The following is a 227,936-nucleotide window of genomic DNA, read 5'->3' as shown; positions in this document are numbered from 1 at the left end:
AGATACGGGAACGTGACGTTCTGGATCGCGACCGACGGCGAGATGCCACCCGGCGCAAGCGGCCCGAGCAAGGCGACAAGCTGTTCCTGGAGCGTCATACGCGGCTCTCCATGAACGCGGCAAAGTGCGCGGCCTTCGCGACTTCCTCGTCGATACGCCGGTTGTAGTAGGCAATGCCCGCCTTCAGCGCGTCATCGGCGGCGGCCGTCAACGCGGGCCGGATGAACGGGCGCGCCTCGACCCAGATCGCGCCGGAACCGCCCTGGTGCTGCTTGCGCCATGCGGCGCGCGACTGGCGTTTGCCGCCTTCCGGTGCCTTCGGGCGCGGCGGCACATACCAGTGCCCAAATTCGACCCACGTCCAGTAATACGCATCGAGATAGACAACCTTGTCCTTCACAACCTTCTTGTACTTGCCGGTGCCGCGGCGCACGGTGACGACGGTCGTCTGCCGCACGGTGCCGGACAGAGAACGGCTGTGCACCGCGATGATGTTGCGCTTCAACTGGCCGGCCCTGACGCGCGGATCGTTGCCCGAGTACACCGGGGCCAGCTCGCGTGCCTTGTCGCGCACGACCATCGCCATCGCATTCGCCGCGCCACGGTTGATATTGTTCGCGACGTTTTTCGGCAGCGCTTCGAGCGCGTCGAGAATCTCGGCGAGGCCGTTCACATATTTGAGGTCAGCCAAGGGTCATGCCCTCCATCGCCAGCAGTTCAACGATGCGATTGGCCTCGTCCGCATTCAGGCATGCCTGAATGTCGAAGATGCGATTCGCGTAGACGATGCGATATGCCGCTGCAACCTTGGGATCGGTGAAGATCGCGTCATAGCGCACGGTGAACTTGTGCGAAACGTCGGTCGAGACGCTTTCGGCTGCGGCGCGTTCGGAGCCGCCTAGTGCCTCGATGTAGGCGTACACCTTCTTGATTTCGATCCACGTCTGCGGTTGCGCGCCGAACGAGTCGAGCGCAGTCACCCGCTGCTGGATCGAGACGAGCCGGTTCAACTGGCCCGCGCGCAGAAATACGCCCGTCATGGCAGTGAGATCCGGTACGGGTCAAGCATGCTGTCGATGAACGGCAACTGCTCGACGTGGCCGCGCGTCATCACCAGCACTTCCTCGCGGTTCTCGTAGAGCGAGCCCACGCGCAACAGAATCCAGTCGCGGATCACCTGCGGCACGACGCCAATGAAATTCAGGCCCGCGCCTGCGTCCGTCATCTGTACAGTTGCGCCCGACGAATCGACCAGCACGTATTGCGACGCCGTCGCCGCGCCTATCGTGTAGGGCGTGTTCGGTTCAAGCGGCGTCGGCAGCGCACCGCCAGAGTTGTAGAACTCCACGGTATCGCCCGTGTTCCAGGCGGCGGGGCCAGTCACCTTGATCTGGTTGCCGGGCACCACCGGCACGCTGAACGGCGACGCATAGCCCGCGTTGTAGGTGAACTGCACCGCCGCGATCTGCGGCAACGGGATCGGCCAGATCTTGCCGAACCCCGGCGTGATGATGGCCGGCGTCAGCGCATCGTTGACCACGTAATCATCCGGGTCCATCGTCTGTTGCGTGCCGTTCATGTCGAGATAGGTCACGCTCACCACGTTAACCAGCGGCGCGTGCGGAAAGATCGCCGCGTAGCCCGGAATGTTGACGTTCTCGCAAAACGGCAATGGCGTGCCGATACCCGCCATCGGAAACCGGTCGAGGACCAGTTGCCATCGCGCATGCAATAACTGCTGGCGCGTCTTGGTTTCGGCCGCGATGCGCGCGGACGTGATGAACCCCTGGATTTTCAAGTCCTGCGAATCGTCGGTCACGCGCAACGCCAGCTTCGCTTCGTCCAGACTGACCGGCTCGCCGACGTGCGGCAATATGAGTCGTTCGGGCATAAAAAAACCGGCGCTTTGGTGGGCGCCGGTTCCTCCACAGGGTCAGCCGACGATCTGCGGGACGGTCGCCGCGTTAAAGTCAGACGCGGGCGCGAAGCGCGGATTGAACCCGAGCACCATCGCCGCCGTCAGGCTTGCCGCCACCGCCGTCGTCACTGAGAGCTGGATATACGCAAAGCCGTTGTTCGTATCCAGTTCCTGCACATCAAGATTGATGGCGACCTGAACATTGCCGCCGCCAGCCGCGGCGAGTTGGGTAATGGCCTTGCCGGTGACGTCCTTCGCGGCCGTGCCGCTCGCGTCCTGTGCCTGCTGGATCTTCGCGTCGACCGTGCCGCTCGCGCCAATCGCGCCAACCATAATGAGCGCGAGGAACTTCTGGAACTGCAACACGGAAATCCAGCCGGATACCGCCGCGCCCGCCGCCTGGCTCGACGGGTTCACCGTCCCCAGCACCGCGATCTGTTCGCTTGCCTTCACATTCATCGGAAACATGATTTTTTCCTCGTCGGGGTAGGGATTAGCGGGCGGCCAGCGTCACGAACGGCGAACGCGTGGTCGTGCTCTTGGGCGGCGTGATCGGGTTCTCGAGTTTCGGCGCGCCGTCGACCCGGAACGTCGTGCGGAAAGCCGTTGCATCCGCATCGAAATACAGGTGCATCGAGGTCGCCGTCTGCATGCCGCCGCGACTGGTGATCGAGCGGTAGTAGGACAGGTCAAGCAGCGAGACATCCGATTGCGAGGAGAATGCCGACGCATGTTCGCTGGTGAAGATCGGACGGCCTTTGAGCATGCCGTACGGCGAAACCTGCATGCCGCCCACGCCACCGCCGACCGGCATGTAGATCGGGTAATTGCCGAGCGCCATCTGGTCGAGCGAGGGCAGGACGTCCGGGTTCATCAGCCAGAACGAGCGGCCAAACGACCCGGCAGGCAGGCGCGTAACCATATTGATGATGTTCGCGGGCAACAGGGTTTTGGTTGCCTGGCCGGTTTCCTTTGCGACCACCACCAGCGCCTTCGACTGGAACACGCCCTGCGGTTGGCCGTTAGCCGCGCCGAACAGGATCGCCTCGTCGGTTTTCCAGCGGATCGAGCGGGCCGTCAGACCCGGCAGATACGCGGCAAGCGCCGTGGCGTCGTCAAGCAGTTCGTCGGTGATCGGCACCAGTGCCATCAGCTTGTGGAGCCGCATGGTCGAGACGCCGAGTTTCGGCTTGGTTGCGGTCGCAACTGACGCTTCAGCCTGCCAGTACGCGCGCACGCCGTCCGTGCCCCAGGGCGTCGTTTCGTCCTTCGGAAACACCATCGAATTGCCGCCAATCGGGTTGCTGTCTGTGCGCGGCAACAGGGCATCTTCTTCGAGCGACAGGGTGAAAATCTCGGTCGAGAACTGCGGCGGCACGAGGAAACCACCGTCCTGGCCGCCCGCCTCATTGCCGAAAGTCGCGGGTGCCGCTGCGCCGATCATCAGGCGTTGGTCCACGTTGCGACTGCCCGGCATCGACGCGCCGCGTACCGCCTGCGCAAATGAGCCGAATGTGGCAAAGCCGCGCGTCGGATCAGCAAGCCGGTTGTCCTCGACTTCGATGCGCGCGTTGTCGGGAATCACGACGCCCACATCGCGCTCGGCTTCGAGAAGCGCTTCCTCACGCTGAATCTGCGTGTTCAAGCCCTGAACCTGCGCGGAGAGCCGGTCGAACTCGGTGGTTTCCTCGGGCGTCATGTCGCGTTCGGCGGCAGCGTCCGCGAGCACGCGCATCGCCTGCACGGCCTGCGCCTTGCGCTGTTGAAGCGCGCGGAGAGTCTTGTTCATGTTGATGCTCCATATAGACGTGACACGTCCTGCGGCGTTGGCCGCATACGCTGTTGCCGTTGCTTCGGAACGGGGAATTAGCGCGGGCGCCGCGTGTTAAGCGCCCAGAATGTCGATCTCGCGTCGCATCGCAGCGGCGCGGTTCGGGTTCGTGGCGGCGCGACTGCCGCCCTGGCCGATGGTTTTCGCGAGGCGGCGTACGACCGTGTCGAAGGTGGCGACGTCGTCGACCATGCCCTCGGCCTTCGCCTGCTGTGCGGAGAGCACCCGGCCCTGACCCATGCCTTCGCGCACCTGCGAGACATCGACGCCGCGGTTCTTCGCGACGCTGCGTGTGAACGCGCCGTAGTAGGCGTCGATCCGTTGCTGCATCGCGGCGCGCGCGTCGTCCGAGAGCGGCCCGAACGGGTTGCCCTCGACCTTGTACTTGCCCGCTGACACGAGCGTCGTTTTCACGCCCTGCTTTTCGAGCGCCTGTGACATGTCCTGGTGAGCGGCAAATACGCCGATTGATCCGACCTCGCCGCCAGGGGTAACGTAAAACTCGCTTGCACTGCTGGCGATCCAATAGGCCGCACTTGCTGCAAGAGAGTTGGCGACAGCAAAAACGGGCTTCTGATTTCGGGCAGAATGAATTTCATTGGCTAACTCCGCGACGCCGTACACGCTGCCACCCGGCGAGTCCATGTCGATCAGGATGCCGCCAATCGAATCGTCGGCGAGCGCCGCGCGAAACGCCTGCGTGTAGCGGTCAATGCTCATCAAACCCGAACCGCTGACGTCCTGAACCGGCGTGGTGCGTTGCGCCGATACGCCGTAAAACGGCAGGACGGCAATCGCGCCATTGCCCACGCGCGCGGCCGTGTTAGCTGCCTCGGCGCGACGTGCCTCGACTGCCTCGGCGTCGGCGCGAACCTGCGCCATGACTTCGGGCGCCGCTTCCTCCCCCGCCGTCCAGCGCGCAATGACGGCAGAAATGATGCTCAGGCGGTCGGGCAGGATCGCCCACGGCGTCGCCACGAACTCATTAATCAGCAGCGCGTGTCTCATATATCGTTCCCTCCAGGGCGAGCCGGGTCAGTTGCATGCACGCGCTGTCATTGAACAGGTCAACCTCGATTGACCGGCCCTGCGTCTGCAAAAAGTCCAGGCGTTGCGTGCAGTACGCGAGCGCTTCGTCGCGCGGCACGGACAGCGCCTGCTCAATGAACGTGACGTGCTTCTCGTATAGCTCGACGAGCGCGGTGTCGCTATCCGGCGCGCGCAATGCCGCCTGGACCATCGCGGTTTCCTTGCGCGCGATACGTTCAGCGTTGGCGCGAGCGAGCGCGAAAAACCGCATGTCGGCGTGCAGGTCACCTTTCGGCACCACCTTGGGCACGCCCGGCGCATTGGTCGGCTGCGGTGGCGCGGGCAGGTTGCCCGGCGGTTTCTGTTCGGGCGTTTCCGGCGGTTCGTTTTCCGCTTTCTCGGCCTCGTTTTCCTCGACCATGTTCAGCGGACGCAACGGCTCATCCAGACCGTCGAGCGGGTTCATCGATTCGGCCAGGCGCGCCTCGTTGCGCGTCATCCACCCGTCAAGGATGCCGTTGTGGTAGTACGCCGCGCGCGCGGCCGCATCGCCGCGCAGCATCGCCTTGAACGGGAATTCAACGTTCAGGCCGTCCTGGGGCTCCAGAAACGTGTAGCGGATCGACTCTTCCCAGCGCGTGAGCCAGGGCGTGAGCGTGTAGAGCACGAATTCAAGGCTCTGCTGCTCGATGTTGGAAAACGTGGCCCGCTCCAGGTCGCCGATCAGGTGCGGCGGAATGCGAAACAGGCGCGCGATTTCACCCACGCTGTACTTGCGCGTCTCCAGGTATTGCGCGTCGGAATTGGTGATCTGGATCGGGTGATACTTCATGCCCATTTCCAGCACCGCCGTCTTGTGCCGGTGGCGGCCGGTCTGTGACTTCTGGAACTGTTCGCGCCACAGGTTGCGCTGTTCGTCGGTCTTGAACTGGCCGGGAAACTCGACCCACCCGCCCGGTGTCGCATCATTCTGGAAGTAGCGCATCCCGTAGTCCTGCGCGGCCAGCGCCGTCGCGATGCTTTCACGCGCCGCCTCAATAGGGCTCAGGCCGATGATGCCGTCGGATGACAGCCCGCGCAGATGAAACACGTCGCCGCGGTTCAGGATTGTTTCGCTATTGTCCCGGTTGCGCACGCGATAGCGCCAGTTCGTGTCGGACAGCATCTCAATCGTGATCCGGTCGGGGTGCAGGGGAATCAGGTCCGTGACCTCGCCGGCCGGGTTGCTATAGATGCGTGCGAACGCGTTGCCGCGCAGCGCCACATGCCCCTGTAGCATCTCGCGGAATTCCATCGGGTTCTGGTAGTCGTTCGGCCGCACCGCGAACAGCTTGTAGAGCCAGTGATTCCGGTTCGGCGTTTTCGCGCCACTGTCGGCCTCGGTATAGAGCACGAACGGGAGCATCGAGATTGATTCGGCGAGCACGCGTACGCACGCGTAGACCGCTGTAAGGCGCATCGCCTGCTCGCCGTTGAGGTCCTTCGTGCCGCGAAACGGGACCGGCGCGAACCAGAACTCGCCCCAGGGCGAGCGGTCACCGCTGTCGCCGCCGTCGGCACGGATGCTCAGGAACATGGCTCTACTGTGCCCGCGCCATGAATGCGCCGAATAGCGTCAGGAACACGATCAGTGCGCCGACCACCACCAGCGCGTGCGGAATGCTCGTCAAGCCGACGCCCGCGCCGATCAGGATGATGCCGACCAGCAACGCGAGGTTGTAGGTGAGAGGTGTCATATCACGGTGAGGGGATGGTTATCGGGAAAGGTCGGATACAGCTCTGCGTGCACCATCGCGCGGGCCACACCCATGATGGTCGACACCGCGCCGTCAATCTTCTGTTCGGTTTTTTCCTTGCGGGGAAAAATGTTCTCGTTTGCATCCTCTTTGGCGACCACGTTCGACACCATCCACGCCAGCACCGGGTTGCCGTCATGGTGAAAGCGACCCGCCTTCACCGCTGCGTTGATTTCCTTCATCGCCGGACTGAAATTCTTGGTTGTCATCGCGAACTCGACGACGATTGCGCCGTCATCGGCCATCTGGTGGGCAAGCTGCGTCGCGCCCCACGGGTCATAGGCCACTTCGAGCACGTTAAAACGCCTGCCCATCGCCCTGACCTCTTCGCGGATCACGTCGTAGTCGATTTCCGCGCCATCGGTGGCCGTCAGATAGCCCTGGATCACCCACTTGCGGTACAGCGCCTGGTTCACCTTACTTTCCTCGATGGTGTCCTCGGGCAGGTAGTACTTGCCAAACGCGTAGTAATGGTCGACGCCGTTCAGCATGCGTTTGAAAACCTGCGTGAACGCGCATATGTCGATCTTGCTCGCCAGATCCAGCGCAAAATAGCAGTCCTCGCCCGCGAATTCATCAATCGAAAGGCCCGGATCGGCGCACATTGCCCACTGCTGCATGTTCATCCAAGCGGCGCGCGCACTGCACCAGACATTCAGGTGCTTCGTCTTGAAGCGGTTCTGTTCGACCGGGTTCATGCACGCGCGCCGCTGCTGCGCGAGCAGGAAATCCACGTCGAGCGACACGCCGTAGTTCGGGTTCGCCTTCTTCAGCGCCGCGGGATCGGCCCAGTCATCGGGCGGCACCTTTACGCCATGCCACTCGTAGGCCTCGAGATCGATTGAAAAGATGATCCCGAACAGTTCATCGTTCTCGATCAGCCCTTCGAGCACTTTCTTGACCTCGATGTGCTTGTCGTAGCACGGTCCCGCGAGGTTGTAGCCCGCCGTCGTGATGATCGCCGTGAGCGGCTGTGTGCGCGCGCCCATGCCCGTCTGCATCGTATCGAGCAGGTCCGGCGTGTCATGCTCGTGAAACTCGTCAATCACCGTGCACGACGGGCTGGCGCCGTCGCCCGGCTTGCCGACGATCGGCTCGAACTTCGAACCGTCAGCGGGAATCGCGAGCGATTTGGCCCAGACCTCGACACCGGCCGCATGCCGCAGTCCGGGCGTGCGTTCGACCATGCGGCGCGCCGGTCCGAACACTTCCCAGGCCTGTTTCTCGGTCGTCGCGCCGCTGTAGACCTCGGCACCCGCCTCGGCGTCGCCAATGAGCATGTACAGGCCGATGGACGCGCCAAGCTGGCTCTTGCCGTTCTTCCGTGGGATCTCGCCGTACAGTTCGCGAAAGCGCCGCGTGCCGTTCTTCTTGCGCTTCCATCCGTACACGCACACGAAGATGAACGCTTCCCAGCTTTCCAGATGCAGGCGTTCGCCGCGTTGCGCCCATTGGCCCTTCGTGTGCGGCAGCAGTTCGACAAATTCGCAAACGCGCTCGCCTGCGTCGGCGTCGAAGTAATACGGCCAGGCCTTTTCGTCCGCCCGTCTCAGGTCATCGAGATGCCGCTGGCACGCGAGCCGTACCCACTTGCAGGCCGGTCGCGTACCGGCCACCGCGCCGCGCGCCCAGGCATGCGCCGCGTTGACGTGTGGATGGCGCAATCAGCCCTTCTTGACGAACTTCGCGAACGCGTTCTCGCCGTCCGGTTTCGAGACGGCGACACGCGCGCGGCTCGACGGCGTCATGCCGAACTCGCACATGATTCGCAACATGCGCTCGCTCTGCTGGTTCGCGATGGACAGGAACGGCGACTGCACCGGAAACCCGGACTGCGCCTTCACGACCATCCCGAACTTGAGCACCTTGTCGTACGCCTGTTTCCAGATCACGAACGCCTCGCAGTACTGCGCGAGTGCGGGCCGGTCCAGTACCGTCAGCACGCCCGCGTCGGCCAGTTGCGCCGCGATCACCGGCCAGTGTTCCTGCGCTTCCGGACTCAGCCACTCCGGTACGTCCTCGCCGTCCGCGGCCGCGGGCTTCGGCTCGTGCTCGTTCAACGGGCGCTTGCCGGGGTTGCCGCGCACCACCTTCAGCGCGGTCGGCGTCATCTTGCGTCCCATCACGAACCTCGCGTGTTACGGTGCCGGTGCCGGTGCGGGCGGTGCCGCAGGCGTGTTCGCCGTGACCGCCGCGGCCAGCGCATCGGCGTTGGTCTTCAGTTGCGTCGTCAGGTCAACCAGAGCCGAATCGGGATTCGTCTGGTTTGCCAGTGCCGCCACCAGTTGCGCGGCGATGCCCTGAATCAGCGTGACCGCCGATTGTTCAACCGTGAGGGTTGCGGCAACTTCTGCTTTCAGATCGTCAAGTGCGCTCATGATTTGTCCTAGGATTTCAAGGATGGGAGACATGTCAACAGCGAGGCGAAGGCGAACTTCGGTATCGTTGCGACGGCTGAAAAACGTCATAGGTCAGGACTCCAAATGCAACACGTCCGACAGATCAATGCGAATGACTGCGGCATTGCCGTTGCGGCGATGCTCACCGGTCGCGCCTATCGCACCACCATGCGCGCGGCCGGATTCACCCCGCATCGCGAGGAGGGGCTGTACGTGAGCGAAATGATCGCGTTACTTTCCGGCCTCACCGGGCGCGAGTGGAAAGAGTGGAAGACGGTCGCCGCAGGGCGTCTCACGCTGCGCGAGACCGCGTTTCCTGACGGCGTCGCCGTCGTCATCGGGCGGCGTACCGGCGTGCCCTTCGGCCACTGGATCGCGATCAGGAAAGGCATGGCCTACGATCCCGAACTGCGGGCACCGCTGCCCATGGACGACTACCCACGCGGACACTGGCGCGTGCTACGCGTGGTTATTTGCGGCGGCCCTTGATCGCCGGTGCCTTCACCGATGTGCGGCTCGCGGTCTTCTTCGCAGCGGCAACGCCACGGCCGCCCTTGGTCGCCGTCTGACGGCGCGCCAGTTCGCGCTCGCGGGCCGCACCGGTCAGCCGGTTGCCGCGCTTGTCGAAGACCGCGTTCTTGCCGGTTTCCCCCTTGCCGCCACCACCGCCGTTGCCATAGATGTCTTTCATGATTCAGCCTCCATCACTCTGCGCCGTTTGGCGACGCGGTTCTCAACGATCACCGCCTTGTCGGCGATGCCCAGCTCCTCGACCACCTGTCGCGCGGAAGTGAAGCCATACACAAGCACGCGCTCCGGCTTGAGCCGCTCGAGCGCCACGCCCAGACCCCGCGCAGCGTTCACGACTTCCTGCGGGTTGTTCAGGGTCTGCAACTGCACCGATATCGCCGGCGCGCCGACCGGGATGCCCAGGAAACAGAACTCGAAGCTCGCATCCAGCGACCAGTTCACGTCCGGTATCACGGCGATGCCCGCTTCCTGCAAGTAGCGCCCGACCCAGCGTGCGCGGTACGTGTTCCACAACTGCACCGCGAGCGCCTGATCGGTCCAGAGCGAATAGTTCGGCGAGAGCGCGAGCGTGCAGCCGAGGTTGAGCATCTTGCCGACGTACTCTGCCGGTGCGTCCCACAGGCATTCGAAGCGCGTGTCGTCGACGTAGAAGCCGATCATGAAGCGCTCGCGCGGCATGCCGCGCAGCGAGTCGGAGCGCCACTGCCAGAGCCAGTGCGTCTTGCCGTCATCGGGCGTCGCATCGCGGCCAGCCCACGAATCCAGACCGGCCGGAATGTCCGCGAGCATGTCGCGGCGGAATTCAGGGATGTTCCACGGCAGGTCGCTCGGAAAGCTCATGTCGTCTTTCAGCGCATGCGCACCGGGCAGGTCGCCCGATACCTCGTCGATGCCCTCCTCGTCGCCCGCGACCGGCGCCATCATCGATTCGAGGTCGCGATCCGAGAAACCGATCAGCCCGAGGTCGAATCCTTCCGCACTCAAGTCCTGCATTTCCACCGTCAGCAGTTTCGCGTCCCATCCGGCGTTCTCGGCGAGACGGTTGTCCGCGATCATGTAGGCGCGCTTTTGCGCCGGCGTCCAACCGCGTGCAACCATCACAGGGGCCTCGGACCATCCGAGCACACGCGCGGCGAGAATGCGCCCATGTCCGGCGATGATCGTGCCGTCCTCGTCGACCAGCACCGGGTTTGTCCATCCCCATTCGTGCATCGACGCAGCAATCTGCGCAACCTGCGCATCGCTGTGCGTGCGGGCGTTGCGCGCGTTCGGAATCAGATGCTCCAGGGCTCGACGTTCAACCTGATCGGCTGGCCATGCGGGCGTTTTCACGTTTTCCCTAGTCGTCTAATGGACCGTTCAAATAGCGCGGCCGAAAATTCAAGGCTCCGGGCGCGGTCGTCGGCGCTGATTCGTCTGAGGATTCGAAGCCCTCCCGTGCATCATCCTATGGCTACTCATGCGACATCGGATGATCTGAGATGCGGCACAATCGATGAAGCGTGATTTGCCGCGCGCGCCCTTCAGCGCAGGGCATTGCCAAAGCCACCATCGTGCGTGGCCGTCTTGCGGTCGTGGCAGCGCTTGGCGAGCGCCTGCCAGTTGGACTGGTCCCAGAACACGCGCATGTCACCACGGTGCGGCACGCGGTGATCGACCACGGACGCGGGTAGCAGCCGGTGTTGAGCGCGGCATTCATCGCATTCGCACACGGGATGCAGACGCAGGAACGCCGCGCGTGCCCTGCGCCATGCAGCGCCATACCCTCTTTCGGCAGAACTGTCCCGCTGCTCGTCCGCGCGTTTGCGCGCCGATTTCAGATGGTCCGGACACAGACCGTGACGCACCCTCACAAGTGCCGGGCAACCCGGATGACGGCATGGGCGGTGCGCACGTGCGGGCATTCGCGACTCCAAAAAAGAAAAGCCCGCGCAGCGGCGGGCTTAAGTTGAAGCGGACTTTCCGAGAGTTGGCATATTCATAGGCTGTTTGTTAAAAGATGTCAAGAAAACGGGCATAATCGACGGCCCTTTTCGCCTCCGCGTTGGGCGTAACCGTATGCCTGAGTTGTAGAAAGGACCTCAACGGGTCGGGCAACAAGAGTTTCCTGCGTGCGGCAGCACGCGGCTTTCGTGCTGACATTCGAACGTCGGCTCCGTCCCGGCTAACGGTCAATCGCCGGGTCGTGCCGCGAGGCTACCGCGATCAGTATCCGGGCGGTGGCGGAACTTGCGTGTACACCACGCCGCCGCTCCCATATCCCGTCGCGTACCAAGTCGCGCCACACTTATAGTACGGCACGTCCTTAACGGCGATGGGGGCGACGTTGCACGGCGGCGCGACAGGCGCAGGCGCAGCGACGACGGTGGTGGTAGCGGGTGGCGGTGTGGTTGCGGCAGCGGCCGCACCGACCACCATTGCCCCGGCCACAAATCCGGCCGCCGCAGAACCGCCGTCCCAGTCCGAGTTGCAGTCGTAGCAACCGCCCGAGTAGTTGTTCTGCACGTTGGTCACGTTCGTAGCACGCGTGTTCTGCATCTCCTTAGCGGTGGATTGACGCGTACTCTGGTTTTGGCTGGTCGTTTGAGCCGCGGCGGTCTGTCGCGTGCTCTGGTTCTGGCTCGACGTAGCCTGGCGCTGGGCCTGGTTCCCGCTCGTGCTCTGCTGGCGGTTCGCCTGATTCTGGCTGGAGGTTGCCTGCATCGAACTCGCCGAACTCTGGCGCGCACTCTGATTCGCACTTGAAGTAGCTTGACGCGAGGCCTGACTCTGCTGCGCCGCTGCCTGCTGGCCGCCACCACCGCGTTGTGTGCGACCTTGCGCTGCGGTTGTGCCGCCGGATGACAACCCTCCAGACGACGCCGCCCCGCCACGGGAAAAGCTGCCATCGCCGCCACCACCACCACGAGCACCACCGCCTCTCTCGCCTCGTGACTCCGCCTGATTCATCAAGCCCAGCGCGAATACTGCGGCGACGAGTGCCGTGACGGCACGATCCCATGATCCTGTTTTCATCATTTGGCTCCCTTCTTCGCAGACGACTGGCGAGCCGTGGGCGACGCACGCGGAAGCTGCGCTGCGAACGCGACTTTTTGCAGGCCATCGGGAATCTGTGCCGAGAATGTCGCATCGTTAAGCTGGGGGGCAAGATTCCAGTCGACAAATTCCGCCCAGAACTGAGGCTGGCCCACCGCCTTTTTGTAAGTCAGTACGATCCGCTGCAGCAGAGGCTTGTCGCCATCTGCTATCCACACCTGAAAATCCACTGTGTCGGTACGCGCGGCTAGATGATAGGACGCAGTGCCGTAGATACTCGTCTTCTCCACATAGTCCACCGACCGTACCCGGGCTTGCAATTCTTCAGGCAGCCGGTTCAACAGGAGCGCCGCGAGCGGCAGGCGCATGCCGAGATCCTTGACGAAATACACGATGCTCTCGTCCAGAGTGCCTGGTTGCGGCGCCGTCGCATAGACTTTGCTGGCGAGATCGACCAGAACGATCTCTTTCCCGGTGAGCACAACGAGCGTTTTTGCGCCATCGCTGCGTTCGCTTTCCACGCGCATGCGATCGGGCCGGCTCAACGTAACGGTGCGGTATTCGCCGAATTCGATTTTCTGCCCGGACGGCTGCACGGCGTCGTACCCGCTGCGCACACCGACACGAAAGCTCGGCGTCCCGCCAAGGAACTCCGCCATTTTCATCAGAATCGCCCGAGCCTGGGCTTGTGAGGCGGTTTCGGGCTCAGCTCGCGCGGCACGGACCGGTGGTTCTTTCTGCTCGGAGGCAGAGTAGGCGTGAGGAGCGGTGGTCAGCAGCAAAACCGATACCCAGGTAGCCCTGGACGCGCGGCGCAATATGTTAGTGATCAATTTATTAACTCCCTTCTGCTCGAATACCTCTCAACCGCTGGCCATCCCGCATAAAGAATAGTGGTTTACAGAATTTTTTCTATTCGATTTAAAGTGGCTTACTAGCGCGGGTGAAAAGCGGCGTCAGGACGCAGGGGCGACCATCACCGCGCGCCGTTCGCTTGTGGAGCATTACCTAAGAATGCCGAACTATCGGAACGGACACGAAAGGCCGCTTCCGGTTGACCATCAGCCGCTTCCACTTCGCACGTCCGTTGGCCGCTTCGGGTCGTCTGCCGGCCGTCGCGGCGGGGCTTGCACATCTGACGCTCGTGACTCGCAGCTAACGTGGGCACGCGGCGATCAAGTGCCGGTCGGTGCCGCTGAATGCAGGCAAAGTTGGCGATGATTTGGGCACGGGTTCGGTGAATCTGCTTGTCAAGCCACGCGGAAGCCTTCACGAAAGGCTTTCGCAAAGGCTTTGCCTTACACGACTGAAAGGTCATATATCGTTGCCTGACCGCGATATTGATAATGGTCGATCAACTCGCCTTCGTGCGGCACCCCCTGTGAGGCGAAAGTCGTATAGCGCATCAATTGATCCCCGCTTAAGCTGTAGGTACAACCAGCTCGCCGGGCGCTATCGCGAAGTCAATGGTCGACCTCAATCAAATCGTCGCGGTGGTCGACGATGACGAATCAGTTCGGCGCGCCCTCAAGCGTTTGCTCCGCTCCGCCGGGCTAGAGGCAGAGACTTTTCCCGATGGCGAGGCATTTCTAGGCACGCTGTCGTCGGCAGCTTCGTGCCGGCCCGCCTGCGTGATCGTGGACTTCCAGATGCCAGGGATCGATGGGCTTGAGCTACAACGTCGCGTGGCCCCGACTGGCGTGCCCATCATCTTCCTTACCGCGAACGACGATCCGGCCGTTCGCAAGAAGGCTCTCGCGCAAGGTGCCGCAGGCTACCTGACAAAACCATTAAACGGCACTGGATTGATTAGGGCTGTTGAGATGGCGTTAGAGCTACGATACTTCCATAAAGCGCCTTCGCCTCCATAGCCGCTAGATGCCCGATTCACTGAGTCGGCCATCATCGGGCCGAGTGCGGCCATAAGCTGTCATTGCGGCGTTCCATCCTCAAGAGGGACATTCGGGGCAGTCGGCTCGACCAAGCCATGCAAGTGAATTGGGCGAAAAAGACGCCTCATTTCCATGAATTTGACAACGCGCGGGTGTGGGAAGCTGGAAAAGACCTCGAACGAGAAAATCACCGCGTATTATCCCCGCTAGTCCAGCGAAATTGCTCTACGAATTCAAAGAACGGCGCATCTATGAAACGTACCTTTATATTCCTAACGCTTGTAGCCGCAATGTCGGGGTGCGCTACCGTGCACGAGAGTTATTCCTCTGACGGCCGGAGGGCCTACACCCTCAACTGCAGCGGGCTCGCGCGGGGCTGGGACAAATGCTTTCAGGCGGCCGGAGATCTCTGCAAGTCGTCCGGCTATGATGTCCTCGACCGAAGCGATGAAAACGCGTCAATGGTCAGCGGCGGATTCTCCGGAGGTTCGGGGGGGTTCTCTGGGGCACACACCCATGAGCGCTCCATGGTCATAGCGTGCAAAAAACCTGCAGCCTAGCTCATTCTGTTTGTCGCAATTCACGTAGCCCACGATGAGCACGTCGTCTTCCGCCTTCTGAGATATTCAACTACGCTACGCTGCCTTGAGGGCGGTAACCGTCGACCGGTGCGAAGGTCTTCACACACTCGTACCAAGAAAATGCGCTAACACTCAAGTGAGATAAAAAATGTTTTCATTTCCGACTGGTTGGGGACAATGGCTAACAGCGCTTGTAGCGCTTTTTTTGGTGCCGGCGGCCGGCAGTGCATTTTGGGATTTTATTGCGAAACCGCTGCTTATCGGCACTGCCGACAGAGTTCGAAACGCCACTATGAAGCTCGTTACTCTGGGATCGCGACGAGCCCAGACAAGATTTTTTGAGGCGGTGGCAAGGCGGAGCTATTTGCATCCCGCAGTTGCCTTTTGGTGTGCTGCATACTTCGCCGCTTGCGGTCAAATCGGACTTATCCTTGCCGAACTGTATGGCTCAGATCGTACGGCCGCGGGGATTTCAACTTCGCATTGGGTCCCCCGGACGGTCGTTTCAATCGCCGGATACTTCGTGATATTGGCGCTGTATCGTTTTACGCGAACTTCCTTGCTCATAAGCTACATTCGTCGTTTTGATCATCTGCTTGAGATGGTCGCCCCCCTGCTAAGCGAGCAAGAACGCTTAGTTGCGCGCTCTAAGTTCGCTATGATTGAAAACGCGGCAGATTATAAGAAGCTGATTGATCTCCTACGCGATACAGCGGTCAAACACCAGAACGCGTCAGCTGATGAGCGGGCCGCAGAGAACGCGTCGGCACCTACCGAGGTTCTCCGATCGTAGCGAGCGCTCACATCTAGCGCCTGTCGCATCGCCGGAGAGCAGCCATCCGTCTCGCCAAATGTTTTCTCGCTAGCTAGTGACGACTTCGACGACCGGTTCACCATTGCAGGTGCCACGGTCGGCGAGTAACGGCGTGAGCAGATCGAGCGCGCGCACTTCGACGGCAGTCAGCCGCTCGTCGATCGCGTGGTAGTAGTGGTGGTAGTAGACATGCGAATGGCCGTGCTCGGCGGCAATGCGGCGCAACGTGATTTTCGTGCGCCGACTATCGGTGAATGCGTAGGCGACGAGCAGTCTGCGCACGTCGGCGTCGAGTCGGTCGAAAGACGGCGCGAGCCACTGGCTGAGTGCGTCGAACGCGTCGGCCAGATCGTGACTGAAGGCAAAGCGACGCTCGCCGTTGACGTCCTCGTATTCGAGGAGCCCGTAGCGCGCGCGGATCACGGTGCACTCCGGGTGTTGCAGGCAACGCGCGACCTTCTCACGAATCAGTGTGCATTGCGCGCGGATTTCGAGCGCGTTCAGCGACTCGAAAAACACTACCTTCGGACGCGAATAACGCCACACGTCGCCCTTGCGCACCTTCATGCGTTGGACCTTCGCAAGCAGGGATTCGGGCGCGTTCGGATAGGCGGGCATCATGTACGCAACGTGAAGTGCAACGGGCACGCTGAGAAAGACGCCGCTCATGTTTCGCTCACCATGTTCTCATCGAGCAGTTCAGGTTCTTCGCGCCGCAGCGGATTGAGCGTGCGTACCTCGATTTCAATGCGCGGGTCACGCGAAAAACGCTTGCGCACACAGGCGTCGACAATCGCGCTGTCATCGCGATACACAACCTTGTTCATCGCGTCCGAACAGATTTTCCCGATGTTGTCCCAGTCAGGGCGCCCGGTCGGCACAACGAGACCGGAGCGCGCTTCACGCTGTTTCCACTGAGGCCATGAAGCCGGAATGCCGAAATACGCATGCACGATCAGCACCAGTGCGCCGGTAATCGGCGTGCGCCGTTCCATCGCGATCTTTGCCTCGAAGGCCACACTGCGTTCATACGCGCGCGTGTCGGCAGGCGTGTACTGCTGGATGAAGTCGCGACCTTCGCGCGTGCGTGAGAGGCGCGCGCGTGCGCGCCCCTTGGCGACAGGTTGACCGGGTACAACGAAGCGGATCGCCGTGAGCGTCATGGCGCTAGAACTCTTTCAGGAACGCGCTCAACTCGCGGAAGCGCGACAGCCGCTTTTTCGACCGCTTCGATGCGATCTTCAAATTCGAGCGCAGACTGATCGAGCGTGTCGGCGATCTTATTCAGCAGCGACGCCATGTGCCGAAGCGTCATTGCCAAATCGCCGAGCACGACGGTCGGCGCGGTCGCGCTGGCATCTTGGGAATTTCCCAGGATAGGGGTAGCGCCGGTGCCAGGGGTAGCACCGGCGTGAGGGGTCGGCGGGCAGATTTCCAGTTTTGGCGCTTCGCGGTCGCGGGGCACGATGCGCTGGAAAATGCCACGCTCGGGCTCCTTCACGAGGTGCGCATCCTTGAGCTTGTTCATGCATCCCTCGGCCGTTTTCACATCCACGCGCGGAATACCGGCGCGCATCATCTCGCTGATGATCTTGTTGACGGGCCACGCATCCTGAATCGGAACGAAATCAAACAGCTTGCGGGCAATGGCGGGTTGCGCATCGAACGCGGTCTTGAACCTGAGTGGTGTCATATCAGTGCGGCCTCGGTTGATGATGCATGTAACGGTGCAGCGATTCCTGTTTGATCGACTCATGCTCGGCACACGCCACGCGGCGGATATCGCCCGCGTCGAACATGAGGCGTGCAGCGACATAGACGTGCGCCATTTCCTGTTCGAGCCAGTCGCGGTTCGTCGGGCCCCGCGGCATCAGCGGATTGCGGCTCTCATACCCGTGACGCAGAATCTTCCCGATTGCGTGGATCGCTTCGGCCATTTCCTCGGCAAGCAGCGCGAGCCGTTCGTGTTCCGCTTCATTGAGGCAGTTGAAGTGGTGCGTTTCGTGGATGCTCATGGTTTGCTCCCGATGCGCTTGACCTTGACACCCGCCTTTTCGAGTAGCTGCAATCCGGCGGGCGTGGGCAGTTCGTGAGGCGCGAAACGGTGCGCCTGTTCGCGCGTGATGCGACCACGGTCGGCGGCCTCAAGCAATGCGAGCAGCCTGCCATGCGGATCGGTGCCATACGACACCTGCCAGTGCGGCGCGCGTCCTGCATCGCGCGCGAGGGTCACGGCACGCGCGTAATGCTCACGGAACGCGAGCCGCGCGCCGACGTTGTCGCCCACGTCGAGCAGCGGCAGTGCGACGCCCCATGCCGACGCCATCTCGTCGGTCCAGACAATCGTCTGCGCCTCGTCACGTGGCATCAGCGCCCACGCCTCGTCGGGCCCAGGGCGGCCGTCATCGATGCGCGACACGACGTCCTGCACGGTGAGCACGCCGCGCACTTCGCGACGGCAACGCGTGAGCGCGGCCAGCACCTGTTCCTCGGGAAAGCGGCTCAGGTCGTGCGCGAACATCTTCGCGGCTGGCGCCGAGAACACGCGCCCGCACAGTTCCGCCGTCACAGCGATAGCCTCAAGCAATGCGATGCTTGGCATGGTTGACCTCTGCGGGTTTGGCCTGCTGTTCCTGCGCGCGGGCCTCGGCAAAGAGCGGCGCCATCGCATTGAAGTTCGCCGCGGTGCGGTCTGCCTGCGCGGCCTCGGTCGACGTCATCGGCCGCTGCGTGACCCATTCGGTGCGCAGTTTCTCCGCGTCCTGGAGCATCGAGCCGACGAGGTGCATGTGCTGCACGTAGAAGCGGTTGTTGTGCGTCAGGTAGAACCGGACGATTTCCGGCGCCTCGACCATGCCGACGCGCTTGACGAAATTCACCATCTGCGAGTTGACCGTGGCGTTGCGGATCGGCTCGACGCCATAGCGGGCGGCATACGCCTCGCTGTACGCGGCCCATGTCGCGGCGGTGTCCGGCAACGACGCCTTGCGCGACGCCGTCGCTGACGCCGTTCTCGACGCCTTGCGTGACGCCGTTGCGGATGGCGTCCCGGATGGCGTCACGGACGCCGTTGCATCGCTCTCAGCCTTGTCCGGCAAGGGTTCGACGGTTTCGTCGGTGTCGTTTTCGACGGCGTTTGCAGGCTCGTTGCCGCTTTTTTGGTCACCCTTCGCGCGCGCGTGTACCAGCGGCGAAGCCGCTGGAACGGTTTTGACTTTGGGGTTCTGTTTACTGCTCTCTGTTCTCTGAGTAACGGATGGCGTACGGGACGGCGTTAAGGACGCCTTAACGGATGGCGTACGCGAAGGCGTGCTGGACGCCGTACGTGATGCCCTCCGTGACGGCGTACCGAACGGCGTACCGAACGGCGTCGGCGGGCTGATGCTCGCCTCAAACGCTTGTGCGTAGGCCGTTCCGAGTTTGTCAACGTGATCTTTCAGCGCGTGATAAATGCGATCTTTCAACGCGCAATCGGGTATCAGATCCCACTCGTTGCGCCACGACTTGACCGCGTTCGGCGATGACGGACTGTTGTATTCGATGCCGTGAGGCAGCCAGATCAACTGCGCGTCCCAATCGAAGTTGCTCATTTTTTGTGCAGCAATCTCGTCGAAGCAACGGTCGAAGTCGTCCTGCGACCAGTTCAATGTCTCCGCCATCGCCATGCGGCCAGCGCGCACGACACCCGGAATCCCGCGCGTGAACGGGCCGGTGAGCAGATAGAGCCATAACGACTGGCCCGACGCGGGCATCGGCGAAAGCTGCTTGAACTTCTGGTCGGTCCAGGTGCGGATCAGAACCTTGCGGTACGGGTTGTGCACCTTGCGTGTGCGCGGCTGGTCGACGGCCTCGCCTGAGCATATTTTCATCGGAAACTCCAGTTTCTGTTACAGGCTGTTTCAATCCGTTTCAATTACCCGTCATTCGCTTGCAAGTCGATTAACGTTGTCAATCGGCTTTGGACTTTTTTTGTGCTTTATGCGGCCATTTTTTCGGCCATTTCTCAATCTGGTTAAGGCTTTATCGTTAATCAGCGGAATGAATCGACAATAGTCATCGCCTAATAAGACGGCCCATTCCAGTTCAGGCCGCAATGCAATAAAAAAACGCAGATAATGGTCCGCAAGCCTATGCTGGGACTGCATCTGCGAGACATAATGGGGGGGCACACCGGTCAGGCGGCTGACCGCATTTCTACCGCCCATCAATTGCACGATCTGTTTTACGTTCATCCGAACAACGTTAATTCGTCAAATAGAAAATGCAAGGGTTGTCATTATCTTGACCAATTCGTTTCAGTCGTATTTACTCCAGCGAACCGAAAACATTCGTTGCGACATAACTCGACTTAACTCATGAACGGGCTCTTCCAACACCGCGCATATCTGCGTCACCTGTCGCAACGCCAGCGCCGGGCATGGTTCGAACAGTGGAAGCATGCGCATCCCCGCGTTCGCATCGGCTCCGCATACCTGCCACCCAGCGTGGCGCGCACCTTCGCTTACGTCAAACTCTCATGAACCGCGAACAATGGCTTGCCGAACGCCGTCATGGCGTCGGTGGCAGTGACGCCGCTGCCGCACTTGGACTGTCGCCGTACAAGAGCACCTATGCGTTGTGGGCCGAAAAGACCGGCGAGGTCGAAGCTGAAGATATCGATCACGTCGAGCGTGTGCATTTCGGACGAATCATGGAGGACATCATTGCGCGCGAGTACGCGCGCCGCATGGGCGTGAAGGTGCGCCGCCGCAATGAAATACTCCGTCATCCGAAATATCCGTGGATGCTGGCGAACGTGGACCGCATCATCGAAGGCCAGAAGCGCGGCCTCGAATGCAAGAACGTCGACGCAATGGCGTTCCGCATGGGCGAATGGGGCGAACCCGGCTCCGACGAGGTGCCCGAAGACTACCTGTTGCAGTGCCAGCACTACATGATCGTGCTCGACTATCCCGAGTGGCATCTGTCCGCATGTGTCGGCGGCAACCGCCTGGAACTGTTCATCATCCGGCGCGATCCGGAATTGGCGGAAATGATTATCGACGGCGAGCGCGATTTCTGGCAGCGCGTCGAGCGTCACGACGCACCCGAACTGGACTACTCACGTCCCGACACACGCCAGTTGCTGGCGAAACTCTATCCGGGCACGGACGGCACCGAAGTGGCGTTCGATGACGATATCGAGCACTGGCACCGCGTCAAGGAACAGGCCAGCGCGCTCACCAAGCAGTACAGCGACGTCGCCGACGCAGCACGCAACCATATCCTCGCCGCACTCGGTAACGCCACGTTCGGGCGTCTTGCCGATGGCAGCGGTTATCGCCGCAAGACCATCACGCGCAAGGCATACGAGGTCGAAGCGGCCACCTACGTTGACTGTCGCCATGTGAAGGCAAAGGACTAGACCATGAATGACATTGCGAATCCGTTCGGCTCCAGCGCGCCGCGTCATGAAGGCGCGGTCGTATCGGTTGAACAGCAGAAGGCAATCGCCGAAGTCCAGGCGGCTCTGCTCATCGCGCGAGCGCAACCCCGTGATCCGCGTCACGCGATGGACCGCATCCTTCAGGACTGCACGCGACCGAAGCTCGCGGAGAAAGCGACCTACCAGTACAGCCGCGGTGGCAACGATATCACCGGGCCGAGCATCAAGCTCGCCGAGACCATCGCGAAGCACTGGGGCAACATGGAAGTCGGCGTGAAGGAAATCAGCCGTCGCGAGGGCGTGTCCGAATGTCTCGCGTATGCATGGGATCTCGAGTCGAACTACCGCGAGGTCAAGTCGTTCACCGTGCGCCACTGGCGCGACAAGAAAAACGGCGGCGGCTATGTGCTGACCGACGAGCGCGATATCTACGAACTGATTGCCAACTACGGCGCGCGCCGCAAGCGCGCCTGCATTCTCGCGGTGATCGACGGCGACGTGATCGAAGCGGCCGTCGAGCAGTGCGACACGACGCTGAAAACGAAGATCGACATCAACGCGGAGTTCATCGCGCAGATGGTCGAGCGCTTCGCCGAGTTGGGCGTCAACAAGGAAATGATCGAGAAGCGCATCCAGCGCCGTCTTGACTCGCTCACGCCTGCGCTCGCGGTGCAGTTGCGCAAGATCTACAACAGCCTGAAAGACGGCATGAGCGTCGCGGCGGACTGGTTTGAACTGCCGACGCTCGCGACGGACGAGGCGCCGGCCGCGAACGCCGCTGCGAGCCGCACAGAGTCGGTGAAGTCACGTATGCGCGGCAAGGCGGAACAGACCGCGCAACAGATCACCCAGCCGGCAGAGCAACCCACTGAGCAACCGGCAGGCAATCAGGAAGAACAGGCGGGCGAACCGGGCGAGGAAAGTCATGCCCCGTTCAGCTACGCCGAGATTGTCGCGATGCTCCTGGAGTCGGAAAACAACGATCAACTTGACCAGGCCGCCGACCTGATCGCGAGCATCACCGATCCGCAACAGCGTCAGGAACTGGTCGACGTGTTCAACGAGAAACGCGAACAGTTGAACAACAAGCCTGCGCGCCGTCCGCGCGGAAAGAACTAGCCGCTGGCATCCATCAGGGAGAACAACATGGTCCGTGTCAATGAAGGCATTGCAATGGCGAGTGAGACGGTCGCGGGTGATCTGTTGAACGCGCTCACGCGCGAGTTGAAGGTCATGCCCGATATCTGGCCGAAGCTGTCCGAGCAGGAACAGAACGCGATCATCGAGCGCCTGCGCATGCGCGTGGCCGACAACGTACGCCAGGCCGTCAAGCTGATCGCGAGCGAGAAGCGTGTCACGGTCGTCGCCGACCTGAAGAAGATCGTGTTCGGCGAGAAGGTCGAGGCTGTGCTCGCGATTTCCGACCGCGACCCGGCGCGCCTCGATCTTGCGGACGCGCGCGGCCAGATGTGCCTGATTGTCGTCGCCGATTCGCAGGCGCACATGGGCGGGCTGGACGAGGTGAAGGGCGAGCCGGATCAACCGGGCCTGCCCGGTGTCGATGGCGATGGCGGCCCAGGCAAACAGATCATCGAGCAGATCAGCCGTCGCTCGAAGAAAAAGGGACCGCCGGATCCGCTTCACTGAACAGGAGCCGCAATGTATCTCGAATATCTCGAATATCGCGCAGCGCTCGCGCAGCTTGCGCCGTATGTGCACCCTCTGACGTATATCGAGTGGCTGGATTTTTTCGACAGGAGCGCAAAGCAATGATGAATCTGTGGGACGCGACGACTCAGGACCATTTCAGAACGGGAGACGAACCCATGAGCAAAGGCGCAAAGAAGCAGCGTGAACGGATCGGAGCCGGTGAAGATGTGATCGACTTCGACTCGTTCGAACCGGACTACGAGCATGCGTGCGACACGTGCGGCGAGACGCCGACCGTGACCGCTGTGAAGGACGGCGAGGTCATCTATAGCCCCGGTCTGTGCGGTCCCTGTTGCTGGGGCATGGCCGAGTGCCTTGACCCGGCTACATGGTGATTTTGAGCATATCTATTTTGTTGTTAATGCAACGATCTCAGTAACCCACCGCATCATCTCATTCAGCCAACTCATGGCTTGCTGGTTGATACAAATTGAATGACTTTTTTTCTGGCTCGGACCCTTTTCGACGATCTATATTTCTTCGCAGACCGCTTAAAACGCTGTAACAAAACAGGAGATACATGATGCATCCGTATGTTCAGGTGATGGACCGCAAGCGCCAACGCGAATCAATGAATGGTCACGCTGTACCGGTTGTATCGAAGCCCGTCCGATGGACGCCGGAGGAAGCGGAGCGCGTCGCGCATGCGTCGTACCGGATACTCAACGCCGAACACATCTCGAGCATCGCGGCGGTACTACGCGGACAGGAGGAAGCGCTGGAGCCACACCGGCATCGCTCGATCCGCCAGATGAAGGACATCGAGTCGGCGATCATTCCAATCTGGAAGTCGCTGCGCGCCGCCGAGCCAGAAAAGCAACCGGACGCCGATGCGTCGTCCTCCTCGACGGAACCGGTCCCGGCCCCGGAGGAAACCGCTGCGGAACCCGTGCCGGAATGTCCCCCCGTGCAGTCCATCGATGGACCCGACGTTGCACCGACTGCCAACGCTGATGCGCATGTCGAGGAATTCGTTGCACGCGCAACCAACAAAAACGCGCCGGAACCTGACGAACGCAAGGCGATGGTGCGCTGGACCGACGCCGAAAAGCTCATCGTTGCGCGCGAGAGCAAACGATTGCGTGCCTCGTTCGCCGACATGACGCCGCTCGAAGCGATCCGCAAGGCCGTGTTCGGCTATCTGCCCGGACACCGCCAGCGAACCATCACGACGATGGCCGAAGTGAAATGGATTCATGAGCTATGGCAACAGATCGATGCTGTTGAACAGGCCGAGGCGCGCGAGCGAGCGGCGGCGGCGGACTCCGCGAAAGCCGAAGCCATCGCCGAAGCTGTCAAACCTGCCAAAGCCGCGCCAGTGAATCTGCCTGACCTTTCCATTGAATCGCTCATCCGGGCGCTCGCGATGAAGATCGGCCGGCAGCTGATCCGCGGCTTAGGTGAGCAGATACAGGAAGCCGTCATGCGACAGGTCATCAACACATTGCAGGGAATACCCATGCAACCGGGCGCGCTGCCCGAGGGCACGACACGCGTGCACACGCCGCCGCGTGAGCGCAAGCCGCGCGTCACGGTTGTCGGTCTGCTGAATCAACAGGCCGAAGACGTGAAACGTGCCTTTGCCGACGCGGTCGAGTTCACGTTCATCAAGTCGCAGCAGGTCGGCGGCAGTGGCGGGCACGGCGGCGCCGGCATGCTCGCGCGCGGCGCTCAGGCTGACGTGGTGCTATCGATGGTCGATTTCACCGGGCATGACGTGGACGCCGCGTCGAAGCATCTGGACGTCCCGTTCGTGCGCGTGAATGGCAGTGTGTCTGCGCTCAAGCGCTGGCTCTCGCACTGGTTGAACGGCGAGGTCGCGCTCGCGCGCCATTAAAGGAAAGGAAGTCTTTGCGTGCTGTGGGGCATGCGTGAGAAGGCCAGGGCTCGTTGTCGCGTGACGACACATTGTTCAAAAAAACCAACTCCCCACGAGAAGACAAATGAACGCTGGAAAGCGGCGGCGGCGCGAGCCGCGCTCGACGTATAGCTACACCATTGAAGAGGAATTCGTTTGCATCATCGATCATGACCGCGGCCGGTCGGTTACGAACGACGCTGCAAACGTGATCGCCGATCTCGTTGCCGCTGGCATCGACGTCGCGAAGTATCGAATCATCTATCGCGATACGGCGGGCATCTGGGACTTGATGTGCACGGCTGGCGGCACGTTTGCAGGCTTCATACACCTGAACGCCAGGACGAAGGAAGAAGCGAAAGCGCGGCGATGTTGCGCGCCGGATGATGCAGCAGCGCAGAGAGGACCATCTTAGAGGGAGGTTCAAATGGCAACGCTGAATGAAACATGGCAACACCTGGCGCAACGGTTCATTCCCGCGTCCGCGACCGCGTCACAGCGGCGCGATATGGAAATTGCGTTCTATAGCGGCGCGTCGGCGCTCGCAGAGATTCTGCTGGCGTTGCCTGATCTTGACAACGAGGATGCGCGCGCGCGGGTGATCGATGCCGTCCAGGACGAAGTGGACGCGTTCAAGCTGCGCATGCTCATCGACATTCTCGGCAACCTGTTCGAGCCGACAACACCGCGCGAGCCGCATAGCCGGTTCAACCCGAAGGGAGCCACATGATGTTCCGCTGCCTGTTCTGCCGTCAAAAGGCGATGCCGAAGTTCGCGCGTGGCTGGGACTGGTTCACCGGCTATTTCGACCGCACGGTGCACGTCTGCCCCGTCTGCCAGAAAGAGCGCGCGCGCGAGGTCAGTGAACTGTTCCGGCGTGCGCAGGCCAAGCCGCTGCTGGGCAAGACCAACTCGCTCGATATGGTATTGATGGAAGTGAAGGCCCGACAGGATGAACACGAGGGCTCACCATGACCGAAACTGAAACGATCGACGTACTGGCGGCGCGCATCGCCGCGAATCTGGCGAAGCTGGACCCGCACGTGCCCCTGGGCGTCGCGCTGTGGGATATCGAAACCATTGCGGCTTATCTGAAACGCTCGCCCGAATCAACGCGCAACCGCATCGTATGCTTGCCGGGTTTTCCGCAGGTAATCAGGTTGCCGGGAGAGAAGCCCGGAGCGCGTAGCAGACCGCTGTGGAAGGCGATTGAAGTGATACGGTGGGCCGAGTCATACCGGAATGACCACGGCCCGAAAGCGGCGCACTAGTTCGCAAGTTTCTTGGCCATGTCCTCGGCTGTCTCGTTGTAGTAGACCATCAGGATATCGAGGTCACGGATACCGACCATGCGCGCCAGGTCGAGAACGGCAAGTTTCTTTGCGAGGCGCGTGATTGCCTCATGCCGCGTGTCGTGAAAATGAAGGTCTTTGATCTTGCACTTGTCGCGTGCCTTGCGGAACAGTGCATCAAGCTGTGAAGTGTTCACCTTGAAAACGGGATCGGCCTTGTTTTCCTTGTCGCGCAACGGCGCAAAACTCTGAATGATCTTGATCGCGCGCGGCGATAACGCGACGTCGCGTGCGAAACCGTTTTTGGTTTTCGGAAAGTGCACATACTGGCGCGAAAGCGTCACGCGGTCCCACGTCAGGCGAACCATTTCGCTGGCCCTCGCGCCGGTTTCAATGGCAAACAGGAACATTGCGCCGACTCGTGCCGATATCGTTGCAAAGTCATTCCCGCCGTAGCCAAGGGCGAACAGAAGTTTTTCGGATTCGTCGTCACTTATGCGACGGTCGCGCGGCTTCGGTTCTTTCGGACGGCGCACGCCCGACAATGGGCTTTTCTCAATCAGTTTCGATTCATCGCGCGCGACGCAAAAAATGTTCGAGTACAGGTTCATTTCGCGGATCACGGTCGCGCTGCTCACATGTTCGAGCCGCGCATCGCGCCAGTCGGCGAACTGCTGTGACGTGCATTCGCTCAGGCGCGTTGCGGCGATTGCCTCGTTATCGGCCAGGAATTTTTCGATCCGCGATTGCTCCCACTTCGCGCCGTCTTTCGTCGTCGATACCTTCTGACTGTAGCGCCGGAATAATTCCGCAACCGTCATGCTTTCGGCGGTGGGCGGCGCGTTCGGCGCACGGTAGGTGCCGTTAAGGATCGCAGCCTCGACTTCGCCCGCCCATGCCTGGGCTTTTGCCTTTGTATCGTATGTGCCGGTTGCACGCACGCCGCGCCGTTCGACATAGGCGCGCCAACCACCTTTCACCTTCTGAAACGATGCCACAAGCTTTCCCCTTTTCGGTTCAGCGCGCGGGCGCGCTTGCCCGCGTGGGAAAGTATGTGTGATTTTCGTGGGATTTCAAGCGATTTTGCGTTCTGTCGCGTTGCGCGCCGTCATTCAAGGTCGACTGACGGAAAGCCCGGAAAGCCTTATCTGGCTTGAGTTTCACGGCATTGCGTTGCGTTGCGTTGCGTGCCGTCAAAATGTGCCCTGGTGCCGGGGACCGGACTCGAACCGGCAAGCTGTGAAGCGGCGGATTTTAAGTCCGCTATGTTTACCAATTTCATCACCCCGGCAGGGGCCGCAATCGCGCGCGGTCGCGAATTCTACCATCGCCCGGCGAGCGCACCAAACCGTGGCATCGCCGTGGCTAGCCGACCTGCAACCGCGCCGCAACTCCTCGTGCGCCGCCGCGCCTCGATCGAAACCGAAGTCATCCGGCAGTCACAAACGTTCCCGATAATCCGCTCACGAAAACGTTTACAGCCAGAGCGGAAACCCATGATCCCGACGATCAAAGATGTCGCCGCCCACGCGGGCTTTTCCATCGCCACGGTCTCGCGCGCGATCAACGCGCCGCACACCGTGAACCCCGTCACGCTCGACAAGGTGCGTCAATCCATCGACGCGCTGAACTTTCGTCCCAGCCCGCTCGGCCGCCAGTTGCGCGGCGAGCGCACACGGCTGATCGGCGTGGTGCTGCCGACGCTCGCCAATCCGGTGTTCGCCGAATGTCTGCAGGGCATCGACGAACTCGCGTCGGCGCAAGGCTACCGCCTCATGCTGATGACCACCCAGTACGACGCGGACCGCGAACGCCACGCGATCGAAACGTTGCGCGAACAGCGCGTGGAAGGCTTGATCCTGACCGTCACCGATGCCGACACGCATCCGCTGCTCGACGAGCTCGACCGCGCCGGCCTGCTCTACGTGCTGATGCACAACGATACCGTGCGGCGGCCGTCGGTCTCGGTCGACAACCGGCTCGCCGCATATGACGGCGTGCGTCAGCTGATCGCGCACGGCCACCGGCGCATCCTGATGCTCGCCGGCACGCTGGCCGCGTCGGACCGCGCGCGCCAGCGTCATCTCGGCTACGCCCAGGCGATGCAGCAAGCCGGCCTCACCCCCGCACCGGCCCTCGAAGTCGACTTCAACGCGGAAGAACTGCAGCCGTCCGTGCTCGCGCATCTGACGAGCGGACCGAATCGCCCGACCGCGCTCTTCTGCAGCAACGACCTGCTCGCGATGGTCGTGATGCGCGGCCTGCGCCGCGCGCGGCTGCGCATACCGCATGACATGTCGATTCTCGGCTTCGACGGCCTCGCGATGGGCGAGTTGTTGTCGCCGCCGCTCGCGAGCATTTGCGCGCCGAATCGCGAAATCGGCTGTGCGGCCTGGCGGCGTCTGCTGGCGCGCGTCACCGGCAACGACGATGCCGGCGGCAAGCCGTCGCTCTCGCTGACCTTGCCGCACAGCTTGCGCGAAGGCGCGACCATCGCGGCGATTTCGAACTGTACCGAAACCTCGCTGCCGCGAGTTTCGGCGGCGATCGAGTAGCCGTTGGCGCAGGCACGCCGCAAGAGTTACATCGATTGCGTGAACGGCATGAGTTGCACAAACCCTGCGCCCAGCCGTTTCGCACAGCATCAAAGCGACTCGCCCCCATTAGTCGACCCACGAACCACCCGCTCTCTTCTTTCACCAGGAGACCCGCAGTGATCCGCTCATCCTCACGCTTTGCTTCGTCGCTCACACCGCTGTGGCGCCGGCTTGCGCACGTCATGATCGTCGCCGGCGCGGCGCTTGTCACGGTCGCACCGCAAGCGGCCCATGCCGACGAAACCGCGATCTGCTACAACTGCCCGCCCGAATGGGCCGACTGGGCGGGCCAGATCAAGGCGATCCAGCAGAAGACCGGCATTCGCGTACCGTTCGACAACAAGAACTCCGGCCAGTCGATCGCACAACTGATGGCCGAGCAGAAGAGCCCGGTCGCCGACGTGGTGTATCTCGGCGTCTCGTCGGCCTACCAGGCGAAGGACAAAGGCGTGATCCAGCCGTACAGGCCCGCGCACTGGGACGACATTCCCGCCAACCTGAAGGACCCGCAAGGCTACTGGTTCGCGATCCACTCGGGCACGCTGGGCTTTTTCGTCAACAAGGATGCGCTCGAAGGCAAGCCGGTGCCGCGCTCGTGGGCCGACCTGCTCAAGCCGGAATATAAAGGGATGATCGGTTACCTCGACCCGTCGAGCGCGTTCGTCGGCTATGCGGGCGCGGTCGCGGTGAACCAGGCGCTCGGCGGCACGCTCGATAACTTCGAGCCTGGCCTCGACTGGTTTCGCAAGCTGAAGGCCAATGCGCCGATCGTGCCGAAGCAGACCGCGTACGCACGGGTGATGTCCGGTGAGATTCCGATCCTGCTCGACTACGATTTCGACGCGTACCGCGCGAAGTACAAGGATCACGCAAACGTCGAATTCGTGATTCCGAAAGAAGGCACGATCTCGGTGCCGTATGTGATGAGCCTCGTGAAAGGCGCGCCGCACGCAGACAACGGCAAGAAGGTGCTCGACTTTGTGCTGTCCGACGAAGGCCAGAAGCTGTGGGCCGACGCCTATCTGCGCCCGGTCCGCGCGACCGCGATGAGCGCGCAGGCCGCCGCGAAATTCCTGCCGGCCAGCGATTACGCTCGCGCCCAACCCGTCGACTTCGGCAAGATGGCCGGGAAGCAGGCGAGCTTCGGCGAGCGCTATTTGCAGGTGATGCATTGAACGACATCACGTTCCCGCTGCGCTGGCGCATCGCGTTGATCGCGCCGGCGCTGGCGGTGTTCCTCGCGTTCTGGCTGCTGCCGATGGCCGCCCTCGCGCAATTGAGCGGCGACGGCCACGCGTTCGCCACCTATCGCGCGATGCTGACGAATCCGCGCTACCTGTCGAGCCTCAGCGCGACCGTCGCGCTGTCCGCGGCGGTCACGGCCGCGACGCTGGTGTTGTCGGTGATCGCCGGTCTGCTGCTCGCGCGCCGCGAGTTTGCGTTCAAGCGCACGCTGCTCGCGCTGCTGACGTTTCCGCTCGCGTTTCCCGGCGTGGTGGTCGGCTTCATGGTGATCATGCTGGCGGGGCGCCAGGGATTGATCGGCGCGCTCTCGCTGAAGCTGACCGGTGACCGCTGGGTGTTTGCGTATTCGATGAGCGGCCTCTTTCTCGGCTATCTGTACTTCTCGATTCCGCGCGTGATCGTCACCGTGATGGCGTCGGCGACCAGGCTCGATGCGTCGCTCGAAGAAGCGGCACGCTCGCTCGGCGCGTCGCCGTGGCGGATCTCGCGCGACATCGTGTTGCCCGCCCTGTCGCCGGGATTGATCGCGGCGGGCGCGGTGTGTTTCGCGACCGCGATGGGCGCGTTCGGCACGGCTTTTACGCTCGCCACCGACATCGACGTGCTGCCGATGACCATCTACACCGAGTTCACGCTCAACGCGAACATGGTGACGGCCGCCGGACTTTCGATCCTGCTTGGCATCGTCACGTGGGCCGTGCTGGCGTTCGCGCGCAGCGTGAGCGGCGCGGCGGTGGCGGCCAGCGCATGAGCGGCATGTCCAGTCCCGGCGCTTCCAAATCCGAAGATGAAACTTCGATGAACTCCATCACAGCCTCTGCGCGGTCCGCGATCCACGCACCCACCAGCGCACGCTCGCGCTTGCGCATGCCCGCCACGCGCACCTGGCTCGCCGCCGGTCAATGGCTCGTCACGCTGCTGCTGTGCGCGTTTCTGATCGTGCCGGTCGTCATGTCGATCATGGCGGGGCTCACGGTCAACTATTTCAAGGGCCTCTCCAGCGGACTCACGCTGCGCTGGCTCGTCGAAGTGTGGGCGCAATATCACGGCTCGGTGTGGCTGTCGCTCGAAGTGGCGGCGGCGACCCTGCTCATCACGCTGCTGACCGGCGTGCCCGCGGGCTATGTGCTCGCGCGCAGCAAGACGCGGCTCTCGCGCATCGTCGAAGAGTGTCTCGTGCTGCCGATCGCGCTGCCCGGTCTCGCGTCGGCGCTTGCGCTGCTGGTGGTCTACGGCGGCTTCACGCGGTTCCGCATGAGCGCCGCGTTCATCGTCGTCGGGCATGTGGTGTTCACGCTGCCCTTCATGGTGCGCGCGGTCGCCGCGATCTGCGCGAGCAGCGATCTGCGCACGCTCGAAGAAGGCGCGGCGAGTCTCGGCGCAAATTTCTTCCAACGCTTCGTGACGATCGTGCTGCCGAACGCGCGGCCAGGCATCGTGGCGGGCGCGCTGGCGGTGCTGACGCTGTCGATCGGCGAATTCAACCTCACGTGGATGCTGCACACGCCCGATACGAAGACGCTGCCCGTCGGCCTCGCCGACACCTACGCGTCGTTGCGCATCGAGATCGGCAGCGCGTACACGATCCTGTTCTTCATCATGACAATGCCCCTGCTCGTCGCGATGCAGTGGCTCGGCGTCGACGCGACCGGCCAGCGCGGCGCGGCGAAGAAGCGCGGCGGCGTCGCTGCCACGAAGTCCGCTTCGATGCCCGCTTCGACGCCTTCTCCTGAATCCATCACAACGCCATGAAACTCGCTTCCGTTCCCATCACGCTCACGCAGTGCGCGAAAACGTTTCGCGGCGCCCGCGTGCTCGAACCGCTCGATCTGAAGATCGATGCAGGCGAGACCCTGGTGCTGCTCGGGCCGTCCGGCTGCGGCAAGACCACCACCCTGCGTCTGATCGCGGGGCTGGAGGCGCCCGACGCTGGCGGCCACATCGCGTTCGGCGATGACGACGTCACCGCGCTGCCGATCGAGAAACGCCAGGTCGGCATGGTGTTCCAGAGCTATGCGCTGTTTCCCAACCTGAGCGTGCGCGGCAACATCGGCTATGGTTTAAAGATCAAACGCGTGCCGGCCGGCACGGCGCGCCAACGCGTCGACGAACTGCTCGGCATGATGCGTCTCACCGCGCACGCCGACAAACCGATCGATCAGCTTTCCGGCGGCCAGCGTCAGCGCGTCGCGCTGGCGCGCGCGCTCGCGGTGCAGCCGCGCGTGCTGCTGCTCGACGAGCCGCTGACCGCGCTCGACGCGCGTTTGCGCGACACGTTGCGCAGCGAGATGAATACGCTGCTGCGCGAACTGGGCATCACGACCGTCTACGTGACGCACGACCAGGCCGAGGCCATGGAGCTCGGCGACCGCATCGTCGTGATGAGCGCGGGACGCATCGAGCAGATCGGTTCGCCGCGCGAGATCTACTACCGTCCGGCGAACCGGACCGTCGCGCAGTTCGTCGGCACCATCAACCGGCTCGCGGGCGAACGGCGCGGCGGCATGCTGACGACGACCGGCGGCGCGGTGCCGCTGCCGCCGGGCCCCGCTGAAGCAAACCCGTCGAACGCGACGAATGCGTCAAACCAGCGGCACGAGATTTTCTTCCGTCCCGAGGACGCATGGCTCGCCGACCCGGCGACCGCGCACCTGCGCGGCCGCATCGAAGGCAGCGCGTTTCTCGGCGAGCGCACGCGTTTGACGATCGGCGGCGCGGCGCCCGACCCGTTGCTGATCGACGTCGCGGGCCGGGTCGAGCTGGCGCGCGGCACGCCGGTCGGCATCTCGATCGCGCAGGACGCGCTGATCGCGCTATCGTAGCGAGACGCCGCGCCGTGATCCCACGCTCAACAGATAAAGATTCAAGAGGACTCCCCATGCTGCTGGCTCAAATTAGCGACCTGCATATCAAGCGGCCCGGTGCGCTCGCCTACCGGCGTGTCGATACCGGCGCGTATTTCGCGCGCTGCGTCGCCGCGCTCAATGCGCTCGAACCGCGTCCCGACGCGGTGATCATCACCGGCGATCTCGTCGACCAGGGCGACCCGGAGCAATACGAGCATCTGAAGACTTTGCTCGCGCCGCTCGCGATCCCCTATTTCCTGCTGGTCGGCAATCACGACGAACGCGCCGCGTTGCGCGCGGCGTTCCCCGAGCACGCGGAATTGCAAAGCGGCGGCGAGTTCGTGCAATACGCAGTCGATGTCGGACCGCTGCGCGTGATCGCGCTCGATTCGATGGTGCCGGGACAAAGCGCCGGCACGCTGTGCGACGCAAGGCTCGCGTGGCTCGCCACGCAACTCGATGCGGCCCGGGGCAAGCCGACGGTGGTGGCGCTGCATCATCCGCCGTTCGTCTGCGGGATCGGGCATATGGACGAACTGCGGCTCGACCCCGTCGCGGCCGACCGGCTTGCGGCGCTGATCGCGCGTTATCCGAATGTGGAGCGGGTGATCTGTGGGCACGTGCATCGGCCGATGTTCGTGCGCTTCGGCGGCACGATCGCGTCGGCGGTGCCGTCGCCCGCGCACCAAGTCGGGCTCGATCTGCGCGACGACGCGCCGTCGGCGTTCGTGATGGAAGCGCCCGCGTATGCGCTGCATCGCTACGATCCGGCGACGGGCATCGTCACGCATCACGCGTATGTGGATGCCGCCGACGGACCTTATCCGTTTTACGAGCCCGAAGGCGCGTTGATCGACTGAGCGTGTCGGCTCACACGTCGATGAAGGTCTCGCGCACGCGCCGGGACCGCCTGAAACACGGTATCCCGGGCACCCAGCGGCTCGCACGGCTTGCACGAAACCGTCGAGCGTAATGGCGGTCACGATGCCGCTCGCGCGCCACATGTAAGCGCCGGGCAGCGAGGCGCCGGTGGCTCGACCATCGCGCGATCAACACCCTTCAACACCCCGTCAACGCTCGATACTCCCCACGCTCGCGAGCCTCGCGGCCGTCAGCACGATCCGCCCCGCTCCGGTATGATCGGCACGCTTGAGGACCGCGCATGGGCCGGTCCATCGCTCAGCCTCTCTCATGTCCACTTCAGACGCTTCCAATCCCGCTACCGCCGACCGGTCGTTGCGCGGCCTGCTGTTTCTGCTCGCCACCATTGCCGGCGTCTCGGTCGCGAACATCTACTACAACCAGCCGCTGCTCGACAACTTCCGCCAGTCGTTTCCGGCCAGCGCGTCGTGGGTCGGCACGGTGCCGGCCGTCACGCAGCTTGGCTACGCGGCCGGCATGCTGCTGCTGGCGCCGCTCGGCGACCGCTTCGATCGCCGCCGACTGATCCTGCTGCAGATCGCCGGCATGTGCGTCGCGCTAATCGTGGCGGCCGCCGCACCGTCGCTCACCGTGCTGATCGGCGCGAGTCTGGCGATCGGCGTGCTCGCCACCATCGCGCAGCAGGCCGTGCCGTTCGCCGCCGAACTCGCGCCGCCGTCGCAGCGCGGCCACGCGGTCGGCATGGTGATGAGCGGGTTGCTGCTGGGCATCCTGCTGGCGCGCACCGCTGCAGGCGTGATCGCCGAATATTTCGGCTGGCGCTCGGTGTTCGGCGCGTCCGTCGTCGCGTTGCTGGCGCTGGCGGTCGTCATCATCCTGCGTTTGCCGAAGAGCCAGCCGACCTCGACACTGCCCTACGGCAAGCTGCTGGTGTCGATGTGGCATCTGTTGCTCGAGCATCGTGCGTTGCGTGAAGCGTCGCTGACCGGCGCGGCGCTGTTCGCCGCGTTCAGTATTTTCTGGTCGGTGCTGGCCTTGCTGCTGGCGGGCGCGCCGTTTCACCTCGGCCCGCAGGCGGCGGGGCTGTTCGGCATCGTCGGCGCGGCGGGCGCGCTGGCCGCGCCGCTTGCCGGCAAGTTCGCCGACCGGCGCGGACCGCGCGCGATCATCACCGTGTCGATCGTGCTGGTGGCGATTGCGTTCGTCGTGTTCGGCGCGTCGGCGAAGAGCATCGCCGGGCTGGTGATCGGTGTGATCGTCCTCGACATCGGCGTGCAGGCCGCGCAGATTTCCAATCAATCACGCATCTACGCACTGAAGCCCGAGGCGCGCAGCCGCGTCAATACGGTGTACATGGTCGCGTACTTCATCGGCGGAGCGCTCGGCTCGGCGGTCGGCGCGGCCGTCTGGCCGGCCTTCGGATGGCTCGGCGTCAGTGTGGCCGGCATCGTGTTCGCATCACTCGCGGCGTGGAACCATCTGCGCTTGCCGGCGCGCGCGGAAGTGTTGGGTTAGTGGCTGGGGTCGCTGGCCCGGCGTCCTCGCGCCGCGCTCACCCGCCGCTGCGCGCGGACGCGTACTCGTGCAACGCGTCGATCACCCGATCGAACTCGAACGACTTGTCGTAAAAGTGGCGCACGCCATACTGTTCGCAGCGCTCCCGATACGCGGGCAACGCGTGATTGGTCAGCACCGCCGCGAACATCGAGTCGATCAGCCCTTCACGCTGCAAGTAAGCCAGCACCGGCGCGCCCGAGCCCTGCTTCAACTGCAGGTCGACGATCACCGCATCGAAGGCTTCATCGCTCAGCAGCGCGATCGCCTGATCGGCGGTATCGGCATAGGCGGCCACCTGCAGCAAACCGGACGCGTCGATCGCTTCCACGAGGCTGCGGCGAATCAGCGGTGAATCCTCGATCAGCAACACGCGCAACGGTGCATGGCTGGCTCGCTCGGCAACGGGGTTCGATTCGCTGTTCATCGGGGTATCTCGATCGTCCGTTATTCGATCAAGCCGTTCTTGATCGCGTAATAAGTCAGATCGGCATTGTTCGCCAACCGCATCTTCTCCAGCACGCGCGCGCGGTACGTGCTCACCGTCTTCACGGACAGATGCAACTCCTCCGCGATCTCGGTGGGAAGGCGCCCCGCCGCGAGCTTGCAGAAAATCTGGAACTCGCGCTCGGACAGCGCTTCATGGGGCCGCCCGGCGGCCGGCTTGTCGAGATTGTCGGCGAGCGTGTCGGCCACCGCCTCCGACAAGTAGCGGTGGCCACGCGCCACCGCGCGAATCGCCCGCACGATTTCATCGGGCTCGCAGTCCTTGTTCAGATAACCGTTGGCGCCCGCGCGCAGCAGGTTGATCGCGTACTGACTCTCCGGGTAGCCCGACAGAATCAGCACGCCCTGCTCCGGGCGCACCTGCTTGATCACCCGCAGCGTGTCGATGCCGTTCTTGTCCGGCATCGCGATGTCGAGCAGGACCACGTCGAACGCCTGCTCGCGCACGAGGCTGATGGTTTCGTCGCCGGTGGCGGCTTCGGCGGCGACGCACATATCCGGCTCGTCGGCGACGAACTGCCTGAAACCACCTCGGACGATCGCATGGTCGTCAGCTATCAACACTCGGATCATCGGCTCTGTGCCCCTGCTGTGGAAAACGCTCCGAAGCAGACATTGTAATGACCGCCGGCTACGCGCCAATGCCGCGCGCTGGCCGACAGGCCGGAAGGTCGGGACGCAGGCGGCGCAGACCGGCGCGGCAACCGACACGGGAAACGTCCAGACCCACCCGCGTCTGCCACACCGTCCGCACTGCCTGCGTGTGCTTGCGCGTTATTCGCGGCCCTGCAGAAGATCCGCCATGTCGTCGGCATGCTCTTCTTCGACCGCGAGAATGTCTTCGAACATACGACGCGTCGTCACATCCTTCTCGCCGAGATAGCGGACGATCTCGCGATAGGTGTCGATCGCGATCCGTTCGGCGACCAGGTTCTCGCGGATCATGTCCGTCAGACTGTCGCCTTCCTTGTATTCCGAATGCGAGCGCGTCTTCAGACCGTCCGGCGCGAAGTCCGGCGCGCCGCCCAGTTGCACGATGCGCTCGGCGATGCGGTCGGCGTGTTCCTGCTCTTCCGTGGCGTGCTGCGCGAATTCCGCAGCCACGGCCTCGGAGTTGATGCCCTTGGCCATGAAGTGATGACGCTTGTAACGCAGCGTGCAGACGATTTCGGTGGCCAGCGCGTCGTTGAGCAGCTTCAGCACCGTCTGACGATCCGCGCCATAGGTCTGCGTGACCGGACCATCCGACATGTGCTTGCGCGCGTCCTCGCGGATCTTCTTGACGTCCATCACGAACGGATCGCTCGATTGCGAGGCGCCGCCCTGGGCGCCAGATTGCTTCGTCATTGAATTTCTCCTTGAGCGGGTATGGGGGGAATTGCGCATCCCGCACGAATCGCGCCTGATGCGCCGGCAAAGGGAATGACTGCGGGAATGACCGCGGGAATGACTGTGCTCCTACGTTCGGAACACGCCGAGCAGCAACGTGACCACGAACACGACGAGAAAGATATAAAACAGGATCTTCGCGATTTCGGCCGCGCCCGCCGCGATACCGGTAAAACCGAACACGGCGGCAATGATCGCAATCACGAAAAAGACGATGGCATAGTGAAGCATGGCGACTCTCCCTTTCTATTGGTATCGGCGAAAAGCGCACCGCTCCTTTTGTCCGAAGCGACGCGCGGCGCGCAACCCGTTCGACGGGCGGCGCTAATCGATGATCTTCCTGGTCACGACGAAGCCCAGCACGAGGAACACCACGCACAGAATCACGAACACGACGAACAGGAACTTCGCGATTGCCGCAGCGCCGGCTGCGATTCCCGTAAAGCCGAGGAGGCCGGCGATCACGGCCACGATGGCGAAGAACAACGCCCACTTCAACATGATGGCTTCCTCCCGAAACGATGAGTTGAACGATCAGGTCCATCCTATCGAGCGGCCGCGCCGAGCGCATTCCGACGCACGCCGGTTTTCGTGTGAGAATCCGCTTACATGGGATTACGGCAGCGTTACGCGGCGCGCAGCGGCGAAGCCGATGCGAGTCACCGTGATGACGGGCTGATGGCGGCGCGACAGCGAAGCGCGATCCCGGCACCGCAAATGCAACGCCATCGGCAACGTCATTCGCAGCACCAGCCGCAGCGCACGCTACACCGATGCCCCATCCGAGGAGCCCCGACGTGCCGAATGTCCAGAACGAGCCGACCGCGCAGCACCCAGGCGCCGCAGCGCGACTGAGCGGCTGGATGCGCAACCGCAGCTGGGCGATCGCGATGACGGTGGCGATCGTGATTACGGTGGGCGGCCTGGTGATTCTCGAGACCGCGCGCGAGCGCATTGCCGCCGAATACGAAACCGCGCTCGAAGCGCGCGACGTCACCGTGCAACTGAGCACGCTCGCCAGTCAGCTATCGCGTCTGAGCGCGCAGGAAAACCATTTTCTTCTGACGAAGGAAGACGCGTCCGCCCATGCTTTTTGCGCGACCGCCGCGCGCATTCGTCAGAGCACTGGGCAACTGGATCACTTCTATCGCAGCGGCCGCGCCGACAGCGCCGAACTCGCGAGCTTCACGCAGATCCTCGCGCTGATCGAAGCGCGCATCGGCGCGGGCGCCGCCGCGCTGCAGCGCGCGGCGCCCCATCCGCTCGATCTCGGCGCCTGCGGCGGAGTAAGCGCGGTCGATCCGGCCGATGCGTCGCTGATCGATAGTACGCTCACGCTGCTGCGCGACAACGAGGAGCGCCGCGCGCAGCACGCGCTCGCCGCGAGCCGCGCCGACCAGCGCATCTCGACGCTGTGCGCAGCGGGCCTGTCGGCGCTGAACATCGTGCTGTTCATTCTGCTGTTTCGCAATCTCGGCATCCAGATCGACCGGCAGGCGCGCGTGCAGCGTCAGCTGATCACGCAGCAGGAAGGACTCGACCAGCTCGTCAACGAGCGCACCCGCCAGCTCGAAGCGCTCGGCTGGCACCTGCAGGCGGTCAGCGAAAACGAAAAGACCCAACTCGCGCGCGAACTGCACGACGAACTCGGCGCGATCCTGACCGCCAGCAAGATGGACGTGGCGTGGGCCAACCGCAAGCTGAAGGACAGCGCGCCCGACATCTCCGAAAAACTCAAGCGCGCGCTCGCCAATCTCGACCAGGGCATTGCGCTCAAGCGCCGCATCATCGAAGACATGCGGCCCACGGTGCTGGCGAACTTCGGGCTCGTTACCGCGCTGCGCACGCTCGCCGACGAAGCCGCGCAGCGCAACAACTGGACCCTCGAACTGCACCTGCCCGCCGATGACATCCAGCTCGACGAGCAAACGGAGATCGCCCTCTTTCGCGTCGCGCAGGAGTCGCTGACGAACGCGGCGAAGTATGCGCGGGCCTCGAAGGTGTCGATCGCGTTGCAGGTCGGCGACGGCCAGGTGGCGCTGCATATCGCCGACAACGGCGTCGGCATCATGCCGGCCGATCTGAAGCGCACCCATACGCATGGGCTGCTCGGCATGCGTCAGCGGGTCGCCGCGCATGGCGGACGCTTCGATATCCGGCGCGGCGCGCCGAACGGCACCGAGATCGACGTGGTGATGCCGAGCGTCAGCACCGCGACGCCTTCGGTCGATCTGCCGCCGGCGACGCCATCGCGAACCCCGGTCTAGCAAGGCCGGGGGGCATCCGGTGAATGCGGTTGTAGGACTGCGCCGACGCAAACACCGGATGACGCCTACAACAAAATCGCCACGCAACTGACAGCGCGGCCCCCGCCCTTTTTTTACCATGCAATCAGACCGGATCGACTGGCGTAAGCCCCGGTCGGACGACAAGCTAGCGCGTGCGGTACAACGCGGGCACATCCACCGATGCATTCTCGACAGGGAGAACCTCCATGATGACTCGACTGATCGCTTTGCTTCTCATTGCAGGCTCGGCCGCCGCGCTCGCCGGTTGCAACACGATGGCCGGCGCCGGTGAGGATATTTCGAAGGGTGGCAACGCCATTACGAACTCGGCTGAAAAGGCCAAGTAAGAAGTCCGATTGCGTATGATCGAACGGACGCGCCTCGCGGCGCCGGTCCGTGCAGAAGTTCGACAGCCCGTCGCGGGAAACTGCGGCGGGCTTTTTTTTACGGACGCCGAAAGATTTCGTGCGCCCACGCACGCAAAACAAAACGGCGGTCCACTTGCGTGGACCGCCGCTCCGTCCTCCCCAGGACTTGTCGTTTATCGAGTGCGCTTCCGGCAAGGCGGGCCCGCTAAGCGGGCCCGCCTTGCCGCCGCGAGCCTATTGCCCCGTCAGCGTATTCGACAACTCGACGCTCGGCGTGCTGGTGTTGCCGTTCTGCACGATCAGCAGATGGATCTGCCCCGGCACGAGTGCGCTGAGGGCGCCGCCGCTCGGCACCGACGTGACCAGCCAGTCGGCGTTGTTCGACAGCGTGAACGATTGCGACTGGAAGATCGGCGTCTTGCTGCCGGCCGCGGTCGCGATCAGCACGTATTGACCGCCGGACACGTAGATCGAATCCTGGCCGCTCGCCGGCACCGCGTTCTTGAACGACACGCCCGCCATCGTCGGCGAGACCTTGGTGATGTCGGTGGAGGTGGACTGCACCAGGTAGAGGTCGAGATTGGTCGCATTCGCCGACGCGTTGAAGCCGCGCACCCGCGCGCTATTGGATAGCAGCCCCTTGTCGAACGGATCGTCGATCAAGCCGATATCCGGCGCGGCGACACCGGGCAAGGCCAGCACCGTGTATTCGTGGCCCTTCGCGACGTCCAGGAAATTGCCGCTCGCGAGCGCGGTCGTGGTGCCGGTCGCCGCGTAAGCGACCGTGGTCGGGCCCGTGTTGATATTGGTGAAGTTCGTCACGCCTTTATAGCCGATGTTCGTCTGCCCTGAAGGCGCGCTGCCGTTCACGAGAAAGTCCACGGCCGGACCGCTCGGAATCGCGTGAACGAAATGGATCTCCGGATTGGTCAGCCCGAGTTCCTTGCCTACGTCGTCGGAACCGCCACCGCATGCGCTCAGAACGGATGCGACGGCCACGACGGCCGCCATGGTTCGGATCATTTTCATGGTGTTCACCTGTATCGATGTTCGGGCACTCGACCCATTGATTTTATGAGCGTCCCGCTGCGGACCTCGCGCCGTCCGGCATCGTGTTCGTTGATCGTTTGAACGGTGCCGGACGGCGCTCCGAGGCGGTCGCCCCCTCCCTATCCCTGCCACACATCGCGCCTGATTCGACCTGCTTCTCCCTGCGGCGCGGTCCGTGTCGATGGACGATCGCCAATGAGCAATGCGTGTGCCGCCCTGTTCGATCTGGCTAAAGACGACTGACGAATGTCTTACGGAGCAACGGGTTACGGTGTTTAGAATTTTTCCTCGGCGGCTTGGCCCGGCCCGCGGTGTATCGTTCGTGCGCGATCAATCCCTACACGGCCCCTGCATGCCTTACCAACACTTACTCGCCGAACTCGACCTCGGGTTCACCCGCTTGCGCAACCGCGTAGTGATGGGTTCGATGCACACCGGCATGGAGGACCGCTTCTGGCATTACCCGAAGCTGGCCGCGTATTTCCGCGAGCGCGCGAAAGGCGGCGTCGGGCTGATCGTCACCGGCGGCATCTCGCCGAATCGCCGGGGCTGGCTGCTGCCGTTCGGCGGCACGCTCAATTCCGTGTTCGATCTGCGCAATCACCGGCTGCTGACCGAGGCTGTGCATGCCGAGGGCGGCAAGATCGCGCTGCAGATCCTGCATGCGGGCCGTTATGGCTATCAGCCGTTCGTGGTATCGGCCTCCGCGATCAAGTCGCCGATCTCGAAGTTCAAGCCGCGCGCGCTGAGCATTGCCGGCATTGCGAAGACCGTGCGCGACTATGCGCGTTGCGCGCGGCTCGCCCAACGCGCGGGCTACGACGGCATCGAGATCATGGGCAGCGAAGGCTATCTGCTGAACCAGTTCCTGTGCCCGCGCACCAATCGGCGCACCGACCGCTACGGCGGCGGCATCGAGAACCGCATGCGGATCGCGCGCGAGATCGTCGAGCGGGTGCGCGCGGCGTGCGGCGAGCGTTTCATCGTCGTGTACCGGCTCTCGCTGATCGACCTGGTGGAAGGCGGCAATACATGGGACGAAACCGTACAGGTCGCCCAGGCGCTCGAAGCGGCCGGCGTGACGATGTTCGACACGGGGATCGGCTGGCACGAAGCGCGTGTGCCGACCATCGTGACCTCCGTGCCGCGCGCGGCGTTCGCCGAACTGAGCGCGCGACTGAAGGCCGCCGTCAACGTGCCGGTGATCGTGTCGAACCGCATCAATACACCCGAGGTCGCCGAAGCCTTGCTCGCCGAAGGCGCCGGCGATCTGGTGTCGATGGCGAGGCCGCTGCTCGCCGACCCCGAGTTCGTGCTGAAGACCGCCGAGGGGCGCGCGCATGAGATCAACACCTGCATCGCGTGCAATCAGGCCTGCCTCGATCACACGTTCAGGAATCAGCGCGCAAGCTGCCTCGTCAATCCGCGCGCGGGGCGCGAAACCGATCTGCTCTACCGGCCGGTCACAGACCCGCGGGCGATGCGTTCGGTGGCTGTCGTCGGCGCGGGTCCGGCGGGCCTGTCGGCGGCGACGGTGGCGGCCTCGCGCGGGCATCGCGTGACGCTGTTCGATGCGAACGCGACGCTCGGCGGGCAGTTCAATCTGGCGATGCGCGTGCCGGGCAAGGAAGAGTTCAGCGAAACGATCCGCTATTTTCAGAGCCAGTTGCAGCGTCACCGAGTCGACGTGCGGCTCGACACGCGCGTCGATGCCGCGCTGCTCGCCGCCGGCGGTTATGACGACGTGATCGTCGCCACCGGCATCGTGCCGCGCCGGCCGTCGATCGCCGGCATCGATGGAGCCAACGTGCTGTCTTATGTCGAAGTGCTGCACGGCGCGCCTGTCGGACGGCGGGTCGCGGTGATCGGCGCGGGCGGGATCGGCTTCGACGTCAGCGAGTTCCTGCTGCATCGCGCGGATGAACCGCAGCCGATGCCGCGCGACGCGTGGCTCGACGAATGGGGCGTCGATCTCGCGGTGCGGGAACGCGGCGGCCTGAAGCCGCCGGCGCCGGCGCGGCCCGCGCGGCAGATCTGGCTGTTGCAGCGCAAGGCCGGCAAGCTCGGCAGCGGGCTCGGCAAGACTTCCGGCTGGGTGCATCGCGCGAGGCTGGCGAAGCACGGCGTGAAGATGCTCGGCGGCGTGTCGTATCTGGAGATTAGCGCGCGTGGCTTGAAGATCGCGCGCGACGGGGTCGAGGAGTGGCTCGAGGTGGACACGATCGTCGTGTGCGCGGGGCAGGAGTCGCTGCGCGATCTGGCTGGGCCGACGAGGGCGGAGGCGCAGGCGAAGACGGCAGCGGTGGCAAGCGGTGGGCGGCCGCGTTATCACGTGATCGGCGGCGCGAAGGTCGCCACCGAGCTGGATGCGAAACGGGCGATCCGCGAAGGCGCGGAAGTGGCAGCGGCGCTTTAGCGGCTGCGGGGCGAGCGCGGGTCAAGCCGACTCAACCGAACCTCAAGCACGCCCCTTCTTCCTGTAATCGAACCAGAAAGACAAACCCACGCTCACCAGAATCACGATGGTCGCGAGCACCGTCGACCGCGTAACCGGCTCGCCGAGCAGCAGCGCCCCCAACGCCACCGCGACCACCGGATTCACGTACATGCAGCTGCTCGCAATGATCGGGCTCGTGTGACGGATCAGAAAACCATACGCGACATAGGCAGCCATCGTCCCGATCAGCATCAGATAGATGAACGCGAGCACGGGCAGGAAATGCACATCGAGCATGCGTTCGCCCGAGATCCACGCGACCAGCGTCGATATCGCGCCGCCCAGCCCGATCTGCAGCGCAGTCGATAGAAACAGGTCCGACGGCAGTTTCAGACGCCCGGCCAGATGCGCGCCGCCCGCCCAGAACAGCGCGCCGCACAGGATCGCCAGGCTGCCGCCCGCCGAGCCCGGCGCACTATCGCCGTGACTCAGGATCGCGATGCCGACGAGGCCGAGGCCGACCGCGAACCACTCGCCGCGGCCGATCTTGCGCCCCGCGACGGCCGCGATCACGGTCGCGAACAGCGGCACGGTCGCGACCATCACGGCCGCGGTGCCGGTGCCGACAGTGCGCATCCCGTAAGCCAGCATGCCGCTCGACAACCCCACCAGCATCGTGCCGACCAGCCCGGCATTGCGAATCTCGGCGACGCTGGGCCTGACGGGCTTGCGGCGCACGGCGAACACGAACAGCCCGAGGCCCGCAAACAGGTTGCGCAGCCCGGACATCAGCAACGGTGAAAACGAACCGAGCGCGACGTGCACGGCGAGATAGGTCGAGCCCCACACGAGATAGACGACGGCGAGCGCCAGCGCGATCTGGCCGTTGCGCGAGCGCGGCAGGCGGATCGGCAAACCATGCGGAAAAGCGCGAGAAAAAAGGCTTGAGCGTTGCAGCGACATGCGTTCAACCCGCCGCTGCCGCTCGGGGTCTGGCGCCCTCGCTGAAGACCCTGTGGCGGGATGGCGGACACCGCATCGGCGATGCGGTCTGACGGGCGAGGCTGGCGGACATGTCGGTGGAACGGGAAAACGATAGATGGCCAATGGGGCCACAACGCCGCGGCATCCGGCTTGAAACCGGCCACGGCGAACACGCGCCCAAGGTTCGGCGCGCATCGCATTATGCAGTAAGCGCCCACCGCGTCGCGCGGAAGAATCGTAACTTTTTGGCGTACTTGCAACAGAAAAGCCGGGGTGTTCGCCCCGGCTTTCCGGCAGCGGCCGGCGCCGCCCTGACCGCAAGAAGCGGCCGGCGCCGGCAGCCGGGCTCAGTTGGACATCGCCCCCGATGCTTCATGCTTCATGGCGTCACCGCCCTTTTTCATCTTGTCGTGCTTCATCGTGTCCTTTTTCATTGTGTCCTTCGACATGCTGTCTTTGGACATCGCATCTTTAGACATCGAATCGTTGGACATTGCGCCGCTTGCCTGCGCGAACGCGGCGCCGCCGCTGGTCAGCAAAGCAACGGCCAGTGCTGCGATTGCGAACTTTTTCATGGGATGACTCCGTGGGTTGGGGATGAATCAGAACCGGCTCGCGCCGGCGTATTTCCGAAGCCACTGCCGCGTGGGATCGGGCGCGGACGGCCGGACCGCCTCGCCCATGCGCCCGGCCCGCGCGTCAGGAGCCTCCGAACCAGTTGTAGCCCTGGTCGACCCAATAGCCGCCAGGAAACGTGTTGGTGACGAACATCTCGACGATGTGCTTCGGATTCTTGTAGCCGAGCTTGGTCGGCATGCGCAGCTTCATCGGGAAGCCGTATTTCGCGGGCAGACGCTCGCCGTCGTACGAGAATGTGAGGAGCGTTTGCGGATGCAGCGCGGTCGGCATGTCGATGCTTTCGTAGTAATCGTCCGCGCATCGGAAGCCGACGTACTTCGCGCTGGTGTCCGCGCCGACGCGCCGCAGAAAATCGCCGAACGGCGTGCCGCCCCAGCGGCCGATCGCACTCCACCCTTCCACGCAGATGTGCCGCGTGATCTGCTCGGCATGCGGCAGCGCGTACAACTGCGGCAGTGTCCAGCTGCGCTGCCCGGTGACGAGGCCGCTCACTGTCAGCTTGTAGTCCGAACCGTCCACCTGCGGCACGTCGTCGATGCCATAGAACGCATTGAATGGAAACGGCCGGGTGAGCTGCGCTTCGGTGTAGGTCGGCGCGAGCTGCTTCGGATCGAACAGCGCGGCTTGCGCGCGGTCGTTCAGACGCGACACGGCGGTCAGAAACCGGTTCACCGACTCATCGTCGGTCAGCGAGCAGCCGGTCAGCATCGACAGGCCGCCGAGCGTCAGCAACCGCTTGCCGAACAGCCGCCGCGACGGCATCGCGAGTTCGCGCCGCGCGTCGATCAGGATCGATTCGCGGTCGAGCCTGGGCTTGCCGGGCTGCACGGGTTTTCCAATGGGCTTGTTCATGATTCGTCATCCATAACGTTCGCGCGAGCGGGATTCATCGTCCGCGCAGCATCGCCAGCAGCGAGCGCGGCACGAGCGCCACCATCGCCAGATGCACTGCAAGAAACGCGGCGAGCAGCGACATCGCGACAAAGTGGACGACACGCGCGTTGTCGTAGCCGCCCATCAGTTCGCGCAGCAGCGGAAATTGCACCGACTTCCAGATCGCGAGCCCTGAGAGCACCAGCACGATCAGATCGAAGATCGCGAACAGGTAGGCGAATTTCTGCACCGCGTTGTACTCGCGCAGGTCGGCGTGCGAGAGCTTGCCGGTCAACGCGGCAATGAAGTCGCGCAACACGGCGCGCGGCGACAGCGGCAGGAACTTGCGCACGAAGCGCCCGCTCGCCAGATTCAGCGCGAGATACAGCAGGCCGTTGAAGACCAGCAGCCACATCGCCGCGAAGTGCCATTGCAGCGCGCCGCCGAGCCAGCCGCCGAGCGTGATGGACGGCGCAAAGCGGAACGCCGGAAAGATCGGCGACGCGTCGTAGATGCGCCAGCCCGAGAGCATCATCACGATGGCCGCGAGCGCGTTGAGCCAGTGCGTAATGCGCAGCCACAGCGGATGAATGAGGCGGATGTTCGGCGCGGCCGGCGGCGCGCTGTCGTGAAGAGCATGAGGGGTTGCCATCTTGAAGTCTCCTCGGGAAGAGTCCGCCCGGTTTGCGCGACGTTTGCACTCACTCGCACGCGGCCAGTTCGGCCACTTGCAGCACGTCGCCGGTCGCGTCGTTTTCGACGAAGGCCACCACGCCGAAACGGCCGGCTGATGCATCGGCATTGGCCTCGGCATCGGCTTCGCCGAGGCGCAAAACGCGGCGAATCTGCGCATTGCCGCCGACGAGCGGCACCGGGCCGATCCATTGCCGCACGACCCGCTCGTGGTGCAGCGTGACGCCGCTGTTTTCGCCGGCGCCGACGTGCGAAGTCAGCGAGTTCTCATAGACCGCGAGATAGCCATTCAACGAGCCCGCGGCCTGCGCGGCGTTGCTCGCGAATTGCGCATCGACGTCGAACGCTCCCTTCGCCTGCGGCGTCAGTTGCAGCGCGACGTGCGCCTGCGCCGGTTCGGCGACCAGCTTGCCGACGCGGCTCTGGAAACTGTCGGATCGCGACCAGTCACGCAACTCGCGGCCCGCGACGAAAATTTCCGGCGTATAGACGGTGTGGCCGCCGGCGAGACCGGTCAGCGTCTGTTGGCGTTCGGTGAAGCGATGCTGTGAAAAGCGGTCAGTCCAGCCGAGGCTGTTCCAGTAGTCCACGTGCAGCGCCAACGGCACGATGCCTTGCGTCGCGCCACTGTTTTTCCACTGACTCAGCCAGTGATCGGCAGGCGGACAGCTATTGCAGCCTTCGCTGCTGTAAAGCTCCACCAGCGCCACGCGATGAGCGGGGCTGCGCGCACTACAGGCAGCGCCGGCCGCGCTTGCGAGTCCGCTGGCCAAGCAGGCGCCCAATGCGATGACGAGCGCGAAGGCTCGAAGAAAACGCCGAAGATTTCGGTGGGCAGTCGCGGTTTGCATGACGTGCTCCGGTGAGGATCTGCACGTTGGTCGAGCCGCCCGGCGGGTTATGACAGCCAGTTGCGGATTTTTTTTCGGCGCTCAACCGACGGGCCGCGGCGTCCTTTGTGTTGGACTTTTCGCTAGAGACCCGGCAACGACACTTTTACGGTAGGCTAGAACGCGTCACGTACGACACATCGCTGCAAGTTGCCGTGTGGAAGCGGTCCATCGCAAATTAAAAAAGGCATCTGCGACCGCGTGCTAACATCATTCTTTCGTTCGCTAGACATCAAGCTTTCAAGCGACGCCCTACACCTCATAAATACGCTTCCGACACTGACGGCTACCTCGATGCGCTTTCCGACTTCCCGTGCCCTCACCCGCTTGCGCCCGCGCCGCGCAACCGGTTGCGCGCGCGCGGACTTCGCGGCGCAGGCGGCCGGCGAGCGGTCACGAACGCTCCCGCTTCTCGCCGCCCGGCGCCCGATCTAACGCTGCCTGCTCCAAAGCCCTGGCCGCGTCGTCGGGCTCCGGGCCGATCTCATCCGCACGCAGTTTCCTTCCATGCAGATCGAATTGGAGTACCCGTCGTGAAAAAGACGAAAACCTGTTACCTGACCGAACTCGACGTCGCCCGTCTGGAAAAGCACGCAGCCGCGCCAGGCGCCGACGCGAAGCTGCAGGACATGCTCGACGACGTTCTCGAGCGCGCCGTGATCGTCGATTCGCGCGAGATTCCGGCGAGCGTCGTGACGATGAATTCGCAAGCCACGCTGATCGACGAAGCGAGCGGCGAGCACATGACCTGGACCGTGGTCTATCCGCCCAATGCCGATTTCGCGCAAGGCCGCCTGAACGTGTTCTCGCCGGCCGGCCTCGCCTTGCTCGGCGCGAAGCGCGGCGAGCGCATCAGCTTCACGCCGCCGAGCGGCACGCAGAAGGTGCTGAAGATCGACAAAATCCTGTACCAGCCCGAAGCCGCCGACGATTTCTCGCGATGAGCGACGCGCTCCAGCGCGGTAAAACCAGCGCGCGCCATTGTGCGACTGCGTCTGCAACCGCGCGCCTGACAACGCCGTCACAACCAGCATAGCCCATCGCGCGCCGCGCCCCAATGTGCCGTCCGATTCATCCGGACGGGTTGCCAAGCAGCGGGCCGCCGGTGTATCGTGTGCGCTGCTAACGCGGGGGTCCTGCGTCGCACGGGGGTTGGAGGTCCGTGCCGCGCGGGTGAGAAATACCCTTTGAACCTGATCTGGATAATGCCAGCGCAGGGAAGCGTGCGGATTTCGCACTCCAGCTCCATTGCCTCACCTCTCGCGATCTCCGACTACTTCCATCTCGTCTCCTGCTTAGCGGCCCCACATTGCTTTGCATGGGACCGGAGTACCAACTCTGGTCTACATAGGAGATATGAATGAACGCCAATCCGAAGTTCCTTTCCGCCGACGCCCACGTCGACGAAGCCGCTGTTGCGCCACTACCGAATTCCCGCAAGGTCTACGTGACCGGCTCGCGCCCCGATATCCGCGTGCCGATGCGCGAAATCTCGCAGGCCGACACGCCTGACAGCTTCGGTGGCGAAAAGAATCCGCCGGTCTATGTGTACGACACGTCGGGCCCTTACTCCGATCCGGACGCGAAGATCGACATCCGCGCTGGTCTGCCGGCGCTGCGCGAGGCGTGGATCGAAGAGCGCGGCGACACCGAAGCGCTGACCGGTCTGTCGAGCGACTTCAGCCGCGAGCGCGCCGCCGACACGGCGACCGCCGACCTGCGCTTCAAGGGCCTGCACCGCACGCCGCGCCGCGCGATCGCCGGCAAGAACGTGTCGCAGATGCATTACGCGAAGCAAGGCATCATCACGCCGGAAATGGAGTACATCGCGATTCGCGAGAACCAGCGCCGCGCCGAATATCTCGAGAGCCTGAAGACGAGCGGCCCGAACGGCGAAAAGCTCGCCGCGATGATGGGCCGTCAGCACCCGGGGCAGGCGTTCGGCGCAAGCGCGTTCGGTCCGAACGGTCTCACCGCGATCACGCCGGAATTCGTGCGCGAGGAAGTGGCGCGCGGCCGCGCGATCATCCCGAACAACATCAATCACCCGGAAAGCGAACCGATGATCATCGGCCGCAACTTCCTCGTGAAGGTGAATGCGAACATCGGCAATTCGGCGGTGACTTCGTCCATCGGCGAGGAAGTCGACAAGATGACGTGGGCGATCCGCTGGGGCGGCGACACGGTGATGGATCTGTCGACCGGCAAGCACATTCACGAAACGCGCGAGTGGATCATCCGCAACAGCCCGGTGCCGATCGGCACGGTGCCGATCTATCAGGCGCTCGAAAAGGTCAACGGCAAGGCCGAAGACCTGACGTGGGAAATCTTCCGCGACACCCTCATTGAACAGGCTGAGCAGGGCGTCGACTACTTCACGATCCACGCGGGCGTGCGTCTGCAATACGTGCCGCTGACGGCCAAGCGCATGACCGGCATCGTCTCGCGCGGCGGCTCGATCATGGCGAAGTGGTGTCTCGCGCATCACAAGGAAAGCTTCCTGTACGAGCATTTCGAAGACATCTGCGAAATCATGAAGGCGTATGACGTGGCCTTCTCGCTCGGCGACGGCCTGCGCCCCGGCTCGATCTACGACGCCAACGACGAAGCGCAGCTCGGCGAACTGAAGACGCTCGGCGAACTCACGCAGATCGCGTGGAAGCACGACGTGCAGACGATGATCGAAGGCCCGGGCCACGTGCCGATGCAGTTGATCAAGGAGAACATGGACCTGCAGCTGGAGTGGTGCGACGAAGCGCCGTTCTACACGCTCGGACCGCTCACCACCGACATCGCGCCAGGCTACGACCACATCACGTCGGGCATCGGCGCGGCGATGATCGGCTGGTTCGGCACGGCGATGCTCTGCTACGTCACGCCGAAGGAGCATCTGGGCTTGCCGAACAAGGACGACGTCAAGACCGGCATCATCACCTACAAGCTCGCCGCGCACGCCGCCGATCTGGCGAAGGGCCATCCGGGCGCGCAGGTACGCGACAACGCGCTGTCGAAAGCGCGCTTCGAATTCCGCTGGGAAGATCAGTTCAATCTCGGCCTCGACCCGGACAAGGCGCGCGAATTCCACGACGAAACGCTGCCGAAAGATTCCGCCAAGGTCGCGCATTTCTGCTCGATGTGCGGCCCGCACTTCTGCTCGATGAAGATCACGCAGGACGTGCGCGAATTCGCTGCGCAACAAGGCGTCACCGACGACGAAGCGCTGCAGAAAGGCATGGAAGTGAAGTCGATCGAGTTCATGAAGAAAGGCGCTGAGATTTATCAGCGGCAGTAAGGTTCGGTCCGCGGATCGGGTATCGCTTTGACGCCATCCGGTCCGCCACGCCTTCGCATCGCAGCATCGAAGCCCGCCACTGGCGGGCTTTTTCGTTGCGTGCGGCCGGGCACGCTGCATGCTGGAACTGGGGAAACATTTGATTACGAAGCCGTCAGTCCGCTGACAAGCGCATACATCTGGATACGGGACGCGCGGCTAAGATCGAATGCATGGACAGCGGATCTGTCCCGGGGTTCTGTCCCATTTCGATGACCACTTCCAATTACACCAACCGGAGTCAGCATCATGAAATCGATTCGTCAAATCGGTACGCTTGCAACCCTTGTTGCTCTTGTCGCGAGTCTCTCCGCCTGTGACGGAATGACTACGCGGCAACGCGATACGGCAATCGGTGCGGGCGTAGGCGGAGCCGCGGGCGCGGCGATCGGGGGCAATGCACTGTCGACGATCGGCGGTGCGGCGGCTGGCGGCATTATTGGCAATCAGATTGGCAAGTAGCACGTGAGCGCAGTGTCGTCAGTGAATGACGCGAGTAGTGGCGCGAGATTGCGCGAATAAGCGTGGTTCGCGCGCGGGTTGAGCCGACGGTTCAACCCGCGCCTCAGTGATGCAATGGCGATGCATGAACACTTTCGCGACGGCGACGACGCTCGTCGCGAGCCGCATAAGCTTCAACTCAAGTTCGTTCAAAGGCGGTTCAAAGACGCGTTGTAGTGACGTGAAATACGCCGTTACGGTTTTGCAACCGAGTTCGCGCTGCGGGAGCGTAAGCTGAACAATACGTCGCGGCCAGCGGCGTCGGTTCAACCAGGAGCGCGTCATGAAGTCCCGCGTCATCAAACCCTCTCGCGCGATGAGCCGGTGGCCGCCGCGCAGCTTTGCACGGCTGTCTCAAACCGGTGTTGCGTTCGGCGCAGCCCTCTGCGCGCTGACGTTATCCGGCTGCTATTACCCGTACGGCTACTATCCATCCGGCTACTATTCGCCTTACTACGCGACAGTCCCCGCGACAGCTGCCCAGCAAAACGTGCCTGGATCGACCGATCCATCCGATGCGCAGCAACAGCAGCAAGCGCAAGCGCAAAGCCCGACGTACGTGGTAGCGGCTCCGCCGCCCGTTTATGTCGCGCCGCCGTATCCTGTCTACTATCCGCCTCCGGTTTATCCGGCCTACTACGGGTATCCCGGCTACTACGGGCCGTCGATTGCAATCGGCATCGGCGGGTATTGGGGCGGCGGCTGGGGACACCATCACTGGCACTGAGTCTCGCAAGCCAGTTCTTCGACTCTACCGCTCTCATCCGTCCACGGCACGGCAGGTGCACGCCTATGAAGATGCGCCGCCGCGGCCACATCACGTCCCCTCGCGCCACACAACGCTCACGCCGATTCGTCCCGGCTCCCGTAGTTTCCCTGCTTGACGTGCCCGTCCGGGCCTCTATCCTTGGCAAAGTTTCATCAGCACACGTTTAAATAAGCGTCGCGGGTCCCACACGTTCCGTCGCCACTCATCCGTCCTGCCAGAGCGACGCGCCCGTCAACCACCGTGCCGCGTCGATTCGAACAAAAGCCAAGGAGACGTGATGTTTCACCAACTACTGACCCCGGTCGGCAATTCGCTTTTCCCATCGTTTCTCGTCGCCGCGCTGCCGATCATCGTGGTGCTGGCGCTGCTCGGCTGGGCGCGCCGGCCGGCGTGGCAGGCGTCGCTCGCGGGCCTGATCGTCGGGCTGGTGGTGGCGATCCTGGTGTGGCAGTTTCCGGTCGGGCTCGCGCTCAACTCGGTGTTCGCGGGCGCGGTGTTCGCGTGCTGGCCGGTCATGTGGATCGTGTTCACCGCGATCCTGCTTTACAACATCGCGCAACGCTCGGGCCGCTTCGCAGCCTTCCGCATGTGGATGATCGACAACCTGCCGAACGACCGGCGCGTCGTGCTGGTCGTGGTCGGCTTTTCGTTCGGCGCGCTGCTCGAAGGGATTTCCGGCTTCGGCACGCCGGTCGCGATCACCAGTTCGCTGCTGATCATGCTCGGCTTTCCGACGCTCGAAGCGCTCACCTTCACGCTGATCTTCAATACGGCGCCGGTCGCGTTCGGCGCGCTCGGCGTGCCGATCACCGTGCTCGGTGCGGTCACGCATCTGCCGTCCGACCTGCTCGCCAAAATGGTCGGCCGCCAGTTGCCGTTCTTCGCGTTCCTGCTGCCCTTTTACGTGATCGGCGTGTATGCGGGCTTTCGCAACATGCTGCGGGTGTGGCCGGTGCTGCTGGTGTCGGGCGCGAGCTTCGCGCTGACGCAGTTCGTCGCGTCGAACTACGTGAACTACAGCCTGACCGACGTGCTGTCGTCGCTGGTGTCGCTGGTGCTGACGATCGCTTTCCTGCGCATCTGGAAGCCGGCCGCCGATCCGAAGTTCGCGGTCAACGTCGACCGCGTCGGCGAGGTGCGCGGCAAGATCGGCGGCGGCCAGGGATGGTATCCGTGGCTCATCGTGTCGGTGGTGGTGATCATCTGGACCGTCGCGAAGGTCTTCACGATCGGCGACGTGAAGGTGCCGTGGCCGGGGCTCGACAAGGCCGTGTTCATCACGCTGTACAACACGCCTTACGCCGCGGTGTGGGACTTTCAGCCGCTCGCCACCGGCACGGCGATCCTGGTCGCGGCGCTCATCACCACGTTCGTGGTCGGCCTGAGCGCGCGCGAATTCGGCAAGGCGATTGCCGATACCTGGGTGCAGACCCGCATCGCCATTCTGACGGTGGCGACGATTGTCGGCCTTGCGTATCTGATGAACTACTCGGGGCTCACCTATACTCTCGGCCTGGGCGTGGCCTCGGTCGGGCCGTTCTTTCCGCTGGTGTCGGCGTTCCTCGGCTGGGTCGCGGTGTTCCTGTCCGGCAGCGATACGTCGGGCAACGCGCTGTTCGGCAATCTGCAGGTGGTGGCGGCCAACCAGTTGAACCTCAGTCCGGTGCTGATGGCGGCGACCAACTCGTCGGGCGGCGTGATGGGCAAGATGATCTCGCCGCAAAACATCTCGACGGGCGTGGCAACCACCGAACTCAAAGGCAAGGAAGGGGTGGTGTTCGCGAAAACCTTCAAGCACTCGATTCTGTTGACAGTGCTGCTTGGGTTGCTGGTTTGGGCGCAGCAGAACTTCCTGCAGTGGATGATTCCGCATTGAGGCGGCGCCTGCTTTTGCCCGGCGGCTTGCGGGTGTTGCCCGTGCCTCCGGGCTGTGCGCCGGCTCGTACGCTTTGCGGCGGGTGGGCGCCGTGCGTCGGCAGGGACTCGGGCTGATGGCTTGCGCTCAGAGAGCCGCTGCCGCAAAATAATTCACGCTATGCGGCTGCGCCCAAGCCCCCGCCTACACTTCTTCACTTCTGCAGATCCGCATAGGGCAATTTTTCTCACATCAGCGTGAGAATTGCTCGTTTTGCTTGAGGCCCGCCAACGCTTACGATCACAAGCACCGGACGCCACGATCTCCCGAATCTTGCCGTTTCATTCCAGCCTGAAACGTTTCGAGCGATCGCGCTGTTACGATGCGCAGGCGTCCCGACTCAACCGCGCGCGGCGCCATCCCGATGAAACCTCAAAACCTGTTGCAACTGCTGATTCTCGCCGCCCTGTGGGGCGCGTCGTTTCTGTTCATTCGCGTCGGCGTGACCGACTTCGGCGTCGCGCCGCTGATGGCGCTGCGAGTCGGCATCGGCGCGATCTTTCTGCTGGCCGTGCTGATCGCGCGGCGGCCGCTGCGGCAATCGGCGACGCTGCTGCGCACGCGCGCATTTCCGCTGCTGGTGGTGGGCATTCTGAATTCGGCGGCGCCCTTCTGCCTGTTCGCGTACGCCGAACTGACGCTGTCCGCCGGCGTGACCTCGGTGATCAACGCAACCACGCCGCTGTGGGGTGCGCTGGTCGGCTTTCTGTGGCTGCGCGACCGCCTGAGCGCGATGCGCACGCTCGGTCTCGTGATCGGTTTTCTCGGCGTGTTGATGCTGGTATGGGATCAGATCGCCACACCGAACGGCTCGGCCGCGACGCCGCTGACCACCGCGCTGGCGGCGGGCGCTGCGCTCGGCGCGACGCTGCTGTATGGCATCGCCGCCAATTACACCAAGCGCCATCTGACCGGCGTCGATGCGCTGACCGTCGCCGCCGGCACGATGACCGGCGCGACCATCGTGCTGCTCCCGCTCGCCGTGATCTACTGGCCGGCCGCGCCGATCTCGCTGCACGCGTGGGGCGCGGTGATCGCGCTCGGCGTCGCATGCACCGGCGTCGCGTATATGCTGTTCTTCCACCTGATCGCGGTGGCCGGGCCGGCGCGCACAATTACGGTGACGTTCGTGATTCCGATCTTCGGCATTCTGTGGGGCGCACTGTTTCTCAACGAGGGCGTCTCGCCCGGCATGCTCGAAGGCTGCGGGGTGATTCTGATCGGCACCGCGCTCGCGACCGGCGTGATCAAGCGTCTGCCGTGGATCGGCACACGCCGGGCCGACACCTGAAAGCCGTTCGCGCGACGCCTTCCGGCGTCGCCACCGTGCGCTTTACGGTTACCAGTCTCGCGCGATTTTCTCGTTTCCCTCTTGCGTCGTCGCGGCGGACGCCACCCTTGGCCGCTTCGGCTGACCACATTGAATTCCGCCTACCCGATTAGCCCGCGCTCCGTTGGAGTGCGGGCTAAACCGTCGCCGCGAGCGATAGGCGACAGGGCCACCAAGGTGGCGCGCCATGCGCGCAGCAGCGGAGACTTAGCGTGCAGCAGCCATAAAAAAACCGCCCGGAATCTCTTCCAGGCGGTTCTTCAAACAACTGTGCTACCTGCTAACGCGTCGCTCAGTGCAGCTGATCGACCATCAAACTCATGATCTGCTTGGCCTGCGAGCTTTCGTCGATCGCACCCTTGTCGTCGACCACGGCCACGCGGGTTTGATCCGGCGTCACCGCGCGCACGTTCACGCGATACTGCTTGGCGATCTTTTCCTTCTTGCCGTGGAACACCTGGCTCCAGAAGCCCTGCTCGGCCGACGACATGTCCTTCGGATCGACATAGCGCACGAAGTACAGGCCACGGCTCAGATCGCGGTCGTCGACGGTGAAGTTGCTGCGGTCGAGCGCGAGGCCCACGCGCAGCCAGGCCCGGTCATACGGCTCGCCGAGCGTGAGTTCGGTCGACGAGAACTGCGCCGCCGTGTTCGCGGAGTCCGCATCCGGCATCGGCTGCTGGGCCGACAGCGACACGTTCTGCGCAGCCGTGGCCGCAGCCGCCGACTTCGCATTCGCGCTCGCCGCGTTCGGCGCCGTTTGCGTGCCGGCCGGCGACAGTTCGGCGGTTTGGCCACCGCCCTGCGCGCGCGAATCGGCCAGCGCGAGCGCGGCCATCAGGCGCTTCAGATATTCCTGCTCCAGGGCCGGATCGTTCGGCTTCGGCTCCCACTTGCTCGAATCGTTGTTCGTGCCGGTGAGCGCCTCGCGCATGCCCTTCTGGCTGATGAACACGTAGGTGCCGCCGTTCGGCGCCGGTTCGAGACGCGTGCGGTACTTGTTGCGCTCCGACGTGACATAGCTGTTGCCCATCGCCTTGGACAGCGTATTGCGGATGAAGCCGTCGTTGATCTGCGCGTGCGATTCGTTCCAGTCGGTTTCCATCACGCCCTTGTCGCGCTGGTCGACCACCAGCAGGAAGCCCTGCTCCTGCCAGAAGCGGCGAATCGGCGCCCATGCCGCGTCGGGGGCCTTGCTGTCGATCACGAGCCAGCTTTCCGTGCCGTCACGCTGGATATGCATGCCGCTGACCGGCGGCACCACGGGCACCGTATTGCTGTTCGACGGCGCTTGCGCCTGGACCTGCTTGAGCGTGGACAACGAGGTTTCGCCGCCTTGCGGGGGCAACGAACGCTGATCGGCCGTCTCGTCGATCATGTTCGGCGGCACGGCGAGTGACACCTGCTTCGATCTGGAGTCGCTCTTGTAGTCGATTTTGGTCGGCGACGAAGTGCCGCAGCCGGCGACCAGCCCGCCCGCCATCAGCATTACTGCAAACCGCTTGGTAAGACGAAGATCAGTCATGTTCGGGGAATCCTTCCGCAACGCCACGGCAAGTTTCCGTGGATCAACCCAACATTTTACCGGTCCCGGCGAGCCATGTGCAAAAACTGGGGTTTGTCCGCGAATCGGGCGGCGTGCGCACGCGCGCAACGCGCGCCGTGGCGCGGCCCGTGAGCGTGCGCGGCGCGCCTGTTCCAGCCCATCTTTCCGCGCATTTCGCCCCAGCTAGACGCGTCGCCAGCGACGCCGGACAAACTGCCTTTGCGCCACATATTTAACGTTTGACAACTTTTCCGAATCGACAATCGGATGATCCCTACATTTACGTCAGATCTTTGTTTTCAAAGGAAATTTTCTGACGCGCACGGCTGCTATTTTGAGATCGCGCCGATACACCGGCGACGCCGAATTTAATCGTCAAGAAGGCCGGGTGTTACCGTGATTTCGGATATCTCAATAAAACCCGAACCCGCCGGACCACGAGGCCGACCGCCATGCTCAAGTGCCGTTTTTGCCGTCCCCTCGCCGTCTGCGCGCTGGCGACCGGCGTCCTCAGCGCGAGCGCCGCCGCGCATGCCGAACTGGGCGGCACGATGCCGGATCACACCGACGCCGCCGCGAGCGCGCCGCACACGCTGCTCAACGGCGCGCTGCGCGTGCGCACGCTGACCGATGCCGGCAACACCACCATCAACGAATACGCGACGAGCACCGGCCGGATCGTCGGCTATGCGTGGGAGGGCCCGACCATGCCGGATCTGGACGCGCTGCTCGGCAAGTACGCCGCCTCCTATCGCACCGGCGCCGCCGCGTCGGCGCGCGACGGCAATCTGCACGCCTCGCGGATCGCGCGGCCGGACGTAATCGTCGAATCCGGCGGTCCGATGCGCGGCTACCTCGGACGCGCATGGCTGCCCGGCGCGCTGCCGCCCGGCGTCACTGCAGACGACCTGCAATAACGCGGCCCAGCCCTCAACTCGCCTCAATGACGATCGAGACCTTGACATGACTGCCTCCTCTCGACTTCATGCCCTGCTTCTGGTGTGCGCGGTTCTGGCCGGTTGCGGCGGCGGTGGTGGCGACACCCCGGCCAGCTCAACGCAGCCCGGCGCCCCCAGCAACCCGGGCGGCGCGAACACACCCGCGGCCGGCACGTCGTCTGGCACGTCCGGCTCCAGCGCATCCGTCAGCGTGCCGCAGTCGACCACGCCGAACGTCCAGCCGATCTTGGTCACCGTCGCGCCCGGCATGACGCGCAACATGTTGACAACCAGCGTCACCGTCTGCCAGTCCGGCACCAGCAACTGCGCGACGATCGACGATATCCAGGTCGACACCGGCTCGAACGGCCTGCGCATTCTCGCCTCCGCGCTGCCGGCCAGTTTCGCGCTGCCGGCAGTGCCGTCGGGCGGGGGGGTCACGGGCGAATGCGCGGCGTTCGGCAGCGGCTACGCGTGGGGTGCGGTGCGCAGCGCGGACGTGCGCATGGCCGGCCAGCTGGCCGCATCGATTCCGATCCATCTGATCGCCGACGCGACGCTCCCCACCGTGCCCGCCGACTGCGCGAGCGTCGGCCCGGCGATGCAGACGGTCGCCGGCATGCGCGGCAATGGCATTCTCGGCGTCGGCCTGTTCACGTCCGACTGCGGCAGCGGCTGCGCCAGCGCCGCGCTGCCGCGCTGGTACTACCGATGTACCGCCGGCAACTGTGTGGCGAGCGCGCAGGCGCTCGCGCAGCAGGTGACCAATCCGGTCAGCCGTTTCGCGCTCGACAACAACGGCGTGGTGATCGACCTTCCCGCCATCGCCGACACCGGCGCGCCCAGCGTATCGGGATCGCTGATCTTCGGCATCGGCACCCAGGCGGACAACACGCTCGGCGGCGCGAGCGTCGTCAAGGCGAATGCGACGAACGGCTACGTGGTCACGACCGGAAACGGTCGGACCTACGCGCAAAGTTATATCGACAGCGGCTCAAACGGGATCTTCTTCCCCGATGCCCAGCTTCAGCTGTGCGGCTACTGGTACTGCCCGAGTTCGCCGCAAACGGTCAGCGCCGTCATCGCCGGCACCAACGGCACGTCGAGCACGGTATCGTTCTCGGTCGGCAATTCGACCCTGCTGTTCGGATCATCGAACAACGCGTTCAACAACCTCGCCGGCATCGCCGCACGGGGCTTCAGCTGGGGCTTGCCGTTCTTCTTCGGACGACGCGTCTACACGGCGATCGCGGCACGCGACACATCGGCCGGACCGGGGCCTTATTACGCGTTCTGAGCGCGCGCCTGCGGCGCCATGGCGGGCCGCTCCGGGCGAGACTCCCGATCACGCGGAAAATTCGCAAATTCATTGCCCAGCGGAATTTGATATCGGGCGGCGGTCATAATTCAAGGCTCCCGCCAGCTTCTTTTCAAGATAGTTAGCGATCCATATTGAAAAAGCCGCTCGATGGAACACCCCACTTTTTCGCTCGACGATTTCGAGCAACTCGTTTATACGCGACAGCACGTCAAAGCTTCGATCCACCTGATCGCCGCGCTGGCGCTTCTGCAACAGAAACGCGGCAAGCTCGACGAGAGCTTCCTCGCCTCGGGCATGCTCGGCCTGAGCGCGGCCGAGCAGCACCAGCGCTTCTGCACGCGCCTCGCGAGCGCGGCCTCGACCTTGTTCGCCGACCCGCAGTTCGAGTTGCCGCCCGCCTGTTTCAGACTGTTGCTCACGCTGCATGAATGGACCGGCCTGGTGTTCGCCAGCACGGCGTTCGGCAACGCGGACCATGTGGCGCGCCATCTGAATCCGCGCGGTCCGCTGAACACGGAGTTTCTCGCCGGCGACCGCTTTATCGAAAAGCTGTGCGTGCTGTATTCGACCGAGTCCGAACTGGAACTCGACCTGGCCGCGCTATGGGCACACGACAGAACGCTCGCGGCCGGCCTCGCGCTGGTCCTGCTCTCGCCGGTCTTCAAGGGCTCGGCGAACGCGCATCTCAAGCGCGAGGCGCTGATCGAATGGCTGCCCGGCAAACTGCGGCAAATCGACGATCTCGACGACCTGCCGACCGCGTTGCTGCACAACGCGTACATGTTCTGCAGCTACGCGCAAACGCCGCGCCGGCATGAAATCAAGCGGGACATCAACGAACTCGTGCGGCGCAAGCTCGCGCAATTGACGCTGACCGATCTGCCGGCGCCGCAGCCGAAGTCACAGCCCAAGCCGCCGCCCGCGCAACGCGAGCGCCGCACTCCGCACGCGAGGAAACCGCTGATGATCGTCGTGCTGGAGTGGTTCAGCGGCGCCCATTCGATTTACCGCACGCACTCGCGCACGCTCGAAGCGGCGCGCGAGCATTTCGAGGTGGTGGGCTTCGGCTTCGGCTACGCGGTCGACGAACCCGGGCGCGCGGTGTTCGATCGCTTCATCGAGCTGAAGGAGCCGGACTACATCGGCGAATGCCTGCGAACGATCCGCGACTTCGCCGCGGCCGAACAGCCGGACGTGCTGTATATGCCGAGCGTCGGCATGTTCGTGCTGACGGTGTTCATGTCGAACCTGCGCGTCGCGCCGCTGCAGATCGCCGGTCTCGGCCACCCGTCCACCACGCATTCCGACAAGATCGACTGGGTCAGCGTCGAGGTCGACTATGTCGGCGACCCGGCCTGCTTCAGCGAACGCCTGATGATTCTGCCGAAAGACGGTCAGCCGTACCGGCCGTCGGGGGCGCTGCCCGATATCGTCGCGCGCATTCCGCCGCCGCGCGAGCGGCTGGAAATCGTCGTCACGGCGAGCGCGATGAAGCTGAACCCTGGCTTTCTCGATGCATGCCGCGAGATCGTCGCGCGCGCGGCGACGCCCGTGGAGATTCATTTCATGAGCGGCGTGCCGGCCGGGCTGCTGCTCGACCGGATGCGCGACGTAATCGGCAACGCGCTGCCGGGCGCGCTCGTGCACGGCTTTCACGATTACGCGGGTTATCTGGAGCGAGTCAATCGCGCGGATCTGTTTCTGAGTCCGTTTCCGTTCGGCAATACCAACGGTATCGTCGATGCGATCACGCTGGGGGTGCCGGGCGTCTGCAAGCGCGGGGCGGAAGTGTTCGAGCGGATCGACGGTGCGCTGTTCGAGCGGGTGGGGATGCCGTCGTGGGCCGTGGCGGATAGTGTGGAGGATTATGTCGCCGCTGCGGTGCGGATGATCGATGGTCATGCTGAACGCGCGGAGTTGCGGCGGCAATTGATCGATACCCGGGCGGTCGAGCGGTGCTTCGAAGGGCGGCCTCAGGCGTTTGGCGAGAGGGTGTTGGAGCTTTTGCGGGCGGACAACGGTATGCGTGTGGGGGCGATGGCGTCAGGCGAATGGTGATGCCGGGGTCGCGCGGTGTGAGTTGCGTGTGGCAAGCGGCGGTGGGTTTGCGCGTTGCCATCTGCGAAGCGGTGTTTCGTTGCCTGGCCGCATTGCGTTGCGAAGCTGCAATTTGCTGGCGAACGCGCGCTCCGTGGTGTGAGACGTGCGGCGCAACTTGTCCGGCAGCCATGCCCGCCGGCATCGCACCGCTGACGATGCGCACTAACCGGCGGCTTCACCTTCGGGCGGCGCGACAAGCTTCGCCGGCGCCAGCCAGCGGAATACATTCAGTTCCTCGCCGTGGAACGTGCACTCGGCCGCCGCTGGAAGCTTGACCGTCTTCGGCTTTGCCGGTTTCTGTGTGGACACCTCGACATTCGAAGCACCCACCGACGCCGCCGCTCCAACGCCCGATGCAACGGACGTCGCTCGCGCACCCGACGCCCCGCCCGGCGCGGACGCCGCAAGCGCGTACGCAGCCCGCGTGGCAGCCGCCACTTCCGAAGCTGTCATCACGTGCTCGATCGTTCCTTCGACCACCACCCGCGAGCCGCGAATGGCGGCGGCCCGATGCGCGACCGTCAGCGTATCCTGCGACGTGTCGGCCAACTTGTTTCGCATCAACTGCTCGCATGCGCCCGAGTTCCTGGTGACAACCGTGCAGGCCGCCAGCAACGCGACAGCAGTCGTAACGCAGGCGATAGAGAGTGTCCGAATCTTCATTGACGTTCCGTTTTTCAAGCCGTCGGCAATTGTAGCTTACGGACCTGCCGATCGACATTGGACACGCATACCGGCTTGATCGAGCGATAGGCTCATTCACCGCGCACTTCCAGAACCGCGACGCCGTGTCTGCTTGACCGCGACGATCCGCACCGGCATCGTGTCGACCGGCGTCCGCCGTCGCTACCTCGCCGCACGCCCGACTCGATCCGCCGACGAGCGCCGCGCGGTTTCCCTCACTCTCACTCCGTCCGTATCGTCCGCCCCCGTATGCTTAGCCTTGTCCTGCTCGCGATCGTGGCTTACGCCGCCACCAATATCGACAACCTGTTCGTGCTGCTCGCGTTCCTTGCACGAGCGCGAGGCGGGCGGCATCGCGTGATCGCCGGACAGTGCGCGGGCTCGCTGGTCCTGATCGCGGGATCAATCCTGTTCGCGGCATTACTGATGCATCTGCCCTCCGGCTATACCGGTCTGCTCGGCTTGCTGCCGATCGGAGTCGGGTTGAGCCAGGCGTGGGAGCGCCTCGGGCCCGGCGTTGCACAGCGGACGAAAGCCGCGTCGGACGAAGCACACGCAAGCACTGGCGCAAAAAAATCGCGTGCTTCGGCCGCTTCCACCGCCCTGTCCAATGCGGCTTCGTCAACCCGCGCCTCATCCTTCCTGACCGTAGCCGGCGTGGCCATTGCCAACGGCTCCGACAATCTCGCCGTGTATGTGCCGCTGTACGCCAGTCACTCGCCCAGCGAGAACGCGCTGATCTCGCTGGTGTTCGTCGTCATGACCGGGGTGTGGTGCGCGGCGGCGGTATGGCTTGTCGAGCATCCGCTGCTGGGCGCGCCGATCCGCCGCTACGGCACCGCGCTGCTGCCGCTGATCCTGCTGGCGATCGGCGTATCGGTGATCGCGCGCAACGATACGTTGCGGCTCGTGTTCGGAATCTGACCTGCAACGGCGCGGTGCGTGCAAGGATGCGCGGCTGTCCGGCGCGCGATGCGGCACGACCCCCGCGTGGGCGAATGTTCAGTTCGACGGCATCGGCATCGGTTGCGTCGGCTGCACGTAAGTCCGCACGCCGGCAAGCGGCGCGCCATAGCCGCCCGCGCTGGCGTGATTCGGCAAACCGTTGACCAGTTGCGCGCGCGGATCGGTCGGGTTCAGATTCAGTTCGCCGGCCTGCTGGTTGCCGTGGGTCGGATATTCACTGCCGAGCGGCGCATTCGGCATCAGGCGCGTGCTGTTTTGCGGCGCGTTCATGTCGTTCTGCACACTCAGGCCCTGCGCGCCCGCGTGTGCGGCAAACCCGCACAAGGCGGCGCACAGCAGGCCCAGTACGGCCCTCGATGTCGTCGATATTCGTTTCATGCCAGCCTCCGGCAAAGTGAGATGAAGGGGATCATGTCCGCGCGTTTCGGCCCCGACGCAGCAGCGCGCTGCGTACGCGGATCACATCATTTATACGCGCGAGCGCGCCCTTCGGATTCGATCAGCGGTGCGGGTCAACGCCGCAAGCCAAATTCGACCCACGCCTAAGCTTATGTCGATTGCGGATTTCTTTCCGAACCGGTCGAGCCCGATAATGGCTGTCATGAACGCCCAACCCCACTTTCCCCACCGCGCGCTGCATGCGACGCTCGCTGCATTCGCCGCGGCGCTGCTGCTGGCGGCTTGCGCCGGCCCGGCGGCGCCGGATACGCCTTCGGCGTCAGCGGCACCAGCCAATCCCGCCTTGCTCGACGCCGCGATCTCCGGCCCGCAACGCACCGACAAAGCCCGCGAGCGCGATCTCTACCGTCATCCGAAAGAAACGCTGCAATTCTTCGAACTCGCCCCGTCGCAAAGCGTGCTCGAAATCGCGCCGGGCGGCGGCTGGTACACGGAAATACTCGCGCCCTATCTGCACGACCACGGCAAGCTTTACGAAGCGCAATACGACGGCCCGCAAGGCGCGCCGTCGGCCGAGGCGCAGGCCGGGCGCGCCGCGTTCGCGCGCAAACTGGCGGCCACGCGCGCCGTCTATGGCAACGTCGTAGTCGGCACGCTGCACGCGGGCCAGTTCAGCGGCTTTCCCGCCGACGCCAGCGTCGACCGGGTGCTGACCTTCCGCAACATCCACAACTGGATCAAGGACGGCCAGATCGACGCGAACCTGCGCGCCTTCTATGCCGCGCTCAAGCCGGGCGGCATCCTCGGCGTCGAGGAACACCGCGCGGCGCCGGGCACGTCCCTGCAACAGATCATCGACAGCGGCTACGTGACGCAAGACTTCGTGATCGCCCACGCGCGGGCGGCCGGCTTCGAACTGCTCGGCGAAAGCGAAGTGAACAGCAATCCGCGCGACACGAAAAACTACCCGAAAGGCGTGTGGTCGCTGCCGCCCACCTACGAGGGCGGCGACGTCGACCGTGCGATATACGCGGCGATCGGCGAATCGGACCGCATGACCCTGCGCTTCGTGAAACCGCTGCATTGATCGCCGGCGGCGCTTGACGCCGTCTCGATAATATGTTCCCATTGCGCACTATGTACCGCGCCCAGACCACCCTATCGCTACTACTAGCCCGCTCTACCGGGCTAGGTCTGCTGCTGCGCGCTTCCACCTGATACACCGAAGCATCGCTTGATTCCCCAGTAACTGACCCAGCCCCGGTTTCCGACCGGCGGCCCTGTATCGCTTTTCGTCGTCCGGTCGACTCCCAGCCTTCTGGTCTCCACCTCGGATGATGAAAATGTTGAAAAAACCCGCTACCAAATACCGTTCGTTCAAGCCCATCAACTTGACGGACCGCCAGTGGCCGTCGCGCACCATCACGCGCGCGCCGATCTGGATGAGCACCGACCTGCGCGACGGCAACCAGGCGCTGTTCGAGCCGATGAACGCGCAGCGCAAGATGCGCATGTTCAAGACGCTGGTGCAGATCGGTTTCAAGGAAATCGAAGTGGCGTTTCCGTCGGCGTCGCAAACCGATTTCAATTTCGTCCGTGAGCTGATTGAAGGCGGCCATATCCCCGACGACGTGACGATCGAAGTGTTGACGCAAGCCCGCGACGATCTGATCGAACGCACTTTCGAATCGTTGCGCGGCGCACCGCGCGCGATCGTCCACCTGTACAACGCGACCGCGCCGGAATTCCGCAAGATCGTCTTCGGTCTGGAAAAGAGCGGCGTCAAGGAACTCGCGCAAAAGGCCGCCCGCACGATGAAGCGTCTCGCCGACGCCACGCCGCAAACGCACTTCACGCTGCAATACAGCCCGGAAGTGTTCAGCGGCACCGAACTCGAATTTGCAAAGGAAGTCTGCGACGCGGTGTTCGACATCTGGGAACCGACGCCCGAGCACAAGGCGATCGTCAATTTGCCGGCCACCGTCGAAATGGCCACGCCGAACGTCTACGCGGACCAGATCGAATGGATGCACCGCAATCTCGCGCGCCGCGACTCGCTGATCGTGTCGGTGCACCCGCATAACGACCGCGGCACCGCGGTCGCCGCCGCGGAACTCGCGGTGATGGCCGGCGCGGATCGCGTCGAAGGCTGCCTGTTCGGCAATGGTGAGCGCACCGGCAACGTCGACCTGGTCACGCTTGCATTGAATCTGTACACGCAGGGCGTCGATCCCGAACTGGATTTCTCGAACATCAACGAAGTCGCGCGCACCGCCGAGGAATGCACGCAGTTGCCGGTGCATCCGCGTCATCCGTATGTCGGCGATCTGGTGTTCACCGCGTTCTCCGGCTCGCATCAGGATGCGATCAAGAAGGGCTTCGCCGTGCAGAAGCCGGACGCGATCTGGGAAGTGCCGTACATGCCGATCGACCCGAGCGATCTCGGCCGCACCTACGATTCGGTGATCCGCGTGAACAGCCAGTCGGGCAAAGGCGGCATCGCCTATCTGCTCGAACAGGGCTACGGGGTCGCGCTGCCGCGCCGCCTGCAAGTCGATTTCAGCTCGGCCGTGCAGCGCTATACCGACGACAGCGGCCAGGAAGTCACGCCCACGCAGATCTGGGAATTGTTCCAGCACGAATACGTGCGGACCGTCGAACCGATTCATTACATCGGCCATAGCCTCGCCGAGCGTGAAGGGCGCGAACATATCAGGCTCACGGTCGACATCAACGGCACGCGGCGCGTGCTGAGCGGCGCCGGTAATGGTCCGCTCGACGCGTTGATGCACGCGATCGGCGCGCCGGTGCGGATTCAGCACTATGAAGAGCGCGCGCTGACCCAAGGGGCGGATGCGCGCGCGATAGCGGTCGCCGAAATGGCCGGCGCCGATGTGGCCGGCAGTGCGTTCGGCGTCGGCATCGACGCGAATCTGGTGACGGCTTCGATTCGCGCGGTGATCAGCGGTGTGAATCGCGCGTATGCCCGCGCCAGTGCGCAAGCGCAGGAACGCTTCTTCGACGCCGCGTTGAACGACGCGACGGAGGATGTGGCGGTTTGAGGTTCGAGCGTGCTGTAGTCGCCTGACGTGTGCGAGGGGGCGCTTAAGCGCCCCCTCTTCATTTTGTGCGCCGCTTTGCGCAACGCTTACTGAAACACGTCCTTGCCGAAATACTTCTGCGAAATTCTCGCGTAAGTACCGTCTTTCCTGAGTTCCGCAATCGCCTCGTTAAGCGCGGCGCGCAACTTCGGGCTGCCTTTGCGGATCAGCACCGCGGATTTGTCGCTGCTGTCCGGCGAGGTGTCGATCGCGACGACCTTCACCTTCGCATCCGGCGTGTGCTTTTTCAGGTCGAGGAACGACAGCGAGTCATTGACCGTGGCATCGACGCGCCCCGCTGTCAGCAGTTCGATCGACTCGTTGAAGCCCTGCGCCGGGATCACTTGCGCGCCGTGCGCGGCCGCGATCCTGCCCAGGTTGCTGGTCAGCGTATTGGCCGACTTCCTGCCCTTCAGGTCGTCGAAACTCCTGATCGTGGTGTTGTCCGCCGCGACGATCAGCACCGCGTGCGACGTGATGTACGGATCGGAATAGTCGTATTTGAGCTTGCGCGCGTCGGTGACGGCTATTTCGTTGATCACTGCGTCGTAGCGGTTCACATCGAGACCGGCGATCAGCGCGTCCCATTTGCTTTCGATGAATCGCGGCTTGACGCGCAGGCGCTGCGCGATCGCCGTGCCGAGCTCCACGTCGAAGCCGGTCAGCCGGCCCGCCTCGTCGTGATAGGTGAACGGCGCATAGCTGCCTTCGGTGCCGATGCGCAGCACGCCGGCGGATCTGATTTGCGCGAGTGCGTCGCCGGCGAATGCCGGGCTCGCCGTCACCGCCGGCCACAGCGCGATCAGCAGAATGGAACGAATCGACTTCATCACGGCGCTCCGTCAGGTTGGCTACGTCGGCGGCTGAGTCTCGTGTTGGGCTGTTCCCGCCGGCGCTCGCGCCCGGCTGCGTGGGCGCACTGTAGCAAACCGTCCGTCTTTTTTCAAAGTCTGCCGCGCAACCGCGCCTAGCGCTCCACCGGATGCGGCTCCTTACGTTTGTTAGCGACGCGTACCGCATCGAAGTATGCGGAATTCGGCGGCCGCTTCAGGTAGCGTCCCGCGCCGCGCACCGCGCGCAATTCACCGTCGGTCCATGCGAGCGCGCCGCGCGTGAGCGTATGCATCGCGACGCCCTGCACCGTCATCCCTTCGAACACATTGAAGTCGACCTTCTGATGATGCGTGTTCACGGAAATCGTTTTACTCGCGTTCGGGTCCCACACCACGAGGTCGGCATCCGCGCCGACACGCACCGCGCCTTTACGCGGATACAGGTTGAAAATCTGCGCGGCATTGGTCGATGTAATGCGCACGAATTCATTCGGCGTGAGACGCCCCGAGTTCACGCCGTGATGCCAGAGCACCGCCATGCGATCCTCGACACCGCCGCAGCCGTTCGGAATCTTCGTGAAGTCCTCGCGGCCCATCGCCTTCTGCGACGCGCAGAACACGCAGTGATCGGTCGCCGTGGTGTGCAGCTGGCCCGCCTGCAAGCCGCGCCACAATGCCTCGCGATGTTCGGCCGAGCGAAACGGCGGGCTCATCACGTGCGCGGCCGCGCGGGTCCAGTCGGGATCGCGGTACACGGCTTCGTCGATCACCAGATGGCCCGGCAACACTTCACCGAACACGCGCAAGCCCTCGCTGCGTGCGCGCGCGATCGCATCGACCGCGTCTTTCGCCGATACGTGCACGATGTACACCGGCACACCCAGCACCTGCGCGATGCGGATCGCGCGGTTGGCCGCTTCGCCTTCCACTTCGGGCGGCCGCGACAACGGATGCGCCTCCGGTCCCTTGAAGCCTTTGGCCAGCAACTGGCGCTGCAGCTGGAACACCAGCTCGCCGTTTTCCGCATGCACGGTGGGCAGCGCGCCGAGTTCGAGCGAGCGCGAGAAGCTGTTCACCAGCACTTCGTCGTCGGCCATGATCGCGTTCTTGTAGGCCATGAAGTGCTTGAAGCTCGACACGCCGTGTTCATGCACGAGCGTGCCCATGTCGCGATAGACCGACTCGTCCCACCACGTCACCGCAACGTGAAAGCCATAGTCCGCCGACGCCTTCTCCGCCCAGCCGCGCCATTGGTTGAACGCTTCCATCAGCGGTTGCTTCGGACTCGGAATCACGAAGTCGATGATGCTGGTTGTGCCGCCCGCTAAACCCGCCGCCGTGCCCGTATAGAAATCGTCGCTCGCGGTGGTGCCCATGAACGGCAACTCCATGTGCGTGTGCGGATCGATGCCGCCGGGCATCACGTACTGCCCGCCCGCATCGACGATCGTCGCGCCCGCCGGCGCCTCCAGGTCCGCGCCGATCTGCAGGATCGTGCCGCCGTCCTGCGGGTCCGCACACAACACGTCCGCACGATACGTGTTCTCCGCGTCGATAATCGTGCCGCCGCGAATCAGGGTCGTCATGTTGCCGCCTCCTTATGAACTGCTGGTTTCGATGTTGCGTACGTCATCCGTACTCAGGCGCTCGCCACGCGCGCGCTCGGTCCCTTGCTAAACTTCATCCACGCGCTGTATACGACCGACGCCAACGCGAGTCCGACAAACCACGCATACGTGTAGAGCATATTGAAGATCGCCGGCACGTTCGGAAACGACGCCGGAAACGCGGTATGCAAAAAGCCCGGCAGATTCGGCAGCACGCCGACGATCAATGCGACCACCGCGCCGATGTTCCAGCCGCCGGTGTAGCTGTATTCGCCCTGCTCGTCGAACAGTTCGCGCGTGTCGAGCCGGGTGCCGCGAATCAGGAAGTAGTCGACCATCAGGATGCCGGCCACCGGACCGAGCAACGCCGAGTAGCCGACCAGCCACGTGAAGATATAGCCTTGCGTGGTCGCGAGAATCTTCCAAGGCATCATCACGATCGCGATGGTCGCGGTAATCATGCCGCCCACACGATACGAAATGCCTTTCGGCCACAGGCTCGAAAAGTCGTACGCTGGGCCGACGAGATTCGCCGCGAGATTGCACGACATCGTGTCGAGCGTCAGGATGATCAGCGCGACGCCGACGCCGATGCCGGTCATGCGACTCGCCAAGTCGATCGGGTCCCAGATCGCCTTGCCGTAGATCACCACGGTCGCCGACGTCACCACCACCGAAATCACCGAGAGCAAGGCCATCGGCACCGGCAGGCCGATCGACTGGCCGATGATCTGATCGCGCTGCGTTTTCGCGAAGCGCGTGAAGTCGGGGATATTCAGCGCGAGCGTCGCCCAGAAACCGACCATCGCCGTGAGGCTCGGCCAGAACGTCACCCACAACATGCCCTCTTTCTTGCCGCCCGGCACGAATTGCGAAGGCGCCGACAACATCGAGCCGAGGCCGCCCGCCTTCGAGGTCGCCCACCACACGAGCGCGACGCACATCACGATCTTGATCGGCGCGGACCAGCTTTCGAGCCGGCGGATCGCCTCAGTGCCGTGCACGATGAAGTAGATCTGCAGCGCCCAGAAGACGAGGAAACACGCGAGCTGCGCGAGCGAGATGTCGAGAAACGGCAACGCCTCGCCGTGCAGCGCATTGCCGGTGAGAATGTTCAGCAGCGTATAGATCGCGCTGCCGCCGAGCCAGGTCTGAATCCCGTACCAGCCGCACGCGACGATCGCCCGTAGCAAGGCCGGCAGTTTCGCGCCGCGCGTGCCGAACGACGAGCGCACCAGCACCGCATACGGAATGCCGTGCTTCGCGCCCGCGTGACCGATCAGCAGCATCGGCACCAGCACGATCAGGTTGCCGAGCAGCACGGTGGCGACCGCCTGCCACGGCGACATGCCCTGCTCCGTCAAGCCGGCGGCGAGCATGTACGACGCGATGTTCATCACCATCCCCACCCACAGCGCGGCGAAGTGATACCACCGCCAGGTGCGCTGCGCGGGACCGGTCGGCGCAAGGTCGTCGTTGTAAAGACCGCTGCCCTGCGCGCCGGCCGCGAACTGCGGATCGACGGAATGCGCTGTCTGCTTCATCGAAAGATCTCCACTGAATCGTTGAGGCCCTTGCGGCTTCTGCTGGCGCATCGGGCCTTTGGGGAAAGACAGGTTCAGTACGGGCGCTGCGTTGTTACCGGTGCTTCATGGGGTCAGGCTGCCTTGGCCGCGTGAGCGGGCGTGGGCGCATCTAAATGCGCTGCGGCTTCAGCGGTTTCGGCCGTCTCTGCCCGCGCGCTTTCGGCCACGTCCACCCGCGCCGGATTGTTCGGATGCGTGGTCCAGTTCGCGTACTCGCCGCTATCCACGCGCTCCATCGTGATGCACTGCTCGACCGGGCACACATGCATGCACAGATTGCAGCCGACACATTCGGAGTCCATCACTTCAAAATGCCGGACGCCATCTTTTTCTTTCATGATCGCCTGATGGGCCGTGTCTTCGCAGGCGATATGGCAGAGCCCGCATTGAATGCACTTGTCCTGATCGATGCGCGCCTTGATGTCGTACTTGAGATTCAGGTACTTCCAGTCGGTGACGTTGGGCACCGCGCGGCCGCGAATGTCGTCGAGCGTCGCGTAGCCTTTTTCGTCCATCCAGTTCGACAGGCCATCGGCGAGATCGTCGACGATACGGAAGCCGTAGTGCATCGCGGCCGTGCACACCTGCACGCTGCCCGCGCCGAGCACGATGAACTCGGCGGCGTCACGCCACGTCGAAATACCGCCGATGCCGGAGATCGGCAGATTCGGCGTCTCTACATCGCGCGCGATTTCCGCGACCATGTTCAGCGCGATCGGCTTCACCGCCGGCCCGCAGTAGCCGCCGTGCGTGCCCTTGCCGTCGACCATCGGCAGCGGCGACATCGCGTCGAGATCGACCGCGACGATCGAGTTGATCGTGTTGATCAGCGACACGCCGTCCGCGCCGCCTTTATAGGCCGCGCGCGAGCCCAGGCGAATGTCGCTGATGTTCGGCGTGAGCTTCACGAGACATGGCAGCTTCGTGCCTTCCTTGACCCAGCGCGTGACCATCTCGACATACTCGGGTACCTGGCCCACCGCCGCGCCCATGCCGCGCTCGCTCATGCCATGCGGACAACCGAAATTCAATTCGACCGCATCGGCGCCGGTGTCTTCGACGAGCGGCAGGATCCACTTCCAGTCGCGCTCGTTGCACGGCACCATCAGCGACACGATCATCGCGCGCTCGGGCCAGTCGCGTTTGACTTGCGCGATCTCGCGCAGGTTGACGTCGAGCGGACGGTCGGTAATCAGCTCGATGTTGTTCAGGCCCGCGATGCGCTGGCCGTTCCATTGCACCGCGCCGTAGCGCGAGCTGACGTTCACCACATGCGGGTCGAGGCCGAGCGTCTTCCACACCACGCCGCCCCAGCCCGCTTCGAATGCGCGGTTCACGTTGTAGGCTTTGTCGGTCGGCGGCGCGGAAGCGAGCCAGAAGGGATTCGGCGAAGTGATGCCGGCAATCGTACAGCGCAGATCGGCCATGTTCGGCTCCTTGGGGACTGCTATGTTTTGTCTGGTTGGTCAGGCGTGAATCGAGCGGTGCTACGCGGCCTTGACTGCCGTGCGGGCGAACTGCGCGTCGATCGCGGCGGCGGCCACCTTGCCGTCCTGCACCGCCTGCACTGTCAGGTCGATACCGCCGGTCGCGGCACAATCGCCGCCCGCCCATACGCCGGCCAGAGAGGTCTGCCCGTTCGCATCGACCGCGATACGGCTGCCGTCGAGCGTCAACAACTCGCGCTCGACACTGACCGCGACCAGCGTTTGCCCGATCGCCTTGAGCACCATGTCGGCTTCGACCACGAAGCGTTCCTTTGCACCGTCGCGCGCCGTGCGCTCGAACTCGACACCGGTGACCACGCCGTGCGCGCCGAGCAAACGCATGGGACTCGCATGCGTGACGAGCGTGACGCCGCACGTCTGCGCGAAGTCGCGTTCGGCCCAGGTCGCGCTCATCGACTCGACGCCGCGCCGGTACACCATCGTCACCGAGGTCGCGCCGAGCTTGCGGCTTTGCACGGCGGCGTCCACCGCCGTATTGCCGCCGCCGATCACGACGACGCGGCGGCCCACCGGCACCGTGCCGAGGTCGCTCGCACTGCGAATCTGTTCGATGAAGTCCACCGCGTTCATCACGCCGCTCAGGTCCTCGCCGTCCATGGCGAGCGCGCGCACGCCGGTCAGGCCGATCGCGAGGAACACCGCGTCGTGCTGCTGGCGCAACGCGGCGAGCTGGACATCGCGTCCGAGCGCGACGCCATGCCTGATCTCGATGCCGCCGACTGAGCACAACCATGCCACTTCACGCTGCGCAAAATCGTCGACGGTCTTGTACGCGGCGATCCCGTATTCGTTCAGGCCGCCGGCCTTTTCGTGGGCGTCGTAGATCGTCACGCGATGGCCCGCGAGCGCCAGCCGATGCGCGCACGCGAGACCCGCCGGCCCCGCGCCGACCACCGCGACATGCCGCCCGGTTTCAGCGGGCCGCTTGAAGAGCGGCTCACCGCTCGCCATCGCCCGATCCGTTGCATGCCGCTGCAACGCGCCGATCGCCACCGGCTTCGCATCCTGATGGTTACGCACGCACGCGCCTTCGCACAGAATCTCGGTCGGGCAAACGCGCGCGCACATGCCGCCAAGCGGATTGGCCGACAGAATGTCCACCGCCGCGCCCTTCAGATTGCCGTTGCTGATCTTGCGAATGAAACTGGGAATGTCGATCCGCGTCGGACACGCATTCACGCACGGCGCGTCGTAGCAGTAGTGGCAGCGGCTCGCCGCCGCGGCCGCCGCGCTCGCGTCGAGCAAGGGCGCGATGTCGGAGAACTCGCAGGAGAGCTGCTCGGGCGACAGGCGCTGGGCCGCAATGTCGCCGGTTTGCTTGATGGCCATACACGTTCCTTCTTCGATGTGAGGACGTAGCCGTACCTGCCGGCTGCGCGCAAGCGCAGCCGGGACGGCATGTTTTATGGGCACTACGGGTAAAACGACTAAAGCGATGGCCTGGGCGTCATGAAACCGGCTCGCACGCTCGCTCCAGCATCGCGTGCAGCAGCACGTTGGCGCCCGCCTCGATCCATTCGAGAGTGGCGTCCTCGATTTCGTTATGGCTGATCCCGTCGACGCACGGCACGAACACCATCGAAGTCGGCGCGACTTGCGACAGATAACAAGCGTCGTGGCCCGCACCGGACACCATGTCGCGATGCGAATAGCCGAAGCGCTCCGCGGCCGCGCGCACGGACTTCACGCAGGCGGCGTCGAAAGCGACCGGCGCGTAGTAAAAGATCTGTTCGAGTTCGGTTTCAAGCCCGATGCCATCCGCGATGGCGGCCACGCCCTTGCGCAACGCGGCATCCATTTTCGCGAGCACCGCGTCATCGGGATGACGGAAGTCGACCGTGAAGAACACGCGGCCTGGAATCACGTTGCGCGAGTTCGGATGGACTTGCATCATGCCGACCGTCGCGCAGCCGAACGGCGCGTTATCGAGCCCGATGCGATTGACCAGGTCGACCACGCGCGCGGCGCCGAGCAACGCGTCGCGCCGGCGCGGCATCGGCGTCGGGCCCGCGTGCGCTTCCTGGCCGGTCAGCGTGATCTCGTACCAGCGCTGACCTTGCGCATCGGTCACGACGCCGATGGTTTTCTGCTCCGCTTCGAGGATCGGCCCCTGTTCGATGTGCAGTTCGAACGCCGCATGCAACGGCCGGCCGCCGCACGGCACATCGCCCGCATAGCCGATGCGCCGCAGTTCTTCGCCGATGGTCTTGCCGTCCACGTCCTTGCGCGACAGGCCGTAGTCCAGCGTGAACACGCCGGCGAACACGCCTGAGGCGACCATCGCCGGCGCGAAGCGCGAGCCTTCCTCGTTGGTCCAGATCACCACCTCGACCGGGTGCTCGGTCTCGATGCCGTGATCGTTCAGACTCCGAATCACTTCGAGACCGCCCAGCACGCCGTAGATGCCGTCGAAGCGCCCGCCGGTCGGCTGCGAGTCCGCATGCGAACCGGTCATCACCGGCAGCGCGGCAGGGTTGCGCCCGGCGCGGCGCATGAAGACGTTGCCCATCTGATCGACCGTGACTGTGCAGCCGGCTTCCTTCGCCCAACCGACGATCAGATCGCGCCCCGCTTTGTCGAGGTCGGTGAGCGCGAGGCGGCAGACGCCGCCTTTGGGCGTCGCGCCGATTTTCGCCATCGTCATCAGGCTGTCCCACAGGCGCTTGCCGTCGACCTTGATCGAGGTCGTGAGTTCTGCGTCCCCCAAGGGGGCTTTCTTCTGAACCTGCTTCAGTGCTTCGGATACCGCGCTCATTCGTCTCGCTCCTTTCGGTGAACCGACATGAAACTGGTGCATCGTCGGCGGGTTTTGGGGCGTGCCCGCACGGCGGCGGTGCACGTTCGATGCGCCGGGTCGCCTCTCAAACAGAGGGCTAACCCTGGTCATCGCCCGCTCTATCAATCCTGTCCAGTTGGACAGGTTGTAGACGATTACGCCCGCCAAATCAACACCTTTCGTTCGGTGACAAACAGAGCGAGAAGCGTGCCATTGCACTGCAGCACGGCTGAATCGCGCAAAAAAAATGCGCGTGTGGACACCGCATCAACCGACTAGAATGAAGCGCGACGCGGCACACATGCCGCCGAAGGCGAACATGAGAGACGACGACGTGGCGGCCAGCATCACGGAAAACAACGAAACGCGTGCGCCTTTGCGGCGGCGCAAGGCGCACATTCGCGAGTCGAACGAAGCGCATCTGCTGGCGTGCGCCGAGGCGGTTTTCGCCGAACGCGGACTCGACGGCGCGAGCACCGCGATGATCGCGGAGCGTGCAGGCTTACCGAAAGCCAACGTGCACTACTACTTCCCGACCAAGCTCGCGCTATACCGGCGTGTGCTCGAAGACCTGTTCGAAGACTGGCACAAAGCGGCCGACACGTTCGAATGCAGCGACGACCCGGTCGAGGCGATCGGCGGGTACGTGCGCGCGAAAATGGAGTTGTCGCGCCGCCGGCCGCTCGGCTCGAAGGTGTGGGCGAGCGAGATCATCCACGGCGCGGAGCACATGGAAGACATTCTCAAGGGGCGCGTGAAGCCGTGGCTCGACAGCCGGGTCAAAGTAATCGACGAGTGGATTGCGCGCGGCCTGCTCGCGCCGGTGAACGCGCAGACCTTGATGTACATGATCTGGGCCACCACCCAGCATTACGCCGACTTCGACGCGCAGATTCGCGCGCTTAAAGGCAAGCGCGCGTTGACGCAGAAAGCGTTCGACGCAACCACCGAGGAAGTGGTGCAACTGGTGATCCGCGCCTGCGGAGCGGTGTCGCCGTCGCAGCACGAGGACGGGTCCGATCCGTCACGATGAAACACGAACGAAGGCCCCGCGAATCTTGCCGACTCGCGGGGCCTTCATTGAGGGTCTCGTCATATCGACGCGTTGTGAAAGCGTGGCGCTTCAGTACGTCTCCAGATGCAGCCGCCCTTCCCGCTTCAGTTTCGCCCACAGCGCTTCCCAATCCATCTGATGCTGCTCGCCGATCTCCTTGAGCGCTTGCAGCACACCGTCTTCCATGCCCTTCAAGCCGCACACGTAGATGTGCGTATTGTCGTCCCTGAGCATGTTCGCGACATCAACCGCGCGCTCGCGCATCGCGTCCTGCACGTAGCGTTTCGCCTGACCCGGCGTGCGTGAAAAGGCCAGATTCGTGTCGATGAAATCCTTCGGCAGATTCGTGAGCGGCCCGAAGTACGGCAACTCTTCCTTGGTCCGTGCGCCGAAGAACAGCATCAGCTTGCCGGTCGCGCCTTTCAGACGCCTGCGCCGGCGATACTCGGTCATCGCGCGCATCGGCGCGGAGCCAGTGCCCGTGCAGATCATCAACAGATGCGAGTTCGGATGATTCGGCATCAGGAAGGTGCTGCCAAACGGGCCGATCACGTTGACCACGTCGCCCTTCTTCAGATCGCACAGATAGTTCGAGCAGACGCCGTCGATCGCGTCGCCATGTTGCTCGGACACGCGCTTGACCGTCAGCGACACGTTGTTGTAACCGGGCCGCTCGCCGTCGCGCGGACTCGCCACCGAATACTGGCGCGCGTGATGGGCGCGGCCATCGGCGCTCGCGCCGGGCGGCAGAATGCCGATCGACTGTCCTTCCAGAACCGGAAACGGCATCGAGCCGAAATCGAGCACGATGTGATGAATGTCGCTGTCGGTCGTGCTGTCGGTGAGCCGGTAGTTGCCGACCACCGCCGCGGTGGTCGGCGCCTTGTGCGTGTAGAGATTGACGTAAGGCTTCGCGGCCGACCACGGCGGCACGACCGAGCCGCGCACCGTGTCCACTTCGATTCCGCTCGCCTCCGCGGCCGTGTCGCCTGACGCGCCGCCGCCCGGCGACTCATCCGCGGCGGCCACCGCCATGGTGTTCTGCTCCGGCAGCACGTCCCATGTGAACTGTTCTTCGATCGGATACGCGTCGGCCTTCAGCACGGTGCGCCAGTTGTCGATCGCGCCGGTCGGGCACGGCGGCACGCACGCCATGCAGCCGTTGCAGATGTCCGCCTTGACCACATAGTTGTTGTCGTCGTGCGTGATCGCATCGACCGGGCAAGTCTCTTCGCAGGTATTGCAGCGAATGCAGATTTCCGGATCGATCAGATGCTGCCTCAGAACTTCGATCGATACTGGGCCGTTCATCACTTCCTCCACCATGGTGCTGCGGCGCGTCGCGTGCTACGCGCCTGCCGCGCGTTCAGTTAAAGCGCACGTATTCGAAATCGATCGGCTGACGGTTCACGCCCATCGCGGGCGGCGCAATCCAGTTCGCGAACTTGCCGGCTTCGGTGACGCGGCCCATCAGCGACGCGACGAATGCGCGGTCTTCCGGCGACGCGAGCCACTTCGCCTCGTTGGCGGCCCATTCGGTTTCGCTGATCACGCGGCCATCGGGCGACACGCGGGTGCCCGCGAAAGTGCCGATCTGCCGGTTGAACGCTTTATGCGGCACCGTCATGCGGAAGTCGATGCCGGCCTTTTCGAGCACCTTGTTCCAGCGACCCACGCCCGCCACCGAATCCTTGATGTAGTCGTCGCGCAGTACTTCGTTCATCGCGTTGAGCATCGGCACTTCGCGCTCGACCAGCTTGCCGTCCTGCACGTCGAGCAGCTTGTAGCTCTGGCCGTTCAGCTGATGATCGTCGGCGCGCTTGTTCTCTTCGTAGCGGCCCTTCAGGCCCGAGCTATAGAAGGTCGCCGCGTTCGACGAATGATCGGCGCCGAACAGGTCGATCGTCACGGAGTAATGGAAGTTCAGATAGCGCTGGATGGTCGGCAGATCGATCACGCCGGCCGCGCGAATCTTCGCGACATCGTCGGTGCCGAGTTCGTTCATCACCTGGGCGGTGCGCTGGATCACGCGCGACACGCCCGATTCGCCGACGAACATGTGATGCGCTTCCTCGGTCAGCATGAACTTGGTGGTGCGCGCAAGCGGATCGAAGCCCGACTCGGCGAGCGCCGATAACTGGAACTTGCCGTCGCGGTCGGTGAAGTACGTGAACATGTAGAACGCGAGCCAGTCCGGCGTTTTCTCGTTGAACGCGCCAAGAATGCGCGGATTGTCTTCGTCGCCCGAGCGGCGGCCGAGCAATGCTTCGGCTTCCTCACGGCCGTCGCGGCCGAAGAAGCGGTGCAGCAGATAGACCATCGCCCACAGGTGGCGGCCCTCTTCGACATTGACCTGGAACAGGTTGCGCAGGTCGTACATGGACGGCGCGGTCAGCCCGAGGTGACGTTGCTGCTCGACCGACGCCGGTTCCGTGTCCCCTTGCGTGACGATGATGCGGCGCAGGTTCGCGCGATGCTCGCCGGGCACGTCCTGCCATGCCGCCTCGCCCTTGTGCTCGCCGAAGTGGATCTTGCGGTCCTGCTCGCCGGGCGTGAGGAAAATCCCCCAGCGATACTCCGGCATCTTCACGTAGTCGAAGTGCGCCCAGCCGCCCGCATCGACGCTCACCGCCGTGCGCAGATAAACGTCGTAGCCGTGCGAGCCTTCCGGGCCCATATCGCCCCACCACGACAGAAAATTCGGCTGCCATTGTTCGAGCGCGCGTTGCAGCGTGCGGTCGTCGGCTAGGTTGACGTTGTTCGGAATCTTTTCGCTGTAGTTGATCGTTGACATGGTCGGTTCCCTGTTCGGAAGCTGCAATGCTGACGGTGAGAGGCGCGTATCGGGTGGTGGCGTTGCGTCAGGTTGCGTTGCTGGCGTGAAGTGGGCGCTGCATGTGGCTCATCTTCATGCGCGGGTTCAAGTGAACATCAAACGCGCGAGACGTCGAATTGCGCCTTGCTGCCCTTGCCGTACACCTTGAGCGCACCCTTCTCGCCCACTGCGTTCGGCCGGTTGAAAATCCAGTTCTGCCACGCGGTAAGACGGCCGAAGATGCGCGTCTCCATCGTTTCCGGGCCGTTGAAGCGCAGATTCGCTTCGAGGCCGGTCAGCGCATCCGGCGACATCGCGGCGCGTTCCTCGAGCGCGATGCGGATTTCGTCGGCCCAGTCGATATCGTCGGGCGACGCGGTCACGAGGCCGAGGCGCTCGGCTTCAACCGGCCTGACGGGCTGGCCGATTCGCGAGCGCGCGGCGTCGAGCGGTTCTGCCTCTTCATAGAAGCGCCGGGCGAGCCGCGACTGCTGCGTGACCATCGGATAGAGACCGAAGTTGACTTCCGACAGTGTGACGGCCGGCTCCTCGTCCTCGTTGTCCGGCAACGCGGCCATGTAAGTGCGGTCGGCGGCGAAAGCGAGTTCCGCGAAGGTGCCGGCGAAACACGAGCCCGGCTCGATCAGCGCGAACAGCGAGCGCGACGACACGTCGATGCGCGCGAGGGTGCGGCGCAACAGCCCGATGGTCTCGCGTACGAACCAGTGGTCCTTGTACTGCAGCAGCGTGGCGTCGGCGGCGAGCAGCATGCGGGCGTCGCCTTCGGTCTTGAAGACCCAGGTGCCGATTTCCAGTTCGTTGGTGCGCATCGACAGGATCGCGTCGTCGAGTTCGCGGGCGAATTGCAGCGGCCACCAGTTCACGCCCGCCGCGACGATCGCGTCGATCTGCGTGGGCGCTTCGGTGCGCGGGGCTTTGGTGGTGAACGTGGCGATGCGCTTCGCGCGATCGATCGTCACGTCGAGTGTCGGGTAGGTGAGCCCGTCTGCGCGATCGGTGCGTTCGATACGCGCGAGCACCACGCCTTGCGCGTTATCCGGGCGGTCGCTTTGCGCGGCGAGTTCCAACGCGCGCGCCTGGATCGCCTGATTGAACTGGTTCGGCTTCACGACTTCATCGACCAGACGCCATGCCTTCGCGCGCTCGCCGCGCACGCCTTCGACCACCGTGCAGAAGATATCGGCGCGATCGTGGCGCACCTTGCGCTTGTCCGTGACGCGCGTCAGTCCGCCGGTACCCGGCAGCACGCCGAGCAGCGGCACTTCGGGCAGCGACACCGACGACGAGCGGTCGTCGATCAGATAGATTTCGTCGCAGGCCAGCGCGAGTTCATAGCCGCCGCCCGCGCAGGCGCCGTTCACCGCCGCGAGAAACTTCAGACCTGAGTGACGCGATGAATCTTCCAGACCGTTGCGCGTTTCGTTGGTGAACTTGCAGAAGTTGACCTTCCACGCATGCGTGGACAGACCTAGCATGAAGATATTGGCGCCCGAGCAGAACACGCGGTCCTTGAGGCTGGTCAGCACGACGGTCTTGACTTCCGGATGTTCGAAGCGGATGCGTTGTATCGCGTCGTGCAGTTCGATGTCGACGCCCAGATCGTATGAATTCAGCTTCAGCTTGTAGCCGTCGCGGATGCCGCCGTCTTCGGCGATGTCGATCCCGAGCGTCGCGACGGGACCGTTGAAGCTCAGCTTCCAGTGCTTGTATTGCGAGGGATCGGTGCGGTAGTCGACCGGCGCGACGGCGGTTTCTGCTGCGGACATGGGGCGTCTCCTGACTGGACGGTGCAAATCTGTTTTTTTGAACAATAGTGCACTGTAAACCCCGTGTAAAGCACTTTAATGCATGTTCGTTAGTAAACCCTGATCCCTCGTTGCAGGTCAACCCACCCGCACGTCGTCCGGCGATTCCGCCGCGAGGCGCGCGGCGAGCCGGTCGCGCAGTTGCAGGTAGGCGTCGGCCAGCGTTTTCTCGCTGGTGTCGAAGGTCATGTCGGCACGGCCGTACAACTCGCCACGGCCCGCCAGGATGCGCTTCAGGTCGTCCATCGCCTCCTTGTTGCCCGACATCGGCCGCAGATCGCCTTGCGCGACGACGCGGCGCATATGTTCTTCCGGCGTGGCCTGCAGCCACACGGTGAAGCAGTGCGACAGCAGCGCGTTGAACGTGCCCGACTCCGACACCAGCCCGCCCGGCGACGCGATCACCGCGCGCTCGTGCTCCTGAATCACGGCCTCGAGCGCACGATGTTCATAGCGCCGGTAAGCGCTCGCTCCATACAGCGAGTGAATCTCCGACGGCGGGCAGCCGGCCATCTGCTCGATCACGCGCGTCAACTCGACGAACGGCACCTTGCGTTCCTGCGCCAGCATCCGGCCGAAGGTCGATTTGCCCGCGCCGCGCAGACCGATCAGCGCGATCCGGTTCTTGCGATTCGGGTCGCGCGGCGCTTGCGCGAACATCTCGGCCAGCGCCACGCGGGCGCGCTGCAACGCGGCCTGATCGCGGCCTTGCAGCAGTTCGCGGATCAGCAGCCATTCGGCGGATGCGGTGGTTTCGTCGCCGATCACTTCGGCGAGCGAGCAGTTCAGCGCACCCGCGAGCTGCCGCAGGACCAGCACCGACGCGTTGCCGACCCCCGATTCCAGATTCGCCAGATGCCGTTCCGACAGGCCGGTTTCGCTGGCAAGCGTCTTGCGCGTCATGCCGCGCCGCGCGCGCAGCAGGCGCACCCGTTCGCCCATCGCGGTCAGAAACGGATCGCGCTCTTCGCGTTCGCCGCCGCGCTCCGCGGGCTCAGCGCGGTTCGTGTCGTCGGCGGCGGCCTCGCCCAGCGCCGCGGGTGAGTACTTTTGATTCATGTTTTACCACCTTGTGGCTGCGATATATGTACTATAGTGCTTGACACGCACCTGGTGAACGTTTAATTTTCGCCAAATATTGATCCAATAACAAACGCGGCCGAGCGCCTTCGGCAGCGTCATGGAGACTGCGCGGCAATACGCAGGCATTCGGGTGCCGAGGCACCCTGGCTGCGTGAGCGCGCTGATCTGGAGGCTCGCATGTCCCCACATGAATTCCAGCGCCTGATCGCGGGCGTCACTGAGCAACTTGCCGGCCGTCCGCTCGACGGCCAGCTCGCGGCATGGCTGAACGACACCTACCCGGCCGACAGCGCGACCTTCCGCGAACTCGCGAATGCGTGCCGCACCGGCGTCAAGGAAGGCTGGCTGTGCAACCGCGAAGGCGGCGGCATTCGCTACGGCCGCATCTTCAAGCCGCTGCCCGAGACCCACGGCTTTTCCGTCGACGTCGTCGATATGCAGGACATTGCCGGTCCGCATCACGTTCATCCGCACGGCGAGATCGATCTGATCATGCCGCTCACCGCAGGCGCGACGTTCGACGGCCACCCGGCCGGCTGGTGCGTGTACGGCCCCGGCTCCGCGCATCGCCCGACCGTCGCGAACGGTGAGGCGCTGGTGCTGTATCTGTTGCCGCAAGGCGCGATCGAATTCACTTCCGCCTGATTTCCCCCCTCGATACAGCCATGACCGAACTCCTGAAGAACCATGTCGCCGGCCAGTGGATCGCGGGCAGCGGCGTGGGCACGACGCTGACCGATCCGGTGACGGGCGAAGCGCTCGTGCGCGTGTCGAGCGATGGACTCAATCTCCCGCAGGCCTTCGGCTTTGCGCGCGACCAGGCCGGCGCCGCGCTGCGCGCGCTGACCTACGCGCAGCGCGCGGCGCGCCTTGGCCAAATCGTCAAGCTGCTGCAAGCCAAGCGTGACGACTACTATGCGATCGCCACCGCGAACTCCGGCACCACGCGCAATGACTCGGCGGTCGATATCGACGGCGGCATCTTTACTTTGTCGTACTACGCGAAACTCGGCGCATCGCTCGGCGACGTGCACGCGCTGCGCGAAGGCAACGCCGTGCCGCTGAGCAAGGATCAATCGTTCAGCGTCCAGCACGTGCTCGTGCCGACACGCGGCATTGCGCTCTTCATCAATGCGTTCAACTTTCCATCCTGGGGTCTGTGGGAAAAGGCGGCGCCCGCGCTGCTGTCGGGCGTGCCGGTCATCGTCAAGCCCGCCACGGCAACCGCGTGGCTCACGCAACGCATGGTCGCCGATGTGGTCGACGCGGGCATTCTGCCGGCCGGCGCGCTCTCCGTGATCTGCGGCAGCTCCGCGGGCCTGCTCGATCAGATTCAGCCCTTCGACGTGGTGTCGTTCACCGGCTCGGCGGACACCGCCGCCACCTTGCGCGCGCACCCGGCTTTCGTGCGGCACGGCGCGCGTCTGAACGTCGAGGCCGACAGTCTGAACAGCGCGATTCTGTGCGCCGATGCAACGCCCGACACTCCCGTGTTCGACTTGTTCATCAAGGAAGTGGTGCGCGAAATGACCGTGAAGTCCGGGCAGAAATGCACGGCGATCCGCCGCGCGTTCGTGCCGGAAGCCGCGCTCGAGGCTGTGCTCGATGCGCTCAACACGAAGCTCGCGAAAATCAGCGTCGGTAATCCGCGCAACGAAGCCGTGCGGATGGGCGCGCTCGTGAGCCGCGAGCAATACGAGAACGTGCTGGCCGGCATCGCCGCGTTGCGTGAGGAAGCGGTGCTCGCGTTCGACGGCTCGGCCGCACCGCTGATCGATGCGGACCCGGCGATCGCGGCTTGCGTCGGGCCGCATCTGTTCGTGGTGAATGATCCGGACAGCGCGACGCTGCTGCACGATGTCGAAGTATTCGGACCAGTCGCGACGGTGGCGCCCTATCGCGTCGCCGCCGACGCCAGCGGACTTCCTGAAGCGCACGCCGTCGCGCTCGCGCGACGTGGTCAGGGCTCGCTGGTCGCATCGATCTATTCGAACGACGATGCGCATTGCGGCCAGCTCGCGCTGGAACTCGCCGATTCGCACGGACGCGTGCATGCGATCTCGCCATCGGTCCAGCAAAGTCAGACCGGGCACGGCAACGTGATGCCGATGTCGCTGCATGGCGGCCCCGGCCGCGCGGGCGGCGGGGAAGAACTCGGCGGCTTGCGCGCGCTCGGTTTGTATCATCGGCGCTGCGCGGTCCAGGCGCCAGGCGCGGCCATCGACACACTGACGCAAACGACTCACCCCGCCATGGCCTAGCGGCACGAGGCGAGCAGCAAGCATCGCGCGGATCACGAGCACAAAACAGCCGGATCGCCCCCACCGATGGAGGAGACATATGGAATCCCTGCTGGAGACAGCTGCAAACCAGCCCACTGCGCAGCCCACCGCGCAGTCCGCGGCGACGGTCGCGCCGCCGCCCCCGCTATTCAATTTCGCCACGCATCTGTTCCGGTTGAATGAAGCGCGCGCCGGCAAGATCGCCTATATCGACGACACCGGCACCACCACTTACGGCGAACTCGAAGAACGCGCGCGCCGCTTCGCGACCGCGCTGCGCACGCTCGGCGTGCATCCCGAGGAACGCGTGCTGCTCGTGATGCTCGATACCGTCGCATTGCCGATCGCGTTTCTCGGCGCACTGTATGCGGGCGTCGTGCCGGTGGTCGCGAATACGTTGCTCAGCCCCGCCGACTATGTGTACATGCTCACGCACAGTCACGCGCGCGCCGTCATCGCGTCGGGGGCGTTACTGCCGAACGTCACCGAGGCGATGGCTAGCGTCGAACATGACGGCTGCCAGCTGATCGTCTCTGAACCGCTCGACGGCACGCCGCCTTCGGCGCCCCGGCTGAACCAGCTGATCGACGCCGCCGAACCGGCCGTCAAGGCCTGCGCGAGCAGTGGCGACGACATCGCGTTCTGGCTGTATTCGTCCGGCTCGACCGGCAAGCCGAAAGGCACAGTCCACACGCATGCGAATCTGTACTGGACCGCCGAGTTGTACGCCAAGCCGGTGCTGGGGATCGTTGAAAGCGACGTGGTGTTTTCGGCGGCCAAACTGTTCTTTGCGTACGGGCTCGGCAACGCGCTGACCTTTCCGCTGTCGGTCGGCGCCACCGCCGTCCTGATGGCGGAGCGCCCCACCGCCGACGCGATTTTCGCGCGTCTCGTACGGCATCGTCCGACCATTTTCTATGGCGTGCCCACGCTGTACGCGAGCATGCTGGTGTCACCCAACCTGCCCGCGCGCGCCGATGTAGCGATGCGGGTGTGCGCGTCGGCGGGCGAAGCCTTGCCGCGTGAAATCGGCGAGCGCTTCACCGCGCACTTCGGCGCCGAGATTCTCGACGGCATCGGCTCGACCGAGATGCTGCATATCTTTCTGTCGAATCGCGGCGGCGAAGTCGAGTACGGCACGACCGGCCGTCCGGTGCCGGGCTACGAAGTGGAGCTGCGCGACGAAGCCGGTCATCCGGTGCCCGATGGCGAAATCGGCGATCTGTTTATCAAGGGGCCGAGCGCGGCGCTGATGTACTGGAGCAATCGCGAGAAGTCGCGCGCGACGTTTCTCGGCGAATGGATTCGCAGCGGCGACAAGTATCGCCGGCTGCCGAATGGCTGCTACGTGTACGCGGGCCGCAGCGACGACATGCTGAAAGTCAGCGGCCAGTACGTGTCGCCCGTCGAGGTGGAGATGGTGCTCGTGCAGCACAATGCGGTGCTCGAAGCGGCGGTGGTCGGCGTCGATCACGGCGGCCTCGTGAAGACCCGCGCGTTCGTCGTATTGAAGCGCGACTTCGCGCCGTCTGAGATACTCGCGGACGAGTTGAAGGCCTTCGTCAAGGCACGGCTCGCGCCGCACAAGTATCCGCGCGACATCGTCTTCACCGACGATTTGCCCAAGACCGCCACCGGCAAAATTCAACGCTTCAAACTGCGCGAACTGTCATAAGGTGATCCATGCAGAACCCCGCCCTTGCCGCCGCTGCTGCCGCCGCTGTCACACCCGCGGCCAGCAGTTTCGCTGAACTTCCCGCTGCGGCTTCGCACGGCCCGTTGCGCATCGAGTATCGCTGGGTCAACGAGACGGCCGCCGATGCGCCGATCGCCGTGTTCCTGCACGAAGGGCTCGGCTCGATCGCAATGTGGCGCGACTGGCCGCAGACGTTGTGCGAGCGGCTCGGCATGCGGGGACTGGTTTATTCGCGGCCCGGCTACGGACTGTCCACGCCGCGCGCGCGTGATGTGAAATGGCCCGTCCATTTCATGACGGACCAGGCGCGCGACATTCTCCCCGCTCTGCTCAACGCGCTCGCTATCGACACGCGCGAGCGCAAGCGCATGTGGGTCGTCGGCCATAGCGACGGCGGCTCGATCGCGCTGCTGTACGCGGCGCTGCATCCCGACGAACTGGTGGGCGCGGTGGTGATCGCACCGCATGTGTTCGTCGAAGACATCTCGGTGGAGAGCATCGCGCAGACGAAGCAGCTCTACGAAACCACGGACTTGCGCGCGAAGCTCGGCCGCTATCACGCCGATGTCGATTCAGCGTTCTATGGCTGGAACGATATCTGGTTGAACCCCGCGTTCAGGCAGTGGTCGATTACGGCGGAACTGGCGTCGATCCGCCAGCCGCTGCTCGCGATACAGGGCCACGACGACAACTACGGGACGATGGCGCAGATCGATACGATCGCCGCTCGTGTGCCGCAAGCGCAGCTCGTCAAGCTCGACGCTTGCGGACATTCGCCGCATCGGGATGCGCCCGGTCAGTTGAATGATGCGATTGCGGCCTTTGTTTCGTCGCAACGACAGTGACTATGGCGACATTCAGCGCAAAGGTCGCTGCAACAGGAAACAGTCAACCACTCCAAACGCAACCCGCCCTCAAACTCTGAAGCGCGCGCGCCGTCGCCGCGTCTGAACTGCGACCGTCAAGCCGCACTATCGCCGCCGCCCTCGCCCGCCCAACGGGCAGCGGCATCAGCGCCCGCCTGTTTCCTCACCCTTTCTTCATAAAACTTACACAGGTAAGCGACTATGCTGCCGCATCGCTGACCTCGGCACATGGATGCCCTGGCGCCCATCCCCGTGCCGGAGACGTTGTCATGCCCTCTGTGTGGAAGTCCTCACTCGCGTTGCAGCGCAAACGTTTGGCGTCTGCGCTGATCGCCGCTTCGCTATGCGCGCTGATTGGCGCATGTGACAACGATGCGACCGATGACCATGCAACAAACACGGGCACGCCCGGCTCGGCGGACAGCCTCGCCGACCACGGCAACCCAGCGGCAATGGCATCTGCAAACTCATTGCAGGCCGAATCCGCGCCGCCCGCGCTCACGATTCAAACCCCAGCACTGCCCGCGTCAAACACCGGCGCGCCACTATCCACCGCCGCCACGGCACCGCTCGCCACGCCTGTGATCCATACCGTGGATTGAGTTCCGCGCCGCCTGTATCGTTCGTCAACCGAAGATCGAAAGCCAAAACCATGACCTCAAAAAATCGCCGTGATTTTCTGCGCTCCGCCGCGCACGCCGCTGGTTCCGCTACCGCGCTGAGCATGTTGCCGCTGGGCATTCGCAACGCGCTTGCCATTCCGGCCAACAACCGGACCGGCTCGATTCGCGACGTCGAACACATCGTCGTGCTGATGCAGGAAAACCGTTCCTTCGATCACTACTTCGGCACGCTCAAAGGCGTACGCGGTTTCGGCGACACGCGCACGATCAATCTGCCGAATGGCAAGCCGGTGTGGTATCAACCGCTCGCGGCGGATGCCGCCAACTCAGATTTCGTGCTGCCGTTCCGTCCTACCGCGCCGAACCTGGGCCTGCAGTTCCTGCAGGATCTCGCGCACGACTGGGACAGCACGCATGCGGCCTGGAACGGCGGCCGCAACGACCAGTGGGTGCCCGCCAAGGGCTCGACGACGATGGCCTACCTCACGCGCGACGACATCCCGTTTCACTATCAGCTCGCCGACGCGTTCACGATCTGCGACGCGTACCACTGCTCGCTGATGGGCCCGACGGACCCGAACCGCTACTACATGTGGAGCGGCTGGGTGGGCAACGACGGCAACGGCCGCGGTCCGGTGATCGACAACTCGGAACTCGGCTACAGCTGGTCCACTTATCCGGAAGTGCTGCAGAACGCGGGCATCTCGTGGAAGATCTATCAGGACATCGGCAACGGTCTCGACGCCAACGGTTCGTGGGGCTGGACGCAGAACCCGTACATCGGCAACTACGGCGACAACTCGCTGCTCTACTTCAACCAGTATCGCACCGCGCAGCCCGGCAATCCGCTCTACGACAACGCGCGCACCGGCACCAACGCTGCCAAAGGCGACGGCTACTTCGACATTCTCAAGCGCGACGTGCAGAACAACACGCTGCCGCAAGTGTCGTGGATCGTCGCGCCCGAAGCGTATTCGGAGCATCCGAACTGGCCTTCGAATTACGGCGCGTGGTACATCGATCAGGTCCTGCAGATTCTCACGTCGAATCCCGATGTGTGGAGCAAGACCGTGCTGCTGATCAACTACGACGAGAACGACGGCTTCTTCGATCACATCGCGCCGCCTTTCGCGGCGGCTTCGAACGCCAACGGCCTGTCCACCGTCGACATCAGCAACGAAATCTATCCGGGCGACCCGAAAACGGCCGCGGCCCCCTACGGACTCGGACCGCGTGTGCCGATGCTGGTCGTGTCGCCGTGGTCGAAAGGCGGCTACGTGTGCTCGGAAACGTTCGACCATACGTCGGTGATCCGCTTCATCGAAAAGCGTTTCGGCCATCAACACAACCTCGGCGAATCGAACATCACGCCGTGGCGTCGCGCGGTGTGCGGCGATTTGCTGTCGGCGTTCAATTTCAGCAATCCGAACGACACGTGGCCGACCCTGCCGAGCACGAGCGCCTACGTGCCACCCAATCAGAATCGCCAGAAGGACTACGTACCGCAACCGCCGTCCGCGCAGGCGCTGCCGAAGCAGGAAGCCGGCGTGCGCCCCGCGCGCGCGTTGCCGTACGAACTGTTCGTGCGCGTGCACGGCGACGGCTCGGCGAAGCAGTTGACGATGCGCTTCGTCAACACCGGCCGCGCCGGCGCGGTGTTCCTCGTGTACGCCGTGCAGAGTGCCGACGCGCCGCGCACCTATACGGTCGAAGCCGGCAAGCGGCTGCAGGATCAGTTGCCGTTGAATGCCGACGGCAGCTACGACTTCACCGTGCACGGACCGAACGGCTTTCTGCGGCGTTTCGCGGGCAAAGCGGTTGCGCGCAACTGGTGGAACGGCTCGGACATCGCGCGGCCGGAAATCGCCGAGGGTTACGACGTAGCGAACGGTAATCTGCAACTGCGGCTGGAAAACGTGGGCAGCGCGCGTTGCCGGTTCACGATCGTCAACGCGTACGACGCAAACAACGCGATCAGGCATGCGGTGCGCGGCGGCGATTCCGAACGGCTCTACCTCGATCTGCGCAATGCGCACGGCTGGTACGACCTCGCGATCACGGTCGATACCGACACGGCGTTCGTGTGGCGCCTCGCCGGCCATGTGGAGACTGGTGAGAGCAGCATGAGCGATCCGGCGCTGGGCAGTTGAGCATCGGGCACGCAGCCGACCGGCCAAATGAACGGCCGCCGCCGGCTTCGCGGTGCATAGCGTAGCGACGAACGCGTCGCGTTATTGCTGGTTGAATACAGCGCCTGGTGAGCGTATGCCGCCGGGCGCTGTTTCTTTTCAGCGACCGCTCAAAACAGCGGCGCGCGAAAAAACATTCAGCGCCGCGCGCCGCCGCACGCGGCTCGCCACACAACATCCGCAACCGCAAGCTGCGGAACGCACGCCACGCTCAAGTCCGCCGCGCCCAGGCCGTATACCTTGGCTGAGGCTCCCGCCTCGCCGACTTTGGCTCACTGCTCACTCCGAAAGACTCCCCACATGTTCACGTCCATTCGCGCGCGCATCGTCGCCCTGTGCGTCGCTATCGTTATGGTTGCGCTCGCTGCCAACGCGATCCTCAACTATGCCGTCGCCGATTCGTATAACACCGACTCCATCGCCAGCAACCTGAGTGCGGTCGAAAGCGGTCACGCGAACGGGATCGGCGACTGGGTCGCCGCCAACAGCCAGATGATCGACTCGCTGCAGGACGCGGTGCTGCAGCCCGATCCGTCCGCGGCGTTGAAGCAGATCGCCGCAGCCGGCCGCTTCACCAACGTATATGTCGGCTATGCCGACAAGACCGCGAAGTTCTCCGACGCGACCGGCATCCCACCCGTCTACGATCCGACCGGCCGCCCCTGGTACAAGCAGGCGGCCGCAGCGGGCAAACCGGTGGTGACGCCGCCCTACGTCGACGTGGGCACCGGCAAACTGGTGGTCGCGTTCGCCGCGCCGGTGGTGCGCGACGGCGCGGTGAAGGCGGTCGTCTCCGGCGACGTCGCGATGGACAGCGTGATCGCCAACGTCAAGGCGATTCATCCGACGCCGGCAAGCTTCGGCATGTTGATCGACGCGAGCGGCCACATCGTCGCGCATCCGGATGCGAAGCTGACGTTAAAGCCCGTGTCCGACCTCGTGCCGGCCCTCACCGGCGACAAGCTCGTCGCGCTCTTTGGCGCCGACCATCCGCTCGAAATGGACGTGAACGGCAGCGCGAAACTGTTGCGCGCCCAGGCCATCCCCGGCACCGACTGGTACGCGCTCGTCGCGCTCGACAAAACCGAAGCGACCGCCGCCATGCGCTCGATGCTGACCACGTCGGTGATCGCGCTGCTCGTGATCGCCGGCATCGCCGCCGCGATCGTGGCCGCCGTCACGGCCGTGTCGTTCCAGCGCCTGTCGAAAGTGCGCGACGCGATGGACGCGATCGGCTCCGGCGCAGGCGATCTCACGCAACGGCTGCCCGCTGTCGGCCATGACGAAGTCGCGCAGATCGCGCGTTCGTTCAACACCTTCATCGACAAACTGAGCCGCGTGATGCGGCAGATTCGCGACGCCAGCGAGTCGGTGCGGGTCGCCGCGAATGAAATCGCGTCGGGCAATGTCGATCTGTCGGGCCGTACCGAATCGGCGGCGGCCAGCTTGCAGCAAACCGCCGCGTCGATGGAGGAAATCACGTCGACGGTCACGCAGTCGGCCAGCGCCGCGAAACAGGCCGACGACAGCGCGGTGTCCGCCTCCCAGGTCGCTTCGCGCGGCGGCGTGGTGATCGGCGAAGTGATCACCACGATGGGCGAGATCCAGCACGCGTCGGTGAAGATTGCCGACATCATCGGCGTGATCGACGGGATTGCGTTTCAGACCAACATTCTCGCGTTGAACGCGGCGGTGGAAGCCGCGCGCGCCGGCGAACAGGGCCGCGGTTTCGCCGTGGTGGCGGGTGAAGTGCGCAGCCTCGCGCAACGCAGCGCGCAGGCCGCGAAAGAGATCAAGGCGTTGATCGAAGCGACCGTCGCGAGCGTGACGTCGGGCTCGGGTCAGGTGCGCCAGGCCGGCGAAACGATGACGGAAATCGTCACCAACGTCGCGAGCGTGACGACTATCATTTCCGAAATCACCCAGGCGGCCAACGAACAGACGCGTGGCATTCAGGAAGTGAATCGTGCGGTCGGCCAGCTCGACGAGATGGTTCAGCAGAATGCGGCGCTGGTCGAGGAATCGACAGCGGCGGCGGCTGCGTTGCAAAGCCAGGCGATGAGTCTCGCCAGCGCGGTTACGCAGTTCAAGCTGGATTAAGGCGGCTGGGCAACGATTGTCGCGATTGCGGGTGACCGGGTGGTGCGCGTGACCCGGCGCTCATCACGCCGCTCACGACTCGAAGTCGAGCCCGCCGATCAATGCCACGGGTTCGCCTTGCGTATGCGACAGGAAATCGAGTTCACGCGCGTGGGTCCACGCGCTCAGCTTGCGCGGCAGCGCGGCGAGATATCTGGCGAAGCGCGTCTGCCCCTGCGCATCCATCAACCTCTCGATCTCGTCGCTGTCCCAGGTCAGATACAGATTCAACGGATGCGGATAGTGGCCCAGTTTGTCGAGCGGCGCCGCGTAGATCCGCACGCGAGTGGGATGCCCCGGCCCGCCGTAGGGCAGCACTTCGGTATGCACGGTGGCCGCAAAACAGGCGGCTATGGCCTCGGCGATACGAGGCGCAAACTGTTGATCGAAACGGGCGGCATTCTCCGGACGCATCTGTGTCTCCGACGGTATGCTATGCGCAATCAGCGGAGCATCGTAGCATGCGGCCCTTCTCCTTCCGTGCGCAACGACAGATAGCGCAGACAGCACACCCGCAAAAACGACGCGAAATTGCTCGGCATCCCGCCACGCAGCGCAATCAGTTCGTCATAAAGCTTCACGACGAACTGGCTGGTCGTCACGCCCTCGCGCGCAAACGGCAATGCACGTGACACCGCCCCTGGTTTCGATGCAACAGCCATGGCTGGCGGGGGGCGTTCAGCGCGCGGCGTTCAATTCTTTGCAGCGGGACCCTGCGCATCCTGCACGAGCCCCTCGCGCAACGTCTTGCGGATCACCTTGCCCGTCGCCGTCAACGGCAGGCTCTCGACAAAGCGGATCTCGCGCGGATACTCATGCGCGGCCAGACGCGTTTTGACATGCTGCTGAATCTCCCGCACCAACGCTTCATCGCCGACGAAGCCAGGCTTGAGCACCACGAACGCCATCACGATTTCAGTGCGCTCGCGATCCGGTGCGCCGATCACCGCGGCCATCGAGACCGCAGGATGACGCAGCAGCGAATCCTCGATCGACGCCGGTCCGATCCGGTAGCCGGCGCTCGTGATCACGTCGTCGCCACGGCCGACGAAGCGGATGAAGCCGTCCGCGTCGCACATGCCGAGATCGCCGGTCAACAGAAACTGGCCGCGGAATTTTTCGCGCGTCGCCGGCTCGTTGCGCCAGTAGCCGAGGAACATCACCGGATCGGGCGCGGCCACCGCGATATCGCCGATCGCGCCAGGCGGCAGTTCGTTGCCGTTCGCATCGACGATGGCAACGCGATGCCCCGGCACCGCGCGGCCGATCGCGCCGAAGCGCGGCTCGAACAGCGCCGCGCACGACGACACCACGACGTTGCATTCGGTTTGCCCATAGAACTCGTTGATCGTCACGCCCAGCGCCTGGCGGCCCCAGCCGACCAGTTCCTCACCGAGCGATTCGCCGCCGCTCGCGACCGAGCGCAGCGCGAGCGTCCAGCGCTCGGGCCGCTCGACGCCGCGCATCATCTTCAGCGCGGTCGGCGGCAGGAACGTATGCGAGACCGCGTGACGCGCGAGCAGATCGAACGCGGCCTCGCCGTCGAATTTCGCAAAGCGGCGCGCGAGCACGGCGACGCCGTGATGCCACGACGGCAGCAGCACGTCGAACAGGCCGCCGATCCACGCCCAGTCCGCCGGCGTCCACATCAGCGTGGCGTGAGCGGGGAAGCCCTGCTGCGAGATCTCGACACCCGGCAGATGGCCGAGCAGGACGCGGTGTCCGTGCAACGCGCCCTTCGGTTTGCCGGTCGTGCCCGACGTGTAGATGATGATCGCGGGATCGTCTGCGCCGGTGTCGGCCGGCGTAAAGTCGGCAGATGCGCTTTCGAGCGCGTGCCAGAACGAACGCACCGGTGCGGCCGGTTCCGCATGATCCTGTTCGGCGTCCACGCTAAAAACGCTGCGCAACTTGGGCAACGCCGCGCGGATCTCGTCGATCTTCTGCACGCCCGCGTGATCGGTGATCAGCGCGACGGCGCCGCTGTCGCCGAGACGATGCTCGATCGCATCGACACCGAACAGCGCAAACAGCGGCACGGCCACCATGCCCGCCTTGTATGCGGCGAGATGCGCGATGGCCGTTTCGATCGATTGTGACAGGAAGATGCCGACGCGGTCGCCGCGTTGCGCGCCGCTCGCCTGCAGTGCGTTCGCGAAGCGGTCGGACAGCGTCTTCAGCTGGTCGAACGTGTAGTGCGTGGCGCGGCCGTCGGCGTCTTCGTAGATCAGCGCGAGCCGGCCCGAACCGTCGGCCCATTTGTCGCACACGTCGACGCCGATGTTGTAGCGCGCCGGAATGCGCCATGCGAAGTTTGCCGTCAGTGAATCGTAGGTCTGGCCTTCGAGGTTCATCAATGTCTCCTTCGTGTCGCTATGTGGTTTGCGCGGTCCTGGCGCGCAAGTTGCGCTGCATGCACCGTTGGATTCGATCGTACGCTTCGCGCTTCGCGCCCGCGCGCGTCGAGGTCGCGACACGGCGCACCGAAACATCGTACCCATGCACCACTGAACTCGGCACGTATGACATTCGCTACTTGCTTTCAGACCGCGCTTGCTACCCCACTTCAACGTTTCGCGACAACGCGTGTGCAATTACGGCCTAGTGTCTGTTCAGTGCAATCCGCTCGCGTAGTATCCGGCAGAGTAGCTGTGCCCGGAGCCTTGCGCCTGTCATAGGTGCACGGCGGCGCGCATCATGCGGAGTGGCCTCTCTGGATACGCTATGAGCCAGGCAAGATTTGCGTCGTTTTGGCATGGCCCCGAATTCTCGCCGTATGAAGTGGCGAGTCTGACTTCGTTCACCGCTTATGGCAGCGCGGTGTCGCTCTACAGTTACGAGGCGATCAAGCACCTGCCGGCCGGCGTGATGGCGAAAGACGCGCGCGAAATTCTGCCGCCTGATGCGCTGAACGATTTCCCGATTAAAGGCGTGCCTTCTATCGCGCATTTCTCGGATTACTTCCGTTACGCGATGTTCACGAAGTCGGACGAGATCTGGATCGATACCGACATGTTGCTGCTGCGGGATTTCGACCTCGATGCCCCCGGCGACCTGATCGGCAGGGCGACAGCCAACAGCCTCGGCACGGCGCTGCTGCGCCTCGGCCCGAAAGACCCGCGTTTGCAAGAGTTGCGCCAGCGGATCGAGGCAATGAAGCGGACCGACACCCGTTGGGGCGACACGGGTCCGCGCCTTCTGACCGCCGTCTACGGCATACGGGCCGGCTTGCCCGGAAGCCTCTTCTACCCCGTGCATATCGACGACTACTACAAGGTGTTTCTGCCGCGGTATCTGGACGAGTGTTCGGCGTGGTGCGCTAACTCATACGCACTGCACCTCTGGAACAATTGCCTCATCAAGATGGGAGTGTTCAACCGCATTGGACCGCCGGCCGGTTCGTTCCTGCATCAGCTATTTGCCGGGACAGGCGTAAACGCTTTATTCCGCGAGTTCTATCCGGCCGACGTGATGCAGACGATGATCGACAACGCGGTCGAGAAAGTCGGACGCGACGAAGGCGTGCGCAAGCTGTTGCAAGTCGGCGTGCCGTTGATCAGAACGGCGATCGGACGCAAGCTGGGTGGGTGAGTCGGGCAGCGCTTCGATTGCGACACGTCACATCCGGCAGCGAGCTTGCCCCCTTCACTTCCACCACCCCGGCAATCAGGCCGCCGCGCCTCGACCAGTCCCATGCGCCTGCTGCAAGATAAACTCGATAAATGTCGCGGCCGCACGCGTGTGATGCCGGTTCGGCATATAGAGCATGTACATATGCGTGCCGAAAATGCTCAGGCGCCATTCATCGAGCGCCGTCACCACGTCGCCGCGTTTCAGGTCGTCCTGCACCACATAGTCGGGTACGATCCCCACCCCCAAACCGGCCAGCACCGCCTGGCGCAAGAACAGAAAATTCTCGGAGATGATGGCCGGCTCCAGCAGCACTTCGTGCCGCTCGTCGCGCAGATAAGCGGCCACGCGCAACTGCCTGCCGACCACCGCCGCCGTGATCAGCGGCGCGGTGCGCAGATCGTCGAGCTTCGCGGGCATCCCGTGCGTTTGCGCAAAAGCGGGCGACGCGCACGCCACGTAACTCACCGGCCCCATATCGCGCGCGACCAGATTTTGTGGCGGCTCGGACATCACCCGCACCGCGATGTCGACTTCGTCGCGCATCAGGTCCTCGACGCGGTTCTCGAACATCACGTCCAGCACGATGCCGGGATACAGCCGCTTGAACGCGATCAGCCAGTCGGACATCACGATCTGGCCGTAGCCGCTCGGCACACTGAGCCGCACGCGGCCCTGCAGGCTTTTGCCGAGCATCGTGACGGACTCGCGCGCGGCGAGCAGCGCGTTCTGGATGGTGCGGCCATGTTCGTAGAGCTGCAGACCGATTTCGGTCGGTTCGACCCGGCGCGTGGTGCGCCTGACCAGTTGCAGCCCGATCGAGCGCTCCAGCTGATTCAGGTGGTAGCTGACGTTCGCGCGGCTCATTTTCAGCCGCCGCGCGGCTTCGCTCAGGTTGCCGGCGTCGAGGATGTCCACCAGCAAGGTCAGGGAATTGACGTCCATCGCAGCGCCTTTGTCAAAATAATTTTGACAGTCTGTCAACCGTCCATGTAATTGTCAACGAACCTTGACCGATCCACAATCGGGACAATTCGCCAAGCCCCCGCCGGCCTCGCCCGAGGCGCGGTCCGGCATTCGCTTGAGCCCCTGCTTCAACCCCGATAACAGTCAGGAGACGACATCATGACCCTCAACCCTTCGACCGACGTTGTCACACGTGAATTGCGCGGCAAGGTGCTGCTGGTGACCATCGACCACGCGCCGGTCAACGCGCTGTCCGCCGACGTGCGGCGGGGCCTGCTCGCCGCGATCGAAGCCGCCGACGCCGAGCGCGCCGTCGAGGCCGTGCTGATCGTCGGCGCGGGCCGCAACTTCATCGCGGGCGCGGATATTCGCGAGTTCGGCAAGCCGCCGGTGCCACCTTCGCTGCCGGACGTGTGCAACCGCATCGAGGCGTGCACGAAACCGGTCGTCGCCGCGATTCACGGCGCCGCGCTCGGCGGTGGCCTGGAAGTCGCGCTCGCGGCGCACTACCGGATCGCCGTCGACGGCGCGAAGCTCGGCTTGCCCGAAGTGCAACTCGGCCTGCTGCCGGGCGCGGGCGGCACGCAGCGCACGCCGCGTTTGATTGGCGCGGCCGCGGCCCTCGATCTGATCCTCAGCGGCCGGCATGCTGGCGCGAAAGAAGCGCTGGCGCTGGGCCTCATCGACCGGCTGGGCAGTAGCGGCGACATCCTCGCCGAAGGGCTTGCCTATGCGCACGAACTGCTGGCCGCGCACGCGCCGGTGCGCCGCACCCGCGACGCCGCGGCGCTTCATGATCGCGCCGCGAGCCTCGCCGCCGTCGCAACGGCACGCGCGGAAACCGCGAAGAAGTCGCGCGGACTGTTCTCGCCGCTGAAGATCGTCGAGGCCGTCGAAGCCGCGATCGAACAGCCATTCGAGGAAGGCCTGCGGCTCGAACGCAAACTGTTCCTGCAATGTATCGACAGCCCGCAGCGCGCGGGGCTGATTCACGCGTTCTTTGCCGAGCGCGAAGTGGTGAAGGCGCCGGAAACGCGTGACGCCAAACCACGCGCGCTCGACAAGATCGGCGTGGTGGGCGGCGGCACGATGGGCGCGGGCATCGCGGTCGCGGCGCTCGACGCGGGCCTGCCGGTGACGATGATCGAACGCGACGACGAGTCGCTCGCACGCGGTCGCGCGCACATCGAGAAAGTCTACGACGGCCTGATCGCCAAGGGCCGCCTGAGCGCGGAGAAAAAGGCGGACATCATGACGCGCTGGAGCGGCAGCACGTCATACGACGCGCTCGCCGACGCCGACCTCGTGATCGAGGCCGTGTTCGAAGACCTCGCGGTGAAGAAGGCCGTGTTCGCCGAACTGGATCGCGTGTGCAAAGCGGGCGCGGTGCTCGCGACCAACACGTCGTATCTCGACATCGACGCGGTCGCGGCCAGCATCTCGCGCCCGGCCGACGTGATCGGCCTGCACTTCTTCTCGCCGGCCAACATCATGAAGCTGCTCGAAGTGGTAGTGCCGAAGCAGGTCAGCGCCGACGTGGTCGCCACCGCGTTCGAACTCGCGAAGAAGCTGCGCAAGACGCCGGTGCGCGCGGGCGTGTGCGACGGCTTCATCGGCAACCGCGTGCTCGCCGTGTATCGCAGCGCCGCGGACGCGATGATGGAAGACGGCGCATCGCCGTATCAGATCGACGCCGCCGTGCGCGCCTTCGGCTTTCCGATGGGGCCGTTCCAGGTGGTCGACCTCGCGGGCGGCGACATCGGCTGGGCCGCGCGTAAGCGCCGCGCGGCCACCCGCAACCCCGCGGCACGCTACGTGCAGATTGCCGACCGCCTGTGCGAGCGCGGCTGGTTCGGCCAGAAGACCGGGCGCGGTTTTTATCTGTACCCCGAAGGTTCGCGCAGCGGCGCGCCCGACCCGGAAGTCGAGACGATCATCGACGCGGAACGTGCCCGCGCGGGTATCACGCCGCGCACGTTCACCGACGAAGAGATCGTGCGCCGCTACATGGCCGCGATGATCAACGAAGGCGCGAACGTCGTGCATGAAGGCATCGCGCTGCGGCCGCTGGATGTCGACGTGACCTTCCTGTACGGCTACGGCTTTCCGCGTTATCGCGGCGGCCCGATGAAATATGCGGACATGGTCGGCCTGCCGAAGATTCTCGCCGACATCCGCGAGTTCGCCAAAGAGGACCCGCTGTTCTGGCAAGCGTCGCCGTTGCTGGTCGACCTCGTGGAGCGCGGCGCCGATTTCGCGAGCCTCAACCAGACGGCCTGAAACGGCTCATCATCTTGTGGATCAGGACCGCGCGCGCATGGCGCGCACCGGTCCGCTCCCCGCTCACTCCAACACGGAACAACCCGCCATGGACCTGAACTTCACCCCGGAAGAAGAAGCCTTTCGCGCCGACGTGCTGGCGTTCCTGCGCGACAAGCTCCCGCAGCGTCTCGCCGACAAAGTGCATGGCGGCCGCCGTCTCACGCGCGACGACATGGCCGAATGGCACGCGATTCTCAACGCCCAAGGCTGGCTCGCCAATCACTGGCCCAAAGAGTACGGCGGCCCGGGCTGGAACGCGGTGCAGAAATTCATCTTCGAAAACGAATGCGCGCTGGCCGGCGCGCCGCGCGTGGTGCCGTTCGGCGTCAACATGCTCGGCCCGGTGCTGATCAAATACGGCAGCGAAGCGCAGAAGCGCCATTGGCTGCCGCGCATTCTCGATGGCTCCGACTGGTGGTGCCAGGGCTATTCGGAACCGGGCGCCGGCTCCGATCTCGCGTCGGTCAAAACCACCGCCGTGCGCGGCACCGATGCGCAAGGCGAGCACTACATCGTCAACGGACAGAAGACGTGGACCACGCTCGGGCACTACGCGAACATGATCTTCTGCCTCGTGCGCACCGCGACCGACGTGCGCAAGCAGGAAGGCATCAGTTTTGTGCTGATCGACATGCATACGCCCGGCGTCGAAGTGCGCCCGATCATCACGCTCGACGGCGAGCACGAAGTCAACGAAGTGTTCTTCACCGACGTGCGCGTGCCGGCGGCGAATCTCATCGGCGAAGAGAACAAGGGCTGGACCTACGCGAAGTATCTGCTCACGTATGAGCGCACGAATATCGCGGGCGTCGGCTTTTCGGTGGCCGCCTTCAATCGGCTGCGCAAGATCGCCGCCAGGCAGCGCCGCAACGGCAAGCCTTTGGCGCAAGACCCGGCATTCGCGGCACGTATGGCGCGCGTCGAGATCGACCTGGAGAACATGAAGACCACCAACCTGCGCGTGATCGCGGCCGTGGCGGGCGGCGGCGTGCCCGGCGCCGAAAGTTCGATGCTGAAGATTCGCGGCACCGAGATCCGCCAGGAAATCTCGTCGCTCACGCGCCGCGCGATGGGCCAGTATGCGCAGCCGTTCGTCGAGGAAGCCTTGCATGACGGCTTCGAAGGCACGCCGGTCGGCCCCGAAGAAGCCGCGAGCGCCGCATCGCTCTACTTCAACAACCGCAAGCTGTCGATCTTCGGCGGCTCGAACGAAATCCAGAAGAACATCATTTCCAAAATGATCCTGGGACTGTAAGGGGCGCACGTCATGAATTTCCAGCACACCGAAGACCGCCGCATGCTGGCGGATACGCTCAACCGTTTCGTCAGCGAGCAGTACGCCTTCGCCACTCGCGACCGGATCGCAAGTTCGGCGCAAGGGTTCAGCAGCGATCTATGGAACCGCTTCGCCGAGCTTGGCGTGATCGGCGCCCTGTTCGATGAAGCGGATGGCGGGTTGGGCGGCGGCGGCTTCGATATCGCGGTGGTGTTCGAAAGCCTCGGCCGCGCTCTCGTGGTCGAGCCGTTTCTCGATACGCTCATTGTCGGCCGCGCCATCGCGCTCAGCGGCAACGACGCACAGAAAGCGACGCTCGGCGCATTGATCGACGGTTCGCGGATCGTCGCGCTTGCGCACGGCGAGCCGGATTCTCACTATGAATTGTCGCGCGTGACGATGCGGGCTCAGCGCAGCGGCGACATGTGGCAACTGAACGGCGCGAAAGCGGTGGTCCAGCACGGCGAACATGCGTCGCACTTTCTCGTGTCGGCGCGCACCGCAGGCGCCGACGATGCGCAAGAAGGCATCACACTCTTTCTCGTGCCGCGCGACGCAAAAGGCGTCGGCGTGCGCGGCTATCGCAAGATCGATGGCGGACGCGCGGCCGAGGTTACGTTCGACAACGTGACGCTCGGCGACGATGCGTTGCTCGGCGCGGCGGGCGTCGGTTTCGCGACGCTCGAATACGCGATCGGCTGCGGCGTGCTCGCGCTGTGCGCCGAAGCACTCGGCGCGATGGATGTCGCGAAGGACCACACGCTCGACTATCTGCGCACGCGCAAGCAGTTCGGCGTGCCGATCGGCAGCTTTCAGGCGTTGCAGCATCGGATGGCCGATCTGCTGCTCGAAATCGAGCAGGCGCGCTCGGCGGTGATCAACGCGGCCGCGGCGCTCGGCGCCGAGCGCCGCGTGCGTGAGCGCGCGCTGTCGGCGGCGAAATACAGCATCGGCAGAATCGGCGCGCGGGTCGCGGAAGAATGCATCCAGTTGCATGGCGGGATCGGCATGACGTGGGAACTGCCGCTTGCTCACTATGCGAAGCGTCTGGTGATGATCGATCATCAGCTGGGCGACGAGGACCATCATCTGGAGCGGTTCGTGGCGCTCGGGGCTGCCTGATGAGCGCGTGAGCGGCGCAGGAGGGCTCGCGCGGCGCGCGGGCCCGGCGGCCGCTGCCGCGCGCCGGCGGAAAAGAAGCCAACCCGTTAATCTGTTAGATTGTTACGCTGGAGCCGCGTCGCGAAACGCCGCTCTACTGCATCCGGAACGCATCACAGCCGCAAAGACCAGCACGAGCCGAAGTCTGAACCGCTAGCGGAGGAAACGTGGATTTCCTGAAGACGCTTCTCGAGCATCAGCCGTTGATGACGTTGTTCCTCACCGTCGCAATCGGCTATTTCATCGGTGAATTCAACATCAAAGGTTTTTCGCTCGGCGTCGGCGCGGTGCTGTTCGTCGCGCTGGCGGCCGGCTGGTTCGCGCCGAAATCCGCGCCCGCGCCGATGGTCGGCACGCTCGGGCTCGCGCTCTTCCTCTACACCGTCGGGGTCCAATACGGCACCCAGTTCTTTCTCGGGTTGACCAGCGCGTCCGGCAGACGCGCTAACCTGCTCGCGCTGATCGGCGTATTGTGCGCGGGCGCGATGAGTGTCGCGATCCAGAAGATTCTGCAACTCAACCCGGGCTATGCGCTCGGTCTGTTTGCCGGCGCCGGCACCAGCACCGCCGCGCTGCAAGCGGCGATTGCGGCGCTCGGCAACGACGATGCGGCGGTCGGCTATTCGGTTTCCTATCCATTCGGCGTGGCCGGTCCGATCCTGCTGCTCTACCTGGCGTTTCTGATCCGTCCGCAGAAGATCGCGACGGCCACGAACGCCGGCCTCGATATTCTCGAAATCGCGCTGCGCAATCCGGACTTTTGCGGCAAGACGCTTGCCGAAGCGCTCACCGCGCTGCCCTCCGACGTCCAGATTGTCGCGGTGCGCAGCGCTCATCACAATGCGACGGCCTCGCCCGAACTCGTGCTGAATGAGAACGACGTCGTGCTCGCCGTCAGTCCAAACGGCGCGGCGCTTGCCGAGACCCGCAAACGTCTGGGCGAGACGGCGCCCGGCCGCATGCTGCGCGATCGCGGCGACCTGGATTATCTGCGCGTGTTCGCCTCGCGCGCGAGCGTGATGGGCCGCGCGCTCGGCGAGTTGACACTGCCCGAAGGCTCGATCGTCGCGCATGTGCGGCGCGGCGACGCCGACATCATGCCGAACCCCGAACTCGTGCTGGAATATGGCGACCGCGTCGGGCTGCTGACGAAGCGCTCCGCGTTTCCGGCATTGCGCGCGTACTTCGGCGATTCGATCAAGGGCACCGCGGAATTCAGCTATATCTCGGTCGGCCTCGGCATGGCGCTCGGCTTCCTGGTCGGCGCGATCCAGCTTCCGCTGCCGGGCCTCGGCAAGCTTTCGCTCGGTTTGTGCGGTGTGCTGATCGTAGCACTCGTGCTAGGCAAAGTGCGCCGCACCGGCGGCATTCACTGGACCATGCCGCTGCCCGCTAACCTCGTATTGCGCAACCTCGGACTGACGATTTTCCTCGCGCAAGTGGGCATGTCGTCGGGGCCGCGATTTGCCGCGACAGTCTCGCAAACCGGCCTGCTGATGCTCGGCCTCGGCGCGCTCGTGCTGCTTGCGCTGGTCGTGCCGATTCTGATTCTGGGGCTGCTGGTGTACCGGCTGCCTTTCGATGAAGTGGCGGGCATCGTCACGGGCGCGTGCGGCAATCCGGCGATCCTCGCGTTCGCCAACAAGCTCACGCCGACCGACAAGCCGGACATCGGTTACGCGATGATTTTCCCCGCTATGACGATCGTGAAGATACTGTTCGTGGATATTCTTCCGGCGCTGTGGTGAGTGGTTGGTGACCGCGAAGATGAGTGGGCATGCAGGCGCGCGAGCACGGGGGTGTTCTGCCGCTGCTCGCTGATGCTCATGCTCATGCTCATGCTCATGCTTCGAGTCATGCGTCCGAAAAAGTTCGCGCCGATCTCTTCGAGATCGGCGCACGTGCAACAGGAACCGCCATCAGTCAGGCCAATAGCGCGTTACTTACCGCTGTCTCCGGCGTGAGTGGAGATCTTGCGGTAGTCACTCCAGTTGTTGCCGCCCTTGCAGTTCAACAGCGAGCCTTGAGCCTGGCACCACGCTTCATAACCTGGCGAGTAGAGCCACTCGCCAATCCAGTGCGGATTGACGTACGGCTCGCTGTTGGGCGTATTGGCAACGAAGTTGGCCGCGTCGTCGGTGCTGCCCGAGCCCGTGTAACGCGCCACAGCCGGATACGGAAACACCGGACGTGTACGTGTCGTCTGGCCGGTCGAGTCAATGATCGACGCGACGATCTTGCCCGGCTTCGTGCCGGTCTCGGCCCACGCCATCACCGAGGTCACAATGTCGAACGTGTTCGGACCTTCGCCGCCACCGCAGTGCGCGACGCCGGGGAACAGGTAGAGACGGGTGAACTGGTCGGCCTTGTCGCTACCCATCACGTTCTTCATCTGCTCGTAGTACTCGATCGTGCCCTCCGGCGTGATGTGCTGATCTTCGAGGCCGTGCCACAGGATCAGCTTGCCGCCACGACGAGCGAACGGGCTCAGATCCGGGTCGGTTGCTGCGAGGTAGTTCGACGTGGGGACGGTCTTCATGAAGCCCTCGATCGTGAACTTGAGGTCGCTCAGTGTCGCGGACGGCTTCGAGCCATTGAAGTAGTCGAGGTACGCGAGGAACGGCAGAACGAAGTTGATCGACCCGCTCGGCCCGGCATCGGTCACCGGCACGAACAGCGACCAGTTCAGTTCGCCGCCCCATTCGCGGGAGATCGTCTGCTCCAGATGCACGCCGTTCGAATCGGTCGCGCCGTCGTGAATCGCGCGCACGATGCCCACTTCGGCCGGCGACAGGCAGGTGGATGCGTCCTGGCCTTTCGCACATAGCAGCGTCGATGGATCGAAATGACAGGCCCGCGGATTGTCGATCACGCCATCGGTCACGCCGTCGAGGCTATCGCACGCTTTCAGTGCTGCCGCATGAATCAGCGGCAGCTTGCTCGCCAGCAGAATGTACTTGCCGGTCTTCGGATCGACGTTGATCACCGCGGGCCACGCGTGGTGGAATGTGTTCTGCACGATCAGGTCGTTGGCCGGCGCACCTGCTGCGATACCGTCGAAGTCGTCCGGGAAACGCTGTGCTTCCATCAACGCCTCGCGGCCGCCATCGGAGCAGCCGTCGAAGTATGAGTACTTCGCGGGACGCGCGTAGAACTTGTTGATGATCGCCTTGGCTACCTGTGCCGTTGCGTGCTCGCCGCGATACGCGAAATCGATCTTGGCCTGCGCACTGAGCGCCCATGAGCCGTCGTTGCCGCCTTCATGACCCATGTCGGTCGCGGCCATCGCGATCTGCCCGTTGGTTACGGGCACGCAGGTCGAAGCCATCGGCGCATTGACCGACAGGTTGCCGCAAAGGCCGCCGCAGCCGGCCTGCAAATAGCGCTGTGTCCAGCCTTGCGTGGGCAACTGCAACTCGAACAACGACGCGCCCGGTCCGATCGTTCCCTTCACGTCGCACACCGGGGCGGGCAATGTGTTTTTCCCCACGACCGCTCCGGCAGGAAGCGCCGTAGCGGATGTGATCGTGACCGTGCCGTCGGTCACGCCACTGAGGTCCATGCTCATCACGGCTGCGCAGTTCATCGCGGGCATGACTGCGGGGAGGTTTGCCAAACCGGTTGAGTTGGCGTTTGTGTTGGAGTTGGAGTTAGTGGCGTTGGCGCCGAATGGCATGGCGATCGTCAATGTCAGGACGAAGGCCGTGATTAGGCATGCGATTGATCGTCCGCTCGTGGGCCGCTTCGGGCGCCTCGTATTTCGCAAGGCTCGCGACGCAGCGAGCATGCCGCGTGTCGCCCATCCTGTTGGGAAAAGTACAGGCATCTTTGTCTCCTGTCATTGTCGTCGATTGATGCGGACGTTGTCGCCGCCGCTCAAAATGGAAACGCTTCGGACGCACCGCAAACGACCTCGATGCGCGCGTTTCAATATAGGCGGCAAGCTTGCGGGAAAGAAGGAGCGAGACCGTTGATGACGGCTCGTTCAAAATAAGCTATCCGAAGCTTTCCATGCGCAACATGGAATTACAGGCGTGACGAAAGCCCGGCTTTCAATTACAGAACGCATAAAAATCAAGGGGATAGATGCGATGGAGAAGTAAATTGCCGACTCGTGAGCGGGTTCTCCTGCCAGCTTCTCGCATGGCGGAGCGATAAGAAAAATAGATCGGCTTGCACGACTTTCGCAATCCGTGACTGCTCGATATGAGCACTTTTGCATTCATGTCATGGACGACCGCTGCGGTGCGATGGCGGTGCCTGACTGCATCTCGTCCGATACGTGGAAACCGCTCTGCTGTGGCGGCGCTCGTCACGGTTTTGAATAAAGCGAGCGGGTTCGCATTTCGGCAACGAACCGCCGTGTCCACAAACCAGGCCGATGACAGCATCCGTAGCAAGTTGCGGGACGTCGATGCCAACGACGCGCGACGACCTCGCTCAGCGCCTGGGTGGCAAGCGCGAAGTCGCCGTTGAACAGGTGGCGCGTGCCCACGCCCAGGTGAAGCTACCCAGGAAACTGCGCGACGCCGATGTCGCCGACTACGTCGTGGTGCACCCGGGTATATCCAAGATCCAGCCGCGTATGCAGCGGCGCGCCGAGGAATTGTGGAAGATCTCCCCGTGGAAGGAGATGAGCTCGCGTCGAAGCCCGCTAAAGGTCGCTTCCGAAACCAGGGCCGAAGCCCTGTCCCTATCGCGCGCGAAACGTGGCGCTCAGCTTCGACACTTCTTGCACGTTGAACGGCGGAGGTTGCGCCTGCGTAGCACCTCAACTTTCCATGATTGTCGCCCACGCGCCCGAGCGAGCCGAGCGGAACACGGCGTCGATCACTCGCATATTTGCGCGCGCATCTTCTAGCGGAATAGCCTGTGGGCTTCCACTCAATATCGCCTCGGCGAACGTGGCGGCTGCGATGCCGTATTGATCGCACGTTGGAAGTTCCACCCAGCGCTCAGACCCGACACCGGCGCTTGTGTTTTCACTCACCAATAGCCGCGTCGGTCGATCGTTCGGTGCATTGAATGGAATCTCGACCTCGACCCGCCCCTTGGTCCCATGAAATTGCATTCGCTGATAGCCATGGGTCTGAGTCGAGTAAAAGAAACTCGCCTGCATACCATCAAAGTCCATCAGCACAGAGCCAAGCCGATCCACTTTAAATATTGGATCCTGCTCCATCAGAGCAACCACTCGCCTTGGCTCAGACCTGGTAATGAAGCGTGACGTTGTGATGGGATAACAACCAATATCGAGCAGACCGCCGCCACCGAGTTCGCTCTGGTTGCGGATATCGTGCGCGTTCGTGTTGTTATAGGTGAAGCCACCGGTCACCGCCCGCAATTCGCCAATCACACCTTCGTCGATCAAGGTCCGCACTTTCAACCATTGCGGATGCGTGCGAACCATGAAGGCTTCCTGTATATATCGGCCGTTCCTGTCGCGCGCAGCGATGAGTCGTTCAACCTGTTGGGCGTCCAGCCCGATCGGCTTTTCACACAGAACGTGCTTGCCCGCCTCGACGGCTTTGATCGTCCATTCCACGTGGATGTGATTGGGTAGCGGAATATATACCGCGTCGATTTCCGGGTCCGCCAGGAGCCCCTCGTAACTGTCGTATGCGACAGTCAAACCATATCTGGCCGCGGCTTCCCGAGCCTTCTCCCCAGATCGCGACGCGATGCCCTTCACCCGACACTTTGGCGCGCTGTGCATGGGCACGACAACCTTGTCGTTGATCTTTGCGGTGCCCAGGATCCCCCAGACAATTTCATCCCTTGCCATGACATCCCTCTTCCGATCAAGTCTCTGATGAGTGGAGCGGACTGAATTGCCGCTTGAGTCGGCAAGCCCATGAATCCGCGAAGGACCAGAAGCGTCCGACCGTGCCAGTTTACACTCGGCGATTACGATTGCCGATGCAAGACCCCGCTCTCGACCACCTTCGCAAGCTAGCGGCCGTTTGCCGTATCGAAGCTGACATCCGAATGACTGAGTGAAATTGCGGTCGAATGTCGCCTGCTGGCCGATGATGAAAGTTTGCTGCTCGATTGCCTTCCGCGCTGTGTTTGAGAGAAAGTAACGGCCGGACACATCGTTCCGGCATTTATAGTAGACGCCTTCGTCATCCGGGTGAAAACGAAAACGGTCATGTCTCTGCCAAGCATCTCTCAACTCTGCTTCGCCAGTCGTAACCCGTGGGCGTGTTGACTTTGAGTTAGTAACGTCCCTGGTTTTGACATATATTTTGATCTCCGGGACTGACTACTCGAGGGCAACCATGCGCGCTCACGATCTCAAATGGAATACCGCCGACAACCCTGCCGTTGCTTATGGCTCGATTGCTTCTCATTCCCGTCTTCGCCCGCTGGTGATTGCCGCGATTGCCATGACCACATGGCACGCTGCGCAGGCTGCCAATCTTGAACCGCGCACCATTGGCCAGATCACCTATCTGTGCGGGGGCGTAGGCCAGGACGAACAGCAGGCGATGCGTGCGAAGGCCGGAAATTTCGACAGGGGACTACTATTTACACAGGGTCCCCGTGGTAAGTACCTTGCGGGTGTAGATGTCACACTCTCGCGCAATGATGAGGAAGTTGCCTCGTTTAAAGCCGACGGCCCACGCTGCTTTATTACTGGGCCGGACAGTACGTACCAGGTCACCGCGACCTACAACGGTGTCCAAAGGCGCACGACTTTGGCCCGAGGCCAGAGGAACGTGCACCTGCGATGGTAACTAGCAATGTTGTTCAAGGGTTTTCGACAATCCCGGAAGGGGTTTTGAACGACCGCTCCTGCCCGACTTCTGTCCCGCGGTTCCGAACGCCATGGAGCCGTCTCGCGCCGTGGACGCGCTCGATCAAGAAATAAGGAGTGTTGCGGATTCTTGACGGCAGTTCGCGAGCGCGCCGACCCGCCACGTGGTTGAAGCCAGGGATCGTTTGGCCCGGTTTATTGCGGGCGCCGACATCAGGTCGCCGTTCGACGCCTAGGTCAGGGGAACTCGCGGCGCGGGCACGTTCTTCTCATGATCTCATCGGCGACGATGGCCGCATGCACCGGCACAGCCTGCGGCATGTTGCGTTGCACGTTGGATGACTTGGCGGATAGAGACTTCCAGCTTCGCGATAGCGAGGCAGTCGACTTCGTAAGCGCTGATCGTGTGCCTCATCCAATGGCATGCGGGACCTCGCTGCGTTTGAGCAGATAGTCGAGCCCCCCACGCGATACCAGCGTCACCCATAGGGCTCGAACACCACCGTATGCCGTCCGGTTGCATCGGCCTGACTGTGTTCATCGGCGAGCAGGTTGACGAGTCGCGCAGCCAGCCCTAGTCCCTCCTCAATCGTTGCGGGCCCCGCGGCGTGCGGCCGCCGCGCGCCACGGTCGAGGCGGCGAACCGGCCCGACTCGCTCGCGACACTTTTCCGCAATGCGCGTGTCGTAGCGTTCGATGGATGGGAGGTTCAACACCGTCGCCCTTCCCCGCTTACTCTTCCTCAGGAGGCGCTCATGTCGGCAAAACGCGAGTCGAAACCAAAAACGAAGACGAAAGAAAGCACAGCGAAAGCAGAAGGCAAGAAAAAGACGGCCACCAAGGCCACAGTTCGCGCTAGGAAGTCCGCCGCCCGTGGCGGCCGCTCAGACCAGGCTGCCCGGCTCGCCACCGCCATCGCGCCCCAGTCGCGCGTGCTGAACAAACCCGTGTTCGCGCAGCCCCAGCCAACCGCCGATCCGACGGTGTTTCGTGTGCCTCATCCATCGGACGCCGCCGCCTACAAGGAGATCGACAAGCTCAATGCGGAACACAAGCTGTTTCCATTGCCGTTTCCCGCGCCGAGAGGCGGCGTGGAACCTCAGCTCTCCCTCGTCGAAGTCATGGGCGGCAACACCGCAGCGATCGACAGGATCACGGCCGCCGGACAACTCGTTTTTCATGCGCTGGGCGACTGCGGCAATACGAAAGGCCCTGCGACCCAGAACGAAGTAGCCGATAAACTGACCGCCGACTTCAACGAGACCAACGCCGCCGAAGTGCCGCAGTTCGCGCTGATGCTCGGCGACGTGGTCTATAGCTTCGGCGAAGGCGCGTACTACTACGATCAGTTTTACGAACCGTACCGGAACTATCCGGCGCCGATCCTCGCTTGCGCGGGGAATCACGACGGGATGGTATCGCCCGAGGCGCACGCCGCGAGCCTTGCCGCGTTCCTGCGCAACTTTTGCGCGGATATCTTTGCAGCGACGCCGGAAGCCGGTGGGCTATCGCGTACCGCGCAAATTCAGCCCGGCGTGTTCTTCACGTTCGACGCGCCGTTCGTGCGCGTGCTGGTGTTGTACAGCAACACGCTCGAAGATCCGGGCGTGATCTCGGACCCGAACATCGGAAGCACTCAGCTCGATTTTCTCGACGCCGCGCTCAAACGCGTCAAGGCAGAGAAGTTCACGGGGGCCCTGTTGTTCGCGGATCATCATCCGCCCTACTGCGCGGGCGGACATGGATCGAGCCCCGCCATGCTGGCGCAGATCGACGCGGTGTGCGAAGCCAACGGCGTCTGGCCTCATGCTTTTCTCTCCGGCCATGCGCACAACTATCAGCGCTTCACGCGTACGCGCAATGCCGACGGCACGCAGATTCCCTATCTCGTGTGCGGCAACGGTGGACATGGTTTGATCAAGCTCGCCGCGCAAGGCGCGCCCGCCATCCGAGCGCCGCAGATTCTGCAAGCGGCGTCGGCGACGACGGATCAGGTCGTGCTGGAAAACTACGACGACAGCAATTACGGCTATCTGCGCATCGTCGCCACCGCGGCGCAGTTGCGCATCGAATATCACTCGGCATCGGACGGGCTCAACACGAAAGCACCGAACGACTACGTGACCATCGGCCTGGCTGATCGCAAAGTGGCCCATTTCGTCGCATCGGACATGGGACATCCTATGGCAGCGCAAGCGATACGGGCATTGATGCACAAGTAAGCCTGACACTCGAAACGTACCGCCGCGGCGCAAGTTTTAGTGCATCCGCGCGACGTCTTCCGGACCTCGGCCGATTGGCAGGCGGGCAAACCTGATCAAGCCGACTATGGCGGCATCGCGGAGAAGCCTATCGAGTCGGCTACTCGAGCAGCCTACGAGAGTTGAATTGAATCCCGCACATCCACTCGACCCGCATGAGCGCGTCATATTTCCACGCGCGCGCCCAACTCGATCACCCGATTGGCAGGCAGCTTCAAATAGGCCGCAACGTTGCCTACGTTCTGCAGCATGACCGCGAACAGCCGCTCGCGCCACATGGCCATGCCGCTGTCACGTGTGGGCACCACGGTGGCACGGCTGAGGAAATAAGAGGTGTCCGCCGGCTCGAAGGCCAGCCCCGACGTCTTGCATATCTCCAATGCGCGCGGCAGATCGACTTCATCCATGAAGCCATACGTGATCGTGATGCGGTAGCAGTCCGAGCCGAGCGACTGAATGCTTACCCGCTCGCTCGCCGGCACCCAGGGTATCTCTTCGTTATTCACCGTCAGGAAAACAACGCGCGCGTGCAGCACGCGGTTGTGCATCAGATTGTTGAGTAGCGAGTGCGGGACTCCATCGGGATCAGCCGACAGGAAGATCGCCGTGCCGTCGACCCGTGTCGGCGAACGGGCAAGCAGCGTCGTGAGGAATGGCCTCAGCGGTGTCGTCCCAGCCCTCACGCGCGCTTCGGCGCGCATCATTTCCCAGCCGCGTCCCCATGTCGCCATGACCGTGTAGATGATCAGGCCGACGAGCAGCGGGAACCAGCCGCCTTGCGTCAGTTTCAGCAGATTCGCCGAGAAGAATGTCGCGTCGATGATAAAGAAAAACAACGTCGCGAAGACACACAGCCACCAGTTGTAGTGCCACGCATAGCGCACGACGAAGAAGGTGAGAATCGTGGTAATCAGCATCGTGCCAGTCACGGCGATACCGTATGCGGAGCCGAGCGCCGTCGACGATCCGAAGCCGAGCACGGCGGCCACGACAGCAGCCAGTAACGTCCAGTTGATGCCCGGCACGTATATCTGCCCCATCTCCCTTTCCGACGTATAGACGACATTCATCCGAGGCAGGAAGCCGAGTTGCATCGCCTGTTTCGTCATCGAATACGTACCCGAGATCACCGCCTGCGAGGCGATGACGGTCGCGATCGTCGCGAGCGCGATCATCGGATACAGCGCCCATTGCGGGAACATCCGGTAAAACGGATTCTGCAGCGCCCCCGGCTCGGCAAGCAGCAACGCGCCCTGCCCCATGTAATTCAGCGCGAGTGCGGGGAACACCAGGCCGAACCAGGTCAGCCGGATCGGCTTCGCACCGAAATGCCCCATGTCCGCATACAGCGCTTCGGCGCCCGTCAGCGACAACACGACCGCACCCAACGCAACGAACGCCAACCACCGGTGATGCAGGCAGAATTCAAGTCCGGCGAACGGATTGAGTGCGACGAGTATCGCAGGCGCTTTCATCATGTTGACGACGCCCACCACGGCAAGCACCACGAACCAGAGCACCATCACAGGCCCGAATATTTTGCCGATGCCGGCTGTGCCGCGCTTTTGCATCAGGAACAGCGTAATCAGCGCAGCCAGTGTCACGGGTATCACGCACGTCTTCAGAAACGGCGCGGCGACCTCCAGCCCTTCGACTGCGCTCAGCACCGAGATTGCAGGCGTGATCACGCTGTCGCCATAGAAAAGCGCTGCACCCATGATGCCGACGGCCAGCAGCGTACGACGCAACCGGGCCCGCGTCGTCACCGACGAAGCAGCGAGCGCCAGCAGCGCCATGATGCCGCCTTCGCCGTGATTGTTCGCCCGCAAAATGAGCGCGACGTACTTGAGCGAGACGACGACCGTCAGCGACCAGACGATCAACGACACGATGCCGACCACATTGAGCGCATTCAACGTCAGTCCGTTCACCGGATCGAACACGGTCTGCAGTGTATAGAGCGGGCTCGTGCCGATATCGCCGTATACGACACCCAAGGCCGCGAGTGCGAGTGCCGACGTCGCCGGCCGGCGATGCACGGGGTCGTCGTGATGGCCCGAGTCGGATGTCGCAGGTGCAGTCAGGCTCATGTCTCGCTCCAGATTGGCGCTGCTGCGCCGCGACGCATGCGATGTGCCGCCCCATCGCGTGGAACAACGCGCGCTTGTTCGCGCTTGTTCGATCGTCAGGCTGACTAATGATCAGTTGATTGGCCCGCAGCCCTCGTTATCAAAGTATAGGGAAGCAACATTGGAAAAGCAGTCGTGACTCGCGATATTGCGTTCGCGCCCGGACAGCCAGGTCCAGGTAGCGGTTGTCTGGGCGGTAAAGCTTGCCGATGGATGCCCGGCGATCCTCACGTCGGCAAGCAGCGTTTCATCGACACCAGCTGGCTCGTCTCGCCAGCGTGCGGATTGCCCGCTCCCGCATTGCACAAAAGTTGACGCTCGATGCCGTACGGACTAACCCGAATGCAATAAAGTATTAGTCCTCGGTCTTATTTTCAGTGGTGGGATATCGGCACCAGCGCTAACTTTCTCTCATGGCTGGGCACTCCAGGTTGTACGTGCACCGCAAAAAGCAAAGCAGTCTTGAGGAGGAAGACAGATGCACACGACGCTGCGTGCCACAGCGCGCACCGATGGCCCCCACGCCAGGATCGCGCAGCCGGACCTGGAACTGGTCGCGGTGCCGCGAGATGAGTCGTTCAAGGTCTGGTCGCATGGGTATCCGTATCGCACCGTGCGCTGGCACTTCCACCCTGAGTACGAGATTCAGCTGATTACGTCGACGACGGGCAAATACTTCGTCGGCGATTACATCGGCAATTTCGCGCCCGGCAATCTCGTGATGGTGGGATCGAATCTGCCGCACAACTGGGTCAGCAATGTGCCGCATGGCGAGCATGTCGAGGAGCGCTGTCTTATCCTGCAGTTCGATGCCGGGTTCATCGCGCACGCGATCCAGGCTTTCCCGGAGCTCAAGCGCGTGGAGTTGCTACTCGATGCCTCGCGTCGTGGTGTGCTGTTCACACCGGAAACGGGCGCGGCCGTTGAACCGGTCATGCGCGAGATGTTGTGCGCGAATGGCATCCGGCGCCTCACGTTGTTTCTTGCCTTGTTTGATCTGCTCGTGCAAAGCGTCGCGCCGGTGACGCTCGCAAGCGCTGCTTATTGTGCGGATCCAGCGCGCTATGCCGAGTCGCGCATCAATCACGTGCTGTCCTACCTGGGCAAGAACCTGTCGCAAGAATTGCGCGAAACGGAGTTGGCTGAACTCGCGGGACAGAGCGTCAGCGCCTTTTCGCGATATTTTCGGCGGCACACCGGCGTGCCCTTCGTGCAGTACGTGAACAGGCTGCGCATCAATCTCGCGTGCCAATTGCTGATGTCAGGCGAACTGAATATCACCGATATCTGCTATCAGGTCGGCTTCAATAACCTGTCCAATTTCAATCGGCAGTTCCTGTCGCTGAAGGGCATGTCGCCTTCGCGATGGCGCGCCTGCCAACGCCTCAATGCTGCCAGTGCGAATGACTCGCGTGGCGCCGCGCATGTCGCTAACGCCTTTGAGGCTCATGATGGGCATTGATCTGGACAACGCTGGCAAACACCCGACGAACTTCAACAAGAAGCCGCTCCCGCAGTCCAATCACGGCAGCATCCGCGCCGGAATTTTCTAAAAACGGAGACACTCGATGACCCGACTTTCGAACCGCCTGATCGGCGCTAGCGCCATGAGCCTGAGCTTGATCAGCAGCACAGCGGCACTGGCCGCGCCCAGTGGCACGGTCGCCTTCCTGATGCCCGACCAGGCATCGACGCGCTACGAACAGCATGACTTCCCTGGCTTCAAGGCTGAAATGGGCAAGCTCTGCCCCAATTGCAAGGTGCTCTATCAGAACGCCAATGCCGACGTCTCGACGCAGCAGCAGCAGTTCAATTCGGTGATCGCGCAAGGCGCCAAGGTGATCGTGCTCGACCCGGTGGACTCGACGGCCGCCGCGTCGCTGGTCCATATGGCACAGGGCCAGGGAATCAAGGTCATCGCTTATGACCGCCCCGTGCCCTCGACGCCGGCCAACTACTACGTATCGTTCGACAACGAGGGGATCGGCAAGGCCATCGCGCAGTCGCTCGTCCAGCACCTGAAAGAGACGGGGGTGCCGACCAGCAAGGGCGGCGTGCTCGAGGTCAACGGTTCGCCGACCGACGCGGCCGCAGGACTGATCAAGAAGGGGATCCACGCCGGGTTGGAGGGCAGCGGCTACAAGACGCTGGCCGAATACGACACGCCGGACTGGGCGCCGCCGAAGGCCCAGCAGTGGGTCAGCGGGCAGATCACGCGCTTCGGCCCGCAGATTGTCGGTGTCGTGGCCGCGAACGACGGCACGGGCGGCGGCGCCGTCGCGGCCTTCAAGGCAGCCGGCGTCAATCCGGTGCCACCTGTGACCGGCAATGACGCGACGATCGCGGGACTGCAGTTGATCATCGCGGGCGACGAGTACAACACGATCCTGAAGCCGAGCGAGATCGTCGCGGCCGCAGCGGCGAAAGTAGCAGTGGGCTACCTGTCCGGCGAGACCCCGAAGGCTGAAACGACGCTCTTCAACACACCGTCTCAACTCTTCAAGCCCGCGGTCATTACGGCGAAGAACCTCAAGGCGGAGGTCGTAGACAAGGGGTTCGCGAGCGGCAAGGACCTGTGCACCGACCGCTATGCCGAAGGATGCAAGAAGCTGGGCATCACGTACTGATCCGGCGCAAACGCGACGCAAATGCGACGCAAGCCGCGGACGGGATCCGGCGCGTGCCGGGTCCCACTACTCTCGAAGAGGTATCCGTCCCATGACTGACAACTCCACAACACGATCCAGGCGTGGCGAGCTGGTGCTGAGCCTGCGCGGCGTTTCGAAGAACTTCGGAGCGGTCTCGGCCCTGACGGACATCGAGCTCGACGTGCATGCCGGCGAAGTGGTCGCCCTGGTGGGCGACAACGGTGCCGGGAAATCAACCCTGGTGAAGGTTCTCGCTGGGGTCCATCAACCCAGCACCGGCACGATCATGTTCGATGGGAAGGAGGTAACGCTGCCCGATCCGGGCGCGGCGCTCGATCTCGGCATCGCCACGGTGTTCCAGGATCTCGCGCTGTGCGAGAACCTCGATGTCGTCGCGAACATTTACCTTGGACGCGAGCTGAATCCGCTGCGCCTCGACGAGGTCGCGATGGAGGTGAAGGCCTGGACGCTACTGAACGAGCTTTCGGCCCGCATCCCGAGCGTGCGCGACGTGGTTGCCTCACTGTCGGGCGGGCAGCGCCAGACCGTGGCGATCGCGCGCTCGTTACTGCTGGACCCGAAGCTGATCATGCTCGACGAGCCCACGGCGGCGCTCGGTGTGGCCCAGACCGCCGAGGTGCTGAACCTGATCGAGCGGGTGCGCGACCGCGGCCACGCGGTCATCATGATCAGCCACAACATGGAAGACGTTCGCGCCGTGGCGGACCGGATCGTGGTGCTGCGGCTCGGCCGCAACAACGGCGTCTTTTATCCCGACTCCTCGAATCAGGAACTGGTGGCCGCGATCACCGGTGCCACCGAAAACGCCGTGTCACGTCGTGCCGGCCGGCGCCAGGCCGAACAGGGCGCCTAGATAAAGGAACGATCATGAACGATGAAATGCAAGGCGCCCCGCAGCGTGAGCCGCAAGGCGCGCCGCCGCCCACGCTGCTCGACCGCAGCGATATCCGCGTCAAGCACGCCACCGGCATTGGCGGCACCGTTTCCGCCTTCGTCGAACGGGTGCGCTCGGGCGACCTGGGATCGTTGCCGGTCGTCGCCGGCCTGGTGATCATCTGGACCGTGTTCACCAGCCTGAACCCGGTGTTCCTGTCGGCCGACAACCTGGTGAACCTGCTGTTCGACTGCTCGACAGTCGGCGTGATCTCACTGGGCATCGTCTGCGTGCTGATGGTGGGACAAATCGATCTGTCGGTGGGCTCGATGAGCGGCTTCGCTTCGGCCCTCGTAGGTATGCTCTGGGTCAATCATGGCTGGCCGGTGCTGCTCGCGATCGCCGCTGCCATCGCCGTCGGCGCGCTGGTCGGCGCTCTGTACGCGCTGCTGCTCAACCGGCTCGGCATGCCGAGCTTCGTCGCGACGCTGGCCGGACTGCTCGCGATCCTCGGGATGCAGTTGTACGTCCTCGGCGCCACCGGCTCGATCAACCTGCCCTACGGCTCGACGATGGTGAATCTCGGGCAGCTCATCATCATCCCCGCTGTCATCGCGTATCTGATTGCGCTGATCCCTGGGGCCGTGATGCTGGTGATCGGGCTGCGCACGCGTGAGCGCCGCCGTGCGTCCCAACTCTCCGCGCCTTCGGTGAGCAGCCTTCTCGTGCGCGCCGTCGCCCTCACGGTCCTGCTGGAGGCCGTGGTTGTCTACCTCAACCAGGGACGCGGCGTCCCGCTGATGTTCGGCATCTTTCTCGGCTTGTCGGTCGCGATGGACTATGCGCTCAAGAGAACCCGCTGGGGCCGCTCGATGCACGCGGTCGGCGGCAATCACGAGGCCGCGAGGCGGGCAGGCATCAAGGTCGGCGCCATCTACACCAGCGCTTTCGTGCTGTGCGCCAGTCTCGCCGCGCTCGGCGGCGTGCTAACTGCGGCGCGGCTCGCGTCGGCCAGTCAGCAGGCCGGCAGTGGCGACGTGAACCTGAATGCCATCGCAGCGGCGGTGATCGGCGGCACCAGCCTCTTCGGCGGCCGCGGCAGCGCGTATTCGGCGGTGCTGGGCATCATCGTGATCCAGTCGATCGCCAGCGGCCTGACGCTGCTGAACCTGTCCTCCTCGCTGCGCTTCATGATCACCGGCGCGGTGCTGGCGATCGCGGTGATCGTCGACTCGCTCGCCCGGCAGTCTCGCGTTTCACATGGCCGCGCGTAGTTCCAGAGAATCCAGGAGAGCAATGAATGTCTGAATCCATCAACGGAAAGGTTGCCGCCATTACCGGCGCGGCATCGGGTATCGGTCTGGAGTGCGCGCGCACACTCGTCGCGGCCGGCGCGAAGGTCGTGCTGATCGATCGTGCGAAGGACCGGCTCGAACAGCTCTGCACGGAGCTGGGTCCGAACGCCCTGCCGCTGGTCGTGGATCTGCTGCAACCTTCCGAGGTTTCCGCTCTGCTGCCCAGGATCCTCGAACTTGCCGGCGGCCTCGATATCTTCCATGCCAACGCCGGCGCCTACGTCGGCGGCGACGTGCTGGACGGAAATCCGGACGACTGGGATCGCGTGCTGAATCTGAACGTCAATGCCGCGTTCCGATCGGTCCACACCGTGCTGCCGCACATGGTTGCGCAGAAATCGGGGGACATCATCTTCACTAGCTCCATCGCGGGGATCGTCCCGGTTGTGTGGGAGCCGATCTACACCGCGTCCAAATTCGCGGTGCAGGCGTTCGTCCACACGACCCGGCGCCAGCTCGCCAGGCATGGCGTGCGGGTCGGCGCAGTGGCTCCCGGGCCGGTCGTCACAGCCCTGCTCGACGACTGGCCGAAGGCGAAGATGGACGAAGCGCTCGCGTCCGGCAGCCTGATGCAGCCCAGGGAAGTCGCCGATGCAGTGCTCTTCATGCTGACGCGGCCACGCAACGTGACTATCCGCGATCTCGTGATCCTTCCCAACAACGTCGACCTTTGAAACGCGTGACATGCGCGGTGCCGCTGTGGCGCGCCGCCCACCCGGAACGCCTCCCACGACACGCAATGTGCAGGCAATCAGCAGGCAGCGAGCCATGACCTCAGAAAATCCGATCTCCGGCGCGACAGACAGCACGCGTTATGTCATTGGCGTCGATGTCGGCACGGGCAGCGCCCGGGCCGGAATCTTCGACCTTGCTGGCCGCATGATGGCCTCGGCCAAGCGTGACATTACCCTGTTTCATGCGAGCGGTTCCATCGTCGAGCAGTCGAGCGGCGAGATCTGGAACGCGGTTTGCGAATCCGTGAAGGATGCGCTGTCGCAGGCTGCGGTGTCGCCCGATCACGTCGCCGGCATCGGGTTCGACGCCACCTGCTCGCTCGTCGTGCTGGGCCCCGGCGGACAGCCCTTGCCGGTGGGCCCGTCGGAGTTAGCCGAGCGTGACATCATCGTCTGGATGGACCATCGCGCCGTGGAGCAGGCCGAGCGTATCAATGCGACGGGCCACGTAGTACTGAAGTTTGTCGGCGGCAAGATCTCGCCGGAAATGGAAACGCCGAAGCTGCTGTGGCTGCTCGAGAACAAGCCGGGCGTCTTCGCGGCAGCGTGGCAGTTCTTCGATCTCACCGATTTCCTAACCTGGCGCGCCACCGGGGATCTGTCCAGATCCACCTGCACCGTCACCTGCAAATGGACCTATCTGGCGCACGAACGGCGTTGGGACGAGAGTTACTTTCGCGGCGTCGGCCTGGGCGTACTGGCGGACGAGGCGTTTGCGCGCATCGGCCAGACCGTGGTCGACCCGGGAACGCCGCTCGGCACCGGCTTGACGGCACTCGCCGCAGCGGAGCTTGGCCTGCGAACCGGCACGCCGGTCGCCACGGGCGTGATCGATGCCCACGCGGGAGGGATCGGCACGGTTGGTGCCGAAAGTGAGCCGGAATCCTGCCTCGCCTACGTCTTTGGCACCTCATCGTGCACGATGACCACGACCCGCAGTCCGGTCTTCGTGCCCGGCGTGTGGGGGCCTTACTTTTCGGCGATGGTGCCGGATGCATGGCTCAACGAGGGTGGGCAATCGGTGGCCGGCGCCGCGATCGAACGACTGCTTTCGATGCATCCCACGACCCCCGCAGCCGGGCAACAAGCGGAGCGCACGGGGCAGTCGCTGCCGGTGATGCTCGCCGCCCTCGCCGTGCAGGCGGCGGCCAGTTTGTCGGGCGCGGCGGTGCTGGCGAACGGCCTGCATGTCGTTCCTGAATTCCTCGGAAACCGGGCCCCGCTGGCTGACCCGCACGCGAGAGCCGTGATTGCGGGACTTGGTATGGAAGACGACCTGAACAGTCTCGTCGCCCTCTACGTTGCCGGTATCTGCAGTATCGGTTACGGCCTTCGCCAGATCATCGAAGCGCAGGCTCAGGCCGGCGCGCCGATCGAGCGGGTGGTCATCAGCGGCGGCGCGGGTCGGCTCGACCTCGTGCGGCAACTGCTCGCCGATGCGACGGGTAAGCCAGTGCTTGCCACGCGCGCGGAAGAACCTGTCCTGCTGGGTGCCGCGATGCTGGGCGGCGTGGCTGGCGGAAGGTTCGCGGACGTTCGGTCGGCGATGGGCAGCATGTCGCAGATCACTAAGACCTACGAGCCGGCCGAGGGCGACATCGCCGCACTGCACGAGGCGCGCTATCGCGCCTTCAGGCAGTTGCAGCGCGTGGCCAGAGAAATTCGTTAGGCTCTTGAGGACGCGGGTACGGCCAAACACGGACACCAGCGATCCCGCGATATGGATAGACCAGTAGCCACCCGCCGGGCAAAAGGGCTACTGCTCAAATCTCACCCGCCGCCGACAGTCTTCTTTAGCGCTTCGGATCCTCTTGCCTGGAGCCCGTGGCCGCAGCAATGCGGCTTTGTGCAGCGACGAGTTGGTCGTCAGTAGTCGCCACCAGCCACAGACGCGCGTGCTCCGCGATCCGGCGGTTGTGGTCCTTCAACGGGCCCATCGCGGCAGCTGCCTTCCAGACCACCGGGCCGACCCGGCTTTGCCTGCCCGACGGCGCGCCTACCAGCAGGCAGTAAGGTCCCAGCGGAAGCGATACAAACGGAAGTGCCGGACTGGCGCGCACGCGCCAGTCGATGAAGGGCGCCTCGCTGATAAGCAGCGGCATGGGCAAGCCGTAAAGCACACTGAAATCGTACAGCGCCAGTTGTTCCGGCATGCCGGCGTAAATACGCCGGATGTCGTCGACTACCGCCGCGCGGATCTCGTCCTCGAACATGGGTTCCTGCGCGTAGCGGGCAAATGCCTCTCGAGCCTCCCATTGATATGCGCTGAACAGGCCAAGTGCAACGCAGTCCTGCACTGCGCGTTGAACCTCCGCTACAGAACCGGCTTCCTCTGGCTTGCCCAACTGCGCAGCCCGCAAAAACCGCGCGAGTCCCGCCTCCTGGATCGCAGGACCGTCCTCAGATACATCGTCTGGAGCGTCCTTGCCAAGGGGCACGTAGGTATATTTCTCGGCTGCGAAATGCGATTTCTTGCCTTCATCAAACTTGATCTCGCCATCAACGCAATCCAAATAGCGAGTCCCGATTCGACCATGCTCCCAAACCCAATTTTTCAGGAGCGGACGGAGTGGATGCAGTCTGTCGTGATCGGCCATTGAATCCTCCAGGTGCCCCAGTATAGGTCCAAGTTGCCGATTGCTCTGTGGAGGACATGGCGATCGATCAAACCGATCGATCGCCATGTCCAATCAAGCCCGGCGGAGCCCTGCTGGCTCAGCAGCGACCGGGCGCGACAGACCAGCATCGAGCCGCTCCGGTCAGCTGCTTTGCTGCAACGCGGCCGTTCATGTGCCGAACATCCCCGCCGCGTTCAGCATTTCGATCAGGCCTTCCGGATAGATAGTCTCGTTGGTAAAACGCAGTTCATCAAGGCTCCACCATCCATGATCTGCCATGACTTCGCGTTCTTGCGCGGTCTAGCCGTCACGTGAAATGGATTCCGTGTCCGTGTGCGCGACGAAGTATTGTTCGATGGCGAGAACCTTTTCGCCATCTGGTAGCTGGAGCAACACTTCGCGCGATCCGACCGGTCCAGCAACCTGCTCCGCGTGAATCCCCGTTTCTTCACGGAGTTCTCGCATCGCGGCTTGCGCGAACGTTTCTCCGTCCTCGACACCTCCACCAGGCGTCGCCCAGTAGGCCTTGCCGGCGAGGACGCCAGTCTCGTGAACGAAGCGGAACAGCAGCACTCGGTGCTGCGGCGTGGTGATCAGTAGTCTGGCTGACGGACGTTTGCGCATGCTTGTCGCGCGGTGGCTGCTTGAAAAGAACCACCTGCTAGTGAATGAATGATCGAGCCTGTTATATCTGGGTGTTATTTGACTTGTCCGCGATCGTGCCCGCTACCTGCTTTGCGGGGCGCATTGCTTGCACGCAGGCGTGGCAAGTCACTCGTGCAATCAACCATCCGGCTCGCAGACGACTGTGAATCTGCTGAGCAGCGAAGAGCCAAATGTATTGCTGATCGCGACATCGGCAGCGTCGCGGCCGCGCGCCATCAGGATCCGCCCCGTACGCGGCGCGTTGTTCCGCGGGTCGAAAGTCTCCCAGTTATTGCCCAAAAACGCCTCGAACCATGCGCAGAAATCCATCGGCGCGTAGGGAGGCGGAAGACCCACATCGCTGATATAACCCGTGCAGTAGCGCGCCGGAATGTTCATCGCGCGGCACAATGCGACTGCGAGGTGGGCGTAATCGCGGCAGACCCCCGCACCATCCTGCCACGTCTGCCACGCCGTTTTCGTGGGCCGTGCGCAGTTATAGTCGAAGCGGACATGGTTGTGCACGAAGTCGCAAATCGCCTGCACGCGGCGTCGCCCAAGCTGCGTATGGCCGAAGAGTCGCCACGCGGTCGCGGAGAGCAGATCGGTCTCACAGTAACGGCTGCCGAGCAGGAACATCATGCATTCGTCGGGTAGCTCTTCGATCGGATGTTGATAGTCGTTGGACCCTGGCAGTTCGTGATTCGGAGGCACCTCGAATACGCCTCGCGCCGACAGCGTCATCACGCCAGGCGGGGCCGTGAGACGTGTGCAGAGGTTGCCGAACGAGTCCTGATACTGCCGTAATGACACCCGCGGCTGGGTGTTGATGAGATCTGGAACGAGCATGTCCCGCGCACGGGAAAAGTGCGTGTTCAGCATCAGCAGCATCGGCGTCGATTGCGGACACTCGTACACCAATTCATAACCCACGCGAAGTCTCATCCGATCACCTTTGTCCGCGGCACGACGGCGCCCAAACTGAAACCGTAGACCAAGGTTCAAGCAACGAGCGTTCCCAAGGGGCGCACCGATTGCACCCACCGGCGCCGTCCTGGCGGCTATGGACAGGTCAAGGGCGGCCTGGACTCGTCCTCGGGCCGCAAGTTCGGGGCGTCGCAGTAATCCCGTTCTTTCCCGGTGATGGGACCCCACGCTTATTTTCGCAAATTCACGCCAAGCCAACGTGGTCGCTCACAGCGCCTCGCTGCGCCGTCTGCCCCAACTGCTCGCCAAACTGCAACGCAGCAAGCTGGGCATAAAGCGGGGAGCTCAAAAGGAGTTCAGCGTGACGACCTTGCGCGACGATTCGCCCCTGTTCCAGCACGACAATGCGATCGGCCTGCTGAACGGTCGCGAGGCGGTGTGCGATGACCAGTGTGGTGCGGTTCTGCGAGGCATTGTCCAATGCCTTTTGCACCAGCCTTTCGCTGGCGGCATCGAGCGCACTGGTGGCTTCGTCCAACAGCAGGATGGGTGGATTCTTCAGGATCGCGCGGGCGATCGCAATGCGCTGTCGCTGTCCGCCAGACAGTCGCACGCCTCGCTCGCCGAGAAAGGTGTCGTAGCCTCGCGGCAGTTCTTCGATAAAGCCGGCCGCAGCGGCCATGTCGGCAGCCCGTTGCACTTGCGCGAGGGTTGCGTCGGGAGCGCCATAGCGGATGTTATCGAGCACGCTCCCAGAAAAGATCACTGATTCCTGCAGCACCACGCCGATCTCCTTGCGCAAGTCGACGAGCGGCACGTCGCGCGTCGAGACGCCGTTGATCAGTATGCGGCCGGATTGCGGGTCGTAAAAGCGCAGCAACAGTTGGAACAGCGTGGTCTTGCCCGCGCCGGACGGGCCGACCAAGGCGACATGTTCGCCCGGGCGGACATCGAGCGAGAGTGCTGAAAGCGCGGCAATGCCGGGGCGCGACGGATATGAGAAGTTGACGTTGTCGAAGCGGATGCCCTCGCCTCGCGCAGGCAGCGCGACCGTGGTCTCGGCCTCCACCACCGGCGAGCGCGCCGCCAGCAATTGCAGCAAACGTTCGGTGGCGCCGGCCGCACGCTGCAGATCGCCCCACACCTCGGCGACCGCTCCCACGGCGCCGGCCGTGAACACTGCGTAGAGGATGAACTGGGACAATTGGCCCGCCGTCATCCGCCCGGCCAGCACCGCCTGCGCCCCGAGCCACAGCACGAATACGACGGCGCTGAACACTAGCACGATCACCACGGCGGTCAGCCAGGCGCGAGCGCGAATGCGCGTGAGCGCGGTATCAAAGGCTGCCTCTACCGCGCCGGCGAACCGATGCGCCTCGAAAGGCTCCTGAGTATACGACTGTACGGTCGGCATGGCATTGAGCACCTCGCCCGCCAGCGCGCTCGTGTTCGCGATCTTGTCCTGGCTTGCGCGCGAGAGGCGCCGCACGCGCCGGCCGAAGATCACGATAGGCGCGACCACTACGACCAGCGTCGCGATGATGTAGCCGGACAGCACCGGGCTCGTCACCGCCAGCATCGCCACGCCACCGGTCAACAGGAAGAAGTTGCGCAATCCGAGCGACAGGCTGGTCCCGACCACCGTCTGGATCAACGTGGTGTCGGTGGTGAGCCGTGACAGCACCTCGCCTGTCTGCGTGGTCTCGAAGAACTGCGGGCTCATCCCCAGTACGTGGTCGTAGACCGCACGCCGCAAGTCGGCCGTGACCCGCTCGCCCAGCCATGACACGAGGTAAAAGCGCAACGCCGTGGCGCCGGCCAGTACCAGAGAAACGACGAATAGCGCGAGGAAATAACGATCGATGTGCGCCCGGTCGCCCCCGGCGAAGCCACGATCGATCAGGTATTTAAACGCCACCGGCAACACCAGTGTGGCACCCGCCGACGTCACAAGCGCCAGAAACGCGAGCGCCCAGCGCCCGGCGTAAGGGCGCAGGAAGGGAAACAACGCAAACAGGGGGCCGATACGAGGTGAAAGACGCGAAAACGGCGAAGACGTAACAGCGTCTGGCATGTGGATTCCCAAGCGGATCGAATATCCTCTCGATTGTGCCAGTCCTACGCATTCGAAGGCGGTTCACGTAAAAGCCCGGTGCTGGTCCTTGAGTGCTTCCAAGGTCCGCCACGCATCGTCCTGAATTCTTGCCAGCCTGCGCAGATACAAGCGAGTCGGCAGACTGCTTTACGTGCTTGCCGCGACAGTGCATCTGGATCAAGATCGAATCGACTCATCGGGAACAGGCCATTTCCATGACAGACGACTCCGATCCAGACAAACTGAAAGGCCCGGGCGGGTTGACGTTGCGTCAGATCCACGAACAGGTGCAGAAGAGCGTCGAGCGCGACCGTGAAGAGCAGGCATCGCGCAACGCTATCGCTCCGCAGCGCAGCAGGTGGCAACGTTGGGTGCGCTACGTGTGGGGCCGCAGCGGGCGTCGCTAGGCCGGGAGCTTGCCGCTTACCCTTCGGTGAAGTCGAAGGCCGCAGCACAATCGTGTCTTCTGGTTCCAGCTTGCGCCCTTTGGGGGCCGAAGCACTTTGGGCGAGGCAAAGGCGGGGAAATCGAACCCTTCCGGTTTCGTCCGGGCATCCCGAGCGCGACGACGGCAATGGCCGGCTCCAAACTTCAACGGGCGCTCCATCAGGCAGTTGAAGAGCGGTTTCCCGAACTGGCAGGCGCGACCTGGAGCCACGGCTAGGCGTGGCGAGTCGGTGCGACGCGCACCCGCTCCCGGTTTCCCGCCGCGGAAACTCCTGCCCGCATCGGCAAGGCTCGCGCCTCAGTGGTGAACGGGCCGCACCGGTGATCCCATTGGCCTAATCACTGCGGCCTCTCGTGCCTGGATTCTTTCCGCGGACGAAGTCGTTTCACGTGGGTTGGTTGCGCGGTCGTACCCGTTCATTTCTTCATCGATGACAAAGTCTGCGACTCTCATCGCGTCCATCGAGTTGCCGTCCACGTCGTACCACTCACGAATCGCGCGATTAACTTTGCTTAGTGCGGTGACAGCCAGTAGTACGGCGTCGGTCTCGGTGATCTTGCCTTCAAGATCATCTACCAGGTAATCCGCAACACGTAGAGCCGCGTCGATTAGATTGCTGTCGTCAATCAAGTCCGTCAATACCGCATGAACCACTGCGAGGCAGGCATCTTTGCGTGCAAGTGCGATATCTGTCATGAGGTTCTCCAGAGTCGAGGTGACTGGTTAGCGAACTTTGGCGGCCGCGTCGTAGAACAAGGCGAACGCTACTCCGGCCATCACTGCGGCGACTACGGCAACGGCGATATCAGGTGCAAACACAATTTACTCCGAGTTCTCCCCCCTGCATATCGAATGCGCCCCCGGTGAAACCGCAACAGCATTGTGGCGCTGTCGGGCGCTTTGTTGTGCAAAACGGAGCGACTCCCAAACGCGCGTCGGCTTCCCCGTACGAAATACTTCATCGGTCCAAGTCCACCTTTTTCCTCACGTCCACGTCCGGCCCACCGACGAACCGGGCCCGCTAATGGACGTCAACGATCGGGGCGTTGACGTCAAATGGCTGTTTCTGGCCGCCTGGCGTCAGTTGCACATCCTGCGTAACTGGCCGGCCTTCATGTCACCGCCCGAATATGCAGCGGCCATTGTTTGGGCCCGCCACAAACGCGCGCTTCATCGTGGGCATCAATCCCCCGCAGCCGTACTCATAAGATCCACGGTGCGCTTGATCTCGTTCGATAGAGGCCCCGGCAGCCGCTCCCGGAAAATCCGCGAGAGCTGCCCGTAGTACCAAAGCGTTCCATCCTGGCCTGCAGTAAATCGATCAAATACGGCGCGACCGATCGCATGAAGATCCGTAACGATGGCTCGCGCGTTGTACAGTTTGTCGGAGGCCGACACCAGCAGAACCTCAGCGTCCGCGCGCTCCAGATGCGCCAGATACGCTTCCTTGCGGGTACGCCAATCCGGCTTCTGGCCAGATGCATCAGGTACACCATCGGTGCATCCTTCGACGATGCGCAGCACGCGATCGCCAAACATCTCGCGTATCGTCAGCGCGACCTCTGGCCCAACGTCTTCGATGGCATCGTGCAGCAGACCTGCGATGGCCTGCTCCTCGTCGCCGCCGTTCTCGAGCACCAGGCTGGCAACCCCGAGCAGGTGCGACGTGTAGGGGATCTGCGTGCCCTTGCGCAACTGTGTCGCGTGAAGCTGCAAGGCGAGCGCGGTCGCGCGGGCAAATTTCTCGGTCAGCATGGGTTGGTCCTTTCGTTGTGCTTTGATTGTGTGCCTATGCCCAAGGGTCGACTTCGTGCGTGAATGGAACGCCTGAGTTTTTGAGCCAGCTGAACGCGGCGTGCCACGCCGGATAGTGCCGGCCAATGGACGCAAGGAGTTCCGCCGGCGTGCCGGGGATGTCGCCGGTCGTCTGCGTCATCGCAACATAGAGTCCCGGCAGCGCTTCGGGTGCAACACGGTACATGTCGGCCCTATCGCTTCCCAGGCAATCGCGGTCATACAGGTCGAATACCAGACCGCCGTCGTTCTCGAATTTGACCGTCGCCGTACAGCGGGGATACGAAGTCAGCGTGATCGAGCAGAATTCCACGGGCGGCGTTCTATCGCTGGTCGACGAGTTGACCGCATCGTCAGAATCCGTTGCAGGTGCAACGGTCATTTGCATGAAACGCTCGAACGCGATTGATTCGCTCGCGCCGTATAGCGCTATATAACGCTGCTTCAACGCCTGCCTTTTAACACGATGAAGTTCTTCGATGATCGGCCGCAGCCATGGCGCGGCATCCGATGAGACCAGCAGGATGTCCATCAGTGCAGGCCAGTCGGCTTCGTCTTCATCAAGCAGATAGACCGGCGCGGTTCCGATCTCGTCGATGAGTGCAGCATCTGTCTCTTCGAGCGCGAGCCCCCAGCCATCCGGGAGGCGGAACGGCAAGCTCGTACCGGCCGGTCGCCAGGCGAACCAGGCCCACTGCGCGGGATAGCGGAAGATTTCGGTCGGCGTTTCCACGATATGCTGCTGGCACAACTGTAGTTGCGCAATGCACCAGCAACCGGGCCGCCAGCTATCGATGTTGTTGAGCTTGGCCATGAAGCTATTCTAGGTGGCCAAGATGGGGCTGCGCCACTGCTGGCGATAGCGGCCCCCGAGGTTAGACAAACACGCCGTACGCATGGGTAGTCACGCGACGCCGGTCATCGCGAACGATCGGCGCGCAATCTGCCTGCGATTCGATAACGCTCGCGTGAGGGGCCTGACCTTCCGCCGTTCCGGTAACCAGACGGTAACGGCGCCGAGCAATAGAAAAAGGCCTCACAAGCAATGCTTGTAAGGCCTTGATTTCTTTGGTCGGGGCGAGAGGATTTGAACCTCCGACCACCTGCACCCCATGCAGGTACGCTACCAGGCTGCGCTACGCCCCGAACAGCACAAAATTATAACAGACACTTCATTCGATTAGAACCGTTTCGTGCGAGCAAATCGAACTAATGGCTCAACAAATTGATCACGTTCAGCAGTTCCTTGCGTAACTGCTCGACGTCCACCGCGGCACTCGCCGCAGCAGGCGCCTGCGCGGCCAGCTCACCCTCGCCTTCTTCGACCGATGCAGCCTGCGCCCCAGGCGCGCCACCATGCGAATCGAGCCGGTTGCGCGCGCCGTTGATCGTGAAGCCCTGCTCGTACAGCAACTCACGAATCCGCCGGATCAACAGCACCTCGTGGTGCTGGTAATACCGCCGGTTGCCGCGCCGTTTGACCGGCCTCAACTGCGTGAACTCCTGCTCCCAGTAACGCAACACATGCGGTTTCACGCCGCATAGCTCGCTAACCTCACCAATCGTGAAGTAGCGCTTCGCCGGAATCGGAGGCAAGACGACTTTTTCGATCGTCGCTGTCATCGTCAGTTAGCCGTCGTAGTGGGTTGCGCAGGAACGCGCCAGCCGATCAGCGCGCCAAGCTCTCTTCAGCGCCGTTCTCGACCAGCGCCTTCAGCTTTTGACTTGCATGGAACGTCACAACGCGCCGCGCAGCGATTGGAATCGCCTCGCCGGTCTTCGGGTTTCTGCCGGGACGCTGGGGCTTGTCACGCAACTGAAAGTTGCCGAAGCCCGACAGCTTCACGCTGTCGCCACTCTCCAGCGCATCGCGGATCACCTCGAAGAACGCTTCGACCATGTCTTTCGCTTCCCGCTTGTTGAGCCCGACATTGTCGAACAGCAACTCGGCAAGCTCCGCCTTGGTGAGCGTCGGCGTTTCAGTGGAAACGACGGCGGGTGATGTCGGAATATCGCGAATCATGGCGCTACGCTGCGCCGTAAGAAGGGCTTCGAAATCACTCGAGTTCATTTCATTCATATCTATCAAATGGCGCGCCAAGCAAAATACAAAGGATGCGGAAACAGCCGTGCAATTGTTAAATGCGGGTTATCCGCGCAACCGTGCGCCATATACTCGAGCCAGACGTTCCACCAGAGTTTGAATGGCCAGATCGACCGTTTCATCCTGAAGGGTTCCGCCAGTATCTTGCAAGGTCACACGGAACGCAAGGCTTTTCTCGTGAGCGGCCAGGCCACCGGAAGTGTTTGATTTTGGACGGAATTCGTCGAAAAGCGCAACCCTCTGGACGCTCTTGCAGGCGGGTTCGGACTGGGCCTTGTGAAGCTCGTCGAGCAGCGCCTCTACTTCAATTTTCTGATCGACGACCACTGCAATATCGCGACGCACCGGCGGGAATTTAGAAACTTCCGCCGGGGTCGGCAATAGTCGCTGCATTAATGCTTCCGCTTCGATTTCAAACAGAATCGGCGCGTGCGGTAAATCATATTTTTGCATCCAGCGCGGATGCAATTCGCCAATCCAGCCAACTGCGCGGCCATTTACTTCGACGCGCGCGCTGCGTCCCGGATGCAGCGCCGGATGTTCCGCGCTCACGAAACGCGCTACCGCCGGCGCCAACAGTGCTTCCAGATCGCCCTTCACGTCGAAGTAGTCGACCGTGCGCGCCGGCGCGCCCCACTGCTCGTCGAGCGCGGGACCATAGGCGAGCGCGCCGATCATCTTCGGCTGCGCGAAGCCCTCGACCGTCAACTCACCGGCCTTGATCGACGGATCGTGCAGGAACACGCGACCGGCTTCGAACACACGCACGCGATCCGCCGCGCGGCGATTCAGGTTCGTGCGCAGCACGTGGATCAGGCTGCCGAACAGCGTGGTGCGCATCACCGACAACTGGCTTGCAATCGGATTGAGCAGACGAACCGGCTGGTCGTTGCCGGCGAAGTCCTGCTCCCACTCGGCGTCGACGAAGCTGAAGTTCACCGTTTCCGCGTAGTCGCGCGCGGCCAGTGCGTGGCGGATCACGTGGATCGAGCGCTGTGTTTCGTTGGTCGCGAGCATTTCGCTGGTCGCAACAGGCGGACGCGCGGGGATCTTCTCGAAGCCGTAGATGCGCGCGACTTCTTCGATCAGGTCTTCTTCGATTTCGATGTCGAAGCGGTACGACGGCGGCATCACCGAGAACGTGTCGCCATCGCGCTCGAACGTGAGGCCGAGGCGTGTGAAGATCTGCGCGATTTCGTCCGCACCGATCGCAATGCCGATGATGCGGTTCGCACGCGACACACGCATTTTCACGGGCTCGCGCTGCGGTATGTTGACGATCTGATCGTCGACCGGGCCGGCTTCACCACCGCAGATATCGAGGATCAACTGCGTGATGCGTTCGATATGATCGACGGTGGTTGCATAGTCGACGCCGCGCTCGAAGCGATGGCCCGCGTCGGTCGAGAAGTTGTACTTGCGCGAGCGGCCACGAATGCTATCCGGCCACCAGAACGCGGCTTCGAGATAGATGTTGGTGGTGTCGAGCGTGACGGCGGTACTGTCGCCGCCCATGATGCCCGCGAGACTTTCGATGTGCCGCTCGTCGGCGATCACGCCGACGCTTTCATCGAGCTCGACGGTATTGCCGTTCAACAGCTTGAGCGTTTCGCCCTTGCGGCCCCAGCGCACGTCCATGCCGCCGTGGATCTTGTCGAGATCGAACACGTGCGAAGGACGGCCCAGTTCGAGCATCACGTAGTTCGAGATGTCGACGAGCGCGGAGATGCTGCGCTGGCCCGAACGCTCGAGGCGCTCGACCATCCAGTGCGGCGACTTCGCGCGCGCGTTCACGCCGCGAATCACGCGCCCCGAGAAGCGGCCGCACAGATCGGGCGCCGAGATTTTGACCGGCAGCGTTTCGTCGAGCTTCACTTCAACCGGCTTGATTTCGAGCGGACGCAACGGTGCGCCGGTGATCGCCGAAGTCTCGCGCGCCACGCCGAACACCGACAGGCAGTCCGCCTTGTTGGGCGTCAGCTTGATTTCGAAAACGGTGTCGTCGAGGTTGAGCGTTTCGCGGATGTCCTGCCCGATCGGCGTCGCTTCCGGCAGGATCATCAGGCCGCTATGGTCTTCCGAGAGCTTCAGCTCGCGTGCGGAGCACAGCATGCCCTGGCTTTCCACGCCGCGCAGCTTCGACAGCTTGATCGCAAACGGCGCGCCGCCCTCTTCGGCCGGCGGCAGTTGCGCGCCCACCAGCGCGACCGGCACCTTGATGCCCGGCGCCACATTCGGCGCACCGCACACGATGTTCAGCGTCGCGCCCGTGCCGGCGTCGACCTGACACACGTTGAGCTTGTCCGCGTCCGGGTGCTTGACGACTTCCAGCACCTGGCCGACGACGATCTTCGAGGTCGGCGGCGCGGCCGGCCGCAGGTCTTCGACTTCGAGACCGGCCATCGTCAACGCGTGCGACAGTTCGTCGGTCGTCAGTTGCGGATCGACAAAGGTTCTCAGCCAGGATTCCGGGAATTGCATGGTTCTGTGTACGTTCTGATCAGGTTAGGTCCACGTCCGGCAGTAGCGCTCGTGATTCGATGTTGGCCCGAATCACCGCGCACTGCCGGGGACGCTGCTGGCGGCACGCACCGGGTGCGGTGCCGCGCTCTATGCTTGTCGCGTTCGTACGCGCCGGTTCAGGCGAATTGACGCAGGAAACGCAGGTCGTTTTCGAAGAACAGACGCAGGTCTTGCACGCCGTAACGCAACATCGTCAGCCGTTCGAGACCGCTCCCGAACGCAAAGCCGATATAGCGCTCCGGGTCGAGGCCCATGTTGCGGATCACCGTGGGGTGAACCTGGCCCGAGCCCGAAATTTCGAGCCACTTGCCGGCGTTCTTGCCCGTTTCGAACAGCATGTCGATCTCGGCCGACGGTTCGGTGAACGGAAAATACGACGGACGGAAGCGCACGAGAATGTCGTCGCGCTCGAAGAATTTCTTCAGGAAATCGGTGTAGACGCCCTTCAGGTCGGCAAAGCTGATGTTCTCGGCGATCCACAGGCCTTCGACCTGATTGAACATCGGCGAATGCGTGGCGTCGCTGTCCACACGGTAGGTGCGGCCCGGCACGATGACCTTGATCGGCGGAGTGTTGGTGCGCGCGTAGCGCACCTGCATCGGGCTCGTATGCGTGCGCAACAGCAGTTGACGGTCTTCGGCATCCTTGCCGTCGACGTAGAAAGTGTCCTGCATCGAACGCGCCGGATGATTTTCCGGGCTGTTCAACGAGGTGAAGTTGTACCAGTCGGTTTCGATTTCGGGGCCGTCGGCCACGTCGAATCCGATCGTACGGAAAATCTGTTCGACGCGCTCCCATGTACGCATCACCGGGTGCAGGCTGCCTGCAGCGGTGCCGCGGCCGGGCAGCGTGACGTCGATGGCTTCAGCGGCGAGGCGCTGATTCAGCAACGCATCGGCCAGCGCCTGACGGCGGGCCGTCAACGCGGCTTCCACTTGTTGCTTGACGAGGTTGATCCGAGCGCCTTCGGTCTTGCGCGTTTCGGGATCGAGTTTGCCAAGGCCCTTCAACAGCTCGGTCAGCGCACCCGACTTACCGAGAAAGCGCGCTTTCTCGTTCTCGAGGGTGGTGACGTCGGAGGCTTCTGCGAAGGCTTTTTGCGCGTCGGCGACAATCTGGTCCAGATCCATTGATCCCATCATTTCAACGTCAGTGTTCTATCGAAACAAAACTGGTTCTACCAACAAAAACGGGGCTCGGTGAGGAGCCCCGTTTTTGTTGCAGCGTCACCGAGACTACCGGATGTTCGCTGCAACGAACCACGCAGTATTAATTGCCAGAAGCGCAATCAGGCTGCAACGGCGGCTTTCACCTGCTGAACGATCGCAGCAAAAGCAGCCTTGTCGAACACAGCCATGTCGGCCAGCACCTTGCGGTCCAGTTCGATCGAAGCCTTCTTCAGGCCGTTGATGAACACGCTGTACGTCATGTCGTGCTGACGCACCGCCGCGTTGATACGCGTGATCCACAATGCGCGGAACACACGCTTCTTGTTGCGGCGATCGCGGTAGGCGTATTGGCCTGCGCGCATGACCGCCTGCTTGGCGATGCGATAGACGTTATTGCGACGGCCGCGGTAACCCTTGGCCAGCTTAATGATCTTCTTGTGACGGGCCCGTGCGGTAACCCCACGTTTTACTCGAGGCATATTTCGCTCCTATGAGTTTCGGTTAAGGGTTAAGCGAACGGCAGCATTGCGCGCACGGAGTTCAGATCGGAATCATGAACTGCCGTCGAACCGCGCAGATGGCGTTTGTTCTTGGTGGTCTTCTTGGTAAGAATGTGGCGCTTGAAGGCCTGACCGCGCTTGACGGTACCGCCCGGACGCACCACGAAGCGCTTTGCAGCACTCTTCTTGGTCTTCATCTTCGGCATGACAACTCCATTATTAGATGGATATGGGTGTGCGGTCGGCCAGATGGCCATCATCCGCCCTTCGAAACCCATTCCACTTGGTATGCAAACCGCCCGTACTGCCGGCGGCCGCTTTTCAGGACGCGGCGTGCGCTTGCATGCACGCCGTTCCGAAACCTGCCGATACCGCGCCGGACACCCGGCACAGCATCATTTCAACCTTTCGCCACGGGAGCGCGCCATATGGCACGCAGCCGCTTACTTCTTTTTCTTCGGGGCGAGCACCATGATCATCTGGCGCCCTTCCATTTTCGGCATTTGCTCGACCTGACCGACTTCGTCGAGGTCCGTGCGCAAACGCTCGAGCATGCGCATACCGATTTCCTGGTGGGCCATTTCGCGGCCACGGAAACGTAACGTGATTTTCGTCTTGTCGCCGTCTTCGAGGAAGCGGATGAGGTTGCGCAGCTTGACGTTGTAATCGCCGTCGTCGGTACCCGGACGGAATTTGACTTCCTTGACCTGGATGACCTTCTGCTTGAGCTTCGCCTCGTGTTGCTTCTTCGCTTCCTGGTACTTGAACTTGCCGTAGTCCATCAAACGGCAAACCGGCGGGACCGCTTGCGGAGCGATTTCGACCAGATCCACGTCTTGCTGTTCCGACATGCGGAACGCATCAGCGAGTTTCACGATGCCGAGCGGTTCGTTCTCGACGCCGACCAGACGCACCTCGGGTGCCGTAATTTCACCGTTGATGCGGTGCGCAGACTTATCAGTAGCGATGTTACGTTTCCTCTAAAAATTAAAAAAAACGAGCCGGAGTGCCAAGTGGCTCAGTTGAACGACTGCACGTTCTGGCGCAGACGCTCAATGAAGGCGTCGAGAGGCATTACGCCAAGGTCGACACCACCACGGGCACGCACGGCTACCGTTTGGGCTTCACGCTCTTTGTCGCCGACTACCAGCAGGTACGGCACCTTTTCCAGCGTGTGCTCGCGTATTTTATAGCTAATCTTCTCGTTGCGCAAATCGGCCTCTACTCTAACCCCTTGTTTTTGCAACGATTGGGCTAGCGACTGCGCATATTCGGCCTGACTTTCCGCGATGTTCATCACGACGACCTGCATCGGCGCGAGCCAAGCAGGCATTGCACCAGCATGGTGCTCGATCAAAATGCCGAGGAAACGCTCCATCGAACCGACGATTGCCCGGTGCAGCATGATCGGGCGGCGGCGGCTGTTGTCCTCGGCGACATATTCGGCACCCAGACGCTCCGGCAGCACCATATCGAGTTGCAACGTGCCGCACTGCCACGACCGGCCGAGCGCGTCCTTGATGTGGTACTCGACCTTCGGGCCGTAGAAAGCGCCCTCGCCCTGCAACTCTTCCCACGTCACGCCACAGGCCGTCAGCGCCTCGCGCAGACCCTGCTCCGCGCGGTCCCACGTTTCGTCGGTGCCGGCGCGCGCATCCGGGCGCAGCGACAGCTTGATTTCGACATTGTCGAAGCCGAAGTCCTTGTAGACGCTCATCGCCAGCGTATTGAACGCGATCGATTCGCTGATGAACTGATCTTCGGTACAGAAGATGTGCGCGTCGTCCTGCACGAAACCGCGCACGCGCATTAGGCCATGCAACGCGCCCGACGATTCATTGCGGTGGCACGAGCCAAACTCCGCGTACCGCAGCGGCAGATCGCGGTACGAGCGCAAGCCGTGGTTGAACACTTGCACGTGACCCGGGCAGTTCATCGGCTTGATCGCGTAGTCGCGCTTTTCCGATTCCGTCGTGAACATGTTTTCACGGTAGTTCTGCCAGTGGCCCGACGCTTCCCACAGCGAGCGGTCCATGATCATCGGCGTCTTGATTTCGAGGTAGCCGGCGTCGTTCACGCGACGGCGCATGTACTGTTCGACCTGCTGCCACAGCGTCCAGCCGCGCGGATGCCAGAACACCATGCCCGGCGACTCGTCCTGCATGTGAAAGAGATCGAGCTGCTTGCCGAGCTTGCGGTGGTCACGCTTCTCCGCCTCTTCGAGCATGTGCAGGTACGCTTCCTGGTCTTCCTTTTTGGTCCAGGCCGTACCGTAGATGCGCTGCAACTGTTCGTTCTTCGAATCGCCGCGCCAGTACGCGCCCGCCACCTTCATCAGCTTGAAGACTTTCAGCTTGCCGGTGGACGGCACGTGCGGACCACGGCACAGATCGGTGAAGCCGCCGTGCGAGTACAGCTTGATCTCGTCGGCGGACGGAATCGATTCGATGATCTCCGCCTTGTACTTCTCGCCGATGCTCTTGAAGTAATCCACCGCTTCGTCGCGCGACACCACGCGGCGCGAGACCGGCTCGTCTTTCTTCGCGAGTTCCTGCATGCGCTTTTCGATCTTCTCGAGATCTTCCGGCGTGAAGGGACGGTTGTACGCGAAGTCGTAGTAAAAGCCGTTGTCAATGACCGGGCCGATCGTGACCTGCGCTTCCGGGTACAGATCCTTCACCGCATACGCGAGCAGGTGTGCCGTGGAGTGACGGATGATATCGAGACCGTCTGCATCTTTCTCGGTGACGATGGCGAGCGCCACGTCCTGATCGATCAGCGCGGACGTGTCGACCAACTCACCGTCGATCTTGCCGCCGAGCGCAGCTTTCGCGAGGCCGGGGCCGATCGAGGCGGCCACTTCGGCGACGGTCACCGGATGCTCGTACTGTCGAACAGAACCGTCGGGCAGACGTATCGAAACCATTGTGTTCTCCGTGATGCCGACCGGCGGCGGCACATGCAACAAGATCAAAAAGACAAAAAAAATGCGGCCCCGCTTTCGAGGGGCCGCATTCACATTTTCTGCAAACTACATAGGCGAAAGTGGTCCTCGACTAGCGTCGTTCCGAAGTTGTTTCGGTCAACGTTCGCGGTGTCATAACCGTATTCGCCTTTTGCGCTTGACGCGCTTACTGCAGCTTGCGAAACCCCGGCAAAACCGGAATCTCTCTTTCGTTGGTAGGCTCGATTGGACTCGAACCAACGACCCCCACCATGTCAAGGTGGTGCTCTAACCAGCTGAGCTACGAGCCTGAAGAAACGAGATTATATGGAGCCCCACAGCGCTTGGCAAGTACTTTTATGCGCCGGCTTTAAAATTCTACTCATCATGCGCCCGAGCACCCGCCCAGATGCGCTGGTCCGATACGCCCCACTCATGCGCCATATCGCGCGCTTCAGTTCTTGCGCGACGCGCGCACCACCCCCGTCACTTCGCCGAGCAACGTGCACGCACGCTGAATCTGCGCGGCGCTCTGCACCTCGACAGTAAACTGCATGAACGCCGCGTTGCGGCGCGACTGCGTCTTCACGCCGATCACGTTCATCTTTTCACGCGCGAACACTTCGGAAATATCGCGCAGCAGACCCTGCCGGTCCGTTGCTTCGATGGACAGATCGACGGGATAAACGGACTGGCCGCGACCACTCATCACATCCGCCGACCACGCCGTTTGCAGCACGCGTTCGGGCGCGCGGTCGGCCATCCGCTGGAACGTCGGGCAATCGCTGCGGTGGATCGACATGCCTTTGCCGCGCGTGACAAAGCCGCAGATATCGTCCGGCGGCGCCGGCCGGCAGCAGCGCGCGAGCTGCGTGAGCAATGCGTCGACACCGACCACCAGCACCCCGGTCGACGCCCCGCGCGCGACGCTTGCGCCGCTGCTGCGCTTCTCGAATTGCTCGGGCGCCTCGACCACGGGCTCCGGCGGCGGCGCATCGTGCAGCGCCTGCTCGACGAGCCGCAAACTGAACTCTTCCTTGCCGACCACCGAGAACAGATCGTCGGTGGTCTTGAAGCCGAGCTTCGCGGCAAGCTGATCGAGATTGACCGATGTCTTGCCCTCGCGCTGCAAGGTCTTTTCGACCATCGCACGGCCGCTCGCAATGTGCTCCTGCACCTCGACCGCGTTGAACCACGCGCGCACCTTCTGCCGCGCGCGCGAACTCTGCAGATAGCCCAGCTGCGGGTTGAGCCAGTCACGCGAAGGACCACCCTCCTTCACCGCGACGATCTCGACCGTCTGGCCGTTCTGCAATGGCGTGTTGAGCGGCACCATCGCACCGTCGACGCGCGCGCCGCGGCAGCGATGCCCGACCTCGCTATGCAGGTGATACGCGAAATCGATGGGCGTCGCGCCGTGCGGCAACGGAATCACGCGCGCCTGCGGCGTCAGCACGTAGATGTGATCGTCGTCGAGCGTGGCCTGGCGCAGTTGCTCCCACGGCTGCGCCGTGCGCTGTTCGCCGTGCTCGCCCTCGGACACCTCGTCCTTCCATGCGAGCAGTTGACGCAGCCATGCGATCTTCTCGTCGTACTTCTCGGTGGCGGCGAACTGACCGCCGTAGCCGCGCGTGCCCGCTTCCTTGTAGCGCCAATGCGCAGCCACACCGTACTCGGCGAACTGATGCATTTCCTGCGTGCGGATCTGCACTTCGAACGCGCGGCCGTCGTCGCCGATCACGACCGTATGCAGCGACTTGTAGCCGTTCGGCTTGGGCCGCGAGATGTAGTCGTCGAACTCTTTGGGCACTGGTTGCCACAGGTTGTGCACGATGCCGAGCACGGTGTAGCAATCCTTGATGTCCGGCACGATGACGCGAAATGCGCGCACGTCGTAGAGCTCGGCAAAGTCGAGCTCCTTGCCGCGCATCTTGCGCCAGATGCTATAGATGTGTTTCGGCCGGCCGCTCACTTCCGCGCGAATCTGCGCGGCGGCCAGCTCCTGTTGCAGCCGTTCGATCGCCTGCGCGACATAGCTCTCGCGCTCGACGCGCTTCTCGTCGAGCAGCTTCGCGATGCGCTTGTAAGTGGCCGGCTCTTCGAAGCGAAACGCGAGATCTTCGAGTTCCCACTTCAGTTGCCAGATGCCCAGACGGTTGGCGAGCGGCGCGTAAATGTCGAGCGTCTCACGCGCCACGTCCGGTGACGGAGTGAGTTTAGCCGCCGCGTAATAACGCAGCGATTGCAGCCGCGACGCGAGGCGGATCAGCACCACGCGAATGTCTTGCGCGAACGCGAGCAGCATCTTGCGCAGCGCCTCGACCTGCGCGCGCCGCGCGGCTTGCGCGTCGCGCCCGGCTTCGGGTATCGCGTTCTGCGCAGCGCGCAAGCTCACCGTGCCTAGACGCAACAGCTTGCGCACGTCGCCGACCAGTAGCGCGACTTCTTCGCCGAAGTTGTCGGCGATCACGCGCTCCGGGTCCTGCAGATGCGGGGTCAACGCAAACAGCGCGGCAGCCAGCACCGCCGGCGGATCGACGTTGAGCTTGCGCATGATCGACGCCGTACCCGCCGCGTGATCCGCCAGCAACTCGCCCGACGACAGCCGCACCTCGCCCGCATGCTCGCGCACGAACACCATCGCTTCGTCGAAAGAAGGGATGGGATGCGGCGTGCTCGTAACGATTTCGGTATTCATGGTGCGACGGCCCGCCGGGCCAGACGAATCAACGGAATTTCAACAACAGGGGGTGGGCGTACCTTAGCTGCGCTGCGCCGCAACCACGACGATTTCGACGAGGCACTTCGGATTGGCGAGCCTCGCTTCGACGGTAGCGCGCGGCGGCGTGGCGCCTTGTGCGACCCACTCGTCCCACACGGCGTTCATGCCGGCGAAGTGCAGCATGTCGGAGATGTAGACCTGCACCGACAGCAAATGCGACTTGTCGCTGTTCACTTCGGCCAGCAGACGGTCGATGTGCCCGAGCACTTCGCGCGTCTGACCCGTGATGTCCTGATCGTCGTCTTCGGCGATCTGGCCCGCGAGGTACACGGTGCCGTTGTGCACGGCGATTTCCGAAAGGCGCTGGCCGACGTGGTGACGGATGACTGCCATGAAAAATCCTGAGATGGGTTGAAGTTGATCGGAATGCGTTCCGCATGACGCGATCAAAAACGTCGCGCGGAACTGCATATTATGACGCGTCGGCGGCCGCTCCGATAAAGAACTGCCTTGCGAGGTCGATCTGATCGGCCGCGAGAAACGCCGGCGCATGCCCGACGCCGGCGATTTCCGCGCTGGATACAGCGCGCCCGACCTCGACCATCTTCGCGACGGTTTCTCGCGACAGCAGATCGGACTGCTCGCCGCGCACCACCAGCACCGGCCCTTGAAACGACGCGAGCGAATGCCACAGCGCGGCCTCGCCGAGCTTCTGCGCTTCCTCGCTGGCGGCGGCGAACGGCTGCGCGATGCGCGGGTCGTAGCGGAACAGCCACGCGCCGTCCTGCTCGTGCAGCAGCGGCGTATTGATTTCACGCCATTCGTCGGGCGTGAGCGGACCGAAGGTCTGCGCGAGCAAAGCAGCGTAGTCGACGCCTTGCTGCAGAGTTTCGAAGCGCGCGGGCTTGCCGAGGTAATCGCTGATGCGCTGCACGGCGGCCGGCTCCAGATGCGGACCCACGTCGTTCAACAGGAGCTTGCGAATCGGCGTGTCCGGCAAACCGGCGAGCCCGAGTCCGATCAGACCTCCCATCGAGGTGCCGAACCAGTCGACCGTTTCGACATTCAGGCGCGCGATCAGCGTGACCATGTCGGCGACGTATTGCGGCACTCCATACAAGTTGGGGTTGGCGAGCCACGATGACAACCCCCGCCCCACCACATCCGGGCAGACCACGCGGTAGGTTCCTGCGAACTCCGCCGCGACGCGATCGAAATCGCGCCCCGAGCGCGTCAGGCCGTGCACGCAAAGCAGCACGCGCGGGTTGTCGGGGTCGCCCCATTCGGTATAGGCCACGCGATGCAAACCTGCGGCGCTCGCGCACTGCACATAGCGTTGGCGCGGCACGGGCCGCCCGGTGGTGGAAGCGGATGGAGTGGCGGTCATCTGGGTTCCTTGCGAAAGCGCTGCGGATTGGGCTCGGGCACGGCAGGAATCGACTGGCGTCTAATCTCCAAACGATTGTAAACCGCTTTGCCGCGCGGCAAGGATTGGCCGGACGGCCTGGGGACAGCGCTTCAGACGCACGTGGACGCGGCCCAAAAGAAAACGGGCGAGACTCGCGCCTCGCCCGCCTGGGAAACTGCGTCGTTGCCGCCTGCCGGTCAGTCAGGAGTCGCACGACCGGTCAGCGGCTAACGTCTGTGTCAGCTCACTGCGCTCACATCGAGCGGCGCGCCCGTCTTCGCCTTGATTTCGTCGATGCTCACGCCCGGCGCCAGTTCGGTCACCTTCAGACCGGCATCCGTCACGTCGATCACGCCGAGGTCGGTGATGATCTGATCGACCACGCCCACGCCCGTCAGCGGCAGCGTGCATTCTTCAAGAATCTTGTGCTGATCGCCCTTCGCGACGTGCTCCATCAGCACGACCACGCGCTTGACGCCCGCGACCAGATCCATCGCGCCGCCCATGCCCTTGATCATCTTGCCGGGGATCATCCAGTTGGCCAGATCGCCGTTCTTGCTGATCTGCATCGCGCCGAGAATCGCCAGGTTGATGTGGCCGCCGCGAATCATCGCGAACGAATCCGCCGACGAGAAAATCGACGAGCCCGGCAGCGTGGTCACGGTCTGCTTGCCGGCATTGATCAGATCGGCGTCCACTTCGTCCTCGGTCGGCGAGGGGCCGATGCCGAGCAGGCCGTTTTCCGACTGCAGCCACACTTCGACGCCGGCCGGCACGTGGTTCGCCACCAGCGTCGGCAGGCCGATGCCGAGGTTCACATAAAAGCCGTCCTGCAATTCCTTCGCCGCGCGCGCGGCCATTTCGTCACGAGTCCATGCCATGATCAGTCTCCTTTCGCGCGGACGACGCGTTGTTCAATGCGTTTTTCCGGATGCTCATTCAGCACGATGCGCTGCACGAAGATGCCAGGCGTATGGATCGCGTCCGGATCGAGCTCGCCCACTTCGACGATCTCTTCCACTTCCGCGACGGTGATCTTGCCGGCCATCGCGCACATCGGGTTGAAGTTGCGCGCGGTGCGGCGGTAGATCAGGTTGCCCGACTTGTCGGCCTTCCATGCCTTGACGAGCGCGACGTCGGCGGTCAGCGAATGTTCGAGCACGTAGTGGTGGTCGCCGAACTGGCGGGTTTCCTTGCCCTCGGCGATCAGCGTGCCGTAGCCGGTGTTGGTGAAGAACGCCGGAATCCCCGAACCGCCCGCGCGCAGCTTCTCGGCGAGCGTGCCTTGCGGCGTGAATTCGAGCTCGAGTTCGCCAGCCAGATACTGGCGTTCGAATTCCTTATTCTCGCCGACGTACGACGAAATCATCTTCTTGATCTGGCGCGTTTCGAGCAGCAGGCCGAGGCCGAAACCGTCGACGCCCGCATTGTTGCTGATGCAGGTGATGCCCTGCACCTTCGAATCGCGTAGCGCCGCGATCAGCGCCTCCGGAATGCCGCACAGCCCGAAGCCGCCGACGGCAAACGTCTGCCCGTCCTTGACGATGTCCTTCAGCGCCTCGGCGGCGCCTGGATAGACCTTGTTCATCAGTATGTCCCTTCCTTTATGGAAATCCGAAACCGGATCGTTGCGGCTGGCACGACGTTATGCGGGCCGCGCCCGCTTCGTCATTCTAGTCATCCCCGGCAGGCAGTGCGCCCGGCTCGACATGAGCTGCGCGCGGCGCCCGCCGCGAACCACTTCGCCGCGTTGTGATATGCCCGAAAGAGTACGCTGTGCGTGCCATGCGGCACAATACGCAAAACTACATAAGTACTTGCCGCCAAGCCATGCCCGCCCTGGATTACCGAACCGCTTTCCAACTCGCCCCGATCGGACTCGTGCTGTCGCGCGAACGCGTTATTGAAGACTGCAATGACGAACTGGCGTCGATTTTCGGCTGCACGCGCGAGTGGCTGCTCGGCCAGTCGTTCCAGGTGCTCTATCCGTCCACGGACGAGTTCGAGCGGATCGGCGCGCGCATTCCGCCGATCATGACCGCCCAGGGCAGCTACGCGGACGACCGCATCATGAAGCGCGCCAACGGCGAATTGTTCTGGTGCCACGTGACCGGCCGCGCGCAGCAACGCACCGACCCGCATGCGGCCGGCATCTGGACTTTCGAGGATTTGAGCGCGACCCGGCGCGTGGCGGTGGAATTGACCCCGCGCGAACGCGAGATTGCCGCGCAACTGGTGACGGGCAAGACCAGCAAGCAGATCGGCCGGGTGCTGGAGATCAGCCCGCGCACGGTCGATGTCTACCGGGCGCGGCTGATGCGCAAATACGATACGGGGAATGCGACCGAGTTGTTGCAGCGGCTGCTCGGGAATTGAAGCGCGGGCACTGAAACGCGAGCCTTGAAACTTGAGCGCTAAGGCACGAGGAGCATCGAGGCGCGGGCATGAGCGCCCGGCCGTTGACGAGCGGCGCTCAGGCCGTCAAGCCGCCTTGACCAGCGCAGCCCGCTCGATGGTCGCGCGCAGCAGCTCGGGCACCGGCACCGATTTACCCTGCGTGTAATGGATCCACACGCAGCGCGCGGCGCCACGCGCATACACGGTGTGCGGGTCGTCGGCGCGCACCAGCTCGAAGCCGGTGTCGAAGCTGCTGCGCCCGGGCGTCGCCACCGACATGCGCCCGATCACATCGCCGGGATAGTGCAGTTGCTTGAGAAACTCCATCGACGCGTTGACGATCACCGGCCCCTCGCCATCTGCATTGCCGCCGATATAGCCCAATTGCTCGAACCAGGAAATCCGTACCTGCTCCATGTAGCGGAAATAGACCGTGTTGTTCACATGGCCGAATGCATCCATGTCGCCCCAGCGGATCGGCATCGACATCTCGAAAACTGCGTGAAAATCTCTCATCGTACTTCCGTTCTTCCTGCTTCTTTAAAGTGTTGAAACCTGTTCCAGGCCGGCGCGCGAAGCCGCCCGACAACGCCAGGACCGTCGTCCAACATAACCCCGGCGCCTATGTTGCAAAAAGACCCGCGCGCGCAAAACACTTTCTTCGAACGTGCACCGATGCGCAACGCTCACGCAAGCCCGAAGCCGTCGTCGGCGGCGATCACCGAGCCGTTGATGAATTGCGATTCGTCGGCCGCCAGCAACAGCAGCAGCCCGTCCAGATCGTCCGGCTTGCCCACGCGATGACGCGGCAGCATCGACACCAGCTTCTGTCCCTGCTCGGTCGACCAGTGATGATGGTTGATTTCGGTGTCGATATAACCCGGGCAGATCGCGTTCACGTTGATGCCGTGCTTGCCCCACTCCAGCGCCATCGCCTTCGTCATATGGACGACGGCCGCCTTGCTGATCGAATACAGGCCGATTTGCGGCAGCACGCGCAAGCCCGCCATCGACGCGATATTGATGATCCGGTACGACGGTTTCTGCGCGCTGTTGCCGCGCATGATCATGCGCTTGGCGACTTCCTGCGCGACGAAGAAGGCGCCGCGCGTATTCGTGTCGAACACATATTCGAAGTCGGCCGGCGTGACCTCGGAGAGCTTCTGCGTGGTCGACACGCCCGAGTTGTTCACCAGAATGTCGATCGTGCCGGCCTCGGTCTCCGCATGGGCGACCGCCGATTTGATGCTCTGATAATCGGTCACGTCGAGCGAAACGACATGCGCCGCACCGCCGGACGCCTCGATTTCGGCGCGCAGTTCCTTCAGACGCTCGGTGCGCCGGCTCGCCAGCACGACCTTGGCGCCCGCCTGCGACAGCACCTGAGCAAAGCGCTTTCCCAACCCGCTCGAAGCGCCGGTAATCAGCGCGACCTTGCCTTCCAGATTGATCGAACGGCCCATTGTCGTTCCTTTCGGTTGTAGTGACAGCTGCGGTTGACGGGTCCGGTAGGCCCGGCACTACGGGTCGATACCGTATCGCTAAAATAGTACGGTCGTGCTAATCTCGCCTCCTCGGGTTGCAGTGCATGGACCGATCGCCCACAATACGAACCCGAAAAAAGCATTCTAACGGTAAGAGGAGCATCAATGACCCCCGCAAGTCTCATTGAGCAGTACGGCCCGCGCGAGTCGATGGAATACGACGTCGTGATCGTCGGCGGCGGCCCGGCTGGCCTGTCCGCGGCGATCCGCCTGAAGCAGCTGGCGGCGGAAAAAGGCGCTGATATTGGCGTGTGCGTACTGGAAAAAGGCTCGGAGATCGGGGCGCATATCCTGTCGGGCGCGGTGATGGACCCGCGCGCGATCACCGAATTGATCCCGGACTGGAAGGAAAAAGGCGCGCCGCTCACGGTGGACGTGACCGAAGACCGCTTCCTCTTCCTGACCGAAACCGGCTCGAAGAGCGTGCCGGTCTGGGCGTTGCCGGATAATTTCAAGAATCACGGCAACTACGTGATCAGCCTCGCCAACGTCACGCGCTGGCTCGGCCAGCAGGCCGAAGCGCTCGGCGTCGAGATTTTCCCGGGTTTTCCGGCCGCCGAAGTGTTGTACAACGACGACGGTTCCGTGAAAGGCGTCGCGACCGGCAACCTGGGTATCGGCAAGGACGGCGAGCCGACCGAGAACTTCCAGCTCGGGATGGAACTGCATGCGAAGTACACGCTGTTCTGCGAAGGCGCGCGCGGGCATCTGGGCCGTCAGCTGAACGATAAGTTCAAGCTGCGCGAAGGCGTCGATCCGCAGGTCTACGGCATCGGCATCAAGGAGCTGTGGGAGATCGATCCTTCAAAGCACAAGCCGGGGCTGGTGATGCACACCGCCGGCTGGCCGCTGGAAAACGACACCTACGGCGGCTCGTTCCTCTATCACATGGACAACAACCAGGTGGTGGTGGGCTTCGTGGTCGGGCTTGGGTATTCGAATCCGTATCTGTCGCCGTTCGAGGAGTTCCAGCGCTACAAGACGCATCCGGCGATCCGCGCGATCCTGGAAGGTGGCAAGCGCGTGTCGTATGGCGCGCGGGCGATCACGGCGGGCGGCCTGATGTCGCTGCCGAAGCTGGTGTTCCCGGGTGGCGCGCTGGTCGGCGACGATGCGGGCTTCCTGAACGCATCGCGGATCAAGGGTTCGCATGCGGCGATCAAGACCGGCATGCTCGCGGCCGAAGCCGCGTTCGACGCGGTGCAGGCCGGACGTCAGTCCGATGAACTCACCGCCTATCCGGAGAGCTTCAAGACTTCGTGGCTGCACAGCGAGCTGCATCGCGCGCGCAACTTCAAGCAGTGGATGAGCAAGGGCCTGTATCTCGGCACGCTGATGGTCGGCATCGAGCAGAAGCTGCTGGGCGGCAACGTGCCGTGGACGCTGCATCATCAGCATTCGGACCACGAGATGCTCAAGCCAGCGTCGCAGTGCAAGCCGATCACGTATCCGAAGCCGGATGGCAAGCTGACGTTTGACCGTTTGTCTTCGGTGTTCATCTCGAACACGAATCACGAAGAGAACCAGCCGGCGCACCTGACGCTGAAAGACCCGTCGATACCGGTCAACGTGAACTGGCAGACCTATGCGGGTCCGGAATCGCGTTATTGCCCGGCGGCGGTGTACGAGTTCGTGAAAAATGATGACGGCAGCGAACGCCTGGTGATCAATGCGCAGAACTGCGTGCATTGCAAGACGTGCGACATCAAGGACCCGACGCAGAACATCGTGTGGGTCACGCCGGAAGGTGGCGGCGGGCCGAACTACCCGAATATGTAAGCGATGTCCTGTTTGCCTTCGCAGTGCGCGGTGCAACGCCCGCGCTGTGAAGGCGAAAGTTCAACGACGCACCATCGCCTCAATCCGGTCCCGCACTTTGCTCACCACCGGCGCCCAGGCGCCGATGCGCGGCTGCCGGATCAACTCGATCGAATCGTACCAGGCAGTCGGCTGCAACGCTTCGCCCCAGAACCACGCGGATACGTGATCGACCATCAGACAGGTCGGCACGCCGAGCGCCCCCGCCAGATGCGCGGGCCCGCTGTCGATCGTCACGAGCAGATCCATATTTGCCATCAAGGCGGCGACATCGTCAAAGCCGAACTGAAAATGACGGGTCATGTCGACGACGTCGAAACCCTTGGCGCACCATCGCGCGACCGTCTCGCCACGCCCCGGCGATAGCGCGAAAAAACTCACGTTTGCCGTGTTCAATAGCGGCTCGAGTTGCTCGACGGGCACCGAGCGCCGTTTGTCGCGGACATGCTCCGGATTGCCGTTCCACACCAGACCAACTTTGAGATTGCCTCGCGCAGCGGCGATTTGCGCGTCGACCCGCGCGCGCCACGTCTGCACGAGAGCCGGATCGGCACGCAGATACGGCGCACCCCAACCCGTGGCATCGACGATATCGAGCCGCAGCGGGAGGCTCATCAATCCGCAATGGAAATCGGGCCGCGTGTCCAGACTCGTTTCGAGCGTCAGATCGGTGGGCAGCATGCGCTCGAATAGCTGCCGCAACGGGCCGTCGTAGCCGAAGATCACCCGCCCGCCTTCGCGCCGCGCCCGCTCGGCCAGCAGCGGCAGAAAGCGCACCGCCCACAGGCAGTCGCCATTGCCCTGCTCGCCGTATACCACCAGCGTCTTGCCGGCCAGCGACTCGCCCTGCCAACGCGCGCTGATCGCCGCGAGCGCCTGCTGGGCGTGATTCAGATCGTCGGCCGTCGCGACGCGCGATTCGTAATGCGCCCAACCGTCGGCGAAACGGCCCGCGCGAATTTCAAGTTCCGACAGATCGAACTGCGCGTACGCGTTGTTCGGCGAAATCGCCAATAGCTGTCTGAGCAGCGCCTCGGCTTGCGCGAAACGCGCCTGCTCCTTGATGCACAGCGCCACCTTGTGAAGCACCACCGGATTGTCCGGCACGACGCGTAACGCTTCGCGCAGCAGGCGCTCGGCGGTGGCGAAATCGTCGCGCTCCTGCACGGCGGCGGCACACCAGATCAGCGCGTTGGCGTCTTCGGCGTCGTGCGAGAGCAGCAGCGCGGTCGCGGACTCGACCAGCGCCCAGTCACGCACGACGAAGGCCGTTTGCGCAATCGTGGGGAGCAACGAGGGTTCGCATGCGGGATCGAGCCGATAGGCGCGCACCAGCGCGGCGAGCGCCTCGCGCTGGCGGGCTTTGTCGCGACCGGCGTGCTGCAACAGGAGATGGCCGAACGCGAAGCAGTCGGCGGCGACGGCATCCGGCGCGGCGGCCCGCGCGCGTAGCGTGGCGAGCTGGTTATCTGCCAAACCCGCCACTGCAGCGTTCAACTCGGCCATGAAGACGGCACCGCGTGCGCGGCGAGTCCGAAGACGTTCAACGAACGCGAGTTACGGCGCACTCGCCGCGATCCTCGGCGTAGTGACCGAGACATCGCCGCATTGCGCGCGATGGCGCAGCGCGTGGTCGATCAGCACCAGTGCGAGCATCGATTCGGCGATTGGCGTGGCGCGAATGCCGACGCACGGGTCATGCCGTCCGAACGTTTCGACGATGGCCGGTTGCCCCGCCTTGTCGATCGAACGGCGCGGCGTGCGGATGCTCGAGGTCGGCTTGATCGCGATCGACACCGTGATGTCCTGCCCGGTCGAAATGCCGCCGAGCACGCCACCCGCGTGATTGCCGACGAAGCCCTCGGGCGTCAATTCGTCGCCGTGCACGGAGCCGCGTTGCGCGACGCTCGCGAAGCCCGCGCCGATCTCGACGCCCTTCACCGCGTTGATGCCCATCATGGCGTGGGCGATGTCGGCGTCGAGACGGTCGAACAGCGGCTCGCCGAGGCCGACCGGCACGCCGGAGGCCACGACGTTGATGCGCGCGCCGATCGAGTCGCCGTCTTTACGCAGCGCGTCCATGTACGCTTCGAGCTGCGGCACGATCCCGGCGTTCGGCGCGAAGAACGGGTTTTCGCGCACCTGCGCCCAGTCGACGAACGGCACGTCGATCTCGCCGAGCGCGGCCATATAGCCGCGAATCTCGGTGCCGAACTTTTCGCGCAACCACTTCTTCGCGACCGCGCCCGCCGCCACCGTGGGCGCGGTCAGGCGCGCCGACGAACGGCCGCCGCCGCGATAGTCGCGGATGCCGTATTTCTGCCAGTAGGTGTAGTCGGCGTGGCCCGGACGGAACGTGTCGGCGATGTTGCCGTAGTCCTTGCTGCGCTGATCGGTGTTGCGGATCAGCAGCGCGATCGGCGCGCCCGTGGTCTGGCCTTCGAACACGCCCGACAGGATCTCGACCTTGTCTTCTTCCTGACGCTGCGTGACGTGGCGCGACGTGCCGGGCTTGCGGCGGTCGAGTTCGAACTGGATGTCGGCTTCGTCGAGCGCCATGCCCGGCGGGCAGCCATCGATCACGCAGCCGATAGCGGGGCCGTGCGATTCGCCGAAGGTCGTGACAGTGAAAAGCGTACCGAGCGTGTTGCCGGACATGGGCGTCGTCCAAAGAAATGCGGGGAAAGCGCTATTATGCCAGCCCCATTGCGTGTGGAACGCGTTGCGCAGCGTGCGTGGCCGATCGGCCAGGCCCAATTGAGCCGCGGGCTTGCGAGAGTTCGCGCGGTCTGTCGGCATGCGCGCCGCCGTTGGTAGGAATTTTCGCTTCAGTTGTAGGGCGCGCTGTCACATTGGCGTCGGCCGCGCTTTTCGTCCCAACTCGAACCACGGTCTCGCCGACAATGTGCCGCACGGCGTCCCCGCCTGCTACTTCCGCGCGCCGCGCAACTCGGTGACGATCTGCTGCAACTTCTCGGGCGTGGCCAGCGCCGGGTCAATCGGCTCGCCCACCGCGAGACTCAGCCGGCTCATCACGCCCTTGCGGATCGGCCGCGGCCAGCGCGCGTCGTCGGCACGGGAAAACACGCTGCCCCACAGGCCGCGCAGCGCCATGGGGATGACCGGCGCCGGCGTGCGCTTGACGATCTCGGTCACGCCGTGACGGAACGGATTCATCTCGCCGGTTCGCGTGAGCTTGCCTTCGGGGAACACGCAAACCAGTTCACCGTGGGCCAGCGCCCGCGCGCAACGCTCGTAGGCTTGCGCGAGCAACCCGGCATCCTGATGCGCCGGCGCGATCGGAATCGCCTTCGCATGACGAAACACCCAGCCCGCGAATGGCGACTTGAAGATCTGGTGATCCATCACGAAACGGATCGGCCGCGGGCTCTCGGCCATGATCACGATCGCGTCGACGAAACTCACGTGGTTGCACACGAGCACGGCCGCGCCCTCCTCCGGAATCCGCTCCGCATGCACGAGGCGGATCCGGTAGAACGTATGCACCAGCATCCACGCGATGAAGCGCAGCAGAAACTCCGGCACCAGCGAATAGATGTAGGTCGCGACGACGATGTTCAGCAGCGCGGTGACGAGGAAGATCGCCGGAATGCTGAAGCCGGCCGCGGTCAGGCCCATCGCCATCAGCGCCGAGACGATCATGAACAGTGAGTTCAGGATGTTGTTCGCGGCGATGATGCGCGCCCGGTGGCTCGGCTGGCTGCGGCTCTGGATCAGCGCGTAGAGCGGCACGCTGTAGAAGCCGCCGAACATCGCGAGCAGGAACAGATCGGCCAGCACGCGCCAGTGCGCAAGCCGCCCGAGGAACTCGCCGACGCTCAACAGGTGCCCCGCCGGCGGCAACGCGTGGCTCGCGAAAAACAGATCGATCGCGAACACGCTCATGCCAATCGAGCCAAGTGGCACGAGACCGATTTCGATCCGCCGCTTCGAGAGCTTTTCGCACAGCAGCGAACCCGTGCCGATGCCGATCGAGAACGTGGCGAGTAGCACGGTCACGACATCCGGATTCGCGGACAGCACGTTCTTCGCGAAGCTGAAAAACGACGACAAAAACGTCGCGCCGACGAACCACAGCCAGGAAATGCCCAGCAGGCTGAGAAACACGGTGCGGTTTTCGCGCGCCAGCTTCAGGTTGCGCCACGTCTCGCTGAACGGATTCCAGTTGATGCGCAGGTCGGGTTGCGGCGCGGCCGTGGCCGGCACGAAGCTCGACACGACGCGCCCCGCGAGCGCGATCGCGATGCAGGCGCCAGCCAGCACCACCGCGCCATGGTCGGCGAGACCCGCGCCCGCGCCGCCGACGATCGTGCCGATCAGGATCGCAACGAAGGTGCCCATCTCGACCATGCCGTTGCCGCCGACCAGTTCCGCCTGCGACAGATGCTGCGGCAAATACGAATACTTGACGGGGCCGAACACGGTCGAATGGACGCCCATCAGAAACGTGCACAGATACAGCAACGGCGCGCTATGCAACCAGAATCCGGCGCCGCCGACCAGCATCACGACGATCTCGAAGCTCTTGACGAGCCGCGTGAGCACGGCCTTGTCGTACTTGTCGGCGATCTGGCCGGAAGTGGCCGAGAACAGCACGAACGGTAGGATGAAAATTGCCGAGATCAGGAACGCCGCGGTTTTCGGATCGACACCGGAAAACCGCGCCGCCTGATAGGTGACGAGCGACGTAAAGCCGATCTTGAACACATTGTCGTTCATCGCGCCGAGGAACTGCGTCCAGAAAAACGGCGCAAAGCGGCGCTGGCTGAGCAACCGGAACTGGGATTCATGCGCCCCTTGCGCACGGGCGGCGCGGCGGGCGGCAGGCAATGGACGATCGCTCATGAAGTTTGAAGAACGGGAGAAAGCGCCGTAAGCAGCGCGGGACGCAGGCGATTCACCGCGCGGGACATCGCGCCGGCTCTTGATTCCAATACGCGCATCGGCTGCCGCTGCGGCGGGCTGCCCGCAATGTCACCGGGTACAAAAGCGAAGGACACAAAAAAAGCGCACGCTTTCGCGCGCGCCTTGTCTGCCTGTTCACGCTCATCGCAACACCCCGAGCGCGGACGGTCAGTCACCGCGCATTAACGCAAGGGCTGCTGGTCCTGCTGCTCTTCCGGCCAGTCGCGGATATAGGCCTTGAGCATGCGGTTTTCGAAACCCTGCTCTTCGACCACCGCCTTCGCCACGTCGTAAAACGAAATGACGCCCATCAGCGTGCGGCTTTCCAGCACCGGCAAATAACGCACGTGATGTTCGAGCATCATGCGGCGGACTTCGTTGACGTCCGTTTCAGGCGTGCAGGTGAGCGGATGATCGTCCATGACCTTGCGGATCGTGGAGGTGCCGACGCTGCCGCCGTTCTCGCTGAGCGTCAGAATGATTTCGCGGAACGTCAGCATGCCGACGAGATCGCCGTACTCCATCACGACCAGCGAGCCGATATCGTGCTCGGCCATCGTATTGACTGCGTCGTGCAGCGTGGTATCCGGTGTGACCGTGAAAAGGGTGTTGCCTTTGACTTTAAGAATGTCGCTGACTCGCATGATCTGTCTCCGTGATACCCGCTAAGCTGGCACTACATGAATGATTTTCGATCCTAGCGGAAAGGCCCATAAAAGGAAAGCGGCCCGCCCACCAAGGCCTGGCGGGCGCTCGCGCTCCCGAATTCGGATCGCGCCGGGCACGCGCATCGGGAAAACCGCGCTTGATGCGAGCCATGCCGGTGATAGGATGGCCGCCACTTTCCCCTTTCGCGAGGCCGCTCGTGGCCCCGCCGCCCACGATGTCCGCCAACCGTTTCGACACGCTTGCGCTGCATGCCGGCGCCGCTCCCGACCCCGCCACCGGCGCGCGCGCCACGCCGATTTACCAGACCACCTCGTTTTCGTTCCGCGACTCGGACCACGCCGCGGCGCTCTTCAATATGGAGCGCGCCGGCCATGTCTACTCGCGCATTTCGAACCCGACGGTGGCCGTGTTCGAGGAACGCGTGGCCGCGCTCGAAAACGGCGCCGGCGCGATCGGCACCGCGAGCGGCCAGGCGGCCTTGCATCTGGCCATTGCCACGCTGATGGGCGCGGGCTCGCACATCGTCGCTTCCAGCGCGCTGTACGGCGGCTCGCACAACCTGCTGCACTACACGCTGAAGCGCTTCGGCATCGAGACGACCTTCGTCAAACCCGGCGACCTCGACGCGTGGCGCGCGGCGCTGCGCCCGAATACGCGGCTGCTGTTCGGCGAGACGCTCGGCAATCCCGGACTCGACGTGCTCGATCTCGCCGCCGTCGCGCAGATCGCGCACGAGCACCGTGTCCCGCTGCTGGTCGACTCGACCTTCACGACGCCCTACCTGCTCAGACCGTTCGAGCATGGCGCCGACTTCGTGTATCACTCGGCCACCAAGTTCCTGGGCGGCCACGGCACGACGATCGGCGGCGTGCTGGTGGACGGCGGCACGTTCGACTTCGACGCGTCTGGGCGCTTTCCCGAATTCACCGAGCCGTACGAGGGCTTTCACGGCATGGTATTCACCGAGGAAAGCACCGTCGCGCCGTTCCTGCTTCGCGCGCGCCGCGAAGGCCTGCGCGATTTCGGCGCATGTCTGCATCCGCAGGCCGCATGGCAACTGCTGCAAGGCATCGAAACATTGCCTTTGCGCATGGAACGGCACGTCGCCAACACGCGCCGCGTGGTCGAGTTTCTTGCCAGTCATGACGCGGTCGAATCGGTCGCCTACCCGGAGCTGCCGACGCATCCCGACCACGCGCTCGCGCAGCGTCTGCTGCCGCGCGGCGCGGGCGCGGTGTTCAGCTTCAATCTGCGTGGCGACCGCGCCGCCGGCCGCAGTTTCATCGAAGCGCTGTCGCTGTTCTCGCACCTCGCGAATGTCGGCGACGCGCGCTCGCTGGTGATCCATCCCGCATCCACTACGCACTTCCGCATGGATGCCGCCGCACTCGCCGCCGCCGGGATCACTGAAGGCACGATCCGCCTGTCGATCGGCCTCGAAGATCCCGACGATCTGATCGACGACCTCAAAGGCGCGCTGAAGGCCGCGCAAAAATCGGCCGGCGCGGCCGCGACGCGTAGCGGCGCAGTGAAGGCGTCCAACGCCGCAGCCGCAGCCGCGAAAACCAGCTTGCCCGGCCAATCCGGCGCCGCAGCACAATCCCGCCCGGAGTCCGCATGATCCTCACCGTTCAAGGCAAACCCGCCTACGCGTACACCGGCGGCAAGCCCTTCGACACCAGCCTGCCGAGCGCGGTCTTCATCCACGGCGCCGAGCACGATCACAGCGTATGGGCATTGCAAAGCCGTTACTTCGCGCACCATGGTTTCGGCGTGCTGGCGGTGGATCTGCCCGGCCATTGCCGCAGCAGTGGACCAGCGCTCACCACCATCACGGCGATGGCCGACTGGCACGCCGCCCTGCTGGACGCCGCCGGCGTGCAGCGCGCGTTCGTGGCCGGCCACAGCATGGGCTCGCTCATCGCGCTCGACTTCGCCGGCCGCTACCCGCAGCGCGCGACGCATCTCGCGCTACTCGCCACCGCGATGCCGATGGCGGTATCCGACGCGTTGCTCGACGCCGCGCTGCATCGCGAGCCCGATGCGATCGGCATGGTCAACCAATGGTCGCATTCGACGCTCGCGGCCAAGCCTTCCTGCCCAGGCCCCGGCTTCTGGCTGCACGGCATGAACCAGCGGCTGATGGAACGGGTCGCGGCGCGCGGAGAGCCGCAGTTGTTCCACACCGACTTCACCGCATGCAACACCTACGCGGACGGCCTCACGCGTGCCGCGCAGGTGCGCTGCGCGACCCGGCTGATCGTCGGCCGGCGCGATGCAATGACGCCGCCGCGCGCGGCCAAAGCGCTCGCCGACGCGCTGGCGCAAACGGGCGCGCCGGTCGACACCGTCACGCTCGAAGCGGGCCACTCATTGATGACCGAGCAACCCGACGCCACGCTCGACGCGCTGTTCAGTTTCGCGTCGAGGCCGCCTCGCGAAGCGCGGTAGCCGTCGTCCGATTGCGCCGGGAATGAGCACGATAAGCGCGCTGAACGAGCCGCGCCATCGTCCGAACGGCCAGGTTGCGCGCGGAGTCCGATAGCCCGACAATGGTTCAGGCCCATTCTGTAGCGAGCGCGTGCGCCGCATGGCGGCACGTGGCGAAACAAACGGGAACAATGGGCATGACGTCGAGGAAGCGTCCACATCGGAGGCCATCATGGCTCATACCGCGCATACCGATCACTTCGCGAGCTTCGCGGAGTTCTATCCGTACTATTTGAGCGAGCATCGCAACCTGGTCTCGCGGCGGCTGCATTTCGTGGGATTGCTGGGCGTGATCGGCTTTCTCGCAATGGCGCTGGCCACCGGCGATTGGCTATGGCTGCCGGCGGCCGTGATCTGCGGCTACGGTTTTGCATGGGTGGGGCACTTCTTCTTCGAGAAGAACCGGCCAGCGACCTTCCGCCATCCGCTTTATAGCCTGATGGGCGACTGGATGATGTTCAAGGACATCTGCGTCGGCAGGATTTCGCTCTAGTTTTGAAGGCTCGCGTCACGGGTCAGGCGCTCATTTCCAACGTCGTGCCGCGATCGTATTGCCGCCATCGCAGACGCATGTCATGGCGGGCTTATGGGTCGCCGGACCCACAGTCCGGCCCCTAAGTCCGCGCAAAACAACCCTCCGCCGCCCCGCTTCGCGTCAAGCCGCCTGATGCGGCATTGAAGGCGCGGCGCGCTCGCTCGCTCCGGCATCTGCCGCCTTGGCCGACGCCCGCGCCGCCAGCAGCGCGGCGAGCGTCACCTTCAGCTTGTCGTTCTCGAGCGACGCCAGCAGCGTGCTGCCGTCCACACGCGTGGACTTCAGCTCGAGTTGATACGCGAGTTCCGCGCGATCGATCACGAACAGGTCGAACAGGCGCTCGACCGTGACCTGCGCCGGGTTCGCCAGCAACAGGAAATGCGGGCCGGCGCTGTCCTCCTGCAGCCGCGCGATCCAGTCGATCTCCTCGAGCCTCTGCAGCAGGTAGAGCGTGATATCCATGTCGCGACGAAGCATCCGTGCAAGCTCGGGCACCGTGTAACCGCGCCCGCCCGCGTCGCGTGCTTCCGAAAGCCGCGCGAGCAGTTCGAGCGAGTCGAACAGATTGCTGCCGTCGAACGTGGGCCGGTGAAACTGGCCGATGCGAATCGCCGGCAACGCGGACGCGATCATGGCGCCCGCGAGCGTGATGAACCAGCACAGGTACATCCACAGCAGGAACAGCGGCACGGCGGCGAACGCGCCGTACACCGCGGTGTAGGTCGGAATGCGGCGCACGTAATAGCCGAAGCCGCGCTTGGCAAGCTCGAACGCGATCGCAGCAGTAACGCCGCCGATCACCGCGTCGCGCCATTCCACGCGGCAGTTCGGCAGATACACATAGAGAATCGTGAACGCGAGCGCCGTCAACGGCAGCGCGGCGCCCGTGAGCGCCCACTCGATCACCGGCGTGATGCGCTGGGCCGCCGTGAAGGTCATCGACTCCGTGAACAGATACGATGAGATCGACAGGCTCACGCCGATCAGAATCGGGCCGAGCGTGATGATCGCCCAGTAGACCAGAATGCGCTGCGCGATCGGCCGCGCCTTGCGCACCCGCCAGATCACGTTGAACGCGGATTCGACGGTCATCATGGTCATCACCGCCGTGACGAACAGCAGGATCATGCCGATCGTGGTCAGCCCTTTCGCCTTGGACGCGAACTGGTTCAGATACTTGAAAATCTGACTGTTCAGTTGCGCTGGCATCAGGTGGTCGGCGAGAAAAAGCTGCAGCGACTCCTGGAACGAACTGAAAATCGGAAACGCCGTGAACAACGCGAACGCAACCGTGGCAAGCGGGACGAGCGCCAGCATCGCCGTGAACGTGAGACTGCCCGCCACCTGCGGAATACGGTCTTCGCTAATGCGCTGCGCGGCAAACCGCGCGAGTCGTTTGAGCGTGTCGAGATCGAAACGCACCCTGGACAACAAACCTACCTCCTGGCTTCGTGAACCGGTGCCGCTGGAGCGCGTGCGCGACCTGGCCGAACGGCCATGGGTGGCCTGTGCAGCGGACCGAGCCCCTATAATACCCGTTCACCGATGAGGCCTATGAAAGACATTCTCGTGCTCTATTACAGCCGTCACGGCGCCACTCGCGAGCTCGCGCTGGCGATCGCGCACGGCGTCGACAGCGTTCCCGGCATGCAGGCGCGCGTGCGCACCGTGCCGGCGGTTTCCACCGTGTGCGAAGCGGCCCAGCCGGAGATTCCCGACGAAGGTCCGCCCTACGTCGAGCTGCGCGACCTCGAGGAATGCGCCGGCCTCGCGCTCGGCTCGCCCACCCGCTTCGGCAACATGGCCGCCGCGCTCAAGTACTTTCTCGACGGCACCACGCCGCAGTGGCTGTCCGGCGCGCTGTCCGGCAAACCGGCCTGCGTGTTCACGTCGACCGGCAGTCTGCACGGCGGCCAGGAAACCACGCTGATCTCCATGATGCTGCCGCTGCTCCATCACGGCATGCTGATCGTCGGCATCCCTTATACCGAGAGCGCGTTGAGCACCACGCAAACCGGCGGCACGCCTTACGGCGCGTCGCATTTCGCTCGCGCGGGCACGGCCGCACAAGGCATCTCCTCCGACGAAAAGACGCTCGCCATCGCGCTCGGCGCACGTGTCGCGCGCACAGCGGCGTCCATGAGCGAAAGGCCATGACCACGCCGATGGGGAAACCGGTCACTACGCCGGACGCGCGAAGCACGACGGCGGCGTCGCCGCGCGAAAGCGCACCGGCCGCCTCGCTCAAGGCGCCACCCGTGCAGCCCAAAACCGCCGCCGCGTTCGGCGCAACCGCCACGCTGCTCGCGCTGATCGTGCTGTCCGTCGCGTGGGAATGGTGGCTCGCGCCGCTGCGTCCCGGCGGCTCGGCCCTCGTGCTCAAGGCGGTGCCACTGCTGCTCGCGCTGCCGGGCGTGTGGCGGCGCCGGCTCTACACGTTGCAATGGGCGTCGATGCTGATCCTGCTGTATTTCGCGGAGGGCGTCGTGCGCGGCTGGAGCGATCATGGACTGAGCGCCCGTCTCGGCTGGCTGCAAGCCGCGCTCGCGGTGATCTTCTTTACCTGCGCGCTGGCCTACGTCGCGCCGTTCAAGCGCGCGGCGAAGCGCGCCGCGAAAGAAGCCGCAAAACAAACCGCCGAACCGAACGCCTGACACCCCGCTTACCCGACATTCCCGCCCGTCCACGCCGACCGACCGTTATGACCCAAACCGCTTTCCTCGCCGCCTGCCGTGACGCCATCGGCGCAGCCCACGTGTTGACCGACCCGCACGACACCGCCCCGTATCTCACCGACTGGCGCCGCCGCTACACCGGCGCGGCCTGCGCGGTGCTGTGCCCGGCCACGCCCGCTGAAGTCGCGGCGCTCGTGCGGCTCGCGCTCGAACATCGCATCGCGCTCGTGCCGCAGGGCGGCAACACAGGTCTCGCTGGCGGCGCCACGCCCGACGAGAGCGGCGCGCAGGCAGTCATCAGCTTGCGGCGGCTGAATCGGGTACGCGACATCGATCCGCACAACAACACGATCACCGTCGAGGCCGGCGTCATCCTCGCCGACGTGCAGCGGCACGCCGAGGCGGCCGGCCGTCTGTTTCCGCTGAGCCTCGCCGCCGAAGGCAGTTGCACGATCGGCGGCAATCTCGCCACCAACGCGGGCGGCACTGGCGTCCTGCGCTACGGCAATACCCGCGAGCTGTGCCTGGGTCTCGAAGTCGTGACGCCGCAAGGCGAACTGTGGGACGGCCTGCGCGGACTGCGCAAGGACAACACCGGCTACGATCTGCGCGATCTGTTCATCGGCGCGGAAGGCACGCTCGGCATCATCACCGCGGCCGTGCTCAAGCTGCATCCGCAGCCTGCCGCGCGTGTCACGGCGCTCGCCGCACTCGCTTCGCCGCATGCGGCGCTCGACTTTCTGTCGCTCACGCAGCGCATCGCCGGACCGCTTCTGACCGGCTTCGAACTGATGTCGGATTTCTGTCTGCGCCTCGTCGGTCGGCATTTCGAGCAGATGCGCTATCCGTTCGCCGAGCCGCATGCGCAAGTCGTGCTGCTGGAATTGTCGGACAGCGAAAGCGAGGCACACGCGCGTGCGCTGTTCGAGCATCTGATGGAAACGGCGCTCGGAGAAGGCCTCGTGCAGGACGCGGTGGTCGCGGAAAACCTCGCGCAGTCGCGCGCGTTCTGGAATCTGCGCGAACATATTCCGCTCGCCCAGGCCGAGGAAGGGCTGAACATCAAGCACGACATCGCGGTGCCGATCTCGCGCATCGGCCACTTCATCGAGACGACCGACGCGGCGATCGCACAGGCGGCGCCGGGCGCGCGCATGGTGACGTTCGGCCATCTCGGCGACGGCAATCTGCACTACAACGTGCAGGCGCCCGAGGGCGTCGACCCGAAGACGTTTCTGCAGCAGTACCAGGCCCCGATCAACCAGATCGTCTACGACAGCGTGCACCAGCATCGCGGCAGCATCAGCGCGGAACACGGGCTCGGCCAGCTGAAAGTCGACGAGGCTGCGCGCTACAAGCAGGACGTCGAGCTGCAACTGATGCGCGCGGTCAAACGCGCGCTCGATCCGCTGAACCTGATGAACCCGGGCAAGGTGCTACGCTAGGAATTGAAGCCTCGCCTCCCCACGCGGGGATGCCCCACGCGGGGATGCCCCACGCGGGGACTTTTGCAGGAGCCGTGGCCGTGAAGATTCGAGTGCTGTCCGATCTGCATCTGGAAAACGACGAGCCCGAGCTGATTCCGCATGCGCACGCGGATCTGATCGTGCTGGCCGGCGACATCCACAATCATGCGGCCGGGCCGCGCTGGGCCGCACAGACCTTCGACGGTGCGGTGCCGGTGGTCTACGTGCCCGGCAATCACGAGTACTACGACGGCGAGTTCGGCGCGCTCGAACGCGCGCTTTACGACGCGGCTGCGCAGGTCGACAACGTGCATGTGCTGAACAATGCGGTGCTGGTCGATCCGCAAGGCCGCTGGCGCGTGCTCGGCACCACCTTGTGGACCGACTTCGCTTTGTACGGCGCGGACCCCGACACGCTCGCCACATCGTTCGACGCGGCACGCCAGGTCATGCTCGACTTCCGCGGGCTGATCCAGGTGAGCTGGCCGCACGACACCCACGACGCCACGCGCGACTTCACCCCCGACGACTCGCTCGCGCTGCACGCCCATGCGCGCGCGTGGCTCGAAGGCGAGCTCGCCAAACCGTTCGGCGGCCAGACGATCGTGGTCACGCATCACGCGCCGCATCGGCTGAGTCTGGCCGAGCGCTACGCGCAGGACCGGGCGTCGGCCGGCTTTGTCAATCATTTGCCGAAGCTGGTGCGCGCACCGGTCGCGCTGTGGATTCACGGGCATACGCACACGTCGTTCGACTACAGCGTGAACGGCACGCGCGTGGTCTGCAATCCGCGCGGCTATTTCGACCGGCGCACCGGGCAGTGGGAAAATCCGCAATTCGCGTGGGACAGGGTCGTCGAGATTTAGCCCGTTTCTGGCACGCCCTTGGGGCCGGACTGGATGGCGCGGCTGGAGCGGACGCATTACGCTGTCGTCGGCGGCTGCGCGCTGGCGGCTGCGTGCCGGCGGCTGGTGCTGGTGGCCGGCTGCCTGTTGTTGCTTGTGTCCCGCTTCGGCGTGCCGGTGGGTGCCTGAAAAACGCGCCAGCAAAATCGGCCGGTTCAACCGCTTCATTGCGGACTCCGCCAGCTTACGGAACCCGCCACGCACGTCGTCACCGGAGATCGCTCATGTGTGGTCGAATCAGCCAGTATCGCGACGCGCATCTTTACGCCAGGCATCTCGGCCTCGCCGATCCGCTGATGCTGTTCGACGCCGCCGACCGCCGTCCCGGCTACAACCTTGCCCCCGGCACGCATCCGCTCGCGATCTATCCTGATCAAACGCTGCGCGCGATTCACTGGGGATACTGCCCGGAATGGGCGCGCGCACAGCATCTGCCGCAGACGATCAACGCGCGCGCCGACGCCGCGCCGACCGCGCGCTATTTCGAGGAATTGTGGAAAACCGGCCGCGTGCTAGTGCCGGCGGACGGCTGGTTCGAGTGGCGCGTCGAAACTTCGCCTGCGACAGCCCACGCGCATGGCGGTTCGGTGCACACCGAAGCGCCGCGGCGCCAGCCCTACTTCGTGCATCTGAAAAAAGACGATCCGATGTATCTGGCCGCCTTGTCGAGCGTGCGCGGCAGCGAGCCGCAAACGGAAGGGATGGGATTGGTGATCGTGACGGCCAGCGTCGATTCGGGTCTGATCGACGTTCACGACCGTCGTCCGCTGGCATTTTCGCCGGATGCGGCGCGCCGCTGGCTGGATCCGGCCTTACCGCCCGACGAACTCGAACGGCTCGCGCGCGGTGCCTGCTTACCGGCCGGCCGTTTTCGCTGGCACCGCGTGAGTCACGAAGTGGACCGCACGCTCAACGACGATCCCGCATTGATCGAAGCGCTGCACTGAAAGCGTGAACGCGCCTCTAACCGCTCAGAAAGAAAAAGCCTTCTCACCACGGCCCCGCGCCCGCCGGCGACGCGCCATGGTGGCGACGAGCATCAACGGTCGTGCCGTCGAGCCTGCAGGTCCGGGCGCTCAACCTTGATCGGCACCAGTTGCGGCTGTTGTTCGCGCAGGCGGCGCAGCAGATCGCGCGATGCGGCGATCCCGATCAGTCCCAGCATGACGGCCACGCCGATCATCAGATGCGTATCCATGAATCCCTCGTCCTTCAGTTGTTGCAATGTGCCGAACGGCAGCGAACTGGCGCGTCCGACCGAAGTGGCAGCGCATGAGTCACACGTTAGCAAATCGTCCGCGGGCGAGAAGTAAGAAAATGTTGCGGCGCGGCAGTTATGTAACGCCCGGTCACGCGGCGGCGCCCTGCCGCGTCAACCCTTGCGGCACGCCCGCCCGGCGCGGCTTCAGGACCGGGCGAATTGCCTCAGCTCATCCTGGTCCGCAGCCAGCGTGGCCGGCAGCTCGTCGCGCAAAAATTCGACCCAGGTGCGGATTTTCGCGTCCAGGTACTGGCGCGACGGGTACAACGCGTACAAATTCATTTCCTGCGATGTGTACTCGGGCAGCAGCCACACGAGTTTGCCGCTGCGCAAACCGCTGATCGCCGAGTAGATCGGAATCAGCCCGACGCCCATGCCCTGCGATACCGCGACCACCATCGCTTCGGCGACGTTCACCTGAAACGTGGTCGCGCCGAGCGTGAACGTTTCTTCGCCTTGCGGGCCGCCAAAGGTCCATTTGTCGGGCGGAAACACCGGCGTGACCATTTGCAGGCAGGTATGGCGCGCGAGATCGGCGGGCGTCTGCGGCACGCCGTGCCGCTCCAGATAAGCCGGCGACGCGCATGCGATGCTGAACGCGCTGCCCAGGCGCTGCGATACCAGGCCGGAATCCGGCAGACCGGTGGCGAGCGTCAGCGCCACGTCGAAACCCTCGTCGAGCAGATCGGGCATGCGTTGCGCGAGCGTCAGTTCGACATGCACGTCCGGATAGCGCTCCTGATAGCGGCCGACCGCCGGCACGACATAGTGCTGGCCGAAGCTCGTCATCGCGTGGACCTTGAGTTTGCCCGACGGGCGCGCATGCGCGTCGCTCGCCTCGGCTTCCGCCTGATCCACGTAAGCGAGAATCTGCTCGCAGCGTTGCAGATAGCGCTCGCCTGCCTCGGTCAGCGCGATGCGGCGTGTGGTCCGGTTCAGCAGGCGCGTGCGCAGATGCGCCTCCAGATCCGAAACCGCGCGCGACGCATAAGCCGTGGTCGTATTCAGATGTTGCGCGGCACCCGTGAAGCTGCCAGCTTCGACGACGCGAACAAATACGCGCATGTTTTGAAGCGTATCCATACCATTCCCTGTTGTTCGGCAGCGATTGTTACACAATTGGCAAAGGCGATTGTCTCACATAACGTAAAAATGCCTTGCACCGTTACCGGTTATTCCCCAATCCATCAAAAAATATAATGAGGTACAAGCGTCTATAGTCAATTTTGGAGGAAATCGTGCAGTCTCCGGTACCGAAAAGGATCTCCGCAGCCGCGGTTCTTACGATCCTATTAACAATCGCCGGCTGTGCAGGTACCGGAGGCATCGCCCCGCAGGACCACGCGACCGAAGCGTCCTCGCTCGACGCGGGCAACGCGATCCGCGCGGCCAACAGTGACGCCCAGTGGCCGGCCGCCGACTGGTGGCGCGCCTATGACGATCCGCAGCTCAACGCGTGGATCGACGCCGCGCAGGCCGGCAATCCGAGCCTCGCCGCTGCGCAGGCGCGCGTGCGCGAGGCGCTGTCGATGGCGGGCGTCGCGCGCGCGGCGCTCGCGCCGCAGGTCAACGGCAGCCTGTCGATCCAGCGCCAGAAGTGGGCCGACAACGTGTACTACGGCCCGGGGCCGCTGGCCGGTGAGCAGTCGTGGAACAACACCGGCACGCTCGGCCTGTCCTATCACCTGGACCTGTGGGGCAGGGACCGCAACGCCGCCGAACGCGCGCTCGACGCCGCCCACGCGAGCGCCGCCGATGCCCGCGCCGCGCAGCTCGAACTGCAGGCCAACGTGGTGCGCACGTACATCGGCATGTCGCTGGACTACGCGCTGCTCGACATCGCGAAGGCGACCCTGCAGCAACAGCAGCAGATCGTGGATCTGGCCAGCCGGCGCCTGAAGGGCGGCATCGGCACGCAGCTCGAAGTGAGCCAGGCCGAAACGCCGCTGCCGGAGTACGAGCGCCAGATCGACGCGCTCGACGAGCAGCTCGCGCTGGCCCGCAACCAGCTCGCGGCGCTGGCCGGCAAGGGGCCGGGCGCGGGCGACGCGATCGGCCGTCCGGCGCTGTCGCTCGCCGCGCCGGCGGGGCTGCCCGCCGCGTTGCCGGCGGAGCTGATCGGCCACCGCCCGGACGTGGTCGCGGCGCGCTGGACGGTGGCCGCGCAGGCACGCGGCATCGACGTCGCCAAGGCGGACTTCTATCCGGACATCAACCTGCTCGCGTCGATCGGCGGCTATGCGGCGATGGGGCCGCTGTTCCAGTTCCTGAAGAGTCCGTCGCACAGCTGGAGCGCGGGGCCGGCGCTGTCGCTGCCGATCTTCGACGGCGGGCGGCTGCGCGCGCAGCTCGGCGCGGCGTCGGCCGGTTATGACGAGGCGGTGGAGCGCTACAACCAGTCGATCGTCGGCGCGCTGAAGGACATCTCCGACCAGGTGATCCGCATGCGTTCGCTGGCGACCCAGGCCGACGACGCGGCCCGTTCGGTGGCGGCGGCGCAGCGCAACTACGATCTGTCGCGCGAGGGTTACCGGCGCGGGCTGACCGATTATCTGAACGTGCTGGTCGCGCAGAACCAGTTGCTGCGCGCGCAGGAAGGTGTGGCGAAGGTGCAGGCTGAAAGGCTGGGCGCGCATGCGTCGCTGATGACAGCGCTCGGCGGCGGGCTGGATGAACCGGGTAATGGACCGAAGGCGGATGAGACGCTGCCGGGGCATGGCAAGGGGAAGGCGGCCATCACGGGCGACACTGCGCCGAAGGCGGCAAACGCTTCTGTGGCAGCAGGTTCGGTTCAGCCCGTGCCTAGCCATGCTGTCACCGGCGACGCGACGGACGGCAGCGGCAATGCCTCTGCGAAGGCGGCAAACGCTTCTGTGGCAGCGGGTTCGGATCAGCCCGTGCCTGCCAGCCAGGCTGTCACCGGCGACCCGACGGGCGGCAGCGGCAACGACTCTGCGAAGGCGGCAAACGCCTCGGCGCACGCCGGGGTGGCCAGCCACGCGCCCACCCCTGCGCGCATCGGCAATCACGCCGTAGCCACGACCGCCACGAGCACCGCGGCAACCACGGCGCGCGCCAGTGCCACCGCCCCCGCGGCCGAGTAAGGAAGCGCCCATGTCCGCCTCGTCCTCTTCCCTCGCGCGCCCCATCTCCCTCGCTGCCCTGCGCACCGCCGTCACCGACTGGGCGCGCACCGACGGCCTCACCTGGGTCTACCTGTTCAAGGCGCTCGCCGCCTGCTTTCTCGCGCTCGGCCTCGCGATGAAGCTCGACCTGCCGCAGCCGCGCACCGCGATGACCACCGTGTTCATCGTCATGCAGCCGCAAAGCGGCATGGTCTTCGCCAAGAGCTTCTACCGCATCTGCGGCACCCTCGTCGGGCTCGTCGTGATGCTCGCGCTGATCGGCCTGTTCGCGCAGCAGCCGGAGCTGTTCATCGTGTCGACCGCGATCTGGGTCGGCATCTGCACCGCGGGCGCCGCGCGCAACCGTAACTTCCGCTCGTACGGCTTCGTGCTGGCTGGCTACACCGCCGCGCTGATCGGCATCCCCGCCGCGCAGCATCCGGACGGCGCGTTCCTCAGCGCGCTCACGCGGGTCGCCGAAGTGGTGCTCGGCATCGTCTGCGCGGGCGCGGTCAGCGGCCTGGTGTTCCCGCAGTTCGCCGGCCTGCAGATGCGCAGCACCGTGCGCGCGCGCTTCTCGGCGTTCGTCGAGTACGTGTCGGCGTCGCTGGCCGGGCACAACGACCGCGCGCGCATCGAAGCGACCAACGCGCGCTTTGTCGCCGACATCGTCGGCTTCGAGGCCGCGCGCAGCGTGGCCGTGTTCGAAGGCCCCGACTCGCGCAGGCGTGGCGGGCGCCTTGCGCGGCTGAACAGCGAGTTCATGACCGCCTCCACGCGCTTTCATGCGCTGCACCAGCTGATGAACCGGCTGCGCAACACCGGCGCGGCCAGCGCGATCGCCGCGCTCGAACCGTATTTCAAGGAAATCGCGCCGCTGCTCGCGAAGTCCGGCGAACCGGTGCTGAGCGCCGCCGATGCCGCGCACGCCGCCGCCCAGCTCGACGCGTTCAGGGCCGCGCTGCCGGCGCGCGTGCGCGCCACACGCGCCGAACTGCTCAAGCATGCCGACGCCACGCAGCCCGACGCGCCGCTGCTCGACTTCGACACCGGCGCCGAACTGCTGTTCCGCTTCATCGACGACCTGCACGCGTATGCGGCCACCTACGCGTCGCTCGCGCTCGACACGCATTCGCGCGAGCGCTGGATCGACCGCTACGAGCCGAAGACCAACGCGCTCGCCGCAGGGGTCGCGGGCCTGCGCGCGGCCCTCGTGATGATGGCGCTCGGCGCGTTCTGGATCGCCACCGCCTGGCCGAGCGGCTCGACCCTCACGCTGAACGCGGCCGCCGTGTGCGCGCTGGCGTCGTCCTCGCCCGATCCGAAGCGCACCGTGTTCCAGATGGCCGCCGGCACGCTGGCCGCCACGTTCATGGGGATGCTCGCGGTGTACGGGGTGTTTCCGCACATCGACGGCTTCGCGCTGCTGTGCGCGGCGCTCACGCCGTTCCTGCTGCTCGGCGTGTTCATGACCACGCGGGCGGCGCTGGCCGGCTACGGCGTGGGCTACTGCATCTTCTTCTGCTTTCTGGCCGGCCCCGACAACGTGATGCACTACGACCCCAGCGCGTTCATGAACGACGCGCTGGCGCTGGTGCTGTCGATGCTGGTGTCGTCGGTGGCGTTCGCGGTGCTGCTGCCGCCGTCCACGCCCTGGCTGCGCCACCAGCTGCTGGTCGACCTGCGCCGCCAGGTGGTGCTGGCGGGCCGCGCGGGGCTGCGCCGGGTGCGTTCGCGCTTCGAGAGCGGCGCGCGCGACCTGATGGTCCAGATCAACGCGCTCGCGCCCGACGAGCCCGAACTGCGGCGCGACACCTTGCGCTGGCTGTTCTCGGTGCTCGAGGTGGGCAATGCGGTGATCGATCTGCGCGGCGAGCTCGCGGCGCTGCCCGTCGATGCACGCTACGCGAAGTCGACGCCGTGGCGCGTGGCGCTGCGCACGATGGGCGACGCGTTGAGCGCGCTCTTCGGGCAGCCGCGCGAGGACCGCTTCGAACGCGCGCTGGCGAGCACCGCCGACGCGATCGCCGCGCTCCAGCAGCTGCTCGCCAGCTTCACGCCGCCGCGCGAGGAGCGGCATCGGTTGCAACGCATCCTCAGCCAGCTGCATTTCATCCGTACCGCGCTGCTCGATCCGCAATCCCCGCTCGAACCCTTGATGGGTGAACGCAGGGGTGACCACAGCGACCGGGCCAGCGCCCCAGAAGGAGTTCCCCATGCCACGTGACATTGCCGTTTTCGACGCCTACGTGCCGGCCATCGTGCTGCTGTTCATCGCGGGCGCGGCGCTCACCTGGGTGCTGGACCGCGTGATCGCCTGGACGGGCCTGTATCGCGTGGTGTGGCATCCGTCCCTGTTCCGGGCCAGTCTGCTCGTATGTGTGTGCGGCGTGCTGGGTCTCGCCGTTTATCGTTGACCAGAGTCGAACCATGACCATCCGAAATCTCGTTGGCTTCATCGCGACAGCCATTGTCTTTATCGTTGCGATCCTGATTGGACGCGTGCTGTGGGTCCATTACATGGATGAACCGTGGACCCGCGACGGGCGCGTGCGCGCCGAGATCGTGAACGTCGCGCCCGATGTGTCGGGCGCGGTCGTCGATCTGCCGGTGAAGGACAACCAGCTGGTGAAGAAGGGCGACCTGCTGATGCAGATCGATCCGTCGCACTACCAGATCGCGGTCGAACAGGCGCAGGCGGCAGTGGCCGCGCGCAAGGCCGAGCTGCAGATGAAGCGCGACGACGCGCAGCGGCGCGCCGATATGGATGCGCTGGTGGTGTCGAAGGAAAGCCGCGAGAACGCGACGCATACGGCGTCGGCGGCCGAGGCGTCGTACCAGCAGGCGCTGGCGGCGCTCGATGCGGCCAAACTCAATCTCGAACGCACGCGGGTGGTGTCGCCGGTCGATGGGTATGTGACGAACCTGAGCGTGTTCCGCGGCGACTATGCGACCGCAGGCGCGGCGAAGCTGGCGATCGTCGACAGCCACTCGTTCTGGGTGTATGGGTACTTCGAGGAAACCAAGCTGCCGCATGTGCGCGTCGGTGACCCGGCTGAAGTCCGGCTGATGAGCGGCGGCACCTTGCAGGGACACGTGGAGAGCATCTCGCGCGGGATCTACGATCGCGACAATCCGGAAAGCCGTGAGCTGCTCGCCGATGTGAATCCGACCTTCAACTGGGTGCGCCTCGCGCAGCGCGTGCCGGTGCGCGTGAAGATCGATGCGGTGCCGGATGGGGTGGTGCTGGCGGCGGGGATTACGTGTACGGTGGTTGTGAAGCCCGACGCCACCAAGTCGAGCTGACCAACGACGCATCAAGCGCCACCGCGTGGTCCATGCATTCAAGTTCGAGCATGAACCACGCAAACACAATCAGCGACCAGCGACCAGCTACCAGCGCCGCAAAAAACCAACCCGCTTTACAGCCTGAACTTCCCCACCATTGCCTTCAAACCGCGCGCCTGATCGTCCAGCGATCGGGCCGCGGCAGTGGCCTGCTCCACCAGTGCGGCATTCTGCTGTGTGCCCGAATCCATCTGCGTGACCGCGAGGTTGATCTCCTCGATGCCGGCGCTCTGCTCGGACGACGCCGCCGAAATCTCGCCCATGATGTCGGTGACGCGCTTGACCGCTTTCACGACTTCATCCATCGTCGCCCCGGCATCCTGAGCCAGCGCCGAGCCATTGCCCACGCGCTCGACCGACGTGTCGATCAAACCTTTGATCTCCTTGGCGGCAGCGGCGCTGCGCTGCGCGAGATTGCGCACTTCAGCGGCGACCACCGAGAACCCGCGGCCTTCTTCGCCCGCGCGCGCCGCCTCGACTGCCGCGTTCAACGCCAGAATGTTGGTCTGGAACGCGATCCCCTCGATCACGCCGATGATGTCGCCGATGCTGCGCGCGCTATCGTTGATGTCGTTCATCGTCGCGACCACGCGACTCACCACCGCGCCGCCCTTCTCCGCGATCTCCGACGCGTTGTTCGCGAGCGTGCTCGCCTGCTTCGCGTTGTCGGCGTTCTGGCGGACCGTCGAAGTCAACTGCTCCATGCTGCTGGCGGTGCGTTCGAGCGCCATCGCCTGCTGCTCGGTGCGTTGCGACAGGTCCAGATTGCCCATCGAGATTTCGCCCGACGCGGTCGCAATCGCGTCCGCGCTCGACGCGATGTCGGAGACGGTCGTCGCGAGTCCGCTTTGCATGTCGTGCAGCGCGTACAGCATGCTGGAGCGGTCTTTACGGCCGAGCGCGATCTGGTTCGACAGATCGCCCGCCGCGATGCGGCTCGCGATTTCCTTCGCGTACGCCGGCTCGCCGCCGAGCTGGCCGGCGAGCCGGCGCACCACCCACTCGCTGATGCCGAACGCGAGCACGATCAGCGCGAACGTCATCGCGGCGATCATCACGAACGACGAGTGGTAGATGAAACCCGACGCGTCGATGGTCGCCTTCGCGGCGGTGCCGCGCTGCGCGACGAGTTCATCGACGAGCTTTTCGAGCTTGCCGGTTTCGACCAGCAGCGACACGTCCTGGGTGCCGACCTGCCAGTTCATCTGCGACAGGTCGAGCGGCTGCGCTTTCACGAGCGTCACGAAGTCGCGCAGATGACCGCTCCACACGGTGACGGCTCCGGCAAACGCCTTCTGCTGCTCGACTGCCTTCGCTTCCGAGGTGTCGACGTACTGCTGCAGCGTGGCGAGTTGCGCGCCGAGACCGGCGAGGCCGCGCTCGATGTCCGCGCCGAGTTCGTCGCGCTCCTTCGCGGTGGTCGCCGTCAGCAGCATCTTTTGTGCGCGGCTCGCTCGCAGCATGTGGCCGCGCGCTTCCTCGGCCGCGCGGCTCGCGACGTGACCCTGGTCGTAGATGGACTGCGTGGACGCGTTCAGACGATGGATCTGCGTGAGCGAAAACATGCCGATCAGCAGTGTGCCGATCAGCAGCACCGCGAACGCGGCGCGCAACATCGCCTTCACCGACCAGCCCTTGCGCATCACGGCATTTGCACGGCCGCCCTGAGCGCGCGACGGCGTCGCGTGCGCCGCCGGTCCGTCCGTCAAGAACCCCGCGTTGTGCTGATTGCCTGGCGAAACTGCTTTCATATTCCCCGTCCCCACGTGTAGAGCTGCCGGAAAGGTTGGTCCGGCATTGCTGCTTATCTCTCCGGGTCTACGGCCGCCGCGTCCGCGATCTTTAATGTCTTTTGACGCCGCTCGCCCATGGCCGCCGCGTGTCGCCCGGTCCTCGACGCGCGGCTTTGTAAGCCGCGCGCCCGCGACGGTGTTTATACACGGCCAAAAATCGGCCAACCGGATTTATCAGCCACCGGCCGGGCTCTCCGCCGCCGCACACCAGCAATCCGCCGCCGACACGCTCACAGTGCAGCCGGCGCCCGGTTTTGGTACGCCAGCGGCTTCGCCGATGTACGACCATGTCCGATTCGCGACAAAACTTGTCCTTACAATTCACTCAAGCCACATTAAACTTCGTGAAACGACTGAAAGGGCCGGAAGTCGCGTCAAAGTGCCGCGGCAGCCAGAACGTAAAACGACGACCTGCCGGCAACAGCTCAACCCTATTCACCACACTTTTTCTCTCTCATTTTTTCTCTCACCCAGCGTATGGAAACGAGCCTCGATAAAAACGCCCTCGCCGGCGCTTCAGCCGGAAGCGGCGGCGCCGCCCAGCCGGCCGTCAAAATTCAGCGCACGGTCTATTCCGTGCTCGGCGCGATCAGCTTTTCGCACCTGCTCAACGACATGATCCAGTCGTTGATCCTCGCGATCTACCCGATGCTGAAGGACAACTTTTCGCTGTCGTTCGGGCAGATCGGGCTGATTACGTTGACCTACCAGATCACCGCGTCGCTGCTGCAACCGCTCGTCGGCATCTATACCGACAAGCATCCGAAGCCGTATTCGCTGCCCGTCGGCATGGGCTTCACGCTAGCCGGCCTGCTGCTGATGTCGATTGCGCCGAGCTTCGGCGTGCTGCTGGTGGCCGCGGCGCTGGTCGGTTGCGGGTCGTCGGTGTTCCATCCGGAATCGTCGCGGGTCGCGCGCATGGCCTCGGGCGGCCGGCACGGACTCGCGCAGTCGCTGTTCCAGGTGGGCGGCAACGCGGGATCGTCGCTCGGGCCGCTGCTCGCCGCGCTGATCGTGATTCCGCACGGCCAGCGCAGCATCGCGTGGTTCTCGGCGGCGGCGCTCGCCGCGATCGTCGTGCTCACGCAGATCGGCCGCTGGTACAAGCAGCATCCGTCAGTGAAGAAGGCGCGCGGCCAGGTAGCGCACGCGACGCTGTCGCGCAACAAGGTCATGCTCGCGATGGGCGTATTGATCCTGCTGGTGTTCTCCAAGTACTTCTACCTTGCGAGCATCAACAGCTACTTCACGTTCTATCTGATCGACAAGTTCCATCTGACGGTGCAGGCCGCGCAGATCCATCTGTTCGTGTTCCTCGCGGCGGTCGCGGCGGGCACGGTGATCGGCGGTCCGATCGGCGACAAGATCGGCCGCAAGTACGTGATCTGGGTGTCGATCCTCGGCGTCGCGCCGTTCACGCTACTGCTGCCGTACGCGAACCTGTTCTGGACCGGCGTGCTGACGGTGATCATCGGCGTGGTGCTGGCCTCGGCGTTCTCAGCGATCCTCGTCTATGCGCAGGAGCTGATTCCCGGCAAGGTGGGGATGGTCGCGGGGCTGTTCTTCGGCTTCGCGTTCGGCCTCGGCGGGATCGGCGCGGCGGTGCTCGGGCAGCTGGCCGACGCCACCAGTATCGCGTTCGTCTACAAGGTCTGCTCGTTCCTGCCGCTGATCGGCGTGCTGACTGTGCTGCTGCCGGATGTCGAGGGCAAGCGCGCGAAGGCGTGAGCGGCTTGTTCGCAAGTTGCATTCAGGGGAAAGGCGCTGCGGCGCCTTTTTCTTTTTGCGCAGCGAGCGGGCGCAGCCGACATGCATTGCCTGACCCCGCGTCATCGCGCCGCCGCGTCATCGGCCCGGCATCGCGGCGACCCTATTTCCGCTCATGGTGAACCCGCGTTGCCCGCCGCACGGCGCGTGCTCTATGCTTGTGCGAGCACACACGCCGCACTCGCGCCGCGCTACAGGGCGCATGCCCCGCCATCGACATCGTTCACTCACGCAGCAGAAGGATCGCCGCAGATGACCAGCTACCGCGACTTCCACCGCCGTTCGATCGAGAACCCCGAGGATTTCTGGCGCGACGAAGCGCAGCGGATCCACTGGCACACGCCGTTCGACACCGTGCTCGACCACTCGAAACCGCCGTTCGCGCGCTGGTTCGTCGGCGGCCGCACGAACCTTTGTCATAACGCGGTGGACCGCCATCTGGCCGCGCGCGCCCAGCAGAACGCGCTGATCTACGTGTCGACCGAGACCGGCATCGAGCGGCGCTACACCTACGCCGAGCTGTACGCGGAGATCAACCGGATGGCCGCGGTGATGCGCTCGCTCGGCGTGAAGCGCGGCGACGTCGTCCTGCTCTATCTGCCGATGATCCCCGAGGCGCTGTTCGCGATGCTCGCGTGCGCGCGTCTGGGCGCGATTCACTCGGTGGTGTTCGGCGGCTTCGCGGCGCCCAACCTCGCAGCCCGCATCGACGACGCGAAGCCCGTGCTGATCGTGACCGCCGACGCCGGCGCGCGCGGCGGCAAGGTTATCGACTACGCACCGCTGATCGACGAAGCGCTCGCGCGCGCGAAGCACAAGACGCCGAGCGTGCTGCTGGTCGACCGGCAACTCGCGCCCGCGCGCCTGAACGCGCGCTACCTCGTCGCCTACGAGCCGCTGCGCGAGCAGTTCTTCGACGTGCACGTGCCGTGCGAATGGCTCGAATCGAACGAGCCCTCGTATGTGCTGTACACCTCGGGCACCACCGGCAAGCCCAAGGGCGTGCAGCGCGATGTCGGCGGGTATGCGGTGGCGCTGGCCGCATCGATGGAACACATCTTTCAGGGCAAGCCCGGCGACACGATGTTCACCGCGTCGGACGTGGGCTGGGTGGTCGGCCACAGCTACATCGTCTACGCGCCGCTGATCGCGGGACTGACCACCGTGATGTACGAAGGCACGCCGATTCGTCCGGACGGCGGCATCTGGTGGCGCCTCGTCGAACAACACAAAATCAATCTGATGTTCACCGCGCCGACCGCGCTGCGCGTGCTGAAAAAGCAGGACCCGGCGCTGCTGAAGAAGGCCGATCTGTCGAGCCTGCGCACCCTGTTTCTCGCCGGCGAGCCGCTCGACGAGCCGACCGCAGCGTGGATCTCCGACGCGCTCGGCAAGCCGGTGATCGACAACTACTGGCAGACGGAAACCGGCTGGCCGATGCTGGCGATCCCGCGCGGCGTGGAAGCGCTGCCCACCAAGCTCGGCTCGCCAGGTGTGCCGTCGGCCGGTTTCAATCTGACGCTGCGCAACGAGCTGACCGGCGAGCCCTGCGCGCCCGGCGAAAAAGGCGTGCTGACGCTGGACTATCCGCTGCCGCCGGGCTGCATGTCGACAGTGTGGGGCGACGACAGCCGCTTTGTCAGCATCTACTGGTCGAGCATTCCGGATCACCAGGTCTATTCGACCTTCGACTGGGGCGTGCAGGACAAGGACGGCTACGTGACGATTCTCGGCCGCACCGACGATGTCATCAACGTAGCCGGCCACCGGCTCGGCACGCGCGAGATCGAGGAAGCGTTGTCGAGCCACGCGGCGGTCGCGGAAGTGGCGGTGGTCGGCGTGACGGATGCGGTGAAGGGTCAGGTGGCGATGGCCTTCGTGGTGCTGCGCGGCGCGCAATCCGATGCGGACCCCAGTGAGCGCGCGCGGCTGGAAGCCGAACTCGCGGCGACGGTCGATCGCCAGCTCGGGGCGATTGCGCGGCCGTCGCGCGTGGTGGTGGTGTCGATGCTACCGAAGACACGCTCGGGCAAGCTGCTGCGCCGCGCGATCGCGGCGCTTGCGGAAGGACGCGAGCCGGGCGATCTGCCGACTATCGAAGATCCGGCCGCGTTGCAGCAGGTTCGCGAGGCGCTGGGCGAGGTGGGAAAGGCGTGATTGGCGGGATGCGCGGAGAAGCTCGGTGAGTGAGCTGCGCTGGGGAACTTCGCTGGGGGCCCAGCTGGGAGGCCAGGCTGAGAAGCGACGCTGAAGAAGCGTAGCTGACAAAGACAGGCCGAAGAGCCGCGCGAGGGAAGCAGCCTAAAAAATAGCCCGAAAAGCGCGCGCCGTCATCCACCCAGCCCCGCGCGCCCTTCAGCCCTCAAGCGCTCAAACCTGCGCCGTCCGCGCATCAAGAAAGCGCGTCAGAATCGCGTTCGAATAAGCCCCCGCGATCTCCGTCAGAAACGACACGAACGACTCCGGGGCATGATCGTCGGCGGTATCGGAGATCGTGCGCACGACCGCGCACGGCACGCCGTATTCATGGCAGACCTGCGCGATCGCCGCACCTTCCATCTCGACCGCGAGCGCATCCGGCAACGCATCGCGCAACGCGTTCACACCCGCCGCGCTCGCGACGAACTGATCGCCGCTGACGATCAAGCCACGATGCACGCGCGGCTCGCGCGTGCCGAAGCGCGCCGCCGAGGCCACGCCCTCTTCCGCGACAAAACGCTCACACGCCGCGGCGAGCCGGTCGGCCAACGCCGCATCGGCGGCAAAACGCGACACGCCCAGCAACGGCACCTCGAAACGCGGAAACAGCGGCGATGCATCGAGATCGTGCTGCAGCAACGCATCGGCGACGACGATATCGCCGACCCGCACGTCGCCCCCGACACCGCCTGCCACGCCCGTGAACACGACCGCGTCGACGTCGAACGCATGGATCAGCGCGCTGACGGTCGCGGCCGCCGCGACCTTGCCGATGCGCGCCAACGTGACGACGCACGGCGCGCCGTGGACGGTGCCCAGGTGATAGTCACGCTGACCATGCGTAATCGTGCGCACGCCGGACTCGGCGCGCATCGCTTCGATCAGATCGCCGAGTTCCTGCGGCAAGGCCGCCAGAATACCCAGCGGACGATGCGAGGCCGGCGCGCCGCTACGGTTCACCGGGATATCAGGCGTGCTTGAGCCAGCCACGTTTGCGCTCGTCCCACCCATTTCGCCGCCGCTCATTCCACCGCCTGCAATTTCGCGACCGCGAGCGCCAGCCACTTCTCGCCGTGCCGCTTGAACTTGACCTGCGCCTTCGAGTCGTTCCCGCCGCCCTCCAGCGCGGTGATCGTGCCTTCGCCGAACTTTGTATGGAACACCTGCTGCCCCACGCGAAAGCCCGTCTCGGCCGCGCGCTGCTCGTTCGCGAAGGCCGGCAGCGGCGCCGGCGTCGACGATGCCGGGCCCGTATAGCCCGGCCGCGCAAACCAGTCGCGCCCATAACCCGCGTTATCCGAACGGCCGCCCCAGCGCGCGCCCGCCTCGACCTTCGGCGTGAGCCACTTGAGCGTTTCCTGCGGCAGTTCGTCGAAGAAGCGCGAACGGATGTTGTAGCGCGTCTGCCCGTGCAGCATCCGGCTCTGCGCGAACGACAGATACAAACGCTCCTTCGCCCGTGTGATCGCCACGTACATCAGGCGCCGCTCTTCCTCCAGACCGTCCGATTCCATCGCGCTGTTCTCGTGCGGGAACAACCCCTCTTCGAGGCCGGTGATGAACACCGCCGTGAATTCGAGACCCTTGGCCGCGTGCACCGTCATCAGTTGCACCGCTTCCTGGCCGGCTTGCGCCTGGTTGTCGCCCGCTTCGAGCGACGCGTGCGACAGGAAACCGGCGAGCGGCGTCATCGTGTCCGGGTTTTGCGCGGGATCGGCGATGCCGGGCGCGTCCAGCACGACGGTATTCGGATCGTCGCTGGCGACCGCGAGTTCGGGCGCGGCAGTCGCGCCCGGGCGCAGCGGAATCGAGCGCGCCGGCGTGTCCATCCCGTAGCCCTCTTCGCTGACAAACGCGGCGGCCGCGTTGACCAGTTCCTGCAAGTTCTCCAGCCGGTCCTGGCCTTCGCGCTCGTTCTGATAGAACTCCGCGAGACCGCTCGTGCGGACCACGTACTCGACGGTTTCCGGCAAGCTCATCTGCTGGGTTTCCGCGCGCATCTTGCCGATCAGGTTCGCAAAGCCGGCGAGGCTCGATCCCGCCTTGCCCGCGACGTACGGAATCGCCGCGGCCATCGAGCAGTTGTACAGGCGCGCCGCGTCCGCAAGCTGTTCGATCGAGCGCGCGCCGATGCCGCGCGTCGGGAAATTGACGACACGCGCGAACGCGGTGTCGTCGTTTGGGTTGTCGATCAGGCGCAGATACGCGAGCGCGTGCTTGACTTCCTGGCGCTCGAAAAAGCGCAGACCGCCGTACACGCGATACGCGATGCCCGCATTGACCAGCGTGTGTTCGATCGTGCGCGACTGTGCGTTGCTGCGGTAGAGAATCGCGATCTCGCTGCGCGATGTGCCGGTGCTGATGAGCGCCTTGATCTCCTCGACGATCCAGCCGGCTTCCTGCGAATCCGTCGCGGACTCGTACACGCGCACTGGCTCGCCGTGACCCGCGTCGGTGCGCAGATTCTTGCCGAGGCGCCGCGAGTTGTTGGCGATCAGCTGATTCGCGGCGTCGAGAATATGGCCGTGCGAGCGGTAGTTCTGCTCAAGCTTGATCAGATGGCGCACGTTGAACTCGTGCTCGAAGTCGCGCATGTTGCCGACGTTCGCGCCACGGAATGCGTAGATCGACTGGTCGTCGTCGCCGACTGCGAAGATCGCGTTGCTCTGGCCCGCGAGCAGCTTGAGCCACGCGTATTGCAGCTTGTTGGTGTCCTGGAACTCGTCGACGAGAATGTGCCTGAAGCGCGCCTGATAGTGCGCGCGCAACGGCGGATTGTGCGCGAGCAGTTCGTAGCAGCGCAGCAGCAGCTCGGGAAAGTCGACCACGCCTTCACGCTGGCATTGCTGGTCGTAGGCTTCGTACAGCTCGACGAATTTGCGGTTGAAGTTGTCGGTGGCATCGACGTCTTTCGGCCGCAGCCCCTGTTCCTTCGCGTTGTTGATGAAGTACTGCAGGTTCTTCGCCGGGTACTTCTCGTCGTCGATGTTGAGGCCCTTCATCAGACGCTTGATCGCGGACAGCTGATCCGCGGTGTCGAGAATCTGGAACGTGGCCGGCAGCCCCGCGTCGCGATGATGCGCGCGCAGCATCCGGTTGCACAGGCCATGGAAAGTGCCGATCCACATGCCGCGCGTGTCGATCGGCAAGAGCGCCGACAGACGCGCCATCATTTCGCGCGCGGCCTTGTTGGTGAAGGTCACCGCCAGAATCGTGGCGGGCGACGCGAGACCGTGCTGGATCAGCCACGCGATGCGCGTGATCAGAACGCGGGTTTTGCCGCTGCCCGCACCGGCGAGAATCAGCGCGGGCTCATTGGGGAGCGTGACGGCGGCATGTTGTTCAGGGTTTAGATTGGCTAGCAGATCGGGCATTTTTTGGGGACGGGCGGCAGGTCGTTCGACATTATATGCCGCGGCGGGGGATGGGTTTTTTTGGGGTTGGCGGGTTGGCTGTGGTGGTCTTCGCCGTGTTGGCCTTTCCTTGAATGCCCGTGAGAAGAATCACCGGACTCAGCGGGCGGCGGTGGCTAGTTCAATTCGCGCAATGGACGCTCGCTTGGTGTCGGTATGGATCAAGTGCCGAAGTTGCCGCTTGATTCTGTCGCTGACCGCGCCGTTTCCGGCGCGAGTGCGCTCGCCTTTGGTCCGCCTGAGCAGGATCAGGGTCTGTACGGTTACATCAACAATCTATCGTGTCGTGCGGCGCGAGATGCCATTGCCGACACTCGGGATCGAACAGCACGTACTGTTCATCACCAGGCACGGCCTGCGCTCCGCGCGGTAACGTGCGTATAGCGTACTGCACGGTGTCGTCCAGCCGCGCCCGGCTCCAGTTAGACCTAGGCCAAGCGCCATCAGATCAGGCTCGAAATCAGGTGGCAGCCGCACGTGCCACGATGACCGGCACGGGCAATCGGACGGCCCTCATCATCCATCGATTCGTCGCCCTCGATAGTGATATTGGGCCGAACCTCGGGATGTAGCGGACACTCGATCAGGTCGCCCTTGCGGGCGAGCGGGATGCCGGCATTCCGATCTTGCCCGGCACAATCGCGAGCGGAGCCGTGTCGCCAGATGCGGATAGTCCGATTCATTGCGCTGGCGGATCGGTAGTCCTGCTGCATGTGACGTTTGTTGATAGTGTATCTGCGGGACGGGAGTAGCATCGATAATGGCGATCGCAGTTGTTCCCGGCAATTGCGGTCCCGGTTGATGTCTCCTCTGTTTGCGCGCCGCTTTCAGGCGCGCTCTTTTTGCTCCCGCATCTCACTGTGGCATCGGCACCTGATCGGTTCTTGCCGCTTCAGCCGCCGCCACGCTACCGGCCCAATCAGGCAATTACAGACCTCGTTCTTTCACTAGCCGCATTTCGTTCGCACGCTGATGTAGTACTTCTTCATAGTCGTGCCCCTGCTCCGCGCATTCGGGCTTGAGCGTGGACAGTGCCGCGTCCATGCCCATGACGCCGCCCGCTTTTTCCCTGGTCGGATCGATCCAGCCGAGCGCGACGCCCATCCATGAACAGCGCCCGTATGCCGGGCGCGCCTCGATGTACGGCGGCGCATCGGAAGGCTGCGGCAATTCGTGCCGGTCCATCGCTTCCCATAGCCACGCACCGTAGAAGGCAGAATTCGTCACGCCGCCGCACCCGCGTTTTCCACGCTTCGAGCACGGCGGCGCGCGCTGCTGCCATTCGTCTTGCTCCACTCCTGCGCAAGCTGTTCGGCACTCAAACCCAGCACGGCGGCAATCATGCGCCGCATCTCATGCGCGAACGTTTCTGAGTTGCCGTGAACGTGCGTGGCCGATACGCTTTCGATCGATTCACCGGGCGCGAGCGTCGCAGTACGCGCACCGTTGAGCATCGGGGGAGGTTCGTCGGCCCACTGCGCGCGCAACGCCTGGTACAGCGGCAGTTCTTCACCGTCGCCCGCGCCCAATGCGTCCTCCACGAGCGCGGGATGCCCCAGAAACGCAAAGACCCGCACCAGGCGGGTTCGGGATGAGATTCGGGCATTGCGGATCGATTCGTATGCTGCGGCTCCTGCGCCTGGGTGCGAAGCCATTCAAGCGCTGTGCGATGTGCGTCCAGATCTGGACCGGCTCCAGGATTGCCACTTGCGCGCCCACCGTATGCGGTCGACGCCACAGCGCTGCACGTGGCTGACGACGGTCTCGTGGAGACCCTCCCGTTCGTAGCCTTTCTTATGGGCGGAGCGGGCGCGCGCGACACCGGTCAGAAATTTTCGTACGTCTTCTGCACGAGCTTGCCGTCCCGGAAAACGAACGAGACCATCTGCTGGCTGGTCTTGCCACCCGCATAGTCCCAACGTTCCACGCGGTCAGCCTTGCTGGCCCGGTACGGATAGCCAAGCCTGTCAACAACCTGTCGCTCGGTTGTCCCGGGTGGGAACCGCTTGTCCATGCTTTCACGCGTCCAGCCGTGCACATACATCTCGCTGTAGCTCTTCGTGGTGCCGCAGCCAGAAAGTCCAGCCAGGCACACCGTGCCAACCGCCATAATCGCAATCGCTTTCATTTCTCTCTCTCGCAGATCAGATGGGGTAACGATCGCATTTTCGAGATGGAAAGGGTGTCAGACGGGTCCTAAATCGTCACTGCTGTGACGAAACGGCGCAGCGGTTATCTCCTGTTCGCACGCGGGCCGCGCGTGCTCACGAATCCATGTGAGGCAGGCGTGATGCGGGTCCCGATACGAGGGCGACGGATGGTCGCCGCGCTCAACGCCCTGGCGGTATGTCCGGCCGATCCACGCCCGCAGATTATTGGGCAACGCGTACCAGTGCCGTCGGCACCCCCACGCATTGCGCGGGACCACTTGTGTACCTTCCAGCCAGGGGCAGCGGTGCATGTTTGTTCCCCCGCCGTACGAATGACTTCATCGAAAACCGTGTGCAGGTCTTCGCCCTTGCGCGGCCTGAAGCCGTACCACCTGACCGCAAGTGCGGCGTATTGATCGGCGGCCGTCTTCCATTCGCCGCCGCGCCGGATCGCTTCCGCGCGCACCTGATCGCCTAACGTCACTCTCAACGGCGGTAGTGTTTCACTGTTTGCATACCTTGCCTATCGCGTAGTCACCTTTCCTCCGCGATTAGTGCGTCGTCAGCCCTACACACTGGCGCGGGTCCGCTGGCTCTGCACCTACCAGCGCGGCGCGTGCAATCCGCGTGATATCCGGCAAGGTGAGAGCGCTGGGTGTGCCTTCGGCCATGCTGGCAATCAGCGCGCGCGCTGCGTCATGCAATGCGCAGCTGCGCATATGGTCGGAGCGGATCATTCTTATCAGCCCACTCGAATCGTATCTGGTCGAAATTGACACGTTGCGTGATGACCTCATGCGTGAGGCCAAAACGAGCTGACCATGAATTCCATACCGACGATTGCCGAAAATGTCCAAGGCTTCGCCGAGGCCGAACTGACGGGCGACCCGCCCGACGAGGTGCGTGACTTTATGTGCCTTGCGTTCTATGCGGGTGCAGGCTCGATGCTGCGCACGGTCACACGATCAGTTGCACCGCCGACACGCCCGCCATGGGCCCAGCGGCGCTCGAGCGCCTGGATGACGAGATGACGGAGTTTGCCATGGAGCGCGCGGCGCAGTAGATAGCCGATGCTAAGCACGTCATACGGCGTATCGTAGTGCGTCGCGCGTTGGTCCATCGCCGGGTCTTGGAGCAGGTCTTTTCTAAAGGGATGATGACTTGCATGTGACTCGAACGCCGTATGTTGCGAGTCGCATGTGACACGATGCAAGTCGCGTGCAGGTTGCGACTGACAGAAAAACCCCCTGCATCGCGGGGGCCAGTTTGAGGAAAGATCGTGCAGTCTGTTCACGCGACCGCCTGTGCAGTGCGTGCCCCTGCTGCACTCACGCGGTCCAGCGCGCGGATATCGTCGCGCTGCTGGTCCGGGCAATGGTGCGCTCAACGCAACGTCTGCTGGATGCTGCTATGTCCGAGCCATTTTCTGATGCGCTCGATGGGTACGCCGTGCTGCGCGAGGCGCGTTGCAAACGAGTGGCGCAGGTCGCGCAACGTGAAACCGTCGATCTTCGCTTCGGCCAGCACATGGCAATCAGGCTTGATTTCGCAGCGTTCCTCGCCGAGCGCGTCACCGGATACCAGGATCGGGCTGCACCGGGCCGCCTGAAGTCTGCGCCCGCCAGCACTTCAATACCAAAAGAGTTTCATCGCACATCGGCACATAGCGTGTGCGGTCTCCCTTGCTCATCGCCTTGCGAACCCGGATGCTCTCGTTGTCGAAATCGATGTCGGGCCACTGAGGCTGCAACTGTTCCACACGCCGCAGGCCCGTGCCGAACGCGACCAACACGGCCGGCTTGAAGTGATCGACATAGGCGGCATCTGGACCATACACCACGTCATAGCGAGGGTCCGCGTCGATCTGTGCATGACTCGCACGCATCCGCGCCTCGCGCGCGTCAAGCGCTGCGCGCAGCCGGATTTCCCTATCCGCCCGCAGCCACTGGTCGCGGACTTCGCCCTCGTCAAAGAGCGCCTTGTTATCATCCATGACCTGTGCAACCGGGTTTGCGGTGATGAATTCGAGCCTGACCGCGTGCGTGAGCAGGCCGCGCAGCGCGGTAAGTTTGGACCCGACCGTGGCTGGGCTCATTCATGGTGCGGTCCTCGCCGACTTCCTTTTCCGGTTCCGAATAGGCCCATTCCAGCATGTCCCGCACGCTGATCCGGTTCAACGCGCCGGGAAAGGCTGCACCGAGCTTGCGCAGTTCGGCAATGGTCCGGTCTGGAGTCTTGATACTCGCGCGCACGCGCTTGGCGTAGTGCTCATCGATGAATTCGCCGATCGTCGGGACGATCTTCGCGGCCTGTTCGGTGCGGTGCGCGCGTTCGCGCTTGCGCACGATCTCGGTCGCCGTGTCGCTCGAATGCTCGACTTCCTGCGTCAGTTCCAGCACGCGGCGGCGTGCTTTGGGAAACGGTCATCGCCGGATATCCGCCGATGATCTGGCGGCGGTGCTTCCCGCCCGCGGCGCTGTAGCGGTAGAAAAAGATGATGGTGCCGTTCGGCGTGATGCGGGCGCCGAAACCCTTCTGGAGGTCGGCGAGTTCGCGGTGCGTGTCGTCGGGGCCGGCCCTGCGGATCGAATCGAGCAGTTTGCGGGTATGGTTGATTCGTGCCATGGCGTGTCCCTGTCAAAGTATTGACCCACGGCGGGGCCGCGGGGAATTTTTAGGGAGACTGCGATATACCGCATCACGTTGCTCTATGCCGCCAAGTATTTGATTTATAAAGCCATGCGCCGTTAGAGGACACGTATGCGACGCATGCAAATCCCCCGCACAGGGGCAACACCAATAGACCACCGTGAACTCCAGGAAAGCCCAACACCCCAAGAACGCACCCCAAAAATCCCCCACCGTCACGCCCCGCTTATAATCAAGCATTCTTTGCATTCATCAGCCGAACGACACATGAGCGAGACCCCGAGCGACACCACCTCAACGCTTGCCAAAAGCTTCGAGCCCTACACCATCGAAGCCCACTGGGGCCCTGAATGGGAAAAGCGCGCCTACGCGGCGCCCTCCTTCGACGAAAACCGCAAGGATTTCTCCATCCAGTTGCCGCCGCCGAACGTCACGGGCACCCTGCACATGGGCCATGCGTTCAACCAGACCATCATGGACGGCCTCACCCGCTATCACCGCATGCTCGGCGAAAACACGCTGTGGGTGCCGGGTACGGACCACGCGGGGATCGCCACGCAGATCGTCGTCGAACGGCAGCTGGACGCGCAGGGCGTGTCGCGCCACGATCTCGGCCGCGAGAAGTTCGTCGAACGCGTGTGGGAATGGAAGCAGCAGTCCGGCTCGACCATCACGAACCAGGTGCGCCGTCTGGGCGCGTCGATCGACTGGTCGCGCGAATACTTCACGATGGACGACAAGATGTCGGCCGCCGTGCGCGACGTGTTCGTGCGTCTGTATGAACAGGGCCTGATCTATCGCGGCAAGCGTCTCGTCAACTGGGACCCGGTGCTGCTCACCGCCGTGTCCGACCTCGAAGTGGTCAGCGAGGAAGAAAACGGCCACCTGTGGCACATCCAGTATCCGCTCACCGACGGCTCGGGCCATCTGACGGTCGCCACCACGCGGCCGGAAACCATGCTCGGCGACACCGCCGTGATGGTTCATCCGGAAGACGAGCGCTACGCGCATCTGATTGGCAAGACGGTCACGCTGCCGCTGTCGAATCGCGAAGTGCCGATCATCGCCGACGACTACGTCGACCGCGAATTCGGCACGGGCGTCGTGAAAGTCACGCCCGCGCACGATTTCAACGACTATCAGGTCGGCCTGCGCCACAAGCTGCCGCAAATCGAAATCCTCACGCTCGACGCGAAAATCAACGGTAACGCGCCGGAGAAATATCGCGGCCTCGACCGTTTCGAAGCCCGAAAGCTGGTGGTGGTCGACCTCGAAGCGCTCGGCGCGCTCGAATCGGTCAACCCGCACAAGCTGATGGTGCCGCGCGGCGACCGCACGGGCGTCGTGATCGAGCCGATGCTGACGGACCAGTGGTTCGTCGCGATGAGCAAGCCGGCGCCGGAAGGCACCTTCAATCCGGGCAAATCGATCGCCGAAACCGCGCTGGACGTGGTCCGCAGCGGCGAGATCAAGTTCGTGCCGGAAAACTGGACCACCACGTACTATCAGTGGCTCGAGAACATCCAGGACTGGTGCATCTCGCGCCAGCTCTGGTGGGGCCACCAGATTCCGGCGTGGTACGGCGAAAGCGGCGAAATCTTCGTCGCGAAGACCGAAGAGGACGCGCGCGCGAAGGCCGCCGCAGCCGGCTACACGGGTACGTTGAAGCGCGACGAAGACGTGCTCGACACGTGGTTCTCGTCGGCGCTGGTGCCGTTCTCGTCGCTCGGCTGGCCGAACGAAACGCCGGAGCTGAAGCACTTCATGCCGTCATCGGTGCTGGTCACCGGCTTTGACATCATCTTCTTCTGGGTCGCGCGCATGGTCATGATGACCACGCACTTCACCGGCAAGGTGCCGTTCGACACGGTCTACGTGCACGGTCTGGTGCGCGACGCCGAAGGCCAGAAGATGTCGAAGAGCAAGGGCAATACGCTCGACCCGATCGATATCGTCGACGGCATCGACCTCGACGCGCTGGTCGCCAAGCGCACCACCGGCCTGATGAATCCGAAGCAGGCCGCGTCGATCGAAAAGAAAACCCGCAAGGAATTCCCCGACGGCATTCCCGCGTTCGGCACCGACGCGCTGCGCTTCACGATGGCGTCGATGGCCACGCTCGGGCGCAACGTCAACTTCGACCTGGCGCGCTGCGAAGGCTATCGCAACTTCTGCAACAAGCTGTGGAACGCCACGCGTTTCGTGCTGATGAACTCCGAAGGCCACGATTGCGGCTTTGGCAAGCCGGAACAGTGCGGCGAATGCGGCCCGGACGGGCATTTGCATTTCTCGTCGGCGGACCGATGGATCGTGTCGCGCCTGCAACGCGTCGAAGCGGAAATTTCCAAGGGCTTTTCCGACTATCGTTTTGACAATGTGGCCAACGCCCTATACAAGTTCGTCTGGGACGAATACTGTGACTGGTATCTCGAACTCGCTAAAGTTCAGATCCAGACGGGCGAGCCGAACCAGCAACGCGCCACGCGCCGCACGCTGCTGCGCGTGCTCGAAACGGTATTGCGCCTCGCGCATCCGGTGATTCCGTTCATCACCGAAGCGCTGTGGCAGAAAGTGGCGCCGCTGGCCGGACGTTATCCCGCAGGCGCGGCCGAGGGCGAGGCGTCCATCATGGTGCAGCCGTACCCCATCGCCGAACCTTCGAAGCTCGACGAGGAGGCTGAACAGTGGGCGGCCGACCTGAAAGCGGTGATCGATGCGTGCCGGAATCTGCGCGGCGAAATGAATCTGTCGCCGGCTGTCAAGGTGCCGCTGCTCGCCACCGGCAACGCGGAACGCCTGCGTACCTTTGCTCCGTACGCCCAGGCATTGGCCCGTCTGTCGGAAGTGCAGATCATCGCCGACGAGGCCGCGCTCGATGCGCAGGCGGATGGCGCGCCAATTGCTATCGTAGGCAGCGATAAGCTCGTGCTGAAGGTGGAGATCGATGTAGCGGTCGAACGTGAGCGTTTGTCGAAGGAGATTGCGCGGCTCGGCAACGAAGTCACCAAGTGCAACGCCAAACTGCAGAATGAAAGTTTCGTTGCCAAGGCGCCGCCGGCAGTCGTCGAGCAGGAGCAGAAGAGACTTGCCGACTTCGAGGCCACCATGGGCAAGCTGAAAGCCCAATTGGCCCGCCTGCCGGCCTGATCGACGCTCCCTGCCTGCAGTCGCACCGGCAGGTGGGGACTGAAAGCTAAACCAGAGGACTCAGGGTATTCAAATGCTAAAAGTTACAAAGGCGGTATTTCCGGTCGCAGGTCTTGGCACCCGATTCCTCCCGGCCACGAAGGCAAGCCCGAAAGAAATGCTGCCGATCGTCGACAAGCCGCTGATCCAGTACGCGGTCGAAGAAGCGATGGCGGCCGGCATCACCGAAATGATCTTCGTCACGGGCCGCAGCAAGCGCGCGATCGAAGACCACTTCGACAAGTCCTATGAGATCGAGGCCGAGCTGGAAGCGCGCGGCAAGGACAAGCTGCTCGAACTGGTCCGTAGCATCAAACCGAGCCACGTCGACTGCTTCTATGTGCGCCAGCCGGAAGCGCTGGGCCTCGGCCACGCGGTGCTGTGCGCGGAAAAGCTGGTGGGCGACAACCCGTTCGCCGTGATTCTCGCGGACGACCTGCTGTATGGCACGCCGCCCGTGATGACGCAGATGATCGAGGTGTTCGACCACTATCACAGCTCGGTGATCGGCGTCGAAGAAATCCCGCGGCAGGAGACCAAGTCGTACGGGATCGTCGACGGCAAGGAGTGGGAAGATTCGATCATCAAGATGTCGGGCATCATCGAAAAGCCGGAGCCTGACGTGGCGCCGTCGAATCTCGGCGTGGTGGGCCGCTACGTGCTCAAGCCGCGCATCTTCAACCACATCCGCTCGATCAAGCCGGGCGCGGGCGGCGAATTGCAGTTGACGGACGCAATCCAGTCGCTGCTCGCCGACGAACAGGTGCTCGCGTACAAGTATCACGGCACGCGTTTCGACTGCGGCAGCAAGCTGGGTTATCTGAAGGCGACGGTCGAATTCGCGCTGCGTCACCCGGAAGTGGCCGCCGATTTCGAAGAATATCTGCGCACCCGTTCACCGGTTCTGGAAGGCTGAACGGCGCTCGCGCACGAGCCTTCCGGTCGCTTCGAACCGAAGTAAAAAAGGCGCTGTGTCCCGCATTAGCGGGCACAGCGCCTTTTTGTGTGGGGCGCGCGTTTCCGGCTCGCTGCCGCTCGTTAGCGGCGCCTCATCAGAAACGTGAAAACCTTGTCTTGCGCCGAACTCTCGACGATTTCATTGCCGGTTTGCCTCGCAAACGCGGCGAAATCGCGCTGCGAGCCCGGATCGGTGGCCAGCACCTTGAGGATCTGGCCGCTTTCCATGTCGGCGAGCGCCTTCTTGGCGCGCAAAATGGGCAGCGGGCACACCAGCCCGCGCGCATCGACTTCCTTGTGAATCTGAATTTGCATCGACGATGACCTTCGGGACGAGGCGTCGTGAGCGACGCCGGACAGAGGGTCAAATTCTACAGCAGGCGCCGCGCCGCCGCCGGACACGCCGCGGCAGCGCCGGTTCGCGCGCGCCATGCGCGGCTCACGCCGCTATAGCGTGACCGCCTGCCCGCTTTGCAGCGACTGCCGCAATGCAATGCCGATGCGCGTCGCTTCGAGCGCGTCGGCGAGCGTCGCGCCCGCCTGCACATGGGCTGCCGCCCCGCCCTGCACCGCCGCGACGAACGCGCGCGCCTCGTGCAGGAACGCGTCTTCGAAACGGTCGAAGAAGTTCGGCGTGCACTCGTTGCGAATGCCCGTGGCGTCGTATATCTCGACGCGATTCGCGCGCGGATTGTGGCCGATCGCGAGCGCGCCCGCCGTGCCGATCACTTCGCTGTGCGTGTCGTTGCCGTGCGCCTGCGTGCGCGACGCGTAGAACATCGCCAGCTTGCCGCCTTCGAATTCGCAGATCGCCACGCCGTTGTCGACATCGCCGGATTCGCGCAAGCCCTCGTGCAGCGCGACCGCGCCCGCCGCGAACACGCGCGTCGCGCGCGGCTTGCCGAGCAGCCAGCGGGCCACGTCGATATCGTGCACGGTGCAATCGAGAAAAATGCCGCCCGAGGTCGCGGCGAAGCGCACGAAGAAACCGTCGGTGTCGTTCTGGTCGGTGGTCTGCGAGCGCACGAGGAACGGCCTGCCGATCCGGCCCGCGGCGATCTTGTCGAACGCGTCCTTGTAGCTCGGATCGAAGCGGCGCATGAAGCCGATGGTCGCCTGCAGATGCGGATAGCGCGCGGCTTCGGCCAGCACGCGCTCGCACTCGGCGAGATCGATCGACAGCGGCTTCTCGCAGAACACGTGCTTGCCGGCGCGCAGTGCGTCGACGATCTGCTGCGCGTGCAACGACGACGGCGTGACGAGCCACACCGCATCCACGTCGGGATCGGCGAGCAGGTCAGCGTAATCGCCATACAGACGCGGCTCGCGCAATGCGTCGCGCGCCCACGCCCGCTCGTCCTCCAGCGGACTGCACGCGGCCACGAGCGCCGCGCCCGGCACGCGATACGCGAGATTCTCCGCGTGCCGTTTGCCGAGCCGCCCCAAACCGACCACACCGACACGGACCCTCCCCGCTGCCGCCGTCATCACGATGCCTCGCCGAGTTTGACCGCGCGGCCCTCGCGCCACGAACGGGTCGCGGCGTCGGCGAGTTCGAGCGCTTTCAGGCCGTCGGCCACGGTGGTGCGCACCGGCTTGCCTTGCGTGACCGCGTCGAAGAAATGCGCAATTTCGAGCGCGTAGGCGGCGCGATATCGTTCGAGGAAAAATGCCTCGGGCACGTCGGTCGACACTTCGGTTTTCGAATACGCGGTGACTTGAGTCGGCCGCACGTTGCCCGCCTGCAGCATGCCGGTGCTGCCGAGCACTTCGAAACGCTGGTCATAGCCGTAAGCGGCGCGGCGCGCGGTATTGATCTGGCACAGCCGGCCGCGCTTCGTGCGAATCGTCACCGCGGTCGAATCGATGTCGCCCGCCTCCGCGATGGCCGGGTCGCTCAGGCAACTGCCGGTGGCGTGCAGCGTGTCGGCTTCGTCGTCGAGAATCCAGCGGAAGATGTCGAAGTCGTGAATCAGCATGTCCTTGAAGATGCCGCCCGAGTGCCGGATGTACTCGACCGGCGGCGCGCCCGGATCGCGGCTCGTCACCACCAGCATTTCCGGCGTGCCGATCTCGCCCGCGTCGATACGCGCCTTCAACGCGGAGAAAGTCGGATCGAAGCGGCGCTGAAAACCGATCATGCAGACCACGCCCGCGCGCTCCACCGCGTCGGCGCACACCTGCGCGCGCGCGAGCGTCAGATCGACAGGCTTCTCGCAGAACACGTGCTTCTTTTGCGCCGCCGATTTGACAATCAGGTCCGCATGCGTATCCGTGCTCGAGCAGATCACGGTCGCGCCGATCGCGGCGTCGCCCATCGCGCCGTCGATATCCGCGACCTGCGCGCCATGCTCGGCGGCGAGCGCCGCGGCGGCGTCGCGATTCACATCGACCACGTACTTGAGCCGCACGCCCGGATGCCGCGCGAGATTCGCCGCATGAATCCTGCCGATGCGCCCCGCACCGAATACCGCCACGTCGATCGTCTTTACCGCGTCAGTCATCGTATCCTCCAGTGTCCTTGGATTCTTCAACGTTCAATTCGAGCTTGTACGCGAGCGCGATGAACAACGCCTGGCACAAGCAGATCGTGCTGGTCAGCGAGCGGAATGCGAACGCGCTGCCCTCTTTCACATACAGCTGGGTGGTCGCGTAACGCGACAGCGGAGATAGTTGGCTGTCCGTAATAACCAGCGTCTTCGCCTGATGATGATGCGCGACGCGCAGGCAGTACTGCGTTTCCTTGCCATACGGCGCGAAGCTGATCGCGATCACCACGTCGCCCTTCTTGACGCTGCGAATCTGCTCGCGGTACATGCCGCCGAAACCGGACACCAGATGCACGCGCTTGGGCGTGTGCTGCAACGCGTAGACGATGTAGCTCGCCACCGGGAAGGAACGCCGCACGCCGATCACGTAGATGTTGTCGGCCTGTTGGAGCATCTTCACCGCGGCGTCGAACTGCTTGTCGTCGAGTCCCGCTTCGAGTTCTTCGAGGCCGCCGCGCGAGGCCGCGATGAATTCGCGCGCCACCGCGCCGCCCGATAACGCACCCGGCTTCTCGTCGATCAGCTTGCGAATCCTCTGCTGATAGCTCGGCGACGACGCGCCCTGCCCCGTGTACGCCTGGCGAAACACCGCCTGCAGATCGGAGAAACCGGAAAAACCGAAGCGCTGCGCAAAGCGCACCACGGCGGACGGATGCACGCCGCAGCTCGCGGCGATGTCGCTGGTGCGATCCACCATCACGCTGGAGCGGTGTTGCTCGATGTAGGTCGCGACGTTTTTCAACTGCCGCGGCAACGCCTCGTAGTTTTCCGCGATGCGCTGCATCAATTCTTCGACGCTCGGCAATTCTTCGGTGCTGGGTTCCGCCATGGCTTTCTCTCTAGTGCTTTATTGCATTGCGGCAACCGCTTGCCAGGCAGCCCCGCACGACCTTCCGACGCTGCCGATTATAGGCAGCGTTCATGCCAAATGGAACGTATTTTCCATTTTTATTTGTCATGAAATTTTCATTGCAACGCCTCGGAAGATGACCTAATCTTGGTCGTGAGCGATGGTGCTTCGGTGGACATGCGCCGGCCAGTACGCGGATGGAAAGCCGCCGCCAGACGCTCCCTTCAATAACGACAGACCGAGAAAGGTGGAGACAATGAGACTTTGCAAGGGCAAGGCTACGCTCAGGATTCTGGTGACGGCATTGACGTTGGCGACGGGATTCGGCGCGGCCTCGGCCGCCCGCGCGGCTGACGCCCACTTCGTGCTGATCAGCCACGCGCCGGATTCGGACTCGTGGTGGAACACCATCAAGAACGCCATCAAACAGGCCGACGAGGACTTCAACGTCACGACCGACTACCGCAATCCGCCGAACGGCGACATCGCCGATATGGCGCGTCTGGTCGAACAGGCCGCCGCGCGCAACTACGACGGCGTGATCGTTTCGATCGCCGACTTCGACGTGCTCAAGAGTTCGATCTCCAAGGTCACTGAGAAACACATTCCGCTCGTCACGATCAACTCCGGCACCGAGGAGCAAAGTGCGAAGCTCGGCGCGATCATGCACGTCGGACAGCCTGAATACGCGGCTGGCAAGGCGGCGGGCGAGAAGGCGAAGGCGGCAGGCATCAAGTCGTTCCTGTGCGTGAATCACTACGCGACCAACCCGGCTTCGTTCGAACGCTGCCGCGGCTTTGCCGAGGCGATCGGCGTCGACTTCAAGACTTCGACCCTCGACGCCGGGCAGGATCCCACGGGCGTGCAGTCCAAGGTGAGCGCCTTTCTGCGCAATCATCCGGACACCCAGGCGGTGCTCACGCTCGGGCCGCTATCGGCCGATCCGACGCTCAAGGCGCTGCAACAGATGGGCCTCGCGGGCAAGATCTGGTTCGCCACGTTCGACTTCGACAGCGACATTGCGAAGGGCATCCAGGACGGCACGATCCAGTTCGCGATCGACCAGCAACCGTACTTGCAGGGCTATATCCCGGTCGCCGTGCTGGCCATCGCGAAGAAGAACCACACCACCGATCCGGTCAAAATCCGCGAGGTCCTGCAGGCCAATCCGAAATTCAAGGAACGGCTTGCCACTTACGGGCTCGCCCCCTCCTATGGGCCGCGCAATATCGGCTCGGGCCCGGGCTTCATCACGAAAGCCAATGTCGACAAGGTGCTCAAGTACGCAGGTCAATACCGCTAGGCAACGCATCGGCTGATGGCGCCGCCTCGATGGCGGCAAGCATGAAACAGGTGGGGACCGGCCAGATGCCTCTGGTCTAGCCGGCACTCGCCCGTTCACTCTGCGTTACGTACCGCATTCAGGTGCTTCAAACGCCGCGGGTTTGCATCGACCAGCCGCCCGCTGGCGTATCAAGGAGAGCTTCAATGGGTGTCGCCAACCTTTTCCATCCCCATCACCGCAAGCAGCCCCCCACTGATCCGCAGGATCCGTCGGGGCCGGCTTCAGCTACGCCATCCGTTGGCGCCGACGAGCGCGTGCGCCAGGAATCGTGGTTCCGGCATCTGCTCAATCGGCCGGAATTCGCCGCCTTAGCCGGCACCGCGATGGTGTTCATCGTGTTCGGCGTGGCGGCCGGCAACTCGGGGATGTTCAACCTCGACGGCGTCATGAACTGGTCGCAAGTCGCGGCCTATCTGGGTCTGATCTCGGTCGGCGCCTGCATGCTGATGATCGCCGGCGAATTCGATCTGTCGATCGGCTCGATGATCGGCTTTGCCGGCATGATGGTCGCGCTGCCCACCATGTATTTCCACTGGCCGATCTGGCTCGCCATCGTGTTCGCGTTCGTCGGCTCGATGCTGCTCGGCGCACTCAACGGCTATCTGGTGATGCGCACGCGGCTGCCGTCGTTCATCGTCACGCTCGCCTTCCTGTTCATCCTGCGCGGACTCACGCTGGCGCTGTCGGTGATGTTCGCCGATCGCACGATCATCTCCGGCGTCGGCGACGTCGCGCGGCAGGACTGGCTGGCGCATACGCTCTTCCAGGGGGTCGCGTTCCGGGGTCTGTTCGCCTGGCTGGGCCACATCGGCCTCGTGAAAATGCTCGACAACGGCATGCCGCTCGTGCCGGGTATTCCCAAAGTGCTGCTGTGGTGGCTCGCGCTGGCTGTCGTCTGCGCGTTCACGCTGGCGAGAACCCGCTTCGGCAACTGGATCTTCGCCGTCGGCGGCGACGCCAACGCGGCCAAGAACGTCGGCGTGCCGGTGCGGCGCGTGAAGATCTCGCTGTTCGTACTGACCGCGTTCTGTTCGTGTCTGTATGCGGTGCTGCAAGTGTGCGACATCGGTTCGGCCGCGGCCGACCGCGGTTTGCAGGCGGAATTCGAAGCGATCATCGCCGCGGTGATCGGCGGCACGCTCCTCACCGGCGGCTACGGCTCGGTGGTCGGCGCATGCTTTGGCGCGCTGATCTTCGGTGTCGTGCAAATCGGCATCACCTACACCAATGTCGACTCGGACTGGTTCCGGGTGTTCCTTGGCGTCATGCTGCTGTTCGCCGTGCTGTTCAACCACTACGTGCGCAGCCGCGTCGCGGCGTCTCGCTAAGACAAGGAGTTCATGATGACCGCCCTCGAACAGACCGAAGACGACTACATCCTGTCGCTCGAAAACGTCAGCCGCTATTTCGGCAACATCATTGCGCTCAAGGACATCACGCTCAAGCTCAAACGCGGTGAAGTGCATTGCCTGCTCGGCGACAACGGCGCCGGCAAGTCGACCCTGATCAAGACGCTCGCAGGCGTGTACCAGCCGAGCGAAGGCATCTACCGGGTGGACGGCAAGCCGGTGCGTTTCACGTCGCCGAAAGACGCGCTCGATATCGGCATCGCGACCGTCTATCAGGATCTGGCGCTGGTGCCGCTGCTGTCGGTCGCACGCAACTTCTTCATGGGACGCGAGCCGCAAAAGAAACTGTTCGGTTTCCTGAACGTGATGGACCTCGAAACCAGCGCCACGACCGCGCGCGACAAGCTCGCGGAAATGGGCATCAACGTGCGCGATCCGCATCAGCCGATCGGCACGATGTCCGGTGGCGAGCGCCAATGCCTCGCGATCGCGCGGGCGATTCACTTCGGCGCGCGCGTGCTGATTCTCGACGAGCCGACCGCCGCGCTCGGCGTGAAGCAGAGCTTCAACGTGCTGAAGCTGATCCACAAGGCGCGCGCCAAAGGCATCTCGGTGATTTTCATCACGCATAACGTGCACCACGCGTATCCGATCGGCGATTCGTTCACGCTGCTCAATCGCGGCAAATCGCTCGGCACGTTCACCAAGGACACCATCAGCAAGGACGAAGTGCTCGACATGATGGCCGGCGGCGCCGAAATGCAGAAGATGATCGGCGAACTGGAAGGCGCGACGATCTGATCGATTCGCGCGGGTCGGCCGGCGCCTGGCTTGCCGGCGAACCGCGTTCAGCTATTCAGGGATATTCATGGATCACTCCAGCACAAACAGCGGGACCACGCCGGCCCCGGCTTCGGCGGCCGGCGGACGTTTCGCGCCGGGCCGCAGCCGCGACATCGTGTGTCTCGGCCGTCTCGCCGTCGATCTGTACGCGCAGCAGGTCGGCGCGCGGCTCGAAGACGTGTCGAGCTTCGCGAAGTATCTCGGCGGTTCGTCGGCGAATATCGCGTTCGGCTGCGCGCGCCTCGGGCTGGCGTCGGCGATGCTCGCGCGCGTCGGCAACGACCACATGGGCCGCTTCCTCACCGAAACGCTGACCAAAGAGGGGTGCGACGTCAGCCGCGTGCGGGTCGATCAGGACCGGCTGACCGCGCTGGTGCTGCTCGGCCTGAAGGACCGCGACACGTTCCCGCTGATCTTCTACCGCGAAAACTGCGCGGACATGGCCGTCGACGAAGCGGATTTCGACGAGGCGTTCATCGCGTCGTCGAAGGCGCTGCTGATTACCGGCACGCACTTCTCCACCGAACAGGTGAACCGCACGAGCCGCCGCGCGCTCGAGTACGCGCGCCGCAATCAGGTGCGCACGGTGCTCGATATCGACTACCGCCCGGTGTTGTGGGGACTCACGGGCAAGGCGGACGGCGAAACGCGCTTTGTCGCCAGCGAGGGCGTCACCGCGCATTTGCAGCGCATCCTGCCGCTGTTCGATCTGGTGATCGGCACCGAAGAAGAGTTTCGCATCGCCGGCGGCAAGACCGAACTGGTCGAAGCGCTCGCGATGGTGCGCGCGGTCACGCCCGCCACGCTGGTGCTCAAGCGCGGGCCGCTGGGCTGCCAGATCATCGACGGCAAGGTGCCCGCATCGCTGGACGACGCGCCGATTCACGGCGGCGTCGAAGTCGAAGTGCTGAACGTGCTCGGCGCGGGCGACGCGTTCGCATCGGGGTTCCTGTCCGGCTGGCTGCGCGATCAGCCGCTCGAAGCATGCGCGCGCGCCGCGAATGCGAGCGGCGCGCTGGTCGTGTCGCGGCACGGCTGCGCGCCCGCCATGCCGACACCAGCCGAACTCGATTACTTCCTGCGCGAAGCCAAAACCGATCCGCAACGGATGCGCCGCCCGGATCGCGACGCGACGCTCGCGCGCCTGCACCGCGTGTCGCCCGCGCGCAAACCGTGGCGCGAAGTGCTCGGCTTCGCGTTCGATCATCGCAACCAGTTCTTCGAACTCGCGCAGCAAACCGGCGCGGACGAAGCCCGCATCGCGCGCCTGAAGGGCCTGTTCGTCGAAGCCGTCGCACAGACCGAGAGCGCGCTGGGCTTGCAGGGCCGCATCGGCGTACTGATCGACGACCGCTACGGCCAGGATGCGTTAAACGCCGCCACCGGCCGTGGCTGGTGGATCGGCCGCCCGGTCGAGCTGCCCGGCTCGGTGCCGCTGGTGTTCGATCACGGCCGCTCGATCGGCACGTCGCTGATCGCGTGGCCGCAGGAGCATGTCGCCAAATGCCTCGTGCAATTCCATCCCGACGAGCCCATCGAACAGCGGCTCGAACAGGAAGCGCAGTTGCGCGCGCTCTACGACGCGACGCAGGCGAGCGGCCATGAATTGCTGCTCGAAGTGATTCCGCCGAAGCACGCGCATCTGCCGCAAGCGCCGGACATCGTGTATCGCGCGCTGAAGCGCCTGTACAACATCGGCATTTATCCGGAGTGGTGGAAGCTCGAACCGATGGACGCCGCGCAATGGCGCGCCGTCGACGCGCTGATCGCCGAACGTGATCCGTATTGCCGGGGCGTCGTGCTGCTCGGTTTGTCGGCGGGTGTCGAGCAGTTGAACGAGGGCTTTCGCGCGGCCGCGCAATCGGCCACGTGCCGTGGCTTCACGGTGGGCCGAACGATTTTCCACGAGCCAAGCCATGCGTGGCTCGCCGGAGAAATCGGCGACGACGAACTGATCGCGCGCGTGCGCCGCACCTTCGAAACGCTGGTCGCGTCATGGCGCGCGACGCGTGGCGCGAGCGCCGGGCAAGCCGGCACACCGAATCATGTACATCAGGAGCAGGCGGCATGAATCAGCGCGTACTGCATCACGACGCGGCGTCCGCGAACGACGCCACCCAGACGCGCGCGGCCTCGGGAGGCACCCTCCGTTTGACGACCGCGCAGGCGCTGGTGCGCTATCTCGCGGCGCAACGCGTGACGACCGAGGACGGCAGCGGCAGCGAGCCGCTGTTCGGCGGCGTTTTCGCAATCTTCGGTCACGGCAACGTCGCGGGGATGGGCGAAGCGCTATATCAGCATCGCGATGAGTTGCCCACGCTGCGCGCGCACAACGAACAGGCGATGGCGCACAGCGCGATCGCGTTTGCGAAGGCGCATTTCCGCCGGCGCATGATGGCGGTCACGACATCGATCGGACCCGGCGCCACCAATCTGCTGACCGCGGCGGCGCTCGCGCATGTGAACCGTCTGCCGGTGCTGCTGCTGCCCGGCGATATCTTCGTGTCGCGCGCGCCCGATCCGGTGCTGCAACAGGTCGAGGATTTCAACGATGGCGGCGTGTCCGCCAACGACGCGTTCAAACCTGTGTCGCGCTACTTCGACCGCATCGTGCATCCGGCGCAATTGCTGAGCGCGTTGCCGCGCGCGCTGCGCGTGCTGACCGACGCCGCGCTGTGCGGACCGGTCACGCTCGCGTTGCCGCAAGACGTGCAAGCCCAGGCATGGGACTTCCCCGCCGATTTCTTCGCGCCGCGCGTGGTCCGCTTGCATGCGCCCGCGCCGCGCGTCGATGAGATCGAGGCCGCCTGCGCGCGTTTGCGGCACGCGAAGCGTCCGTTGATCGTCGCCGGTGGTGGCGTGCTGTACAGCCGCGCGACCGATGCGTTGCACCGCTTCGCGGCCAGTCACGGCATCCCGGTCGCGGAAACGCAGGCCGGCAAAAGCGCGCTCGCCTGGAACGACCCGCTGAATGCGGGCGCGTTGGGCGTGACCGGCTCGCCGGCCGCGAACGCGCTCGCGCACGACGCGGACTGCGTGCTCGCGATCGGCACCCGCCTGCAGGACTTCACCACCGGCTCGAACACGCTGTTCACCCAAGCCGACGTGATCGCCATCAATGCCAACGCATTCGACGGCCTCAAGCATCGCGCGCGGGTGGTCGAAGCGGACGCGCGGCTCGCGCTCGAAGCGCTCGCCGAGCCGCTGCACGGATGGCATGCGGAGCGCACCTGGACCGCGCGGGCGCACAAGCTCGCGGCCAGTTGGCGCGACACGGTGAGCACGCTCACGCATGCGCCGCAACGCGATGCGGTGCTGCCTTACGAGGGCGACGTGATCGGCGCCGTGCAGCGTTCGAGCGCACGCTCCGCGATGGACGACATCGTCGTGTGCGCGGCCGGCACGCTGCCCGCCGAATTGCACAAGCTGTGGCGCGCCGGCAGACCAGGCGCCTATCACGTCGAATACGGCTATTCGTGCATGGGCTACGAGATCGCAGGCGGACTCGGCGTGAAACTCGCGCGGCCCGAGCGCGACGTGATCGTGATCGTCGGCGACGGCAGCTACCTGATGATGAACAGCGAGATCGCGACCTCGGTGATGCTCGGCGCGAAGCTGATCGTCGTGGTGCTCGACAATCGCGGCTTCGGTTGTATCAACCGTTTGCAACAGGCATGCGGCGGCGCGCCGTTCAACAACCTGCTGGAGAACTGCGTGCAAGGCCCGCTCGGCGCGCCGCGCATCGACTTCGCCGCGCATGCTCGGGCGCTCGGCGCGCAAGCCGAACATGTCGCCAATGTCGCCGAACTCGAAGCCGCGCTGCAACGCGCGCGCGCCGCGGATCGCACCTATGTGGTCAGCATCGATACCGACCCGGCCCGCACCACCGACGACGGCGGCTGGTGGTGGGAAGTCGCCGTGCCGGAAGTCTCGCCGCGCGATGCCGTGCGCGACGCGCGCGCGAAATACGACGCGCAGCTCGCTGCGCGCTCCGCGCCGGCCGCGTCGGACGATCGCGCCGGCCGCCCCGATCACACCGGCACCCCCGATCACCTCGATCACGAATGAGGACGCTCGCATGACTGCTTTCGACGTACGCATCGGCATCAACCCGTTGTCGTGGATGAACGACGATCTGACGTCGCTGGGCGGCGAGACGCCGCTCGATGTGGCGCTGACCGAAGGCCGCCAGATCGGCTATCAGGGCTTCGAACTCGGCAACAAGTTTCCGCGTGAACCGCAGGCGTTGAAGACGCTGCTCGCTCAATACGATCTTGCGCTGGTGTCCGGCTGGTATTCCGGGCGGCTCGCGCAACGCAGCGTCGAAGACGAGATCGCGTCGGTCGGCCCGCATCTCGAACTGCTCGCGCAGAACGGCGCGACGGCCATGGTGTATGGCGAAGTCGCCGATTCGATTCAGGGCGCGCCGCAGCCGCTCTATCAACGGCCGCGTTTTTTCAGCGACGCGCAATGGGCCGCGTACGCAGCGCGCGTCGACGAATTCGCGCGTTATACGTTATCCCGCGGCGTGCGCCTTGCGTATCATCATCACATGGGCGCATATGTCGAGACGCCCGCCGACGTCGATCAACTGATGGCGCGCACCAGCCACGCGGTCGGCCTGCTGTTCGACGCCGGGCATATCACGTTTGCCGGCGGCGATCCGCTCGCCGTGCTCGACAAACACATCGCGCGCGTGTGCCATGTGCATTGCAAGGACGTGCGCCCCGCCGTGATGAAACTGGCGCGCAATCGCAACTGGAGTTTTCTCGACGCGGTGATCGCCGGCGCCTTCACCGTACCCGGCGACGGCGCGGTCAATTTTCCGGCCATCATTGCCCGGCTGAAGCGGCATGGTTACAGCGGCTGGCTGGTGGTCGAAGCGGAACAGGACCCGGTGGTGGCGCCGTCGTTCGAGTACGCACAGAAAGGCTATAGGACGTTGCGCGCGCTGGTCGATGCGCCGCTCGACGCTCCCGACACAAACGTGCAGGAGGCAGCATGAGTTTATTGGTGAAGGCGCAGCGCGAAGGCCAGACAATCGCGCGAGTCACGCCGCAGTCCGCATGCTGGCGCTATGTGGGATTCGCCGCGTACCGGTTGGGCGCGAACGAAGTCGTGCATGTGCTCGAAGCATCGCGCGAGGTGTGCATCGTCGTGCTCACCGGCACGGTGGATATCGAAACCGCCGACACCACGTGGAGTTCGCTCGGCTCGCGCGACAGCGTGTTCGAGGATGCCGCGCCGTACGCGGTGTATTTGCCGCCCAATGTGCGCGCGACGGTGCGCGCGTGTCGCGACGCCGAGATCGGCGTGGCGAGCGCGCCCGCTAAAGGCGAGTATCCGGCGCGGCTGATCGAGCCGGCGTCGATGAAGCGCTCCACGCGCGGCAAAGGACTGAATACGCGCTACGTGTGCGATATTCTCCCGCAGACCGAGCCCGCCGAATCGCTGCTGGTGGTCGAAGTCAGAACGCCCGGCGGACACGCGTCGAGCTATCCGCCGCATAAGCACGACACCGACAACGTCCCGCACGAGAGCTCGCTCGAAGAGACTTACTATCACCGGCTCGATCCGCCGCAGGGTTTCGCGTTTCAGCGCGTGTACACCGACATGCGCGACATCGACGAGTCGATGGCGGTGGAAGATCACGATGTCGTGATGGTGCCGCGCGGCTATCATCCGGTGGTCGTGCCGTATGGGTACGATTCGTACTATTTGAACGTGATGGCCGGTGGGCAGCGGGTCTGGCATTTCCGCAACGATCCGGCGCATGAGTGGATCATTAATAAGGATGCTTGATTATTCCTCTTGCACGGCGCGTTTCGTAGAAACTCGCCGTGCAATGCCCTGCCGTCGCGCCGATACTCTGATATTGCTGACGGCCAGATCCACACTCAAAACGACCCACAACCCGCATTCGGCAATGCCATAGCAAGGCCAGCTGAACAGCGCCGCTCAGCCGACGCCCAGCCACTCCCGCATCACATCCGAGCGCGTCAGGAACGCCGCGATCTCGCCGTCGAACACGATCTCGCCATGCCCCATCACGGCGACCCGGCTCGCAATCTGCTGCGCGATCACGAGGCGCTGCTCGATCAGCAACATCGCCACGCCGCGCTCGCGCAGCATCCGCAGACACCCGGCGACCTGCTGCATCACGAGGCTCGCGAGACCCTCGCCGGGCTCGTCGATCACCAGCAGATCGGGATCGCCGAGCAGCGCCCGCGCGAGCGACAGCATCTGCTGCTCGCCGCCCGACAGCACCCCGGCGCGCGTGCGCTTGCGCTCGCCCAGCACCGGGAAAAGCGCGTAAGCGTCGTCGAAAGTGAAGCGCGGCGTGCGGCCGCGAGTGCGCGGCGCGACGCCGAGTTGCAGATTCTCGTGGACGCTCAGCGACGGAAACACGTCGCGATGCTCGGGCACGTAGCCGAGGCCGAGGCGCGCGATCTCGAAGGTGCGCAGACCGTCCAGCGAACGGCCCGCGAAGCGCAATTCGCCCTCGCTGCGCACGAGACCCATGATCGCGCGCGCGAGCGTCGAACGGCCGGAGCCGTTGCGCCCGACCAGCGCCAGCACTTCGCCGGGCTCGATACGCAGCGTGACGCCGTGCAGCGCCTGGCTCGCGCCATACCACGCGTTCAGCGCGCGAATGTCGAGCAACGCGCTCATGTGCCTAACCCCGCACCGAAGCCCGCGCCGAGATAGGCGTCGCGCACGGCCGCATCCGCGCGAATCGCGGCCGGCGCGCCGCTCGCGATGACGCGCCCCTGCACGAGCACGGAAATCCGGTCGGCGATCGCGAAGACCGCATCCATGTCGTGCTCGATCATCAGCAGCGTGCGGCCCGCGGTCGCCTCGCGTATCAGTTCGATCGCGCGCGCCGCTTCCGAGCGGTTCATGCCGGCGGTCGGCTCATCCAGCAGCAACGTGTGCGCGCCGCCGGCGAGCGCAATGCCGAGATCGAGCGCGCGCTGCTCGGCATAGCTGAGTGTGCCGGCCCACACGTCCCGGCGCACGCTCAAGCCCACGGCATCGAGCACCTGTTCGGCGCGGGCGTCGACGGTTCGCGAGCCGGCGAAGCGCTGCCACCAGCGCGCGCGCTTGCGCTCGGCCAGCAGCGCCGCGCAGCGCAGATTGTCGAACACGCTGAGCCGCGCGAACACACTGGTGCTCTGGAAGCTGCGCGCGAGGCCCCGACGCGTGATCGCAGCTGGCGCGAGGCGCGTGATCTCCGCGCCGAACAGGTCGATGCGCCCGGCGTTCGGCCGCGTGCCGCCGGCGATCAGATTGAACAGCGTGGACTTGCCCGCGCCGTTCGGCCCGATCAGCGCGTGGCGCTCGCCGGGCTCGACCGAGAGATCGACGCCGCGCAGAATCCGCGTCGAGCCGAAGCGCTTTTCGATGCCGTAGAGGGCGAGAGCTGGGATCATCGGCGGGCTCCGGCTGTTTGCGTCGCACTTGACCGATCGGCAACACGCGCTCGCGCGCGACTGGCGTAACGCGCGGCGACTGCACCCAACGCGGCCAGCAAAAAGACCACGACGCCGAGCCAAAGCGCAGGCGTAGCGCGTTCCAGCGACACCCCCGCGACGCTGAAAACCGCGCCCTCGTCCGCACCGAACTGCACGGCGTAAGCCCATTGCACCGCGAGCACGAGCGCCGCGCACCACACCGACACGGCAAGCGCGCTCCATATATAAACCGCGCGACACCGCCGCCAGCCATACGTCGCGAGGCGCGCCGCATGCCGCTCGACGAAGCCCGCCAGCCCATCCGGCGACGCCGCCACGACGACAACGAAAAACAGCCCCAGATAAAAGAGCCACGCCCGCGTGACGCTCGCGACCACGACGCTGAAAAACGTCAGCACGATCGCCCCCGCCACCGGCCCGAAGAACGCCGCCGGGCCGCCGATCACCGTAGCGATCAGCACCGCGCCCGAGCGCACCATGCCGACGCTTTCCGTGGACACCAGTTCGATATTGATCAGCCCCAGCGTCCCCGCAATGCCCGCGAAGAACGCCGACCACACTACCACGCCATAGCGCACGCGGCGCGGATAGCAGCCGATCGCCGCGGCCCGCGCCGGGTTGTCGCGCACGGCGTTCGCCAGCCGCATGAACGGCGTGCGCGACAACGCGAACATCGCCGCGCTCGCCAGCAGGCACCATAGCGCGATCAACGCGTAGGCCTCGCGCGCCGGACCGAAGCGCCAACTGCCGAGCGGCGGCCCGTTGGTGCGATCGATCGCCACGCCCGCCGCGCCGCCGAACCAGTCGGGCAGCGCCCACGCGGCCGCCACCACGAGTTCGCCGAGGCCGAGCGTGATCATCGCAAAAGCGGTGCCGGCGCGCCGCGTCGAGATGAAGCCGAACACCACGCCCCACAACGCGCCGCCAAGCCCGCCGACCAGCGGCAGCAGCGCGAGCGGCACGCCGCTGTGGTTGAACACCTGCGCGGCGGCCAGCGCGCCGAGCCCGGCATAAGCGGCATGACCGAACGACAACAGTCCGGTTTCGCCGAGCAGCAGGTTGTATGAGAGCGCGAACACGATCATCGTCGCGCTCTGCGCGAGGTAGGCGAGCAGCCAGCTTTGTGGCCAGATGAACGGCGGCACGGCGAGGAACAGCAGGAGCGCGAGCCATGGCGCGAGAGCGCGCCACAGCGCGCGGGCCGGCGCCGCGGACCGCGCGGAGGTTGCCGGCGCCGCAGTCGACAGCGCCGACGTCGTGGACGATTCAGACGCCCCGCCTCGCTTACGCATGATCGTCGTGCCGCCCGAACAGCCCGCGCGGGCGCAGCGCCAGCATCGCGACGAGCAGCAGATAGGGAATCAGCGGCGCGAGTTGCGCGAGCGTCAGCGCATCCCATTCGGGCGGCACCGATGCGCCCAGCATCGCCAGCACGTCTCCCAGCGACACGTCGCTCGCCACGGCCAGCGTCTGCACGCAGCCGACCAGCAGCGACGCCGCCAGCGCCCCGCTCAACGAGCCGAGGCCGCCGATCACCACGACAACGAACACGATCGAGCCGAGCGACTCGGCCATTGCCGGCTCGATCACGAAGAGCGGCGCGCCGATCACGCCGGCCAGCGCGGCGAGCGCCGTGCCGGCCGCGAACACCCCGGTGAACACGCGCGGCACGTTGTGGCCGAGCGCTTCGACGGCGCTCGCGTGCGTGAGCGCGGCGCGCACGATCAGCCCCGCCTTCGACACGCGCAGCACCGCATACAACACCGCCAGCATCGCCAGCGACACCGCCATCATGAACGCCCGGTAGCGCGAAAAAGCCGCACCGTAAAGGGTGAACAACGGACCGTCGAGCACAGGCGGAATCGTTGCGGAAAGCGGGTTCAAGCCCCAGCCGAGCTTGACCAGTTCGCCGAGCAGATACGCGGCGCCGAACGTCAGCAGCAATTCCGGCAAATGGCCATGCACGCGCACGCGCCGCAACAGCCAGCGCTCCAGCGCCGCGCCGAGCAGACCGACGACGAGCGGCGCGATCACCAGCGCACTCCAGAACCCGGCGCGCGCCGCCACCGAGAAGCCCACGTACGCACCCAGCATGTAGAAGCTCGCATGCGCAAAATTCAACACGCCGAGCATGCTGAAAATCAACGTCAGGCCGGCCGACAGCATGAACAGCAACAGGCCGTAGCTGACGCCGTTGAGCAGATTGATGACGAACGACTGCACGCGCCTATTCCGCCTGCACGGCGGCGCTCAGCGGTTCGAGCGCCGCGCGCAGATCGGCGGGCAGGTTCACGGGACGGCGCGTGACGCGGTCCACGTACACGTGCACGAAGTGCCCCTGCGCGGCGGGTTGCTGGTCGCCTTCCTTGAAGAGCCCCACTTCGTAGCGCACGCTCGACGTGCCCAGCCGCGCCACCCGCAAACCCGCCTCGACGCGCTCGGGAAACACCAGCGGCGCGAAGTAGCTGCAATGCGTTTCGACCACCAGCCCGATCGTCGCGCCATGCTCGAAGTCGAGCACGCCCGCGCGGACCAGATACTCGTTCACCACGGTGTCGAAATAGCTGTAGTAGACGACGTTGTTCACGTGGCCGTAGACGTCGTTGTCCATCCAGCGGGTGGTGATCGGCAGGAAATGCGGATACGCGGCGCGGAGGGCTGGGGCGGGTTTGTTCATGAGAGCGTGGGCGTTCGGCGGTGGGGGGTCGTCAAAGCGATTCGGTCAGCATGCGGCGGTAGTCGTCGGCCGTGGCTTCGCGCGGATTCGTGCGATGGCAATGGTCCGCGAGCGCGCCCTGCACGACCTTGTCGAACATGCTTTCGTCGACGCCCATCTGCTTGAGCCCAGTCGGCAAGCCGAGCCGCGCGGTCATGTCGAACAGCGCCTGCGCGAGATCCGCGCGCTCCGGCAAATTCATCGCGCGACGCATCCGCGCGTAGCGACGCTCGGCGATCACGCTGGCGGCGCTCTCGTTGAAGCGCAGCACCGCCGGCAGCACGACCGCGTTCAGCGTGCCGTGATGCAGCGACGTGCGGCCGTTCACCTTCAGACCGCCCAACGGATGCGACAGCGAGTGCACGCAGCCGAGTCCTTTCTGGAACGCCATCGCGCCTTGCATCGACGCGCTCATCATGTTCAGGCGTGCTTCACGATCGCTGCCGTCCGCGCAGACGCGTTCGATGCTGCCCCACGCGCGCTCCAGCCCGTCCAGCGCGATGCCGTCGGCGGGCGGATTGAAGGCCGGTGCGAGAAAGGTTTCGATGCAGTGCGCGATCGCGTCCATGCCGGTCGCCGCGGTCAGGCCCGGCGGCAAGCCGAGCGTGAGACCGGGGTCGCAGATCGCCGATTTCGGCAACAAATGCCACGAGTGAAAGCCGAGCTTGCGGCCGTCGTTCAGAATCACGATCGCGCCGCGCGCGACTTCGCTGCCGGTGCCCGCCGTGGTGGGGATCGCGATCAGCGGCGCGACGGCTTCGGTGATCTTCGCGCTGCCGCCTTCGATCGTTGCGTACTGGGTGAGCGGGCCATCATGTGTGGCCGCGATCGCGACGCCCTTCGCCAGATCGATCGACGAACCGCCGCCCACCGCGATCAACCCGTCGCAGCCTTCGTCGCGATACCTTTGCGCGGCCGCCAGCACCATCGCCTCGGTCGGGTTCGACGGCGTGTCGTCGAAAAGCGGCACGTCGCCGAGCTTCAACGCGTCGAGCGCGCGCTGGACGATGCCTGCCGCCACCACGCCCTTGTCGCTGATCAGCAAAGGCCGCTTGATGCCGATCCGCGCGCATTCCGACGGCAGTTGCGACAAGGTGTCGTAGCCCAGATGGATGTGAGTCAGGTAGTAGATGTAGGCCATGCGTTGCTTCTCCCCGAACGTGAACTCGTTGACCGGCGCATCGAGCGAAGCAGTGCGCAGCGGCTGGTGCGCGGTGCGTCGATTGCAGCTCGCGGGTCCGCTTTGCGCCGCACTCGTTGCGTGGTTTGCTACGTGCCTGGTTGCGTGGTTCTCTGCCTGCGTTGCTGCCCGGTTTGTCGCGTCGCCTATTGCCCCGGCCGGTCGACGAATTCGAACGGCAAGCCGCGCCGCCGCATCCATTCGCCGAGCGCCTGGCCGGTGCCCGCCCGCCACGGCCGCAATTTTGCCGGCTCGACCAGCCGGTATTCGAGCAACTCCGGCGACAGCGCGATCGTGCCGTACGCCTTCACGTGATACGCGATGATCAGCTCGTTCTTGCGGATGAACTCGTACACGCCGACCAGTTCGACGGTCTCCGCGTGCAGCGAGGTCTCTTCGCGCACCTCGCGGGCGATGCCCTGTTCCGGGGTCTCGCCGTTTTCGAGGAAGCCGGTGATCAGCGCGAACATGCCCTCGGCCCACGCGGCATTGCGTGCCAACAGAATCTTGCCCTCGTATTCGACGATCGCCGCCACCACCGGCAGCGGATTGTTCCAGTGGACATAGCCGCATGCGGCATCGGGACAGCTTTGGCGGACGCGGCCGCCTTCGTGTTCGGGATCGGCGCGCTGGGTCAACGGCGTGGCGCAGCGCGGACAAAATCGGTATTCGGTCATGGCGTGGGGGGCGTCTCGTTTGTGTCGTTTGTGTCGTTTGTGTCGTCTGACGGTGTTTTGCGCGCTGTCTTCTATGTGGCCAGCCCGCCGCTTCTCAACCCATTCACGCCGCACACAAGTCACGCACTTCAGTCACAAAACGCTCGACCGTCTCCGGCTGCGTGTCCCACGCGCACATCAGCCGGCAACCGCCCGCGCCGATGAACTCGTAGAACTTCCAGCCGCGCGCGCGCATTGCTTTCGCGGCCTGCGGCGGCAACTGCGCGAAGACCGCGTTCGATTCCCGCTCGAACATGATGCTCACGCCGGGAATTTCCCGCAACCGCGTTTGCAGCAATTGCGCCATCGCATTCGCATGACGCGCATTGCGCAACCAGACGTCGTTATCGAGCAGGCCGAGCCAGGGCGCCGAAATGAAGCGCATCTTCGAAGCCAGTTGACCGGCCTGCTTCAGACGGTAAGCGAAATCGTCGGCGAGCGCGCGGTCGAAGAACACCACCGCCTCACCCACCGGCAAGCCGTTCTTGGTGCCGCCGAAACACAGCACGTCGACGCCCGCGCGCCACGTGATCTCCGACGGATGCACGTCCAGCGCCGCCACCGCGTTCGCGAAACGCGCGCCGTCCATATGCACTTTCAGATGACGCCGCTTGGCGATCGCCGCTATCGCCCGCACTTCCTCGACGCTGTAGACGGTGCCGACTTCCGTCGATTGCGTCAGCGTGACGACCTTGGGCTTCGGGTAGTGGATATCGGCACGGCGCGTGACGAGCGCCTCGATCGCGTCCGGCGTGAGCTTGCCGCCGATGCCCGGCGCGGTCAGCAGCTTCGAGCCGCCCGAGAAGAATTCCGGACCGCCGCATTCGTCGGTTTCGATATGCGCGAGCTCGTGGCAGATCACCGAGTGGTACGACTGGCACAGCGACGCGAGCGCCAGCGAATTGGCCGCCGTGCCGTTGAACACGAAGAAGACTTCGCAGTCGGTCTGGAACAGTTCGCGCAGACGGTCGCAGACCTGATTGGTCCAGGAGTCGTCGCCGTAGGCCGGCTCGTGGCCGCTGTTGTTGGCGGCGATCAGCGCGTCGAGCGCTTCGGGGCAGATGCCGGCGTAGTTGTCGGACGCGAAATGTTGCATGGTGGCGATGCGCCGGTTGCGGGCGCGTGTAATGACGGAAAGCGGTCATTTTAGTGCGCTTGTGCGTTATTTGTTGCGGGTGTGGGGAGTTGCGGAGCGCGGGGTTTGGATTGGAGTTTGGGTTTGGCCGCGATGGCCGGCTCGACAGCACCTTATTCGCACGGCGCCGTCGCGCGAGCGCTTTCGCGGCCGTTAGTTGCAGCCGCAATCCGGCATACGGTCACGGCGCTGCGGCTGCGGCCGATGAGCGACCGCGATCAGCCCCGCCGCACCCACCATCAACGCACCCGCCGCCAGCCACAGCGCCGGCGAGAACGACCCCGTGTGCTCCGCAATCGGCGCGGCAACCAGCGGACCGACGATCTGGCCGACGCCGTAGGCCGCCGTGGCGTACCCCATCAGGCCGGCCGCGTCGTCCCCGCGCAGGCGCCGCGCCTCGCGCATCGCGAACAGCGTGATCGCGGTGAACGGCAGGCCGATCAGCATGCTGCCAAGCGAGAAACCGCCTGCCGTCGGCCAGACGATGCCGAGCGCGATACCAATGGCCTGCAGCACATAGCAGCCGGCGAGCAGCGCGCGGTTATCCCAATGCCCCGGCAGGCGCGCGCCCAGCAGCGCGCCGACGATCAGCGCCGCGCCGAACATCGGCCAGAACAGATCGGGCCAGAAAGAGCCCGGCAACGCATGACGCGCGATGACGGGCAGAAAGGTCGCCGTGATGATGTAGCCGAAGCCGGGGATGCCGTAGAGCAGGATCAGCCAGATGGCGTCGGCGCGGTGCGGGGTGTGGCCGGTTGCGCGTTCACTGGCGAGTTGGATGGCCGCGCGCTGGCTCGCGGGAGATTGGCCGACGGCCGGTTCGCTGGCGGCGGGTCGGTTTGCGCTGCGTTCGCTGACGGCAGCGCGGCCGTTAGAAGACCGGCTCGTCCCATTCCGGCCCGCATTCACCTCAGCAACCGGCCCGCGTCCACGACGACGCGCCCCTTCCCCGCCGACACCCGCCGCCTCCCGAAACTCCGGCCAAACCACCACCGACAAAACCGCACCGATCAGGCCGAAGCCGATCCATCCCGCGGTCGCGCCAAAGCCGCCCGCAACGCTCACCAGCACCCCCGTCCCTACGATCCCCGCGCCCGGCCCGGTGTAAATCACTCCGCTCCAGCCGTGCGCCCCGAGTTCGGCGAGGCGTCGCAAGCCCCACTGGGACGCGAATACGAAAGTCCACGCGCTGACCGCGCCGGCGACGAAGCGCACCACCGCCCACACCCAGAAGTGACTCGTGACGCCCATCGCCAGCGTCAGCAGAACCGTCGCGACGAGCCCCACGCGCACCATGCGCGCCGGCTCGACCCGCAGCGCGGCGCAACTGACCGCGCCGGCGAAATACCCTGCGTAGTTGAACGACGCCAGCCAGCCGCCGTGCTGGATGTCGAGTTGTGGCTGACCGAAGGCGCTGCCATGAAGCATCAGCGGCAACAGCGGCGTGAAGGCGAAACGCCCGATCCCGAGGGTGACGGCCAGCGTCACCATGCAGGCGAGCGCCGCGCGGCGCGCGGCGTGAGGTTCGGCGAAGCGGTCGTATGCGTGCGAAGCGAGGTCGTTCATGATTCGGCGCCAGGTGATGGCCAATGACGGTCAGGCCGGGTTCGTTCAATGGATATTAGCTTGACCTTTTGATCACGAAAAATGAATAATTCGGATATCAGCCATCGCCCGGAGAGAATCATGGATCTGGCCGCCTTGACCATTTTTCGCGCGGTCGTGCGGGAAAACGGCGTGACGCGCGCCGCTGCCAAGCTCAATCGTGTGCAGTCGAACGTCACGACACGCATCAAGCAACTGGAAGAGCAGCTCGGCACCGACCTGTTCATCCGCGACGGCCGCCGCCTCGTGCTGACGCCCGCGGGCGAAACGCTGCTGCCTTACGCGGAGCGCCTGCTCGCACTCGCCGACGAAGCCCGTCACGCCGTGCGCGAGGATCGTCCGAGCGGGCGCCTGCGCCTGGGCACGATGGAGAGCGTCGCGGCGACACGCCTGCCCGGATTGCTCGCGCAATATCACCAGCAGTGGCCCGCCGTTGCGCTAGAACTTGAGACCGGCACGACCGGCAAGCTGATCGAGCGGGTGCGGGAATTCGAAGTGGATGCCGCTTTGGTGGCGACGCCGCTCGACCCGGCCGCGCTCAGCGACCTGTTCGAGACGGTGCCGGTATTCAAGGAAGAGCTGGTGATGCTCACGCCGCGCGGGCATCGGCCGATACGCGAAGTGCGCGATGTCGCGCTATCGACGCTGATCGCGTTCGAGCGTGGCTGCGCGTACCGGGCTTATATCGAGAAGTGGTATCTGGAACACGGCGTGAGGCCGGCGCGCGTGCTGGAGCTTGGCTCCTATCACGCGATCGTCGCGTGCGTGGCGGCCGGTGCAGGGGTGGCAGTGGCGCCGCGCTCAGTGCTGGATCTGCAAACCGATGCCAGCAATATCGCGGTTCATGAACTGCCTGATATCGGCATGATCGAGACGCTGCTCGTGTGGCGACGCGGGCATTTTTCGTCCGCGCTCAATGCGCTGCGGCGCACGCTCGTGACGGCTGACGAAGGGGATACGGCCGCGATGGCAGGCGCAACGGGGGGAACGGAGGACGCGGCGGCCGCGAATGCGGGCATCGCCTGATCGTTGCCTGCGGCGGCGGATATCCGCCGCCGAAGCCGAACCGCAAAGCAAATCGCGAATCAACCACAGGCCCGACCGCATATCAAACAGTGATCCGCGCCACGACACAATCCGGCAGCGCGACTTCGCAACAAAAAACCTGGGCCACGCGACTCGCCGAAACGACCGGCGCCCCGCGTGGCCCCATCAAACCCGAATCAAAGCTGGCCTTCGACCCAAGCCTTGACGCCAGCCAGCGCGGCGGGCAGGTTCGCCGGCTCGGTGCCGCCAGCCTGCGCCATGTCCGGACGGCCGCCGCCCTTGCCGCCGATCTGCTGCGCGACGAAGTTGACCAGATCGCCAGCCTTGACCTTCTTGCTGGCGTCAGCCGTCACGCCGGCGATCAGGCTCACCTTGCCGCCTTCGACCGAAGCCAGCACGATCGCCGCGCTCTTCAGCTTGTCCTTCAGCTTGTCGACCGTCTCGCGCAGCGTCTTGACGTCCGCGCCGTCCAGCGTGGCCGCCAGCACGTGCACGCCGCCCACTTCGATCGCCTGACCGGCCAGCTCGTCGCCCTGGCTCGAAGCCAGCTTCGACTTCAGCGCGCTCAGTTCTTTCTCCAGCGACTTCACCTGATCCTGCACCTGGCTGATCCGCTGCGTCAGTTCCGAGGGCTGCGCCTTCAACACCGCCGCAGCCGCATTGATGCGTGCGTCGAGGTCCTGCACGAAGCGCACGGCGTTGTCGCCCGTGATCGCTTCAACACGACGGATGCCCGCCGCCACGCCGCCTTCCATCACGATCTTGAAGAAGCCGATGTCGCCGCTGCGATGCACGTGCGTACCGCCGCACAATTCACGCGAGAAACCCAGGTCGAGCACGCGCACTTCGTCGCCGTACTTTTCGCCGAACAGCGCCATTGCGCCGCCCTTCACCGCTTCGTCGAACGGCATCACGCGCACGATGCCCGGCGCGTTCGCCAGCACTTCGGCGTTGACGATCTCTTCGACACGGCGGATCTGCTCGTCCGTCATCGGCGCGTTGTGCGCGAAGTCGAAACGGGTCTTGTCCGGGTCGACGAGCGAGCCCTTCTGCTGCACGTGCGAGCCGAGCACCTCGCGCAGCGCCTTGTGCATCAGGTGCGTGGCCGAGTGGTTGCGGGCCGTGCGGGCGCGGCGCACCGCGTCGATTTCCGCCTTGACGACGTCGCCCACCTTCAGCGTGCCCTGCTCGAGCGTGCCGTGATGGCCGACCACGTCGGCCTGTACTTTCAGCGTGTCGGTGACCGCGAAGCGCACGCTAGCGTTGGCCAGCACGCCCTGGTCACCCACCTGGCCGCCCGACTCCGCGTAGAACGGCGTGTGATCCAGCACCACGACCGCCTGCTGGCCGTGCGCCACTTCCCGCACCGACGCGCCGTCCACATACAGCGCAACCACCTTCGCGTCGTCGAAGACGATTTCTTCGTATCCGTGGAACGTGGTCTTCGCGCCCGAGTATTCGAGGCCTTGCGCCATCTTGAACTTGCCCGCCGCGCGCGCCTGCTCGCGCTGACGCGCCATCGCTTCGTCGAAAGCGGATTCGTCGACCGTCACTTCGCGCTCGCGGCACACGTCCGCGGTCAGGTCCAGCGGGAAACCGTAGGTGTCGTGCAGCTTGAATGCGAGTTCGCCGTCGAGCGTCTTGCGGCCCTTCGCTTCGAGGTCGGCCAGCGCGCTCTCGAGAATCGACATGCCGTGCTCGATGGTTTCGAAAAAGCGCTCTTCTTCCTGACGCAGCACGTCGGTGACGCGTTGTTCGGCTTCTTTCAGTTCGGGGTATGCGCCGCCCATCTGCGCGACGAGGTCCGCCACCATGCGGTGGAAGAACGAGCCCTTCTTGCCCAGCTTGTAGCCGTGGCGGATCGCGCGGCGCACGATCCGGCGCAGCACGTAGCCGCGGCCTTCGTTGCCCGGAATCACGCCGTCGACGATCAGGAACGAGCATGCGCGGATGTGATCGGCGATCACCTTCAGCGAGTTGTTCGTCAGATCGCTCACGCCGGTTTCGCGCCCCGCAGCCGTGATAAGCGCCTGGAACAGGTCGATCTCATAGTTGCTGTGCACGTGCTGCAGCACCGCCGCGATACGCTCCAGCCCCATGCCGGTGTCCACGCACTGCTTGGGCAGCGGCGTCATGTTGCCTTGCGCGTCGCGGTTGAACTGCATGAACACGAGATTCCAGATCTCGATGTAACGGTCGCCGTCTTCCTCAGGCGATCCCGGCGGGCCGCCCCACACGTCCGGGCCGTGGTCGTAGAAGATTTCCGAGCACGGGCCGCACGGACCGGTGTCGGCCATTTGCCAGAAGTTGTCCGATGCGTAGCGCGCGCCCTTGTTGTCGCCGATGCGGATGATGCGCTCGACCGGCACGCCCACTTCCTTCGCCCAGATGTCGTGCGCCTCGTCGTCTTCCTGATAGACGGTGACCCACAGCTTGTCTTTCGGCAGCTGGTACACGCCGGTCAGCAATTCCCACGCGTAGTGGATCGCGTCGCGCTTGAAGTAGTCGCCGAACGAGAAATTGCCCAGCATTTCGAAGAACGTGTGGTGACGCGCGGTGTAGCCGACGTTTTCCAGATCGTTGTGCTTGCCGCCCGCGCGCACGCTGCGCTGCGCGGTCGTGGCACGCGAATACGGACGCGATTCCGCGCCGAGGAACACATCTTTGAACTGCACCATTCCAGAATTGGTGAAGAGCAGGGTCGGGTCGTTGCCGGGCACAAGGCTCGACGAGCGAACGATCGTATGGCCCTTCGATTCGAAGAACTTGAGGAATTTCTCGCGGATTTCGGCGGCTTTCATAGCGTGCGGGGGACGGTCCTGGCTGTTACCGGCGGCATCGTGGGATGCGCCAACTGTTTGTTTCTTAAACGACTGATTATACGGGATCGGCGCGGCTGCGCGACGGCGCGCCCGGTACGTTGGCCGTTCGGCCAGGTTTGACCGGGTTTGGCCGCGCGTGGCCTGGACCACGCGCCATCTCGGGACGCGCCGAACTGTCCTATGCCGTCCGGCTGAGTGCGCAGACCTGCGCGAATCGCTTAAGATTGCCCCGATCCGCGGCGCCTTGCGCGCTGCCTGGCTACCTAGGAGACATTTGATCAATATGGGCGCTCTCAGTCATATCCGCGTGCTGGATCTCACCCGCGTGCTCGCCGGCCCCTGGTGCGCGCAAACGCTCGCCGATTTCGGCGCCGACGTCATCAAGATCGAACGCCCCGAGGTCGGCGACGACACCCGCCACTGGGGCCCTCCGTATCTCAAGACGCCGCAGGGCACCGACACGCACGAGGCCGCGTACTACCTCGCGGCGAACCGCAACAAGCGCTCGGTCACGGTCGACATCGCATCGCCCGAAGGCCAGCGGATCATCCGCGAACTGGCTGCGCAGAGCGACGTGGTGCTGGAGAACTACAAGGTCGGCCAGTTGAAGAAGTATGGGCTCGACTACGCGTCGCTCAAGGAAGTGAAGCCCGATCTGATCTATTGCTCGGTGACGGGCTTCGGGCAGACCGGGCCGTATGCGCAGCGCGCCGGCTACGACTTCATCGTGCAGGGAATCGGCGGCTTCATGAGCATTACCGGCGAGCGCGACGGCCAGCCCGGCGGCGGTCCGCAAAAGGCCGGCGTCGCCATCGCCGACCTGATGACCGGCATGTATTCGACCATCGCCGTGCTCACCGCGCTCACCCACCGCGACCGCACGGGCGAAGGTCAATACATCGACATGGCGCTGCTCGACGTGCAGGTGGCGATGCTCGCCAACATGAATTCGAACTATCTGGCGAGCGGCCAGCCGCCGGTGCGTTGGGGCAATGCGCATCCGAACATCGTGCCGTATCAGACCTTCCAGACGAGCGACGGCTGGATCATCGTCGCGGTCGGCAACGACGGGCAGTTCCGCAAGTTCGTCGAAGCGGGCGGCCGGCCCGAACTCGCTGACGACGAGCGTTTCGCGACCAATCCGGCGCGCGTGCGCCATCGCGACATCCTCGTGCCGATCCTCGCCGACATGGTCCGTCTGCAAGACAAGCAGCAATGGATTGGCGCACTCGAAGCGGCAGGCGTGCCGTGCGGGCCGATCAACGATCTCGCCGAAGTGTTCGAGAACGAGCAGGTGGTGGCGCGCGGGATGCAGGTCGATCTGCCGCATCCGTCGGGCGGCACGGTCAAGCTGGTGCGCAATCCGATCAATATGAGCGGGACGCCGCCCGAGGCGCTGGCTCATCCGCCTATGCTCGGCGAGCACACCGAGAGCATCTTGCGCGACGTGCTCGGTTATGACGATGCGGCGGTTGCGGCGTTGCGGGCGAAGTCGGTGATTTGACGTACCAGGTTGTGCTGGCGATGCGGGGCCGGTCCTCGCATCGCCGCAAGTTCAGCCCTGCGCGGCGAGCGAAGCCAGCCAGCGCCGCCCTTCGTCCCAATCGCCAAGGCCGCTGTCCGCGTTGATGTGGCCGCGCTCGCCGATGTCCACCCAGCGGCTGCCCCATCCGTTCGCGCAGGTCCGTGAAAACGGCACGCCCCCGTAGGGATCGTCGCTGCTCGCCACGACCATGGTCGGGAACGGCAAACGGGTGAGCGGCACCGGCGCGAACCCGCTGGCGTCCTGTGGAAAATGCGGCCCGGCCGGATCGGGCACCGCGACCAGCAAGGCGCCCGCCACTTTCGCAAGCTGCGCCGCGCTCGCGTACTGCGACGCCCAGAAAGCCGTCGTCAGGCAGCCGAGACTGTGGGCTGCGAACATCACCGGCGCATCGGCGGCGGCCACCGCGGCGTCGAGCGCACGGCACCACGCGTCGCGAGCGGGATGATCCCAGTCGGGCATTTGCACTCGCGCGAATGTGGGATCGCGTTCTTCCCAGCGCGTTTGCCAGTGACCGGCGCCGGAGTTCTGATAACCCGGCAGCACGAGTGTGTTCAGTTTTTGTTCGCTCATCCCGCTTTCCCGCTTGTGGTCGGTTTTTTTGTTGCCTGCTGGTTGCGTGCTGGTTGCGTGCGATTGCGTGCTGGTCGCGCTCCGCCTGATGCCCGTTCGCCTGCTGCGGTTCGCTTATCGCATCCGCTCACCGCAGCCGAACGCCCAGCCTCACCGGATCACCCGCCCCACGCCCACCCCGCGCGGGTCCGCCGCCGGCTCAGGCGCTGTACCCTCCACGCGGATCAGCTGCACATCGCCGTTGAACGACTGCTCTTCCAGCGTGTAGCCCATCGCCTTCAACTGCTCGGCAAGCTCGCCCGTGACTGGATGGAACGGCTCGAAATAGATCGTCTTCTGCGGCAGCAGTTGATGATGGAAACGCATCGCGGCAAGCGCGTCAGTGGGCGCCATGTTGAAGTCGTACAGGTTGGTCATCACCTGGAAAATCGACGTCAGGATGCGCGAGCCGCCCGGCGTGCCGATCACCAGCGCCACCTTGTTGTCCTTCAGCAGAAGCGTGGGCGTCATCGACGAAAGCGGGCGACGCCCCGGTGCCACCGTATTGGCCTCCGCGCCACTCACGCCGCCCGCGCTCTCGCTGCCCGGCTTGGTGACGAAGTCGTCCATCGCGTCGTTCAGCAGGAAGCCGCCGCCGTCCACCACCACACCCGCGCCGAAATCGCCGTTGAGCGTGTACGTGTTCGACACCGCATTGCCCCATTTGTCGACGACCGAGAAATGCGTGGTTTGCGCCTTCTCCGGCAGCGCGTCGCCGAGGCCCGCCTTGACCGGCGTCGCGCCCGGCACTTCGTCGGGTTTGACTTCGCCGGCGCGCTGCGCGAGGTAGGCGTCGTCGATCAGTTTGGCCGCCGGCACCTTTTCCGCATCCGGATCGCCGAGATAGCGCTGCCGGTCAGCAAATACGCGGTCCTCGATCTGCGCGATCAGGTGAATATACGGCGCCGAATTCAACTCGATGCCGTCGAATGCCGGTTTCAGATCGGCTTTCATCTTCAGCATCTGGATCAGCCCGATCCCACCCGAACTCGGCGGCGGCGCGGTGATCACGCGGTAGCCGTTCCAGTCGGCGGAGAGCGGCTGGCGCCACACCGCCTTGTATTGAATCAGGTCCTGCTTCGTGACGAGGCCATGGCCGTACATCTGCCGGGCGATCTGGTCCGCCGTGCGACCTTCGTAGAACTCGCGGCCGCCATCGCCGGCGATCCGCGACAAGGTCTGCGCGAGTTCGGGCTGACGGAACGTCGCGCCCGCCTTCAGACCCGAGAAGTACGCATCGAAATTGGTCTTGCCGGCGAAATTCTTCGCCGCCGCGTCGCGACGCTGCTGCAGCGACGGATCGACCTCGAAGCCGTCGGTCGCATAGCGGATGGCGGGCGCGAGCACCTGCTTCCACTTCAGTTTGCCGAAACGCTGCTGCGCTTCCCACATGCCCTCGACGGTCCCCGGCACACCCACCGCGCGGTGGCCGACGACGCTCATGCCCGGCACCAGGTTGCCCTTGTCGTCGAGGTACGTGTCGCGGGTCGCCTGTTGCGGCGCGCGCTCGCGGTAGTCGAGAAAGTACGGCTTGCCGTCCATGAACAGCGTCATGAACCCACCCCCGCCGATATTCCCCGCGTCAGGACGCGTCACGGCCAACGTGAAGGCGATCGCGACGGCGGCATCCACCGCGTTGCCGCCGGCAGCGAAGATCTGCTGTGCGGTGTCGGCGCTATAGCGATCCGGCACGGCCACCGCCGATGCGTCGAGCGCGGGCTTGGGCGGCGCGGTTTTCGCCAGCGCGGGGGCGGGCGCGACGGCGCCGCCGGCTAACACGCCGAACGCGGCGCATAGAACCGCGGCGCGCGCGATCCGGGACGAGGACAAAGAAGCGAAAAGCGCGCGAGGCGCGCCGTGCGTCGGGACAGACATCCGAGAAACTCCGGCAACTAAGGGCGCCATGGTGCACGAACGGCGCTCGTTCGTGCAAGGTGCAGTGGGCGGTGCGGCCTGAGTGGACGGCTGCGACGAGTGCGCGCGCTGCGCGTCGACGCGCAGGCTGCACGGCCCCGGAAATATCGAGTGGCGGGCACACACGCCGCGAAACGGCAACCCGCTCGCCACGTTTTGCGCTCTGCGGGCCACCTCCGCGTTCATGCCAACCGTGTGCGGCCAGCATGCGGTCCGAAGCGGACCAAAGGTGGGTCAAAGCGGCATGACCGTCGAACGCGGCGTGAATGGACGCTTGAATGCGGACCGGGCGCGGCCTGAAGAGGCGGTCTGCCCTCGCCAGCATGAACCCTCTCGCGCCGCACGAACGCCGTGCGGCATAGGAAAGCACCATGCGCTGGCCATCCGCGGCACCTGCGCCACACCCCGCTGACGAACCCGCGCCGCTGGCATCCTAAGTCGCCGGCGGCTGCGCGAACAAAACGTTTTACCTCCTGTTACAGCGCCCGCGCGGCCCCGCATCCGCATCAAAAGCGCTCAAACGTTGGCTGTGCGCCGCATTCGCCTGCCGCCAGCGGACTGCTCAGGTAGAATTGTCGGATAAGTGGGCGCACCACGCGTCCCCGACAGACTCTCACCTTCTCGCATGAATACCGAACGCAACGACGCGCCAGCGGCATCCAATTTCATCCGCAACATCATTGACGACGACAACCGCACCGGCAAGTGGGGCCAGCGGGTCGAAACGCGCTTTCCGCCCGAGCCGAACGGCTATCTGCACATCGGTCACGCCAAAAGCATCTGCCTGAACTTCGGCGTCGCGCGCAGCTACGGCGGCGTGTGCCATCTGCGCTTTGACGACACCAATCCGGAAAAGGAAAGCGTCGAATACGTCGATTCCATCATCGACTCGGTGCGCTGGCTCGGCTTCGAATGGGAAAAAGACGGCAAGGAAGAGCTCTATTACGCGAGCGACTACTACGACAAGCTGTACGAGTTTGCCGAACTGCTGATCGAGCGCGGCAAGGCCTACGTGGACAGCCAGTCGGCCGAAGAAATGCGCGCGAACCGCGGCTCGGCCACGGAAGTCGGCACGCCGTCGCGCTTCCGCGAGCGCTCGGTGCACGAGAACCTCGACCTGTTCCGCCGCATGAAGGCCGGCGAGTTCAAGGAAGGCGAGCACGTATTGCGCGCGAAGATCGACATGTCGTCGCCGAACTTCAACATGCGCGACCCGGTGATCTACCGGATCCGCTTCGCGCACCACTACCGCACCGGCGACAAATGGTGCGTGTATCCGATGTACGACTACACGCACTGCATCTCGGACGCGCTCGAAAACATCACGCATTCGCTGTGCACGTTGGAGTTCGAAGACCATCGGCCGCTGTACGACTGGATTTTGAACGAGCTGGCCGAAGCGGGCGTCTTCACGCGCCCGCTGCCGCAACAAATCGAGTTCTCGCGTCTGAACCTGACCTACGCGATCACCAGCAAGCGCAAGCTGCTGCAACTGGTGAACGAAGGCCACGTAGACGGCTGGGACGACCCGCGCCTGCCGACCATCGTCGGCGTGCGCCGGCGCGGCTTCACGCCCGAGGCGATCCAGCTGTTCTGCGAACGCATCGGCGTCACCAAGGTCGACTCGTGGATCGACATGAGCGTGTTCGAAGGTGCGCTGCGCGACGATCTCGACGACAAGGCGCCGCGCACGGCCGCCGTGCTCGATCCGCTGAAGCTGATCATCGACAACTTCCCCGAAGGCGCCACCGAGCCGTGCAGCGCGCCGGTCCATCCGCATCATCCGGAACAGGGTCTGCGCGAGTTTCCGATTTCGCGCGAACTGTGGATCGAGCGCGATGACTACAACGAAGCGCCGCCGAAGGGCTACTTCCGCCTGTTCCCCGGCAACAAGGTGCGGCTGCGCTACGGCTACGTGATCGAATGCACGGGCGCGGACAAGGACGAGAACGGCAACGTCGTCGCGGTCCACTGCAACTACTTCCCGGACAGCAAATCGGGCACCGAAGGCGCGAACACCTACAAGGTCAAGGGCAACATTCACTGGGTCAGCGCGGCCGCCGCCTGCCCGGCTGAAGTACGCATCTACGACCGGCTGTTCAAGGAGCCGCAGCCGGACGCCGGCGGCCGCGACTTCCTCGAAGCGCTGAATCCGGATTCGAAACGCGTAGTCAACGCGTACCTGGAACCGGGCGCGCGCGACGCGCTGCCGGAACAGCGCTACCAGTTCGAGCGCCACGGCTATTTCGTCGCCGACCGTGTCGATTCGCAGCCGGGCAAACCCGTGTTCAATCGCATCGTCAGCTTGCGCGACAGCTGGGGCAAGCCGGCGTAAGCTGGAGCGGCTACCGTCAGTAACGCATCTGAAGTTGGGAAGTTGAATACGGCGTGCATCTCGCTCACGAGGTGCACGCCGTTTCGTTGCATGATGTTCCATCGACAGTGACGGCGCGGCCTGTTGGACGCGCCAGTCAGGGAGACCCGATGAAAGTTGCAGCCCGCAGCATGGCGAGTAACAGGGCGATGACGACAGGCACGGCTCAAGGCTCACGCCGCGCAACTCGCATGCGTGCCGTTCCCGCCGCGTGCACCGCTCACGCGGCACGCTTCGCGCATCGCGCGCGTTGCGCACTGGTGGCGCTGGCCACGTTCGGCGCGGCGTCGCTTGCCTGCCCGGCCCGCGCGGACGAACTCACCGGCACACTGAAGAAGATTCACGACGACGGTGTGGTCGTGCTCGGCGTGCGTGAGGCGTCGATCCCCTTCTCGTACTTCGACGGCAAACACACGATCGGCTACTCGCAGACCATCGCGCTGCAAATCGTCGATGAAATCCGCAAGACGCTTGGCATGCCGCAACTGAAGGTGCACGAAATCACCGTGACCTCGTCGAACCGCACGCCGATGCTGCAGAACAACCAGATCGATCTGGAGTGCGGCTCGACCACGCACACGGTGGAGCGCGAAAACGTGGCCGCCTTCTCGAATAGCTTCTTCCAGTACACGGTGCGCATGATCACGCGCAAGAATAGCGGCATTACGGATTTCGCCGACCTGGCCGGCAAGCCGGTCGTGACGACCGCAGGCACGTCCGACGAACGCTTGTTGCGCCGTCTGAACACCGACAAGCATCTGAACATGCGCATCACCAGTGCGCGCGATCATCAGGAAGCATTCACCGCGCTCAAGGAAGATCGGGCGGTGGCCTTCGTGATGGACGAGCCGATCGTGTACGGCTTCCGTGCGACCGACCCGCGTCCCGACGACTTCGTGGTGACGGGCACACCGCTCGGCTCCGAAGCCTACGCGTGCATGTTCCGCAAGGGCGACGAGCCGTTCCGCAATCTGGTGAACGGGGTGATCGCACGCGGGCAGACTTCCGGCGAGGCGGAACGCCTGTACAAGCAGTGGTTCACGCAACCCATTCCGCCACACGGCATCAATCTTAATTTTCCGCTGTCGGAACAGAACCGCGCGCTGTTCGCGCATCCGAACGACCACGCGCTCGACTGAGCGTGAGGGTTACGCCTGAGGCGCGCGGCCCGCGCGCCGGCGGATCTACGCGTTTCGTCTGCTGCCCGTTCATGCGTGCCTCTGCCCGCTCATAAGCGGCCCTCCGCCGCCCCCGCCCACCCGCCGACGCTACAGTGTCCGATGCAGCTCCGCCAGCGACAGCGTGGTCTGAAAAAGCCGCGTCAGACTGCGGCTCGCATACTTGGGGATTTCGTCAATCGCGGCCCAGCGGTACGCGTCCATTTCGGGAATCAGCGTGCCGTCCGAGCGTCGCGGAAACAACGACGTGCAGGTGCATGAACTCAGGTCGAGTTCGGCGGCGGCGGCACGCGCGGCGAACAGATGCAGATCCTTGTCGCGCCGGTAGACGTACAGGCCAAGGTCCTTCAGGCGGTCAGGCTCGATCGCGATGCCGGTCTCCTCGACCATCTCGCGCAGCGCCGTGACGTGCGGCGCTTCGCCCTCCTCGCCGTGCCCTTTCGGAATGTCCCAATGCGACGTCTCGGTGGCGTGCGCGAGCAGCACGCGACCGTCCGGGTCAAGCAGAACGATGCCGCACGAAATGACCCGCGGGCTCATCGTCGCAGTGTGCCGCGGCAATACACGGTGGCGAGCCGCGCCGCTGACCGGCCTGCGCGCGTTGCCATCACGGCCTGCATGCTCATTACTTTTTCTGCAATTGCCAGGTGCCGCTGCCTTGCTTGCAAAACTGCGGGTGTAGGTTCATCGACTGCCCTTTCGCATTCAGCATCACGCCGAGGTCGCGGCAGGTGCGCCCACCGTCGTTGGCGGTGCTGGCGACGGTAATGGTCGCGTCGATCTTCACGCTGTTGCCGGTGCCTTCGTTGACCCAGGTGACGCTAGTGCCGTCCTTCTGCTCGTTGAGCGCGCTGAACACCGCCTTCTTGACCGAGTCGATGTCGCGCTGCTTCATGTACGCCATCGGGGTGTCGTGCAAAAAATCGAGATTCGCCGCTTGCGCGCCGATCGCACCGCCCAGCAGCAGGCCGGCGCCGGCCAGGTGAAGCAGTACACGGGTTCGCATCGACATGAAGGATTCTCCTCGAAAGTGTTCTGGACGATCTCGGGCCACGCGCGGCAACGCTTGATCTGGACCTCAAAAGCATAGCATGCCGCCTTCGAAGGGACCGCGCAGCGCGGTTGCCGTCAATTTTAGGATGTGTCTCATATCGTCCTATGGAACGTATTTTTAAGATTTATTTTTCGTCCCCGCAGCCGTCAGGCCTCAGACAGCTCGCCATGAGCACCTTCTCCGCCCTGAAAATCTTTGTCGTGACCCTCGCGCTGATCTGCGTGGCACTCGTGCCTGTCGCGATCGGCCGCGATCCCGGCCAGACGGCGCGCATCGCAGAAATGGACGCGCTACCGGTCGCGCGTTGGCCCAATCTGCTGACGCGCGTCGGCATTGCCTGCCTGCTGGTGTCCTTCGCGGTGCTGCTCGCCGCCTGCTACACCATTCTCGGCGATATGCACGACTGAGCACGCGCGACGCGATGCGCTGCGCCGCGACCCGTGCGGGGCTTGTCGTCGCGATTGCGAGCCGCGCTTGCTTTCAATTCGCGGCCACGCGCGGAACCGCCATCCCAGCCACCGCGCCGGGCTTCGCACCGGACACCTGATACCCATCGGTGAGCGTATTCAGAAACGCCACCACGTCCTTGATTTCGGCTTCGTCGAGCGCCGGTTTGTCGCCCGGTTTGCGATCGAACGGCGCCTCCGTGTTCAGATTGGCCCAGTACCGCTGCGGCAGATCGTCGAACTTCCGCACCTTGCCCTTCGACACCGGATAGAACTTCTCCGGGTTGGTGTCGCGTTCGGCGTAAAAACGCAGCACCTGATCGAGCGAATGGTAGATACCGTTGTGGAAAAAGCTCTTCTTCAACGCGACGTTGCGCAGCGTCGGCGTGCGGAAAATCCCGCAAAACTCGTCGCGCGCCTTCAGGTCGGTGCGTTCCGGCCCGCAGGCGCCAAGGTCGTAGAAGTGCGGGTCGCGATTGGCCGGCAGCGCGCGGTTGCGCGGCACGCCGATCGCGATCAGGCCGAAATCGCTGAATTGCGGCGGCGCGCCGTCTTTGGTGCGCTGGCTGATGTGGCAGCTCGCACAATTGCCTTTCTGTTCGTCGTTGAAAAGTTGCAAGCCGTGCAGTTCGGCCGGCGTCAGTTGCGCGTTGCCCGCAAGATACGCGTCGTACTTGCTGGTGTACGGGTAGAACACCTCGGGCGCCTGCTCGAACGTTTCGAGCGCTTGCAGCACCGCTTTGAAGGTGGCGTCGTCGTTGTCGAAGATATGCTCGCCGAACGCCGCGCGAAAAGCGCCGGCGTAAGGCGCGGCCTTGACCGCCGCAGTGATCCTGGCCGGCGTGCTGCCCATCTCGAACGACGACAACAGCGGGATGCGCGCCTGGTCGCCGCCACGGTCGACCCGGCCGTCCCAGGTCAGGCCGCCGGTCGGACCGGCATCGACGCTTTCGTCGCCTTCGTCGTCGGACTCGTGATAGTGCTCGGCGAACGCCGGCACCGATTGCAGGTACTTCAACGTCGGCGCGGCGCGCAGGCCGGTGCGGTGCATGTCGCTGCCGCCAGGCTGCACCGACAGCGCGTTGGCCGGCGCGAAGCCGTGATCCGGACTGTGGCACGACGCGCAAGCCAGCTTGCCCGAGCCCGATAGCGACGCGTCGAAAAAGAGCTGCTTGCCGAGCGCCGTCATCTGCCGCACCGATTCGTAGACTTGCGCGCGCGACTGACCGCCGCCATGCGCCACGACCTGCACCGCGGACGCCGTCGTAACGGACGCGGCAGCGGCGGCACCGTTGGCGCTTAACGCGGAAGTCGCGCCCGGACCTGCATTCGCACTTGCGCTGTTACCTGCGCCAGCCACGCCCGCATCACAGCCGGCAAGCGCCATCGCCACCGTCACCGCCGCCAGCGCAACGGCTGCCGCTTGCCGCGAGCCGGCGCTCTCCGCCCGGTTGCCCCGCCGCACCCTGAATTGCCGAATCCCCGCCAGACCAATCCGCATATGAACGATGTGAGTTTGCGATTCTGAAGCCCGGGAGCGTATTTCATTCCGATGTCGCTTAGATGACACCTAGCCGACGAATGGAACTTCAAAACAGGCTTTTCGTAATTAATTACATCTTTCTGTCAAATTGCATTGCCAAACTTTCGCCGGCGGTCGTTCGCGTAAGCAATGCGTATGGCCCGTCCCCAATGCGAGAGAGAGAACCCATTCAAATGAACAAGAAACTGATCTGCGCGACGCCGATCGCGATCGCGGCAGCGCTGAGCCTTTATGCGTGCGGCGGCAGCGAAATCACGCAGCCGGACATCAGCTCGATCAAAAACGTCGTGGTGATTTACGCGGAAAACCGCAGCTTCGACAATCTGTACGGCAACTTCCCCGGCGCGAACGGGCTGCAGAACGTCAGCGCGACGAGCGCCACGCAGCTGGATCGCGACGGCACGCCGCTCGCGACGCTGCCGCTGGTGTGGAACGGCCTGACGCAAACCGGCGTAACGCCGGCCGTCACGCAGGCGATGACGGCCAATCTGCCGAACAGCCCGTTCGCGATCGACGATCCGAAGGGTTTCAACACGCCGATCACCGCGACGACGCGCGATCTGTATCACCGGTTTTACGAGAACCAGATGCAGATCAACGGCGGCAAGAACGACAAGTTCGCCGCATGGGCGGATTCGGGCGGCCTCGTGATGGGTCACTACACGCTCAACGCCGACAAGCTGCCGCTGTGGAAGATCGCGCAGCAATACACGCTTGCCGACAATTTCTTCATGGGCGCGTTCGGCGGCTCGTTCCTGAACCACCAGTGGCTCGTGTGCGCATGCACGCCGGTTTATCCGAACGCGGACAAGAGCCCGGCGGCCGGCTCGATCTCGGCGGTGCAAAGCGACGGCGTCACGCTGAAGCTCGCGTCGAACTCGCCGGCATCCGCTCAGAGCGGGCCGCCCAAGTACGTGCTGTCGGGCAACCTGACGCCTGACTTCTACGCGATCAACACGATGCAGCCGCCGTATCAGCCGAGCGGCAACAAGGCGGCGACGGGCGGCGACGCGAATCTCGCCGATCCGTCCCAGGCCACCACCTTGCCGCCGCAGACGCAGAAGCACATCGGCGACCTGCTGAACGATGCGAAGGTGTCGTGGGCGTGGTACGGCGGCGCATGGGGCGCGGCAGCGTCGGCGGCGCAGAACGGCACGTCGAACGTGATCTACGGCGCGAACCTGACGGCGCCGAACTTCCAGCCGCATCACCAGCCGCTCAACTACTTTGCCGACCTCGCACCGGGCACCGCGAACCGCGCGCAGCACCTGCTCGACGGCGGTCTCGGCGGCTCCGAGTTCATCAAGGCGATCGACGCCGGCACATTGCCGCAAGTGTCGTTCTACAAGCCGCAGGGCAACCTGAACGAGCACGCGGGCTACACCGATGTCGCGTCGGGCGACCAGCACATCGCGGACGTCATCTCGCATCTGCAGAAGAGCCCGCAGTGGAACAACATGCTGGTCGTCGTGACTTACGACGAAAACGGCGGCTTCTGGGATCACGTAGCGCCGCCGAAGGCCGACCGCTGGGGTCCGGGTACGCGCATTCCGGCGTTGATCATCTCGCCGTATGCGAAGAAAGGTTACGTCGATCACACGCAGTACGACACGACGTCGATCCTGCGCTTCATCACGCGCCGTTACTCGCTGCCGACCCTGCCGGGTCTCGCGGCGCGCGACGCGGCACTGGCCAGCAATGGCAGCAAGCCGCTGGGGGATTTGACGGCGGCGTTGAACATCAAGCAGTGAGGGGCGTGGCGGCCGGGCGCGTGGTATCGGGGCGCGGCCGTTTGAGCTGGCGGTCATAATGGGCCGGCCACGCGCGTTCGGCATGCCGCGGACCGGTCCGCGGCATCCTCAACATGGCGAGACCTCGACGGGCAGCTTCGGCTGCCCGTTTTTATTTGCATCGCGCGAACCGGGGCGCACGCGCTCCCCGTCGCCGATTCACGCGGCGGCGGCACGCGTTTTCACCACCGGCGTATGCTTCGACCCAAGGCGCGATCATTCCCGTCGATGCCGCCATGCGATCCGCCACAACCTGTGGCAGGACGGCCCACTCATTCAGGAGTTCGACAGATGACAGACAAAACCATCAAGGTCCCCGGTCCCGATCATCCCATCACGGTCGAGCCGGCCAGAGCCCACGTGGTGGTGACCGTCGCCGGCCGCGTGATAGCCGATTCGAATAAGGCACTGGTGTTGCGCGAAGCGTCGTATCCGCCGGTGTATTACGTGCCGCGCGACGATGTCGAGATGACACTGCTGGTGCGCACCGATCACGTAACCTACTGTCCGTACAAGGGCGACTGCGCTTATTACAGCGTGCCGATCGGCGGCGAACGGGCGGTGAACGCGGTGTGGACCTACGAGTCGCCGTATGCGTCGGTGAAGGAGATCGCGCAGCATCTGGCGTTTTATCCGAACCGGGTCGATTCGATCGACGTGCGGGCAATTGGCGAAGCGCGGGCGCCGGCCTAGGAAGTTGGATCGGGAGATGAGGCTGATCGTACTGCGCGCGTTCGCGCAGACGGTTCACATCACGAGCGCAGCAAACGCACCGCGCTGCGCCGCGATCCGCGGCGAGCGCGCTGGAACGCATGTGAAGTGAAGTACGGCAGGAGGGACTCGAACCCCCCACCCTCGGCTTAGAAGGCCGATGCTCTATCCAGCTGAGCTACTGCCGTAATGAAGTGAGGCGATGCAACACCAGCGTATAACCTGCATCGCCCGCAATGAGAACCCGCGTACCGGGTATTGGAACCCCTGCTCGCGCAAACCACAGGGTTCGTGCCTACCGAAATTCTAACTGACCGGACCGTGGACCGGAAATTCCAGCCCTCCACTGCGATTCGCTGCGGTCCGCAAAAATCAGCACCGGCGTCGCTCGATCACAAAACAAACGGGCTCGGCAACCTGAGCCGGGCCCGGATTATAACTGATCGCCCCCCGCTCGCCAGCACATGACTTGCGGCAGCGGACGCGTCGAACGCACTCAGACCGGTTGCGAATGCAACGCAAACCAGCCGAGGAACAGGACCCCGGCAATCGCGCAGTACAAACCGAACGAAGCCAGACGGCCGCGTCCTTCGAAATAGCGCATCAGGAAACGCACGCTGAGATATGCGGCGATCGCGGTCAGCACGCCGCCCAGCAGCGCGTCCGCGAGTTGGCCCGGCGCATGGAACAGCTTCGGCACTTCGAGCAGACCGGCCGCGAAGATGATCGGCGTGCCGAGCAGAAACGAAAACTCGGCGGCCTTCTCCGTCGTCAGGCCGGCCGCATTGCCGGCGATCATGGTCAGGCCGCTGCGCGAGAAGCCGGGAATCAGCGCACCGATCTGCGCAAGGCCGACGAAAAACGCCTGGCGAAACGTCAACTTCTCCGGCGCCTGGTGCGCACGCGCACGCTGCAGGCGATCGCCGAACCACAGCAGCACGCCATTGACGATCAACGCGATCGCGACGATACGCAGGTCGTGAAAAATCTGCTCGAGGCGCTTTTCGAGCAGCAGCCCGACGAGCCCTGCCGGAATCGTGCCGATGATAAGCGCCCACATCATGTGCGCGTCGTCGTTGCGACGGCCGCCGAACGACGCGAAAAAGCCGCGCACCAGCGCGCACCACCGTGCACGGAAATACCAGAGCAGCGCGAACGCGGTGCCCAGATGCAGCGCGACGAGGAACGGCAGCAACTGCGGCGCATGTTCGTCGATATGCATGCCGAACAGCGCGGGCACAAGCAGCGTATGGCCGAGGCTGCTCACCGGAAAGAGTTCGGTGACGCCCTGCAGCACGCTCAGGAAGATCAGAAACGACAGGTTCACGCGGCGGTCCTTGTAAGGAAAATGTCGGGGACCTGCGCGCCGCCAAAGGAAAAAGCGGCGCGTCAAAGGCGCACCGATTATGCCTGGCTGCAATGTCAGCGCCAAGCGTTTGAGCCACATTCGAGGAAATATTGATGCGTCGCGTCACAACTGGAAACCGTTGTTACGCCGCGGCAAAAGAAACGGCGTGCCGGGAACGGTGGCCGCGTGGCGATCGCAGATGCGGGGGTTTGAAAAGACCGGCCTCGCCGAGTGTCGCGTCAGGCCCGCGATCGCGGACCGGCAATGCGACAGCGGCTGCGGGAATCAGCGTTCGAGCTTGTGGAAGAAGTAGAACGTGCTTGCCGCGAACATGCCGAACAAAGCCACACCCATTGTCATTGCCAGATCCATAACGCCTCCTTAGCCGACCTCGCCCGGCAGTCGAGTTACCGGGCAGTCAGCGGATTATCGGTAAAGATCGTATTTTTTGGACACCCGCAATTTCCCGAGAAGGGTTTCCCCGTAGCGCAAAGCAGCGCAAAATCCCTGTTCTTGCGTGGCGCCGCACGGCATTTGCGATGCGCTTGCGATGACGGCAACTCACGCGCACTCGGCCTTCGGGCCACCTTCAACCCTCACTCATCAGCTCATCGACCATGCCCCACTCTCCGCAACCGGACATTCTCGAGATCGCTCAGGACACCTCCGTGCTCCGCTTCGCGCCGCAAGCCGGCGGCCGTCTGCTGTCATGGACGATCGACGGCGAAGAGGTGATCCATTGGCCTGAACACGCCGACTGGAGCCACCCGGCGCGGATTCGCGGCGGCAACCCGCTGCTCTTCCCGTTTCTGGGCCGGCATCGCGTCGACGGCAAGATCGGCTTCTGGCGCGACGCCCACGGCACGGTACGCGAGCTGCCGATGCACGGCTTCGCCCGCGACCTGCCGTTCGACGCCCACGCCGACGTGCACGGCGCCGGCTTGCGCATGATCCTGACCGACAGCGAAGCGACGCGCGGCGGCTATCCGTTCGGCTTCCGTTTCGAAGCCGCCTACAGCCTCGCCGATGCGCGCACGCTCGACGTCACGTTCACGACCACCAATACCGGCAAGGAGCGCTTGCCTTACTACGCTGGACATCATTTCTACTTCACGCTGCCGCATGCGCAGCGCGGCGAGACTTCGGTCGAGCTGCCGCGCACCGAACGGCGCTATCAGCAGGACGACGGCTCGATCAGTGCCGCCGAGCCGGGCGAACCACGCTACACGCTTGACGAGGCGCGCATTCACGACCGCTTCCATTGCCTCGTCGGCACCCCGGACCAACCGGTGCGGCTCGTCGCGCCGGGCCTTGACCGGGTCGTCACGATCGATCTGCAACGGCCGGGCTCGGTGCCCTGGTACGCCGTGACGACGTGGACCGAAGCGGCGGAGTCGGACTTCTACTGCGTCGAGCCCTGGCTCGGCCTGCCGGATGCGATTCACAACGGCATGGGGTTGCGCTGGCTCGAACCGGGACAAACCGAGACGGCGGCACTGCGCATCACGGTCGAACAGACGCGCTGATAGCGCGGCGTTCAAGCTGAGCGCGCGGCGGTTGCGCTGCAATTCGCGGCTGATGGTTTGCGCGCGCTGCCGCCGCTTCCGCCACCCACAACGAACACTGCCCGAATCCGCTTGGTCCGCGTTTTGGGATGCTGCAGTGCAAAACCGTTAGAATCGAACGCTTTGTCTCTACCTGCCGCGTGACGGGATCGGCGCGCGGCAGCGCTTTGCGAGGTCCAATGCTGAAAACAACAACTATGATCAAACGACTCGCCTGCGCGTCGTTGCTGGCGGTGCTCGCCGCGTGCGGGTCCGCGCCGGTGGCGCCAGGCTTCTATCGGGTTGAACGGGGCGATACGCTGTCGAAGATCGCGCGCGGCAACCGGCAGTCGGTGCAAAGCATCGTGCGCTGGAACAACCTGCCCAATCCGGACAGCATCGAGGTCGGCCAGGTGCTGCGCGTTGCGCCGCCGGGCGGCGCGGCATCGGCGAGCGGCGCGGTGCGTAGCAGCGGGAGCGCAAGCGCTTCGGCCACGCCGCGCGCAGCGCCCGCGGAGAGCGCGACGCCGGCCGCGCCGGCGCCGGCGATTTCGCTGGTGTGGCCGGCCGACGGCACCGTGTTCCGGCGCTTCGACGGCGGCAATTCGAAGGGCATCGATATCTCGGCGGCGGCGGGCACGCCGGTGGTCGCCGCGGCGCCCGGCACGGTGGTGTATGCGGGCAACGGCTTGCGCGGTTACGGCAATCTGTTGATCCTCAAGCACAATGGCGAGTACCTGACCGCCTACGCGCACAACCGCGCGCTGCTGGTGAAGGAAGGCGAGTCGGTCAATCGCGGCGAAAAAATCGCCGAGATGGGCGACACGGATACCGACCGCGTGATGCTGCATTTCGAACTGCGTTACCAGGGCCGCTCGATCGACCCGTCGCAAGCGTTGCCGCCGCGCTAGGCGCGCGCCGGGCGCCTGCTTCACGCCGCGTGTATCCAGCGTTCGTGCCGCGGCTTTCACAGCGCCTCTGCCCGCCTCCACGCACCTGAGGCGCGCCCAACCCGCGCCGCCGGGCACGCGCCCTGCAACCCGAGCGCGAGAACCCGGCATGTTATAAAGCGCTCAATTCCGAAGACTTGGCTTCGCGCCCTGTCTCCCTCTGTTTTCTGTAAGGAATCTTCAATGAAGAGCGTATTTGCGTCCGTCGCGACAGCTGCGGCGATCGGTCTCGGCCTGCTGACGCTCGGCAGCCTGGGCGGCTGCTCCAGCACCACCACGATGACCTACCTGCCGAGCGGCGATACGGGCTTCGCGATCAACTGCAGCGGCAGCGACGCGAGCTCCAGCTGGGCCGAGTGCTACAAGCGCGCGGGTGAAGTCTGCGGCAATTACGGCTACGACGTCGTGTCGAAGGACGTCGACAACGGCGCAACCTCGGGGGGCACGGTCGGCGGGATTTTCGGCGCGAACGTGAAAAACCGGTCGATGGTGGTTCGCTGCAAGCAGTAGAACGCCGGCGACTCACGGCGATGTGGCGCCGCGCGAGCTAGCGGCGTCGCCAGCGCCCGGAGCGCGAATCGATACGCGCGGCGAAGCGAAACAACCTGGCGAGCGCGATCGGCCGGACGCATGGAAAAACCATCGACCAGGTCATGGCCGGCGCAATGAAAAAGATAATCGGCGATGATCGATCGTGGATATGAACCGGCGATGACCCGCACGCATGCTCGGGATCGGGATAGGGGCAGGCCTCGCGGCCCGACCCCTCCCACACCACCGTGCGTACGGGTCCGTACACGGCGGTTCGGATCGGTTGATCGGCTAGGGACGCAGTGATGGAAGACCGAGGGA

General features: G+C 64.1%; 209 protein-coding genes, 4 tRNA genes, 1 pseudogene and 1 riboswitch (1 of these 215 running past the window's edge). Of the genes and pseudogenes, 92 read left to right on the top strand and 122 right to left on the bottom strand.

Going from position 1 to position 227,936, the window contains the following annotated elements; translation table 11 throughout:
* The 12 genes from gp17 to FVF58_RS01015 form a co-directional block, all read right to left on the bottom strand.
* Window positions 1–98, bottom strand: the beginning of a protein-coding gene (gene gp17, locus FVF58_RS01065; protein WP_149668100.1) for a tail completion protein gp17. It extends 259 nt beyond the left edge of the window; 98 of the gene's 357 nt are visible here — the first part of the coding sequence; the start codon lies at window positions 96–98; its stop codon lies off the left edge, out of view.
* Window positions 95–691, bottom strand: coding sequence for an HK97-gp10 family putative phage morphogenesis protein (locus tag FVF58_RS01060; protein ID WP_149668099.1), 597 nt, complete (start codon window positions 689–691; stop codon window positions 95–97). The genes gp17 and FVF58_RS01060 overlap by 4 nt, the downstream gene beginning before the upstream one ends.
* Entirely contained in the window at window positions 684–1,040 is a 357-nt protein-coding gene (locus FVF58_RS01055) for a phage head closure protein (protein WP_149668098.1), read from the bottom strand. Before FVF58_RS01055 ends, FVF58_RS01060 begins: the two co-directional genes overlap by 8 nt.
* The gene (locus tag FVF58_RS01050; protein ID WP_149668097.1) at window positions 1,037–1,891 is read right to left on the bottom strand and encodes a phage head-tail connector protein; all 855 of its coding nucleotides are present in this window, start codon (window positions 1,889–1,891) and stop codon (window positions 1,037–1,039) included. The genes FVF58_RS01055 and FVF58_RS01050 overlap by 4 nt, the downstream gene beginning before the upstream one ends.
* A 42-nt stretch (window positions 1,892–1,933) precedes the next feature.
* A complete protein-coding gene (locus tag FVF58_RS01045; RefSeq protein WP_149668096.1) occupies window positions 1,934–2,386 on the bottom strand; it encodes a hypothetical protein in 453 nt (150 codons plus the stop codon).
* 25 nt (window positions 2,387–2,411) lie between these two features.
* Window positions 2,412–3,707, bottom strand: a complete 1,296-nt coding sequence (locus tag FVF58_RS01040) for a phage major capsid protein (protein ID WP_149668095.1) — start codon at window positions 3,705–3,707, stop codon at window positions 2,412–2,414.
* Window positions 3,708–3,803: 96 nt separating this feature from the next.
* Window positions 3,804–4,757, bottom strand: a complete 954-nt coding sequence (locus FVF58_RS01035; RefSeq protein WP_149668094.1) for a S49 family peptidase — start codon at window positions 4,755–4,757, stop codon at window positions 3,804–3,806.
* On the bottom strand, window positions 4,735–6,354 hold the full coding sequence (locus tag FVF58_RS01030) for a phage portal protein (protein ID WP_149668093.1): 1,620 nt from the start codon (window positions 6,352–6,354) through the stop codon (window positions 4,735–4,737). Before FVF58_RS01030 ends, FVF58_RS01035 begins: the two co-directional genes overlap by 23 nt.
* A gap of 4 nt (window positions 6,355–6,358) precedes the next feature.
* Complete coding sequence (locus tag FVF58_RS51150) at window positions 6,359–6,514, bottom strand: hypothetical protein (protein WP_188130677.1); 156 nt, start codon at window positions 6,512–6,514, stop codon at window positions 6,359–6,361.
* A complete protein-coding gene (locus FVF58_RS01025) occupies window positions 6,511–8,238 on the bottom strand; it encodes a terminase large subunit (protein WP_149668092.1) in 1,728 nt (575 codons plus the stop codon). Before FVF58_RS01025 ends, FVF58_RS51150 begins: the two co-directional genes overlap by 4 nt.
* On the bottom strand, window positions 8,239–8,697 hold the full coding sequence (locus FVF58_RS01020; RefSeq protein ID WP_246216891.1) for a phage terminase small subunit P27 family: 459 nt from the start codon (window positions 8,695–8,697) through the stop codon (window positions 8,239–8,241).
* Between the two features lie 15 nt (window positions 8,698–8,712).
* Window positions 8,713–9,042 carry a hypothetical protein gene (locus FVF58_RS01015; protein ID WP_246216890.1) on the bottom strand — a complete coding sequence of 110 codons (330 nt, stop codon included), beginning with the start codon at window positions 9,040–9,042 and terminating at the stop codon, window positions 8,713–8,715.
* Between the two features lie 15 nt (window positions 9,043–9,057).
* Between FVF58_RS01015 and FVF58_RS01010 the strand changes: the two genes are divergently transcribed.
* Window positions 9,058–9,462, top strand: coding sequence for a hypothetical protein (locus FVF58_RS01010; protein WP_149668090.1), 405 nt, complete (start codon window positions 9,058–9,060; stop codon window positions 9,460–9,462).
* On the opposite strand, the gene FVF58_RS01005 is transcribed toward FVF58_RS01010, so the two are convergent.
* The 5 genes from FVF58_RS01005 to FVF58_RS00985 all read right to left on the bottom strand — a co-directional run bounded on the left by FVF58_RS01005 (window position 9,443) and on the right by FVF58_RS00985 (window position 13,322).
* Complete coding sequence (locus FVF58_RS01005; RefSeq protein WP_149668089.1) at window positions 9,443–9,664, bottom strand: hypothetical protein; 222 nt, start codon at window positions 9,662–9,664, stop codon at window positions 9,443–9,445. The genes FVF58_RS01010 and FVF58_RS01005 overlap by 20 nt on opposite strands.
* The gene (locus FVF58_RS51145; RefSeq protein WP_188130676.1) at window positions 9,661–10,836 is read right to left on the bottom strand and encodes a DUF4417 domain-containing protein; all 1,176 of its coding nucleotides are present in this window, start codon (window positions 10,834–10,836) and stop codon (window positions 9,661–9,663) included. Before FVF58_RS51145 ends, FVF58_RS01005 begins: the two co-directional genes overlap by 4 nt.
* 191 nt (window positions 10,837–11,027) lie before the next feature.
* Window positions 11,028–11,408, bottom strand: a complete 381-nt coding sequence (locus tag FVF58_RS00995) for an HNH endonuclease (protein WP_149668088.1) — start codon at window positions 11,406–11,408, stop codon at window positions 11,028–11,030.
* Between the two features lie 301 nt (window positions 11,409–11,709).
* The gene (locus FVF58_RS00990; protein WP_149668087.1) at window positions 11,710–12,519 is read right to left on the bottom strand and encodes a hypothetical protein; all 810 of its coding nucleotides are present in this window, start codon (window positions 12,517–12,519) and stop codon (window positions 11,710–11,712) included.
* A complete protein-coding gene (locus tag FVF58_RS00985; protein ID WP_246216889.1) occupies window positions 12,519–13,322 on the bottom strand; it encodes a DUF2092 domain-containing protein in 804 nt (267 codons plus the stop codon). The genes FVF58_RS00990 and FVF58_RS00985 overlap by 1 nt, the downstream gene beginning before the upstream one ends.
* A gap of 684 nt (window positions 13,323–14,006) precedes the next feature.
* Between FVF58_RS00985 and FVF58_RS00980 the strand changes: the two genes are divergently transcribed.
* Together FVF58_RS00980 and FVF58_RS00975 are read left to right on the top strand one after the other, a co-directional pair.
* Window positions 14,007–14,411, top strand: a complete 405-nt coding sequence (locus FVF58_RS00980) for a response regulator transcription factor (RefSeq protein ID WP_149668086.1) — start codon at window positions 14,007–14,009, stop codon at window positions 14,409–14,411.
* A gap of 750 nt (window positions 14,412–15,161) precedes the next feature.
* Entirely contained in the window at window positions 15,162–15,806 is a 645-nt protein-coding gene (locus tag FVF58_RS00975) for a hypothetical protein (RefSeq protein WP_149668085.1), read from the top strand.
* A gap of 69 nt (window positions 15,807–15,875) precedes the next feature.
* On the opposite strand, the gene FVF58_RS00970 is transcribed toward FVF58_RS00975, so the two are convergent.
* Genes FVF58_RS00970 through FVF58_RS00940 form a run of 7 tightly spaced genes read right to left on the bottom strand, consistent with a single transcriptional unit; the run spans window position 15,876 to window position 20,059 of the window.
* Window positions 15,876–16,496 carry an exonuclease V subunit gamma gene (locus FVF58_RS00970; RefSeq protein WP_149668084.1) on the bottom strand — a complete coding sequence of 207 codons (621 nt, stop codon included), beginning with the start codon at window positions 16,494–16,496 and terminating at the stop codon, window positions 15,876–15,878.
* The gene (locus FVF58_RS00965) at window positions 16,493–16,990 is read right to left on the bottom strand and encodes a RusA family crossover junction endodeoxyribonuclease (RefSeq protein ID WP_149668083.1); all 498 of its coding nucleotides are present in this window, start codon (window positions 16,988–16,990) and stop codon (window positions 16,493–16,495) included. The genes FVF58_RS00970 and FVF58_RS00965 overlap by 4 nt, the downstream gene beginning before the upstream one ends.
* Window positions 16,987–17,520 (bottom strand): hypothetical protein, encoded by a 534-nt coding sequence (locus FVF58_RS00960; RefSeq protein WP_149668082.1) that lies wholly within the window; start codon window positions 17,518–17,520, stop codon window positions 16,987–16,989. Before FVF58_RS00960 ends, FVF58_RS00965 begins: the two co-directional genes overlap by 4 nt.
* Before the next feature lies 1 nt (window position 17,521).
* A complete protein-coding gene (locus FVF58_RS00955; protein WP_149668081.1) occupies window positions 17,522–17,842 on the bottom strand; it encodes a nucleoside triphosphate pyrophosphohydrolase family protein in 321 nt (106 codons plus the stop codon).
* A complete protein-coding gene (locus tag FVF58_RS00950; protein ID WP_149668080.1) occupies window positions 17,839–18,429 on the bottom strand; it encodes a hypothetical protein in 591 nt (196 codons plus the stop codon). The genes FVF58_RS00955 and FVF58_RS00950 overlap by 4 nt, the downstream gene beginning before the upstream one ends.
* Complete coding sequence (locus FVF58_RS00945; RefSeq protein WP_149668079.1) at window positions 18,407–19,696, bottom strand: hypothetical protein; 1,290 nt, start codon at window positions 19,694–19,696, stop codon at window positions 18,407–18,409. The genes FVF58_RS00950 and FVF58_RS00945 overlap by 23 nt, the downstream gene beginning before the upstream one ends.
* A gap of 51 nt (window positions 19,697–19,747) precedes the next feature.
* On the bottom strand, window positions 19,748–20,059 hold the full coding sequence (locus FVF58_RS00940) for a hypothetical protein (protein WP_149668078.1): 312 nt from the start codon (window positions 20,057–20,059) through the stop codon (window positions 19,748–19,750).
* 284 nt (window positions 20,060–20,343) lie between these two features.
* Between FVF58_RS00940 and FVF58_RS00935 the strand changes: the two genes are divergently transcribed.
* From FVF58_RS00935 to FVF58_RS00895, 9 genes are all read left to right on the top strand, one after another.
* Window positions 20,344–21,231: a YqaJ viral recombinase family nuclease gene (locus tag FVF58_RS00935; RefSeq protein WP_149668077.1), complete on the top strand. Its 888-nt coding sequence runs from the start codon at window positions 20,344–20,346 to the stop codon at window positions 21,229–21,231.
* Window positions 21,232–21,234: 3 nt separating this feature from the next.
* On the top strand, window positions 21,235–22,371 hold the full coding sequence (locus tag FVF58_RS00930) for a hypothetical protein (protein WP_188130675.1): 1,137 nt from the start codon (window positions 21,235–21,237) through the stop codon (window positions 22,369–22,371).
* A 27-nt stretch (window positions 22,372–22,398) separates the two neighbouring features.
* Window positions 22,399–22,899, top strand: coding sequence for a hypothetical protein (locus tag FVF58_RS00925; RefSeq protein ID WP_149668076.1), 501 nt, complete (start codon window positions 22,399–22,401; stop codon window positions 22,897–22,899).
* Window positions 22,900–23,078: 179 nt separating this feature from the next.
* Window positions 23,079–23,297, top strand: a complete 219-nt coding sequence (locus FVF58_RS00920) for a hypothetical protein (RefSeq protein ID WP_149668075.1) — start codon at window positions 23,079–23,081, stop codon at window positions 23,295–23,297.
* Between the two features lie 185 nt (window positions 23,298–23,482).
* Window positions 23,483–24,799 (top strand): hypothetical protein, encoded by a 1,317-nt coding sequence (locus FVF58_RS00915; protein ID WP_149668074.1) that lies wholly within the window; start codon window positions 23,483–23,485, stop codon window positions 24,797–24,799.
* Window positions 24,800–24,905: 106 nt separating this feature from the next.
* Complete coding sequence (locus tag FVF58_RS00910; protein ID WP_149668073.1) at window positions 24,906–25,235, top strand: hypothetical protein; 330 nt, start codon at window positions 24,906–24,908, stop codon at window positions 25,233–25,235.
* 12 nt (window positions 25,236–25,247) lie between these two features.
* On the top strand, window positions 25,248–25,550 hold the full coding sequence (locus tag FVF58_RS00905; RefSeq protein WP_149668072.1) for a hypothetical protein: 303 nt from the start codon (window positions 25,248–25,250) through the stop codon (window positions 25,548–25,550).
* Window positions 25,550–25,795, top strand: coding sequence for a hypothetical protein (locus tag FVF58_RS00900; protein ID WP_149668071.1), 246 nt, complete (start codon window positions 25,550–25,552; stop codon window positions 25,793–25,795). The genes FVF58_RS00905 and FVF58_RS00900 overlap by 1 nt, the downstream gene beginning before the upstream one ends.
* Entirely contained in the window at window positions 25,792–26,091 is a 300-nt protein-coding gene (locus tag FVF58_RS00895) for a hypothetical protein (RefSeq protein WP_149668070.1), read from the top strand. Before FVF58_RS00900 ends, FVF58_RS00895 begins: the two co-directional genes overlap by 4 nt.
* Here the strand turns inward: FVF58_RS00895 and FVF58_RS51140 are convergent.
* Both FVF58_RS51140 and FVF58_RS00885 read right to left on the bottom strand, forming a co-directional pair.
* Complete coding sequence (locus FVF58_RS51140) at window positions 26,088–26,735, bottom strand: site-specific integrase (protein ID WP_188130674.1); 648 nt, start codon at window positions 26,733–26,735, stop codon at window positions 26,088–26,090. The genes FVF58_RS00895 and FVF58_RS51140 overlap by 4 nt on opposite strands.
* A gap of 583 nt (window positions 26,736–27,318) precedes the next feature.
* Window positions 27,319–27,403: transfer RNA gene (locus tag FVF58_RS00885), tRNA-Leu, on the bottom strand.
* Window positions 27,404–27,608: 205 nt separating this feature from the next.
* Between FVF58_RS00885 and FVF58_RS00880 the strand changes: the two genes are divergently transcribed.
* From FVF58_RS00880 to FVF58_RS00850, 7 genes are all read left to right on the top strand, one after another.
* On the top strand, window positions 27,609–28,667 hold the full coding sequence (locus FVF58_RS00880) for a LacI family DNA-binding transcriptional regulator (protein WP_149668068.1): 1,059 nt from the start codon (window positions 27,609–27,611) through the stop codon (window positions 28,665–28,667).
* Window positions 28,668–28,825: 158 nt separating this feature from the next.
* Window positions 28,826–29,884 carry an ABC transporter substrate-binding protein gene (locus tag FVF58_RS00875; RefSeq protein ID WP_149668067.1) on the top strand — a complete coding sequence of 353 codons (1,059 nt, stop codon included), beginning with the start codon at window positions 28,826–28,828 and terminating at the stop codon, window positions 29,882–29,884.
* On the top strand, window positions 29,881–30,705 hold the full coding sequence (locus tag FVF58_RS00870) for an ABC transporter permease (RefSeq protein ID WP_149668066.1): 825 nt from the start codon (window positions 29,881–29,883) through the stop codon (window positions 30,703–30,705). Before FVF58_RS00875 ends, FVF58_RS00870 begins: the two co-directional genes overlap by 4 nt.
* A gap of 47 nt (window positions 30,706–30,752) precedes the next feature.
* The gene (locus FVF58_RS00865) at window positions 30,753–31,706 is read left to right on the top strand and encodes an ABC transporter permease (protein ID WP_149668065.1); all 954 of its coding nucleotides are present in this window, start codon (window positions 30,753–30,755) and stop codon (window positions 31,704–31,706) included.
* The gene (locus FVF58_RS00860) at window positions 31,703–32,776 is read left to right on the top strand and encodes an ABC transporter ATP-binding protein (RefSeq protein WP_149668064.1); all 1,074 of its coding nucleotides are present in this window, start codon (window positions 31,703–31,705) and stop codon (window positions 32,774–32,776) included. The genes FVF58_RS00865 and FVF58_RS00860 overlap by 4 nt, the downstream gene beginning before the upstream one ends.
* Before the next feature lie 56 nt (window positions 32,777–32,832).
* Window positions 32,833–33,660, top strand: coding sequence for a phosphodiesterase (locus FVF58_RS00855; protein ID WP_149668063.1), 828 nt, complete (start codon window positions 32,833–32,835; stop codon window positions 33,658–33,660).
* Between the two features lie 331 nt (window positions 33,661–33,991).
* On the top strand, window positions 33,992–35,197 hold the full coding sequence (locus FVF58_RS00850; RefSeq protein ID WP_149668062.1) for an MFS transporter: 1,206 nt from the start codon (window positions 33,992–33,994) through the stop codon (window positions 35,195–35,197).
* Window positions 35,198–35,234: 37 nt separating this feature from the next.
* Here the strand turns inward: FVF58_RS00850 and FVF58_RS00845 are convergent, their stop codons facing one another.
* From FVF58_RS00845 to FVF58_RS00825, 5 genes are all read right to left on the bottom strand, one after another.
* Window positions 35,235–35,663 (bottom strand): response regulator, encoded by a 429-nt coding sequence (locus FVF58_RS00845; RefSeq protein WP_149668061.1) that lies wholly within the window; start codon window positions 35,661–35,663, stop codon window positions 35,235–35,237.
* 20 nt (window positions 35,664–35,683) lie between these two features.
* Window positions 35,684–36,316 carry a response regulator gene (locus FVF58_RS00840; RefSeq protein WP_149668060.1) on the bottom strand — a complete coding sequence of 211 codons (633 nt, stop codon included), beginning with the start codon at window positions 36,314–36,316 and terminating at the stop codon, window positions 35,684–35,686.
* Window positions 36,317–36,517: 201 nt separating this feature from the next.
* The gene (locus tag FVF58_RS00835) at window positions 36,518–37,090 is read right to left on the bottom strand and encodes a ferritin-like domain-containing protein (protein WP_149668059.1); all 573 of its coding nucleotides are present in this window, start codon (window positions 37,088–37,090) and stop codon (window positions 36,518–36,520) included.
* 111 nt (window positions 37,091–37,201) lie between these two features.
* Complete coding sequence (locus FVF58_RS00830; RefSeq protein ID WP_006052455.1) at window positions 37,202–37,363, bottom strand: DUF1328 domain-containing protein; 162 nt, start codon at window positions 37,361–37,363, stop codon at window positions 37,202–37,204.
* Window positions 37,364–37,456: 93 nt separating this feature from the next.
* Window positions 37,457–37,633, bottom strand: coding sequence for a DUF1328 domain-containing protein (locus FVF58_RS00825; RefSeq protein ID WP_149668058.1), 177 nt, complete (start codon window positions 37,631–37,633; stop codon window positions 37,457–37,459).
* Between the two features lie 296 nt (window positions 37,634–37,929).
* On the opposite strand from FVF58_RS00825, the gene FVF58_RS00820 reads away from it, so the two are divergent.
* Together FVF58_RS00820 and FVF58_RS00815 are read left to right on the top strand one after the other, a co-directional pair.
* The gene (locus tag FVF58_RS00820; protein ID WP_149668057.1) at window positions 37,930–39,399 is read left to right on the top strand and encodes a sensor histidine kinase; all 1,470 of its coding nucleotides are present in this window, start codon (window positions 37,930–37,932) and stop codon (window positions 39,397–39,399) included.
* Between the two features lie 230 nt (window positions 39,400–39,629).
* Complete coding sequence (locus FVF58_RS00815; RefSeq protein ID WP_149668347.1) at window positions 39,630–39,767, top strand: entericidin A/B family lipoprotein; 138 nt, start codon at window positions 39,630–39,632, stop codon at window positions 39,765–39,767.
* Between the two features lie 255 nt (window positions 39,768–40,022).
* Here FVF58_RS00815 and FVF58_RS00810 read toward each other — a convergent pair whose 3' ends face one another.
* Window positions 40,023–40,817: a DUF4397 domain-containing protein gene (locus tag FVF58_RS00810; protein ID WP_149668056.1), complete on the bottom strand. Its 795-nt coding sequence runs from the start codon at window positions 40,815–40,817 to the stop codon at window positions 40,023–40,025.
* A gap of 373 nt (window positions 40,818–41,190) precedes the next feature.
* Between FVF58_RS00810 and FVF58_RS00805 the strand changes: the two genes are divergently transcribed.
* Window positions 41,191–43,254, top strand: coding sequence for an NADPH-dependent 2,4-dienoyl-CoA reductase (locus FVF58_RS00805; RefSeq protein WP_149668055.1), 2,064 nt, complete (start codon window positions 41,191–41,193; stop codon window positions 43,252–43,254).
* A 42-nt stretch (window positions 43,255–43,296) separates the two neighbouring features.
* On the opposite strand, the gene FVF58_RS00800 is transcribed toward FVF58_RS00805, so the two are convergent.
* The 5 genes from FVF58_RS00800 to FVF58_RS00780 form a co-directional block, all read right to left on the bottom strand.
* Window positions 43,297–44,238, bottom strand: coding sequence for an EamA family transporter (locus FVF58_RS00800; RefSeq protein ID WP_149668054.1), 942 nt, complete (start codon window positions 44,236–44,238; stop codon window positions 43,297–43,299).
* A 368-nt stretch (window positions 44,239–44,606) separates the two neighbouring features.
* Window positions 44,607–44,834: a pentapeptide MXKDX repeat protein gene (locus FVF58_RS00795; RefSeq protein WP_149668053.1), complete on the bottom strand. Its 228-nt coding sequence runs from the start codon at window positions 44,832–44,834 to the stop codon at window positions 44,607–44,609.
* A gap of 124 nt (window positions 44,835–44,958) precedes the next feature.
* Window positions 44,959–45,750, bottom strand: coding sequence for a molybdopterin-dependent oxidoreductase (locus FVF58_RS00790; RefSeq protein WP_149668052.1), 792 nt, complete (start codon window positions 45,748–45,750; stop codon window positions 44,959–44,961).
* Between the two features lie 34 nt (window positions 45,751–45,784).
* Window positions 45,785–46,423: a cytochrome b/b6 domain-containing protein gene (locus tag FVF58_RS00785; RefSeq protein ID WP_149668051.1), complete on the bottom strand. Its 639-nt coding sequence runs from the start codon at window positions 46,421–46,423 to the stop codon at window positions 45,785–45,787.
* A 49-nt stretch (window positions 46,424–46,472) separates the two neighbouring features.
* Window positions 46,473–47,315 carry a DUF1223 domain-containing protein gene (locus tag FVF58_RS00780; RefSeq protein ID WP_149668050.1) on the bottom strand — a complete coding sequence of 281 codons (843 nt, stop codon included), beginning with the start codon at window positions 47,313–47,315 and terminating at the stop codon, window positions 46,473–46,475.
* A 572-nt stretch (window positions 47,316–47,887) separates the two neighbouring features.
* On the opposite strand from FVF58_RS00780, the gene FVF58_RS00775 reads away from it, so the two are divergent.
* From FVF58_RS00775 to FVF58_RS00750, 6 genes are all read left to right on the top strand, one after another.
* Window positions 47,888–48,298 (top strand): GreA/GreB family elongation factor, encoded by a 411-nt coding sequence (locus FVF58_RS00775; protein WP_149668049.1) that lies wholly within the window; start codon window positions 47,888–47,890, stop codon window positions 48,296–48,298.
* A 175-nt stretch (window positions 48,299–48,473) separates the two neighbouring features.
* Window positions 48,474–48,592: riboswitch (TPP riboswitch) on the top strand.
* A gap of 122 nt (window positions 48,593–48,714) precedes the next feature.
* Window positions 48,715–50,646, top strand: a complete 1,932-nt coding sequence (gene thiC / locus FVF58_RS00770; RefSeq protein ID WP_149668048.1) for a phosphomethylpyrimidine synthase ThiC — start codon at window positions 48,715–48,717, stop codon at window positions 50,644–50,646.
* 288 nt (window positions 50,647–50,934) lie between these two features.
* A complete protein-coding gene (locus tag FVF58_RS00765; RefSeq protein WP_149668047.1) occupies window positions 50,935–51,147 on the top strand; it encodes a glycine zipper 2TM domain-containing protein in 213 nt (70 codons plus the stop codon).
* Between the two features lie 322 nt (window positions 51,148–51,469).
* Window positions 51,470–51,913: a hypothetical protein gene (locus FVF58_RS00760; RefSeq protein ID WP_149668046.1), complete on the top strand. Its 444-nt coding sequence runs from the start codon at window positions 51,470–51,472 to the stop codon at window positions 51,911–51,913.
* A gap of 319 nt (window positions 51,914–52,232) precedes the next feature.
* A complete protein-coding gene (locus FVF58_RS00755) occupies window positions 52,233–53,831 on the top strand; it encodes an L-lactate permease (RefSeq protein ID WP_149668045.1) in 1,599 nt (532 codons plus the stop codon).
* A gap of 403 nt (window positions 53,832–54,234) precedes the next feature.
* Complete coding sequence (locus FVF58_RS00750; RefSeq protein ID WP_149668044.1) at window positions 54,235–55,161, top strand: DMT family transporter; 927 nt, start codon at window positions 54,235–54,237, stop codon at window positions 55,159–55,161.
* A gap of 331 nt (window positions 55,162–55,492) precedes the next feature.
* Here the strand turns inward: FVF58_RS00750 and bamC are convergent, their stop codons facing one another.
* Window positions 55,493–56,725 (bottom strand): outer membrane protein assembly factor BamC, encoded by a 1,233-nt coding sequence (gene bamC / locus FVF58_RS00745; protein WP_149668043.1) that lies wholly within the window; start codon window positions 56,723–56,725, stop codon window positions 55,493–55,495.
* Window positions 56,726–57,198: 473 nt separating this feature from the next.
* Between bamC and FVF58_RS00740 the strand changes: the two genes are divergently transcribed.
* The 3 genes from FVF58_RS00740 to FVF58_RS00730 all read left to right on the top strand — a co-directional run bounded on the left by FVF58_RS00740 (window position 57,199) and on the right by FVF58_RS00730 (window position 61,063).
* Complete coding sequence (locus FVF58_RS00740) at window positions 57,199–57,663, top strand: DUF2844 domain-containing protein (RefSeq protein ID WP_149668042.1); 465 nt, start codon at window positions 57,199–57,201, stop codon at window positions 57,661–57,663.
* A gap of 46 nt (window positions 57,664–57,709) precedes the next feature.
* A complete protein-coding gene (locus FVF58_RS00735) occupies window positions 57,710–58,981 on the top strand; it encodes a DUF3443 domain-containing protein (protein ID WP_149668041.1) in 1,272 nt (423 codons plus the stop codon).
* 171 nt (window positions 58,982–59,152) lie between these two features.
* On the top strand, window positions 59,153–61,063 hold the full coding sequence (locus tag FVF58_RS00730) for a glycosyl transferase family 1 (RefSeq protein ID WP_149668040.1): 1,911 nt from the start codon (window positions 59,153–59,155) through the stop codon (window positions 61,061–61,063).
* 204 nt (window positions 61,064–61,267) lie between these two features.
* Here the strand turns inward: FVF58_RS00730 and FVF58_RS00725 are convergent, their stop codons facing one another.
* Window positions 61,268–61,768, bottom strand: a complete 501-nt coding sequence (locus FVF58_RS00725) for a hypothetical protein (protein ID WP_149668039.1) — start codon at window positions 61,766–61,768, stop codon at window positions 61,268–61,270.
* 270 nt (window positions 61,769–62,038) lie between these two features.
* On the opposite strand from FVF58_RS00725, the gene FVF58_RS00720 reads away from it, so the two are divergent.
* On the top strand, window positions 62,039–62,713 hold the full coding sequence (locus FVF58_RS00720) for a cadmium resistance transporter (protein WP_149668038.1): 675 nt from the start codon (window positions 62,039–62,041) through the stop codon (window positions 62,711–62,713).
* Between the two features lie 78 nt (window positions 62,714–62,791).
* Here the strand turns inward: FVF58_RS00720 and FVF58_RS00715 are convergent, their stop codons facing one another.
* Complete coding sequence (locus tag FVF58_RS00715; RefSeq protein WP_149668037.1) at window positions 62,792–63,133, bottom strand: hypothetical protein; 342 nt, start codon at window positions 63,131–63,133, stop codon at window positions 62,792–62,794.
* Window positions 63,134–63,347: 214 nt separating this feature from the next.
* Here FVF58_RS00715 and FVF58_RS00710 point away from each other — a divergent pair, with 214 nt between their 5' ends.
* Entirely contained in the window at window positions 63,348–64,241 is an 894-nt protein-coding gene (locus tag FVF58_RS00710) for a class I SAM-dependent methyltransferase (RefSeq protein ID WP_149668036.1), read from the top strand.
* 256 nt (window positions 64,242–64,497) lie between these two features.
* Window positions 64,498–66,216 (top strand): 2-isopropylmalate synthase, encoded by a 1,719-nt coding sequence (leuA, locus tag FVF58_RS00705; protein ID WP_149668035.1) that lies wholly within the window; start codon window positions 64,498–64,500, stop codon window positions 66,214–66,216.
* Between the two features lie 86 nt (window positions 66,217–66,302).
* On the opposite strand, the gene FVF58_RS00700 is transcribed toward leuA, so the two are convergent.
* From FVF58_RS00700 to FVF58_RS00675, 6 genes are all read right to left on the bottom strand, one after another.
* Window positions 66,303–67,085: an amino acid ABC transporter substrate-binding protein gene (locus tag FVF58_RS00700; RefSeq protein ID WP_149668034.1), complete on the bottom strand. Its 783-nt coding sequence runs from the start codon at window positions 67,083–67,085 to the stop codon at window positions 66,303–66,305.
* A 137-nt stretch (window positions 67,086–67,222) separates the two neighbouring features.
* A complete protein-coding gene (gene hydA / locus FVF58_RS00695) occupies window positions 67,223–68,674 on the bottom strand; it encodes a dihydropyrimidinase (protein WP_149668033.1) in 1,452 nt (483 codons plus the stop codon).
* A gap of 53 nt (window positions 68,675–68,727) precedes the next feature.
* Window positions 68,728–70,239: an NCS1 family nucleobase:cation symporter-1 gene (locus FVF58_RS00690; protein ID WP_149668032.1), complete on the bottom strand. Its 1,512-nt coding sequence runs from the start codon at window positions 70,237–70,239 to the stop codon at window positions 68,728–68,730.
* Between the two features lie 113 nt (window positions 70,240–70,352).
* Entirely contained in the window at window positions 70,353–71,708 is a 1,356-nt protein-coding gene (preA, locus tag FVF58_RS00685; protein ID WP_149668031.1) for an NAD-dependent dihydropyrimidine dehydrogenase subunit PreA, read from the bottom strand.
* A 60-nt stretch (window positions 71,709–71,768) separates the two neighbouring features.
* Window positions 71,769–73,118 (bottom strand): NAD(P)-dependent oxidoreductase, encoded by a 1,350-nt coding sequence (locus FVF58_RS00680; RefSeq protein WP_149668030.1) that lies wholly within the window; start codon window positions 73,116–73,118, stop codon window positions 71,769–71,771.
* A gap of 118 nt (window positions 73,119–73,236) precedes the next feature.
* Window positions 73,237–74,544, bottom strand: a complete 1,308-nt coding sequence (locus tag FVF58_RS00675) for a Zn-dependent hydrolase (protein ID WP_149668029.1) — start codon at window positions 74,542–74,544, stop codon at window positions 73,237–73,239.
* A 301-nt stretch (window positions 74,545–74,845) separates the two neighbouring features.
* Here FVF58_RS00675 and FVF58_RS00670 point away from each other — a divergent pair, with 301 nt between their 5' ends.
* Window positions 74,846–75,598 carry a TetR/AcrR family transcriptional regulator gene (locus FVF58_RS00670; RefSeq protein ID WP_188130672.1) on the top strand — a complete coding sequence of 251 codons (753 nt, stop codon included), beginning with the start codon at window positions 74,846–74,848 and terminating at the stop codon, window positions 75,596–75,598.
* Between the two features lie 90 nt (window positions 75,599–75,688).
* On the opposite strand, the gene boxA is transcribed toward FVF58_RS00670, so the two are convergent.
* The 4 genes from boxA to FVF58_RS00650 all read right to left on the bottom strand — a co-directional run bounded on the left by boxA (window position 75,689) and on the right by FVF58_RS00650 (window position 81,319).
* Entirely contained in the window at window positions 75,689–76,930 is a 1,242-nt protein-coding gene (boxA, locus tag FVF58_RS00665) for a benzoyl-CoA 2,3-epoxidase subunit BoxA (protein WP_149668027.1), read from the bottom strand.
* A 55-nt stretch (window positions 76,931–76,985) separates the two neighbouring features.
* Window positions 76,986–78,413: a benzoyl-CoA 2,3-epoxidase subunit BoxB gene (boxB, locus tag FVF58_RS00660; RefSeq protein WP_149668026.1), complete on the bottom strand. Its 1,428-nt coding sequence runs from the start codon at window positions 78,411–78,413 to the stop codon at window positions 76,986–76,988.
* A 137-nt stretch (window positions 78,414–78,550) separates the two neighbouring features.
* Window positions 78,551–80,221, bottom strand: coding sequence for a 2,3-epoxybenzoyl-CoA dihydrolase (boxC, locus tag FVF58_RS00655; protein WP_149668025.1), 1,671 nt, complete (start codon window positions 80,219–80,221; stop codon window positions 78,551–78,553).
* 117 nt (window positions 80,222–80,338) lie between these two features.
* The gene (locus FVF58_RS00650) at window positions 80,339–81,319 is read right to left on the bottom strand and encodes a helix-turn-helix transcriptional regulator (protein WP_149668024.1); all 981 of its coding nucleotides are present in this window, start codon (window positions 81,317–81,319) and stop codon (window positions 80,339–80,341) included.
* 201 nt (window positions 81,320–81,520) lie between these two features.
* Here FVF58_RS00650 and FVF58_RS00645 point away from each other — a divergent pair, with 201 nt between their 5' ends.
* The 7 genes from FVF58_RS00645 (at window position 81,521) to FVF58_RS00615 (ending at window position 91,099) form a co-directional block, all read left to right on the top strand.
* Window positions 81,521–81,988: a DUF4863 family protein gene (locus FVF58_RS00645; RefSeq protein ID WP_149668023.1), complete on the top strand. Its 468-nt coding sequence runs from the start codon at window positions 81,521–81,523 to the stop codon at window positions 81,986–81,988.
* 20 nt (window positions 81,989–82,008) lie between these two features.
* A complete protein-coding gene (locus tag FVF58_RS00640; RefSeq protein ID WP_149668022.1) occupies window positions 82,009–83,604 on the top strand; it encodes a 3,4-dehydroadipyl-CoA semialdehyde dehydrogenase in 1,596 nt (531 codons plus the stop codon).
* Window positions 83,605–83,683: 79 nt separating this feature from the next.
* Window positions 83,684–85,300, top strand: coding sequence for a benzoate-CoA ligase family protein (locus FVF58_RS00635; RefSeq protein WP_149668021.1), 1,617 nt, complete (start codon window positions 83,684–83,686; stop codon window positions 85,298–85,300).
* A gap of 8 nt (window positions 85,301–85,308) precedes the next feature.
* Window positions 85,309–86,166 carry an alpha/beta fold hydrolase gene (locus FVF58_RS00630; RefSeq protein WP_149668020.1) on the top strand — a complete coding sequence of 286 codons (858 nt, stop codon included), beginning with the start codon at window positions 85,309–85,311 and terminating at the stop codon, window positions 86,164–86,166.
* Between the two features lie 290 nt (window positions 86,167–86,456).
* Window positions 86,457–86,789 carry a hypothetical protein gene (locus tag FVF58_RS00625; protein WP_149668019.1) on the top strand — a complete coding sequence of 111 codons (333 nt, stop codon included), beginning with the start codon at window positions 86,457–86,459 and terminating at the stop codon, window positions 86,787–86,789.
* A 50-nt stretch (window positions 86,790–86,839) separates the two neighbouring features.
* On the top strand, window positions 86,840–88,960 hold the full coding sequence (locus FVF58_RS00620; RefSeq protein ID WP_149668018.1) for a phosphocholine-specific phospholipase C: 2,121 nt from the start codon (window positions 86,840–86,842) through the stop codon (window positions 88,958–88,960).
* Between the two features lie 339 nt (window positions 88,961–89,299).
* Entirely contained in the window at window positions 89,300–91,099 is a 1,800-nt protein-coding gene (locus FVF58_RS00615) for a methyl-accepting chemotaxis protein (RefSeq protein WP_149668017.1), read from the top strand.
* A 72-nt stretch (window positions 91,100–91,171) separates the two neighbouring features.
* Here the strand turns inward: FVF58_RS00615 and FVF58_RS00610 are convergent, their stop codons facing one another.
* From FVF58_RS00610 to FVF58_RS00600, 3 genes and pseudogenes are all read right to left on the bottom strand, one after another.
* Complete coding sequence (locus FVF58_RS00610; protein ID WP_149668016.1) at window positions 91,172–91,552, bottom strand: DUF5594 family protein; 381 nt, start codon at window positions 91,550–91,552, stop codon at window positions 91,172–91,174.
* Between the two features lie 29 nt (window positions 91,553–91,581).
* A pseudogene (locus tag FVF58_RS00605) lies at window positions 91,582–91,752 on the bottom strand (ribbon-helix-helix domain-containing protein); the annotation flags it as partial.
* Window positions 91,753–91,830: 78 nt separating this feature from the next.
* Entirely contained in the window at window positions 91,831–93,492 is a 1,662-nt protein-coding gene (locus FVF58_RS00600; RefSeq protein ID WP_149668014.1) for an acyl-CoA synthetase, read from the bottom strand.
* Window positions 93,493–93,862: 370 nt separating this feature from the next.
* Here FVF58_RS00600 and FVF58_RS00595 point away from each other — a divergent pair, with 370 nt between their 5' ends.
* Window positions 93,863–94,729, top strand: a complete 867-nt coding sequence (locus FVF58_RS00595; protein ID WP_149668013.1) for a hypothetical protein — start codon at window positions 93,863–93,865, stop codon at window positions 94,727–94,729.
* 75 nt (window positions 94,730–94,804) lie between these two features.
* On the opposite strand, the gene FVF58_RS00590 is transcribed toward FVF58_RS00595, so the two are convergent.
* Window positions 94,805–95,713 carry a LysR family transcriptional regulator gene (locus tag FVF58_RS00590; protein ID WP_149668012.1) on the bottom strand — a complete coding sequence of 303 codons (909 nt, stop codon included), beginning with the start codon at window positions 95,711–95,713 and terminating at the stop codon, window positions 94,805–94,807.
* A 180-nt stretch (window positions 95,714–95,893) separates the two neighbouring features.
* On the opposite strand from FVF58_RS00590, the gene FVF58_RS00585 reads away from it, so the two are divergent.
* The 4 genes from FVF58_RS00585 to FVF58_RS00570 all read left to right on the top strand — a co-directional run bounded on the left by FVF58_RS00585 (window position 95,894) and on the right by FVF58_RS00570 (window position 102,241).
* Entirely contained in the window at window positions 95,894–98,014 is a 2,121-nt protein-coding gene (locus FVF58_RS00585) for a 3-hydroxyacyl-CoA dehydrogenase NAD-binding domain-containing protein (protein WP_149668011.1), read from the top strand.
* 88 nt (window positions 98,015–98,102) lie between these two features.
* Window positions 98,103–99,311, top strand: coding sequence for an acyl-CoA dehydrogenase family protein (locus FVF58_RS00580; protein WP_149668010.1), 1,209 nt, complete (start codon window positions 98,103–98,105; stop codon window positions 99,309–99,311).
* A 12-nt stretch (window positions 99,312–99,323) separates the two neighbouring features.
* On the top strand, window positions 99,324–100,454 hold the full coding sequence (locus FVF58_RS00575) for an acyl-CoA dehydrogenase family protein (protein ID WP_149668009.1): 1,131 nt from the start codon (window positions 99,324–99,326) through the stop codon (window positions 100,452–100,454).
* A 206-nt stretch (window positions 100,455–100,660) separates the two neighbouring features.
* On the top strand, window positions 100,661–102,241 hold the full coding sequence (locus tag FVF58_RS00570; protein WP_149668008.1) for an aspartate:alanine exchanger family transporter: 1,581 nt from the start codon (window positions 100,661–100,663) through the stop codon (window positions 102,239–102,241).
* Window positions 102,242–102,432: 191 nt separating this feature from the next.
* Here FVF58_RS00570 and FVF58_RS00565 read toward each other — a convergent pair whose 3' ends face one another.
* Both FVF58_RS00565 and FVF58_RS00560 read right to left on the bottom strand, forming a co-directional pair.
* On the bottom strand, window positions 102,433–104,280 hold the full coding sequence (locus tag FVF58_RS00565; RefSeq protein WP_149668346.1) for a tannase/feruloyl esterase family alpha/beta hydrolase: 1,848 nt from the start codon (window positions 104,278–104,280) through the stop codon (window positions 102,433–102,435).
* A gap of 984 nt (window positions 104,281–105,264) precedes the next feature.
* Window positions 105,265–106,278: a Gfo/Idh/MocA family protein gene (locus tag FVF58_RS00560; RefSeq protein ID WP_149668007.1), complete on the bottom strand. Its 1,014-nt coding sequence runs from the start codon at window positions 106,276–106,278 to the stop codon at window positions 105,265–105,267.
* Between the two features lie 604 nt (window positions 106,279–106,882).
* Here FVF58_RS00560 and FVF58_RS00555 point away from each other — a divergent pair.
* On the top strand, window positions 106,883–107,233 hold the full coding sequence (locus tag FVF58_RS00555; protein WP_425468902.1) for a hypothetical protein: 351 nt from the start codon (window positions 106,883–106,885) through the stop codon (window positions 107,231–107,233).
* Between the two features lie 499 nt (window positions 107,234–107,732).
* Here the strand turns inward: FVF58_RS00555 and FVF58_RS00550 are convergent, their stop codons facing one another.
* On the bottom strand, window positions 107,733–107,966 hold the full coding sequence (locus FVF58_RS00550; RefSeq protein ID WP_149668005.1) for a hypothetical protein: 234 nt from the start codon (window positions 107,964–107,966) through the stop codon (window positions 107,733–107,735).
* 42 nt (window positions 107,967–108,008) lie between these two features.
* On the opposite strand from FVF58_RS00550, the gene FVF58_RS00545 reads away from it, so the two are divergent.
* Window positions 108,009–109,475, top strand: coding sequence for a metallophosphoesterase family protein (locus FVF58_RS00545; protein ID WP_149668004.1), 1,467 nt, complete (start codon window positions 108,009–108,011; stop codon window positions 109,473–109,475).
* Between the two features lie 203 nt (window positions 109,476–109,678).
* Here FVF58_RS00545 and FVF58_RS00540 read toward each other — a convergent pair whose 3' ends face one another.
* Window positions 109,679–111,604 carry a potassium transporter Kup gene (locus FVF58_RS00540; protein WP_149668003.1) on the bottom strand — a complete coding sequence of 642 codons (1,926 nt, stop codon included), beginning with the start codon at window positions 111,602–111,604 and terminating at the stop codon, window positions 109,679–109,681.
* Window positions 111,605–112,121: 517 nt separating this feature from the next.
* On the opposite strand from FVF58_RS00540, the gene FVF58_RS00535 reads away from it, so the two are divergent.
* The 6 genes from FVF58_RS00535 to FVF58_RS00510 all read left to right on the top strand — a co-directional run bounded on the left by FVF58_RS00535 (window position 112,122) and on the right by FVF58_RS00510 (window position 118,944).
* The gene (locus FVF58_RS00535; protein ID WP_149668002.1) at window positions 112,122–113,105 is read left to right on the top strand and encodes an AraC family transcriptional regulator; all 984 of its coding nucleotides are present in this window, start codon (window positions 112,122–112,124) and stop codon (window positions 113,103–113,105) included.
* Between the two features lie 106 nt (window positions 113,106–113,211).
* The gene (locus FVF58_RS00530) at window positions 113,212–114,270 is read left to right on the top strand and encodes an ABC transporter substrate-binding protein (protein WP_149668001.1); all 1,059 of its coding nucleotides are present in this window, start codon (window positions 113,212–113,214) and stop codon (window positions 114,268–114,270) included.
* Window positions 114,271–114,361: 91 nt separating this feature from the next.
* Window positions 114,362–115,165 carry an ATP-binding cassette domain-containing protein gene (locus FVF58_RS00525; protein WP_149668000.1) on the top strand — a complete coding sequence of 268 codons (804 nt, stop codon included), beginning with the start codon at window positions 114,362–114,364 and terminating at the stop codon, window positions 115,163–115,165.
* Between the two features lie 14 nt (window positions 115,166–115,179).
* The gene (locus tag FVF58_RS00520) at window positions 115,180–116,460 is read left to right on the top strand and encodes a sugar ABC transporter permease (protein WP_188130671.1); all 1,281 of its coding nucleotides are present in this window, start codon (window positions 115,180–115,182) and stop codon (window positions 116,458–116,460) included.
* A gap of 26 nt (window positions 116,461–116,486) precedes the next feature.
* A complete protein-coding gene (locus FVF58_RS00515) occupies window positions 116,487–117,215 on the top strand; it encodes an SDR family oxidoreductase (RefSeq protein ID WP_149667999.1) in 729 nt (242 codons plus the stop codon).
* Window positions 117,216–117,309: 94 nt separating this feature from the next.
* Window positions 117,310–118,944, top strand: a complete 1,635-nt coding sequence (locus FVF58_RS00510) for an FGGY-family carbohydrate kinase (protein ID WP_149667998.1) — start codon at window positions 117,310–117,312, stop codon at window positions 118,942–118,944.
* Window positions 118,945–119,068: 124 nt separating this feature from the next.
* Here FVF58_RS00510 and FVF58_RS00505 read toward each other — a convergent pair whose 3' ends face one another.
* The 4 genes from FVF58_RS00505 to FVF58_RS00490 form a co-directional block, all read right to left on the bottom strand.
* Complete coding sequence (locus FVF58_RS00505) at window positions 119,069–119,872, bottom strand: hypothetical protein (RefSeq protein ID WP_149667997.1); 804 nt, start codon at window positions 119,870–119,872, stop codon at window positions 119,069–119,071.
* 321 nt (window positions 119,873–120,193) lie between these two features.
* On the bottom strand, window positions 120,194–120,517 hold the full coding sequence (locus tag FVF58_RS00500; RefSeq protein ID WP_246216888.1) for an NUDIX hydrolase: 324 nt from the start codon (window positions 120,515–120,517) through the stop codon (window positions 120,194–120,196).
* A 159-nt stretch (window positions 120,518–120,676) separates the two neighbouring features.
* Window positions 120,677–121,483: a transglutaminase-like domain-containing protein gene (locus FVF58_RS00495; protein WP_149667996.1), complete on the bottom strand. Its 807-nt coding sequence runs from the start codon at window positions 121,481–121,483 to the stop codon at window positions 120,677–120,679.
* A 226-nt stretch (window positions 121,484–121,709) separates the two neighbouring features.
* Window positions 121,710–123,539 carry an ABC transporter transmembrane domain-containing protein gene (locus tag FVF58_RS00490; protein ID WP_149667995.1) on the bottom strand — a complete coding sequence of 610 codons (1,830 nt, stop codon included), beginning with the start codon at window positions 123,537–123,539 and terminating at the stop codon, window positions 121,710–121,712.
* A gap of 236 nt (window positions 123,540–123,775) precedes the next feature.
* On the opposite strand from FVF58_RS00490, the gene FVF58_RS00485 reads away from it, so the two are divergent.
* Window positions 123,776–123,967: a hypothetical protein gene (locus FVF58_RS00485; protein ID WP_149667994.1), complete on the top strand. Its 192-nt coding sequence runs from the start codon at window positions 123,776–123,778 to the stop codon at window positions 123,965–123,967.
* A gap of 338 nt (window positions 123,968–124,305) precedes the next feature.
* Here FVF58_RS00485 and FVF58_RS00480 read toward each other — a convergent pair whose 3' ends face one another.
* From FVF58_RS00480 to FVF58_RS00390, 18 genes are all read right to left on the bottom strand, one after another.
* The gene (locus tag FVF58_RS00480) at window positions 124,306–124,704 is read right to left on the bottom strand and encodes a hypothetical protein (protein ID WP_149667993.1); all 399 of its coding nucleotides are present in this window, start codon (window positions 124,702–124,704) and stop codon (window positions 124,306–124,308) included.
* Window positions 124,705–125,190: 486 nt separating this feature from the next.
* A complete protein-coding gene (locus FVF58_RS00475; RefSeq protein WP_149667992.1) occupies window positions 125,191–125,763 on the bottom strand; it encodes an HD domain-containing protein in 573 nt (190 codons plus the stop codon).
* 34 nt (window positions 125,764–125,797) lie between these two features.
* The gene (locus FVF58_RS00470; RefSeq protein WP_149667991.1) at window positions 125,798–126,616 is read right to left on the bottom strand and encodes a hypothetical protein; all 819 of its coding nucleotides are present in this window, start codon (window positions 126,614–126,616) and stop codon (window positions 125,798–125,800) included.
* A gap of 255 nt (window positions 126,617–126,871) precedes the next feature.
* Window positions 126,872–126,948 (bottom strand) — tRNA-Pro (locus FVF58_RS00465).
* Between the two features lie 63 nt (window positions 126,949–127,011).
* Window positions 127,012–127,425 carry a MerR family transcriptional regulator gene (locus tag FVF58_RS00460; RefSeq protein WP_149667990.1) on the bottom strand — a complete coding sequence of 138 codons (414 nt, stop codon included), beginning with the start codon at window positions 127,423–127,425 and terminating at the stop codon, window positions 127,012–127,014.
* A 46-nt stretch (window positions 127,426–127,471) separates the two neighbouring features.
* Window positions 127,472–127,882 (bottom strand): integration host factor subunit alpha, encoded by a 411-nt coding sequence (locus tag FVF58_RS00455; protein ID WP_149668344.1) that lies wholly within the window; start codon window positions 127,880–127,882, stop codon window positions 127,472–127,474.
* A gap of 69 nt (window positions 127,883–127,951) precedes the next feature.
* On the bottom strand, window positions 127,952–130,387 hold the full coding sequence (gene pheT / locus FVF58_RS00450; RefSeq protein WP_149667989.1) for a phenylalanine--tRNA ligase subunit beta: 2,436 nt from the start codon (window positions 130,385–130,387) through the stop codon (window positions 127,952–127,954).
* A 158-nt stretch (window positions 130,388–130,545) separates the two neighbouring features.
* Window positions 130,546–131,559, bottom strand: coding sequence for a phenylalanine--tRNA ligase subunit alpha (pheS, locus tag FVF58_RS00445; protein ID WP_188130670.1), 1,014 nt, complete (start codon window positions 131,557–131,559; stop codon window positions 130,546–130,548).
* 158 nt (window positions 131,560–131,717) lie between these two features.
* Window positions 131,718–132,077: a 50S ribosomal protein L20 gene (gene rplT, locus FVF58_RS00440; RefSeq protein ID WP_006052502.1), complete on the bottom strand. Its 360-nt coding sequence runs from the start codon at window positions 132,075–132,077 to the stop codon at window positions 131,718–131,720.
* Window positions 132,078–132,106: 29 nt separating this feature from the next.
* Window positions 132,107–132,304, bottom strand: coding sequence for a 50S ribosomal protein L35 (gene rpmI / locus FVF58_RS00435; RefSeq protein ID WP_006052501.1), 198 nt, complete (start codon window positions 132,302–132,304; stop codon window positions 132,107–132,109).
* A 237-nt stretch (window positions 132,305–132,541) separates the two neighbouring features.
* On the bottom strand, window positions 132,542–133,066 hold the full coding sequence (infC, locus tag FVF58_RS00430) for a translation initiation factor IF-3 (protein WP_073430551.1): 525 nt from the start codon (window positions 133,064–133,066) through the stop codon (window positions 132,542–132,544).
* A gap of 50 nt (window positions 133,067–133,116) precedes the next feature.
* Window positions 133,117–135,024: a threonine--tRNA ligase gene (gene thrS, locus FVF58_RS00425; RefSeq protein WP_149667988.1), complete on the bottom strand. Its 1,908-nt coding sequence runs from the start codon at window positions 135,022–135,024 to the stop codon at window positions 133,117–133,119.
* A gap of 252 nt (window positions 135,025–135,276) precedes the next feature.
* Window positions 135,277–135,353: transfer RNA gene (locus FVF58_RS00415), tRNA-Val, on the bottom strand.
* A 143-nt stretch (window positions 135,354–135,496) separates the two neighbouring features.
* Window positions 135,497–137,740, bottom strand: a complete 2,244-nt coding sequence (locus FVF58_RS00410) for a RelA/SpoT family protein (RefSeq protein ID WP_149667987.1) — start codon at window positions 137,738–137,740, stop codon at window positions 135,497–135,499.
* A 63-nt stretch (window positions 137,741–137,803) separates the two neighbouring features.
* Window positions 137,804–138,157 carry a RidA family protein gene (locus FVF58_RS00405; protein WP_149667986.1) on the bottom strand — a complete coding sequence of 118 codons (354 nt, stop codon included), beginning with the start codon at window positions 138,155–138,157 and terminating at the stop codon, window positions 137,804–137,806.
* Window positions 138,158–138,236: 79 nt separating this feature from the next.
* Window positions 138,237–139,151: an alpha/beta fold hydrolase gene (locus FVF58_RS00400; RefSeq protein ID WP_149667985.1), complete on the bottom strand. Its 915-nt coding sequence runs from the start codon at window positions 139,149–139,151 to the stop codon at window positions 138,237–138,239.
* A 260-nt stretch (window positions 139,152–139,411) separates the two neighbouring features.
* The gene (locus FVF58_RS00395) at window positions 139,412–140,053 is read right to left on the bottom strand and encodes a CoA transferase subunit B (protein WP_149667984.1); all 642 of its coding nucleotides are present in this window, start codon (window positions 140,051–140,053) and stop codon (window positions 139,412–139,414) included.
* 2 nt (window positions 140,054–140,055) lie between these two features.
* Entirely contained in the window at window positions 140,056–140,760 is a 705-nt protein-coding gene (locus FVF58_RS00390; protein WP_149667983.1) for a CoA transferase subunit A, read from the bottom strand.
* Window positions 140,761–141,002: 242 nt separating this feature from the next.
* On the opposite strand from FVF58_RS00390, the gene FVF58_RS00385 reads away from it, so the two are divergent.
* Window positions 141,003–141,548, top strand: coding sequence for a LuxR C-terminal-related transcriptional regulator (locus tag FVF58_RS00385; protein ID WP_149667982.1), 546 nt, complete (start codon window positions 141,003–141,005; stop codon window positions 141,546–141,548).
* Window positions 141,549–141,653: 105 nt separating this feature from the next.
* On the opposite strand, the gene FVF58_RS00380 is transcribed toward FVF58_RS00385, so the two are convergent.
* Window positions 141,654–142,085: an acyl-CoA thioesterase gene (locus tag FVF58_RS00380; protein ID WP_149667981.1), complete on the bottom strand. Its 432-nt coding sequence runs from the start codon at window positions 142,083–142,085 to the stop codon at window positions 141,654–141,656.
* 170 nt (window positions 142,086–142,255) lie between these two features.
* Window positions 142,256–143,032, bottom strand: coding sequence for an SDR family oxidoreductase (locus FVF58_RS00375; RefSeq protein WP_149667980.1), 777 nt, complete (start codon window positions 143,030–143,032; stop codon window positions 142,256–142,258).
* 186 nt (window positions 143,033–143,218) lie between these two features.
* Between FVF58_RS00375 and FVF58_RS00370 the strand changes: the two genes are divergently transcribed.
* Window positions 143,219–144,892: an electron transfer flavoprotein-ubiquinone oxidoreductase gene (locus FVF58_RS00370; RefSeq protein WP_149667979.1), complete on the top strand. Its 1,674-nt coding sequence runs from the start codon at window positions 143,219–143,221 to the stop codon at window positions 144,890–144,892.
* A 60-nt stretch (window positions 144,893–144,952) separates the two neighbouring features.
* Here the strand turns inward: FVF58_RS00370 and FVF58_RS00365 are convergent, their stop codons facing one another.
* The 4 genes from FVF58_RS00365 to FVF58_RS00350 form a co-directional block, all read right to left on the bottom strand.
* Window positions 144,953–146,437, bottom strand: coding sequence for a glycosyltransferase family 9 protein (locus FVF58_RS00365; protein WP_149667978.1), 1,485 nt, complete (start codon window positions 146,435–146,437; stop codon window positions 144,953–144,955).
* A gap of 51 nt (window positions 146,438–146,488) precedes the next feature.
* Window positions 146,489–147,589, bottom strand: coding sequence for a chorismate synthase (aroC, locus tag FVF58_RS00360; RefSeq protein ID WP_149667977.1), 1,101 nt, complete (start codon window positions 147,587–147,589; stop codon window positions 146,489–146,491).
* A gap of 270 nt (window positions 147,590–147,859) precedes the next feature.
* Window positions 147,860–149,797, bottom strand: a complete 1,938-nt coding sequence (locus tag FVF58_RS00355) for an MFS transporter (protein ID WP_149667976.1) — start codon at window positions 149,795–149,797, stop codon at window positions 147,860–147,862.
* A gap of 242 nt (window positions 149,798–150,039) precedes the next feature.
* Complete coding sequence (locus tag FVF58_RS00350) at window positions 150,040–150,501, bottom strand: CBS domain-containing protein (RefSeq protein WP_149667975.1); 462 nt, start codon at window positions 150,499–150,501, stop codon at window positions 150,040–150,042.
* Window positions 150,502–150,740: 239 nt separating this feature from the next.
* Between FVF58_RS00350 and FVF58_RS00345 the strand changes: the two genes are divergently transcribed.
* The 3 genes from FVF58_RS00345 to FVF58_RS00335 all read left to right on the top strand — a co-directional run bounded on the left by FVF58_RS00345 (window position 150,741) and on the right by FVF58_RS00335 (window position 153,509).
* Window positions 150,741–152,147: an O-acetylhomoserine aminocarboxypropyltransferase gene (locus FVF58_RS00345; RefSeq protein WP_246216887.1), complete on the top strand. Its 1,407-nt coding sequence runs from the start codon at window positions 150,741–150,743 to the stop codon at window positions 152,145–152,147.
* A complete protein-coding gene (locus tag FVF58_RS00340; protein WP_149667974.1) occupies window positions 152,144–152,977 on the top strand; it encodes an alpha/beta fold hydrolase in 834 nt (277 codons plus the stop codon). Before FVF58_RS00345 ends, FVF58_RS00340 begins: the two co-directional genes overlap by 4 nt.
* Window positions 152,978–153,188: 211 nt before the next feature.
* Entirely contained in the window at window positions 153,189–153,509 is a 321-nt protein-coding gene (locus FVF58_RS00335; protein ID WP_149667973.1) for an Mpo1-like protein, read from the top strand.
* Window positions 153,510–153,671: 162 nt separating this feature from the next.
* On the opposite strand, the gene FVF58_RS00330 is transcribed toward FVF58_RS00335, so the two are convergent.
* Window positions 153,672–154,985 carry a YihY family inner membrane protein gene (locus FVF58_RS00330; protein ID WP_188130669.1) on the bottom strand — a complete coding sequence of 438 codons (1,314 nt, stop codon included), beginning with the start codon at window positions 154,983–154,985 and terminating at the stop codon, window positions 153,672–153,674.
* A gap of 120 nt (window positions 154,986–155,105) precedes the next feature.
* Here FVF58_RS00330 and wrbA point away from each other — a divergent pair, with 120 nt between their 5' ends.
* From wrbA to FVF58_RS00305, 6 genes are all read left to right on the top strand, one after another.
* Complete coding sequence (gene wrbA / locus FVF58_RS00325; protein ID WP_149667972.1) at window positions 155,106–155,708, top strand: NAD(P)H:quinone oxidoreductase; 603 nt, start codon at window positions 155,106–155,108, stop codon at window positions 155,706–155,708.
* Window positions 155,705–156,205 carry a DUF2069 domain-containing protein gene (locus FVF58_RS00320; protein WP_246216886.1) on the top strand — a complete coding sequence of 167 codons (501 nt, stop codon included), beginning with the start codon at window positions 155,705–155,707 and terminating at the stop codon, window positions 156,203–156,205. Before wrbA ends, FVF58_RS00320 begins: the two co-directional genes overlap by 4 nt.
* 47 nt (window positions 156,206–156,252) lie before the next feature.
* Window positions 156,253–157,671: an FAD-binding oxidoreductase gene (locus tag FVF58_RS00315; protein WP_149667971.1), complete on the top strand. Its 1,419-nt coding sequence runs from the start codon at window positions 156,253–156,255 to the stop codon at window positions 157,669–157,671.
* A gap of 80 nt (window positions 157,672–157,751) precedes the next feature.
* On the top strand, window positions 157,752–158,558 hold the full coding sequence (locus FVF58_RS00310; protein WP_149667970.1) for a metallophosphoesterase: 807 nt from the start codon (window positions 157,752–157,754) through the stop codon (window positions 158,556–158,558).
* 33 nt (window positions 158,559–158,591) lie between these two features.
* The gene (locus FVF58_RS54090) at window positions 158,592–158,726 is read left to right on the top strand and encodes a hypothetical protein (protein ID WP_281291087.1); all 135 of its coding nucleotides are present in this window, start codon (window positions 158,592–158,594) and stop codon (window positions 158,724–158,726) included.
* Between the two features lie 95 nt (window positions 158,727–158,821).
* A complete protein-coding gene (locus tag FVF58_RS00305; protein ID WP_149667969.1) occupies window positions 158,822–159,544 on the top strand; it encodes an SOS response-associated peptidase in 723 nt (240 codons plus the stop codon).
* A gap of 92 nt (window positions 159,545–159,636) precedes the next feature.
* Here FVF58_RS00305 and FVF58_RS51135 read toward each other — a convergent pair whose 3' ends face one another.
* Together FVF58_RS51135 and FVF58_RS00300 are read right to left on the bottom strand one after the other, a co-directional pair.
* Entirely contained in the window at window positions 159,637–159,795 is a 159-nt protein-coding gene (locus FVF58_RS51135) for a hypothetical protein (RefSeq protein WP_188130668.1), read from the bottom strand.
* Between the two features lie 207 nt (window positions 159,796–160,002).
* Entirely contained in the window at window positions 160,003–160,941 is a 939-nt protein-coding gene (locus tag FVF58_RS00300; RefSeq protein ID WP_149667968.1) for a LysR family transcriptional regulator, read from the bottom strand.
* A gap of 155 nt (window positions 160,942–161,096) precedes the next feature.
* Between FVF58_RS00300 and FVF58_RS00295 the strand changes: the two genes are divergently transcribed.
* Genes FVF58_RS00295 through FVF58_RS00280 form a run of 4 tightly spaced genes read left to right on the top strand, consistent with a single transcriptional unit; the run spans window position 161,097 to window position 166,289 of the window.
* Window positions 161,097–162,962 carry an efflux transporter outer membrane subunit gene (locus tag FVF58_RS00295; RefSeq protein ID WP_149667967.1) on the top strand — a complete coding sequence of 622 codons (1,866 nt, stop codon included), beginning with the start codon at window positions 161,097–161,099 and terminating at the stop codon, window positions 162,960–162,962.
* A gap of 10 nt (window positions 162,963–162,972) precedes the next feature.
* The gene (locus FVF58_RS00290) at window positions 162,973–165,210 is read left to right on the top strand and encodes an FUSC family protein (RefSeq protein ID WP_149667966.1); all 2,238 of its coding nucleotides are present in this window, start codon (window positions 162,973–162,975) and stop codon (window positions 165,208–165,210) included.
* Window positions 165,200–165,400, top strand: a complete 201-nt coding sequence (locus FVF58_RS00285; protein WP_149667965.1) for a DUF1656 domain-containing protein — start codon at window positions 165,200–165,202, stop codon at window positions 165,398–165,400. Before FVF58_RS00290 ends, FVF58_RS00285 begins: the two co-directional genes overlap by 11 nt.
* A 13-nt stretch (window positions 165,401–165,413) precedes the next feature.
* The gene (locus tag FVF58_RS00280) at window positions 165,414–166,289 is read left to right on the top strand and encodes an efflux RND transporter periplasmic adaptor subunit (protein WP_149667964.1); all 876 of its coding nucleotides are present in this window, start codon (window positions 165,414–165,416) and stop codon (window positions 166,287–166,289) included.
* A gap of 116 nt (window positions 166,290–166,405) precedes the next feature.
* On the opposite strand, the gene FVF58_RS00275 is transcribed toward FVF58_RS00280, so the two are convergent.
* Window positions 166,406–168,082, bottom strand: a complete 1,677-nt coding sequence (locus FVF58_RS00275) for a methyl-accepting chemotaxis protein (RefSeq protein WP_149667963.1) — start codon at window positions 168,080–168,082, stop codon at window positions 166,406–166,408.
* A 519-nt stretch (window positions 168,083–168,601) separates the two neighbouring features.
* Here FVF58_RS00275 and FVF58_RS00270 point away from each other — a divergent pair.
* Both FVF58_RS00270 and FVF58_RS00265 read left to right on the top strand, forming a co-directional pair.
* Window positions 168,602–169,852: an MFS transporter gene (locus FVF58_RS00270; protein WP_149667962.1), complete on the top strand. Its 1,251-nt coding sequence runs from the start codon at window positions 168,602–168,604 to the stop codon at window positions 169,850–169,852.
* A gap of 81 nt (window positions 169,853–169,933) precedes the next feature.
* On the top strand, window positions 169,934–172,048 hold the full coding sequence (locus FVF58_RS00265) for a propionate--CoA ligase (RefSeq protein WP_425468892.1): 2,115 nt from the start codon (window positions 169,934–169,936) through the stop codon (window positions 172,046–172,048).
* 213 nt (window positions 172,049–172,261) lie between these two features.
* Here FVF58_RS00265 and FVF58_RS00260 read toward each other — a convergent pair whose 3' ends face one another.
* From FVF58_RS00260 to FVF58_RS00210, 11 genes are all read right to left on the bottom strand, one after another.
* On the bottom strand, window positions 172,262–173,101 hold the full coding sequence (locus FVF58_RS00260; protein ID WP_246216902.1) for a 5'-methylthioadenosine/adenosylhomocysteine nucleosidase: 840 nt from the start codon (window positions 173,099–173,101) through the stop codon (window positions 172,262–172,264).
* A gap of 11 nt (window positions 173,102–173,112) precedes the next feature.
* Window positions 173,113–175,464, bottom strand: coding sequence for a UvrD-helicase domain-containing protein (locus FVF58_RS00255; RefSeq protein WP_149667961.1), 2,352 nt, complete (start codon window positions 175,462–175,464; stop codon window positions 173,113–173,115).
* Between the two features lie 482 nt (window positions 175,465–175,946).
* On the bottom strand, window positions 175,947–176,216 hold the full coding sequence (locus FVF58_RS00250) for a PAAR domain-containing protein (RefSeq protein WP_246216884.1): 270 nt from the start codon (window positions 176,214–176,216) through the stop codon (window positions 175,947–175,949).
* A gap of 214 nt (window positions 176,217–176,430) precedes the next feature.
* A complete protein-coding gene (locus FVF58_RS00245) occupies window positions 176,431–176,730 on the bottom strand; it encodes a hypothetical protein (protein ID WP_149667960.1) in 300 nt (99 codons plus the stop codon).
* A complete protein-coding gene (locus FVF58_RS00240) occupies window positions 176,727–177,158 on the bottom strand; it encodes a phage portal protein (RefSeq protein ID WP_149667959.1) in 432 nt (143 codons plus the stop codon). Before FVF58_RS00240 ends, FVF58_RS00245 begins: the two co-directional genes overlap by 4 nt.
* 170 nt (window positions 177,159–177,328) lie before the next feature.
* Window positions 177,329–177,631 carry a hypothetical protein gene (locus FVF58_RS00235; RefSeq protein WP_149667958.1) on the bottom strand — a complete coding sequence of 101 codons (303 nt, stop codon included), beginning with the start codon at window positions 177,629–177,631 and terminating at the stop codon, window positions 177,329–177,331.
* 947 nt (window positions 177,632–178,578) lie between these two features.
* Window positions 178,579–178,773, bottom strand: a complete 195-nt coding sequence (locus FVF58_RS00230; RefSeq protein WP_149667957.1) for a hypothetical protein — start codon at window positions 178,771–178,773, stop codon at window positions 178,579–178,581.
* Between the two features lie 263 nt (window positions 178,774–179,036).
* Window positions 179,037–179,180: a tyrosine-type recombinase/integrase gene (locus FVF58_RS54085; protein ID WP_188130667.1), complete on the bottom strand. Its 144-nt coding sequence runs from the start codon at window positions 179,178–179,180 to the stop codon at window positions 179,037–179,039.
* Between the two features lie 43 nt (window positions 179,181–179,223).
* A complete protein-coding gene (locus FVF58_RS54080; RefSeq protein ID WP_188130666.1) occupies window positions 179,224–179,646 on the bottom strand; it encodes a tyrosine-type recombinase/integrase in 423 nt (140 codons plus the stop codon).
* Window positions 179,639–179,998 (bottom strand): hypothetical protein, encoded by a 360-nt coding sequence (locus tag FVF58_RS00215; protein WP_149667954.1) that lies wholly within the window; start codon window positions 179,996–179,998, stop codon window positions 179,639–179,641. The genes FVF58_RS54080 and FVF58_RS00215 overlap by 8 nt, the downstream gene beginning before the upstream one ends.
* On the bottom strand, window positions 179,922–180,278 hold the full coding sequence (locus FVF58_RS00210) for an Arm DNA-binding domain-containing protein (protein WP_149667953.1): 357 nt from the start codon (window positions 180,276–180,278) through the stop codon (window positions 179,922–179,924). The genes FVF58_RS00215 and FVF58_RS00210 overlap by 77 nt, the downstream gene beginning before the upstream one ends.
* 291 nt (window positions 180,279–180,569) lie before the next feature.
* Here FVF58_RS00210 and FVF58_RS00205 point away from each other — a divergent pair, with 291 nt between their 5' ends.
* Window positions 180,570–183,449, top strand: a complete 2,880-nt coding sequence (locus tag FVF58_RS00205) for a valine--tRNA ligase (RefSeq protein ID WP_149667952.1) — start codon at window positions 180,570–180,572, stop codon at window positions 183,447–183,449.
* A gap of 73 nt (window positions 183,450–183,522) precedes the next feature.
* The gene (gene galU / locus FVF58_RS00200; RefSeq protein ID WP_149667951.1) at window positions 183,523–184,404 is read left to right on the top strand and encodes a UTP--glucose-1-phosphate uridylyltransferase GalU; all 882 of its coding nucleotides are present in this window, start codon (window positions 183,523–183,525) and stop codon (window positions 184,402–184,404) included.
* A 122-nt stretch (window positions 184,405–184,526) separates the two neighbouring features.
* Here the strand turns inward: galU and FVF58_RS00195 are convergent, their stop codons facing one another.
* The 4 genes from FVF58_RS00195 to FVF58_RS00180 all read right to left on the bottom strand — a co-directional run bounded on the left by FVF58_RS00195 (window position 184,527) and on the right by FVF58_RS00180 (window position 187,823).
* Window positions 184,527–184,754 (bottom strand): sulfurtransferase TusA family protein, encoded by a 228-nt coding sequence (locus FVF58_RS00195; protein ID WP_149668337.1) that lies wholly within the window; start codon window positions 184,752–184,754, stop codon window positions 184,527–184,529.
* Window positions 184,755–184,892: 138 nt separating this feature from the next.
* Window positions 184,893–185,933 (bottom strand): Gfo/Idh/MocA family oxidoreductase, encoded by a 1,041-nt coding sequence (locus FVF58_RS00190; protein ID WP_149668336.1) that lies wholly within the window; start codon window positions 185,931–185,933, stop codon window positions 184,893–184,895.
* On the bottom strand, window positions 185,933–186,949 hold the full coding sequence (iolG, locus tag FVF58_RS00185) for an inositol 2-dehydrogenase (protein WP_149667950.1): 1,017 nt from the start codon (window positions 186,947–186,949) through the stop codon (window positions 185,933–185,935). The genes FVF58_RS00190 and iolG overlap by 1 nt, the downstream gene beginning before the upstream one ends.
* Window positions 186,942–187,823: a MurR/RpiR family transcriptional regulator gene (locus tag FVF58_RS00180; protein WP_149667949.1), complete on the bottom strand. Its 882-nt coding sequence runs from the start codon at window positions 187,821–187,823 to the stop codon at window positions 186,942–186,944. The genes iolG and FVF58_RS00180 overlap by 8 nt, the downstream gene beginning before the upstream one ends.
* A gap of 277 nt (window positions 187,824–188,100) precedes the next feature.
* Between FVF58_RS00180 and FVF58_RS00175 the strand changes: the two genes are divergently transcribed.
* From FVF58_RS00175 to iolB, 7 genes are all read left to right on the top strand, one after another.
* Window positions 188,101–189,147 carry a sugar ABC transporter substrate-binding protein gene (locus FVF58_RS00175; protein ID WP_149667948.1) on the top strand — a complete coding sequence of 349 codons (1,047 nt, stop codon included), beginning with the start codon at window positions 188,101–188,103 and terminating at the stop codon, window positions 189,145–189,147.
* Between the two features lie 185 nt (window positions 189,148–189,332).
* Window positions 189,333–190,517 carry an ABC transporter permease gene (locus tag FVF58_RS00170; protein ID WP_149667947.1) on the top strand — a complete coding sequence of 395 codons (1,185 nt, stop codon included), beginning with the start codon at window positions 189,333–189,335 and terminating at the stop codon, window positions 190,515–190,517.
* A 15-nt stretch (window positions 190,518–190,532) separates the two neighbouring features.
* Window positions 190,533–191,339, top strand: coding sequence for an ATP-binding cassette domain-containing protein (locus FVF58_RS00165; RefSeq protein WP_188130665.1), 807 nt, complete (start codon window positions 190,533–190,535; stop codon window positions 191,337–191,339).
* Window positions 191,340–191,406: 67 nt separating this feature from the next.
* Entirely contained in the window at window positions 191,407–193,452 is a 2,046-nt protein-coding gene (locus FVF58_RS00160) for a bifunctional 5-dehydro-2-deoxygluconokinase/5-dehydro-2-deoxyphosphogluconate aldolase (RefSeq protein WP_149667945.1), read from the top strand.
* Complete coding sequence (gene iolD / locus FVF58_RS00155; RefSeq protein ID WP_149667944.1) at window positions 193,449–195,449, top strand: 3D-(3,5/4)-trihydroxycyclohexane-1,2-dione acylhydrolase (decyclizing); 2,001 nt, start codon at window positions 193,449–193,451, stop codon at window positions 195,447–195,449. The genes FVF58_RS00160 and iolD overlap by 4 nt, the downstream gene beginning before the upstream one ends.
* Before the next feature lie 10 nt (window positions 195,450–195,459).
* Entirely contained in the window at window positions 195,460–196,386 is a 927-nt protein-coding gene (iolE, locus tag FVF58_RS00150; RefSeq protein ID WP_149667943.1) for a myo-inosose-2 dehydratase, read from the top strand.
* Window positions 196,383–197,183, top strand: a complete 801-nt coding sequence (gene iolB, locus FVF58_RS00145; protein ID WP_149667942.1) for a 5-deoxy-glucuronate isomerase — start codon at window positions 196,383–196,385, stop codon at window positions 197,181–197,183. The genes iolE and iolB overlap by 4 nt, the downstream gene beginning before the upstream one ends.
* Window positions 197,184–197,339: 156 nt before the next feature.
* Here iolB and FVF58_RS00140 read toward each other — a convergent pair whose 3' ends face one another.
* The 9 genes from FVF58_RS00140 to FVF58_RS00100 all read right to left on the bottom strand — a co-directional run bounded on the left by FVF58_RS00140 (window position 197,340) and on the right by FVF58_RS00100 (window position 206,169).
* Entirely contained in the window at window positions 197,340–198,053 is a 714-nt protein-coding gene (locus FVF58_RS00140; protein ID WP_149667941.1) for an ABC transporter ATP-binding protein, read from the bottom strand.
* Window positions 198,050–198,814, bottom strand: coding sequence for an ABC transporter ATP-binding protein (locus tag FVF58_RS00135; protein ID WP_149667940.1), 765 nt, complete (start codon window positions 198,812–198,814; stop codon window positions 198,050–198,052). Before FVF58_RS00135 ends, FVF58_RS00140 begins: the two co-directional genes overlap by 4 nt.
* A complete protein-coding gene (locus FVF58_RS00130; RefSeq protein ID WP_149667939.1) occupies window positions 198,811–200,148 on the bottom strand; it encodes a branched-chain amino acid ABC transporter permease in 1,338 nt (445 codons plus the stop codon). Before FVF58_RS00130 ends, FVF58_RS00135 begins: the two co-directional genes overlap by 4 nt.
* Window positions 200,141–201,079, bottom strand: coding sequence for a branched-chain amino acid ABC transporter permease (locus tag FVF58_RS00125; protein ID WP_149667938.1), 939 nt, complete (start codon window positions 201,077–201,079; stop codon window positions 200,141–200,143). The genes FVF58_RS00130 and FVF58_RS00125 overlap by 8 nt, the downstream gene beginning before the upstream one ends.
* Before the next feature lie 4 nt (window positions 201,080–201,083).
* Window positions 201,084–201,533, bottom strand: coding sequence for an acyl-CoA thioesterase (locus FVF58_RS00120; protein ID WP_149667937.1), 450 nt, complete (start codon window positions 201,531–201,533; stop codon window positions 201,084–201,086).
* A gap of 31 nt (window positions 201,534–201,564) precedes the next feature.
* Window positions 201,565–202,713, bottom strand: coding sequence for an iron-containing alcohol dehydrogenase (locus tag FVF58_RS00115; protein ID WP_149667936.1), 1,149 nt, complete (start codon window positions 202,711–202,713; stop codon window positions 201,565–201,567).
* Window positions 202,714–202,898: 185 nt separating this feature from the next.
* Window positions 202,899–203,429, bottom strand: coding sequence for an NUDIX domain-containing protein (locus FVF58_RS00110; protein ID WP_149667935.1), 531 nt, complete (start codon window positions 203,427–203,429; stop codon window positions 202,899–202,901).
* A gap of 103 nt (window positions 203,430–203,532) precedes the next feature.
* Window positions 203,533–204,564 (bottom strand): threonine aldolase family protein, encoded by a 1,032-nt coding sequence (locus FVF58_RS00105; protein ID WP_149667934.1) that lies wholly within the window; start codon window positions 204,562–204,564, stop codon window positions 203,533–203,535.
* Window positions 204,565–204,756: 192 nt separating this feature from the next.
* A complete protein-coding gene (locus tag FVF58_RS00100) occupies window positions 204,757–206,169 on the bottom strand; it encodes a YbfB/YjiJ family MFS transporter (RefSeq protein ID WP_149667933.1) in 1,413 nt (470 codons plus the stop codon).
* Between the two features lie 120 nt (window positions 206,170–206,289).
* Here FVF58_RS00100 and FVF58_RS00095 point away from each other — a divergent pair, with 120 nt between their 5' ends.
* Window positions 206,290–207,234, top strand: a complete 945-nt coding sequence (locus tag FVF58_RS00095) for a LysR family transcriptional regulator (protein ID WP_149667932.1) — start codon at window positions 206,290–206,292, stop codon at window positions 207,232–207,234.
* A 197-nt stretch (window positions 207,235–207,431) separates the two neighbouring features.
* Here the strand turns inward: FVF58_RS00095 and alaS are convergent, their stop codons facing one another.
* Complete coding sequence (gene alaS, locus FVF58_RS00090; protein WP_149667931.1) at window positions 207,432–210,056, bottom strand: alanine--tRNA ligase; 2,625 nt, start codon at window positions 210,054–210,056, stop codon at window positions 207,432–207,434.
* A 304-nt stretch (window positions 210,057–210,360) separates the two neighbouring features.
* Between alaS and FVF58_RS00085 the strand changes: the two genes are divergently transcribed.
* Window positions 210,361–211,581, top strand: coding sequence for a CaiB/BaiF CoA transferase family protein (locus FVF58_RS00085; protein ID WP_149667930.1), 1,221 nt, complete (start codon window positions 210,361–210,363; stop codon window positions 211,579–211,581).
* A 51-nt stretch (window positions 211,582–211,632) separates the two neighbouring features.
* Here the strand turns inward: FVF58_RS00085 and FVF58_RS00080 are convergent, their stop codons facing one another.
* A complete protein-coding gene (locus FVF58_RS00080; protein ID WP_149667929.1) occupies window positions 211,633–212,193 on the bottom strand; it encodes an RBBP9/YdeN family alpha/beta hydrolase in 561 nt (186 codons plus the stop codon).
* A 150-nt stretch (window positions 212,194–212,343) separates the two neighbouring features.
* On the bottom strand, window positions 212,344–214,107 hold the full coding sequence (gene ggt / locus FVF58_RS00075; protein ID WP_149667928.1) for a gamma-glutamyltransferase: 1,764 nt from the start codon (window positions 214,105–214,107) through the stop codon (window positions 212,344–212,346).
* Window positions 214,108–214,771: 664 nt separating this feature from the next.
* On the opposite strand from ggt, the gene FVF58_RS00070 reads away from it, so the two are divergent.
* Window positions 214,772–216,481: a glutamine--tRNA ligase/YqeY domain fusion protein gene (locus FVF58_RS00070; RefSeq protein ID WP_149667927.1), complete on the top strand. Its 1,710-nt coding sequence runs from the start codon at window positions 214,772–214,774 to the stop codon at window positions 216,479–216,481.
* 149 nt (window positions 216,482–216,630) lie between these two features.
* On the top strand, window positions 216,631–217,659 hold the full coding sequence (locus tag FVF58_RS00065) for a transporter substrate-binding domain-containing protein (protein ID WP_246216883.1): 1,029 nt from the start codon (window positions 216,631–216,633) through the stop codon (window positions 217,657–217,659).
* A gap of 129 nt (window positions 217,660–217,788) precedes the next feature.
* On the opposite strand, the gene FVF58_RS00060 is transcribed toward FVF58_RS00065, so the two are convergent.
* Window positions 217,789–218,238: an NUDIX hydrolase gene (locus FVF58_RS00060; RefSeq protein WP_149667926.1), complete on the bottom strand. Its 450-nt coding sequence runs from the start codon at window positions 218,236–218,238 to the stop codon at window positions 217,789–217,791.
* An 85-nt stretch (window positions 218,239–218,323) separates the two neighbouring features.
* On the bottom strand, window positions 218,324–218,710 hold the full coding sequence (locus FVF58_RS00055; protein WP_149667925.1) for an RT0821/Lpp0805 family surface protein: 387 nt from the start codon (window positions 218,708–218,710) through the stop codon (window positions 218,324–218,326).
* A gap of 209 nt (window positions 218,711–218,919) precedes the next feature.
* On the opposite strand from FVF58_RS00055, the gene FVF58_RS00050 reads away from it, so the two are divergent.
* The gene (locus tag FVF58_RS00050) at window positions 218,920–219,159 is read left to right on the top strand and encodes a hypothetical protein (RefSeq protein ID WP_149667924.1); all 240 of its coding nucleotides are present in this window, start codon (window positions 218,920–218,922) and stop codon (window positions 219,157–219,159) included.
* 73 nt (window positions 219,160–219,232) lie between these two features.
* On the opposite strand, the gene FVF58_RS00045 is transcribed toward FVF58_RS00050, so the two are convergent.
* Window positions 219,233–220,699, bottom strand: coding sequence for a cytochrome-c peroxidase (locus FVF58_RS00045; RefSeq protein WP_149667923.1), 1,467 nt, complete (start codon window positions 220,697–220,699; stop codon window positions 219,233–219,235).
* 215 nt (window positions 220,700–220,914) lie between these two features.
* On the opposite strand from FVF58_RS00045, the gene FVF58_RS00040 reads away from it, so the two are divergent.
* Complete coding sequence (locus FVF58_RS00040; RefSeq protein ID WP_149667922.1) at window positions 220,915–222,492, top strand: acid phosphatase; 1,578 nt, start codon at window positions 220,915–220,917, stop codon at window positions 222,490–222,492.
* A 330-nt stretch (window positions 222,493–222,822) separates the two neighbouring features.
* Window positions 222,823–223,224, top strand: coding sequence for a DUF427 domain-containing protein (locus FVF58_RS00035; RefSeq protein ID WP_149667921.1), 402 nt, complete (start codon window positions 222,823–222,825; stop codon window positions 223,222–223,224).
* A 132-nt stretch (window positions 223,225–223,356) separates the two neighbouring features.
* Here FVF58_RS00035 and FVF58_RS00030 read toward each other — a convergent pair.
* Window positions 223,357–223,430 (bottom strand) — tRNA-Arg (locus FVF58_RS00030).
* 308 nt (window positions 223,431–223,738) lie between these two features.
* Window positions 223,739–224,569 carry an undecaprenyl-diphosphate phosphatase gene (locus FVF58_RS00025; protein ID WP_149667920.1) on the bottom strand — a complete coding sequence of 277 codons (831 nt, stop codon included), beginning with the start codon at window positions 224,567–224,569 and terminating at the stop codon, window positions 223,739–223,741.
* 638 nt (window positions 224,570–225,207) lie between these two features.
* Between FVF58_RS00025 and FVF58_RS00020 the strand changes: the two genes are divergently transcribed.
* From FVF58_RS00020 to FVF58_RS00010, 3 genes are all read left to right on the top strand, one after another.
* Window positions 225,208–226,116, top strand: a complete 909-nt coding sequence (locus FVF58_RS00020) for an aldose epimerase family protein (RefSeq protein ID WP_149667919.1) — start codon at window positions 225,208–225,210, stop codon at window positions 226,114–226,116.
* A gap of 218 nt (window positions 226,117–226,334) precedes the next feature.
* Window positions 226,335–227,045 carry a peptidoglycan DD-metalloendopeptidase family protein gene (locus FVF58_RS00015; RefSeq protein ID WP_149667918.1) on the top strand — a complete coding sequence of 237 codons (711 nt, stop codon included), beginning with the start codon at window positions 226,335–226,337 and terminating at the stop codon, window positions 227,043–227,045.
* A gap of 222 nt (window positions 227,046–227,267) precedes the next feature.
* Window positions 227,268–227,594, top strand: a complete 327-nt coding sequence (locus FVF58_RS00010; RefSeq protein ID WP_149667917.1) for a hypothetical protein — start codon at window positions 227,268–227,270, stop codon at window positions 227,592–227,594.
* Window positions 227,595–227,936 lie beyond the last annotated feature (342 nt).

The organism is Paraburkholderia panacisoli, assembly GCF_008369935.1.
Classification (GTDB): domain Bacteria; phylum Pseudomonadota; class Gammaproteobacteria; order Burkholderiales; family Burkholderiaceae; genus Paraburkholderia; species Paraburkholderia panacisoli.
This window is presented reverse-complemented; position numbering and strand designations above follow the sequence as displayed.

What these genes read in the sequence shown, in the direction of transcription:
- FVF58_RS01055 (WP_149668098.1), bottom strand. Translation starts at nt 1,040, where the DNA reads ATGACGGGCGTATTTCTGCGCGCGGGCCAGTTGAACCGGCTCGTCTCG.
- FVF58_RS01050 (WP_149668097.1), bottom strand. Translation starts at nt 1,891, where the DNA reads ATGCCCGAACGACTCATATTGCCGCACGTCGGCGAGCCGGTCAGTCTG.
- FVF58_RS01045 (WP_149668096.1), bottom strand. Translation starts at nt 2,386, where the DNA reads ATGTTTCCGATGAATGTGAAGGCAAGCGAACAGATCGCGGTGCTGGGG.
- FVF58_RS01040 (WP_149668095.1), bottom strand. Translation starts at nt 3,707, where the DNA reads ATGAACAAGACTCTCCGCGCGCTTCAACAGCGCAAGGCGCAGGCCGTG.
- FVF58_RS01035 (WP_149668094.1), bottom strand. Translation starts at nt 4,757, where the DNA reads ATGAGACACGCGCTGCTGATTAATGAGTTCGTGGCGACGCCGTGGGCG.
- FVF58_RS01030 (WP_149668093.1), bottom strand. Translation starts at nt 6,354, where the DNA reads ATGTTCCTGAGCATCCGTGCCGACGGCGGCGACAGCGGTGACCGCTCG.
- FVF58_RS51150 (WP_188130677.1), bottom strand. Translation starts at nt 6,514, where the DNA reads ATGACACCTCTCACCTACAACCTCGCGTTGCTGGTCGGCATCATCCTG.
- FVF58_RS01020 (WP_246216891.1), bottom strand. Translation starts at nt 8,697, where the DNA reads ATGGGACGCAAGATGACGCCGACCGCGCTGAAGGTGGTGCGCGGCAAC.
- FVF58_RS01015 (WP_246216890.1), bottom strand. Translation starts at nt 9,042, where the DNA reads ATGACGTTTTTCAGCCGTCGCAACGATACCGAAGTTCGCCTTCGCCTC.
- FVF58_RS01010 (WP_149668090.1), top strand. Translation starts at nt 9,058, where the DNA reads ATGCAACACGTCCGACAGATCAATGCGAATGACTGCGGCATTGCCGTT.
- FVF58_RS01005 (WP_149668089.1), bottom strand. Translation starts at nt 9,664, where the DNA reads ATGAAAGACATCTATGGCAACGGCGGTGGTGGCGGCAAGGGGGAAACC.
- FVF58_RS00995 (WP_149668088.1), bottom strand. Translation starts at nt 11,408, where the DNA reads ATGCCCGCACGTGCGCACCGCCCATGCCGTCATCCGGGTTGCCCGGCA.
- FVF58_RS00990 (WP_149668087.1), bottom strand. Translation starts at nt 12,519, where the DNA reads ATGAAAACAGGATCATGGGATCGTGCCGTCACGGCACTCGTCGCCGCA.
- FVF58_RS00980 (WP_149668086.1), top strand. Translation starts at nt 14,007, where the DNA reads ATGGTCGACCTCAATCAAATCGTCGCGGTGGTCGACGATGACGAATCA.
- FVF58_RS00975 (WP_149668085.1), top strand. Translation starts at nt 15,162, where the DNA reads ATGTTTTCATTTCCGACTGGTTGGGGACAATGGCTAACAGCGCTTGTA.
- FVF58_RS00970 (WP_149668084.1), bottom strand. Translation starts at nt 16,496, where the DNA reads ATGAGCGGCGTCTTTCTCAGCGTGCCCGTTGCACTTCACGTTGCGTAC.
- FVF58_RS00965 (WP_149668083.1), bottom strand. Translation starts at nt 16,990, where the DNA reads ATGACGCTCACGGCGATCCGCTTCGTTGTACCCGGTCAACCTGTCGCC.
- FVF58_RS00960 (WP_149668082.1), bottom strand. Translation starts at nt 17,520, where the DNA reads ATGACACCACTCAGGTTCAAGACCGCGTTCGATGCGCAACCCGCCATT.
- FVF58_RS00955 (WP_149668081.1), bottom strand. Translation starts at nt 17,842, where the DNA reads ATGAGCATCCACGAAACGCACCACTTCAACTGCCTCAATGAAGCGGAA.
- FVF58_RS00950 (WP_149668080.1), bottom strand. Translation starts at nt 18,429, where the DNA reads ATGCCAAGCATCGCATTGCTTGAGGCTATCGCTGTGACGGCGGAACTG.
- FVF58_RS00945 (WP_149668079.1), bottom strand. Translation starts at nt 19,696, where the DNA reads ATGAAAATATGCTCAGGCGAGGCCGTCGACCAGCCGCGCACACGCAAG.
- FVF58_RS00940 (WP_149668078.1), bottom strand. Translation starts at nt 20,059, where the DNA reads ATGAACGTAAAACAGATCGTGCAATTGATGGGCGGTAGAAATGCGGTC.
- FVF58_RS00935 (WP_149668077.1), top strand. Translation starts at nt 20,344, where the DNA reads ATGAACCGCGAACAATGGCTTGCCGAACGCCGTCATGGCGTCGGTGGC.
- FVF58_RS00930 (WP_188130675.1), top strand. Translation starts at nt 21,235, where the DNA reads ATGAATGACATTGCGAATCCGTTCGGCTCCAGCGCGCCGCGTCATGAA.
- FVF58_RS00925 (WP_149668076.1), top strand. Translation starts at nt 22,399, where the DNA reads ATGGTCCGTGTCAATGAAGGCATTGCAATGGCGAGTGAGACGGTCGCG.
- FVF58_RS00920 (WP_149668075.1), top strand. Translation starts at nt 23,079, where the DNA reads ATGAGCAAAGGCGCAAAGAAGCAGCGTGAACGGATCGGAGCCGGTGAA.
- FVF58_RS00915 (WP_149668074.1), top strand. Translation starts at nt 23,483, where the DNA reads ATGATGCATCCGTATGTTCAGGTGATGGACCGCAAGCGCCAACGCGAA.
- FVF58_RS00910 (WP_149668073.1), top strand. Translation starts at nt 24,906, where the DNA reads ATGAACGCTGGAAAGCGGCGGCGGCGCGAGCCGCGCTCGACGTATAGC.
- FVF58_RS00905 (WP_149668072.1), top strand. Translation starts at nt 25,248, where the DNA reads ATGGCAACGCTGAATGAAACATGGCAACACCTGGCGCAACGGTTCATT.
- FVF58_RS00900 (WP_149668071.1), top strand. Translation starts at nt 25,550, where the DNA reads ATGTTCCGCTGCCTGTTCTGCCGTCAAAAGGCGATGCCGAAGTTCGCG.
- FVF58_RS00895 (WP_149668070.1), top strand. Translation starts at nt 25,792, where the DNA reads ATGACCGAAACTGAAACGATCGACGTACTGGCGGCGCGCATCGCCGCG.
- FVF58_RS00880 (WP_149668068.1), top strand. Translation starts at nt 27,609, where the DNA reads ATGATCCCGACGATCAAAGATGTCGCCGCCCACGCGGGCTTTTCCATC.
- FVF58_RS00865 (WP_149668065.1), top strand. Translation starts at nt 30,753, where the DNA reads ATGAACTCCATCACAGCCTCTGCGCGGTCCGCGATCCACGCACCCACC.
- FVF58_RS00860 (WP_149668064.1), top strand. Translation starts at nt 31,703, where the DNA reads ATGAAACTCGCTTCCGTTCCCATCACGCTCACGCAGTGCGCGAAAACG.
- FVF58_RS00855 (WP_149668063.1), top strand. Translation starts at nt 32,833, where the DNA reads ATGCTGCTGGCTCAAATTAGCGACCTGCATATCAAGCGGCCCGGTGCG.
- FVF58_RS00850 (WP_149668062.1), top strand. Translation starts at nt 33,992, where the DNA reads ATGTCCACTTCAGACGCTTCCAATCCCGCTACCGCCGACCGGTCGTTG.
- FVF58_RS00845 (WP_149668061.1), bottom strand. Translation starts at nt 35,663, where the DNA reads ATGAACAGCGAATCGAACCCCGTTGCCGAGCGAGCCAGCCATGCACCG.
- FVF58_RS00840 (WP_149668060.1), bottom strand. Translation starts at nt 36,316, where the DNA reads ATGATCCGAGTGTTGATAGCTGACGACCATGCGATCGTCCGAGGTGGT.
- FVF58_RS00835 (WP_149668059.1), bottom strand. Translation starts at nt 37,090, where the DNA reads ATGACGAAGCAATCTGGCGCCCAGGGCGGCGCCTCGCAATCGAGCGAT.
- FVF58_RS00830 (WP_006052455.1), bottom strand. Translation starts at nt 37,363, where the DNA reads ATGCTTCACTATGCCATCGTCTTTTTCGTGATTGCGATCATTGCCGCC.
- FVF58_RS00825 (WP_149668058.1), bottom strand. Translation starts at nt 37,633, where the DNA reads ATGTTGAAGTGGGCGTTGTTCTTCGCCATCGTGGCCGTGATCGCCGGC.
- FVF58_RS00815 (WP_149668347.1), top strand. Translation starts at nt 39,630, where the DNA reads ATGACTCGACTGATCGCTTTGCTTCTCATTGCAGGCTCGGCCGCCGCG.
- FVF58_RS00810 (WP_149668056.1), bottom strand. Translation starts at nt 40,817, where the DNA reads ATGAAAATGATCCGAACCATGGCGGCCGTCGTGGCCGTCGCATCCGTT.
- FVF58_RS00805 (WP_149668055.1), top strand. Translation starts at nt 41,191, where the DNA reads ATGCCTTACCAACACTTACTCGCCGAACTCGACCTCGGGTTCACCCGC.
- FVF58_RS00800 (WP_149668054.1), bottom strand. Translation starts at nt 44,238, where the DNA reads ATGTCGCTGCAACGCTCAAGCCTTTTTTCTCGCGCTTTTCCGCATGGT.
- FVF58_RS00795 (WP_149668053.1), bottom strand. Translation starts at nt 44,834, where the DNA reads ATGAAAAAGTTCGCAATCGCAGCACTGGCCGTTGCTTTGCTGACCAGC.
- FVF58_RS00790 (WP_149668052.1), bottom strand. Translation starts at nt 45,750, where the DNA reads ATGAACAAGCCCATTGGAAAACCCGTGCAGCCCGGCAAGCCCAGGCTC.
- FVF58_RS00785 (WP_149668051.1), bottom strand. Translation starts at nt 46,423, where the DNA reads ATGGCAACCCCTCATGCTCTTCACGACAGCGCGCCGCCGGCCGCGCCG.
- FVF58_RS00780 (WP_149668050.1), bottom strand. Translation starts at nt 47,315, where the DNA reads ATGCAAACCGCGACTGCCCACCGAAATCTTCGGCGTTTTCTTCGAGCC.
- thiC (WP_149668048.1), top strand. Translation starts at nt 48,715, where the DNA reads ATGAACGCCAATCCGAAGTTCCTTTCCGCCGACGCCCACGTCGACGAA.
- FVF58_RS00765 (WP_149668047.1), top strand. Translation starts at nt 50,935, where the DNA reads ATGAAATCGATTCGTCAAATCGGTACGCTTGCAACCCTTGTTGCTCTT.
- FVF58_RS00760 (WP_149668046.1), top strand. Translation starts at nt 51,470, where the DNA reads ATGAAGTCCCGCGTCATCAAACCCTCTCGCGCGATGAGCCGGTGGCCG.
- FVF58_RS00755 (WP_149668045.1), top strand. Translation starts at nt 52,233, where the DNA reads ATGTTTCACCAACTACTGACCCCGGTCGGCAATTCGCTTTTCCCATCG.
- FVF58_RS00750 (WP_149668044.1), top strand. Translation starts at nt 54,235, where the DNA reads ATGAAACCTCAAAACCTGTTGCAACTGCTGATTCTCGCCGCCCTGTGG.
- bamC (WP_149668043.1), bottom strand. Translation starts at nt 56,725, where the DNA reads ATGACTGATCTTCGTCTTACCAAGCGGTTTGCAGTAATGCTGATGGCG.
- FVF58_RS00740 (WP_149668042.1), top strand. Translation starts at nt 57,199, where the DNA reads ATGCTCAAGTGCCGTTTTTGCCGTCCCCTCGCCGTCTGCGCGCTGGCG.
- FVF58_RS00735 (WP_149668041.1), top strand. Translation starts at nt 57,710, where the DNA reads ATGACTGCCTCCTCTCGACTTCATGCCCTGCTTCTGGTGTGCGCGGTT.
- FVF58_RS00730 (WP_149668040.1), top strand. Translation starts at nt 59,153, where the DNA reads ATGGAACACCCCACTTTTTCGCTCGACGATTTCGAGCAACTCGTTTAT.
- FVF58_RS00725 (WP_149668039.1), bottom strand. Translation starts at nt 61,768, where the DNA reads ATGAAGATTCGGACACTCTCTATCGCCTGCGTTACGACTGCTGTCGCG.
- FVF58_RS00720 (WP_149668038.1), top strand. Translation starts at nt 62,039, where the DNA reads ATGCTTAGCCTTGTCCTGCTCGCGATCGTGGCTTACGCCGCCACCAAT.
- FVF58_RS00715 (WP_149668037.1), bottom strand. Translation starts at nt 63,133, where the DNA reads ATGAAACGAATATCGACGACATCGAGGGCCGTACTGGGCCTGCTGTGC.
- FVF58_RS00710 (WP_149668036.1), top strand. Translation starts at nt 63,348, where the DNA reads ATGGCTGTCATGAACGCCCAACCCCACTTTCCCCACCGCGCGCTGCAT.
- leuA (WP_149668035.1), top strand. Translation starts at nt 64,498, where the DNA reads ATGTTGAAAAAACCCGCTACCAAATACCGTTCGTTCAAGCCCATCAAC.
- FVF58_RS00700 (WP_149668034.1), bottom strand. Translation starts at nt 67,085, where the DNA reads ATGAAGTCGATTCGTTCCATTCTGCTGATCGCGCTGTGGCCGGCGGTG.
- hydA (WP_149668033.1), bottom strand. Translation starts at nt 68,674, where the DNA reads ATGACGACCCTGATTCGCGGCGGCACGATTATCGACGCGGAGAACACG.
- FVF58_RS00690 (WP_149668032.1), bottom strand. Translation starts at nt 70,239, where the DNA reads ATGAAGCAGACAGCGCATTCCGTCGATCCGCAGTTCGCGGCCGGCGCG.
- preA (WP_149668031.1), bottom strand. Translation starts at nt 71,708, where the DNA reads ATGGCCGATCTGCGCTGTACGATTGCCGGCATCACTTCGCCGAATCCC.
- FVF58_RS00680 (WP_149668030.1), bottom strand. Translation starts at nt 73,118, where the DNA reads ATGGCCATCAAGCAAACCGGCGACATTGCGGCCCAGCGCCTGTCGCCC.
- FVF58_RS00675 (WP_149668029.1), bottom strand. Translation starts at nt 74,544, where the DNA reads ATGAGCGCGGTATCCGAAGCACTGAAGCAGGTTCAGAAGAAAGCCCCC.
- FVF58_RS00670 (WP_188130672.1), top strand. Translation starts at nt 74,846, where the DNA reads ATGAAGCGCGACGCGGCACACATGCCGCCGAAGGCGAACATGAGAGAC.
- boxA (WP_149668027.1), bottom strand. Translation starts at nt 76,930, where the DNA reads ATGAACGGCCCAGTATCGATCGAAGTTCTGAGGCAGCATCTGATCGAT.
- boxB (WP_149668026.1), bottom strand. Translation starts at nt 78,413, where the DNA reads ATGTCAACGATCAACTACAGCGAAAAGATTCCGAACAACGTCAACCTA.
- boxC (WP_149668025.1), bottom strand. Translation starts at nt 80,221, where the DNA reads ATGTCCGCAGCAGAAACCGCCGTCGCGCCGGTCGACTACCGCACCGAT.
- FVF58_RS00650 (WP_149668024.1), bottom strand. Translation starts at nt 81,319, where the DNA reads ATGAATCAAAAGTACTCACCCGCGGCGCTGGGCGAGGCCGCCGCCGAC.
- FVF58_RS00645 (WP_149668023.1), top strand. Translation starts at nt 81,521, where the DNA reads ATGTCCCCACATGAATTCCAGCGCCTGATCGCGGGCGTCACTGAGCAA.
- FVF58_RS00640 (WP_149668022.1), top strand. Translation starts at nt 82,009, where the DNA reads ATGACCGAACTCCTGAAGAACCATGTCGCCGGCCAGTGGATCGCGGGC.
- FVF58_RS00635 (WP_149668021.1), top strand. Translation starts at nt 83,684, where the DNA reads ATGGAATCCCTGCTGGAGACAGCTGCAAACCAGCCCACTGCGCAGCCC.
- FVF58_RS00630 (WP_149668020.1), top strand. Translation starts at nt 85,309, where the DNA reads ATGCAGAACCCCGCCCTTGCCGCCGCTGCTGCCGCCGCTGTCACACCC.
- FVF58_RS00625 (WP_149668019.1), top strand. Translation starts at nt 86,457, where the DNA reads ATGCCCTCTGTGTGGAAGTCCTCACTCGCGTTGCAGCGCAAACGTTTG.
- FVF58_RS00620 (WP_149668018.1), top strand. Translation starts at nt 86,840, where the DNA reads ATGACCTCAAAAAATCGCCGTGATTTTCTGCGCTCCGCCGCGCACGCC.
- FVF58_RS00615 (WP_149668017.1), top strand. Translation starts at nt 89,300, where the DNA reads ATGTTCACGTCCATTCGCGCGCGCATCGTCGCCCTGTGCGTCGCTATC.
- FVF58_RS00610 (WP_149668016.1), bottom strand. Translation starts at nt 91,552, where the DNA reads ATGCGTCCGGAGAATGCCGCCCGTTTCGATCAACAGTTTGCGCCTCGT.
- FVF58_RS00600 (WP_149668014.1), bottom strand. Translation starts at nt 93,492, where the DNA reads ATGAACCTCGAAGGCCAGACCTACGATTCACTGACGGCAAACTTCGCA.
- FVF58_RS00595 (WP_149668013.1), top strand. Translation starts at nt 93,863, where the DNA reads ATGAGCCAGGCAAGATTTGCGTCGTTTTGGCATGGCCCCGAATTCTCG.
- FVF58_RS00590 (WP_149668012.1), bottom strand. Translation starts at nt 95,713, where the DNA reads ATGGACGTCAATTCCCTGACCTTGCTGGTGGACATCCTCGACGCCGGC.
- FVF58_RS00585 (WP_149668011.1), top strand. Translation starts at nt 95,894, where the DNA reads ATGACCCTCAACCCTTCGACCGACGTTGTCACACGTGAATTGCGCGGC.
- FVF58_RS00580 (WP_149668010.1), top strand. Translation starts at nt 98,103, where the DNA reads ATGGACCTGAACTTCACCCCGGAAGAAGAAGCCTTTCGCGCCGACGTG.
- FVF58_RS00575 (WP_149668009.1), top strand. Translation starts at nt 99,324, where the DNA reads ATGAATTTCCAGCACACCGAAGACCGCCGCATGCTGGCGGATACGCTC.
- FVF58_RS00565 (WP_149668346.1), bottom strand. Translation starts at nt 104,280, where the DNA reads ATGCTCGCTGCGTCGCGAGCCTTGCGAAATACGAGGCGCCCGAAGCGG.
- FVF58_RS00560 (WP_149668007.1), bottom strand. Translation starts at nt 106,278, where the DNA reads ATGGCAAGGGATGAAATTGTCTGGGGGATCCTGGGCACCGCAAAGATC.
- FVF58_RS00555 (WP_425468902.1), top strand. Translation starts at nt 106,883, where the DNA reads ATGACCACATGGCACGCTGCGCAGGCTGCCAATCTTGAACCGCGCACC.
- FVF58_RS00545 (WP_149668004.1), top strand. Translation starts at nt 108,009, where the DNA reads ATGTCGGCAAAACGCGAGTCGAAACCAAAAACGAAGACGAAAGAAAGC.
- FVF58_RS00540 (WP_149668003.1), bottom strand. Translation starts at nt 111,604, where the DNA reads ATGAGCCTGACTGCACCTGCGACATCCGACTCGGGCCATCACGACGAC.
- FVF58_RS00535 (WP_149668002.1), top strand. Translation starts at nt 112,122, where the DNA reads ATGCACACGACGCTGCGTGCCACAGCGCGCACCGATGGCCCCCACGCC.
- FVF58_RS00530 (WP_149668001.1), top strand. Translation starts at nt 113,212, where the DNA reads ATGACCCGACTTTCGAACCGCCTGATCGGCGCTAGCGCCATGAGCCTG.
- FVF58_RS00525 (WP_149668000.1), top strand. Translation starts at nt 114,362, where the DNA reads ATGACTGACAACTCCACAACACGATCCAGGCGTGGCGAGCTGGTGCTG.
- FVF58_RS00520 (WP_188130671.1), top strand. Translation starts at nt 115,180, where the DNA reads ATGAACGATGAAATGCAAGGCGCCCCGCAGCGTGAGCCGCAAGGCGCG.
- FVF58_RS00515 (WP_149667999.1), top strand. Translation starts at nt 116,487, where the DNA reads ATGTCTGAATCCATCAACGGAAAGGTTGCCGCCATTACCGGCGCGGCA.
- FVF58_RS00510 (WP_149667998.1), top strand. Translation starts at nt 117,310, where the DNA reads ATGACCTCAGAAAATCCGATCTCCGGCGCGACAGACAGCACGCGTTAT.
- FVF58_RS00505 (WP_149667997.1), bottom strand. Translation starts at nt 119,872, where the DNA reads ATGGCCGATCACGACAGACTGCATCCACTCCGTCCGCTCCTGAAAAAT.
- FVF58_RS00500 (WP_246216888.1), bottom strand. Translation starts at nt 120,517, where the DNA reads ATGCGCAAACGTCCGTCAGCCAGACTACTGATCACCACGCCGCAGCAC.
- FVF58_RS00495 (WP_149667996.1), bottom strand. Translation starts at nt 121,483, where the DNA reads ATGAGACTTCGCGTGGGTTATGAATTGGTGTACGAGTGTCCGCAATCG.
- FVF58_RS00490 (WP_149667995.1), bottom strand. Translation starts at nt 123,539, where the DNA reads ATGCCAGACGCTGTTACGTCTTCGCCGTTTTCGCGTCTTTCACCTCGT.
- FVF58_RS00485 (WP_149667994.1), top strand. Translation starts at nt 123,776, where the DNA reads ATGACAGACGACTCCGATCCAGACAAACTGAAAGGCCCGGGCGGGTTG.
- FVF58_RS00480 (WP_149667993.1), bottom strand. Translation starts at nt 124,704, where the DNA reads ATGACAGATATCGCACTTGCACGCAAAGATGCCTGCCTCGCAGTGGTT.
- FVF58_RS00475 (WP_149667992.1), bottom strand. Translation starts at nt 125,763, where the DNA reads ATGCTGACCGAGAAATTTGCCCGCGCGACCGCGCTCGCCTTGCAGCTT.
- FVF58_RS00470 (WP_149667991.1), bottom strand. Translation starts at nt 126,616, where the DNA reads ATGGCCAAGCTCAACAACATCGATAGCTGGCGGCCCGGTTGCTGGTGC.
- FVF58_RS00460 (WP_149667990.1), bottom strand. Translation starts at nt 127,425, where the DNA reads ATGACAGCGACGATCGAAAAAGTCGTCTTGCCTCCGATTCCGGCGAAG.
- FVF58_RS00455 (WP_149668344.1), bottom strand. Translation starts at nt 127,882, where the DNA reads ATGAATGAAATGAACTCGAGTGATTTCGAAGCCCTTCTTACGGCGCAG.
- pheT (WP_149667989.1), bottom strand. Translation starts at nt 130,387, where the DNA reads ATGCAATTCCCGGAATCCTGGCTGAGAACCTTTGTCGATCCGCAACTG.
- pheS (WP_188130670.1), bottom strand. Translation starts at nt 131,559, where the DNA reads ATGGATCTGGACCAGATTGTCGCCGACGCGCAAAAAGCCTTCGCAGAA.
- rplT (WP_006052502.1), bottom strand. Translation starts at nt 132,077, where the DNA reads ATGCCTCGAGTAAAACGTGGGGTTACCGCACGGGCCCGTCACAAGAAG.
- rpmI (WP_006052501.1), bottom strand. Translation starts at nt 132,304, where the DNA reads ATGCCGAAGATGAAGACCAAGAAGAGTGCTGCAAAGCGCTTCGTGGTG.
- thrS (WP_149667988.1), bottom strand. Translation starts at nt 135,024, where the DNA reads ATGGTTTCGATACGTCTGCCCGACGGTTCTGTTCGACAGTACGAGCAT.
- FVF58_RS00410 (WP_149667987.1), bottom strand. Translation starts at nt 137,740, where the DNA reads ATGAATACCGAAATCGTTACGAGCACGCCGCATCCCATCCCTTCTTTC.
- FVF58_RS00405 (WP_149667986.1), bottom strand. Translation starts at nt 138,157, where the DNA reads ATGGCAGTCATCCGTCACCACGTCGGCCAGCGCCTTTCGGAAATCGCC.
- FVF58_RS00400 (WP_149667985.1), bottom strand. Translation starts at nt 139,151, where the DNA reads ATGACCGCCACTCCATCCGCTTCCACCACCGGGCGGCCCGTGCCGCGC.
- FVF58_RS00395 (WP_149667984.1), bottom strand. Translation starts at nt 140,053, where the DNA reads ATGGCATGGACTCGTGACGAAATGGCCGCGCGCGCGGCGAAGGAATTG.
- FVF58_RS00390 (WP_149667983.1), bottom strand. Translation starts at nt 140,760, where the DNA reads ATGAACAAGGTCTATCCAGGCGCCGCCGAGGCGCTGAAGGACATCGTC.
- FVF58_RS00385 (WP_149667982.1), top strand. Translation starts at nt 141,003, where the DNA reads ATGCCCGCCCTGGATTACCGAACCGCTTTCCAACTCGCCCCGATCGGA.
- FVF58_RS00380 (WP_149667981.1), bottom strand. Translation starts at nt 142,085, where the DNA reads ATGAGAGATTTTCACGCAGTTTTCGAGATGTCGATGCCGATCCGCTGG.
- FVF58_RS00375 (WP_149667980.1), bottom strand. Translation starts at nt 143,032, where the DNA reads ATGGGCCGTTCGATCAATCTGGAAGGCAAGGTCGCGCTGATTACCGGC.
- FVF58_RS00370 (WP_149667979.1), top strand. Translation starts at nt 143,219, where the DNA reads ATGACCCCCGCAAGTCTCATTGAGCAGTACGGCCCGCGCGAGTCGATG.
- FVF58_RS00365 (WP_149667978.1), bottom strand. Translation starts at nt 146,437, where the DNA reads ATGGCCGAGTTGAACGCTGCAGTGGCGGGTTTGGCAGATAACCAGCTC.
- aroC (WP_149667977.1), bottom strand. Translation starts at nt 147,589, where the DNA reads ATGTCCGGCAACACGCTCGGTACGCTTTTCACTGTCACGACCTTCGGC.
- FVF58_RS00355 (WP_149667976.1), bottom strand. Translation starts at nt 149,797, where the DNA reads ATGAGCGATCGTCCATTGCCTGCCGCCCGCCGCGCCGCCCGTGCGCAA.
- FVF58_RS00350 (WP_149667975.1), bottom strand. Translation starts at nt 150,501, where the DNA reads ATGCGAGTCAGCGACATTCTTAAAGTCAAAGGCAACACCCTTTTCACG.
- FVF58_RS00345 (WP_246216887.1), top strand. Translation starts at nt 150,741, where the DNA reads ATGTCCGCCAACCGTTTCGACACGCTTGCGCTGCATGCCGGCGCCGCT.
- FVF58_RS00340 (WP_149667974.1), top strand. Translation starts at nt 152,144, where the DNA reads ATGATCCTCACCGTTCAAGGCAAACCCGCCTACGCGTACACCGGCGGC.
- FVF58_RS00335 (WP_149667973.1), top strand. Translation starts at nt 153,189, where the DNA reads ATGGCTCATACCGCGCATACCGATCACTTCGCGAGCTTCGCGGAGTTC.
- wrbA (WP_149667972.1), top strand. Translation starts at nt 155,106, where the DNA reads ATGAAAGACATTCTCGTGCTCTATTACAGCCGTCACGGCGCCACTCGC.
- FVF58_RS00320 (WP_246216886.1), top strand. Translation starts at nt 155,705, where the DNA reads ATGACCACGCCGATGGGGAAACCGGTCACTACGCCGGACGCGCGAAGC.
- FVF58_RS00315 (WP_149667971.1), top strand. Translation starts at nt 156,253, where the DNA reads ATGACCCAAACCGCTTTCCTCGCCGCCTGCCGTGACGCCATCGGCGCA.
- FVF58_RS54090 (WP_281291087.1), top strand. Translation starts at nt 158,592, where the DNA reads ATGGCGCGGCTGGAGCGGACGCATTACGCTGTCGTCGGCGGCTGCGCG.
- FVF58_RS00305 (WP_149667969.1), top strand. Translation starts at nt 158,822, where the DNA reads ATGTGTGGTCGAATCAGCCAGTATCGCGACGCGCATCTTTACGCCAGG.
- FVF58_RS51135 (WP_188130668.1), bottom strand. Translation starts at nt 159,795, where the DNA reads ATGGATACGCATCTGATGATCGGCGTGGCCGTCATGCTGGGACTGATC.
- FVF58_RS00300 (WP_149667968.1), bottom strand. Translation starts at nt 160,941, where the DNA reads ATGGATACGCTTCAAAACATGCGCGTATTTGTTCGCGTCGTCGAAGCT.
- FVF58_RS00290 (WP_149667966.1), top strand. Translation starts at nt 162,973, where the DNA reads ATGTCCGCCTCGTCCTCTTCCCTCGCGCGCCCCATCTCCCTCGCTGCC.
- FVF58_RS00285 (WP_149667965.1), top strand. Translation starts at nt 165,200, where the DNA reads ATGCCACGTGACATTGCCGTTTTCGACGCCTACGTGCCGGCCATCGTG.
- FVF58_RS00280 (WP_149667964.1), top strand. Translation starts at nt 165,414, where the DNA reads ATGACCATCCGAAATCTCGTTGGCTTCATCGCGACAGCCATTGTCTTT.
- FVF58_RS00275 (WP_149667963.1), bottom strand. Translation starts at nt 168,082, where the DNA reads ATGAAAGCAGTTTCGCCAGGCAATCAGCACAACGCGGGGTTCTTGACG.
- FVF58_RS00270 (WP_149667962.1), top strand. Translation starts at nt 168,602, where the DNA reads ATGGAAACGAGCCTCGATAAAAACGCCCTCGCCGGCGCTTCAGCCGGA.
- FVF58_RS00265 (WP_425468892.1), top strand. Translation starts at nt 169,934, where the DNA reads ATGCATTGCCTGACCCCGCGTCATCGCGCCGCCGCGTCATCGGCCCGG.
- FVF58_RS00260 (WP_246216902.1), bottom strand. Translation starts at nt 173,101, where the DNA reads ATGGGTGGGACGAGCGCAAACGTGGCTGGCTCAAGCACGCCTGATATC.
- FVF58_RS00255 (WP_149667961.1), bottom strand. Translation starts at nt 175,464, where the DNA reads ATGCCCGATCTGCTAGCCAATCTAAACCCTGAACAACATGCCGCCGTC.
- FVF58_RS00250 (WP_246216884.1), bottom strand. Translation starts at nt 176,216, where the DNA reads ATGCAGCAGGACTACCGATCCGCCAGCGCAATGAATCGGACTATCCGC.
- FVF58_RS00240 (WP_149667959.1), bottom strand. Translation starts at nt 177,158, where the DNA reads ATGGCTTCGCACCCAGGCGCAGGAGCCGCAGCATACGAATCGATCCGC.
- FVF58_RS00235 (WP_149667958.1), bottom strand. Translation starts at nt 177,631, where the DNA reads ATGAAAGCGATTGCGATTATGGCGGTTGGCACGGTGTGCCTGGCTGGA.
- FVF58_RS00230 (WP_149667957.1), bottom strand. Translation starts at nt 178,773, where the DNA reads ATGGACCAACGCGCGACGCACTACGATACGCCGTATGACGTGCTTAGC.
- FVF58_RS54080 (WP_188130666.1), bottom strand. Translation starts at nt 179,646, where the DNA reads ATGGATGATAACAAGGCGCTCTTTGACGAGGGCGAAGTCCGCGACCAG.
- FVF58_RS00210 (WP_149667953.1), bottom strand. Translation starts at nt 180,278, where the DNA reads ATGGCACGAATCAACCATACCCGCAAACTGCTCGATTCGATCCGCAGG.
- FVF58_RS00205 (WP_149667952.1), top strand. Translation starts at nt 180,570, where the DNA reads ATGAGCGAGACCCCGAGCGACACCACCTCAACGCTTGCCAAAAGCTTC.
- galU (WP_149667951.1), top strand. Translation starts at nt 183,523, where the DNA reads ATGCTAAAAGTTACAAAGGCGGTATTTCCGGTCGCAGGTCTTGGCACC.
- FVF58_RS00190 (WP_149668336.1), bottom strand. Translation starts at nt 185,933, where the DNA reads ATGACGGCGGCAGCGGGGAGGGTCCGTGTCGGTGTGGTCGGTTTGGGG.
- iolG (WP_149667950.1), bottom strand. Translation starts at nt 186,949, where the DNA reads ATGACTGACGCGGTAAAGACGATCGACGTGGCGGTATTCGGTGCGGGG.
- FVF58_RS00180 (WP_149667949.1), bottom strand. Translation starts at nt 187,823, where the DNA reads ATGGCGGAACCCAGCACCGAAGAATTGCCGAGCGTCGAAGAATTGATG.
- FVF58_RS00175 (WP_149667948.1), top strand. Translation starts at nt 188,101, where the DNA reads ATGAGACTTTGCAAGGGCAAGGCTACGCTCAGGATTCTGGTGACGGCA.
- FVF58_RS00170 (WP_149667947.1), top strand. Translation starts at nt 189,333, where the DNA reads ATGGGTGTCGCCAACCTTTTCCATCCCCATCACCGCAAGCAGCCCCCC.
- FVF58_RS00165 (WP_188130665.1), top strand. Translation starts at nt 190,533, where the DNA reads ATGACCGCCCTCGAACAGACCGAAGACGACTACATCCTGTCGCTCGAA.
- FVF58_RS00160 (WP_149667945.1), top strand. Translation starts at nt 191,407, where the DNA reads ATGGATCACTCCAGCACAAACAGCGGGACCACGCCGGCCCCGGCTTCG.
- iolD (WP_149667944.1), top strand. Translation starts at nt 193,449, where the DNA reads ATGAATCAGCGCGTACTGCATCACGACGCGGCGTCCGCGAACGACGCC.
- iolE (WP_149667943.1), top strand. Translation starts at nt 195,460, where the DNA reads ATGACTGCTTTCGACGTACGCATCGGCATCAACCCGTTGTCGTGGATG.
- iolB (WP_149667942.1), top strand. Translation starts at nt 196,383, where the DNA reads ATGAGTTTATTGGTGAAGGCGCAGCGCGAAGGCCAGACAATCGCGCGA.
- FVF58_RS00140 (WP_149667941.1), bottom strand. Translation starts at nt 198,053, where the DNA reads ATGAGCGCGTTGCTCGACATTCGCGCGCTGAACGCGTGGTATGGCGCG.
- FVF58_RS00135 (WP_149667940.1), bottom strand. Translation starts at nt 198,814, where the DNA reads ATGATCCCAGCTCTCGCCCTCTACGGCATCGAAAAGCGCTTCGGCTCG.
- FVF58_RS00130 (WP_149667939.1), bottom strand. Translation starts at nt 200,148, where the DNA reads ATGCGTAAGCGAGGCGGGGCGTCTGAATCGTCCACGACGTCGGCGCTG.
- FVF58_RS00120 (WP_149667937.1), bottom strand. Translation starts at nt 201,533, where the DNA reads ATGAACAAACCCGCCCCAGCCCTCCGCGCCGCGTATCCGCATTTCCTG.
- FVF58_RS00115 (WP_149667936.1), bottom strand. Translation starts at nt 202,713, where the DNA reads ATGGCCTACATCTACTACCTGACTCACATCCATCTGGGCTACGACACC.
- FVF58_RS00110 (WP_149667935.1), bottom strand. Translation starts at nt 203,429, where the DNA reads ATGACCGAATACCGATTTTGTCCGCGCTGCGCCACGCCGTTGACCCAG.
- FVF58_RS00105 (WP_149667934.1), bottom strand. Translation starts at nt 204,564, where the DNA reads ATGCAACATTTCGCGTCCGACAACTACGCCGGCATCTGCCCCGAAGCG.
- FVF58_RS00100 (WP_149667933.1), bottom strand. Translation starts at nt 206,169, where the DNA reads ATGAACGACCTCGCTTCGCACGCATACGACCGCTTCGCCGAACCTCAC.
- FVF58_RS00095 (WP_149667932.1), top strand. Translation starts at nt 206,290, where the DNA reads ATGGATCTGGCCGCCTTGACCATTTTTCGCGCGGTCGTGCGGGAAAAC.
- alaS (WP_149667931.1), bottom strand. Translation starts at nt 210,056, where the DNA reads ATGAAAGCCGCCGAAATCCGCGAGAAATTCCTCAAGTTCTTCGAATCG.
- FVF58_RS00085 (WP_149667930.1), top strand. Translation starts at nt 210,361, where the DNA reads ATGGGCGCTCTCAGTCATATCCGCGTGCTGGATCTCACCCGCGTGCTC.
- FVF58_RS00080 (WP_149667929.1), bottom strand. Translation starts at nt 212,193, where the DNA reads ATGAGCGAACAAAAACTGAACACACTCGTGCTGCCGGGTTATCAGAAC.
- ggt (WP_149667928.1), bottom strand. Translation starts at nt 214,107, where the DNA reads ATGTCTGTCCCGACGCACGGCGCGCCTCGCGCGCTTTTCGCTTCTTTG.
- FVF58_RS00070 (WP_149667927.1), top strand. Translation starts at nt 214,772, where the DNA reads ATGAATACCGAACGCAACGACGCGCCAGCGGCATCCAATTTCATCCGC.
- FVF58_RS00065 (WP_246216883.1), top strand. Translation starts at nt 216,631, where the DNA reads ATGAAAGTTGCAGCCCGCAGCATGGCGAGTAACAGGGCGATGACGACA.
- FVF58_RS00060 (WP_149667926.1), bottom strand. Translation starts at nt 218,238, where the DNA reads ATGAGCCCGCGGGTCATTTCGTGCGGCATCGTTCTGCTTGACCCGGAC.
- FVF58_RS00055 (WP_149667925.1), bottom strand. Translation starts at nt 218,710, where the DNA reads ATGTCGATGCGAACCCGTGTACTGCTTCACCTGGCCGGCGCCGGCCTG.
- FVF58_RS00050 (WP_149667924.1), top strand. Translation starts at nt 218,920, where the DNA reads ATGAGCACCTTCTCCGCCCTGAAAATCTTTGTCGTGACCCTCGCGCTG.
- FVF58_RS00045 (WP_149667923.1), bottom strand. Translation starts at nt 220,699, where the DNA reads ATGCGGATTGGTCTGGCGGGGATTCGGCAATTCAGGGTGCGGCGGGGC.
- FVF58_RS00040 (WP_149667922.1), top strand. Translation starts at nt 220,915, where the DNA reads ATGAACAAGAAACTGATCTGCGCGACGCCGATCGCGATCGCGGCAGCG.
- FVF58_RS00035 (WP_149667921.1), top strand. Translation starts at nt 222,823, where the DNA reads ATGACAGACAAAACCATCAAGGTCCCCGGTCCCGATCATCCCATCACG.
- FVF58_RS00020 (WP_149667919.1), top strand. Translation starts at nt 225,208, where the DNA reads ATGCCCCACTCTCCGCAACCGGACATTCTCGAGATCGCTCAGGACACC.
- FVF58_RS00015 (WP_149667918.1), top strand. Translation starts at nt 226,335, where the DNA reads ATGCTGAAAACAACAACTATGATCAAACGACTCGCCTGCGCGTCGTTG.
- FVF58_RS00010 (WP_149667917.1), top strand. Translation starts at nt 227,268, where the DNA reads ATGAAGAGCGTATTTGCGTCCGTCGCGACAGCTGCGGCGATCGGTCTC.